This is a genomic window from Methylotuvimicrobium sp. KM2, from assembly GCF_038051925.1.
In the GTDB taxonomy this organism is placed as follows: Bacteria; Pseudomonadota; Gammaproteobacteria; order Methylococcales; family Methylomonadaceae; genus Methylotuvimicrobium.
The window spans coordinates 2017842-2248527 of record NZ_CP150634.1; the positions used below are offsets into that span (position 1 = coordinate 2017842).

211 protein-coding genes, 1 tRNA gene, 2 pseudogenes and 1 riboswitch (1 of these 215 running past the window's edge) are annotated in these 230686 nt (G+C 47.9%); of the genes and pseudogenes, 141 read left to right on the plus strand and 73 right to left on the minus strand.

Annotation, left to right across the window (positions count from 1 at the left end; all coding sequences use genetic code 11):
- Nucleotides 1–593: 593 nt before the first annotated feature.
- From WJM45_RS08535 to WJM45_RS08630, 20 genes are all read left to right on the plus strand, one after another.
- Entirely contained in the window at nucleotides 594–1829 is a 1236-nt protein-coding gene (locus tag WJM45_RS08535; protein WP_341328528.1) for a hypothetical protein, read from the plus strand.
- 24 nt (nucleotides 1830–1853) lie between these two features.
- The gene (urtA, locus tag WJM45_RS08540; protein ID WP_341328529.1) at nucleotides 1854–3152 is read left to right on the plus strand and encodes an urea ABC transporter substrate-binding protein; all 1299 of its coding nucleotides are present in this window, start codon (nucleotides 1854–1856) and stop codon (nucleotides 3150–3152) included.
- Between the two features lie 118 nt (nucleotides 3153–3270).
- Nucleotides 3271–4965, plus strand: a complete 1695-nt coding sequence (urtB, locus tag WJM45_RS08545) for an urea ABC transporter permease subunit UrtB (protein ID WP_341328530.1) — start codon at nucleotides 3271–3273, stop codon at nucleotides 4963–4965.
- 2 nt (nucleotides 4966–4967) lie between these two features.
- Nucleotides 4968–6059, plus strand: a complete 1092-nt coding sequence (gene urtC / locus WJM45_RS08550) for an urea ABC transporter permease subunit UrtC (protein ID WP_341328531.1) — start codon at nucleotides 4968–4970, stop codon at nucleotides 6057–6059.
- Nucleotides 6056–6874 carry an urea ABC transporter ATP-binding protein UrtD gene (gene urtD / locus WJM45_RS08555; RefSeq protein WP_341328532.1) on the plus strand — a complete coding sequence of 273 codons (819 nt, stop codon included), beginning with the start codon at nucleotides 6056–6058 and terminating at the stop codon, nucleotides 6872–6874. Before urtC (WJM45_RS08550) ends, urtD (WJM45_RS08555) begins: the two co-directional genes overlap by 4 nt.
- Entirely contained in the window at nucleotides 6874–7650 is a 777-nt protein-coding gene (locus WJM45_RS08560; RefSeq protein WP_341328533.1) for an ABC transporter ATP-binding protein, read from the plus strand. The genes urtD (WJM45_RS08555) and WJM45_RS08560 overlap by 1 nt, the downstream gene beginning before the upstream one ends.
- Before the next feature lie 499 nt (nucleotides 7651–8149).
- A complete protein-coding gene (locus WJM45_RS08565; protein ID WP_341328534.1) occupies nucleotides 8150–8737 on the plus strand; it encodes a HupE/UreJ family protein in 588 nt (195 codons plus the stop codon).
- 4 nt (nucleotides 8738–8741) lie between these two features.
- A complete protein-coding gene (locus tag WJM45_RS08570; RefSeq protein ID WP_341328535.1) occupies nucleotides 8742–9590 on the plus strand; it encodes an urease accessory protein UreD in 849 nt (282 codons plus the stop codon).
- A 29-nt stretch (nucleotides 9591–9619) separates the two neighbouring features.
- On the plus strand, nucleotides 9620–9922 hold the full coding sequence (gene ureA, locus WJM45_RS08575) for an urease subunit gamma (RefSeq protein WP_341328536.1): 303 nt from the start codon (nucleotides 9620–9622) through the stop codon (nucleotides 9920–9922).
- Nucleotides 9923–9930: 8 nt separating this feature from the next.
- Complete coding sequence (locus WJM45_RS08580; RefSeq protein ID WP_341328537.1) at nucleotides 9931–10251, plus strand: urease subunit beta; 321 nt, start codon at nucleotides 9931–9933, stop codon at nucleotides 10249–10251.
- Complete coding sequence (ureC, locus tag WJM45_RS08585) at nucleotides 10244–11947, plus strand: urease subunit alpha (RefSeq protein ID WP_341328538.1); 1704 nt, start codon at nucleotides 10244–10246, stop codon at nucleotides 11945–11947. The genes WJM45_RS08580 and ureC overlap by 8 nt, the downstream gene beginning before the upstream one ends.
- A gap of 153 nt (nucleotides 11948–12100) precedes the next feature.
- Nucleotides 12101–12532, plus strand: coding sequence for an urease accessory protein UreE (ureE, locus tag WJM45_RS08590; RefSeq protein WP_341328539.1), 432 nt, complete (start codon nucleotides 12101–12103; stop codon nucleotides 12530–12532).
- On the plus strand, nucleotides 12522–13196 hold the full coding sequence (locus WJM45_RS08595; RefSeq protein ID WP_341328540.1) for an urease accessory UreF family protein: 675 nt from the start codon (nucleotides 12522–12524) through the stop codon (nucleotides 13194–13196). Before ureE ends, WJM45_RS08595 begins: the two co-directional genes overlap by 11 nt.
- A 106-nt stretch (nucleotides 13197–13302) precedes the next feature.
- The gene (ureG, locus tag WJM45_RS08600) at nucleotides 13303–13911 is read left to right on the plus strand and encodes an urease accessory protein UreG (RefSeq protein ID WP_341328541.1); all 609 of its coding nucleotides are present in this window, start codon (nucleotides 13303–13305) and stop codon (nucleotides 13909–13911) included.
- Between the two features lie 360 nt (nucleotides 13912–14271).
- On the plus strand, nucleotides 14272–15288 hold the full coding sequence (locus tag WJM45_RS08605; protein ID WP_341328542.1) for an IS110 family transposase: 1017 nt from the start codon (nucleotides 14272–14274) through the stop codon (nucleotides 15286–15288).
- Nucleotides 15289–15817: 529 nt separating this feature from the next.
- Complete coding sequence (gene dapA, locus WJM45_RS08610) at nucleotides 15818–16693, plus strand: 4-hydroxy-tetrahydrodipicolinate synthase (protein WP_341328543.1); 876 nt, start codon at nucleotides 15818–15820, stop codon at nucleotides 16691–16693.
- A gap of 5 nt (nucleotides 16694–16698) precedes the next feature.
- Nucleotides 16699–17331 (plus strand): outer membrane protein assembly factor BamC, encoded by a 633-nt coding sequence (gene bamC / locus WJM45_RS08615; protein ID WP_341328544.1) that lies wholly within the window; start codon nucleotides 16699–16701, stop codon nucleotides 17329–17331.
- A gap of 282 nt (nucleotides 17332–17613) precedes the next feature.
- Entirely contained in the window at nucleotides 17614–21495 is a 3882-nt protein-coding gene (gene purL / locus WJM45_RS08620; protein ID WP_341328545.1) for a phosphoribosylformylglycinamidine synthase, read from the plus strand.
- 89 nt (nucleotides 21496–21584) lie between these two features.
- The gene (locus WJM45_RS08625; protein ID WP_014148258.1) at nucleotides 21585–22022 is read left to right on the plus strand and encodes an Hsp20/alpha crystallin family protein; all 438 of its coding nucleotides are present in this window, start codon (nucleotides 21585–21587) and stop codon (nucleotides 22020–22022) included.
- A gap of 337 nt (nucleotides 22023–22359) precedes the next feature.
- Entirely contained in the window at nucleotides 22360–23043 is a 684-nt protein-coding gene (locus WJM45_RS08630; protein WP_341328546.1) for a M15 family metallopeptidase, read from the plus strand.
- Here WJM45_RS08630 and WJM45_RS08635 read toward each other — a convergent pair.
- Entirely contained in the window at nucleotides 22988–23578 is a 591-nt protein-coding gene (locus tag WJM45_RS08635) for a hypothetical protein (protein ID WP_341328547.1), read from the minus strand. The two genes, WJM45_RS08630 and WJM45_RS08635, sit on opposite strands and share 56 nt — an antisense overlap.
- Nucleotides 23579–23900: 322 nt before the next feature.
- On the opposite strand from WJM45_RS08635, the gene WJM45_RS08640 reads away from it, so the two are divergent.
- From WJM45_RS08640 to WJM45_RS08655, 4 genes and pseudogenes are all read left to right on the plus strand, one after another.
- Nucleotides 23901–24179 (plus strand): type II toxin-antitoxin system RelE/ParE family toxin, encoded by a 279-nt coding sequence (locus WJM45_RS08640; RefSeq protein WP_341328548.1) that lies wholly within the window; start codon nucleotides 23901–23903, stop codon nucleotides 24177–24179.
- Between the two features lie 9 nt (nucleotides 24180–24188).
- On the plus strand, nucleotides 24189–24476 hold the full coding sequence (locus WJM45_RS08645) for a HigA family addiction module antitoxin (RefSeq protein WP_341328549.1): 288 nt from the start codon (nucleotides 24189–24191) through the stop codon (nucleotides 24474–24476).
- A 68-nt stretch (nucleotides 24477–24544) separates the two neighbouring features.
- On the plus strand, nucleotides 24545–24868 hold the full coding sequence (locus WJM45_RS08650; protein WP_341328550.1) for a hypothetical protein: 324 nt from the start codon (nucleotides 24545–24547) through the stop codon (nucleotides 24866–24868).
- 59 nt (nucleotides 24869–24927) lie between these two features.
- Nucleotides 24928–25995: pseudogene (locus tag WJM45_RS08655) on the plus strand (IS3 family transposase).
- 476 nt (nucleotides 25996–26471) lie between these two features.
- Here the strand turns inward: WJM45_RS08655 and WJM45_RS08660 are convergent.
- The 7 genes from WJM45_RS08660 to WJM45_RS08690 form a co-directional block, all read right to left on the minus strand.
- Entirely contained in the window at nucleotides 26472–27131 is a 660-nt protein-coding gene (locus tag WJM45_RS08660) for a hypothetical protein (protein ID WP_341328551.1), read from the minus strand.
- A gap of 222 nt (nucleotides 27132–27353) precedes the next feature.
- A riboswitch (cyclic di-GMP riboswitch) is annotated at nucleotides 27354–27432 on the minus strand.
- A gap of 661 nt (nucleotides 27433–28093) precedes the next feature.
- Entirely contained in the window at nucleotides 28094–28378 is a 285-nt protein-coding gene (locus WJM45_RS08665; protein WP_341328992.1) for a hypothetical protein, read from the minus strand.
- Nucleotides 28344–28817 (minus strand): YidB family protein, encoded by a 474-nt coding sequence (locus WJM45_RS08670; RefSeq protein WP_341328552.1) that lies wholly within the window; start codon nucleotides 28815–28817, stop codon nucleotides 28344–28346. The genes WJM45_RS08665 and WJM45_RS08670 overlap by 35 nt, the downstream gene beginning before the upstream one ends.
- Before the next feature lie 17 nt (nucleotides 28818–28834).
- Entirely contained in the window at nucleotides 28835–29278 is a 444-nt protein-coding gene (lysM, locus tag WJM45_RS08675) for a peptidoglycan-binding protein LysM (RefSeq protein WP_341328553.1), read from the minus strand.
- Between the two features lie 376 nt (nucleotides 29279–29654).
- Nucleotides 29655–30101, minus strand: a complete 447-nt coding sequence (locus tag WJM45_RS08680; RefSeq protein ID WP_341328554.1) for a gamma-glutamylcyclotransferase family protein — start codon at nucleotides 30099–30101, stop codon at nucleotides 29655–29657.
- Complete coding sequence (locus WJM45_RS08685; protein ID WP_341328555.1) at nucleotides 30098–30271, minus strand: hypothetical protein; 174 nt, start codon at nucleotides 30269–30271, stop codon at nucleotides 30098–30100. Before WJM45_RS08685 ends, WJM45_RS08680 begins: the two co-directional genes overlap by 4 nt.
- Nucleotides 30272–30512: 241 nt before the next feature.
- Complete coding sequence (locus tag WJM45_RS08690; protein ID WP_341328556.1) at nucleotides 30513–31199, minus strand: HAD family hydrolase; 687 nt, start codon at nucleotides 31197–31199, stop codon at nucleotides 30513–30515.
- Nucleotides 31200–31452: 253 nt separating this feature from the next.
- Between WJM45_RS08690 and WJM45_RS08695 the strand changes: the two genes are divergently transcribed.
- Complete coding sequence (locus WJM45_RS08695; RefSeq protein ID WP_341328557.1) at nucleotides 31453–31989, plus strand: RNA pyrophosphohydrolase; 537 nt, start codon at nucleotides 31453–31455, stop codon at nucleotides 31987–31989.
- Between the two features lie 147 nt (nucleotides 31990–32136).
- Here the strand turns inward: WJM45_RS08695 and cpdA are convergent, their stop codons facing one another.
- From cpdA to WJM45_RS08725, 6 genes are all read right to left on the minus strand, one after another.
- Nucleotides 32137–32937, minus strand: coding sequence for a 3',5'-cyclic-AMP phosphodiesterase (gene cpdA / locus WJM45_RS08700; RefSeq protein ID WP_341328558.1), 801 nt, complete (start codon nucleotides 32935–32937; stop codon nucleotides 32137–32139).
- Nucleotides 32938–32947: 10 nt separating this feature from the next.
- The gene (argA, locus tag WJM45_RS08705) at nucleotides 32948–34285 is read right to left on the minus strand and encodes an amino-acid N-acetyltransferase (RefSeq protein ID WP_341328559.1); all 1338 of its coding nucleotides are present in this window, start codon (nucleotides 34283–34285) and stop codon (nucleotides 32948–32950) included.
- Between the two features lie 31 nt (nucleotides 34286–34316).
- On the minus strand, nucleotides 34317–36014 hold the full coding sequence (gene ilvD / locus WJM45_RS08710) for a dihydroxy-acid dehydratase (RefSeq protein ID WP_341328560.1): 1698 nt from the start codon (nucleotides 36012–36014) through the stop codon (nucleotides 34317–34319).
- 194 nt (nucleotides 36015–36208) lie between these two features.
- Nucleotides 36209–36865: a TIGR04211 family SH3 domain-containing protein gene (locus WJM45_RS08715; RefSeq protein ID WP_341328561.1), complete on the minus strand. Its 657-nt coding sequence runs from the start codon at nucleotides 36863–36865 to the stop codon at nucleotides 36209–36211.
- A 54-nt stretch (nucleotides 36866–36919) separates the two neighbouring features.
- Entirely contained in the window at nucleotides 36920–37822 is a 903-nt protein-coding gene (gene argF / locus WJM45_RS08720; protein ID WP_341328562.1) for an ornithine carbamoyltransferase, read from the minus strand.
- Entirely contained in the window at nucleotides 37812–39005 is a 1194-nt protein-coding gene (locus WJM45_RS08725; protein WP_341328563.1) for an acetylornithine transaminase, read from the minus strand. Before WJM45_RS08725 ends, argF begins: the two co-directional genes overlap by 11 nt.
- Nucleotides 39006–39178: 173 nt before the next feature.
- On the opposite strand from WJM45_RS08725, the gene grxD reads away from it, so the two are divergent.
- Complete coding sequence (gene grxD, locus WJM45_RS08730) at nucleotides 39179–39502, plus strand: Grx4 family monothiol glutaredoxin (protein WP_341328564.1); 324 nt, start codon at nucleotides 39179–39181, stop codon at nucleotides 39500–39502.
- Nucleotides 39503–39829: 327 nt separating this feature from the next.
- Here the strand turns inward: grxD and rnt are convergent, their stop codons facing one another.
- Entirely contained in the window at nucleotides 39830–40492 is a 663-nt protein-coding gene (gene rnt / locus WJM45_RS08735; RefSeq protein ID WP_341328565.1) for a ribonuclease T, read from the minus strand.
- A 138-nt stretch (nucleotides 40493–40630) separates the two neighbouring features.
- On the opposite strand from rnt, the gene WJM45_RS08740 reads away from it, so the two are divergent.
- Both WJM45_RS08740 and WJM45_RS08745 read left to right on the plus strand, forming a co-directional pair.
- On the plus strand, nucleotides 40631–41422 hold the full coding sequence (locus tag WJM45_RS08740) for a VacJ family lipoprotein (protein ID WP_341328566.1): 792 nt from the start codon (nucleotides 40631–40633) through the stop codon (nucleotides 41420–41422).
- 25 nt (nucleotides 41423–41447) lie between these two features.
- The gene (locus WJM45_RS08745) at nucleotides 41448–42026 is read left to right on the plus strand and encodes an NAD(P)H-dependent oxidoreductase (RefSeq protein WP_341328567.1); all 579 of its coding nucleotides are present in this window, start codon (nucleotides 41448–41450) and stop codon (nucleotides 42024–42026) included.
- Between the two features lie 416 nt (nucleotides 42027–42442).
- Here WJM45_RS08745 and WJM45_RS08750 read toward each other — a convergent pair whose 3' ends face one another.
- Nucleotides 42443–45517, minus strand: coding sequence for a transglycosylase domain-containing protein (locus WJM45_RS08750; protein ID WP_341328568.1), 3075 nt, complete (start codon nucleotides 45515–45517; stop codon nucleotides 42443–42445).
- A gap of 569 nt (nucleotides 45518–46086) precedes the next feature.
- On the opposite strand from WJM45_RS08750, the gene carA reads away from it, so the two are divergent.
- From carA to greA, 3 genes are all read left to right on the plus strand, one after another.
- A complete protein-coding gene (gene carA, locus WJM45_RS08755; RefSeq protein WP_341328569.1) occupies nucleotides 46087–47220 on the plus strand; it encodes a glutamine-hydrolyzing carbamoyl-phosphate synthase small subunit in 1134 nt (377 codons plus the stop codon).
- 434 nt (nucleotides 47221–47654) lie between these two features.
- Complete coding sequence (gene carB / locus WJM45_RS08760; RefSeq protein WP_341328570.1) at nucleotides 47655–50882, plus strand: carbamoyl-phosphate synthase large subunit; 3228 nt, start codon at nucleotides 47655–47657, stop codon at nucleotides 50880–50882.
- Nucleotides 50883–51259: 377 nt separating this feature from the next.
- On the plus strand, nucleotides 51260–51736 hold the full coding sequence (gene greA / locus WJM45_RS08765) for a transcription elongation factor GreA (protein WP_017839725.1): 477 nt from the start codon (nucleotides 51260–51262) through the stop codon (nucleotides 51734–51736).
- 49 nt (nucleotides 51737–51785) lie between these two features.
- On the opposite strand, the gene WJM45_RS08770 is transcribed toward greA, so the two are convergent.
- Nucleotides 51786–52052, minus strand: a complete 267-nt coding sequence (locus WJM45_RS08770) for a YhbY family RNA-binding protein (protein WP_341328571.1) — start codon at nucleotides 52050–52052, stop codon at nucleotides 51786–51788.
- A gap of 51 nt (nucleotides 52053–52103) precedes the next feature.
- On the opposite strand from WJM45_RS08770, the gene rlmE reads away from it, so the two are divergent.
- The 11 genes and pseudogenes from rlmE to WJM45_RS08825 all read left to right on the plus strand — a co-directional run.
- Complete coding sequence (gene rlmE, locus WJM45_RS08775) at nucleotides 52104–52721, plus strand: 23S rRNA (uridine(2552)-2'-O)-methyltransferase RlmE (RefSeq protein ID WP_341328572.1); 618 nt, start codon at nucleotides 52104–52106, stop codon at nucleotides 52719–52721.
- Between the two features lie 136 nt (nucleotides 52722–52857).
- Nucleotides 52858–54777 (plus strand): ATP-dependent zinc metalloprotease FtsH, encoded by a 1920-nt coding sequence (gene ftsH, locus WJM45_RS08780; RefSeq protein WP_341328573.1) that lies wholly within the window; start codon nucleotides 52858–52860, stop codon nucleotides 54775–54777.
- Between the two features lie 121 nt (nucleotides 54778–54898).
- Nucleotides 54899–56242 (plus strand): phosphoglucosamine mutase, encoded by a 1344-nt coding sequence (glmM, locus tag WJM45_RS08785; protein WP_341328574.1) that lies wholly within the window; start codon nucleotides 54899–54901, stop codon nucleotides 56240–56242.
- A 59-nt stretch (nucleotides 56243–56301) separates the two neighbouring features.
- On the plus strand, nucleotides 56302–57051 hold the full coding sequence (gene tpiA / locus WJM45_RS08790) for a triose-phosphate isomerase (protein ID WP_341328575.1): 750 nt from the start codon (nucleotides 56302–56304) through the stop codon (nucleotides 57049–57051).
- A 24-nt stretch (nucleotides 57052–57075) separates the two neighbouring features.
- Nucleotides 57076–57486 (plus strand): preprotein translocase subunit SecG, encoded by a 411-nt coding sequence (secG, locus tag WJM45_RS08795; RefSeq protein WP_341328576.1) that lies wholly within the window; start codon nucleotides 57076–57078, stop codon nucleotides 57484–57486.
- A 9-nt stretch (nucleotides 57487–57495) separates the two neighbouring features.
- Nucleotides 57496–57580, plus strand: a tRNA-Leu gene (locus WJM45_RS08800).
- A gap of 176 nt (nucleotides 57581–57756) precedes the next feature.
- Entirely contained in the window at nucleotides 57757–59010 is a 1254-nt protein-coding gene (locus WJM45_RS08805; RefSeq protein WP_341328577.1) for an integrase arm-type DNA-binding domain-containing protein, read from the plus strand.
- Between the two features lie 201 nt (nucleotides 59011–59211).
- A complete protein-coding gene (locus WJM45_RS08810; RefSeq protein ID WP_341328578.1) occupies nucleotides 59212–60849 on the plus strand; it encodes a DNA methyltransferase in 1638 nt (545 codons plus the stop codon).
- Nucleotides 60850–60899: 50 nt separating this feature from the next.
- Complete coding sequence (locus WJM45_RS08815) at nucleotides 60900–61112, plus strand: type II toxin-antitoxin system VapB family antitoxin (RefSeq protein WP_341328579.1); 213 nt, start codon at nucleotides 60900–60902, stop codon at nucleotides 61110–61112.
- The gene (locus tag WJM45_RS08820) at nucleotides 61109–61873 is read left to right on the plus strand and encodes a PIN domain nuclease (protein WP_341328580.1); all 765 of its coding nucleotides are present in this window, start codon (nucleotides 61109–61111) and stop codon (nucleotides 61871–61873) included. The genes WJM45_RS08815 and WJM45_RS08820 overlap by 4 nt, the downstream gene beginning before the upstream one ends.
- Before the next feature lie 131 nt (nucleotides 61874–62004).
- A pseudogene (locus tag WJM45_RS08825) lies at nucleotides 62005–62139 on the plus strand (IS1595 family transposase); the annotation flags it as partial.
- Between the two features lie 481 nt (nucleotides 62140–62620).
- Here the strand turns inward: WJM45_RS08825 and WJM45_RS08830 are convergent.
- The 5 genes from WJM45_RS08830 to queF form a co-directional block, all read right to left on the minus strand.
- The gene (locus tag WJM45_RS08830; protein WP_341328581.1) at nucleotides 62621–63049 is read right to left on the minus strand and encodes a PIN domain-containing protein; all 429 of its coding nucleotides are present in this window, start codon (nucleotides 63047–63049) and stop codon (nucleotides 62621–62623) included.
- Complete coding sequence (locus WJM45_RS08835; protein WP_341328582.1) at nucleotides 63039–63302, minus strand: hypothetical protein; 264 nt, start codon at nucleotides 63300–63302, stop codon at nucleotides 63039–63041. Before WJM45_RS08835 ends, WJM45_RS08830 begins: the two co-directional genes overlap by 11 nt.
- 856 nt (nucleotides 63303–64158) lie before the next feature.
- Nucleotides 64159–65046 carry an archaetidylserine decarboxylase gene (gene asd, locus WJM45_RS08840; protein ID WP_341328583.1) on the minus strand — a complete coding sequence of 296 codons (888 nt, stop codon included), beginning with the start codon at nucleotides 65044–65046 and terminating at the stop codon, nucleotides 64159–64161.
- Nucleotides 65036–65329, minus strand: a complete 294-nt coding sequence (locus WJM45_RS08845) for an EscU/YscU/HrcU family type III secretion system export apparatus switch protein (RefSeq protein WP_125219237.1) — start codon at nucleotides 65327–65329, stop codon at nucleotides 65036–65038. Before WJM45_RS08845 ends, asd begins: the two co-directional genes overlap by 11 nt.
- 8 nt (nucleotides 65330–65337) lie before the next feature.
- Nucleotides 65338–65727 (minus strand): preQ(1) synthase, encoded by a 390-nt coding sequence (gene queF / locus WJM45_RS08850; protein ID WP_341328584.1) that lies wholly within the window; start codon nucleotides 65725–65727, stop codon nucleotides 65338–65340.
- Nucleotides 65728–65828: 101 nt separating this feature from the next.
- Between queF and smc the strand changes: the two genes are divergently transcribed.
- Nucleotides 65829–69338, plus strand: coding sequence for a chromosome segregation protein SMC (smc, locus tag WJM45_RS08855; protein WP_341328585.1), 3510 nt, complete (start codon nucleotides 65829–65831; stop codon nucleotides 69336–69338).
- A complete protein-coding gene (locus WJM45_RS08860) occupies nucleotides 69338–70072 on the plus strand; it encodes a cell division protein ZipA C-terminal FtsZ-binding domain-containing protein (protein WP_341328586.1) in 735 nt (244 codons plus the stop codon). The genes smc and WJM45_RS08860 overlap by 1 nt, the downstream gene beginning before the upstream one ends.
- A gap of 81 nt (nucleotides 70073–70153) precedes the next feature.
- On the opposite strand, the gene smbP is transcribed toward WJM45_RS08860, so the two are convergent.
- Complete coding sequence (smbP, locus tag WJM45_RS08865; RefSeq protein ID WP_341328587.1) at nucleotides 70154–70597, minus strand: small metal-binding protein SmbP; 444 nt, start codon at nucleotides 70595–70597, stop codon at nucleotides 70154–70156.
- A 78-nt stretch (nucleotides 70598–70675) separates the two neighbouring features.
- Here smbP and WJM45_RS08870 point away from each other — a divergent pair, with 78 nt between their 5' ends.
- Nucleotides 70676–70876, plus strand: a complete 201-nt coding sequence (locus tag WJM45_RS08870; protein WP_341328588.1) for a hypothetical protein — start codon at nucleotides 70676–70678, stop codon at nucleotides 70874–70876.
- A 267-nt stretch (nucleotides 70877–71143) separates the two neighbouring features.
- On the opposite strand, the gene WJM45_RS08875 is transcribed toward WJM45_RS08870, so the two are convergent.
- A complete protein-coding gene (locus WJM45_RS08875; protein WP_341328589.1) occupies nucleotides 71144–71815 on the minus strand; it encodes an SOS response-associated peptidase in 672 nt (223 codons plus the stop codon).
- Nucleotides 71816–71817: 2 nt separating this feature from the next.
- Between WJM45_RS08875 and WJM45_RS08880 the strand changes: the two genes are divergently transcribed.
- The 3 genes from WJM45_RS08880 (at nucleotide 71818) to ppk1 (ending at nucleotide 76060) form a co-directional block, all read left to right on the plus strand.
- A complete protein-coding gene (locus tag WJM45_RS08880; RefSeq protein ID WP_341328590.1) occupies nucleotides 71818–72720 on the plus strand; it encodes a pyridoxal-phosphate dependent enzyme in 903 nt (300 codons plus the stop codon).
- Nucleotides 72717–73436 carry a methyltransferase domain-containing protein gene (locus tag WJM45_RS08885; protein ID WP_341328591.1) on the plus strand — a complete coding sequence of 240 codons (720 nt, stop codon included), beginning with the start codon at nucleotides 72717–72719 and terminating at the stop codon, nucleotides 73434–73436. Before WJM45_RS08880 ends, WJM45_RS08885 begins: the two co-directional genes overlap by 4 nt.
- A 530-nt stretch (nucleotides 73437–73966) precedes the next feature.
- Nucleotides 73967–76060 carry a polyphosphate kinase 1 gene (gene ppk1 / locus WJM45_RS08890; RefSeq protein WP_341328592.1) on the plus strand — a complete coding sequence of 698 codons (2094 nt, stop codon included), beginning with the start codon at nucleotides 73967–73969 and terminating at the stop codon, nucleotides 76058–76060.
- Between the two features lie 276 nt (nucleotides 76061–76336).
- Here the strand turns inward: ppk1 and WJM45_RS08895 are convergent, their stop codons facing one another.
- The 8 genes from WJM45_RS08895 to WJM45_RS08930 all read right to left on the minus strand — a co-directional run bounded on the left by WJM45_RS08895 (nucleotide 76337) and on the right by WJM45_RS08930 (nucleotide 87257).
- Nucleotides 76337–76720, minus strand: coding sequence for an erythromycin esterase family protein (locus WJM45_RS08895; protein WP_341328593.1), 384 nt, complete (start codon nucleotides 76718–76720; stop codon nucleotides 76337–76339).
- A 1-nt stretch (nucleotide 76721) separates the two neighbouring features.
- A complete protein-coding gene (locus WJM45_RS08900; protein WP_341328594.1) occupies nucleotides 76722–77297 on the minus strand; it encodes a hypothetical protein in 576 nt (191 codons plus the stop codon).
- A gap of 286 nt (nucleotides 77298–77583) precedes the next feature.
- A complete protein-coding gene (locus WJM45_RS08905) occupies nucleotides 77584–77853 on the minus strand; it encodes a hypothetical protein (RefSeq protein ID WP_341328595.1) in 270 nt (89 codons plus the stop codon).
- 364 nt (nucleotides 77854–78217) lie between these two features.
- Nucleotides 78218–79504: a tRNA (N(6)-L-threonylcarbamoyladenosine(37)-C(2))-methylthiotransferase MtaB gene (mtaB, locus tag WJM45_RS08910; RefSeq protein WP_341328596.1), complete on the minus strand. Its 1287-nt coding sequence runs from the start codon at nucleotides 79502–79504 to the stop codon at nucleotides 78218–78220.
- Nucleotides 79504–80733: a nucleoside recognition domain-containing protein gene (locus WJM45_RS08915; protein WP_341328597.1), complete on the minus strand. Its 1230-nt coding sequence runs from the start codon at nucleotides 80731–80733 to the stop codon at nucleotides 79504–79506. The genes mtaB and WJM45_RS08915 overlap by 1 nt, the downstream gene beginning before the upstream one ends.
- 666 nt (nucleotides 80734–81399) lie before the next feature.
- Nucleotides 81400–82350, minus strand: a complete 951-nt coding sequence (locus tag WJM45_RS08920) for a response regulator (RefSeq protein WP_341328598.1) — start codon at nucleotides 82348–82350, stop codon at nucleotides 81400–81402.
- Nucleotides 82351–82746: 396 nt separating this feature from the next.
- Entirely contained in the window at nucleotides 82747–86148 is a 3402-nt protein-coding gene (locus WJM45_RS08925) for an ATP-binding protein (protein WP_341328599.1), read from the minus strand.
- A gap of 341 nt (nucleotides 86149–86489) precedes the next feature.
- On the minus strand, nucleotides 86490–87257 hold the full coding sequence (locus tag WJM45_RS08930; protein ID WP_341328600.1) for a hypothetical protein: 768 nt from the start codon (nucleotides 87255–87257) through the stop codon (nucleotides 86490–86492).
- 136 nt (nucleotides 87258–87393) lie between these two features.
- On the opposite strand from WJM45_RS08930, the gene WJM45_RS08935 reads away from it, so the two are divergent.
- The gene (locus tag WJM45_RS08935) at nucleotides 87394–87567 is read left to right on the plus strand and encodes a hypothetical protein (RefSeq protein WP_341328601.1); all 174 of its coding nucleotides are present in this window, start codon (nucleotides 87394–87396) and stop codon (nucleotides 87565–87567) included.
- 682 nt (nucleotides 87568–88249) lie between these two features.
- On the opposite strand, the gene WJM45_RS08940 is transcribed toward WJM45_RS08935, so the two are convergent.
- Nucleotides 88250–89167: a response regulator transcription factor gene (locus WJM45_RS08940; RefSeq protein ID WP_341328602.1), complete on the minus strand. Its 918-nt coding sequence runs from the start codon at nucleotides 89165–89167 to the stop codon at nucleotides 88250–88252.
- Nucleotides 89164–92562, minus strand: a complete 3399-nt coding sequence (locus WJM45_RS08945) for an ATP-binding protein (protein ID WP_341328603.1) — start codon at nucleotides 92560–92562, stop codon at nucleotides 89164–89166. The genes WJM45_RS08940 and WJM45_RS08945 overlap by 4 nt, the downstream gene beginning before the upstream one ends.
- A 335-nt stretch (nucleotides 92563–92897) precedes the next feature.
- Here WJM45_RS08945 and urtA (WJM45_RS08950) point away from each other — a divergent pair, with 335 nt between their 5' ends.
- The 7 genes from urtA (WJM45_RS08950) to WJM45_RS08980 all read left to right on the plus strand — a co-directional run bounded on the left by urtA (WJM45_RS08950) (nucleotide 92898) and on the right by WJM45_RS08980 (nucleotide 99954).
- On the plus strand, nucleotides 92898–94178 hold the full coding sequence (gene urtA, locus WJM45_RS08950) for an urea ABC transporter substrate-binding protein (RefSeq protein WP_341328604.1): 1281 nt from the start codon (nucleotides 92898–92900) through the stop codon (nucleotides 94176–94178).
- 107 nt (nucleotides 94179–94285) lie between these two features.
- Entirely contained in the window at nucleotides 94286–95212 is a 927-nt protein-coding gene (urtB, locus tag WJM45_RS08955) for an urea ABC transporter permease subunit UrtB (RefSeq protein WP_341328605.1), read from the plus strand.
- A gap of 13 nt (nucleotides 95213–95225) precedes the next feature.
- On the plus strand, nucleotides 95226–96497 hold the full coding sequence (gene urtC / locus WJM45_RS08960) for an urea ABC transporter permease subunit UrtC (RefSeq protein WP_341328606.1): 1272 nt from the start codon (nucleotides 95226–95228) through the stop codon (nucleotides 96495–96497).
- The gene (gene urtD / locus WJM45_RS08965) at nucleotides 96487–97236 is read left to right on the plus strand and encodes an urea ABC transporter ATP-binding protein UrtD (RefSeq protein WP_341328607.1); all 750 of its coding nucleotides are present in this window, start codon (nucleotides 96487–96489) and stop codon (nucleotides 97234–97236) included. Before urtC (WJM45_RS08960) ends, urtD (WJM45_RS08965) begins: the two co-directional genes overlap by 11 nt.
- Nucleotides 97237–97260: 24 nt before the next feature.
- Nucleotides 97261–97950 (plus strand): urea ABC transporter ATP-binding subunit UrtE, encoded by a 690-nt coding sequence (urtE, locus tag WJM45_RS08970; RefSeq protein WP_017839899.1) that lies wholly within the window; start codon nucleotides 97261–97263, stop codon nucleotides 97948–97950.
- A gap of 201 nt (nucleotides 97951–98151) precedes the next feature.
- Nucleotides 98152–99381, plus strand: a complete 1230-nt coding sequence (gene fmdA / locus WJM45_RS08975; protein WP_341328608.1) for a formamidase — start codon at nucleotides 98152–98154, stop codon at nucleotides 99379–99381.
- 180 nt (nucleotides 99382–99561) lie between these two features.
- Nucleotides 99562–99954, plus strand: a complete 393-nt coding sequence (locus tag WJM45_RS08980; protein ID WP_341328609.1) for an FmdB family zinc ribbon protein — start codon at nucleotides 99562–99564, stop codon at nucleotides 99952–99954.
- Between the two features lie 680 nt (nucleotides 99955–100634).
- Here WJM45_RS08980 and WJM45_RS08985 read toward each other — a convergent pair.
- Complete coding sequence (locus tag WJM45_RS08985) at nucleotides 100635–102068, minus strand: integron integrase (RefSeq protein WP_341328610.1); 1434 nt, start codon at nucleotides 102066–102068, stop codon at nucleotides 100635–100637.
- 153 nt (nucleotides 102069–102221) lie between these two features.
- On the opposite strand from WJM45_RS08985, the gene WJM45_RS08990 reads away from it, so the two are divergent.
- The gene (locus WJM45_RS08990) at nucleotides 102222–102788 is read left to right on the plus strand and encodes a histidine phosphatase family protein (protein WP_005372891.1); all 567 of its coding nucleotides are present in this window, start codon (nucleotides 102222–102224) and stop codon (nucleotides 102786–102788) included.
- A 94-nt stretch (nucleotides 102789–102882) separates the two neighbouring features.
- Here WJM45_RS08990 and ltrA read toward each other — a convergent pair whose 3' ends face one another.
- Entirely contained in the window at nucleotides 102883–104196 is a 1314-nt protein-coding gene (ltrA, locus tag WJM45_RS08995; RefSeq protein WP_341328611.1) for a group II intron reverse transcriptase/maturase, read from the minus strand.
- Between the two features lie 736 nt (nucleotides 104197–104932).
- On the opposite strand from ltrA, the gene WJM45_RS09000 reads away from it, so the two are divergent.
- The 9 genes from WJM45_RS09000 to WJM45_RS09040 all read left to right on the plus strand — a co-directional run bounded on the left by WJM45_RS09000 (nucleotide 104933) and on the right by WJM45_RS09040 (nucleotide 110997).
- Nucleotides 104933–105352: a GFA family protein gene (locus tag WJM45_RS09000; RefSeq protein WP_077730999.1), complete on the plus strand. Its 420-nt coding sequence runs from the start codon at nucleotides 104933–104935 to the stop codon at nucleotides 105350–105352.
- Between the two features lie 126 nt (nucleotides 105353–105478).
- Entirely contained in the window at nucleotides 105479–105874 is a 396-nt protein-coding gene (locus WJM45_RS09005) for a tautomerase family protein (protein ID WP_162078388.1), read from the plus strand.
- A gap of 110 nt (nucleotides 105875–105984) precedes the next feature.
- A complete protein-coding gene (locus tag WJM45_RS09010; protein WP_341328612.1) occupies nucleotides 105985–106557 on the plus strand; it encodes an isochorismatase family protein in 573 nt (190 codons plus the stop codon).
- A 145-nt stretch (nucleotides 106558–106702) separates the two neighbouring features.
- Nucleotides 106703–107239, plus strand: coding sequence for a DUF924 family protein (locus tag WJM45_RS09015; RefSeq protein ID WP_341328613.1), 537 nt, complete (start codon nucleotides 106703–106705; stop codon nucleotides 107237–107239).
- 112 nt (nucleotides 107240–107351) lie between these two features.
- Nucleotides 107352–107834, plus strand: coding sequence for a hypothetical protein (locus WJM45_RS09020; RefSeq protein WP_341328614.1), 483 nt, complete (start codon nucleotides 107352–107354; stop codon nucleotides 107832–107834).
- Nucleotides 107835–107925: 91 nt separating this feature from the next.
- Complete coding sequence (locus WJM45_RS09025; RefSeq protein ID WP_341328615.1) at nucleotides 107926–108942, plus strand: site-specific DNA-methyltransferase; 1017 nt, start codon at nucleotides 107926–107928, stop codon at nucleotides 108940–108942.
- A complete protein-coding gene (locus WJM45_RS09030) occupies nucleotides 108929–109936 on the plus strand; it encodes an HNH endonuclease (protein ID WP_341328616.1) in 1008 nt (335 codons plus the stop codon). The genes WJM45_RS09025 and WJM45_RS09030 overlap by 14 nt, the downstream gene beginning before the upstream one ends.
- A gap of 90 nt (nucleotides 109937–110026) precedes the next feature.
- Nucleotides 110027–110632 (plus strand): type VI secretion system-associated protein TagO, encoded by a 606-nt coding sequence (locus WJM45_RS09035; protein ID WP_341328617.1) that lies wholly within the window; start codon nucleotides 110027–110029, stop codon nucleotides 110630–110632.
- A 122-nt stretch (nucleotides 110633–110754) separates the two neighbouring features.
- On the plus strand, nucleotides 110755–110997 hold the full coding sequence (locus WJM45_RS09040; RefSeq protein ID WP_341328618.1) for a hypothetical protein: 243 nt from the start codon (nucleotides 110755–110757) through the stop codon (nucleotides 110995–110997).
- A 15-nt stretch (nucleotides 110998–111012) separates the two neighbouring features.
- Here WJM45_RS09040 and WJM45_RS09045 read toward each other — a convergent pair whose 3' ends face one another.
- Entirely contained in the window at nucleotides 111013–111183 is a 171-nt protein-coding gene (locus tag WJM45_RS09045) for a hypothetical protein (protein WP_341328619.1), read from the minus strand.
- An 87-nt stretch (nucleotides 111184–111270) separates the two neighbouring features.
- Here WJM45_RS09045 and WJM45_RS09050 point away from each other — a divergent pair, with 87 nt between their 5' ends.
- From WJM45_RS09050 to WJM45_RS09130, 17 genes are all read left to right on the plus strand, one after another.
- Nucleotides 111271–111645 (plus strand): hypothetical protein, encoded by a 375-nt coding sequence (locus tag WJM45_RS09050; RefSeq protein WP_014819756.1) that lies wholly within the window; start codon nucleotides 111271–111273, stop codon nucleotides 111643–111645.
- A 148-nt stretch (nucleotides 111646–111793) separates the two neighbouring features.
- A complete protein-coding gene (locus WJM45_RS09055) occupies nucleotides 111794–112615 on the plus strand; it encodes a hypothetical protein (RefSeq protein WP_341328620.1) in 822 nt (273 codons plus the stop codon).
- Nucleotides 112616–112627: 12 nt separating this feature from the next.
- Complete coding sequence (locus WJM45_RS09060; protein WP_341328621.1) at nucleotides 112628–113062, plus strand: hypothetical protein; 435 nt, start codon at nucleotides 112628–112630, stop codon at nucleotides 113060–113062.
- Nucleotides 113063–113427: 365 nt separating this feature from the next.
- Nucleotides 113428–114678, plus strand: a complete 1251-nt coding sequence (locus tag WJM45_RS09065) for an ISL3 family transposase (protein WP_341328622.1) — start codon at nucleotides 113428–113430, stop codon at nucleotides 114676–114678.
- Nucleotides 114679–114738: 60 nt separating this feature from the next.
- The gene (locus WJM45_RS09070) at nucleotides 114739–114984 is read left to right on the plus strand and encodes a hypothetical protein (RefSeq protein ID WP_341328623.1); all 246 of its coding nucleotides are present in this window, start codon (nucleotides 114739–114741) and stop codon (nucleotides 114982–114984) included.
- Nucleotides 114985–115068: 84 nt separating this feature from the next.
- On the plus strand, nucleotides 115069–115341 hold the full coding sequence (locus tag WJM45_RS09075; protein WP_341328624.1) for a BrnT family toxin: 273 nt from the start codon (nucleotides 115069–115071) through the stop codon (nucleotides 115339–115341).
- On the plus strand, nucleotides 115328–115564 hold the full coding sequence (locus WJM45_RS09080; protein ID WP_341328625.1) for a hypothetical protein: 237 nt from the start codon (nucleotides 115328–115330) through the stop codon (nucleotides 115562–115564). Before WJM45_RS09075 ends, WJM45_RS09080 begins: the two co-directional genes overlap by 14 nt.
- Before the next feature lie 229 nt (nucleotides 115565–115793).
- The gene (locus WJM45_RS09085) at nucleotides 115794–116330 is read left to right on the plus strand and encodes an N-acetyltransferase (RefSeq protein ID WP_341328626.1); all 537 of its coding nucleotides are present in this window, start codon (nucleotides 115794–115796) and stop codon (nucleotides 116328–116330) included.
- A gap of 131 nt (nucleotides 116331–116461) precedes the next feature.
- Nucleotides 116462–116860 (plus strand): type II toxin-antitoxin system VapC family toxin, encoded by a 399-nt coding sequence (locus WJM45_RS09090; protein WP_341328627.1) that lies wholly within the window; start codon nucleotides 116462–116464, stop codon nucleotides 116858–116860.
- A complete protein-coding gene (locus tag WJM45_RS09095) occupies nucleotides 116857–117075 on the plus strand; it encodes a prevent-host-death protein (RefSeq protein WP_341328628.1) in 219 nt (72 codons plus the stop codon). The genes WJM45_RS09090 and WJM45_RS09095 overlap by 4 nt, the downstream gene beginning before the upstream one ends.
- A gap of 132 nt (nucleotides 117076–117207) precedes the next feature.
- Nucleotides 117208–117459, plus strand: coding sequence for a type II toxin-antitoxin system prevent-host-death family antitoxin (locus WJM45_RS09100; protein ID WP_008984295.1), 252 nt, complete (start codon nucleotides 117208–117210; stop codon nucleotides 117457–117459).
- Nucleotides 117449–117733 carry a type II toxin-antitoxin system RelE/ParE family toxin gene (locus tag WJM45_RS09105; protein ID WP_341328629.1) on the plus strand — a complete coding sequence of 95 codons (285 nt, stop codon included), beginning with the start codon at nucleotides 117449–117451 and terminating at the stop codon, nucleotides 117731–117733. Before WJM45_RS09100 ends, WJM45_RS09105 begins: the two co-directional genes overlap by 11 nt.
- Nucleotides 117734–117868: 135 nt before the next feature.
- The gene (locus WJM45_RS09110) at nucleotides 117869–118033 is read left to right on the plus strand and encodes a hypothetical protein (RefSeq protein WP_341328630.1); all 165 of its coding nucleotides are present in this window, start codon (nucleotides 117869–117871) and stop codon (nucleotides 118031–118033) included.
- 444 nt (nucleotides 118034–118477) lie between these two features.
- Entirely contained in the window at nucleotides 118478–118744 is a 267-nt protein-coding gene (locus WJM45_RS09115; protein WP_341328631.1) for a transcriptional regulator, read from the plus strand.
- Nucleotides 118741–119028, plus strand: coding sequence for a type II toxin-antitoxin system RelE/ParE family toxin (locus WJM45_RS09120; protein ID WP_341328632.1), 288 nt, complete (start codon nucleotides 118741–118743; stop codon nucleotides 119026–119028). The genes WJM45_RS09115 and WJM45_RS09120 overlap by 4 nt, the downstream gene beginning before the upstream one ends.
- Before the next feature lie 200 nt (nucleotides 119029–119228).
- Nucleotides 119229–119372: a type II toxin-antitoxin system HicB family antitoxin gene (locus WJM45_RS09125; RefSeq protein ID WP_341328633.1), complete on the plus strand. Its 144-nt coding sequence runs from the start codon at nucleotides 119229–119231 to the stop codon at nucleotides 119370–119372.
- A gap of 574 nt (nucleotides 119373–119946) precedes the next feature.
- Complete coding sequence (locus WJM45_RS09130) at nucleotides 119947–120549, plus strand: DUF1353 domain-containing protein (RefSeq protein WP_341328634.1); 603 nt, start codon at nucleotides 119947–119949, stop codon at nucleotides 120547–120549.
- A 78-nt stretch (nucleotides 120550–120627) separates the two neighbouring features.
- Here WJM45_RS09130 and mtgA read toward each other — a convergent pair whose 3' ends face one another.
- The 3 genes from mtgA to WJM45_RS09145 form a co-directional block, all read right to left on the minus strand.
- The gene (gene mtgA / locus WJM45_RS09135) at nucleotides 120628–121356 is read right to left on the minus strand and encodes a monofunctional biosynthetic peptidoglycan transglycosylase (protein ID WP_341328635.1); all 729 of its coding nucleotides are present in this window, start codon (nucleotides 121354–121356) and stop codon (nucleotides 120628–120630) included.
- Nucleotides 121357–121673: 317 nt separating this feature from the next.
- Entirely contained in the window at nucleotides 121674–122273 is a 600-nt protein-coding gene (locus tag WJM45_RS09140; protein WP_341328636.1) for a cytochrome c, read from the minus strand.
- Between the two features lie 394 nt (nucleotides 122274–122667).
- Nucleotides 122668–123381: a 2OG-Fe(II) oxygenase gene (locus WJM45_RS09145; protein WP_341328637.1), complete on the minus strand. Its 714-nt coding sequence runs from the start codon at nucleotides 123379–123381 to the stop codon at nucleotides 122668–122670.
- 170 nt (nucleotides 123382–123551) lie between these two features.
- On the opposite strand from WJM45_RS09145, the gene WJM45_RS09150 reads away from it, so the two are divergent.
- From WJM45_RS09150 to haoB, 7 genes are all read left to right on the plus strand, one after another.
- Nucleotides 123552–124688: a methyltransferase gene (locus WJM45_RS09150; protein WP_341328638.1), complete on the plus strand. Its 1137-nt coding sequence runs from the start codon at nucleotides 123552–123554 to the stop codon at nucleotides 124686–124688.
- A 58-nt stretch (nucleotides 124689–124746) separates the two neighbouring features.
- The gene (locus tag WJM45_RS09155; RefSeq protein WP_341328639.1) at nucleotides 124747–126519 is read left to right on the plus strand and encodes a hypothetical protein; all 1773 of its coding nucleotides are present in this window, start codon (nucleotides 124747–124749) and stop codon (nucleotides 126517–126519) included.
- 115 nt (nucleotides 126520–126634) lie between these two features.
- Entirely contained in the window at nucleotides 126635–128161 is a 1527-nt protein-coding gene (locus WJM45_RS09160) for a fumarate hydratase (protein WP_341328640.1), read from the plus strand.
- A gap of 55 nt (nucleotides 128162–128216) precedes the next feature.
- Nucleotides 128217–128666, plus strand: a complete 450-nt coding sequence (locus tag WJM45_RS09165; RefSeq protein WP_341328641.1) for a response regulator — start codon at nucleotides 128217–128219, stop codon at nucleotides 128664–128666.
- A 2-nt stretch (nucleotides 128667–128668) separates the two neighbouring features.
- Nucleotides 128669–130750 (plus strand): diguanylate cyclase, encoded by a 2082-nt coding sequence (locus WJM45_RS09170; protein ID WP_341328642.1) that lies wholly within the window; start codon nucleotides 128669–128671, stop codon nucleotides 130748–130750.
- A 481-nt stretch (nucleotides 130751–131231) separates the two neighbouring features.
- The gene (locus tag WJM45_RS09175) at nucleotides 131232–132878 is read left to right on the plus strand and encodes a multiheme c-type cytochrome (protein WP_341328643.1); all 1647 of its coding nucleotides are present in this window, start codon (nucleotides 131232–131234) and stop codon (nucleotides 132876–132878) included.
- A complete protein-coding gene (haoB, locus tag WJM45_RS09180) occupies nucleotides 132875–133882 on the plus strand; it encodes a hydroxylamine oxidation protein HaoB (protein ID WP_341328644.1) in 1008 nt (335 codons plus the stop codon). Before WJM45_RS09175 ends, haoB begins: the two co-directional genes overlap by 4 nt.
- A 116-nt stretch (nucleotides 133883–133998) precedes the next feature.
- On the opposite strand, the gene WJM45_RS09185 is transcribed toward haoB, so the two are convergent.
- Complete coding sequence (locus tag WJM45_RS09185) at nucleotides 133999–134226, minus strand: hypothetical protein (protein WP_341328645.1); 228 nt, start codon at nucleotides 134224–134226, stop codon at nucleotides 133999–134001.
- Between the two features lie 625 nt (nucleotides 134227–134851).
- Between WJM45_RS09185 and WJM45_RS09190 the strand changes: the two genes are divergently transcribed.
- Nucleotides 134852–135442 (plus strand): PilZ domain-containing protein, encoded by a 591-nt coding sequence (locus WJM45_RS09190; RefSeq protein ID WP_341328646.1) that lies wholly within the window; start codon nucleotides 134852–134854, stop codon nucleotides 135440–135442.
- Between the two features lie 340 nt (nucleotides 135443–135782).
- Here the strand turns inward: WJM45_RS09190 and WJM45_RS09195 are convergent, their stop codons facing one another.
- Together WJM45_RS09195 and WJM45_RS09200 are read right to left on the minus strand one after the other, a co-directional pair.
- The gene (locus tag WJM45_RS09195) at nucleotides 135783–136169 is read right to left on the minus strand and encodes a 4a-hydroxytetrahydrobiopterin dehydratase (protein WP_341328647.1); all 387 of its coding nucleotides are present in this window, start codon (nucleotides 136167–136169) and stop codon (nucleotides 135783–135785) included.
- Nucleotides 136170–136215: 46 nt separating this feature from the next.
- Nucleotides 136216–136722, minus strand: a complete 507-nt coding sequence (locus WJM45_RS09200) for a hypothetical protein (RefSeq protein WP_341328648.1) — start codon at nucleotides 136720–136722, stop codon at nucleotides 136216–136218.
- 321 nt (nucleotides 136723–137043) lie between these two features.
- Between WJM45_RS09200 and ppsA the strand changes: the two genes are divergently transcribed.
- Nucleotides 137044–139470: a phosphoenolpyruvate synthase gene (gene ppsA / locus WJM45_RS09205; protein ID WP_341328649.1), complete on the plus strand. Its 2427-nt coding sequence runs from the start codon at nucleotides 137044–137046 to the stop codon at nucleotides 139468–139470.
- A gap of 512 nt (nucleotides 139471–139982) precedes the next feature.
- Nucleotides 139983–140561, plus strand: a complete 579-nt coding sequence (locus WJM45_RS09210) for a YolA family protein (protein ID WP_341328650.1) — start codon at nucleotides 139983–139985, stop codon at nucleotides 140559–140561.
- A gap of 61 nt (nucleotides 140562–140622) precedes the next feature.
- On the opposite strand, the gene WJM45_RS09215 is transcribed toward WJM45_RS09210, so the two are convergent.
- The 7 genes from WJM45_RS09215 to WJM45_RS09245 all read right to left on the minus strand — a co-directional run bounded on the left by WJM45_RS09215 (nucleotide 140623) and on the right by WJM45_RS09245 (nucleotide 146616).
- Nucleotides 140623–141078, minus strand: coding sequence for a hypothetical protein (locus WJM45_RS09215; RefSeq protein ID WP_341328651.1), 456 nt, complete (start codon nucleotides 141076–141078; stop codon nucleotides 140623–140625).
- Between the two features lie 856 nt (nucleotides 141079–141934).
- A complete protein-coding gene (locus WJM45_RS09220; RefSeq protein ID WP_341328652.1) occupies nucleotides 141935–143413 on the minus strand; it encodes a YdiU family protein in 1479 nt (492 codons plus the stop codon).
- A gap of 738 nt (nucleotides 143414–144151) precedes the next feature.
- Nucleotides 144152–145126 carry a peptidylprolyl isomerase gene (locus WJM45_RS09225; RefSeq protein ID WP_341328653.1) on the minus strand — a complete coding sequence of 325 codons (975 nt, stop codon included), beginning with the start codon at nucleotides 145124–145126 and terminating at the stop codon, nucleotides 144152–144154.
- A gap of 20 nt (nucleotides 145127–145146) precedes the next feature.
- On the minus strand, nucleotides 145147–145419 hold the full coding sequence (locus tag WJM45_RS09230) for a BolA family protein (RefSeq protein WP_017838943.1): 273 nt from the start codon (nucleotides 145417–145419) through the stop codon (nucleotides 145147–145149).
- On the minus strand, nucleotides 145416–145718 hold the full coding sequence (locus WJM45_RS09235; protein ID WP_017838944.1) for a YciI family protein: 303 nt from the start codon (nucleotides 145716–145718) through the stop codon (nucleotides 145416–145418). Before WJM45_RS09235 ends, WJM45_RS09230 begins: the two co-directional genes overlap by 4 nt.
- A gap of 3 nt (nucleotides 145719–145721) precedes the next feature.
- Nucleotides 145722–146258: a septation protein A gene (locus WJM45_RS09240; protein ID WP_017838945.1), complete on the minus strand. Its 537-nt coding sequence runs from the start codon at nucleotides 146256–146258 to the stop codon at nucleotides 145722–145724.
- Nucleotides 146259–146277: 19 nt separating this feature from the next.
- Entirely contained in the window at nucleotides 146278–146616 is a 339-nt protein-coding gene (locus tag WJM45_RS09245; RefSeq protein WP_341328654.1) for a hypothetical protein, read from the minus strand.
- A 114-nt stretch (nucleotides 146617–146730) separates the two neighbouring features.
- Here WJM45_RS09245 and WJM45_RS09250 point away from each other — a divergent pair, with 114 nt between their 5' ends.
- The 11 genes from WJM45_RS09250 (at nucleotide 146731) to arsB (ending at nucleotide 153659) form a co-directional block, all read left to right on the plus strand.
- Nucleotides 146731–147036, plus strand: a complete 306-nt coding sequence (locus WJM45_RS09250; RefSeq protein ID WP_341328655.1) for a DUF1244 domain-containing protein — start codon at nucleotides 146731–146733, stop codon at nucleotides 147034–147036.
- The gene (locus WJM45_RS09255; RefSeq protein ID WP_341328656.1) at nucleotides 147029–147766 is read left to right on the plus strand and encodes a class I SAM-dependent methyltransferase; all 738 of its coding nucleotides are present in this window, start codon (nucleotides 147029–147031) and stop codon (nucleotides 147764–147766) included. Before WJM45_RS09250 ends, WJM45_RS09255 begins: the two co-directional genes overlap by 8 nt.
- A gap of 18 nt (nucleotides 147767–147784) precedes the next feature.
- Nucleotides 147785–149041, plus strand: coding sequence for a glutamate-5-semialdehyde dehydrogenase (locus tag WJM45_RS09260; protein ID WP_341328657.1), 1257 nt, complete (start codon nucleotides 147785–147787; stop codon nucleotides 149039–149041).
- Nucleotides 149042–149662, plus strand: coding sequence for a nicotinate-nucleotide adenylyltransferase (gene nadD / locus WJM45_RS09265; RefSeq protein WP_341328658.1), 621 nt, complete (start codon nucleotides 149042–149044; stop codon nucleotides 149660–149662). It abuts the gene before it with no gap.
- Between the two features lie 28 nt (nucleotides 149663–149690).
- Nucleotides 149691–150047, plus strand: coding sequence for a ribosome silencing factor (rsfS, locus tag WJM45_RS09270; protein WP_014148326.1), 357 nt, complete (start codon nucleotides 149691–149693; stop codon nucleotides 150045–150047).
- A gap of 29 nt (nucleotides 150048–150076) precedes the next feature.
- Entirely contained in the window at nucleotides 150077–150574 is a 498-nt protein-coding gene (locus WJM45_RS09275; protein WP_341328659.1) for a YbaK/EbsC family protein, read from the plus strand.
- Nucleotides 150575–150773: 199 nt separating this feature from the next.
- Entirely contained in the window at nucleotides 150774–150989 is a 216-nt protein-coding gene (locus tag WJM45_RS09280; RefSeq protein WP_341328660.1) for a GDCCVxC domain-containing (seleno)protein, read from the plus strand.
- A 109-nt stretch (nucleotides 150990–151098) separates the two neighbouring features.
- On the plus strand, nucleotides 151099–151446 hold the full coding sequence (locus WJM45_RS09285; protein ID WP_341328921.1) for a metalloregulator ArsR/SmtB family transcription factor: 348 nt from the start codon (nucleotides 151099–151101) through the stop codon (nucleotides 151444–151446).
- A gap of 58 nt (nucleotides 151447–151504) precedes the next feature.
- Nucleotides 151505–151957 (plus strand): ArsI/CadI family heavy metal resistance metalloenzyme, encoded by a 453-nt coding sequence (locus WJM45_RS09290; RefSeq protein WP_341328661.1) that lies wholly within the window; start codon nucleotides 151505–151507, stop codon nucleotides 151955–151957.
- Nucleotides 151958–151993: 36 nt separating this feature from the next.
- Nucleotides 151994–152473: an arsenate reductase ArsC gene (locus tag WJM45_RS09295; RefSeq protein WP_341328662.1), complete on the plus strand. Its 480-nt coding sequence runs from the start codon at nucleotides 151994–151996 to the stop codon at nucleotides 152471–152473.
- 19 nt (nucleotides 152474–152492) lie between these two features.
- Nucleotides 152493–153659, plus strand: a complete 1167-nt coding sequence (arsB, locus tag WJM45_RS09300) for an ACR3 family arsenite efflux transporter (RefSeq protein WP_341328663.1) — start codon at nucleotides 152493–152495, stop codon at nucleotides 153657–153659.
- Nucleotides 153660–154645: 986 nt separating this feature from the next.
- Here the strand turns inward: arsB and WJM45_RS09305 are convergent.
- The 3 genes from WJM45_RS09305 to WJM45_RS09315 all read right to left on the minus strand — a co-directional run bounded on the left by WJM45_RS09305 (nucleotide 154646) and on the right by WJM45_RS09315 (nucleotide 158054).
- Entirely contained in the window at nucleotides 154646–155722 is a 1077-nt protein-coding gene (locus tag WJM45_RS09305; RefSeq protein ID WP_341328664.1) for an AI-2E family transporter, read from the minus strand.
- 316 nt (nucleotides 155723–156038) lie between these two features.
- Nucleotides 156039–157163, minus strand: a complete 1125-nt coding sequence (locus WJM45_RS09310) for a trypsin-like peptidase domain-containing protein (RefSeq protein ID WP_341328665.1) — start codon at nucleotides 157161–157163, stop codon at nucleotides 156039–156041.
- 213 nt (nucleotides 157164–157376) lie between these two features.
- Nucleotides 157377–158054 carry a hypothetical protein gene (locus tag WJM45_RS09315; protein ID WP_341328666.1) on the minus strand — a complete coding sequence of 226 codons (678 nt, stop codon included), beginning with the start codon at nucleotides 158052–158054 and terminating at the stop codon, nucleotides 157377–157379.
- Nucleotides 158055–158906: 852 nt separating this feature from the next.
- On the opposite strand from WJM45_RS09315, the gene WJM45_RS09320 reads away from it, so the two are divergent.
- The 8 genes from WJM45_RS09320 to metK all read left to right on the plus strand — a co-directional run bounded on the left by WJM45_RS09320 (nucleotide 158907) and on the right by metK (nucleotide 170384).
- Nucleotides 158907–159953, plus strand: coding sequence for a PstS family phosphate ABC transporter substrate-binding protein (locus WJM45_RS09320; RefSeq protein ID WP_341328667.1), 1047 nt, complete (start codon nucleotides 158907–158909; stop codon nucleotides 159951–159953).
- Nucleotides 159954–160151: 198 nt separating this feature from the next.
- Nucleotides 160152–161534 carry a phosphate ABC transporter permease subunit PstC gene (gene pstC, locus WJM45_RS09325; RefSeq protein WP_341328668.1) on the plus strand — a complete coding sequence of 461 codons (1383 nt, stop codon included), beginning with the start codon at nucleotides 160152–160154 and terminating at the stop codon, nucleotides 161532–161534.
- A complete protein-coding gene (gene pstA, locus WJM45_RS09330; RefSeq protein ID WP_341328669.1) occupies nucleotides 161527–162822 on the plus strand; it encodes a phosphate ABC transporter permease PstA in 1296 nt (431 codons plus the stop codon). Before pstC ends, pstA begins: the two co-directional genes overlap by 8 nt.
- Nucleotides 162823–163070: 248 nt before the next feature.
- Nucleotides 163071–163859 carry a phosphate ABC transporter ATP-binding protein PstB gene (pstB, locus tag WJM45_RS09335; RefSeq protein WP_341328922.1) on the plus strand — a complete coding sequence of 263 codons (789 nt, stop codon included), beginning with the start codon at nucleotides 163071–163073 and terminating at the stop codon, nucleotides 163857–163859.
- 42 nt (nucleotides 163860–163901) lie between these two features.
- Complete coding sequence (gene phoU / locus WJM45_RS09340) at nucleotides 163902–164579, plus strand: phosphate signaling complex protein PhoU (RefSeq protein ID WP_341328670.1); 678 nt, start codon at nucleotides 163902–163904, stop codon at nucleotides 164577–164579.
- A gap of 517 nt (nucleotides 164580–165096) precedes the next feature.
- Nucleotides 165097–166092, plus strand: coding sequence for a sodium:calcium antiporter (locus WJM45_RS09345; protein ID WP_341328923.1), 996 nt, complete (start codon nucleotides 165097–165099; stop codon nucleotides 166090–166092).
- Nucleotides 166093–166113: 21 nt separating this feature from the next.
- Nucleotides 166114–169197, plus strand: a complete 3084-nt coding sequence (locus WJM45_RS09350) for an HAD-IC family P-type ATPase (RefSeq protein WP_341328671.1) — start codon at nucleotides 166114–166116, stop codon at nucleotides 169195–169197.
- On the plus strand, nucleotides 169194–170384 hold the full coding sequence (gene metK, locus WJM45_RS09355; protein WP_341328672.1) for a methionine adenosyltransferase: 1191 nt from the start codon (nucleotides 169194–169196) through the stop codon (nucleotides 170382–170384). Before WJM45_RS09350 ends, metK begins: the two co-directional genes overlap by 4 nt.
- A 143-nt stretch (nucleotides 170385–170527) precedes the next feature.
- Here metK and WJM45_RS09360 read toward each other — a convergent pair whose 3' ends face one another.
- A complete protein-coding gene (locus WJM45_RS09360; protein WP_341328673.1) occupies nucleotides 170528–171052 on the minus strand; it encodes an HMA2 domain-containing protein in 525 nt (174 codons plus the stop codon).
- The gene (locus tag WJM45_RS09365) at nucleotides 171049–171357 is read right to left on the minus strand and encodes a DUF5132 domain-containing protein (RefSeq protein WP_341328674.1); all 309 of its coding nucleotides are present in this window, start codon (nucleotides 171355–171357) and stop codon (nucleotides 171049–171051) included. Before WJM45_RS09365 ends, WJM45_RS09360 begins: the two co-directional genes overlap by 4 nt.
- Nucleotides 171358–172067: 710 nt before the next feature.
- On the opposite strand from WJM45_RS09365, the gene WJM45_RS09370 reads away from it, so the two are divergent.
- The 3 genes from WJM45_RS09370 to WJM45_RS09380 all read left to right on the plus strand — a co-directional run bounded on the left by WJM45_RS09370 (nucleotide 172068) and on the right by WJM45_RS09380 (nucleotide 177495).
- A complete protein-coding gene (locus WJM45_RS09370; RefSeq protein ID WP_341328675.1) occupies nucleotides 172068–174578 on the plus strand; it encodes a glycogen/starch/alpha-glucan phosphorylase in 2511 nt (836 codons plus the stop codon).
- A gap of 170 nt (nucleotides 174579–174748) precedes the next feature.
- Nucleotides 174749–175945, plus strand: coding sequence for a GTPase (locus tag WJM45_RS09375; RefSeq protein WP_341328676.1), 1197 nt, complete (start codon nucleotides 174749–174751; stop codon nucleotides 175943–175945).
- Nucleotides 175942–177495, plus strand: a complete 1554-nt coding sequence (locus WJM45_RS09380) for a GTPase (protein WP_341328677.1) — start codon at nucleotides 175942–175944, stop codon at nucleotides 177493–177495. The genes WJM45_RS09375 and WJM45_RS09380 overlap by 4 nt, the downstream gene beginning before the upstream one ends.
- A gap of 77 nt (nucleotides 177496–177572) precedes the next feature.
- Here WJM45_RS09380 and WJM45_RS09385 read toward each other — a convergent pair whose 3' ends face one another.
- Nucleotides 177573–177929 carry a hypothetical protein gene (locus WJM45_RS09385; protein WP_341328678.1) on the minus strand — a complete coding sequence of 119 codons (357 nt, stop codon included), beginning with the start codon at nucleotides 177927–177929 and terminating at the stop codon, nucleotides 177573–177575.
- 237 nt (nucleotides 177930–178166) lie between these two features.
- On the opposite strand from WJM45_RS09385, the gene WJM45_RS09390 reads away from it, so the two are divergent.
- The 3 genes from WJM45_RS09390 to WJM45_RS09400 are packed head-to-tail and all read left to right on the plus strand — an operon-like array spanning nucleotide 178167 to nucleotide 180216.
- Nucleotides 178167–178907, plus strand: coding sequence for a site-specific integrase (locus tag WJM45_RS09390; RefSeq protein ID WP_341328679.1), 741 nt, complete (start codon nucleotides 178167–178169; stop codon nucleotides 178905–178907).
- Nucleotides 178880–179074 carry a tyrosine-type recombinase/integrase gene (locus tag WJM45_RS09395; protein ID WP_341328680.1) on the plus strand — a complete coding sequence of 65 codons (195 nt, stop codon included), beginning with the start codon at nucleotides 178880–178882 and terminating at the stop codon, nucleotides 179072–179074. The genes WJM45_RS09390 and WJM45_RS09395 overlap by 28 nt, the downstream gene beginning before the upstream one ends.
- Complete coding sequence (locus tag WJM45_RS09400; protein WP_341328681.1) at nucleotides 179071–180216, plus strand: IS91 family transposase; 1146 nt, start codon at nucleotides 179071–179073, stop codon at nucleotides 180214–180216. Before WJM45_RS09395 ends, WJM45_RS09400 begins: the two co-directional genes overlap by 4 nt.
- Before the next feature lie 642 nt (nucleotides 180217–180858).
- On the opposite strand, the gene WJM45_RS09405 is transcribed toward WJM45_RS09400, so the two are convergent.
- Nucleotides 180859–181116 (minus strand): hypothetical protein, encoded by a 258-nt coding sequence (locus WJM45_RS09405; RefSeq protein WP_341328682.1) that lies wholly within the window; start codon nucleotides 181114–181116, stop codon nucleotides 180859–180861.
- A gap of 699 nt (nucleotides 181117–181815) precedes the next feature.
- Nucleotides 181816–183153: a cyclic 2,3-diphosphoglycerate synthase gene (locus WJM45_RS09410; protein WP_341328683.1), complete on the minus strand. Its 1338-nt coding sequence runs from the start codon at nucleotides 183151–183153 to the stop codon at nucleotides 181816–181818.
- 439 nt (nucleotides 183154–183592) lie between these two features.
- Here WJM45_RS09410 and WJM45_RS09415 point away from each other — a divergent pair, with 439 nt between their 5' ends.
- Both WJM45_RS09415 and WJM45_RS09420 read left to right on the plus strand, forming a co-directional pair.
- Nucleotides 183593–185137 carry a fused MFS/spermidine synthase gene (locus tag WJM45_RS09415; RefSeq protein WP_341328684.1) on the plus strand — a complete coding sequence of 515 codons (1545 nt, stop codon included), beginning with the start codon at nucleotides 183593–183595 and terminating at the stop codon, nucleotides 185135–185137.
- A 485-nt stretch (nucleotides 185138–185622) separates the two neighbouring features.
- A complete protein-coding gene (locus WJM45_RS09420; protein WP_341328685.1) occupies nucleotides 185623–186951 on the plus strand; it encodes a DUF3422 domain-containing protein in 1329 nt (442 codons plus the stop codon).
- Between the two features lie 1032 nt (nucleotides 186952–187983).
- Here WJM45_RS09420 and WJM45_RS09425 read toward each other — a convergent pair.
- The 10 genes from WJM45_RS09425 to WJM45_RS09470 all read right to left on the minus strand — a co-directional run bounded on the left by WJM45_RS09425 (nucleotide 187984) and on the right by WJM45_RS09470 (nucleotide 198078).
- The gene (locus WJM45_RS09425) at nucleotides 187984–188196 is read right to left on the minus strand and encodes an addiction module protein (RefSeq protein WP_341328686.1); all 213 of its coding nucleotides are present in this window, start codon (nucleotides 188194–188196) and stop codon (nucleotides 187984–187986) included.
- Between the two features lie 361 nt (nucleotides 188197–188557).
- Nucleotides 188558–189847 (minus strand): TRAP transporter large permease subunit, encoded by a 1290-nt coding sequence (locus WJM45_RS09430; protein WP_341328687.1) that lies wholly within the window; start codon nucleotides 189845–189847, stop codon nucleotides 188558–188560.
- Nucleotides 189847–190326, minus strand: a complete 480-nt coding sequence (locus WJM45_RS09435) for a TRAP transporter small permease (protein WP_341328688.1) — start codon at nucleotides 190324–190326, stop codon at nucleotides 189847–189849. Before WJM45_RS09435 ends, WJM45_RS09430 begins: the two co-directional genes overlap by 1 nt.
- A 4-nt stretch (nucleotides 190327–190330) precedes the next feature.
- Nucleotides 190331–191335, minus strand: a complete 1005-nt coding sequence (gene dctP, locus WJM45_RS09440; RefSeq protein WP_341328689.1) for a TRAP transporter substrate-binding protein DctP — start codon at nucleotides 191333–191335, stop codon at nucleotides 190331–190333.
- 3 nt (nucleotides 191336–191338) lie between these two features.
- Nucleotides 191339–192199: a TRAP transporter TatT component family protein gene (locus WJM45_RS09445; RefSeq protein WP_341328690.1), complete on the minus strand. Its 861-nt coding sequence runs from the start codon at nucleotides 192197–192199 to the stop codon at nucleotides 191339–191341.
- Nucleotides 192200–192320: 121 nt separating this feature from the next.
- The gene (mutM, locus tag WJM45_RS09450; protein WP_341328691.1) at nucleotides 192321–193136 is read right to left on the minus strand and encodes a bifunctional DNA-formamidopyrimidine glycosylase/DNA-(apurinic or apyrimidinic site) lyase; all 816 of its coding nucleotides are present in this window, start codon (nucleotides 193134–193136) and stop codon (nucleotides 192321–192323) included.
- 44 nt (nucleotides 193137–193180) lie between these two features.
- Entirely contained in the window at nucleotides 193181–194488 is a 1308-nt protein-coding gene (locus tag WJM45_RS09455; protein ID WP_341328692.1) for a GldG family protein, read from the minus strand.
- Nucleotides 194485–195237, minus strand: a complete 753-nt coding sequence (locus tag WJM45_RS09460) for an ABC transporter permease subunit (protein WP_341328693.1) — start codon at nucleotides 195235–195237, stop codon at nucleotides 194485–194487. Before WJM45_RS09460 ends, WJM45_RS09455 begins: the two co-directional genes overlap by 4 nt.
- 428 nt (nucleotides 195238–195665) lie before the next feature.
- A complete protein-coding gene (locus WJM45_RS09465; RefSeq protein WP_341328694.1) occupies nucleotides 195666–197015 on the minus strand; it encodes a DASS family sodium-coupled anion symporter in 1350 nt (449 codons plus the stop codon).
- Nucleotides 197016–197553: 538 nt separating this feature from the next.
- Nucleotides 197554–198078, minus strand: coding sequence for a winged helix-turn-helix domain-containing protein (locus WJM45_RS09470; RefSeq protein WP_341328695.1), 525 nt, complete (start codon nucleotides 198076–198078; stop codon nucleotides 197554–197556).
- Between the two features lie 1471 nt (nucleotides 198079–199549).
- On the opposite strand from WJM45_RS09470, the gene WJM45_RS09475 reads away from it, so the two are divergent.
- From WJM45_RS09475 to WJM45_RS09520, 10 genes are all read left to right on the plus strand, one after another.
- A complete protein-coding gene (locus tag WJM45_RS09475) occupies nucleotides 199550–200911 on the plus strand; it encodes a V-type ATP synthase subunit B (RefSeq protein ID WP_341328696.1) in 1362 nt (453 codons plus the stop codon).
- Nucleotides 200892–201494, plus strand: a complete 603-nt coding sequence (locus WJM45_RS09480; protein ID WP_341328697.1) for a V-type ATP synthase subunit D — start codon at nucleotides 200892–200894, stop codon at nucleotides 201492–201494. The genes WJM45_RS09475 and WJM45_RS09480 overlap by 20 nt, the downstream gene beginning before the upstream one ends.
- Nucleotides 201495–203291: an ATPase gene (locus WJM45_RS09485; protein WP_341328698.1), complete on the plus strand. Its 1797-nt coding sequence runs from the start codon at nucleotides 201495–201497 to the stop codon at nucleotides 203289–203291. It abuts the gene before it with no gap.
- Nucleotides 203291–203740 carry an ATP synthase subunit C gene (locus WJM45_RS09490; protein ID WP_014148134.1) on the plus strand — a complete coding sequence of 150 codons (450 nt, stop codon included), beginning with the start codon at nucleotides 203291–203293 and terminating at the stop codon, nucleotides 203738–203740. Before WJM45_RS09485 ends, WJM45_RS09490 begins: the two co-directional genes overlap by 1 nt.
- An 11-nt stretch (nucleotides 203741–203751) precedes the next feature.
- Entirely contained in the window at nucleotides 203752–204441 is a 690-nt protein-coding gene (locus WJM45_RS09495) for a hypothetical protein (protein WP_341328699.1), read from the plus strand.
- Nucleotides 204438–205124, plus strand: coding sequence for a DUF2764 family protein (locus tag WJM45_RS09500; RefSeq protein ID WP_341328700.1), 687 nt, complete (start codon nucleotides 204438–204440; stop codon nucleotides 205122–205124). The genes WJM45_RS09495 and WJM45_RS09500 overlap by 4 nt, the downstream gene beginning before the upstream one ends.
- 9 nt (nucleotides 205125–205133) lie before the next feature.
- Nucleotides 205134–206966, plus strand: coding sequence for a V-type ATP synthase subunit A (locus tag WJM45_RS09505; RefSeq protein ID WP_341328701.1), 1833 nt, complete (start codon nucleotides 205134–205136; stop codon nucleotides 206964–206966).
- Between the two features lie 374 nt (nucleotides 206967–207340).
- Complete coding sequence (locus WJM45_RS09510) at nucleotides 207341–207949, plus strand: TetR/AcrR family transcriptional regulator (protein WP_341328702.1); 609 nt, start codon at nucleotides 207341–207343, stop codon at nucleotides 207947–207949.
- The gene (locus tag WJM45_RS09515) at nucleotides 207946–209097 is read left to right on the plus strand and encodes an efflux RND transporter periplasmic adaptor subunit (protein ID WP_341328703.1); all 1152 of its coding nucleotides are present in this window, start codon (nucleotides 207946–207948) and stop codon (nucleotides 209095–209097) included. Before WJM45_RS09510 ends, WJM45_RS09515 begins: the two co-directional genes overlap by 4 nt.
- Nucleotides 209094–210341 (plus strand): ABC transporter permease, encoded by a 1248-nt coding sequence (locus WJM45_RS09520; protein WP_341328704.1) that lies wholly within the window; start codon nucleotides 209094–209096, stop codon nucleotides 210339–210341. The genes WJM45_RS09515 and WJM45_RS09520 overlap by 4 nt, the downstream gene beginning before the upstream one ends.
- 480 nt (nucleotides 210342–210821) lie before the next feature.
- On the opposite strand, the gene WJM45_RS09525 is transcribed toward WJM45_RS09520, so the two are convergent.
- Nucleotides 210822–212567, minus strand: coding sequence for a methyl-accepting chemotaxis protein (locus tag WJM45_RS09525; protein ID WP_341328705.1), 1746 nt, complete (start codon nucleotides 212565–212567; stop codon nucleotides 210822–210824).
- A 923-nt stretch (nucleotides 212568–213490) separates the two neighbouring features.
- Here WJM45_RS09525 and WJM45_RS09530 point away from each other — a divergent pair.
- From WJM45_RS09530 to rplI, 6 genes are all read left to right on the plus strand, one after another.
- Nucleotides 213491–213973 carry a low molecular weight protein-tyrosine-phosphatase gene (locus WJM45_RS09530; protein ID WP_341328706.1) on the plus strand — a complete coding sequence of 161 codons (483 nt, stop codon included), beginning with the start codon at nucleotides 213491–213493 and terminating at the stop codon, nucleotides 213971–213973.
- 703 nt (nucleotides 213974–214676) lie between these two features.
- Nucleotides 214677–215399 (plus strand): dienelactone hydrolase family protein, encoded by a 723-nt coding sequence (locus WJM45_RS09535; RefSeq protein ID WP_017839643.1) that lies wholly within the window; start codon nucleotides 214677–214679, stop codon nucleotides 215397–215399.
- 404 nt (nucleotides 215400–215803) lie between these two features.
- Nucleotides 215804–216241, plus strand: coding sequence for a 30S ribosomal protein S6 (gene rpsF / locus WJM45_RS09540; RefSeq protein WP_341328707.1), 438 nt, complete (start codon nucleotides 215804–215806; stop codon nucleotides 216239–216241).
- A gap of 24 nt (nucleotides 216242–216265) precedes the next feature.
- Entirely contained in the window at nucleotides 216266–216493 is a 228-nt protein-coding gene (rpsR, locus tag WJM45_RS09545) for a 30S ribosomal protein S18 (RefSeq protein WP_341328708.1), read from the plus strand.
- Between the two features lie 16 nt (nucleotides 216494–216509).
- Nucleotides 216510–217409 carry a DUF2232 domain-containing protein gene (locus WJM45_RS09550; protein WP_341328709.1) on the plus strand — a complete coding sequence of 300 codons (900 nt, stop codon included), beginning with the start codon at nucleotides 216510–216512 and terminating at the stop codon, nucleotides 217407–217409.
- A 57-nt stretch (nucleotides 217410–217466) separates the two neighbouring features.
- Nucleotides 217467–217913, plus strand: a complete 447-nt coding sequence (gene rplI / locus WJM45_RS09555; protein WP_017839639.1) for a 50S ribosomal protein L9 — start codon at nucleotides 217467–217469, stop codon at nucleotides 217911–217913.
- Between the two features lie 82 nt (nucleotides 217914–217995).
- Here the strand turns inward: rplI and WJM45_RS09560 are convergent, their stop codons facing one another.
- The gene (locus tag WJM45_RS09560; RefSeq protein ID WP_341328710.1) at nucleotides 217996–218358 is read right to left on the minus strand and encodes a hypothetical protein; all 363 of its coding nucleotides are present in this window, start codon (nucleotides 218356–218358) and stop codon (nucleotides 217996–217998) included.
- Between the two features lie 514 nt (nucleotides 218359–218872).
- Here WJM45_RS09560 and WJM45_RS09565 point away from each other — a divergent pair.
- From WJM45_RS09565 to WJM45_RS09585, 5 genes are all read left to right on the plus strand, one after another.
- A complete protein-coding gene (locus tag WJM45_RS09565) occupies nucleotides 218873–219262 on the plus strand; it encodes an NlpC/P60 family protein (RefSeq protein WP_341328711.1) in 390 nt (129 codons plus the stop codon).
- 837 nt (nucleotides 219263–220099) lie between these two features.
- Entirely contained in the window at nucleotides 220100–220438 is a 339-nt protein-coding gene (locus tag WJM45_RS09570; protein WP_341328712.1) for an STAS domain-containing protein, read from the plus strand.
- 8 nt (nucleotides 220439–220446) lie between these two features.
- Entirely contained in the window at nucleotides 220447–220872 is a 426-nt protein-coding gene (locus tag WJM45_RS09575; protein WP_341328713.1) for an ATP-binding protein, read from the plus strand.
- Nucleotides 220873–221129: 257 nt separating this feature from the next.
- Nucleotides 221130–225824, plus strand: a complete 4695-nt coding sequence (locus WJM45_RS09580) for an NAD-glutamate dehydrogenase domain-containing protein (protein WP_341328714.1) — start codon at nucleotides 221130–221132, stop codon at nucleotides 225822–225824.
- Between the two features lie 27 nt (nucleotides 225825–225851).
- Entirely contained in the window at nucleotides 225852–226511 is a 660-nt protein-coding gene (locus tag WJM45_RS09585; RefSeq protein ID WP_341328715.1) for a DUF2459 domain-containing protein, read from the plus strand.
- 96 nt (nucleotides 226512–226607) lie between these two features.
- Here the strand turns inward: WJM45_RS09585 and WJM45_RS09590 are convergent, their stop codons facing one another.
- The 3 genes from WJM45_RS09590 to WJM45_RS09600 all read right to left on the minus strand — a co-directional run.
- Nucleotides 226608–228176, minus strand: a complete 1569-nt coding sequence (locus WJM45_RS09590) for a sodium:solute symporter (protein ID WP_341328716.1) — start codon at nucleotides 228174–228176, stop codon at nucleotides 226608–226610.
- A gap of 645 nt (nucleotides 228177–228821) precedes the next feature.
- Nucleotides 228822–229583 carry a Mut7-C RNAse domain-containing protein gene (locus tag WJM45_RS09595; protein ID WP_341328717.1) on the minus strand — a complete coding sequence of 254 codons (762 nt, stop codon included), beginning with the start codon at nucleotides 229581–229583 and terminating at the stop codon, nucleotides 228822–228824.
- A gap of 438 nt (nucleotides 229584–230021) precedes the next feature.
- Nucleotides 230022–230686 carry the 3' end of a diguanylate cyclase gene (locus tag WJM45_RS09600; protein ID WP_341328718.1) on the minus strand. The gene runs 1306 nt beyond the window's last position, so 665 of the gene's 1971 nt are visible here — the last part of the coding sequence; its start codon lies off the right edge, out of view; its stop codon occupies nucleotides 230022–230024.

Consider the following 230686-nt stretch of genomic DNA (forward strand, 5'->3'; position numbering starts at 1 on the left):
GAAAGATCAAGTCATTTAACACAAGCACATAAAGGGTTGCGGTTGCAGTATAAACAAAGGGAGGCATCCCGAGCGCAGCAGTTCGAGACAGCAAATTGTTTTGATGCTCGATGGGTGCAATGTTTCTGCCTTCGTAAAGACCTTTAACGATCAGTCTATATTCTCAATAAATCTATTTTCCTCTTTATGCTTCTATAACGCCGTTTCTTGCTATTCGAAGTGAAAAGCATTTTCTGTAACTATTCAGTCCCCCGGAAATTATCGTTCCCACGCTCTGCATGGACCGCTCCAGCGGTACGAGACGCTAGAGCGTCTCGGTCTTCATTTCCACGCCGGAGCGTGGGAACGAGAGGGGGGGGTGAATAATTACCATTTTCTAGTTAATAGTTTCTATAACGAATAATCCAACTTTTTAACGCGTTATATTCCTTGAACGACAAGAAATGATTCGGTTTCATCTTCTATACGTCATTTAACTAATGAGTCATTTGACTGATTGTTCAAATGTTTCCGCCAAAGAATAATCGATTACAGCCTTATTCGGCTGCGCCGGTATAAACCGGTGCATTTTTTGACTCTTTGGGGGAATGATCATGAAGACTGTTTACAAGCTAGCCAGTCACAAGCGAAAACACGGTTTTTTGACGTATCTACTTTTTGCAGCGTTATCGTTAAGTCATGTGCAGGAATCGCAAGCTGGAGCGACTTTTAAAATCGACGAAACCAAATGGTTGAGTCTTGGCGCCGGTTTAAGGACAAGCTTTACTTCGGTCGAGTCGGTTGCGGACGGTAATTGGTCGAACGATTTTTTCGTCGATAACATGCGTTTGTATTTGAATGCGCAGATTCACGAGTATATCAAGCTGGAAATCAACTCGGAATGTCAAACCTGTAATTCTGGCGGTGAACTTCGATTGTTAGATGCCATCGGTAAATTCGAATTTCATCCGATGGCCAACTTGTGGGTCGGGCGCATGCTCGTGCCAGCCGAACGCCGCGAAATGAACGGACCGTTTTATAGTGCCGTGCATAGCATTTATGTCACCGGCGACCGGATCAGCGGTACGCCGTTCGAGCCGGCTGATTTCAACACGACGATACGTAACGACGGAACCTCTGCGGGATCTTTCGGTCGTGACGACGGTGTGACGTTTTGGGGTTCGGTTTGGGATGGCCGCATTCAATACGCGCTAGGTATTTTTCAAGGGCTAAGAGGAGGCGCGAACAAGGATGACAATCTGCTCTATGCACAACGATTGGCTTTCAATTTCTGGGAAGTCGAAAAAAATCCCGGTTATTACACATCGGGTACTTATTACGGCAAGGGTGGAGACATTCTGACCTTGGCGGTTTCCAATCAATATCAGGAAGACGGAGTGGGTATCGTCGGCGATGCCGGTAATTTCAGGGGCACGGCGATCGATCTGTTGCTCGAAAAAGTATTGGGGAACGGCGGTGTCGTTACTTTGAACGGGGAATACAAGAACTACGGAATCAATGGTTACAGCATGGCCAGCCGAAAAGCAGGGGGCGGGTTTGCGATGTTCGAAGGTAATGCCTACGACGTGAGCGGCATGTATTTATTTCCGCAAACGATCGGTATCGGCCAATTTCAACCCTTCGTTCGTTATGTCAACGTCATGCCGAAAAATAGCCCGGATCGGAATATGTTCGAGGCCGGGGTGAATTATGTCATCGACGGACATAACGCACGAATCGGTTTAAGTTGGCAATACGGCGATTTGATGACTAAGGGACTCAATTATAGGGACGATGCGACAGGCGACCAAACCAATGCCTTCCTTCTTGGTTTCCAATACCAAATCTAATTTCAATTACCTCGGGAACAGACTATGAAGAAACTATCGAAAAATATTAAATTATTGAGCATTGCGGCCGTTGCATCGTTTTTTTCAGTTACGGCTCCGACCGCTTCCGCCGAAGAAACGATCAAAGTCGGCGTCTTGCATTCATTGTCGGGCACGATGGCGATTAGCGAAACGACCCTCAAGGATACGATGCTGATGTTGATCGAGGAACAGAACAAAAAAGGCGGCTTGCTCGGCAAGAAACTCGAACCGGTCGTCGTAGACCCGGCCTCGAACTGGCCTTTGTTCGCCGAGAAAGCACGCGAACTCTTGACCAAGGACAAGGTTGCGGCGATCTTCGGTTGCTGGACTTCTGTCTCGCGTAAATCGGTATTGCCGGTCGTCGAGGAATTGAATGGTTTGTTGTTCTATCCGGTGCAATACGAAGGCGAGGAATCGTCGAAAAACGTGTTCTACACCGGCGCGGCGCCGAATCAGCAGGCGATTCCGGCCGTCGATTATTTGATGAACGATTTCGGCGCCGAACGCTGGGTGTTGGCCGGTACCGACTATGTCTATCCGCGCACCACCAACAAGATTCTCGAGGCCTATCTGAAAGCCAAGGGCGTTGATGAAAAGGACATCATGATCAACTACACGCCGTTCGGTCATTCCGATTGGCAAAGCATCGTGTCGGATATCAAGAAATTTGGTTCGGCCGGTAAGAAAACGGCGGTTGTTTCGACGATCAACGGCGATGCCAACATTCCTTTCTATAAAGAATTGGGCAATCAAGGCATTTCATCTGAGGACATTCCGGTCGTTGCATTCTCGGTCGGCGAAGAGGAGTTATCAGGCATCGATACCAAGCCGTTGGTCGGTCACCTAGCCGCTTGGAATTATTTCATGAGTGTCGATACGACCAAGAACGCTGCCTTTATCAAGCAATGGCACGAGTTTATCAAGAATCCGAAACGCGTGACCAACGATCCGATGGAAGCGCATTACATCGGTTTCAACATGTGGGTCAAGGCGGTCGAAAAGGCCGGTACAACCGACCCGGATGCCGTGCAAAAAGCGATCATCGGCGTCGAGGCTCCGAACCTGACCGGCGGTATCTCGAAAATGCTGCCGAACCACCACATCACCAAGCCGGTATTAATCGGCGAAATTCAGGAAGACGGCCAGTTCTTGACCGTTTGGCAAACCAATAAATTGGTTCCGGGCGACGCCTGGTCGGATTTTCTGCCGGAGAGTAAGCCGATCATTGCCGACTGGACGCCACCAATTCTGTGCGGCAACTTCAATACCGAAACCAAAAAGTGTTCCGGGCAAAATTATTGAACAGGCCGTACTGAAGTGGAGAGTAGGGTAAGTATATAAGCTAACCGGGCACCGCGTACCGTCTGCAAAAGGTACGCGGTGCGAACCCTACGATTGATCAATCATTTTAGGAACTCTTATGAAAGCGAATTCATTCACATGGCGTATGTCGTTATTGGCCTTATTGATGCTATGCGTCCGGCCCGGTATTGCGTTGGATGAGTCGACCGCTGAAACGGCTGATAATCAGGAAGTCTCGGAACAGCAAGCCCAAACCGTTCTCGATCCGTTTGCCGATGCCCTGGCGCGTTTGCTTCTTGGCAGCATGAAAGATCGCGAGCAGGCCAGCGAGCAAATAAGCATGACCGGACATCCCAGGTCTTTACTAATTTTGGAAGCTTTGTTGGATAGCCGTTTATATGCATTGCGTGATAAACAAACGGCGGTGATCGCTACCGAAGTCGGTCAAGGCTACCGGATCGCCGAGGCGTCGACCGGGGCCGATTTAGGTCTTGTCGATCGTTCTGACTTGTCGAAAGTTAACATTACCAACAGCTTGCGCACCAAGCTACGCAAGAAAATAGCTCTTCTACAGTTGCAATCGGATGATGCTTCGGTCAGGCACTCTGCGGTCAATGCGATGGTCAAGACAGCCGACGCGAAAACGCTGGAGTTGTTGAAGGAGCACGAATCGACCGAACAAGACGCGGAGGTGCTATCGACAATTCGTCTGATTTTTGCCCTACACGATCTGCAAAATAGCGACAAATCGGTCCGTCTGAACGCGATGGACACTTTGAAGGAATACAACAGTCTCGAAGCCTACAATCGCTTGAATGCATTGGTCGAAAAGGACAGCGCCGGCAATTTCATCGAAACGGATACCGAAGTCAGGAAAAAAGCCCAGGCCGCTCTGAAAAAAATCGACGCCCGGCTGCAGTTTTACAGCAGTATCGAAACGGTGTTCTTCGGGCTGAGTCTCGGCGCGGTGCTAGTGCTGGCCGCGATCGGGCTGGCGATCACGTTCGGCGTGATGGGCGTGATCAACATGGCGCACGGAGAATTGATGATGCTCGGCGCTTATACGACCTATGTGATGCAACAGATCATGCCCCATCATATCGGTTTGTCGGTAATTCTGGCGATTCCTTCGGCGTTCATGATTTCGGCGCTGGTCGGCGTCGCGATCGAACGAGGCATTATCCGGTTTCTGTACGGTCGGCCGCTCGAAACCTTGCTGGCGACTTTCGGCATAAGCCTGTTCTTGCAGCAAACGGTGCGTTCGATTTTTTCGCCGCTGAACCGCAGCGTCACGACGCCGGTATGGATGAGCGGTTCGTGGCAGATCAACGATTTTCTGTCGCTGACTTGGAATCGTTTTTACATCGTGCTGTTTTGCTTGCTGGTATTTGCGGCGCTATTGCAAATTCTTAAGAAGACGCGGCTGGGTCTCGAAGTCAGGGCCGTCGCGCAAAACCGCAACATGGCGAAGGCGATGGGCATTCCGACCGCCCGGGTCGATGCGATGACCTTCGGGCTGGGCTCGGGCATCGCCGGAGTCGCCGGTGTTGCATTGAGCCAGATCACCAATGTCGGGCCGAATCTGGGGCAGAACTATATCGTCGATTCGTTCATGGTCGTCGTCTTCGGCGGCGTCGGCAATCTTTGGGGCACATTGGTCGCCGGGTTCTCGCTCGGTATCGCCAACAAGATACTCGAACCCCATGCCGGCGCGGTGCTCGCGAAGATTTTGGTATTGGTGTTCATCATTCTGTTCATTCAAAAACGCCCGCGCGGACTGTTTCCGCAAAAGGGCCGCGCGGCGGAGGCATGAGCATGAAGAGTCTGTTTATCAGTAATGACAAGACGGCGAATGTCGTGCTGCTATCTTTGATCTCGTTGACCGCGCTGGTGCCCCTTTGCAATTTAACTTTTCCAAGCGGTTCGGCGCTGCATTTTTCGGCCTATACCGTATCCTTGCTCGGCAAGTATCTGACCTTTGCGTTACTGGGCTTGTCGCTCGACTTGGTTTGGGGCTATTGCGGCATCCTCGCGCTCGGTCACGGTGCGTTCTTCGCATTGGGCGGTTATGCGATGGGGATGTATCTCATGCGCCAAATTGGTGAGCGCGGCGTTTATGGCGATCCGATTTTGCCCGATTTCATGGTGTTTTTAGATTGGAAAGAACTGCCATGGTACTGGTACGGCTTCGATCAATTCTGGTTTGCGCTGCCGATGGTGCTGCTGGCGCCGGGTGTGTTGGCTTTCGTGTTCGGTTGGCTCGCGTTCCGTTCTCGGGTAACCGGCGTGTATCTGTCGATCATCACGCAGGCTTTGACTTATGCCTTGATGCTGGCTTTTTTCCGCAACGAAATGGGCTTCGGCGGCAACAACGGCTTGACCGACTTCAAGGACATCCTCGGTTTCAACATTCAATCCGAAGCGGTCAGAGTCACGCTATTCATGATTTCCGGACTTGCCCTTATTGGTGCATTTTTGCTGTCGAGATGGATCGCGTGCACCAAACTGGGTCGTGTCGTGACCGCTGTGCGCGATCATGAGGCGCGCGTGCGCTTTTTGGGCTACCGGGTCGAAATGTTCAAGCTCTGGATATTCGTGTTCGCGGCGATGCTGGCCGGAATTGCCGGCGCATTGTATGTACCGCAGGTCGGTATCATCAATCCGAGCGAATTTTCGCCGTTGAACTCGTTGGAGATCGTCGTCTGGGTCGCGATCGGTGGGCGGGGTACGCTGTACGGCGCGATCATCGGCGCGATGCTGGTCAATTACGGCAAAACGGTGTTGACCGGCTTGCTTCCGGAAATTTGGTTATTCACATTGGGCGCGACTTTCGTTCTCGTCACGGTATTTATGCCGAATGGATTGGCAGGTTTGTTGCTTAAGAAAAGCGGGGGGTCGCGGACATGACTATGCCTTTGCTTGATCGATATAAAACCTTCGATTTTGTCAGAAGGCCTGTCAAGCCCGGCGAACTCGATGTATCGCACAAAACGATTCTCTATCTTGAAGATGTCAGCGTTAGTTTCGATGGCTTCAAGGCTTTGAACAATCTGTCCTTATACATAGACAACGGCGAATTGCGTTGCCTGATCGGACCGAATGGAGCCGGCAAGACGACGCTGATGGATGTGATTACCGGCAAGACGAAGCCCGACAGCGGTTCGGTCTTTTTCGGGCAAACCATCGATTTGCTCGAATTGGACGAGCCGGCGATCGCGCAGGCCGGCATCTGCCGCAAGTTCCAAAAGCCGAGCGTGTTCGAAAATTTGAGCGTGTTCGACAATCTGGAATTGGCGATGAAAACGGACAAGGGGGCCTGGCCGGTGCTATTCGCAAGACTGAACGGCGAGCAGCGCGACCGCATCGAAGAGGTGCTGACGACGATTGGACTGATCGAGCATCGCAAACAACAAGCCGGGATCTTGTCGCATGGACAAAAGCAATGGCTCGAGATCGGCATGTTGCTGATGCAGGAGCCGAAAGTAATGTTGGTCGACGAACCGGTTGCCGGCATGACTCATCAAGAAATCGACCGCACCGCTGAATTGCTGCTGTCGTTGCAAGGCAAGCATTCGATCGTCGTGGTCGAACACGACATGGAATTCGTGCGCTCGATCGCGCGCAAGGTCACAGTATTGCATGAAGGTTCGGTATTGACCGAGGGCACGATGGACGAAGTACAAAACGACCCTCGCGTGATTCAAGTGTATCTGGGGGACTAATGCTGAACATCAATTCATTGAATCAATATTACCGCGAAAGCCACACGCTGTGGGACTTGCAACTATCGGTTCCGGAAGGTGGTTGCGTCTGCCTTATGGGACGCAACGGCGTCGGTAAAACGACCTTGCTGAAATGTATCATGGGTCTGATTCCGGTGCGCAGCGGCGAAATGCTGTTCGACGGCGTCGATCTCGCGCCGCTAAAACCCGAGCAACGCGCCGAACTCGGCATCGGTTTTGTGCCGCAGGGCCGCGAGATTTTTCCGCTGCTGACGGTCGAGGAGAATCTAAAAATCGGTTTGCGCGCGGCGCGAAAACACGGCATCAAAAAAGTGCCGGAGCATATTTTCGAGATATTCCCTGTGCTGAAGCAGATGCTCGGGCGGCGCGGGGGCGATCTGTCCGGCGGCCAACAGCAGCAATTGGCAATCGGGCGGGCCTTGGTGCTCAATCCGAGATTGCTGATTCTGGACGAGCCGACCGAGGGCATACAGCCGAACATCGTCAGCGAAATAGGCGACGTGATCATTCGCTTGAACAAGGCTAGAGGCGTTGCGACTCCCTTGCTGAAAAACGAGGCCAAGGACGAGGTTCGCGAAGCGATCAAGACGATCAACCGCGACATGGGCGTCACGGTTTTGTTGGTCGAACAAAAACTGCCGTTCGCGCGCAAGGTCGCCGACCGTTTCTGCATCATGGAGCGCGGGCGAAGCGTCGCGGCGGGCGAGATGGGCGAATTGGACGAAACGAAGGTCAAGCGCTATTTGACGGTGTGACGATGGTAAAAGCACATCGGCACGCATTGTGGTAGCGAAGTTCCAGATCGCGATTTCGGAGCCGGGAAGGTTGCTCTCGTTCCGACGCTTGCCGTTATAGACAAGTATCCCCAAACTTGATGTACAGAATTTATCGAATAACTATAAGCGGTAATGTTTGTAAAACTGTGATTTATTGAACGTCAGTGCCTTCGATTGTCGCGACGAAGGCGTCGCTCCTACAGGGGGCGGCGGATGTTCCGTGGGAGCGATCCCCTGATCGCGATTTCGAGGCCGAGAGTGTTAAGTGACAATAAATGGTATCGAGGCCACATTGGCTAAGATAGCAAAAGGATAATTTATGACTTATGTATAACGATGAGCGCTCCGGCGTGGGAATGCAGATCTGGGGCGAGTAAATATACCTCGATATGGGTTCCCACGGAGGACCGTGGGAACCAGAAAAAACTCTGCGCCCCAGCGCCTCTGCACGAGATAAAACAACTATCTTATGGTGAAAATGATGATCAATAACAAATACACTGCGGCGCTAGTCGCTTCGATACTTCTGTTGCCGATACAGGCCTTCGCGCATCTCGGCACCGGTGCGGATCATGGATTCGGCGAAGGAGTTATACATCCGTTGCTCGGTTCGGATCATCTGTTGGTGATGATTGCGGTCGGCCTGTGGGCTTTTTGTTTTGGAGGGCGGGGGCGCTGGTTATTGCCTTTGAGTTTCCTGTCGGCAATGGCTTTCGGGGCAGGTTTGGCATTCGCCGGTATTTCGGTGGCTTATCCGGAATATTGGGTGGCGTTGTCGGTACTGGTCTCGGGAATTATCGTGCTGTGCGACTGGCACCTTTCGTTGACGCAGGCTTGCATCGTGGCGGCCATGTTCGCATTGAGTCACGGCTATGTGCATGCATTGGAAATCGGTCCCGATACGGACCGAACCGGTTATGCCTTGGGCTTTTTGCTTTCAACCGCCTCGTTGCACGGCATCGGTTTGGCGGCAGGTTTACTGAGCCCCGTGATTTTGAAATGGACACGCGCCGCTGTTGCTATATCGTGTGCAACGGTAGGCCTGACCTTGTTGCTCGGTGCTTGAGCCGGTGTACAGCGACAGATGCGCGGTAAACGAAGCCGGAATCGATTCGCGTCAGGGTTGGCAGGCCGAGTTGTCGCTGGGCTTTATGAAGACCGAAAGCAGAACGGTGTTGCGGCGCAGGGCTCATCGCGGCCCATTGACCGTGCAACGGCCGTTTTATCCCGAAGGCGATGTGTGTCATCTGTATTTGTTGCATCCGCCTGGCGGCATCGTTGCCGGAGACCAATTGACGATAGAAGTCAAAGCCGAACACGGCAGTCATGCCTTGATCACGACGCCTGCCGCCGGTAAGTTTTACCGCAGTGAAGGCGAAAGCGCGTCTCAGTCGGTCGCGATGACGATCGAAGAAAATGCGGTCTTGGAATGGCTGCCGCAAGAAACGATCGTCTTCGAAGGCGCGCGGCTGAGGTCTGCCACGACGATCAATATCGATCCCGGCGCGCGTTTCATCGCATGGGAGATCATCGTATTAGGTCGTCCCGCATCCGGCGAAGGTTTTGAACTGGGTGAAGCCTTATTGAATTGGCGCATAGCGCTGGAAGACGAGCCGGTTTATTTGGAGCGTTTGCGCCTCGACGCGCAAGCCTTCGCGGCACGTTGGGGTATGAATCGTCATTCGGCTTGCGGAACCTTGTTTACTTATCCTGCTTCGACAGAAGTTTTAGAGATTGTGCGAAACATGATCGGCGACGCACCTGGACGCGGCGTCACACGCATCGATGATTTATTGATTTGCCGCGCATTGGATCACAGAGCCGATAAACTGCGCGACTTTTTCAACCAGGTTTGGGCGGCTATTCGCGAGGCGACGGTAGGCCGCAAAGCCTGTATGCCGCGTATCTGGGCGACATGAATACATAAATCCGATATCAAGGATAACTAATGCAATTGACACCACGCGAAAAAGACAAATTACTGCTTTTTACGGCCGCATTGTTGGCCGAGCGCCGCAGGAATAGAGGCCTAAAGCTCAATTATCCGGAAGCGGTCGCCTATATTTCGGCCGCGATCATGGAAGGCGCTAGGGACGGGCGAGCCGTCGCCGAATTGATGGAATACGGCAGAACGCTGCTGAACAAAGACGACGTAATGGACGGCGTTTGCGAAATGCTGCCCGAAGTGCAGGTCGAAGCGACTTTTCCGGATGGGACCAAACTGGTCACGGTCCATAATCCGATCGAATAGGAGATAGCATGATTCCCGGTGAAATCATTACAGTCGACGGCGATCTTGAAATAAATGCCGGACGCAAGGCGATACGCTTGACGATCGCGAACAGCGGCGACCGTCCGATTCAGGTCGGCTCGCATTATCATTTTTATGAAACCAATCCGGCCTTGAAATTCGATCGCGATAAGGCTCGCGGCTATCGGCTCGATATTCCGGCCGGCACCGCGGTACGCTTCGAACCCGGTCAGCAACGCGAAGTGCAATTGGTGCCTTTTGCCGGGTTGCGTAGAATTTACGGATTTCGCGGGCAAATCATGGGCGCGTTGGAGGACAATCATGAGTAAATTGAGCCGACAGGCTTATGTCGATATGTTCGGTCCGACCACCGGCGACCGCGTGCGTTTGGCCGATAGCGAATTGTTTCTCGAAGTCGAGAAAGACCTGACGATCTACGGCGACGAGGTCAAATTCGGCGGCGGCAAGGTGATACGCGACGGCATGGGACAGAGTCAGGCCGGCTCGCAAACCGCGATGGATCTGGTCATTACGAACGCATTGATCGTCGATCATTGGGGCATCGTCAAGGCCGACGTCGGCATCAAAAATGGCCGTATCGCAGCGATCGGCAAGGCCGGTAATCCCGACGTGCAAGAAGGCGTCGATATCATCATCGGCCCCGGCACCGAGATCATTGCAGGGGAAGGGCAGATCCTGACCGCCGGCGGCATCGACGCGCATATTCATTTCATTTGTCCGCAGCAGGTCGACGAAGCGCTGATGTCCGGCGTCACGACGATGCTCGGCGGCGGTACGGGGCCCGCGACCGGCACCAATGCGACGACCTGCACGCCGGGACCGTGGAACATACACCGCATGCTACAGGCCTTGGACGGATTGCCGATGAATTTCGGTCTGCTCGGCAAGGGCAATGCCAGTTTGCCCGAAGCGCTCGAAGAACAAATCCGCGCCGGCGCGATGGGTTTGAAGCTGCATGAGGACTGGGGCACGACGCCGGCCGCGATCGATTGTTGTTTGTCGGTGGCCGAGCGTTTCGACGTGCAGGTCGCGATTCATACCGACACGCTGAACGAGTCGGGCTTCGTCGAAGATACGATCGCCGCATTCAAGGGCCGGACGATTCATACCTACCATACCGAAGGCGCTGGCGGCGGCCACGCGCCCGATATCATCAAGGCCTGCGGTCAGGCCAATGTCCTGCCGTCGTCGACCAATCCGACCCGTCCCTATACGATCAATACCGTCGACGAGCATCTGGACATGCTGATGGTTTGCCATCATCTCGATCCGGGCATACCCGAGGATGTCGCATTCGCCGAATCGCGCATCCGCCGCGAAACGATCGCGGCCGAGGACATTCTGCACGATCTCGGCGCGTTTTCGATGATTTCGTCCGATTCGCAGGCGATGGGCCGCGTCGGCGAAGTGATCACACGGACCTGGCAGACCGCGCATAAAATGAAAGTGCAGCGCGGCAGTCTTCAGGAAGACAATGCGCGCCACGATAATTTTCGAATCAAGCGCTATATCGCCAAATACACGATCAATCCGGCGATCAGCCATGGAATCTCGCACGAAGTCGGTTCGGTCGCAGTCGGCAAGTTGGCCGATCTGGTGCTCTGGCAACCGGCTTTTTTCGGAGTGAAACCCAGTTTGATATTGAAAGGCGGATTCATCGCCGCCGCGCCGATGGGCGATCCGAATGCGTCCATTCCGACACCTCAACCCGTGCATTACCGGCCGATGTTCGGTTCGTTCGGCAAGGCCGCCGCGTCGACGTCGATGGTGTTTTTGTCGCAAGCGGGTGCCGACTCGGGGCTGGCCGAAACATTGCGGCTCGATAAACGCATCGGCGCCGTTTCGGGGACGCGTTCGATCGGCAAGCATTCGATGATACATAATCATTATCAACCGGTCATCGAAGTCGATCCGCAAACCTACGTGGTCCGCGCCGACGGGATGTTGCTGACTTGCGAGCCTGCCGACGTGCTGCCGTTCGCCCAACGTTATTTTCTATTTTAACCCAGCTTTAACAAATGTAGTGCCTATGGCCTATGCCATTGAAATAGAATAATTAAAAATCATGCTAAATTTAACTTTGTAGTGCTATAAAATTAATTTATACAAATTATTCAATAGCTTATGATAGAGAAATGTTAAGGCTGGGTTAAGATTATGCTGAAACTTACCGAACTTGCTAGTTCCGATGTGACTCCCGTCGATGTCCTAATACTGCCTTTCGAAACGAGGCAAAAATGCCGTTTCCATGCCGTGACCGAAGGCGGCGTCGAAGTCGGCTTGTTCTTGCCGCGCGGCCATTTGCTGCGATCGGGGTTGGTGCTGACCGGCCCGGACCGATTCAATGTCTTGGTCGATGCCGCGCCCGAACCTTTGTCGGTCGTGCGCAGCAACGAACCATTGCAGTTTGCGTGCGCTTGTTATCACTTGGGTAACCGCCATGTTTCGCTGCAGATTTTGCCGGGCGAATTGCGATATTTGAGCGATCATGTGCTCGATCACATGATCGAAGGCTTGGGTTTGGCCGTTGTCCACGCGGAATTGCCGTTCGAGCCTGAAGCCGGCGCTTATCACGGCCATGATCACTGATTTCGGTTTGCTGCGCTTGCTGCAACTGGTGAGTCCGGGCTTGCCGATCGGCATGTACAGTTATTCTCAGGGTTTCGAAGGCGCGGTCGAGGACGGCTTGATCAAGAACGACGCAGACGCCGAAGAATGGCTTTCAGGCGTGTTGGAAAACGGTTTGGCGCGTATCGATTTGCCTATTTTGGTGCGATTGCATGCTGCTTGGCAGAGCCGAAATATCCACGATGTTCATCATTGGAGCCGGACTTTGACGGCTTATCGCGAGACCGCCGAACTGCGTTCCGAGGATAGGCAAACCGGACAAGCCCTCGCGCGATTATTGACCGACTTGAATATCGACGAAGCGCGGGAATGGCGGCGCCGGCCCGATACCACGCTCGCGGCGCTGTTCGCGTTGGCGGCCGTGCAATGGCGGATACCGCTCCGTGACACGCTGACCGGATACGCATGGAGTTGGCTAGAAAACCAGGTTTTATGTGCAGTCAAATTGGTGCCGTTGGGTCAAGTGGCTGGTCAGCGCTTGTTGGGCGACCTGGCTCGAATGCTCCCTGATTTAGTCGATCGAGCTTTATTGATTGCCGATGAAGGTATCGGCGGTAGTGCATTCGGTCTCGCGCTGACCAGCAGTCGTCATGAGATGCAGTATTCACGCTTATTTCGTTCTTGATCCGAGGATGGGGCTCTGTTGGGAAAGGTAATCATGTGCTTCATGGTCAAACTGCAGAATTTAGGATTAAAGATCCTGTTAACTTTTTATTGAGTGTAAAATAACAATGAGCGATAGACATGTGTTAAGAGTCGGTATCGGCGGTCCGGTCGGCTCCGGAAAAACCGCGTTGGTCGATGCGCTGTGCAAACGCATGCGCGACGATTTCGAAATCGGCGTCGTCACGAACGACATTTATACCCGTGAGGATCAGCAGTTTTTGATTCGTAGTCAGGCCTTACCGGAAGAGCGGATTCTCGGTGTCGAGACCGGCGGTTGTCCGCATACCGCGATACGCGAGGATGCGTCGATGAATCTGGCGGCGGTCGAAGAATTATGCGAGCGCTGGGGCAACCTCGATTTCGTGCTGGTCGAAAGCGGAGGCGATAATCTGAGCGCGACGTTCAGCCCGGAACTGGCCGATTTAACGATTTATGTCATCGACGTGTCGGCCGGCGACAAGATTCCACGCAAGGGCGGTCCCGGCATCACACGTTCGGATCTACTCGTGATTAACAAAATCGATTTGGCGGCCTATGTCGGCGCGTCGTTGGAAGTGATGGATCGCGATGCGAAAAAAATGCGCGGCGATCGGCCTTTCGTGTTTACTAATCTGAAAACCGGTGAAGGATTGGATTTGATTGATGCGTTTATCGTTCGAGCAGGAATGCTGTAATCTGTGATCACGGTTACCGAAAAATACAAGGTTTGATGGCGGCGACTGATCGCAAAGGCTATGCCAGCATGGAGCTGGCATGGGGTTTACATGGACGTATTTACCCAGCACCTAAATAAGCCATGATTTTGAATCATTGCCAAAGACCTATGGAATTCATCCAGCACCTAAATTAGTCATGATATTAAACATAGCCAATCGGCTATGGAATTTAGGTGCTGGATTTAGGTGCTGGGTTCACGGCGTCTTTTGACGAGTACCCAGGTGCCGAACTTTGATCTACGATGATGATATGGACTCCTCTCACTCTGTTGGTGTCAAATAGCACCTTAGTAAAAAACAAAACAAGAGGAGTCCGAGATGAATACTAGCGTAATTGGTTTAGATATCGCAAAGAACATTTTTCATCTGTATACGTTGAATGCGGATAATAAAGTCATCAAGAAAAAACTCAAACGGGCGCAAGTCTTGACCTTCTTCGCCAATTATCCGGTCAGCACGATTGGTATCGAGGCGTGCGGCAGTAGCCATTATTGGGCTAGAGAATTAACTAAACTGGGCCATGAAGTGATGTTATTGAACGCGAAGTTTGTCAAGAGCTTCGTGGTCGGCAACAAGAATGATTTTAACGATGCCCAAGCGATTTTTGATGCGGTCAGCCGGCCCAATAAGCGGGTGGTGGCGATCAAAACCGAGGTACAGCAAGATATGCAACTGCTTCATAATCTACGCCAGGATCTGGTCAAACGACGAACTGCTGTAGTGAATCAGATTCGTGGAGCCTTGCTGGAGCGCGGCATTGCCATTCACAAAGGGGTCGATCAAGTCAGAAAACAATTGCCTGATATTTTAGAAGATGCCGAGAACGGACTGACGGCGCTGTGTCGAGAGCTGATTGCGGAGCAAGCCGAACGGTTGAGAGAATTGGATAAGGTGATTAAGGAGCAAGACAAACGGCTGGGCAGGCTCAGTCAAGCCGATGCATTAAGCCGGCGCATGCTGGATGTTCCCGGGGTGGGTCCGATCACCGCCACGATTGTGGCATCTGATATCGGGGACGGCAAAGGCTATACCAGTAGCCGAGATTATGCGGCGAGTCTGGGCCTGGTTCCCGGGCAGCATAGCAGCGGCGATAAACCCCGCTATCTGGGGATCAGTAAGCGGGGTAATCGTTATATCCGAACCAACTTAATTCATGGTGCCCGCGCGGTGGTCAAAAACTGTGCTGGCAAAACGGATCAACTCAGCCGGTGGCTGCAGTCGCTGGTCGAGCGACGCGGCTTTAACAAGGCCGCGGTTGCCCTGGCCAACAAAAACGCCCGCATCTTGTGGGCAATGACCACGAAAAACGAAGCTTATCAAGGGGCGCCTGCCTAACGCGGGCATTGGGCCGGGTTATCCACCCTTTGCCCACCGGCTCCCAGCTAGAGAAGAGAGCTCGGAGCCCGTGGACAAAGCGTGGATAACCCTGATGAGTGAGATTGATTTAACCGAGTACACAAGATTGCGGAGGCAAGTAGACAATCAGTGATGACAACAACAGGTCAGACCGGTGCTTTTACAACCCGTTATACCCATAGGTTCTTAAGAAACCGTTACGATGGTTGAGGAATAAGCGCGCGGATAGATTCATCAGGAGTCCTGAGGCAATAAAGCCTCTGTTGAGAGACCGAATATATGGCAGCAATCTTGATCTCTGTTTTGACATCATTTTTTGAAAACTTGGCTTGCAATAAACGAGGAGTCCATATATGGGTATTGGTTGAGATAAAGCATAGGTAAGGAGTCTTGAGGCAATAAACGAGAAGTTCATATTCTGCGGTGATTTTAAAAGATGGGATTTGTCTGTTTGCTTGTTATAATGCCCGGTATTTTTATAATTGCATAACAGGTTCGAGAGATTGGGATGATTCAAGGCAGTATCGTAGCTCTGGTTACACCGATGATGGAAAATGGTTCGATTGACAGGGACAGCTTAAAAAAATTGATCGAATTCCATATCGATCAAGGTACGGACTCGATTGTTGCAGTCGGTACGACAGGCGAATCGGCAACGCTCGACGAAGACGAGCATTGCGATTTTATAAAATCGGTTGTCGATTATGCCGGCGGCAGAATTCCAATCATTGCCGGGACCGGCGCCAATTCGACGACAGAGGCGATCGAGTTAACGAGCAGAGCAAAAGAAGTCGGCGCCGATGCGTGTCTTTTGGTGACGCCTTACTATAACAAACCGACACAAGAAGGTTTGTATTTACATTTTAAGGTCGTTGCCGAGGCGGTCGATATTCCGCAAATTCTTTATAACGTTCCGGGACGCACGGCTTGCGATATGCTGCCGGAAACGGTGGCGCGCCTGTCAGTTATCGACAATATTGTCGGTATTAAGGAGGCTTCCGGTAAATTGGAAAGGGTTAAGCAATTACGCGACTTATGCGGCGAAAAGTTTGCCTTGTATACCGGCGATGATGCGACAAGCTGTGAATTTTGTTTACTAGGCGGTAATGGCACGATCACTGTAACCGGTAATGTTGCGCCGAGATTAGTCCATGAGATGATAACCGCCGCGATTGACGGCGATCGCGAGACCGCCTTGGCCATCGATGCAAAGCTAACCGGATTGCACAAGCAGTTATTCATTCAATCGAATCCGATACCGGTCAAATGGGCATTGAAGGAAATGGGTTTGATTCGAAAAGGCATCCGTTTGCCGTTGACTTGGTTGACTGAAGATTGTTATGACGCAGTGCTTGGCGCCATGCGTCAAGCGGAGTTACTTTGAAACTCATGAAGCGCATCTTTGCCGCTTTACTATACCTGATCATTCTGCCCTTCGCGGCGGCTAGCGGGTGTAGCACGATCAAAAGCTGGTTTCCCGATAAAGAAAAAGATTACCAATTTAGAACCGAAATACCGGAATTGGTGTTGCCTAAGGAACTGTCTATTCAAAAAGTTGAAAGACCGGCAAGAATTCCAAGACTCGATCTAAGGCATGTTGATACCACTCAAGTGGTCGATGACACCGACAAAGTCACCCAAGTCGAGCGGGTCGACACTGCCGATGCGGTCGTGCTCAGAATTAATGAGCCGGTCGGAAAAGCCTGGCGTATCGTCGGCAAGGCTTTGGCAAGACAATCGATTGAAATCGTTGCGCGTGACAGATCGCTGGCATCGTATATTGTGCAGTACGATCCTGAAGAACAGAAAGTGACTGACGATTCCTTTTGGGATGAGATTCTGTTTGTTTTCGGTCTGTACGGATCAAACGAGAAAGAGTACCGCATCAGACTAGTCGAGTACGAACAATTTACCGATGTCATGGTGAGGGATGAGACCAATAAAGCCGTATCTAGCGGCGACGGCCTGACTCTGTTGTTGACGATTCAACAAGCGATTGAAGACGATCTAGCCGATCAATAGACAGTTTCGATTGTCGGTTAGTTCTTAATCCTTCGCCATGAAAATTACAAAGTTGATTTTCTTACTCCCAAGCTCCAGCTTGGGAGTGACTACCTTCAAGCTCCGCTTGCCGTGTGACATCAAGCAGAGCTTGAAGGTATGCGTTCCCAAGTTAAAACTTGGGAATGAGATATACCCCGACGCCTCCATACCTTAATGCCGAAATTTGAAGTGCGAAAGGTATATCCTCTTGATTTTCTGTACCGTTACCTTGTTTTGAACTTTATTTCATAACGGATCCCCATGTTAAAAATTCCAGGAACATCCGCGCTATCTGCATTTCGCATCGAAAAATTACTCGCCCGTCTCCAAGAGATAGAGCCAGCCATCAATGGTATTTCGGCTTCCTATGTCCATTTTGTCGAGCTCGAACATGCGATTAGCGCTAGCGAGCAAACGCTATTAAACCGCCTGTTAGCCTATGGAAGCAGCACCGCCGGATCGTTTACTGACGGATTTCGCTTAACAGCCATTCCCCGGCCCGGCACGATTTCTCCTTGGTCCAGTAAAGCAACGGAAATCGCGCAGCGTTGCGGCTTGGAGGCAGTTTGTCGCATCGAAAGAGGGGTCGAATATACGATACTGTCCGAAGGTGCGTTAACCGAGCGGGTGCAAAAAAGCATTTCGGCGCTTGTTCATGACCGCATGACGCAAACAGTCGTTAAAAGCGAATCGATGACTGAAGCGATTTTATTTGCCCATCACGATCCTAAACCGTTTCAAACCGTACCGGTAATTCAGTCCGGTAGCGAAGCCCTGGTCAAAGCCAATACCGAGCTCGGATTGGCGTTAAGCCCCGATGAAATCGATTACTTGACCGAAAGTTTTCAAGCATTGGAGCGCAATCCGACCGATGTCGAATTGATGATGTTCGCTCAAGCCAATTCGGAGCATTGCCGGCACAAGATATTTAATGCCGCCTGGACGATCGACGGCGTCGAACAAGCCGAGTCTTTGTTCAAAATGATACGGCATACCGCCGAACAAAGCCCTGAAGGTATTTTGTCGGCTTACAGCGATAATGCCTCTGTCGTAGAGGGTGCTAATACGTCTGTTTTCATCCGCAATGCGTTGACCGGCGAATATTCCTATGTCGACGAAGATGCGCACATATTGATGAAGGTCGAGACCCATAATCACCCGACTGCAATATCTCCGCATCCAGGCGCGGCGACCGGATCGGGCGGCGAAATTCGCGATGAAGGCGCAACCGGTCGAGGTTCTGCGACCAAAGCCGGTTTGACCGGTTTTAGCGTTTCTCATCTAAGGATTCCGGGGTTCGAGCAGCCTTGGGAAGACGATAACGGCAAGCCGGGTCGCCTAGCTTCGGCGTTGAATATCATGCTGGATGGGCCGATTGGCGGTGCGGCATTCAATAATGAATTCGGGCGACCGAATCTGGCCGGTTATTTCCGCAGTTTCGAACAAACCGCACCAGGCGGTGATGAAAACACGTTCCACGGTTATCACAAGCCGATCATGATTGCCGGCGGCATGGGCAATATTCGCCCGATGCTGGTCGAGAAACAACCGATACCGGCGGGGTCGTTGATCATCATCCTGGGCGGACCCGCGATGCTGATCGGCTTGGGCGGCGGCGCCGCTTCATCGCAGACTTCGGGCGAGGCTGCCGAGGAACTGGATTTTGCCTCGGTACAGCGCGAAAATCCCGAAATGCAGCGCCGTTGCCAGGAAGTCATCAATCATTGCAATGCCCTCGGCGAGGATACGCCGATTGTTTCGATACACGACATCGGTGCCGGCGGCCTGTCGAATGCCGTGCCGGAGATCGTTCACGACTGCGAACGGGGCGGGCGCTTCGAATTGCGCGATGTCAATATCGCCGATCGCGGCATGTCGCCGATGCAGATATGGTGTAACGAGGCGCAGGAGCGTTATGTCATAGCAATCAAGCCGGAGTCGCTGGATTTGTTCCGGTCGTTCTGCGAACGCGAGCATTGCTTGTATGCCGTGATCGGCACTGCGACCGATGAAGAGCATTTGCAACTCAGCGACCGTTTGTTCGGCGATAGACCGGTCGATTTACCGATGTCGGTGTTGTTCGGCAAGCCGCCGAAAATGCATCGGACGGTCGAGCATGTCAAACCCGAGTTGTCGCCGTTGGACTTAGCCGGCATTGAGCTTAACGAAGCTGTCAAGCGCGTATTGTCCTTCCCGGCCGTCGCCGATAAGAGCTTTTTGATTCATATCGGCGATCGTTCGGTGACCGGTTTGGTTGCGCGCGACCAAATGGTCGGCCCTTGGCAAGTGCCGGTAGCCGATGTCGCGGTGACCGCTTCGGGCTTTTTTGCGTCGACCGGCGAAGCGATGGCGATGGGCGAAAGAACGCCGTTGGCGGTCATCGACGCGCCGGCATCGGGCCGAATTGCGGTCGGCGAGGCATTGACCAATCTTGCCGCCGCGCGTATCGGGTCGTTGGGAAACATCAAATTATCCGCCAACTGGATGGCCGCTGCCGGCAGTTCCGGTCAGGATGCCGCGTTGTTCGATACCGTGAAAGCGGTCGGAAAGGAACTTTGCCCGGCATTGGGTATCGCGATTCCGGTCGGCAAGGATTCGTTGTCGATGAAAACCGTTTGGCAGCAAGACGGCCGTGAAAAAACCATGACCTCGCCGGTATCTTTGATCGTCACCGCGTTCGCGCCGGTGGTCGATATAGCGAAAACCTTGACGCCGCAATTGCGCGACGAACCTTCGGTCTTGATCTTGATCGACTTAGGACAGGGTAAAAATCGTTTAGGCGCCTCAGTATTTGCACAGGTTTATAAACAGCTAGGCGACCGTTGTCCGGATTTGGATGACCCGGGGTTATTCAGAGCATTCTTCAACGCGATACAAGACTTGAATAGTCGCGGCAAATTGCTGGCTTATCATGACCGTTCCGATGGCGGTCTATTGGCCGCGATCGCCGAAATGATGTTCGCGGGCAGGCTCGGCGCGAATTTGGATTTATCAGGGGTAGGCAAGGATGTCTTATCGGCCTTATTCAATGAAGAGCTCGGTGCGGTGATACAGGTCAGGGAAAGCGATAGCGCTGAAATTATGGACTTGTTGGCGCAAGCCGGCCTCGATGTTTGTGTGCATCGAATTGGTTCAGTCACGAAACAAGCCGATTTGACGATCAATTTTGCCGGGCAGAAGCTTTATTCGGCCACTCGTGCCGAATTGCAAAGCTGCTGGTCCGAACTGAGTTATCGAATGCAAGCCTTACGCGATAATCCTGACTGCGCGCGCGAACAATTCGAACGGATCGGCGACGATAACGATCCTGGCCTAAATGCCCTGTTAACTTTCGATCATAACGACAATGTTTGCGCGCCGTTTATCGGCAAGTCGAAGCCGAAGGTCGCTATTCTACGCGAGCAGGGCGTCAACGGTCATGTCGAAATGGCCGCCGCGTTCGACCGAGCCGGATTCGCCGCGATCGATGTGCACATGACCGACATCATTGCCGGTCGGGTGGGTCTGAAGGATTTCAGAGGACTTGCGGCTTGCGGCGGGTTTTCTTACGGCGACGTGCTCGGCGCAGGCGGCGGTTGGGCTAAGTCGATTCTGTTCAATCCGCGCGCCCGCGATGAATTCGCGGCATTTTTCGAGCGCGAGGATACTTTCGGCCTTGGCGTGTGCAACGGTTGTCAAATGATGTCGGGGCTCAAGGAAATTATCCCGGGCGCCGAACATTGGCCACGTTTCTTGAGAAACCATTCCGAGCAATTCGAGGCGCGCGTCGCGCTGGTCGAGGTTCAAGACTCGCCCTCGATTCTGTTGACCGGTATGGCCGGTTCGAGAATGCCGGTCGTGATCGCGCACGGCGAGGGGAGAGCGGAGTTTTCAGGAAATCCGCTTGAAGCGATCAAAGCCGGTGCGGTATCTTTGTGCTACGTCGATAATTTCGGTGAAAAAACGACGCAATTTCCGGCCAATCCGAACGGTTCGCCATTGGGCATTACCGGTCTGACCAACCGTGACGGCCGCTTTACGATCATGATGCCGCATCCGGAAAGATGTTTCAGAACCGTGCAAAATTCATGGCATCCCGATGATTGGAGCGAATACGGTCCATGGATGCGCATGTTTAGGAATGCCCGGGTTTGGGTGGCTTGAAAAAAAACCGAATAACCCTATATTAATTGACAGATACTGAACGTTGGTTTTTCAGTATTCGATCGATAATAATCATTTCGGAGGTTTTTATGGCTATCACACGTTACGAACCTTGGGGCATATTGAGTCAACTGCAAAGAGAATTGGAGCGCGCGAGCGAAGGCGGCACCGGCGAAGGGTCGATCTCGACCGCCGAATGGGCCCCTGCCGTCGACATCAAGGAAGAAACCGATAAATTCGTGTTGCATGCCGATATTCCGGGCGTCAAGCCTGAAGATATCGAAGTCAGTATGGAAAACGGCATCCTGACGATCAAAGGTGAAAAGAAGACCGAAGCGAAAACCGAAAAAGAAGGTTATAAGCGAGTCGAGAGAACTTACGGTTCCTTCTACCGCCGCTTCAGCTTGCCCGATACCGCTAATGCCGATGCGATTTCGGCGAAATCGAAACACGGCGTTTTGGAAATCACGATTCCGAAACAAGAAGCGGTACAGCCGAAAAAAATCAATGTGACCTCGGAAGAATGAGTCAAGAAAACGGAGCCTTCGGGCTCCGTTTTTTTTTTGGCTAGGAACGAGCGCGAAAAACATAAGGCTTCATCATTCCCTCTCATTGCGCTTCATGGTAAAACTGCCGAATTCAGGTTGATGGGTCGCGGAACATCGCCTATCGAAGGCTCCGAAAGTCGCGACGATGATATTGTTCCGACAGAGACCTACGGGCGTTTTGTGGGAGCGATCCCCAGATCGCGATCTCGAAGTCGAGGGGGCAAGGTAACAACAAACGGTATCGAAGTTGCGTTGGCTAAGTAACTGTCCATCATTTGCCTGCTGAATTCATTTTTTAAAGTAGAAACGATACTTTATGAATATTCGAAAAACAGGAGTATTAATGCTCGCGCTGTTATCGCTGAAAACATTTAATCCTGCTTATGCGCAAGCACAAGAAGACTTCGTTTATGTCGATACGCTTATTCCGTCTATCCGTTTAGATATTCGTTATGCGAGCGCTGATAACTTTATCGGCAGGCCTATCGATGGATATTACCGGTCATGCGCATTATTGACTCAGGCAGCAGCTGAAGCGTTGATGGCGGCGCAAAATGAGTTGGCAAAATTTAATCTAGGCTTGAAAATTTTTGACGCTTATCGGCCTCAGCGCGCCGTGCGGCATTTTGTGCGTTGGTCGCAAGATGCGAATGATGTGCTTATGAAAGACGTTTATTATCCCCATCTGGACAAGCCAAGCCTGATTGAAGAAGGTTACATTGCCGCGCGGTCTTCGCATAGTCGAGGCAGCACGGTTGATGTAGCACTGGTTGATTTAAACAATGGCGAAGAACTGGATATGGGCGGCTTTTTTGATTATTTCGGTCCGGAGTCCTGGTCTTATGCTAAGACGCCTACGGCTACGCAACGAGCGCACCGGATGCTATTGCAAACGGTTATGGAAAAACAGGGATTCGTTCATTACCCTCAGGAATGGTGGCATTTTACCTTGGCGAACGAGCCTTATCCCGACACATATTTCGATTTTCCAGTGCAATAAGGTAGTGTGGGCTTTGCTGGCGTAATTGGATTTCACGAGTCAGTTCGTCAAAGACAAAAACCCAACTGCATCCGGTTTGTTTTTCAGCAACCGTATTATTTTGGTGGGTATTATCGGAGGCGGCAGAATGCCGCGAGTGTTCATGAGGCGGTGATCGATGATGCGAGTGATTCGGTTCGGGCGAGCTCTTTTCAAGTGAAACGTCCGGCATTGGCGGAGCCTGTATCGGCAAGGTTTGGCCTGCATTGCTTGGCAGTTCGGCGTCTTCGGCATTGGCGTTTGCTTTTACTTGGTAAAACAACACAATGGCCTGGCGAGCTTGCTCTCGTTGTTGAGCCGATTGGCCTTTTTGGTCGAGTTTGTCGAGAAACAACGGCAAGCTGGAGCGATGAAAAGGATCGTGATGATATTTGTGACAAAAATCCCAATAGAAACGAAACCATTTTCGATAACAGTGTTTGAGATTTTCAGGGTACTGTTTCTGATCCAATAGCGCATTGAACTGACGAGACAAAGTATCGGGAAGACTGAGCATCGTAGTTATCCAGATTCAGTTATCATGCATAAAATGTATGTTATCTCGTTTGGAATTACAAGGAATTCAGTAATATTTGACTCAAAAATGCATTCTAGTGTATAAGATATGCGGATCTAGATAATAACTTGTTCCCGGCGGCTTCGCCGCCGGGAATCGCGGCGCTCACTTAGTTCGGCCTTGTCCCGTCGCCTTGCGCCGGAACAAGGCGCTTCACCAGACGGACCGGTCGTCAAGCATACAGCTTGCCGCCCGCTCCGCTGGTGAGCGCCGCGATTATGCTGCTTGACACCTGATACGTAGCAGGTTACGCTCTGGCGCTATGATTCGAAGCTTCAAGCACAAAGGCTTAGCCAAATTTTTCAAATCCGGCAGCACTGCTGGTATACAGGCAGCCCATGCGAGTAAGCTTCGCCTAATTCTCGGCAGACTCAACGTCTCTATAGCTCCTAAAGACATGAATTTACCAGGGCTTCGACTGCATGAATTGACAGGTAACCGCTCCGGTACATGGTCAGTCACGGTGAGCGGCAATTGGCGTGTCACTTTTCGTTTTGAAGGTGAGGATGCAGAGGTAGTGAATTACGAAGACTATCATTGAGGTGTCACCATGTTAATGCACAATCCGCCGCATCCTGGCGAAATTATCAAAGAGCTTTGCCTTGATCCGCTTGGCCTTTCTGTTACTGAGGCTTCTAAGGCCCTTGGCGTTAGCCGGAAAACCCTGAGTGCTGTTCTCAATGGCCGTGCAGGCATCAGCCCTGAAATGGCAATTCGATTATCCATAGCATTTAATACATCATCAGAGAGTTGGCTTATGCAACAGACCCAATACGATTTGTGGCATGCTGAGCAGCACCGCAATGAATTACACGTTAAAAAGCTTGTGGCTGCTTGAATCATCACACAACCAAACGCTGCACCGGACAAGCCGGTGAGCGCGGCGTTAGGTTCTAAAGGAGAAGAATGAAAAATTGGCACATAACATTATTTTTACTTTTGTTAATTATTGTTCTTGCAATTTGGAGTTTATACTCTTCTAAAAATATTAGGAAAGAACTCTCTAAAGAATGCCGTGGTGATATTCAGTGTGTTGAGCAAATTAATAATGTTCCATCAGAACAATTAGAACAGATACGAAGAGAGACTCTTCGTTGTAATAACAGTCCTCAATGCATTGATCTTTACACTTTTGGAACTGGGGATTATGTAAAACCCAGTCAACATATTTTCATACCAGTGACGCATGATAGCCCTAACCAAAAAAGTATAATGGACCCCAAAAACTGAACAGTTAATTAAGGTGGTAATCTGCATATATAAACCCGAGAAAGTGTAGAGGAAAAACCATGCAGAGAAAGAAACACAGTGCCGAATTTAAAGCCAAAGTGGCGCTAGAAGCCAAAACCATCAACGAGATCGCCGGCGCGCACCAGGTGCATCCAAATCAGGTCTCGAACTGGAAAAAAGAAGCGCAAGCCGGACTGGTCGAGTGTTTTTCCGTAAAACGGGGCCGAAAGAGCCGGCAGCATGAAGCCGACCAGGAAGCGCTGTATAGCCAAATCGGGCGGTTGAAAGTCGAGTTGGACTGGCTTAAAAAAAAGTCCGGGCTGTCCCTGTAAGCGAACGGCGCCAGTGGCTGGAACCGGCTCCGGAGCTCTCGTTGAGTCGTCAGTGTGTATTAACCGGCGTGTCGCGGGGAAGCTACTACTACCGAAGCGTACCGGAAGACGCGCTTACGATCGACCTGATGCATCGGATCGACGCGCTTTATACCGACTATCCCTTTTACGGGAGTCGGCGGCGCTGAAACGGTTAGGCTATCGGGTCAATCGTAAGCGCATCCGGGGTCTGATGGCGAAGATGGGCTTGGAAGCGATCTATCCCAAGCCCAATACCAGCCAAAGTCACCCGGAACACCGAGTCTATCCGTATTTGTTAAACGACTTGGCGATCGAACGGCCCAATCAGGTCTGGAGTACCGATATTACTTATGTACGGCTCGCTCAGGGATTTGCCTACCTGGTGGCCGTGATCGATTGGTATAGCCGCAAAGTCTTGGCCTGGTACTTATCCAACACGATCGATATCGGGTTTTGTCTGGATTGCCTGGAAGCCGCGTTACGACACGGGCAGCCGGATATTTTCAATAGCGACCAAGGCAGCCAGTTTACCAGCCGGGAATTTACCGGGCGCTTGACGGAGGCCGGGATACGGATCAGCATGGACGGGCGTTGGATAATGTCTTTGTAGAACGCTTATGGCGGAGCGTCAAGTATGAAAATATCTATGTCAAAGGCTATGAAACGATGACCGAAGCCAAAACCGGACTGGCCGAGTATTTTCAGTTTTACAACGAAACGAGGCCACATCAAAGCCTGAATTACGCGACACCGCATGAAGTCCATGGCGGCTAATAGGCATGGCGCGTGGCGGGCCTGTGGACAAAGCGTGAATGTCCTTCGGACCGTGTGGATAAGCTGATGGAAAACTGCTGAAGCAGTTTCCCACGAGCTTACCCACACTCATTCACCCTTTGCCCACAGGCCCGCCATGAACCGAAAGAGGGTGATGAAAACGCCTGCGGCGCAATAATTATAAAAGATTTATTTTTTAAAGAGCAGGTTCCACCTTAAATTAGACCATTTTCTGTATTGACGTTGGGGTCCACTTTACTATAGCCTGGGCCGATTGTTCCAGCATATTTGGCTGGATGTTCAGGGGCGCCGGACCTTCTTTCCTGAACACTAGATATTGGGGAGAACCACGGGAAATACGGAAGAGCCGAAAAAAAGAGATCCTATCACTCAGTCTATGGAATGGCGACTTACCAATGAAGATGCTCGGGTAAAATTTAAAAAATCTTACCCGACAATACAAAAATGACCGAATACTATGGTGATAGAAACTTAGCTGAAATTTTACTACCCCCAAGTACAAACACATCCAGATTTTCGGTTACCGGTCCTTCACCAACGTCATCTTGAAACTTAATATTTAAGAAACCTAACCCTAATATTGATGCGTTAAGTTTCGAAGGACAACTATTACCATTCAAAAAATTCGCTCTACCGACTATCGCTAGAGCACCAAAATTTACTGCGAAGTCTGACGTCTCACTGTCCTGGAATTTTAGTTCCGAGGAAAACCAAACTTCAGTAAGTAAACCATTTCTGATACGTTCTAAAGAACTATCAAAAAGAATGAAAGGGTCTGTTACGTCTTTAACTTCTTTTTTTTCTTGTTTATCATAAACGACAAGCCGCCCTTCTCCGGTAGAGCAGTCATCCATTCGTAAAGCCAAAATAGTGTCTTTGGAAACACGCCTATTTGGCGGAAAATTTTGAACCAGATTGACAATCGCTTTCTGCGATTGCGTTAATTTGGAAATTTTGGTGTTTGAAATATTTAACTGGTCTTCAATTGCTAATTTTAATGAAAGTTTAACATCAAAATAATTGGCTTCGTTTGCATTTACCTGTTGAGAGTTAAATAATAAAACCAATCCAAAAACTATTGCTATTTTTACTATATATTCAATATTTTGACTCATAGCACGCTACCTTTGCTTTAAGTAACCCTTTAGCACTTTCCCGTTTTTCATATGATGAGGATTAAGTACTTGTTTGAAAGTAATTGATTTACCATAGGCGCACCCCAAAAAAAACTGTACAAAGCGCGAGACTAAACGATTACGCTCGCATAGAGCCTCAAACGGAATTCTTTAAAACAAATAAAAAGCCGAACCACCTACATGACCATAGCGACGGTCACTTTCGGCAGTCCGGCTTTCCTGGATCAAAGGACCCGCGACTTTCTGTCCCTACCTTACGATAGGTTTGGCTTTCACCGAATTCGATCATAAAATTTAATAAGTTTCAACTGAGGATTTTTATAAAGAATGAATAACACCTCAGGTTTTGTTGTCACCCCCTATACCCCTCATCGTTATACATAAGTCGAAAATTACCGTTTTTCTCGTTCCCACCGCTCCAGCGTGGGAATGCATACCGATCTTGCCTCGGCTGACAAGGTATGGGTTTCCACTGAGGACCGTGGGAACCAGAAAAAAATTACTGATTTGCAATCTTAGCTACTCCCTTTTGATTGAAAAACCGTCTAAGAATAAAAAGGCATGGGATATGTCTATCGAGGACCGCCGTGAACCCGTCCATGGGGGCTTGACGGCAGCGATCCCTGCTGCCGACATCCTCGCTAGCCACACCCCATACCTTCACAAAGTTAGCTAATTTTTGAGTATAAAGGGAGTAATGAGGCCTCGATACCATTTTTTGTCGCCCGACGTTCCCGACTTTCCCTCACCTAGCGTTAGGTGAGGAACGATCTGGGGATCGCTCCCACAGAGCATCCGGCCTCCTTGTGGGAGCGACGCCTTCGTCGCGATTTCGAAGCTACTGATGTTCAATATCCGCAGGTTTATCAAACTGCACAGTTTCCAGGTGTACGATGACCTCTGTTTAGCAAGTTTACCGATACTTGTGTATAACGGCGAGCCTATACCACTAGTTGTCGTCGGCGTTTTCGGCGATTTCGTGGGTTTTTGCTTTGGCCCGCTCGAATTTTGGGTTCTAAATCGTCGATTGCTTTTTGCGATTCTTCTTTGACTTTGTTTTTCAATTCGGTCAGTTTGCTTTGTTGTTCGTCGATAGTAGATTGGATTTTATTCAACAGTTCGTCTTCAGTTATGGCCGTCGCTCCAAAGAATAGGATTAATGATTTGAATCGTTTCGAACAATCCGAAACGTCAGGGTTTTCGGCCGAACATTTTGCCGAATGCATTGATGGCGCCTGAGACGCCGCCGACGCTATTCAGCAACTGTTCTCCAAGATCGGCGAGCGTTCCGTTTGGAGAAGCCTTGTCAATGACGTTAGGCACTGCTTCTTGGAGTCCGTTCAACGCCGAAGATTCGCTGATGCCCAGTTGTTTGGCGAATGCGGCAATTTTGTCGTGACCGAATATTTGTTCCAACTGGTTTCCGGAAACCGGAGCATTCTGGCCTTTGCCTAGCCACGAGGACGCGAGCTGCATTAAATCTTGGCTGCCACCGTTCTGCATGCTGGAAATAATAGAAGCCAGATTCAGTTGACCTTGAGTGTTACCGAACAATTTGGCCAACGCTCCGACGATTTCGGAGGTTTCTACTTTTCCGTCACGATCCGTGTCCAATTGCTCCTTGAATAATTGTGCACTTCTTTGAAGTAGGGAATTGATATCCATGACTGTGCCGCCTCGGGTCAAAGGTTTTTGGGGATTCGGATTTTCTGGCCGGGATAGATTTTATCCGGGTCTTTGATGACTTCTCGGTTGGCCTCGAATATTTTTTGATATTTCGAGCCGTTGCCGTAGGCTGTCTCGGCGATTTTCCAAAGCGTATCGCCTTTTTCGATCGTGTAAAACTGATCGTCTCCGGCGACCGTGCTGCCATCCGCGATCGTCACTCCTGCGGCATCAATGGCTTCGATGCCTTGCACATTCCCAGCGATCAAAACGGCTTTTTCCAATGCTTCGGCCGAGCTTGCCTTGCCGCTCAGAATGGCGCGGCCATCTTTGACTTGTATCTGCAAATTTTCGACGCCCGGATTATCTTCTTCGATTAGCTTTTGTATCGCGGCAGGCGCCTCGGTTTCGGAGCCGAACAGTTTTTTGCCCATATTCATCGCAAAGTTGAATAAACCCATGATCTATCCTCTTTTTTGTTGTGGAAATTTAGTTTGCTTTCGGAACATACACCCCGCCTTGATCGCGGTCAACTGATTTCGGGCGTACAAAAAATTAGGGCAGGCTTTGCATTTGACATTTGGACCTTGTTGATCTAACCGTCCAAGGAAAGTGACTTGTGGTATTGCATGCCGACAGGGGAGATATACCTTTCGCACTTCAAATTTCGGCATTGCCAGAGGAGGTGCCTGGGTGTCCGATAAAGGCTTTGCCAGCATGGAGCTGGCATAGAGCCTACATGGACGTATTCACGGCGTCCTTTAGCGGACACCCAGGCACCGAATTTTGATCTACGACGGGTATACAATTCGAATCATAACGCCAAGATTAGCCACGCTATCGGATTTGTCCAATACTCTGTTTGGCGCTTGCTGCAAGATAATCGCCGGAAGTAATACACACGAGACCCTCGATCGGGCGGTTATAGAGATAAACCCAAGCGTTCAGTGTTTGAACTGGGTCGAGCATGACCGGTTCGATGGACCTCGCATATTCGTGGGGTCGAGGGTCGCCAATGGCGCATTGCTCGTAGCGGTCGAGTGTGGCTAGGATCATTTTTGGGCGGCCGATTCGGTAGATATCGCCGAGCACTTGGTCACCGGCTTTGTTGGATTTTACGACGCCCGGATATTCCCCAAGATTAAATAATTTTCCCTGAAAATATCCAGGGCCAATCCAGTCGGCGCGTTGATTTAGCCAACGCGACATGGGGTGTCCGTGATTTTTTCGCAAGGTTCCGTACACGAATAGATAGTCTGTTTGGCGTTTTTTTAGTCGTTTCATTTTTTGTTGTCGTTCGAATGGTACATTTTGTCGACGGCGTCCTTAAACCAGCGAGGCAAAAAGATTACGACAAATAAGCCGATGACTGCGGCAATCGGTATCGGACCGATTTCAAGGATTGCCAAGAAAATCATTAACAATCCGTATTTCAATCGTATGAAAATATTCATCGAATTGTGTGATGGTTTATGTTCATCGTAGGTCAAAAAATTCGGCACTAGGGTGGCCTGCCAAGCGAGTTACCGAACCCTTAACAAAGTGCATAGTTACAGGACGTTATTTATCACGAAATCCTTAACTTTATGGCAGCGATGCAGGAGCAATTGCCGAGTAGTAAAAATTGACCTAACACACCGTCACTTCCTTAGGTAGTAACGAAATTCGAAGTGCTAAGGGTGCAAAAACGAAGGCCTACTTTTGAAAATGGTGAGTAGGGCAGTGATCGTTGCGCAAGCTAATAATAGGCCAATTCGATTGCTCCGCATGGGCTTTGAGTTTTTCGTCGGGATCGACCGCAACCGGGTTTTGCACTCGATTCAGCAAAGGCAGGTCGTTGTGCGAATCGCTGTAAAACCAACTGTTTGCAAGTGTTTCTTCCGAGGATGTCAGCCAGTCTTCCAGTAAAGCGACCTTGCCGGCTTGGAAGCAAGGCGTGCCGCTGAAATTGCCGGTATATCTGCCGTCGATGAATTCCGGGGTCGTCGCCAACAAGTGTTCGATACCGTAAAGCTTGACGATCGGTTCTGTGACGAAGCGATTGGTTGCGGTAATCACCATTAAGGTGTCGCCTTTGTTTTTGTGTTTGTCGATCAAGGCTTGAGCCGGTTTGAGCATTAACGGTTTGATGATTTCTTCGATAAATTGTTCACGCCATGCAAACAGTTGCCTAGGGGTGTGCTCAGATAAGGGTCTTAATGAAAAGTTAAGAAATTCCACGATATCCAGGCAGCCTTGTTTGTAATCGTCATAAAATTTGGCATTGGCCGCTTCATATCGGGCTTTGTCGACAATGCCTCGGTCGACTAAAAATTGCCCCCATAAATAATCGCTGTCATCGGCGATTAAGGTGTTATCTAAATCGAAGATCGCTAAACTCACTGCTGTAACCTATTGAAAAATTATAAAGGGCATCGCGCTATAGCCTTGTTGATTGTTTTGTGGAACAATATCGCAATATTTTAAATCCCTGGTTTACTGGGCCATTCTATCACTTAGAAAAATGACGCTGTAGTTCTGCTCCGAATTTTTGTTTTTGCCTACTAAGGTTGAAAAAAGGGTTTGTTAGCGATTTACAGTTTATCGTTTCAGTAGAGAAGGCGTGGGCATCAGGCTTATATTGACAGGTTTTAACATGATTGACTCAAAAGGATACCGGCCCAATGTCGGCATCATCCTTTGCAATGACGAGGGTCGCGTGTTTTGGGCTAAGCGTACGGGCGCTAATTCATGGCAGTTTCCGCAAGGAGGCATCAATGAGGGCGAGGACCCGGAGCAGGCGATGTATCGAGAGTTGTGGGAGGAGACGGGTTTGCGTTCCGAGCACGTTCAGCTATTGGGCAGGACTCGATATTGGTTACGCTATCAATTGCCGGAACGTTACATGCGCAAAAACTCGTGGCCGTTATGCATAGGACAAAAACAAATTTGGTTCATTCTTCGTTTATTGACGCAAGATTCTGACGTTCGCTTCGATTGCGGGGCCAAACCTGAGTTCGACGGTTGGCGCTGGGTTGATTATTGGGAGCCGCTCAAGGATGTTGTATATTTCAAACGTAAAGTTTATCGAAGAGCAATGTCCGAGTTAGGCGAGATTTTGTTGGCCGATTCGGTGCCGGTCAAGGCTGACGGCTTCTTAGCTAAGAAATGGCAGCAACAGAAATCTCGGTAATTTAACCCAGCTTCAATATTTATCGAACATAAATTGTTGATTAGTACGATAGAGCTAAATTTTGGCACTTCAAAGCCATTTTTGGTGCGTTTTTAATTTTATCATTCAGTAATATAGACCGTAGGCGCTACATTTGTTAAAGCTGGGTTAATATTCCGTACAGCTCCGGTCGATTTCTTGCAAGATGCCTGGCAGGCGGTGAACTTGGGTGGTGATCCGGCCGTCCGAATGCAATTCAATGGTTCGATAGCCCGGCATTAGCTCGTCTAACGTAAATCGCGAGCATAGCGGTTTGAATTGGAAGCAAGTCGATGGCGTCCCTAATATTCTTAGCGAGTTTAAGTAAATATCCATTTCTTGATGAATATGGCCGGTCGTGATGCCCCTTATTTGCGGATAGCGGCCCGAAATCCTTAAAAACTCGTCGCTGTTTTTGATGATCATCGTGTCCATCCAGCTGCTTCGGGTCGGTACACAGTGGTGATGAACCGCAATCAACGTAAAAAGATTCGGTTTTTTTTCTAGCGCGTCTTCAATAAACCTCAATTCGTTTTCACTGAGACTTCCCTCGGCTTTCCCCGGTATCTGGCTATTCAGGCAAAGCACTTGCCAATGCGCGAATTCGATATGTTTCTTACAGCTGATGTTGTCTTGGTTTAGCCATTGCTGCATTAAAGCATAATCATCGTGATTGCCCGGAAGGCATAGCGTATCGACAGCTAATGCTTGTAGTCGGTCGAAAATTCTTTGATAAGCTTCAGTACAGGGGTCCTGAGTTAAATCGCCGGTAACTAATACTAAATCGTATTGAGTGTTCGTTTGCCGCACATGTTGCAATACGGCCTCGAAATAAAATTCGGTGTCGACTCCTAGCATTTTTTCGCCGGGGCTCGGAAGAATATGCAGGTCGGTTAATTGTAAAAGCGATAACGCGCCTTGAGTGCTCATGGATATTAATTCAGATGGATTTGCACAATATTTTAGAGTTACGCTGTGGATTGTAGATCGATTTCAGTTGTTCGGGCAGCGTTTCGACTGCGGTTGGTGCAAATCCTCGCTCTAAGAACCAATGGCTGGTTTGTGTCGTGAGTGCAAAAATTTGCTGCATGCCTAGCATTTTAGCCTTACGTTGCAAATGCTCCAATAATCGACCGGCTCTGGCGTAGCCTCGGTAATCGGGATGTACGGCCAGACAGGCGATCATGCCGGCGTGTTCGTTTTCGATCGAATGCAGCGCTGTGCAGCCGATAATGAGACCGTCCCGTTCGATAATAATATAGTCTCCGATCTCCATTTCCAGCTTTTCCCGCGAACGTTTAACTAGGATGCCTTGTTCTTCCAAAGGTATGATGAGTTCTAAGATGCCGCCGATATCGTTTAATGTTGCTGTACGCATTTCTTCATAGGGTGTTGAGCTAATTAATGTGCCCGTGCCGTCTCGGCTGAATAATTCCAAAAGGAGCCCGCCGTCTTGATGGCGATTAACAAGATGCACACGTTCAACGCCTGATTGGCAGCCATGGATCGCGGCTTGTAAAGGCAGGCTAATTGATTGTTCTATGTCCGGAAAGCGATCAATAAATTGTTGGGTTTCGACGGTTGTCATTTGCTGAATCTTGTCGCCGCTCTCAGGATGATTGAGGCTTTGTTCGGTGAGCAATAGCAGTTTTTCCGCTTTTAAGGCGATCGCAATTTCGGTGGCTACTTTTTCTGCCGACAAATTGAATGCCTCGCCGCTCGGCGAATAACCGACCGGCGAGATTAAAACAACGGAATTCATGTCCAGTTGTTGATGGATGGCTTGGCTATCGATTCTGCGTACTTCGCCGGTATGGCCGTAATCGACGCCGTCGATGACGCCGATCGGTTTGGCGATGACGAAATTACCCGATACGACGCGTATTTTGGCGCCGGCCATCGGCGAGTTGGCTAGTCCCATCGATAAGAGGGCTTCGATTTCTACTCGGACGAGACCGGCAGCTTCTTTTACGCATTGTAGCGCCAATTCGTCGGTGACTCGGAGATTCTTGTGAAAACGGGGGGAGATGTTTTGTTTGCGTAGGCAGGTATCGATTTGGGGGCGAATGCCATGTACGAGGACTAGTCGTATCCCTAGGCTGTTGAGCAGCGCAAAATCATGCACATGATGCGCGAACCCCGAGTCATAGACTGCCTCGCCGCCGAATGAAACGACAAAGGTGCGGTTCCGGTGGGCGTGAATATAAGGCGAGGAGTCTCTGAACCAGTTGACAAAATCGTGGCTCAGAGACGAGGCCGGTAAATTAGAATCGGTCACAAAAAGCTGACTCGGTCAATTTTTTCCGCGATCAATCTAAATTGTCGGTGACGGCGCCTTTTGAAGCCGAACTGGTCAATTTGGCGAATTTCGCCAATACTCCGCGCGTGTATTTTGGAGCCGGTTGTTGCCATTTTTCCATGCGGCGGTTCATTTCGTGCTCGTTGATATGTAACGTCAATTCGTTGTTTTCGGCGTCTATCGTAATGGTATCGCCGTTTTGAACGATGGCTAGCGGGCCGCCGGTGTAGGCCTCAGGGGTAATATGTCCGACCACGAAGCCGTGCGTGCCGCCTGAAAAGCGACCGTCGGTGATCAATGCGACGTCTTTGCCTAGTCCTTTGCCCATGACAGCCGAAGTTGGCGACAACATTTCGCGCATGCCGGGGCCGCCTTTCGGGCCTTCGTAACGAATCACGATGACGTCGCCTTTGACGATGTCGCCGTTCAAAATGCTTTGCAATGCCTGTTCTTCGGCATCGAATACTTTTGCTCTGCCGGTAAACAATAAACCTTCCTTGCCGGTAATTTTCGCGACCGAGCCTTCCGGAGCCAGATTGCCGTATAAAACGACCAAGTGACTGTCTTTTTTAATTGGGTTGTCGAAGGAATGGATCATGTCCTGGCCTTCAGGATACGGTTGTACGTCGGCAAGGTTCTCGGCCAAAGTCTTGCCGGTGACAGTCAGACAGTCACCGTGCAGCAACCCTCGGTCCAATAGGGCTTTCATCAATGGTTGAATGCCGCCGATTTCAATCAGCTCGGCCATTTGATATTTTCCGCTCGGCTTCAGGTCGGCCAGCATCGGAACGTTTTTGCCGATGCGGGTGAAATCGTCTAGCGTGATGTCGACACCGGTTGTATTGGCCATCGCAATCAAATGTAGTACCGAATTAGTCGAGCCGCCGAGTGCGATAACGACGGTGATCGCATTTTCGAATGCAGCCTTGGTCATGATGTCGCGCGGTTTGATGTCTTTAGCGAGCAATTCGAGAACAGCCGCGCCGGCTCGTTCGCAGTCTAGGCGTTTGTCTTCGGAAACCGCGGCTTGCGCCGAGCTGTTCGGTAAGCTCATGCCCAGCGCTTCGATTGCCGAGGCCATCGTGTTTGCTGTGTACATGCCACCGCAGGAGCCCGCGCCGGGTATCGCTTTTGCTTCGATTTGAGCGAGTTCTTCGTCATCGATTTTATTGTTTGCGCGCGCGCCGACCGCTTCGAAAACCGAGACGACATCAAGTTTTTTATCTTTATGGCATCCCGGCAGAATCGTACCGCCGTAAACGAAGATAGCCGGACGGTTTAGGCGCGATAATGCGATCATGCAGCCGGGCATGTTTTTATCGCAGCCGCCGATCGCAACGACGCCGTCGAAGCCCTGGCAGCCGACGACCGTTTCAATTGAGTCGGCAATGACTTCACGGGAAACCAGCGAGTATTTCATGCCTTCGGTGCCCATCGAAATACCGTCGGAGATTGTGATGGTATTGAAAATAACTGCTTTGCCGCCGGATTTATCGACGCCTCGAGCTGCATCGTCGGCAAGTCGATTAATATGCATGTTGCAGGGAGTTACCATGCTCCAAGTTGAAGCGACGCCGATTTGCGGTTTTTTGAAGTCTTCATTTTTAAAGCCAACGGCATGCAGCATTGCGCGGCTTGGCGCGCGCTCCATGCCATCAACGACTTGAGATGAAAAGCGTCTTGCGGATTTGTCACCTGAGTTTGCCATCTGAATTCCTAATGTTTTCAATTGTTAATAGTAGATCTGGGGTATCAAGTTGAAGCGGTTTCTTAGGATAGCGCGATAAATAACTTCCGAGAGTTATGAGCTTTGTCGAGAATGCGGTTACTCGCCCCAGTCCTATTCCGGGGGGGCATTTGCTCAAGTTGTTATGGGTGCGCACTTACTTTCGTCCCCATTTCTTAAAACGTATCCCAGCTGCTGGTTCGTCGTCCTAAGCTTAGTTTTGGTAATATAAAACCGAGTAAAACGCCCCCTAATGCGAGTATTCCGCCATAGAGAAACCAGTCTTGATGAGCGCTATCGCGTAAGGCTTGGTTTTCTCGTTTAAGCTGTTGTAACTCGCGCTCGGCTGAAACGACGCGTTCTTGGAATTGATCGCGTTGGTTTTTAATGTCGATAGCACTTGACGAAATTTGTTTTATTTCGGCAAGTTCCATCATCAATTGGTTGCGTTCGGCCATTAATGTCTCGCTAGATTTAACGGTCTCTTGCAATGAAGTTAACTCGGATTTCAGTCCGGCATTATCATTTTGAAGTTGTTCAATTTTTTTATTAGCTTTTTCAAGTAGATGGCTGTCGGGCGGCGAGGTTTTTAAAAAACGAGTTAAAATATAGCCTTCGATACCTTTATTTGTTCTAACATAAGAATAACCGGAGCTGAGGTCTTCGATCAGGGTCAACGGCGTGCCGGAGCGAAGCATTCGCAAAATTTTACTGCGTTCGTTCTCGGCGACTCTGAGAGTTAATTCTAAGTCATCGGTGACATAAACGGTTTTAGCTTGAGCAGCATTGATAACGATTGCGGAGAGAATGATAGCGTATACTAATTTTTTCACATGTATCCTTGATGCTGGCAGGGTTGCATTATTGTATTAGGATTAGGTCAAATTTTACTTGTCACTCATTAATAATTCCAGCAAAGCCTTTTGTGCGTGTAGACGATTTTCCGCTTCGGGGAAGACAACGCTTTGAGGGCCGTCGATGACTTCGGCGGCGACTTCCTCGTTTCGATGTGCGGGAAGGCAATGCATGAAAAGCGCGTCATGGTTTGCCGCATTCATGACTCGTTCGCTGACTTGATAGCCCTTGAAAGCTATTTCGCGTTGTTTTTGCTCTTCTTCATGGCCCATGCTGGCCCATACGTCGGTAACAATCAAGTCCGAAGCTTCTGCCGCTTGTTCGGGAGAATTAAAAAACTCAATGTGCGACCGTCCGGCTTCTACTATTGCCGGGTTCGGTTCATAGCCCTGCGGGCAGGCAATATGCAATTTAAAATTCAATAACTTTGCAGCGTTGATATAGGAATGACACATATTATTGCCGTCCCCAATCCAGGTAACGGTCTTGCCTTCTATGTCGCCGCGATATTCGAAATAAGTTTGCATATCGGCAAGTAGCTGGCAAGGGTGTAGAAGATCGGTAAGCCCGTTGATGACCGGTACGCTGGAGTATCTTGCGATCGTGGTGACCGTTTCATGTTTAAATGTTCTCAACATGATGCCGTCGACCATGCTTGAAATGACTTTTGCGCTGTCTTGCAAAGGTTCGCCGCGACCGAGTTGTGTGTCGCGCGGCGATAGAAATAAAGCCGAACCGCCTAAATGAATCATGCCGGTTTCGAACGAGATACGAGTTCGTGTCGAGGATTTTTCAAAAACCATGGCAAGAACCTTGCCCTTCAACGGTTGATAGTTCGGGTCACGATATTTTTTTAGCTCGATTGCCCGATCGATTAAGGTTCGAAACTCGGTCGAAGTTAGATCATTTAGGCTAATAAAGTGTCTAGGGTTCATTGGCTTGATGTTTTTCCGTGAATTCTTGGATGACGGCAGTGAGTGTTTTCACCAGTCTTTCGATTTGTTGCGCGTCGATGATCAACGGCGGTAATAACCTTATGGTTTTTTCATTAGTCACGTTGATCAACAATCCTTTTGACAAGGCGTTGTTGACGAGCTCGCCGCAAGGTACCGATAGTTCGATACCGATCATTAAGCCTTTTTGACGAACTTCTACGATCATATTGTTGCCGATCAATAGTTCATTGAGTCTGGACGCGATTGTTCGTCCTTTGATTTCGGCTTGTTCGATCAAATGGTCGTTATTTAATTCGTTCAATACGGCTAGAGCTGCACTACAAGCTAAAGGATTGCCGCCAAAAGTCGAACCGTGGGTGCCCGGTGTCAAAATTTGCTCGGCCTTTCCTCTCGCTAAACAGGCGCCGATCGGAACGCCGTTAGCGAGCGCCTTGGCGAGTGTGCAAACATCGGGAAGTATGCCGTTATGCTGGTAGGCTAAAAACTTGCCGGTACGGCCAATACCCGTCTGAATTTCATCCAGCATCATCAATAAATCGTGCCGGTCGCATAGTGTGCGGATGTTATTGAGATAATCCGGCGCGGGGATATTAACCCCGCCTTCGCCTTGAATCGGTTCTATAAGAATGGCAACTACATTGCTATGTTGTTGCAAGGTGTTTTCGATCGCGGTAATGTCGTTATAGGGGACGCGAACGAACCCCTCGACCAGTGGCGCGAAACCTTGCTGGATTTTGGCGTTCCCTGTAGCGCTAAGCGTCGCCAAGGTTCGGCCGTGAAAGCTTTTTTCCATCACGATGATGGCGGGGGTTTCTATGCCTTTTTGATGACCGTATCGGCGTGCTATTTTAATAGCTGCTTCATTGGCTTCGGCGCCCGAATTGCAGAAGAAGGCATTTTCCATCCCGCTTAGAGCCGTTAACCGATCGGCGAGTTGTTCTTGTAAATCGATGCGGTATAAATTGGATGTGTGAACCAACTTCGCACTTTGCTCACAGATGGCTTGATGTATGGAAGGATGGGCATGGCCCAAGTTGCATACCGCAATGCCGGAGAGAGCGTCCAGATAGCAGTTGCCTTGTTGATCCCAAAGCCAAGCGCCTTCCCCTCTATCCAAGGAAATGCTTAAGCGTCCGTAAGTTGGCATAATGTGGCCGGTCATTGAATATACCTTACCTAAAATGCAAAAAGGCGGCTAAAAGCCGCCCGTAAGAAAACCGATGATTATATGTTTGATAACCGGGCTAATCAATAGTATTGCTATAAAAAGAAGCTTTTTTAATAATGCAAATCTTGATAGTATTACTAGGTTTTTATAATTAACGAGTAATTTTTATGGATGTAATAAGCAGAATTAAAGATCAGATTGAAAATAATCCGGTAGTACTCTACATGAAAGGGACTCCCGATTTTCCACAGTGCGGATTTTCCGGTCGCTCGGTACAAGTATTGCGCGCCTGCAAGGCCGATTTCATGTTTGTTAATATTTTCGAAGACCCTGAGCTCAGGGAGGCGTTGAAGGAATATTCCAATTGGCCGACTTATCCTCAGCTTTATATCAAAGGCCAATTAGTTGGCGGTTGCGATATCATTCTTGATTTATATAATACGGGTGAGTTAGTCAAGTTGTTGCAGGATGCTGAAGCCATTAGCGCTTAATCTTTTTGCCGGCCATGGATGGCGTGAGGCTTTCGTGTCATTGTGACCGGTCCCCGACAGTCCTAGCCCGGATGAAGCTTTCGATGTCGCTGTAACTACCAATGCAAACACAACCTTTTATCCTGAATTCGGCAATTTAACCATGAAGCACATGAGGTTCATGAAGGATTCCAAGAACTTACCAAATCCTTCTCGCTAACCTTTTTGGTGAGCGAAAGTTCTATACAAACGCGTAATAAGCTATTGAATTAACTTCCTATTCTTCATGATCTTCATGGTGAAATGCTTTTTCTAGGTTTATGCCGGTTAAATTCTTGGTCGCATCCCCTAGCTTTCAGCCATATCTGAACCTGATTTTGTCTCGGTATCGGATTCTAACGCTTCCAGTTTTTTCCAGCGGTTGACGATTTTGCAAAAAAGTCTAGCCGTTTGTTCGGCATCGTATAAGGCCGAATGCGCTTGGTCGCTATCCCAATTTAATCCAGCTGCGGCGGCAATTTTTGCCAGTACCGTTTGCTGATAGACTAGACCGCCTAATGTTGCGGTATCGAAAGTGCTGAAAGGATGAAATGGACTGCGTTTGATTTGTGTTCTATGAATTGCTGCATTTAAAAAACCAATATCAAAAGCGGGATTGTGGCCAACCAGTATCGCTCGGGTGCAGTCATTTCTTTTTACGGCCTTTTTGATGGGTTTGAATAGTTTATCCAGCGCATCTTTTTCTTGAATAGCCATGCGGAAAGGATGGTATGGATCTATTTTGTTGAATTTTAGAGCGGATTCGTCTAATTCGGAATTTTGAAAAGGAATGACATGACATGCGTGACGCTCGGTGATTTCAAGGTTACCGTGTTTATTCAGTTCCACGATGACCGCTGCAATTTCCAGTAACGGATTTTTTTTGGGGTTGAAGCCTCCGGTTTCAATGTCGATAATTACTGGAAGGTAACCTCGGAAGCGACTTCCCAGGGGCGTTATGGTTTTTTCCATCGATACATAAAAATTGAGAAAAATTTGAAAAAAGGAGTAGTGGCAAGTTTATTGCCAATGCTCGAAAGGGCAGGGATATTGTGCTATCTTACGCGAAAAACACCGAATAATAAAAATTTAGATATTGCGAGGCCGTATATGAATCTAAAACCAATGGTAGTTCGTTTGGCGATGCCGTTATTGCTGAGCTCCGTGATCGGATGCGCGTCGGCGCCCGCAGCTAGGATCGATGAAAGCGATCCGTGGGAAGGCTTTAACCGGAATATGCAGGTCTTTAACGATAATTTGGACGAGTATGCCATGAAGCCTCTTGCCAAGGGCTATCAATGGATTACCCCTTCTTTTGTTGATCGGGGCGTTACGAACTTTTTCAGCAATATTAATGATATAGGCGTTACTATTAACGATTTGTTGCAATTTAAACTGGCCCAGACCGGATCGGATGGCGCTCGTTTTCTTGTGAATACGGTGGCGGGTATCGGAGGTTTGTTTGATGTTGCGACAGAAATCGATTTGCCAAAGCATAATGAGGATTTCGATCAAACTTTAGCGGTTTGGGGAGTGCCGTCAGGACCGTATTTAGTGTTACCGCTTTTCGGCCCGAGTTCTGTCAGAGGCGTTTTCGGCCTTGTCGGCGATGCCGCGATGAATCCGATTAGTTATATCGATGGCGGTATCGTTTCCGGAACTTATGGTGCTATTGGTGGCGGTCTATTTGTATTGAATGCGGTCGATACTCGCGCCGACAATTTGAGCACAACAAGAATTGCGACAGAAGCCGCTGTGGATCGATACGAATTCTTCAAAAATGCCTATATACAACAACGAGAATATTTGATTCTAGACGGTAATGTGCCCGAAAACGATTGGGATCTCGATGTTGATTTTAACAATTTCAATGACGAATATATCGAACCGGATGCGATTTAACTGAAACGACTTGGAGAGAAGGGCTATGGTTAAAATTCTTGCCTTTTCCGGTAGTGCTAGAAAAAATTCCTATAACCAGAAATTGGTTGAGATCGCTGCCGATGGAGCTCGACGTGCGGGCGCGGAAGTTTCTTTGATTAATTTAGCGGATTTTGAAATGCCCATTTTCAATGAAGATCTTGAAAAAAAAGAGGGAATGCCGGGGTCGGCACGGGATTTTAAGTCGCTTTTAATCGCACACGACGGTTTTTTAATCGCATCGCCTGAATATAATAGTGCATTTAGTCCATTATTAAAAAATGCAATAGACTGGGCGTCGCGCAGGGAGGGCGATGAGTTGCCTCTGCTGGCATATCGCGGAAAATTAGCGGCAATTATGTCTGCTTCGCCTGGCGCCTTGGGTGGTTTGAGAGGCTTGGTGTTTTTAAGGTTGTTGTTGTCCAATATCGGTGTAACCGTTCAATCCGGTCAACAAGCGATAGCCAATGCTGCAAAAGCATTTAACCATGACGGTTCGTTAGTCGATTCCGCTCAACAAGATGCGGTCATCGAATTGGGCGTTAATTTAGCTCGGACACTGGCAAAATTAAAATCTACAGAATAGCGAAAAGTGATTATTAAGGAATATGCACAAATTTACTTCTACAAGTTTTAAGGCATTGTGGTGGTTCGGCGACTCGCTTGTCAGGACGCCGTGAATACATCTATGTAGGCTCGACGGCGGCTATCTGATCGCCAAGGATGGCGTGAATGCAGATTTTGCATGGAGCAAAAATCTGCCCTGCTGCCGACGCCTGTCAATCGAGCCACCGAACCTCCTTTCAGCATTTACCGAAGTTACTTTATGCTCGTTTCTAACCGCATCTTTAATAAATCGATTTTCTCAAGGGTACGGTAAAAAATACCTCCCTAAATAAATCTGACGCTTTGCACACATCCTGCGCAAGTTTATCGTTCCCATTCTCTGCGCTCGCCGTTATTCACATCTATTTGATATGCTGTTGGCCATCCTGCTCGTTGCTAAGATTTATTTTGTGGCCCCCCCGCTACCGTTACTTCGGAAATCGGTCGAACGTCTTCCATCTCAGTTTCTCGATTTAGTAAAGGTGATAATGTCGGCTCCAACGACTTGACAATTTGCACCGGTAGCGAACTGGTGAATCGGTAGTTTTCCGCATCGGGTCCTTTGACATAAGCGGTAATGACACCAAAGAATCGATCCCCAAGGAAAAATGCAAAAGTTGCGGCACGGCTGATGAATTTCGACTCGATCAACCGTCCACGTTCTCCCCACACTTGGCGCCGATGGTCGCCGGTGCCGGTTTTTCCGCCTATTGCGATCGGTTCGATATCGGAGTCTTTGTAAACGTTTCTTAAGCGCGTTGCCGTTCCCCCTTCGACAACGCCAATCAGAGCATCACGGGTCACTTTTGCAATTTCGGGCGCAAAGACTCGCTGGCCATGAGCGGGTTGTCGACTCATGATGGTTTCATAGGGCGTGTCTTTTGCGAAATGAAGTTTTTCAAAACGAACTAGCGGTTGTCTGATGCCGTTGTTTTGTAAAATACCCATCAGCTCTGCCAATGCCGCCGGACGGTCTCCCGACGCACCGATTGCGCTAGCATAGGAAGGCGTCAAATAACTGAAAGGGTAGCCCGTTCTTTGCCAAGCACGATGGATTGAGGTAAATGCTTCGATTTCCAGCAGCGTCATAATGCGCCGTTGTTGAGCATTGGCGCGGCGGCTCCTAAATAACCAGCGATAAACTTCCTGGCGTTGCTCCGTGCTGGCTTCTAGGATTTCTTCTTTTGTTGCGTTAGGATGTTGAGCTAAATACCTGACTAACCAAAGTTCGAGAGGATGGATTTTGGTGATGTAGCCTTGATCCTGTAAGTCGAAATTGGCCGGAGAGTATTTTTCGTGCAGTTTTTCGATTTTTTCATTGCCGAGCGCGGAGGCAGGTAGGTTTTTTTTCAGAAACTGTTCCAACGCATCAATGCTAGCATCGGGATAAATCGATTGGTATAGCATAGAAAACCGGGATGCTTTGGCGTAAACGCGTTTTGTCAGCATGGCCAGGGCTTCTTCGGGCGACTTATCTTGATATTTTGCGTAGAATCGGCGCAAATATATACGTCCTTCACGGTCGGCAAAACGTTGGAGATATTCCTGGCGGCGAGGGTCGTTCGGAATTTCCAGCCATCGTGCAACGCCTCCAGGTTTGTAAAGGTGATGATATACGACTTCGCGCATGAGGCGAATGAAGACTAAATTGACCGAATCGCGCAAGGCATCGCGAACCGATAGGATTTTTTCGTTGTCTATCCGGCTGAAATTACTAAAGCGATGAATGCCGCCCCCGGTATAGAAACTTTCTCCCGGGCTGGCCGAGAAACGCCTGTCGAGGGCCCGGTTCAATAAATCTTCCAATTGTATATTAGGGTTGGCGCGAAGTTGATGGATTACCCAGGCGGAAATATAGTCGCGTGAATGCAGTTCGATTTTATTGAATTCGGAAGCCGGGGTGTGTTTGTAAAGTTCGTAAACGTTGGTGACTAGTTCAAGGTAATGAACCATCGTTCTGAGTTTAGCGGTGGAACCTAGGTCGATTTTAATGCCTTCGTTGATATCCAGCGGTTGATCGTAATTATCGGTTTGTACGCGTAGCAAGTTGCCTTTTGGGCTTCGCTCGAACAACATCAAGCTGTAAATAATAGGCGAGGGATCGTTGGTTTCATTTAATAACCTGAATCCGATTGCGCCCGCGGCTCGGGCGCCTTCTATTTCGCTCAAACGCCTGAGGGATTGACCGACTGCTTGCTGAGTATCGAAATCAATAGTCGACTTTGCGGTCAAGTCAATTCGGTCTAATTCGTAGATCGAATGAACTCCCAGCGCTCTAGCTAATCGTGTCCGGAGTACGGCTTGGGTCTTTTTTTCGGTCATGAACTTGGCCGGCTCTGGGATTTCCCTGGTTTGGCGGGCAACGGATGCTTGTAATGAAGCATCGCGTAATGATGTTGAAATGATGCCTTGTTCGGCCATGACTCTTAAATAGCTGTCGGTAAGATTTTGTAATGCTTTGAAGCCGGTCTTAGAACCGAGTAGATCTGAGGGTCTTCGTTGCGATAGAAGCAAGCTGAGCACTTGCCGGTAGGCTTTGCCTTGTTCGGGACTGACTGCTTGTTCGGGGTCGAAGGCGCTTGCAGCGAGTAGGCGATTGGTTTCTTCAAAATCCGCTCCGTACCAGGCCGATAATCCATCGCCCAAACCATGAACTTCACCAAGTTTAGGCGTCGCTGCCAACGGCATTGAGTTTAGATATGAAAGCGCGATCTGTTTCCTCATTTCCCGGGTATCGGGGCCCAATAAGTAAGCGCGTATCGAAGCGCTGACCATTTGTTGCAGTTTGTCTTTGATTGAGTGAGTATAGCCGTCCGGTGAATGACGGTATTTTTCTAACTGAGTTGCCAGGGTGCTTCCGCCCGGAACGTTGATGTTTGAGCCGAATTGCTTGGCAATAAATTGCATGCCGGCGAATCCCAGTCGACTCCATTCGATAGCCGGATTAACCGTGGGGAATTTATCATTGAGTAATTCGCGGTTCTCAATAAATAACAAAGTGTTGAGAATAAGCGGAGGAATCGCATCAAAATGTGTATATCCGTAAGTCGGATGCCGGGTGTTGAATAATTCGCGGTCTTTGTAATCGATGATGCGAAGCCCGGCTTGAATTTTTTCCTGATAGATGGGATTAAGCCCGTAGTCGTTCAATTGCAGCATCACATCGGACGAGTGTGCCTGGGCCGATATCTTGAAGCCGTTGTTTTCCAAGCGGGATATCATGTCGGGTAACGATGTGTACCCGAGCCGTCGATCGTAAGGGCCATCAGAAGGAAAGCGAATCGACGAACTGGCGCCGGTTTCAAGTTTGAAACTCAACTGTTTGGTAATCTTCGAAAGATATCGGGCTTGATAGCGGGAAGTTTCTATTTCCTCCTTGACTAAGACGACAAAAGAAAAGCTTAACCACGCCGCGCCGATCCAAAAACTCGATACCAATAACCGGCGAATTTTCAGTTTAACATTTCGCATATTCTGTGGTTACCTTCAGTTAGGTCTTGTTGAGTTTGGGCCGTCCAAGTATGGGATAGGTCGATTCTTTAGGGGAAATATATCTTTCGCACTTCAAATTTCGGCAGTGTCAGAGTAACTATTCAGTACCCGGTAATCACCGTTCCCACGCTCTGCGTGGGAATGATAAGGGGATCTGAATAATTACGTGTCAGAGGCGCCGCCGGGGTGCTCGTTTCCTTGCCTAACGCTAAGTGAGGGAACGAACACCCGGCACCAAATTTTGATCTACGATGAGTATAATTGTCAAAAACTGATTTTAAACCCTTTATTCATCATTTATTAATTTTAAATTAATGCAAAGAGGTATTTTTTAATCGAAAGTTCAGTTGCTTTATCAAGGTCACTAAAATAATCCCAATGCTTGATAAGTATTTTGATCGAAGAGTGTAGCGACAGCTTTGCAGTAAGTGAAAATTGTTAATGACCAAATAGCGATAATTTCGTAGAATTAACTTAGTTTTGTCTTTTCTGTAACGGGATGGGTCATGTGCGGCTCCTCCCGTTTTGCACATTTGAGGTAGCAGATTTTGAGTAAACCCGCATTACTGGTATTGGAGGATGGATCGGTTTTTAATGGCGTATCCATCGGAGTGGATGGTTGTTCCGTTGGAGAAGTCGTTTTTAACACTTCATTGACTGGATATCAGGAAATATTGAGTGATCCATCCTACGCGCGTCAAATCGTAACATTGACATATCCGCATATAGGCAATGTAGGTGCCAATGCAGAGGATGACGAGTCGCCGAGCGTTTTTGCCAGCGGTTTGGTTATTCGAAATTTACCATTGCAGGCTAGTAATTGGCGGTGTGAGAAAACCTTGCAGGAATATTTGATCGACCGGAATGTGGTCGCGATTGCCGAGATCGATACGCGTAGACTGACTCGCTTATTACGCGATAAAGGTGCTCAACGCGGTGCTGTCGTTGCCGGCGATAACCCCGATATCGAGATTGCCAAGAAAGCGATAGCCGATTTTCCAGGCCTTAAAGGCATGGATTTAGCCAAAATTGTGACTGTCGAGAAGTCTTATGAATGGACGGAGGACGTTTGGGATCTCGACAAGGGTCATCAAACAGCCGCTAATTTGACTAAGCATGTTGTAGCTTTTGATTTCGGTATTAAGCGCAATATCCTGAGGCTACTTGCCAATCGCGGATGCCGAGTTACCGTTGTTTCAGCACAGACGCCTGCTGAGAAGGTCTTGGCAATGAATCCCGATGGCGTGTTTTTGTCGAATGGCCCGGGCGATCCGGAGCCATGCGATTATGCGATCGAAGCGATAAAATCGATTCTCGATACCAAAGTCCCTGTTTTCGGTATTTGTTTAGGCCATCAATTATTGGCTTTAGCCAGCGGCGCAAAAACCGAAAAAATGAAATTCGGGCATCATGGCGCGAATCATCCTGTTCAAGAGCTTGCGACCGGACGGGTTATGATCAGTAGTCAAAATCACGGCTTTGCGGTCAACGAAGCGAGTTTGCCAACGCATTTAAAAGCGACTTTTCGTTCGCTTTTCGACGGCAGTCTGCAAGGTATAGAGCGAACCGATTGTCCGGCTTTCGGTTTTCAAGGGCATCCCGAAGCGAGCCCAGGGCCGCAGGATGTCGAAAGTTTATTCGACCGTTTCGTCGAGATGATGGAACGACCCCAAACGCACTAAGGATTTCGTGATCAATAACGTCCTGTAGTTATACCTTTCGCACTTCAAATTTCGGCAGTGCCGGAGGAGGCCTCGGGGTGCTCGGTAAAGGCTTTGCCAGCATGGAGCTGGCATAGAGCCTACATGGACGTATTCACGGCGTCCTTTGACGGGCACCCCGAGGCCGAATTTTCATCTAAGATGAGTATATGAGCTTTGTTGAGGGTTCGGTCACTCTCTTGACAGGACGCCGTGAACCCAGCACCTAAATGATCCAAGATGGTTGACCATAGCCAATGGGCCATGGAATTTAGGATCTGGGTGAATGCAGATTTTGCAGGAGCAAAAATCTGCCGTGCCGCCGACACCTGCCAATCGAGCAACCTAACCCTCCAAAATAGGGAAGTTATTTTCGACCAAATCCTAAACCGCCACCGAGAAAGAACAGTATAAAAATGCCAAAAAGAAGCGACATAAAATCGATTTTATTATTGGGCGCAGGTCCTATTGTCATCGGACAAGCTTGCGAATTCGATTATTCCGGCACGCAAGCATGCAAGGCATTGCGCGAGGAAGGTTACCGGGTCATTTTGGTTAATTCCAATCCTGCGACGATCATGACCGACCCTGATATGGCCGATACAGTTTATATCGAGCCGATCGACTGGCAAACCGTCGAAAAAATTATAGAAAAAGAGCGCCCCGACGCGATTTTGCCGACGATGGGCGGGCAAACCGCATTGAATTGTGCTTTAGCGCTCGACAAGCACGGCGTGTTGGAAAAATACGGCGTGGAAATGATCGGTGCGACTAAAGAAGCGATCAATAAAGCCGAGGATCGGGAGTTGTTCAACCGGGCAATGCGAAAAATCGGCCTGGAAGTCGCGAAATCCAAAACGGCGCATAGTATGGAAGAAGCGCTGGCTGCACAAGAAGAAGTCGGTTACCCAACCATTATTCGCCCCTCGTTTACGATGGGCGGCAGCGGCGGCGGTATTGCCTATAACAAGGAAGAATTTATTGAAATTTGCGAGCGTGGATTGTATTTGTCGCCGACCAATGAATTGCTGATTGAAGAGTCGGTGCTGGGCTGGAAAGAATTCGAAATGGAAGTCGTGCGCGATTCGAAAGACAATTGCATCATCGTTTGTTCGATCGAGAATTTCGATCCTATGGGTGTGCATACCGGCGACTCAATTACTGTCGCCCCGGCGCAAACCTTGACCGACAAGGAATACCAAATATTACGTAACGTTTCATTGGCCGTCTTGCGCGAAATCGGCGTCGACACAGGGGGGTCGAACGTACAGGTCGCGATCAATCCGGAAAACGGGCGGATGGTCATTATCGAGATGAATCCGCGTGTTTCGCGATCGTCCGCTTTAGCCTCGAAAGCGACCGGTTTTCCGATTGCGAAGGTCGCGGCTAAGCTCGCGGTCGGCTATACCTTGGACGAGCTGCAAAACGAAATCACCGGCGGTGCTACGCCGGCCTCGTTTGAGCCGACGATCGATTATGTCGTGACCAAGGTGCCGCGCTTTACCTTCGAAAAATTCCCGCAAGCCGATGATCGATTGACGACACAAATGAAATCGGTCGGCGAAGTCATGGCGATCGGACGCTCGTTTCAAGAGTCTTTGCAAAAAGCCTTGCGTGGGCTTGAAGTCGACAAGACCGGCCTCGATGAGATTGTCGATTTAAATGCCGAGGATGCCAAGGAAATTTTACTCAAAGAAATGCGTCATCCGGGCGCCGAACGCTTATGGTATGTTGCCGATGCGTTTCGCAGCGGTATGTCGCTTGAAGAGATTCATGACATCTGCAAAATCGATCCCTGGTTTTTGGCGCAAATCGAAGACTTGCTGATTGCCGAAAAATCGCTGTCAACCAAAACATTGGCGACTTTGGAAGAGGGCGAGCTCTATCGTTTGAAGCGTAAAGGGTTTTCCGATGCCAGGCTGGCAAAATTACTCGATACCAGCGAGTCTGAAATTCGAAACGCTCGACATAAAAACAACATCCGTCCGGTTTATAAACGTATAGATTCGTGCGCGGCTGAATTTTCATCCGATACCGCTTATTTATATTCGAGTTACGATGAAGAATGCGAGGCACGGGTCAGCGACAAGGATAAAATTATTATTCTGGGCGGCGGTCCTAATCGAATCGGGCAAGGCATCGAGTTTGATTATTGCTGCGTGCATGCTGCATTGGCATTGCGTGAAGATGGTTACGAAACGATCATGATTAACTGCAACCCGGAGACCGTTTCGACCGATTTCGATACCTCCGATCGCTTGTATTTCGAATCGTTGACCTTGGAAGATGTCTTGGAGATCATTCACCTCGAACAACCGAAGGGCGTGATCGTTCAATACGGTGGACAAACTCCGCTGAAACTGGCGCGCGCACTTGAGGCCGCTGGAGCGCCGATTATCGGTACGTCTCCCGATTCGATAGATTTGGCCGAGGACAGAGAACGCTTTCAAAAATTATTGGAAAGATTGGGCTTGAAACAACCGCCCAATGCAACGGCGCGTTCGGTCGAGCAGGCGATACTTTCGGCGCGGGAGCTGGGTTATCCGTTGGTGGTTAGGCCTTCTTATGTGTTAGGTGGTCGGGCAATGGAAATCGTTGTGAACGAAGAAGGACTCCAGCGCTACATGAAAGAGGCTGTCAGTGTTTCTAACGACTCTCCGGTATTATTGGACCGATTTCTCGATGATGCGGTTGAAATGGATGTCGATGCGATTTACGATGGTGAGCGGGTGTTGATCGGCGGATTGATGGAGCATATCGAACAGGCGGGTGTTCATTCCGGCGATTCGGCTTGCTCGATACCCCCATACGATTTGCCGGCGGCTATTCAAAATCAATTGCGCGAACAAGTTGCTAAAATGGCGGAAGCACTTGGTGTGAGGGGGTTGATGAATACCCAGTTTGCAATTCAAGGTGACGATATATATGTACTTGAAGTAAATCCTCGGGCATCGAGAACGGCGCCGTTCGTTTCCAAGGCGACCGGTTATCCGTTGGCCAAAATTGCTGCGCGCTGTATGGTTGGTAAATCTTTAGTTGAGCAAGGTATTACAGAAGAGCGTATACCTTCGTATTATTCGGTCAAGGAAGCGGTGTTCCCTTTCGTTAAATTCCCTGGCGTCGATCCCTTATTAGGGCCTGAAATGAAGTCGACCGGTGAGGTGATGGGTGTTGGAAAGACTTTTGGCGAAGCATTCGCCAAATCGCAACGTGCCGCCGGTATTGATTTAAGCCAAAGCGGGAAAGTATTGATCAGTATTCGTGATGCGGATAAGGCTAAGTTGCCAGAATTGGCTAAAATGCTGGTTGCAAAAGACTATCAAATCGTCGCGACTCGGGGGACGGCTAGAGTATTGAAAGAAGCCGGTATTCCTTGCGACGAAGTATTCAAAGTCAACGAAGGTAGGCCGAATACCGTGGATATGATCAAAAACGACCAAATTCAATTAGTCGTTAACACCACTGATGGCAAGAAAGCTATTCACGACTCATTCACGATGCGAAGAGAAGCATTGCAGCATCGTGTAACCTATTACACTACGATGGCTGGTGCGCGCGCCGCGTGTTATGCATTGGGAGAGTTGGCGGCTGGAACCGTGACTAGCTTGCAAGAACTTCACAAAAGCTTAATCGATGCCGATTAATCGCTCGCGTCTCTCAACAGGCTGAAAGATCTCTGTCGGTTTCCATTGTGATCTGACAGTTGTTCTTAAGAATCTCGCGATAAATAACTGTCTGGAGTTTTGAGCTTTGTCGAGGGGTCGGTGACTTGCTTGACAGGCCCTGCACCTAAATTATACGAGGGTGAACATGTCCGTGTAGGCTTGGCGGCGGTATTCCCGCCGCCGACGCCTGCCAATCGAGTCATCGAAGCCTCCAAAAATAGGAAAGTTATTTATGACCGAATCTTAAGCGTCACATTGGCTTATTACAACAAGTCATATGCCGACTCAATCCGACTATTTTTGCCGGGCAAATTCTTTTTGCTTGGTAACTACAATAAATTAAAGGAGTTGTATCCATGAATAAAGTACCTCTAACAGTCACCGGAGCCAAAAAATTACGCGAGGAGTTAGACGAGCTGAAATCCGTGGTGCGTCCCAGAATCATCAAGGCCATTGCTGAAGCCAGGGAGCACGGAGATTTGAAGGAAAATGCCGAATATCATGCTGCGCGCGAACAGCAAAGTTTTGCTGAGGGGCGCATCGCCGAGATTGAAGGCAAATTGTCCAATGCTCAAATTATCGATGTCACTAAATTGGATGCCAACGGTAAAGTCGTATTCGGTGCAACCGTTGAAATCGAAGAGCTCGAAAGTGGCGATACCGTCACTTATCAAATCGTCGGCGAAGACGAAGCCGATATCAAAGCCGGTCGTATCTCCGTTGGCTCTCCGATAGCACGGGCCTTGATAGGTAAAGAAGCAGAGGATGTGGTCATCGTCAAAGCGCCAGGCGGCGATATAGAATACGAAATTCTTTCGATTCAGTATATTTAACGATCGTGTGAAACGGCGGGCGGCTTGTGCGCGTTGCCCGCTCATAGGCTTATTTCTCCGGATTTAGTCGATGAATAACAAGAATCTGCCCTATGCTTTGAACGAAATTGGCTCCGGTTTGTGTGCAAATTTCCTGTTGTAGCTTTTTTCGATCGTCGCGTTCGGCGCGTATTTTTACTTTGATGAGTTCATGACTATTGAGCGCAATATCCATTTCAGCCAAAACGCCTTGCGTTAAGCCTGAATGGCCTATTATGACAACCGGTTTCAGGCTGTGGGCTTGGGCTTTGAGTTGTTTTCTTTCGGCGGGGGTCACTCTGTGTTTCCTTAGCTATAAATAAAACGCGAATTTTACACGATTTCCGATATGGCACGAAGTAAAAGCAGTAGTCGCTGGTTACAGGAACATTTTCACGATGAATACGTCAAAATGGCTCAAGCGCAAGGATGGCGATCTCGCGCAGTATTCAAGTTAATTGAAATACAAGAAAAGGACTGCATCATAAAACCGGGAATGAATGTCGTCGATTTAGGCGCGGCACCGGGCGGCTGGTCTCAATATGCCGGGCGCATTATCGGGAAAAAAAATAAAATTATAGCCCTGGATATATTGCCGATGGATCCATTGGTAAATGTCGATTTTATTCAAGGCGACTTTCGCGAAATCGCGGTGTTGGAACAGTTGCAAACCGTGTTGGCCGGAGCGGCTGTCGACTTGGTCATGTCGGATATGGCGCCGAATATGACCGGCAATAAAGGCGTTGATCAGCCTAATTCCATGTATTTATGCGAACTTGCGCTTGATACCGCGCGCTTGATTTTAAATCGCGGCGGTTCATTTTTAGTCAAGGTTTTTCAGGGCGAAGGATATGAAAGTTTTCTTAAAGATGTCCGGCAAAGTTTTTCATCGGTTGCGATCAGAAAGCCGAAAGCCTCTAGGCCAAGAAGCAATGAAGTATATATTTTAGGGAAAGGGTTTAAATAAGCTGATTGAGTCACCATGTTAATGAATGAGAATGGCGAAAATCAATAACAACGATCAGGAGCGCAGATTCCTGATACAATTGCAATGTTTTTAAACCGAGGGCCTGATAAGGTCAGAGGCTAGTAACTTGAACGATATGTTAAAAAATGTAATTTTATGGGTTGTCATCGCCGTCGTATTGATGTCGGTATTCAACAATTTCGCTCCGCGCGGAGAGCGCGGCGAACTTTCGCTGACTTATACGCAGTTCATACAAGCGGTTAAAATGGGGCAGGTTCAACAGGTTTCAATCGATGACAATGTCGTCAAGGGAAAAATGCAAACCGGCGAGACATTTCGCACCTATGCGCCGAACGATCCGCATTTAGTCGATGACTTACTCGAAGGCGGGGTCGACATTAAAGCCTTGCCGCCTGAACAACCTTCCTTCTTGATGCAGCTTCTGGTCTCATTCGGCCCTATCTTATTATTGATTGCCGTTTGGGTCTTTTTCATGCGTCAAATGCAAGGCGGAGGCGCCGGCGGTAGAGGTGCGATGTCTTTCGGTAAAAGCAAGGCGCGTATGCTTGAGGAAGACCAGATCAAAGTGACATTCTCCGATGTTGCAGGATGTGACGAAGCTAAGGAAGAAGTTGCCGAAATGGTCGATTTTCTAAAGGATCCCGCTAAATATCAAAAACTCGGCGGAAAAATTCCGCGCGGCGCATTGATGGTGGGCCCGCCCGGTACCGGTAAAACGTTATTGGCTAGGGCTATTGCCGGGGAAGCAAAAGTGCCGTTCTTCACCATCTCCGGTTCCGATTTTGTCGAAATGTTTGTGGGTGTCGGCGCGTCTCGAGTGCGTGACATGTTCGAACAGGCAAAGAAGCATGCGCCTTGCATTATCTTTATCGACGAAATCGATGCCGTTGGTCGCCAACGCGGAGCCGGATTAGGCGGCGGACATGACGAACGCGAACAAACCTTAAATCAGTTGTTGGTCGAGATGGACGGTTTTGAAGGTAACGAAGGGGTTATTGTGATCGCCGCGACAAATCGTCCAGATGTATTGGATAAAGCCTTGTTACGTCCCGGAAGATTCGATCGCCAAGTCACGGTCGGTTTACCCGATGTGAAAGGACGGGAGCAAATTCTGAATGTTCACATGAAGAAAGTTCCTGCCGCCGATGATGTTGTGATCAAATATATAGCGCAAGGCACGCCCGGTTTTTCCGGTGCGGATTTGGCGAATTTGGTTAACGAAGCCGCCTTGTGTGCCGCCCGAGCCAACAAACGATTGATCAGTATGATCGACTTGGAAAAAGCGAAAGACAAGATCATCATGGGCGCGGAACGTCGCTCTATGGTAATGAGCGACAAAGAGAAAAAAATGACGGCTTATCATGAAGCCGGACATGCCATTGTCGGACGTCTGGTGCCTGACCATGATCCGGTCTACAAGGTCAGTATCATGCCGCGTGGACGAGCCTTGGGCGTGACGATGTTTCTTCCCGAAGCTGATCAATACAGTATTAGTAAGCGTAAGCTCGACAGCATGATTTCGAGTTTGTATGGCGGACGAATTGCCGAGGAAATGATTTTTGGCTGGGAAGAGGTCAGTACCGGCGCATCCAATGATATCGAGCGTGCGACCGAATTAGCTAGAAATATGGTCACGAAATGGGGCTTGTCCCAGCGTCTCGGTCCTTTGGCTTATAGCGAAGAAGAAGGCGAGGTGTTTCTAGGTCGTTCTGTTACGCAGCATAAGTCGGTTGCCGAAGAAACCTCGCACACGATCGACGAAGAAATTCGCTCGATTATCGATAGGAACTACGAGCGCGCAGAAAAAATACTGAAAGAAAACGAAGATATTCTGCACGCGATGGCCGACGCTTTGGTGAAGTATGAAACGATCGATAAAGCACAGCTCGATGATTTGTTGTCAAGAAAACCGGTTAGGCCTCCCCAAGGCTGGGAAGATCCATCGCCACCGCAAGGCGGTGCTAAAGTAGATAGTCGAGCCAATGCTAAAGATTCCGAGCCGCCTTTAAGCGATGCCGCCGAACAAGGGCAATAATCATTTCGGAAACAAGTGAAAAGGAGAGTCGGTGACGGCTCTCCTTTTTTATTATTTTGAAACAAGCATGCTTTTTAACCAATCATGCTTTTTAACCAATAAGTAATAAACGGGCTTGAAGATGAAGGAAAAAAAATATTTTGGAACCGATGGTATTAGAGGGAAAGTAGGCGAGTATCCGATAACGGCTGATTTTTTGCTCAAATTAGGCTGGGCAACCGGTCGAGTCTTCGCGAATGAAGGGCACGGCTTCGTATTGGTCGGTAAAGATACTCGAATTTCAGGATATATGTTCGAATCGGCGCTTGAAGCGGGATTGACTGCTGCCGGCGTTGATACACGTTTATTGGGACCGATGCCGACGCCGGGCGTAGCCTATTTAACGCGGACCTTACGCGCCCAGGCGGGCATCGTCATCAGTGCTTCGCATAATCCATACTACGATAACGGCATTAAGTTTTTTTCGGTTGAGGGAACGAAACTACCCGATTCCATGGAGAAAAAAATAGAGTATTACCTAGACTCGCCTATGACGACGGTCGATTCGTCGAAGCTGGGCAAAGCCAATCGTGTTGGAGATGCGGCAGGCCGATATATAGAATTTTGCAAAAGTACGATTCCGACTTGGATGGACTTTAACGGTCTAAGAATCGTGGTCGACTGCGCCAATGGCGCGACTTACCATATCGCGCCGCACGTTTTCAACGAAGTAGGCGCTGAAGTCGTTACGATCGGCGCCGAACCGGATGGATTGAATATCAACGAAGAGTGCGGAGCCACTAAGACCGAAAAATTGGTTTCGACGGTTCTTGCCTATCGGGCCGATTTCGGTATTGCGCTCGACGGTGACGGAGATAGGTTGATCATGGTCGATCATAAGGGCGAAATCGTCGATGGCGACGAATTGATTTATATCATCGCTAAATCGAGATTGAGCTCAGGTGCCCTAAAAGGTCCGGTGGTCGGTACTTTAATGACAAATCTCGGTATGGAGCATGCGCTAAAAAGTTTAGGCATCGAATTGTTTCGAGCAAAGGTCGGAGATCGTTATGTCATGGAAATGCTCGAAGAGAAGAAGGGTATCTTAGGAGGTGAAAATTCGGGGCATATTATTTGTTTAGACAGAACGACTACCGGCGACGGTATCGTGGCGGCTTTACAAGTCATGGCCGAAATGAAAACCAGCGGTAAGACGCTGCATGAACTTAGGTCTGGTGTATGCATGTATCCTCAAGTTCTGATTAATCTGAGAACCGATATTAAAATCAACCCCGATAATCACGAAAAAATACAAAAAGCGGTTAAAGATGTCGAAAAAATATTGGGTGCTAACGGTCGAGTCTTGCTAAGAGCGTCAGGAACCGAGCCGTTGATTCGTGTAATGGTGGAAGGAGTCGATGAAGCATTGGTGAATAAATGCGCCAACCAATTAGCGGATGAGGTCAAGAAAGCAATCGATGCTTGAACAAGTTTCGATAAGCATATATCATACGCAGCTTAATTTTGGATGGAGAGGGAGAAATTATGCGTCAAACACTCGTGGCTGGTAACTGGAAAATGAATGGTTCTAAATCGACCACAGAATCGTTATGCAAAGCCATCATTGCCGGACTTAACTCATCCGACACCGGGATCGTAGTTTGTGTTCCTTATGTCTACTTAGCCGATGCTGCCAAATTAACGGAAGGCACTCCTCTTGATCTTGGCGCACAAAATGTCGCCGATCAAAGCTCTGGCGCATATACCGGAGAAATCTCAGCATCCATGCTGAATGAATTTAATTGTAAATATGCGATCGTCGGTCACTCCGAGCGTAGGACTTATTACGGCGACACAAACGAGTCGGTCGCTTCACGATATTCTCAAGCGCAACAAGAAGGGATCATTCCTATATTGTGCGTTGGAGAAACATTAGAGCAGCGTGAAAACGATCAAACATTTAGCGTCATCGATGAGCAGCTCGATGCGGTTTTAAATGCGGCAGGCATTGAGTCTTTCGCTAATGCAGTCATAGCTTATGAGCCAGTATGGGCCATCGGTACAGGAAGAACCGCCTCTGACGAGCAAGCGCAAGAAGTACATCAATATATTCGCCAAAAGTTTGCTGCTAAAAATCAAACCATTGCCGACCAACTGCAAATTTTGTATGGCGGCAGTGTAAAGCCGGACAACGCTAAAGGCTTATTTGCAATGCCTGATATCGATGGCGGATTAATCGGCGGCGCATCATTGGATGCCGAAGGCTTTTTGAAAATATATCGCGCATCTAAATAATCAAAGCAAAATAACCATAATAAAATGTATCAAGTTATCATAGTCATTCATGTATTATTTGGGCTGGGTATAATCGGTTTAGTCTTAATGCAGCAAGGTAAAGGCGCCGATGCCGGCGCCGCGTTCGGGAGCGGTGCATCGGGAACTTTATTCGGCGCACAAGGCTCAGCTTCGTTTTTATCGAGAGCCACTGCAATTTTAGCGACATTATTCTTTGTGACAAGTCTTTCTCTTGCTATATTGAGCGGCGGTAGTAAAGCCGCGAAAGACTTTTTTGATGATGCAGAAACCGAAGATGCTTTCGATATTCCATTAATGAGTAAAGAAGCCGAACCGGTTGCCGTCCCCTCTATATCAGCGGAAACGCCAGCTATCGAAGAAGAGTCAAAAACGGTTGAAGCAAAAGAACAGCCGGCAAACGAAGTAAAAGAATAACAACTATCAGCCGATGTGGTGAAATTGGTAGACACGCCATCTTGAGGGGGTGGTGACGCAAGTCGTGCCGGTTCAAGTCCGGCCATCGGCACCAAATTAAAGTTCGGAGTAGTCCGAACAACTCCAAAAACCCGCAAGTTAAAAGGCTTGGCGGGTTTTTTATTGTCCGAATAAATCCGGGTAAATCTTGCCAAGTACACGCTAAATCGTGTACTTTTCCGTGTACGCACTAAAAATATCCGTGTAAAAATACACGATGCAGTACACGCAATGGCCGAGAAACTCAATAAAGACGCGGTTTACAAGGCAGCCAAGCCGAAAGAGAAAAACTATTTTCTCAATGATGGCGGCGGTTTGTATATGTGGGTGAAAACGAATGGCTCCAAGCTTTGGCAATTCGTTTACACTTTTGAAGCCGATCGTAAGCGGTTAGCATTGGGTGCTTATCCGGGGGTGACTCTTGAGTCGGCAAGACGTAAAGCCGTGGAAGCACGAACACAAATAGCCGATGGTATTGATCCGGCGGCTATTCGGAAGAAGGCAAGAAGTACGAAGCAGATTTCTATCGAGAACGAGGAGCGAAAAAAACAAGGCTTGCCGTTTGTAGATAGTTTCGCCGATGTTACTCATAAATGGTTGGCGTCCATTGAACACTTGACAACGGCAATGACGCATAAAAAGAAAACTAGTCGCATCGAACGATTGGCATTTCCATCATTGGGTAATATGCCGATCAAGGATATTAAAGCCGCCGATGTGCTGGCAGTGCTAAAGCCTATGATTCATAAACAGCAACTTGAAACAGCACATCGGCTACACGCAGAAATCAGTTCAATTTTTGATTATGCGATTACTCATGGTTTTGTTGAGTTTAATCAGGCGCAACCCGTAGCCAAGCAGATACCGGCGCAAAAAGTAAAACATCGGGCGGCAATTATCGATCCCAAGCAAGTTGGGCAATTGTTGCGCGACATTAGCAATTATCAAGGCACGTTTATCGTGCAATCGGCATTTAGATTATCGCCGTTGGTATTTCAAAGACCGGGGGAGATTCGGCAAATGCTTTGGGAGGATGTCGATTTGGAGGTTAAAGAATGGCGGCCTTATGTCTCGAAAACCGATTTTCATCACATCGTGCCGTTATCGACTCAAGCCGTTGACATATTGAAAGCGATTCAACCGCTTACCGGCAATGGCAAATATGTTTTTCCATCGAGCCGGGGCGATGGTCGGCCTATGTCGGATAACACGATTAGAACGGCTTTGAAGTCGTTGGGTTACGAATCGGACGTGATGACCGCACACGGATTCAGAACGACCGCTTCAACATTGCTCAACGAACAAGGCTGGAGTCCTGACGCTATCGAACGGCAACTTGCCCACGCGCCACGCGATCAAGTCCGTGCGGCGTATAACCGGGCGCAGTATTTGGATGAGAGGCGGCGGATGATGCAAGCCTGGGCGGATTATTTGGACAACCTTAAAAAAGGCGCGGACGTGATTCCGTTCAGGCAAGCCAGCTAGGATAAGGTAAAAGCTTTAACTATTTTCTAATAAAGATTCATTGATAGGATTTCATTCATGCCGGAACTGCACTTTAAGGGTAAGGAATACGTTTACAACCATCATTTGAATGTGCCGTTTAGGCCGTTGATCGCTCAGCCGGACAAATCCATTGGCGAGGAATCCGGCAATCTGATCATTCACGGCGATAATCTGCATGCTTTGAAAGCCCTGTTGCCGCGCTATGCGGGCAAGGTGGATTGCATATTCATCGATCCACCCTATAACACCGGCAATGAAAACTGGTGCTACAACGACAACGTCAACAGTCCGATCATGCGGGAATGGTTGAACAGCAATCCAGTCAACAAGGAAGACATGCTGCGCCATGACAAGTGGATGTCTATGATGTGGCCGCGACTCAAGCTGTTACATGAGTTACTGGCGGAAACAGGCAGTTTTTGGATGACCTTGGATGATAACGAGGTGCATCGGGCCAGGATGATGTTGGATGAGGTTTTTGGGGAGGAAAATTTTATAGCTGAAATTATCTGGAAATCTAGGAAAAGCGAAGACTCAAGGGCTCTGCACGGCGTTAGCATCGATCATGAATATCTCTTGTGTTATGCAAAAGAAAATTCGTTTAGGGTTAGAGGTATTGATATTGATGAAGAAAAATTTTCTAATCCAGATAATGATCCGCGTGGTGCTTGGCGTAGCGCTGATATGACAGGACTGGCTAATATAGAGCAGCGTCCAAATCTTCATTTTCAAATAACGAACCCGGAATCTGGAATTACTTATCCTTCGCCTGAAAGAGGTTGGAGATTTGACAGAGCAGGCATAGCCAAGCGTATTGAAGAAAAACGAATTATTTGGCCTTCTTCAGTTGATGGTAGACCAAGACAGAAACTTTATCTTGAGGAACTCAAAAATAACACCAAGAATTGGTCCTCAATAATTGATGACATAAGCACAGGAGATGGATCGAGAGAAATTGAGCAAATTTTTGGAAAAAGGTATTTTGATTTTCCGAAGCCTTCATCTTTCATCCAACGAATTGTTGAACAGTCTTGTCAATTTGATTCTACCGTACTTGACTCCTTCGCTGGCTCCGCCACGACCGCCCACGCGGTACTGGCGCAAAACGCCAAAGACGGTGGCAATCGCCAATTCATTCTGGTCGAATGCGAGGACTATGCGGATAGCCTGACCGCCGAACGGGTGCGCCGCGTGATCAACGGCTATGAATTCCAAGGTACGCAAAAGGAAGAGCTGTACCGGGAAAAAATTAACTGGAGCAACTTCAGTAAGGAAGGGCCGCATCACAAGATAATGCAGCATGTACAAAGTATCGACAATCTCGACGGTCTGCGCTTCGACAACATCAAGAAGGAAATCAAGAGCGGCGAATTGATCGTGACCGGTCAAAAGAAAATCACCGAAAAAGTGGCCGGTCTGGGCGGCGGCTTTACCTTTTACACCTTGGGCGAACCGCTCGACATCGATAAAATTCTGACCGGTGAAACCTTGCCCGATTATTCAGCCTTGGGCGCATGGCTGTTTCATACCGCCACCGGGCAACCATTGAATGCCGAGCAAACCGATGCCGAACGTTGGTACTTAGGCAGTAGTAGTCAGTATCACGTCTGGTTGATTTACCGTCCCGATCTGGATTTCTTGAAATCCCCGCAAGCCGCCTTGACCTTGAGCGTGGCGGAAAATATAGCTCAAACGCACAAGGACAAATCACACCTTGTTTTTGCCGCCGCCAAATATGCGCCGAATCGATTATTACTGCCGCTGGGCGTGGAATATGCGCCGCTGCCGTTCGCGCTGTATCGCATCGAAAAGGATTAACCGTTGCCCTGCGCTATGCTGTTCCTTACTCATTCTGGAGAACCGAAACCATGCAAACTACCATTACTATCGATGACGCACTGATTGAACAAGCAGCTAAATTGGCGAATACTCAAGATCAAAGCCTGTTGATCGAGCTGGCGTTGAGCGAATTTATCGAGCATCACCGACTTCCCAAAAAACGCGATTTACGCGATTTGGTCGGCAAAGTAAGCATTGCCCCTGATTATGACTATAAAAAAATGCGCATAGGTGAACCATGAGCCGTTATCTGGTCGATACCTCAGTGTGGATAGACTTTTTCAGACAACGAACAACACTGGCGGTTGATAGGCTTTACCAATTGTTGGATACCCCGGATGACTACGGCATTACCGAGTTCATATATCAGGAAATTCTCCAAGGCGCGCTGCACGAACAAGACTTTCAGGCACTTGGCGACTATTTGGTTTCGCAGGTATTTTTTCATCCTAAATATGCTGTGGAAACATACAGACAAGCCGCCTATCTTTATTTTTCCTGCCGTCGAAAAGGAATCACTATTCGCAGCACAATCGATTGTTTAATTGCCCAAATCGCCATCGAACACGATTTGGTTTTATTGCACAGTGACAAGGATTTTATACGCATTGCCGAGTGTTTGCCCGCCTTAAAATTGCATCCGGTGAGGTTGCAAACGACTTCCTGCAACTATGGCGGTGAACGGTATTGGTTCACTTGCCCTGCGGTCGGGTGCGGCCGGCGGGTTGCCGTGCTGTATCTGGGCGGCAAATATTTCGCTTGCCGGCACTGCTATCAACTTGCGTATCGAAGCCAAAGAGAAACGGCAGACGATAGAGCTGCACGCAGGGCCGGCAAAATCAGGGATAAACTGCACTGGGAACCGGGCATACTCAATGGTAATGGCTGGAAACCGAAAGGCATGCATTGGCGTACTTTTGAAAAGCTTCAGGTGGAGCATGATCGACATACGCAACAAGCTTTTGCTGGGATTATGGCGCGTTTTAAAATAAAGCATCTGTGACTGGGTTTAAGCAGGAACCCCAGAAATTTCCGTCCTTATTAGCAATTTTCGTCAGCTAGAGTCAATAAACCAGGATCTTCTAGACCAGAAGGAGCGTACTGGCATTGGTCGCTTAAATTACCCATGAGCCCATGGTCATGAATAAAATCCAGTTTCAAGCCAGCTTGTCGCAGCCAGCCTTTTTAGCGCAATTCGGCACTGAAACACAATGTGAAGCCTGCCTGGAACAGTTCCGTTGTCCCCAAGGTTTTTGCTGCCCCGGTTGTACACTATGAGCTTAAAAACGTACGAAATCAGATTGCCAGAATACTTGCGTCAAACTATCAGGGACGAAAACTATGCGATACTGAAACCAGAATTTTGATTTAATTTATTGACAACGCTGATCTGAAGGCACAAATCAGCAAGATGCTAACAGAAATTCATCAAACGGCGGACTTTCGGAATTGTGAGATAATCGACCTGACGCTCCAGGAGGAAACGACAAGCCGTTATTGGGATAAATACAAAGGCGGATGAAAATAGGTTTAAATTATGAGCACATATGAATGACAGCTTTGGGAAGTGATGAATTGTTGTTATCGACCCATAACTGCCAGATGAAAGTTAATTTGCGGTGACAGGAACAGGCAATTAAGCAGTCATTCGAAATGTGCGATTAGCTTGCGTAATCGCACATTTCGAAGTCAACATCTGATTACGCTATCGCTAATCGGAGCTACGCGGACTTTGCAGAAACGTTATCACTTATGCGTTAGAGAGATAAATCTCAACTGTTGCCGTGGTCCAAATAGCAACTCCTGCGCCTAGAAAATCCTTATCCTCTGTCCACACCGGACAGTCGAGTAGTAGTGCCGCTGCAACAGCAGGCCAATCGTTGATATCACGGGAGGCTATGCGCGCTTTTGCTTTGCTCTCAACCTCAATTAGAACATCATCAGTAATGATTTGAACCGTATTTAATATACCATTAAATACCGGTCGCCAAATCTCTTCACTCAAGTTACGCTTTTCTGCCAGTTCAGTTGAGAGATAAAATTCGGCTTCTTTAGCATTCGCTTCTGCCATGTAGAAGGCAACAGATTCGCAGTAATACTCAATCAAATGTCTAACTCGAGCCCCCAAAACAGCCCGAATGAGGATATTAGCATCAATGACTAAACGTTTATGCTGCATGTGATCGCTGATGCCGCCATTGTTTAAATTCCTCCAACAACTCGTCCTCTTTGAGACCCAAGCGGATTAATTCATCATCCATGCGCTTTCCCGCTTCCAGCAGCGCCTCGCGCTGTGCTTGTCCTGGTCGCTTGGGGATGGGAATAAAGAAACCGATGGTTTGTCCGTGTCGCGTTACCTCAATGGTTTCGCTTGATTCAAGAAGCAATGAGAGCTTTTCGCGTAGTTCTCGCACGCCGATGCGTTGAGTCATGATAGCCACCTATTTATGGACGCAATTGTGTACATAATATAACAGAAAAATTATTTTGGAATGCTGCTCTCAGCAATCCACATTTTTTTCAACGGCTGCTTTGGGTGCTAGTTAACCATTCACTGACGGTTTCTGAATGTCTGCTTTCCAGGTTTAACAAGACGTTCCTTGGAAACCAGTGCCTGTCTCCTTATGGCCGTAGTGAGGCGGTCATAATGCCGATTTGCTTGCCGAATACCTGACATTCGGCTGAATCACCGGATACCTGAACTATTAAAATTGGATAGTGAGCCCGAAGGTCGGGTTTTGGCCGATCTCCAACGTTCAAAAACTAGCTGTTTTGATCGGAATGAGCATCAAGGACAAAATTTTCTGGGGTTCAGGTTTGCAATCCTTGTGAGGCAAAAAATGGAATTGTGTACTAGATTGTGTATTTATGAAAGTAAACTGTATTTGCCAGTTTAATATCAATTACCTATGTAGACTTCAAGTCCGGCCATCGCACCAAATTCAAGTTCGGGATAGTCCGAACAACTCCAAAAACCCGCAAGTTGCAAGGCTTAGCGGGTTTTTTATTGTCCGAATAAATCCGGGTAAATCTTGCCAAGTACACGCTAAATCGTGTACTAAGCAAGCTCTTGCTTACCAGGCTCGTGAAGCTATAGCTTCTCGTGCCAAAGGAGGCTCATCCGCTGTTTATGCTTCATCGTAGATGAAAGCTCGGCCTCGGGCGTCCTGTCAAGCGAGTAATCGTACCCTGTCCACGCTTAGAGAATTGGAAAGCAGTCATTGACTATTTCCTAAATGGTCTATTTAGTAGGAAAGATAACTGTTTCAACTGCTAACGCGAACATAGTCATAATAAAACCGTATTATCTCCGGTTTTGCTTAGTGTTTTTCCTATTAATTGACCTAATTTCACCGGGCTGTCAGCTGTGAAATCCGCTTGCCAGTCGGCTTTGTCTTTGCCGAACAAGACGATGATCGTCGAGCCCATGTTGAAACGGCCCATTTCCTCGCCGATATTCAACTGCGGAGCATCGGTTTCGTATTGCCAGGTTCTGACTTTTTCGATCGACGGCGGCGTGACGACACCGTGCCAAACCGTTTCGACGCTCGATACGAAGATCGCGCCGACCAATACCAAAGCCATCGGACCAGCTTGAGTATCGAAGATCGCCGCGACGCGTTCGTTGCGCGCGAACAGTCCGGGTACGCTGTTGGTCGTTGCGGCGTTGACGCTGAATAAGCGGCCGGGGATGTGTATCATTTCTTTCAAGGTTCCGGTCAGGGGCATGTGCAAGCGGTGGTAATCGCGAGGCGACAAATAAATGGTTGCGAACGAACCGTCTTTGAATGCTTCGGCGCGTTCGCCATCGCCGCCGAGTAGCTGCGTTGCGGTAAAACTTTTACCTTTGGCTTGGAAAATCTCGCCGTCCTTGATGTGACCGGCCTGGCTGACGACGCCGTCGGCCGGCGAAACGATCGCGCCGGGTTCGTTGGCAATCGGTCTGGCTTCGGGTTTCAATTGGCGCGTAAAAAACTCGTTGAAGCTGGCATAGGCTTCGATATTCGGCTCGAGCGCCTCGCTCATGTCGACGCCGTAGTGTCGTATGATTTGCTTGATAAATAGATTTTTCCAAAGCTTGTTTTCGCAATGGGTCAGTTTGCTCATCAACTGCGAGAGCGTATGATGAGGCAAAACATATTGGGGCAGGGTGGTTATGGTTTCTTTAATCGTCATGGTTCGTGAAATTTTCAGGAGTTTTGCCGCTCAGAAAGTAAGCGAACGCGATTACTTGCGCGACCGCGATATAAAGTTCTCGGGGGATTTCCTCGCCTAGCGGTACCTGAGCCAGAATTCGGGCCAACTCGGGTTCGGCTTGCAGCGGAATGCCGTGTTGTTCGGCAATGGCCATTATCTGTTCGGCGGTAAGACCTTCGCCTTTGGCGGTGACTTTCGGCGCATGTTTGCCGTCGTATTTGAGCGCGACGGCAATATCGGCATTGTAATAGGTCTTCGCCATCTAAAAATTTAGGGCAGATGCACCGGTTCCGGCGCTTGCCAGTCGGGGTTTTTATGTTCGGCGATCACATTCGTGTAAATGCCGCCCCGCACATTGAAATTCGCCCGGATACGCATGAAGTTGGGATGGATTGCCGCGGCGATGTGATCGAGAATTTCGTTCGTGACTGCTTCATGAAATGCGCCCCGATCGCGGAAGGACCACATATAGAGTTTTAGCGATTTGAGTTCGACGCAGAGTTGATTCGGAACATATTCTATCGTTAACGTCGCGAAATCGGGTTGGCCGGTTTTAGGGCACAGACAGGTGAATTCCGGGATGTCGATGCGAATCGTAAAATCCCTGCCGGGTCTTGGGTTGTCGAAGGTTTCGAGCTGTGTGCTGGGTTGTGTCGTCATGTATCGATGATAAAAAGCAAAAATAAAAAGTCGAAGTTAATCCGGATATCGTTAATAATACGCGGTTATTTCCATTTAAACCAAGCAGCATTGTACCAGTAATGAAACTGGAAAAAATCAAACTTTCAGGATTTAAATCGTTCGTCGATCCGACCGTTATCCCGATTGCCGGTAATTTAACCGCGATCGTCGGGCCCAATGGTTGCGGCAAGTCCAATATCATCGATGCGGTTCGCTGGGTGATGGGGGAGAGTTCGGCCAAGCATCTGCGCGGCGGCAGCATGGCCGATGTGATATTTAACGGTTCGGCATCGCGTAAACCGGTCGGCACAGCATCGGTCGAATTAATATTCGATAACAGCGAAGGCAAGGCCGGCGGCGAGTTCGCGAAATACAATACGATTTCGATCAAACGCCAGGTCAGCCGTGACGGGCAATCAATGTATGCTTTAAATAATGCGCGTTGCCGACGCAAGGATATTACCGACTTGTTTTTAGGTACCGGGCTTGGTTCGAGAAGTTATGCGATCATCGAACAGGGTACGATTTCGCGCATGGTCGAGGCCAAACCGGAAGAACTACGCGTGCACATCGAAGAAGCGGCGGGCGTTTCCAAGTATAAGGAGAGACGCCAGGAAACCGAGTCGCGCATGCAGCATACGCGCGAAAACCTGGAGCGTTTGACCGACTTGCGCGATGAAGTCGAAAAACAATTGAAACATCTGCAAAAACAAGCCGAAAAAGCCGAAAAATATACCGGCCTAAAGCAGCAAGAGCGTCAATTCAAATTGGAATTGCTGGCGATGCGCTGGGATGGTTATCATCAATCCTTGCGGAAATTGGATGATCAGTTGCGTGAAGTTGCCGAAGAACATAATCGTTTGTTCGTTTCTTCGCGCGAGACCGACGCCGCGATCGAAGCCGCGCGCGCCGAACATAAGAATCGGCAAGCGGCGATGAATCGCACGCAAGGCGAATATTATCAGACGTCCTCCGAAGTCGGTCGTTTGGAGCAGACGATCAAGTTGAATCAAAAAAGCCATGAGGAGATCGTGGTCGAGATTGACCGGCTCAGGCGGCAGCTCGAGCAATCGGCTAACGAGCTTGAAAACGATCAACTGCAATTGGAGGAAATTAAACAAGCCTTGTTCGAAGCCGATGAAGCATTGGCGCTGAGCCTGGAGCGCGCCGAGGATGCGGACATGGCGCGCCAACAAGCGCAGGATGAAAAAAGCGCTTGGCAACGGCAATGGGAGTCTTATCTTGCGACAAGTTCGGGCGCTAAGGAACAAGCCGAAATCGAACGGGTTAAAATCCAACAGTTGGATAGTCAAAGTCGCCAACTGCAAGGGCGCTTGGATAAATTGTATACCGAGCAGGGCGAATTGACCGCAAGCCATTTACAAACCGCTATCGAAGACTTGTCCGCAACGGTCGAATTACTTCAAGAGCAGCGCGATGAGATGCATGGGCAACTGGAGGATTTATTGGCGCGCATCCAGGAGCAACGTCAACAGCTCAAGCAAAATAATCATGAGTTGCACGGCTTGCGCTCCGAGCTGCATGGCGTCAACGGCAAGATTTCATCGCTGGAGTTGTTGCAGCAACATGCGATGGGGAAGGATAACAAGCATTTGGCTGGATGGTTGGATCGAGCCCAATTGACGGATAATAAACGTCTGGCGGAGTTGCTCGAAGTCGAAAGCGGCTGGGATCATGCGCTTGAAACCGTACTGGGTGCTTATCTCGAGGCGGTTTGCGTTGAGGATGCCGAGTCACTGTTTCCAGTATTGCAAAACCTGACCGAGGATTCGGTGACGCTGTTTGAAACGCGAGAGTTTAAACAACAATTGCAACATACCGCATTGCCGGCCTTGATCGATAAGGTCAAGGCACCTTGGGATTTGCAGGGTTTGTTGACCGGTATTTATTGCGCGGATAATTTGGCCTCTGCGAAGGCGATGGAATCGTCGCTCAAACCTTACGAATCGATTATTCTACCCGACGGCACTTGGATAGGATGCGGTTGGTTACGTATTATTCACAGTAAAGACAGTAAAACCGGTGTTTTGCAACGTGAAAAAGAACTGCGTTCGCTTAAACAGCGCCAATCGGAATTGCAACAACAAATCGAGCAACTCGAGGAGCGGATCGAAGACGCCGAGCAATCCTTGAAAGATGCCGAAGCTCATCGGGAAACCTGGCAGCGAGATGAAAAATCGCTCAGTTCGGAATTATCGGCTAAAAGCGCCGAATTGAGCGCGGAGTCAGCCCGGCACGAGCAGCAACAGCGGCGCTTGGCGCAGGTCCGTCATGAAATCGATGAAATCGTCGCTGAAACCGCCGAACAGGCGGAGATGCAAGCCGAAGCCGAAATAAAATTGCAACAAGCCGAGCAACATTTGTATCGACTAGATGAACAAAAAGAAGCATTGGTAGAGGCTAATCGGGTTTTGCAAACTAAGCTGCAAGCCGCTGAGGCCCGAGCTTCGGAAATTAAGCAACAGGTTTTCAGTTATCAGTCGAAGATTGAATCATTGCGTTCTTCAGAGTCTTTGACGACAAAACAAATCGAACGCTTAAGTCTGCAAAATCGACAAGCCGGCGAGCGTATCGCGGAACTGGAGCAAAAGCTGGTCGACACTGCCGCGCCGATTGACGATGAAAAGCTCTTATTGCAACAATACCGTACCGATAAAGAAAGGCTGGAGAAGGATCTTAAGGCCGCGAGAAAATTACTCGAGGAAACCGAACAAATCATCGCCGGTTTAACCGAGAGGCATACGCAAATTCAGCGCGACTTGGAAAAACAGAAAGCAAGCTTGGATAAGCTCCGTTTCGAGCAGCAAGAGTGTCAGGTTCGGCGGCAAACAATCACCGAACAACTAAATGAAATCGATGCCGAACCTGAGCAGGTATTACAGCAAATACCGGAAGACGCTAATGAAGAGGGCTGGAAATCGAAAGTCGATGTACTGGCAACTCAAATCGATAAGTTGGGTGCGATTAACCTGAGCGCGATCGATGAATATCAAGTTCAGTCGGAACGCCTGAAGTTTCTCGACGATCAGCATGCCGATTTGACCGAAGCCTTGGATACTCTCACGGAAGCGATCAATAAAATAGATAAAGAAAGCCGGCAGCGTTTTAGGGAAACATTCGATAAAATAAACAGCGGTTTGCAAGAAAAATTCCCTAAGCTATTCGGAGGAGGGCAGGCTTACCTAGAATTGACTGAAGTCGATGTATTGGCGGCCGGTGTCAATATCATCGCCCGTCCGCCGGGCAAGCGGAACAGTTCGATTCATTTGTTATCGGGTGGTGAAAAAGCATTAACGGCGGTTGCATTGGTATTTTCTATCTTTGAGCTCAATCCGGCGCCGTTTTGTTTATTGGACGAGGTCGATGCGCCACTGGACGATGCTAACGTGGGCCGTTTTTCGAAAATGGTCGAAGAAATGTCCGCGGCCGTGCAGTTTTTATTTATATCGCATAACAAGGTGACGATGGAGATTGCAAAACAATTGGCAGGTGTTACGATGAGAGAGCCCGGAGTGTCGCGCATGGTCGCGGTGGATATTGAAGAAGCAATGAGTCTGGCGGAAAGCTAATGGATAAAGAAATTTTAAGAATGGTTATTATTGTCATGGGGTTGATTGTGATCGCGGTCATGTTGCTGTGGTCTTATTTCAAAGGCAAAAAATCTCGGCGGGATGGTTTTTATTTCGACGATAAGGAGTCGGTACGGAATATCGATCCGTCGCTGGCCTTGCATCCCGAACACGACGAATTCGACATCGTGCCGCTCGACTCTGCGCAAGGCAAGGATGATTCGGCCGATTTCAAGGATTATTCGACTGAAACACGATACGGCTACGAGTCGGTTAAACAGCCTGATACCGATGCATCGGCTCAGCCGTATCAAACCAAAAAATCGAAAGATCAACTGCCTGCGCTAATTCAATTTAGTTTGATAGCCGCCGAGGATGAAGGGTTTAACGGCACCGATCTGGCCTTGGCTTTCGACAGTGTCGGATTGGTCTACGGTAATATTAAGATTTACGAGCGCTTGGATAGTAGAGGCTTGGTGGATTTCGGCGTGGCTAGCATGGTTGAGCCTGGCATATTCCCTGATCGTGATTTAGAAAAATTCACGACGCCGGGCTTGGTATTTTTTATGCAACCGCGTGAAGTCGATGATCCTGTGTCGGTATTTGATGATTTTATCGAAACGATCGATATATTGGCCGAGGAGCTCGATGGCGTGCCGTGGGACGATCAGCGCCAACCGCTGACCGACGAAACGGTTGAAGTGTTGAGGAATCGCTTGTCGTTGGGCAATTGATCAAAAGGGCTCGAAACGAACGAACGTCTCGAGCCCTTTTGTTAGCTTTATTGCAGTCTCGGTTTCCCGACAATAAATAATTTATTGATTTATTTTCTTATAGCCGGTGACAGGCCATTTGCTAGATGACGATTTGGAAGTCTCTTTCTGATCTTCAATCTCAAGTTCTGCCGCGGCAGCCGATCCTTTGGATTGGGTTGACATTTGAATGTGTTCAATGGCTTCTTCGGCCGGTGGTGTTGCTATGTCGGCATGATCCATCTTGCCGTGTTCGATGGAATACTCCAATACTTTAACGGCGGCTTCCAGATGCGCTTTTTCCTCGCCTTCCGCAGTTTCTAACGCTTTTATCGCATGTTCTAATGCAGCTTCGGCATGTTCGACCAAAATCGAAGCGTGGCCCATTTTGCCGTGCTCGACTGCGGCATGCGCATGCTCTAATGCCACTGCAGAATGATCTTCCGCCATAACCAATTGGCTAGCGCCCATCAGCAAACCTATGGTCATTGTTTTTAATAGTTTCATATGAATATCCTCTTTTTATGATGTTGTTATAGTAAATTTTAAGGAACATAGCTAAATATAGCTTTAGCGACCGATTGCATGTGTAACATAATTAAACGTTTACTTGATTATCCTCGTGACGTCGAGCAAAGCATAAGCTGGGCAAAGTTGCCTGAAATTCCCTTATGCCACACATCTCGACCGGATAGGCATTTCGCATCGGTTGCCGAAGTTTTAGGTTATGTCCGTCCCTTAGTCGATAAATATGCCGTGATGGTTTATTTATCGGTTACATTGTGAAAACGAAATTTTCCAATGTATTTAATTTCAATGGCTGTGTCGTAGGTCATTGATTTTGCAGTGACTCCATGTCTCTTCTTAAGGATGACGATTCTGTCTCTTGGGGCACATTAGGTCTGAGCCGTTATACGCCACATTTCCTTAATTCAGATCGATACGAACTTCATTTGATGACTTAAGTCCGTCGCTACTTAACCTACACCTTTTTAGTGAGCTTTAGCAAGGTCTTTAACCGACTTTGTTTCCAAGAAAATAAAGTCGGGTCAATCAATGGGCTAATTGAATCGGATGAATGCATGCTTCATCGTTATGGACCGGATTATTGACATGTTGGCTAATCGGCGTCAATTCCATTTGTTGATAAGAAAAGGTTTGATCGAAAGCGAGCACGTCGATTTCGAATGTTTGTTTATTCAACCAATCGCCATAATTTTTAGGGTTGATAATGACCGGCATGCGTTCATGAATGTCTGAAACCGGTGCTAAGGCCGGGCAGGTAATAATCGTGCAGGAATAAATGGTTTCGTCGCCGTTTGTCCAATGCTCCCATAACCCTGCAAATGAGAATAGTTGATTATCCCGATAATGAACATGATACGGTTGTTTACCGATTTCGGTTTGTTGCCATTCGTAAAAGCCGGTAGCGGGAATCAGGCAACGCCGTTTAGAATATGCCGCTCTGAACGAAGGCTTGTCGGCCAAGGTCTCGGCTCTGGCATTGATTAAGCGGTTGGCGATTTTTGCGTCTTTGCTCCAGGACGGTATCAAGCCCCAATGCAAATAGACGCTTTTGTTGCTGCCGTCTTCCAATTGCACGATGTTGAGTATTTTTTGTCCCGGCGGAATATTAAAGTCGGTCCGGTATTTCGGCAAACGCTTCAATCGGAAATGTTCGATGATCGTGTCGCTCGTCGTGATTAAATTAAACCTTCCGCACATAGATGCACCCTAAACTTATCGCACTCGAAAATCAATTTGCACGTTCGATTTTAACAAAGGTTTCAGCTCCTTGCCTGGACAGAGAGCAGGTCGAGCTATGGATTAAACGTGACGATTTGCTACATCCTATCGTATCCGGTAACAAATGGCGTAAACTTAAATACATACTCAACCATGCCTTGTCGCTAGGCGCGATTAAAATCGTCAGCATGGGCGGCGCCTATTCGAATCATTTACATGCCTTGGCCTATATCGGCCACAGGCTCGGTATTCAGACTGAAGCTTTTATTCGCGGCGAGCCGCAGTCGAATCCAACCTTAAGCGATTTGCGTCAATGGGGAATGCATTTGCATTTTGTATCGCGTGAAGACTATCGTAATCTCCGGCAATACAAAGAATGCAATGGTTTGCCCGGAAACGACACCGGCGCTTATTGGCTGCCGGAGGGCGGATCGGTCGATTTGGCTTTGCAAGGCGTGGCCGAACTGGTTTCGGAAATCGATATTCCATACGATGTCGTTTGTTGTCCTTGCGGAACCGGAACGACCTTGGCGGGAATTATCGAAGCCGTTCGGCCCGATGTTCGCGTCTTCGGTTTCTCGGCGCTAAAAGGCGGCCCTTTTTTGCGGCATGACGTAGAGGCGTTATTGACTCAGCCCAGGGGTAATTGGGAAATCGTCACCGATTATCATTTCGGCGGTTTTGCGCGAACCAAGCCTGATTTAATCGAGTTTATCGAGCAATTTTTAAACGAGACCTCGGTGCTACTGGAACCGATTTATACCGGAAAAATGTTTTACGGGATCTACGACCTAATCGAGAAAGGTTTCTTTCCTGCCGGTCGGCGCATTGTCGCGATGCATACCGGCGGTCTACAAGGTAACAGAGGTTTTTGCTTAACATGATGAATAAACTTGAAGTAAGCTCAGAGCATCAGAATAACAGTCACCGATTACTCCAGCGAATACTTGAACCTGAATTGATGGAAGATCCCAAACAGGTACAAGCCTATGCGCAAGCCGATTTTTCGGAGCCTAATGAGCATTTTATGCAAAATTTGAAAGCCTTGGTTGGTGTGAAGGACTTCCAAGGCCATGCATTGGATTTGGGTTGTGGACCGGGCGATATCAGTTGCCGTTTTGCAAGGGCTTATCCATCGTCTCGGGTCGATGCCTTGGACGGGGCGAGCGCGATGCTTGACTATGCCGAATCAATTGTGCCGAGTGACTTGAGCGCGCGCGTCTGTTTTATTCATGGGAAACTACCAACGGTTTCATTGCCTCGAAGTCGTTATGATTTGATTTTTAGCAATAGCCTGTTACATCATTTGCCGGAACCGCAAGCCTTGTGGAATTTTGTCAAGCGCTACGCCGGTAATGGAACTAGGATTGCCATTATGGATTTATTCCGTCCTCAAAGCGTTCAGCAAGCCAAAGAAATTGTTGAAATGTATGCCGCTACGGAACCCGAAATTTTGCAACGCGATTTTTATCATTCGTTATTGGCGGCATTTACACCTGAAGAAATCGAGGAACAATTGCGCGAAGCCGGCCTAAATTTCGAAGTCGAACGTATTAGTGACCGGCATGTTTTTATTTCGGGGACTTTTATCATCAAATAATCAAGAACCTAAGCGTACTCAGTATCGACAGGCAAATTAAGAAAAATCGTAGCTACTCCCTTTTGATTGAAAAACCGTCTAAGAATAAAAGGTATGGGATGTGTCTATCGAGGAACGCCGTAAACCCATCCATGGGGGCTTGGCGGCAGCTCCCTGCTGCCGACATCCTCGCTAGCCACACCCCATACCTTCATAAAGTTAACCATTTTTTGAGTATAAAGGGAATAGTTAGTCCCCCGGCACTTATCGTTCCCATGCTCTGCGTGGGAATGCTTGAGTACCGCTCCAGCGGTACGAGACGCTAGAGAGTCTGTGAAAGTATTGGTGAATACATCATAAAAAATTTATTCACCATGAAGAACATGAAGGCAATGAAGGTAAAAGCATATAAAATCAATAATATAACTCTTCATGTTACTTCATAGTCTTCATGGTTATTTCGTAATCTTAAATACTTTTACAGCCTCTGGAGCGTGGGAGCGATAGGGGACATGAATAATTAACAATAATCTATTACGGAAATTAGTAGTATGGAAAAAGAAAACGAAATCGGCGAGGCGATTAATCTCGATAGTTATGACCTGTATCTGAACCGCGAGCTTAGCCTGCTCGAGTTCAATCAAAGAGTCCTCGCGCAAGCTAAGGATGCTCGTGTACCGTTACTGGAACGGCTGAATTATTTATGCATTTCTTGCTCGAATCTCGACGAGTTTTTCGAAGTCCGGGTCGCGAGTCTTTTGCAAATGGCCGAAATGGATCCTAAGGCTATCGGCGTCGACGGTTTGTCGCCGCATGAACAGCTCGAAAGGATTTCGGCCAAGGCACATGATCTCGTCGAGGATCAGTATCGGGTCTTGAATGACATCTTGTTGCCGGCCTTGGCAGAGGAAAATATTCATTTTATCCGGCGTACGGAATGGACCGCTAAACAGCTCAAATGGTTGGAGAATTATTTTAACGAAGAATTGCTGCCCATTTTAACGCCGGTCGGCTTGGATTCGGCGCATCCGTTTCCGCGAATTCTCAACAAGAGTTTGAATTTCATCATTTCATTAACCGGCAAGGATGCCTTCGGTCGAAATAGTGGTCGGGCGGTTTTGCAAGCCCCACGGGCTTTACCAAGGATCATTCAATTGCCGGCCGAAGCGACCGGCAGCGGACCTCATGACTTTGTGTTTTTGTCGTCGATTATTCACGCCTTTGTCGATCAATTGTTCAATGGCATGAATGTCAAAGGCTGCTATCAGTTTCGAGTGACCCGCAATAGCGATTTCTTTGTCGATGACGATGCGATAGACGATTTGCTGCTTGCGGTTGAAGGCGAGTTGGCTATGCGCAATTACGGCGATGAAGTCAGGCTTGAGATTGCTTCGAATTGTCCTGAAGAAACCGTCAATTTCTTGATGGCTCGTTTCGAATTGACACAAGATCGCTTGTATTTGGTCGATGGTCCGGTCAATTTGAATCGTCTGCAAGAAATCATCAATCATGTGGAAAGGCCCGAATTGAAATTTACGCCTTTTAAGCCGGCAGTGCCGCCGCAGTTGGCTCGTAACAAAAACATTTTCGCCGCGATCGACAAGCAAGACATTCTTTTGCATCATCCGTTCGAATCGTTTTTGCCGGTTGTTGAGTTTTTGAAACAGGCCGCTGCCGATCCCGATGTCTTGGCTATCAAACAAACTCTGTATCGTACCGGCGTGGATTCGCCGATTGTGAGCGCATTGGTAAAAGCCGCCAGGGCCGGTAAAGAGGTTACTGTAGTCATTGAACTGCGTGCCCGGTTCGATGAAAAAGCCAATATTAATTTGGCTGCAAAGTTACAAGAAGCAGCCGTGCATGTCGTTTATGGGGTCGTGGGATATAAGACGCATGCCAAAATGTGTTTGGTGCTTCGCAAGGAAGGTAAAAAATTGCGTAATTATGTGCATCTCGGTAGCGGTAATTATCACCCGAAAACAGCGTTGCTTTATACCGATTACGGCTTGTTTTCATGCGACAAGGAACTCGGCGAGGACGTTCGCCGCGTCTTCGCGCAATTAACCAGTCTCGGTAAAGTGACCAAGCTGAATAAACTATTGCAATCACCTTTTACGTTGCATAGCGGTTTGATCGAGAAAATCGAGCGCGAAATTAGCCATGCTCAAGCGGGAAAGCCGTCAGGAATTATTATTAAAGTGAACGCGGTAGTCGAGCAACAGTTGACCAAAGCTTTGTATCGGGCCTCACAGGCCGGTGTGAAAATCAATTTGATTGTCAGGGGTATTTGTTGCCTTAAGCCGGGAATTCCAGGTGTTTCCGAAAACATTGAGGTTCGGTCTATTATCGGCCGATTCCTCGAGCATACCCGTGTGTACGCGTTTGAAAACGACGGCAATCCGGAAATCTATGTTGCCAGCGCCGATATGATGGGGCGCAATATGTTCAAAAGAGTCGAGACCGGCTTTCCGATAGAGAATAAACGATTACATCAACGGGTTAGAAGCGACTTAGAATTATATTTAAAAGATAATTGTCAAGCGTGGCTGTTGCAGTCGGACGGACAATATGTGCAATTATCGCCGGGAGAAGGGGAAGACACGATTCAAGCTCAATCGGAACTCTTGGCGTCTTTGCAAAATTGAGGCTGGGCGCTATTTCCTGCATGTTTTTCAAGTCATAAAGAAGGTATGGGATGTGTGCAACCGAACCCTCTTTGGAACCGGCATTGTTTTTTATATCGAAAAATGAGATAAGGAACCAGAGTCTGTGAGCTATCGCAGTAAAAGATTGTGAGAATTTTAAAGTGGGCCTTTGAAAGACTTCATGAACTTCATGGTTAAATTGCCGAATTTGGGTCTATACGTGAGTGGAACTATCGAACCGGCGTCAATTCCCGCGTTTTCTTAATGAAAACAAAACTATCGTAACGCCGCGCGACGAGCGATCCGACATACTGGTCGTAATCCCGTCTTGGATCGGCCTTTGACATAGTCGTTGAGTCGATAGAGCGGAGGCCAATCGCCTTCGACGGCAATGAATGAAAAGCCTTTTTCGGAAATCAAGCGTTTGGAAATTTCGCTGCGCCAATGGTAGAACTCATGCGTACCGTGCGTCGATTCGCCAAGTAAGACTAGTTTTTTGTCGCCGGCGGTTTCGATTAAACGGTCGAGATCTGAATTTTGCTTGAGGACAATGGCTTTCGGCGCTAAATAAGCCGACAAAGAGTCGGATTCGGCATGCGCTAGCGTTACGCCGAGCAATAAAAAGACCGTGAAAAACAAAAAATGCGTGATGATTTTCATGTTATTTGAGAGATTTGAGATACCGAATGAAAGCAAGCCGGAATCGGTTTATCGATAAGAATAGCGATGATTTTTTAAGAATTTGAACCCAATTTTTCGGTAATAGTTTCTCAAAATTTCGTTTCAAATTGACGATTTGGTCAACGATGTTTTGATGTATCGGGCTGGCCTTAATCGCATCGATGATCCATATCAAAAAATCATAGGATACTTTGAACCACGCAAATGTTAGGAGCTTGGCCTTGGCAATGCGAAAAAGCCAAAAAGTAAATGCTGCGACCGGAATTTTACCGATATAAAGGGTAATGCCGAAAACTAGACTACCTTTGGCAAGCAAGCCGATTGCGATAAAGCCAAGTAGCTCGACCTGAATGAATAAAAACAGAAAAACGCACAGCAGCGCGTAGCGGTTCAAGTCGACAACCGAGGATTCTATTCGTTGCAAAACCTTCAGGCTATGGACAAACCTAAAAACCGGAATAGCAATCGTATCCCAGATCAGCTCTTCCAGCAGAATATAAATAAAAACCCAAAAGCCTAAGAATAAATTGCTGATTTTCTTTATAAATTTTGCCATAGAAAAGCCGGGGTGCAAAAGTAATTAAGCGTTGGGTGACGTTGGGTGAAAAAGATTAGAAAAGCGTATGTTTTTTAAGGCTAAGTTTGCGTTAATAATTGAAATTAATACTATGCGAATGCCGAAAAGACTGTAGGGTACGCTGTGCGTACCTCAGGAGACCACCCGTAGCTTAACGTGCTCCGTTGTGCCAACATTAGGTACGCGCAGCGTACCCTACAATTCGCTTTGAGTTTTTAAGTGTTTCCGGTAGCGGTGACAACTATTACCGCATACATAGCATTTATTAAACAGTGCAAGCCGAGACGATTTCGCCTTTGTTGTTCATCATCAGTTTTAAACGGCCATAGCATGACTTTTGGTCGCATTGGCATCCTGAACCTTCCATGATGCTTTCAAGGAATGTGACATAAATCAACAATTCGCCTGGTTGCCGGTCCAAAACCTCATATTGTATCGACTCGTTGATAATCCACCCGTTTTGGCTGCAAAAATCAGTCAATACATGGGTGTTTTCCAAAAACTTTTTTATCGGGTCGTCTTTTGTTTCAAGCATCGCCGTTACCGCTCCCAGTTATTTGTTGTCGATTAAGATAAACAACCGGAACAACTAAAGCAACTGACTAAGCGGAATAAAGTCTAATCGGGTTTCAAGCATTGTTGAAATCTATCTGGAAGGAGAAACGGGCAGTTTCCATAAGGTGCGGTATGTGTTGTGTTTGGCGAACGCCTCACTGTCTCCATACCTAATTCTGAATTATATTTGCTAAACCGTAATTATTCACACCCCCTATCGTTCCCACGCTCCAGCGTGGGAACGCAGTCCGAGACGCTCTAGCGTCTCGTACCGCTGGAGCGGTACTCAGGCATTTCCACGCAGAGCATGGGAACGAGAATGGCCGTGGGACTGAATACTCACCCTAAACCAGTGTCGCAACTAAATGATTCTGATCGGTCGCCATTAGCTTCGCATCGATAATTCGGTTTTCTATCGCTTCGGGTTCGTCGACCTCACAGCCGACGCGCAGATAATTCGGCGTATAACCGAAAATCCGATGTTTACCATTGTCGAGGGATTCGGTTTGGCTTTCCCATAGCACCGGCGTTGTTCGCCCGATGTTTTCCGATTGACATTGGCGCTTCATCGTTTCCGCCAATTCATGTAGCTCTCGGCTGCGTTGTTTTTTGATCGTTTCCGGGATTTGATTCGCTAGCGTAGCGGCTTTCGTGCCTTCGCGGCGCGAATAGGCGAAAATATGAATATGACCGAAACCGGTGTTTTCGATGAAACCGAAGCTTTCACGCCATTCTTGTTCAGTTTCGCCCGGGAAACCGACGATGATGTCGGTCGTGATATTGAAGTGCGGAATCGCAGCTCTCAAGCCGGTCACGATTTCACTGAACTCTTCGGTTTTGCAGCGTCTGGCCATGCGTCGTAGCACCGAATCCGAACCGCTTTGCAGCGGGAGATGCAGATGCGGCATCAAACGAGGATTATCGAAAAGCTCGACAAAATCGTTCGGCAACTCCCAAGGCTCCAGAGAACCCAGCCTAAGTCTCGGAATATCGGTATCGCTAAGAATTGCTCTGATCAGGTCGGACAGACTCTGATCGGTGTCGGATCCGTAACCGCCGAGATGCACGCCGGTGATGACGGCTTCATTGATGCCTTGGCTGTGTAGCGCATTGATTTCGTCGACGATTTCTCGTATCGGTCGGCTTTTTTCCTCGCCGCGAGCGACCGTTACGATACAGAACGTGCAGCGATAACGGCAGCCGTCTTGTACTTTGATAAACGCACGTTGTCGGCCTCGGCTGAATAATGAGACTTCGCCGGGTTCGGTCGACATGGCCGGCATGCTGTCCATGTTCAGTTCGGTCAGGGTTTTGGCGACCAAACTATCTTTGTCTTGATTGCCCACGACGAGATCGACGCCCATCAATTGTTCGGCTTCTTCGCGGTTGAGTGTGGCGTAACAGCCGCTGACGACCAGTTTCGCTGCCGGATTGGTTCTGTGTATACGCCGTATCAGTTGGCGCGATTTACGTGCCGCATCTTGCGTGACCGCGCATGAATTAATCACGATCAGATTCGCGTTCTCGGCTTGGCGAGTGATTTGATGGCCTTGTTGTTGGAAGGCCTGAGCCCAAGTTTCGAGCTCGGCTTCATTGAGACGGCAGCCCAATGTTTTAAGATGTACGTACATTATCCAAAAAACCAATAGGTAATGAGTATGGCGGCTAAGATACCGAAAAAGTCCGCTATTATCCCACAAGCGGCCGCATGGCGAATATTTTTGATGCCGACCGCGCCGAAATACACGGCTAAAACATAAAAGGTCGTTTCGGTGCTGCCTTGCACGATAGCGGCAAGACGTCCCGCGAATGAGTCGGCGCCGAGTGTTTGCATCGTATCGATCATCATAGCCCGCGCGCCGCTGCCGCTGAACGGTTTGATCAATGCGGTCGGTAAGGCGTCGATGAAACGGTCATCCCAAGACAGCATTTTGACCAGTGCTCTAACCCCTTCAGCGATCAAATCCAACGCGCCGCTCGCGCGAAATACGCCGATGCCGACCAGCATCGCGACTAGGTATGGAATGATGCCGATTGCGGTCTGAAAGCCTTCTTTCGCGCCTTCGATAAAGGCTTCGTATGCGTCGATTCGCCGATATATTGCACCGCAGATAAATACGATGACCAACGTGAATAGAATGATGTTGCTGATCAGTGCGGACTGTTCGAGCATTTGTTCCTTAGGTAGCCGGTAAAAATATCCGACCACGGTAGCAATCAATATACTGAAGCCGCCAAGATATAATGCAACGACTCGATCGAACAAGTTGATTTTCTGAACCGCCGCGACAGTAATCAAGCCTGCCACGGTTGAAAAATAAGTGGCAATTAGGATAGGAATGAAGACATCGGTCGGATTAGCGGCACCCAATTGTGCGCGGTACGTAAAAATCGTCACCGGAAACAAAGTGACCGCCGAAGTGTTGATGACTAGGAACAAAATTTGCGCGTTACTCGCGCTATTCGGGGTAGGATTCAAGGTCTGCAGTTCCTTCATTGCCTTGATGCCGAGCGGTGTAGCGGCATTGTCGAGACCGAGCATGTTCGCGGCGATATTCATCACCATCGCGCCCAAGGCCGGATGGTTTTTCGGTACTTCAGGCATCAGGCGCGTGAACAGCGGCGTCAAGCCGCGTGTTAGTAAGAGTATGAAGCCGCTACGTTCGCCGATACGCATGATACCGAGCCATAAGCTTAATACGCCGGTCAAACCTAACGATATTTCAAAAGCCGTTTTGGAAAGCTCGAACATCGAAGACATGATGCGCTCGAAAATCTGATAGTCGCCCATAACGATCAGTTTGATGACGGCCGTCATGAAGGCGCTCAAAAAAAAGAAAATCCAGATGATGTTCAGCATGATCGGCGATGGTGTTATCGCGAGGTTCGGAGGACATTAAAAATACCGAAGTATAGCATGTACCGATTAGCGATAAAGCGGAGGTGCGACGTAAGGAAATGCAGGAGCAAAAATCGATCGACTATCCTGGTGCCGTCTTACGTTAATACCGCAATCGGAAGTCAAAAAGACACAGATGAATTGAGGAACGTATGTTTGAGCTAATTTTAATTGAGATAAATCGGGAAAAAGAGGGCTGCCTCCAGGCAGCCCTAAAGTGGGGGTCAATCGAAAATTGACTATCTTTTACTGCGATATTTAAGTTCAAAGCCTAAAATCAAAAAAGATAGCGGTTACAATTGTTTCAGACGTTACCGTTTTTAACTGCGATTTTGTCCGCAGAATAAACCTTTCGCACTTAACATTTCGGCAGTGCCTGAGGAGGCGCCGGAGTGTCCGATCCCTCATCTAGCGTTAGGTGCTGGGTGAATACATCCATGTAGGCTCGACGGCGGCTATCAGATTGCCATGGATGGCATGAATGCAGATTTTGCAGGAGCAAAAATCTGCCCTGCCGCCGACGCCTGTCAATCGAGCCACCGAACCCCCTTTCAGCATTTGTCGAAGTTATTTCATGCTCGTTCCTTAGTCATATTTTGAGTATAAAAGTAGCAATTTATTTCGTGCTCATTCTTTAGCTTTTTGCATGACCATGGCTACGGCGGCGGCTCGCGTGACAACGCCGAGTTTTTCGAAAATATGCTCCAAATGCTTGTTGACGGTGCGTGGACTGCTGCCGAGGATGATGCCGATTTCTTTGTTGGTTTTGCCGCGAGAAATCCACATTAATATTTCCGCCTCTCTCAAGGTAAGGCCTAAGGAGTTTTTCAGCGACTCAAGATCCCATTCTCGCGGGTCTACTCGATTTTGTAATAAGAGGAGAAATTCATGGGAATTGGCGCTTCGAGACAGTTTGATCGATAAGTCTCCGAGTGTGTGATCTATTTCCGAAGGTAATTTCCGGCCTATATGATCGGCCTGAAGTTGTTCTCGAAGCCATTCCGAAATCGGTTTCGGAGGGAGTGCGCCGATTTCGATTTGCGGGCCTGATTCAAGTTTTTCGGTTAATTGATTCAACAACTTTTCCGCGGATGGCGTTAACCAAGTAATACGTCCGGAACTATCCACAGTTAAAGCGGCGAAAGGGGCGTGCTTTAACGCGGTTTTGGCGCGTAGGATCTTTCTGGTTTGAGTCAGATGGACTTCGACTCGTGCCAATACTTCGTTCGGTTTGATCGGTTTGACGATATAGTCCAAGCCGCCTTCTTCGAAGCCTCTTAATAGATTATCCAATTCGCTTAAGCCAGTCATGAACAAAATTGGAATGTCGGATGTTGCAGGGTTGCTCTTTATTTTTCGACAGGTTTCGAAACCATCGATTCCCGGCATGACGACATCGAGTAAAATGATATCGGGAGGCAAAAAGTCGATTTGCTCAAGCGCGGAAAGCCCGTCTGTGGCGACTAATACCCGATATCCGGCTTCCGAGAGCGTGTCGGATAAAAACGCCAAATTACCGGGCGTATCGTCGATGATCAATACTGTGCCCTTATTATCGGAATGATTTGCCGTGATCATAGTTAAAATTAATTCCAAGCCATTTTGATAAATGTTAAAAGCAGGCCCATAAACCTAAAAAAGCATTTCACCATGAAGAATAGAAATAATATCAATTTAATTCAATAACTTGCTATGATTTTGTATGGATCATTCACGCACCCAAGGTAAATATTCAGTCCCCTGGCAATTATCGTTCCCACGCTCTGCGTGGGAACGCCTGAGTACCGCTCCAGCGTCTCGGTCTTCATTACAACGCTGGAGCGTGGGAACGATAAGGGAGGGATGTGAATAATTACCACCCAAGAAGTTAGCGAGAACGCTTAGGTATATATTTAAATTCTTCAGGAACTTCATGTGCTTCATGGTTGAACTGCTGAATTTTAGGATAAAGGCTGAATATTCAAAATCGCTAGTTCAAATCTTATAGATAGGATCGGCCTTCACTCGTGTAATTTCAACATCATTACTCGATAACAACATTTTTTTGATTTCCCCGATTTGAAATTCGTAGGCCAATTTCTTTATTTTGGCGACGAATAGCTCATATTCCGAAGTCAAAGGGTCTAATCGAGTCTTCAATCCAGTTAAATCGCCGATTCGAACGAATCCGGCGAGTTCGTCGATTACTTGTTTCGGGGGGAATACGATCGTATTATCTGCCGATTGATTCAAAACATGCGTGTCATCATGGTGCGGAATCCATTCCAGCGAGAGATGCAGACCAAGTTTGAATAATAACTCGCGAATTTTTACCGGCTTCGAGAGAAAATCGTTGCAGCCTGCGTTGATTGCCGCGATTCGGTCCGTTAAATAGGCGTTAGCGCTCAGTACAACGATGGGGTTTTTAAAACCTTTCTCGCGCAGCTTTGTAGCAGTTGCTAAACCGTCGATATCCGGCATCGAAAGATCGAGTAGAATGAGGTCGGGAGGATTGTCCGAAACGATGTCGATACAGACTCTTCCGGATTCGGCTTCGTCCATGGCGAAACCGAGGGGTTCCAGAATCGAGATGATTAAATCGCGGTGTTCGGCCTGGTCGTCGACGACGAGCAAGCGTTTACGGTGTCCCGAGTAGCCTTGGACGTCAGTGTCTCTGACGGCTTCCGGCGTCGCGCCTTGATTCGGTAAAAATAGGCGCACCGTGAATGCCGAGCCCCGGCCGGGCTCGCTCGTGACCGACAGTTCTCCACCCATGATTTCGGCGAAAATTTTGCTTATCGTAAGCCCGAGTCCGCTGCCTGAAACGGCATTGCCGCTACTGTCGTGTATTCGCGTGAAGGGTTGGAAGATGTTTTGCAATTGTTTCGGCTCGATGCCTTTTCCGGTGTCGATAATTTGAAAGTTGGCGACCTCGCCGCTGTAACCGATGCGAAAGATGATGCCTCCCGTTTCCGTGAACTTGACGGCGTTACTGAGCAAATTCATCAGAATTTGCCCAACCCGTTTTTCATCGCCGCGAATTCGCTGGGGCAGGGAATGGGTGAACTGGCAGCAAAACGATAAACCTTTCGATTCGGCCTGGGGTTTGTAGACTCGCACCAAATGATCGATAAAAGCCGGAAAATGAAACGGCGCCGATTTAATTTCGAATTTACGCGCCTCGATACTCGCAATATCGAGAATATCTTCGACCAGCGATGATAGATGTTCGCCGCTGCGTTTCAATGTTGCGACCGCTTGTCGGCGGCGTTCGGGTATCTCCGGGTCTTTATGAAGGATATAGGCGTAGCCGATGATGCTATTCAGCGGCGTTCTGATTTCGTGGCTCATGTTGCTCAAAAAACGGCTTTTCGCGCTATTGGCAGCGTCGGCCATTCTTAAGGCTTGAGCTAATTTTACGTCGGTCTTTTTATGTTCCTCGATTTCCATCAATAATAATTGCGTTTGTTTAGCCGTTTCTTCATGGGCAACGCGGCGGCTCTCATCGTTCAAAATCAGCCACCAGGTACACAAACCGATAAAAACCAACAGCGACGCATAAATCTTGACGAAATTTTCCAATAGCAGTCGAAAAGCAGGCAAATAAGGCTGAGCGGTCAACAAATCCTGATAATAAATAATTCCGACAAAAATACTGGTCAATACCGTTAGAAACAAAAACAGCAGGCCAAAACGCAGCAATCGCAAACGAGTTTGTAGCGATAATGTTTTCGGCATGAAGCGCCGGGCTACTATTTCTAAATAATCGTCGAGTCGTGCTCCGGGTTTGCAAGCATCCAGGCAACGCGCCTCAAGCGTGCAGCACAACGAACAAATACTGCCTTGATAAGCGGGACAATAGGCGACGTCTTCCTGCTCGAATGAGTTACCGCAAATGCTGCAGTGTTGATGAGACGCTTTGTTGTTTTCGTCCCGGTCGCGGGCCAGATATTGTTTCGGTCCGGCAACGACAGCGATGAGAGGAACAAGAATAAAAGCTAAACCAAGCGAAATAAACGCCGAGAAAGCGCGCGGATAATCGCCGAATGCGCCAAGGTAGGCCAGTATTGAAACGATCGACGCGCATAAGGTTGCGATAATGCCGACCGGATTGAGGTCGGGCAGGTAGGCGCGCTTGAATTCGACGATTTTGGGACTGAGGCCCAACGGCTTATTGATCGTCAATTCGGCGGCAACCGCGCTGATCCAAGCGATCGAGATGTTGGAAAACAAACCCAACACTTTTTCCAAAGCGCCGAAAACACCGAACTCCATCAACAATAACGCGATCGAGACATTGAATACTAACCAAACGACGCGTCCAGGATGACTGTGCGTCACGCGCGAAAAAAAATTCGACCAAGCGAGCGAGCCGGCATAGGCATTGGTTACGTTAATCTTTATTTGGCAGATGACGACAAATAGCGTCGTGACGGCCAGTGCAATTGCCGGATTGCCGAATAGGTCGTTATAAGCGATTAAATACATTTGAGTGGGTTCGTGCGCGTGCTCGGCAGCGATGCCGTTTCGCAATGCGAGATGTGCGAGTAGGGCGCCGCCTAATTGTCTGAGCATTCCGAATAATACCCAACCGGGGCCGGCGGCAATGGTGCCGAACCACCAACGAAAGCGGTTCTTCCGAGTTTTTTCGGGCATGAAGCGCAGAAAGTCCACTTGTTCGCCGATTTGAGCGATCATCGAAAATGCCACCGTCGCGGCGCTGCCGAACAGCAACCAGTCGAAATCGCGTCCGCTGCCGGCGATCCAAAAATAGGTTTTGAGTGTTAGTAACGCTTCAGGTTCGTGCCGGTAAACGGCGATATAAGGCGCGATCAACAAAATCAGCCAGATCGGCTGAGTCCATAGTTGCAGCCGACTGATCGTCGTGATTCCGAAAGCGACCAGCGGCATTACGATCACCGCGCTAATGACGTGGGCCAGTGCGATCGGGATTTGAAAATAGAGTTCGAGCGCGAGCGACATGATCGAGGCTTCGAGTGCAAAAAGCGTAAAGGTAAACGAGGCATAGATCAACGAGGTAACGGTCGAACCGATATAGCCGAAACCGGCGCTGCGAGTGAGCAAGTCGATATCAATGTTATACCTGGCGGCATAATAGCTAATAGGAAAGCCCGTGATAAAGATGACTAGGCCAACCACTAAAATTGCCCAGAACGCGTTGGTAAATCCGTAATTGATCGACAGAAAACCGCCGATGGCTTCCAAAACCAGAAACGAAGTCGACCCGAAGGCCGTATTGGCCACTTGGAATTCGGACCATTTGCGGAAACTACGCGGCGCAAAACGCAGAGCGTAATCTTCCAAAGATTCATTAACAACCCAGGCGTTGTAGTCGCGGCGAATTTTCGAGATGTTCTGATGAATCGGGGCGCTCATTGATAATCAGGCATGAGGTTTCGGCTTTGAAAGCAAGTCATTGAACAATTCATAATTTCGGCAATTTATATGCCGTAATTGTAATAAACTGTTTTCAGGGTGACCGGCACCCGATCGGTGCGTATGTGTCGAATAACGGCAGCGGCGTGTATCGATATGGTGCGAATGACGAAAAAGCGCACATTATTAGTGCTGCGGAAAAAGGACAGTGAGCGGAGCAAGGTTTTCCTATACCATGTGCATATCGAACATTGTCATCATGCTCCCTCCCCGAAAGGGAAGGGAAAGTAGAGAGGTAAACTTTTAAAAATCGGAAATTTAACGAGCGCGATAATTCCGATTTATTTTCTTTCATGACCGAGTTTTAAAATAACGGGCGAACCTTGGTTATGGATCGTAATTTGTTTATAGACTTTCTTTTCGATTGTAATGTCATTTGACTCGGAGGGCTCGGGCTTGCCCGGTTCGGTTTGCGTTTCCGGCTCTTCAACGGTTTCGATTAAAACATCCGGAGCCCAGCTCGGACTGATCGCTTGAAGCGTATCCGCACGTTCTTCCGGTTGAAACTTGAGCGATTTCAACAAATTCAGGCAAACGGTGCTCACTTGGTCGATCAATCGCGAACGTTTTTCACCCCCTGAAAGCGGTTTTGCGATAAATTCCATCGTATAGTCCGCCGACTCGTTACTGTTCTCGATCGAGATTAGTTTACAGGTGATCGGCACGATTTCCGCTTTTTGAAAATTTACCGCACGCGGGTCGGAATTTCCGGCAGTAAATGAAAAACCGGTCGGGGTGCTACCGTGCTTGACGGCTTCAATCGTTGCCTGCATCCGATGGTCGGCGGGTTTATCGGCATCAATGCCGATGGTATAACCCCATTCATTTAAATGATTTGCGATTGAGTCGGCCATTTCATGCTTTGCCGTGTCATCGGCTTGATAGCCGGCCGCTTCGATATCGATTTCGAAAAAGATTCGCTTTACCGAAGCGGCATCGATCGGCGCTCGTTTCATATCGGGCCCTATCGTGCATCCGGTTAAGGTTGTCGCGATAACCGAAAGAAATATGAAAACGCTTGATTTTAGGTGATGCAACGGTTCGATCATGGTTATCCTGTGATTGATAAAAATAAAAATCTGTTTCTTTATGCCTTTCGCACTTCAAATTTCGGCGTAATCGCTTTCCCTCTCTTAGGGAAAGTTCAGGGGAGAGGTAAGCCAAAAACGAAAATGGGTGCGATCAATGAAAATTAAGCAACAGCGATGCCAAATCGAATTCGATCGCTTGATTACCGATTTGTTTATCAGCGATTTTAGTACCGAGTCATTCGGCATATCGACACGCAAAAAGTATACTTTCGTTTCGGTATTGGCCGGTACACTGCGCGTGTGTTTAATAAAGCCAGAAGCACTTTAGAGCGTCTACCGGTTTTTCGATATACGTCATTTACCTGATAGGTTAAATTAAAAGGTAATTAAAAGGGGTCAGGTTCTGAGGTATCCCCACGAAATAGCCAAATAAAACAATTTGCTATAATTCCTCGTTCCCATCGCTCCAGCGTGGGAATGCATACCGATCTTGTCTCGGCTGACAAGGTATGGGTTCCCACGGAGGACCGTGGGAACCAGAAATCGTTATACAAAAGTCAAAAATTACCGTTTTGCAATCTTAGCTAATGAGGCCTCGATACCATTTTTTGTCGCCCAGCGTTCCCGACTTTCCCTCACCTAGCGTTAGGTGAGGGACGAAGAAGGCGTCGCTCCCACAAGGGGTCGGATGCTCTGTGGGAGCGATCCCCAGATCGCGATCTCGGAGCCACTGATATCCAATATCCGCAGATTTATCAAACAGCATCGTTTCCAGGTATACGATGCCCTCTGTTTAGCAAGTTTATCGATATTTGTGTATAACGAAGAGCGCAGAGCATGGGAACGAGTGTTATGTGGGGATACCTCAGGGTCAGGGTACTTTTTTTGATTGATGACGTCCGATAAGAATGGTAACCGGGCCTCTTTTTGGGATGTGCGCAAGGCGTGCGTACTATTTAGGGAAGTTATTTTTTACCGTATCCTAAATACTTAAATTCTTCACATCGGCATCACGATTTCAGATATTTCAATGCCATCACTGCGGCGCTGGTGCGGTTTTCCACGTTCAATTTTTTAAATACTTGCTCCAGATGTTTGTTGACTGTGCGAGGGCTCATTTCTAGGATCGATCCAATCTCACGGTTGGTTTTACCTTTGGCTATCCAAAGCAGTACTTCGGATTCACGCTCCGTTAAAAAAAGGTTGGCTCGTAATATTTCCTCTTCAGTTGCGCTTTCCGAATCAACGATTCGAATCAGATGTTCTTTGTTACCGGTTTGACCGATATATTTCATTTCGAGAGATTTTGTTTCCAGATTTACCGTTTGCCCTTTTTCTCTGTTGTATTGAGGCGATAGCATAAGTCTGAGCGGTTTTATCAACGATTCATCGAGCTGTTCGGTATTCAAACCGGAGTCCGAGAATAATTGCACGGCTTGTGGAGTGGCCCAAAGCAAACGGCCGTTAGAATCGATCGAAAATAAATATTGTCCGGCTGAATCCAATGCGGCGCGGGCGCTTTTTGTTAATCTGGCATTTGCCAAATGAACCCGCATTCTTGCGATGAGCTCCTCTCCTTTTACCGGTTTCGTGACGTAATCGACTCCGCCGGCTTCCAATCCTTTAACGATGCTTTCAGAGTCCGACAATCCGGTCATGAAAACAACGGGAATATCGGCCGAATTGCGATGTTGTTTAAGTTTTTTGCAGGTCTCGAAGCCGTCCATGTTGGGCATGAGTGCATCCAACAAGATAATGTCGGGATTGATATTATTAAGGATTGTTAGTGCTTGCGAACCTTCCAGCGCAACTAAGACGGCAAATCCCGCTCTATCCAATGTGTCGTTCAGCATGCTCAGCGTGTCCGGCGAATCGTCGACGACCAGTACGACATCTTTTTTCAATTCTAACGGGCGTGTCGGATTCATAACATTTCTTCAAGGCAAGTAACGAGTTCATCGAATCGGTAATTTTTGGCGAGGTTGGTAAGACGAGCGGCATGTTCCTTTTCTACTTTTCGATCTTTTTCCAAGTCTTTCAAGAATCTGAGTAATTCATTCATATAGCCGATTTTAGCTAACTGGATGATTGTTTCTCGATCCGATCGATCGAGCATTCGGTAGGGTAGCAATGTTATTTCTGAATCGCTTTCACTCGCTAAGGGAGGAGGTATTTTCCCTTCATCGGAAAAAGAGTCGCCGGTGCTGTAGACCCAACGAATCGGCAAATATTTTTGGATCAGATCCATCATATGGGTCAATTTTATCGGTTTGACGAGATAGGCATCGTAGGGTAGGTGTTCCGCGAATATCGAATTCGGTTGATGGGCATTAGCGGAAACCATGATTACGGTTGCCGATGGAATTTGGCTTCGAATGCGACCGGCCAATTCCCAACCGCTCATGCCGGGCATGGCTATATCCAATAAAAAAAGTTGGGGCTTTTTTTTGCAATATTGCAACATATCCAGGCAAGTTACCCCGTCTTGGGTTTGAAACACGTTGAATCCCAGAGGAGACAGCATGTCAGTCAACAAGCCGCGATGACTGGGATCGTCGTCAACGATGAAAATCGTCTGCTCGATGCCTTGATAGCCGCTGGGTATGGCGGCAGGTAGACTGTGCGGTGCCTTAATAGCGTTAACACTGGAAAGCATTAAAGAAACTTTGAAAAGACTGCCTTGATTGGGACTGCTTTTTACGGTGATCTCGCCACCCATGATATCGGTCAAGAACCGCGTAATCGTCAGGCCAAGGCCTGTGCCGGAAATGTAAGGCACTCCGGCTTTTCGAATTCTTTCGAAAGGTTGAAAGATTTTTTCAATATTTTCCGGTTCGATGCCTTCTCCGGTGTCCTTTACCGAAAATATGGCGACTTGGTTGCGATAGGATACCGAAAAATATACTTCGCCCTGATGCGTATATTTAACGGCGTTCGAAATCAAATTGATCAATATTTGGCGTAAGCGTTTTTCATCGGTTCGAATGGTTTTCGGTAAAGGTGTCAACTGTTCGTGCACGAATCGAATACCTTTGGTAGTAGACTGAACCTTAAACATATTGACGATTTGATCGAGCATCGCGATAAAGTCGACATCGTTCTTAGAGATTTGTAGCCGGCCGGCTTCTATTCTGGAAATATCCAAGAGGCCTTCGATAATGTCCGCCAAATGTTCGCTGCTGCGTCGAATGACCGACAATGCGTCTCTCCGGTTATCGGGGATGGCTTGATCTTTCTCCAGTAGTTGAGCATAGCCGAGTATCGCATTGAGCGGAGACCTCAATTCGTGGCTAATACCGGTCAGATAACGGCTCTTTGCTTGATTCGCGGCTTCCGCCACCTCTTTCGCTTGCTGCAGCTTAAGATCGGTCATTTGATGGGCCTCGATTTCAGCAATCAACAGATCGGTTTGATTGCGGGATTCCTCCAGAGCCAGTTTTCTACTTTCATGAAGCAGGGAAAACATCCACGATACGACGCCTGAAATAATCAACAAGATGAAGAAAATATTGATTAGGGCATTGGTGATCACGGCTTTATCGATAGTTTCGTCCGACGTGATCTGGAAATAAATCAGCGCAAGCAAGGAGGACATCAAAATGCCGGTAAGTACAAACAAGCCGAAAAAGTTTCCTAACCTAGCCGTGACGATTCCGCTCCAAGCGTCCGGCATGATTTTGTTCAATGCCGAGGAAATTTGATCCGCCATGCCGGCATTGGTTTTACACATATCGTGACACCGGCTGTCGAGCGAGCAGCATAGCGAGCAGATTGCTCCGGCATAGGCCGGACAGAGCGACATATCTTCCGGCTCGAAGTGATGTTCGCAAATACAACAAACCTGGTCGGGATTTTTGCCGGCATTCTCCGGATCCCTGGCGATGTAATAACGTCCATTCGTCAACCAAGCAATCAAGGGCGTACAAAAAAAAGTAAGGGCTAATGTGAGATAAGGCGACATGGCCTGAAAGTTAATACCAAATAAGCCGCTATAAGCGATCAAACCAATCAAAGAGTCCGTCAGCATAGAACCGATACCGACCGGGTTGATATCGTATAAATGAGCCCTTTTGAATTCCATTTTTCGGGGCCTTAGGCCAAGAGGGAGATTGATAGTCAAATCGGCTGCCAATGAACCGACCCAAGCAATTGCGATGATTGCAAACAAGCCAAGAATTTCTTTAAGGGCATGATAAATTCCTAGTTCCATCAACATCAGTGCGATGACGACGTTGAAAACCAACCAAACCACGCGTCCGGGATGATTTTGAGTCGTTCTGGAAAAAAAATTAGACCATGCGATGGACCCGGCATAGGCATTCGTCACATTGATTTTCAGTTGCGAGAATATGACAAAGATGCCGGTCAATAACAGCGGCAGTTCCGGGGATGAGGTCAAATAGCCGAATGCGGTCAGATACATGTGATTCGGGTCCGAAGCTTGCTCAAAGCCGATGCCGTGCTCGATAGCCAAAACGGCAAGAAACGATCCGATGAGGATCTTAGCCATTCCGGGGAAAATCCAGCCGGGGCCGGCGGAAATCAAAGCGGCCCACCAGGTAAGCTTGTTTCGGTTGCTTTTTTCGGGCAGAAATCTGAGAAAGTCGACTTGTTCGCCGACTTGAGCAATCAAAGAAAACGCAACGACGGATGCCGATCCGAAAGCAACTAGATCAAAGCCTTCTGTCGCCGTTTTTGGCGTATAACCCGTCCAAAGTGCAACAGCATCGTCGGATTTAAGAGCTATGCAGAACAGAGGAATGATTTGAAGCGCGATCCAAAGCGGGTGAGTCCATACTTGAAACCGGCTGATTAGCGTAATGCCATGCGTGACTAGGGGGATCACGACCAACGAGCTAATAAGATAACCGATAGATAATGGGATGTTTAGCGTGAGCTCCAGCGCCATTGAGAGTATGGTGGCTTCCAGTGCAAAAAATATGAACGTGAACGACGCATAAATCAATGAAGTGACCGTGGATCCGATATAGCCGAATCCCGCTCCGCGGGTTAGAAGATCGATGTCCGTGCCCAGTTTGGCGGCGTGATAGCTGATCGGTAAACCGGTTAAAAAAATGATCGCACCGACGGTTAAAACGGCCGATACAGCGTTGACGAATCCGTAGGTCAAGGTCAAGGTGCCGCCGATCGCTTCGAGCGCGAGAAACGAGATCCCGCCCAGCGCAGTCAACGATACTTGCCATTCGGACCATTTCCTGGATTTTTTAGCGGTAAAGCGGAGCGCATAATCTTCGAGCGTTTGATTGGCGACCCACCGGTTGTAATTGCGCCGTACTCGAAAGATTTTTTGTTGGCCGTTCATGCAACAAAGCTCATGGCTTGAATCGATCAATGCCAATGGGTGTTGGGTTGCTGAAAAGTATTCCTCTCGAATTTGAGTCGTTATTTAAATAAATCGATTTTAAATCTATTGAATTCATAACGAAATACACTAGTTGGAGTGGCTTGTTATATGTTAAAAAAATAATAATAAATCAGCATGTTATGAGGATTATGGTGAAAGGTTAACAGCTAGCTATAGAGAAGGGCATACGTCAAATGACGTAACGCGGGTGAGCATCCGCCTAATGGTTAAACGAAGCGCTTTGCCGGACACTGTCAGCGAACCAAACAAAATTTAATTTGGAGAGCTTAAACATGTGTATCTTTAATTATGAAAATGGGAGCCGGGATAATTCTCCGGTATTCAAGCGCCGGAGTTTTATTAAAACATTGATCGCTTTTCCGCTGGGTCTGATATTGGCATCTTCCTCCCTTAGTTGGGCCATCCCCTCGACAAGTGAAGTCAATACAACAGGATTGGCTGTGACCGACGATACGGTTACGGTCGGTATTTTGCACTCTGTTACCGGTACGATGGCTATTAGCGAAACCGGATCGGTGCAAGCGGAAAAGCTGGCGATCGATCAGATTAACGCCATGGGCGGCGTACTCGGCCGCAAGATCGAATACATTCAAGAGGACGGCGCCAGCGATTGGCCGACTTTCGCCGAAAAATCGAAAAAATTATTGGTCAACGACAAAGTCGCTTCCGTGTTCGGGTGTTGGACTTCGGCCTCGCGCAAGGCCGTTTTACCTGTTTTCGAGCAATATAACGGCATGTTGTATTACCCGACTTTCTATGAAGGGCTCGAACAATCTCCCAACGTAATCTATACCGGCCAGGAAGCGACGCAACAAATCATCGCCGGTATCGATTGGGTGGTCAAGGAAAAAGGCGCAAAAACTTTTTACTTGCTGGGTTCGGATTATATCTGGCCCCGTACCTCCAATAAGATCGCCAGAAAGCATATTGAAAAACTGGGATTAAAAGTTGTCGGCGAAGAATATTATCCGTTAGGGCACACGCAATTCAATTCGGTGATCAATAAAATCAAGTTGAAAAAGCCGGATGTGATCTATGCCATCGTGGTTGGCGGTTCCAATGTTGCCTTCTATAAGCAGCTCAAAGCGGCCGGTATCGACTTGACTAAAGAAAAACCGCTTTTGTTGACGATTTCGGTGACCGAAGACGAAATTTTGGGTATCGGCGGTGAAAATATCGAAGGGGCTTATGCCGCGATGAAATATTTTCAAAGCCTCGATAATCCGAACAATCAAGCATTCGTGCAAGCATTCAAAGACAAATGGGGACAAGACATCGTGATAGGCGACGTCACTCAAGCAGCCTACTTGGGCCCCTGGTTATGGAAAGCTGCCGTCGAAAAAGCCGGCTCGTTCGATATCGATAAAGTTCGTGCCGCATCGCCGGGTATCGAGTTGACGACCGCACCGGAAGGCTACGTTCGCATTCATGAAAATCATCACTTGTGGTCCAAGACTAGAGTCGGTTTAGCGCAAAAAGACGGTCAATATAAAGTTGTCTATGAAAGCGAGGAATTGATCGAACCGAACCCTTTCCCGGTAGGTTATCAATAAAACTATTGACTCCGGCACGCGCAGTCAATGTTTGAAACCTCTCTCCCGGAATATGAGGGAGAGAGGTAATTTAAAAAAGTCCGACCGTTAGCAAAGAGGATCGAGTCATGTTTGAAGAATATTCAATGGTGGAACTGACAGATATTTTATTCATGCAGGGTTTTGCCGGTTTGATTTTATTTTCGGTTTTGGTGCTCATGGCATTGGGATTGGCGATCATTTTCGGTCAGATGGGTGTCATCAATATGGCCCATGGCGAATTCATGATTTTGGGCGCCTATACAACCTATTTAACATCCCATATTTTTGAAACCTATCTGCCGGCTTTATTTGACGGCTACTTTTTTGTGGCGATGGCTTTGGCTTTCTTAGTGTGTTTCGCGCTGGGCGTGTTGGTTGAGTGGGGTATGATCCGGTTTCTATTCAAGCGGCCTCTCGATACCTTGTTGGCGACTTGGGGGCTCAGTTTGATTCTTCAGCAATCATACCGTACCGTTTTCGGCGCGCGAGAAGTCGGCGTGACTCTTCCGGAATGGATGATGGGGTCGTATGCCATGACCGAAACGATAGAGGTACCGATCAATGGCATCTTCGTGATGGTTTTGACTTTATTTATTGCGGCGGGCGTTTATTTTTTGATGTTCCGTTCGCTCTGGGGCAAGCAAGTACGGGCCGTCGTTCAGAACAGATCCATGGCAGGAGCGGTCGGCATCGATACGGGGAAGGTCGACCGTTACACGTTCGGTATCGGTTGCGGCATCGCCGGTATCGCGGGCAGCGCGTTCACGATGATCGGTTCGACAGGGCCGACTTCGGGTCAACTCTATATTGTCGATACCTTTCTAGTCGTCGTATTCGGCGGTGCGCAGAGCCTTATCGGCACGATCGCCTCCGCGTTTACGATTTCACAATCGCAATCGACTTTGGAATTTTTCTTGAGCGGTTCCATGGCCAAGGTCATCACGCTTTTGATTGTGGTCGGCATACTGATGCTGCGTCCTCAAGGGTTGTTTGCGCTAAAAATTCGTCAATAAGGAGGAGTTTCCTATGCGGCAACGGAGCAATATTCGATTTATGTCAAGGCAGGAAGTGCTTGGCTATGTCATGTTGGCGGTCATCCTATTAGCGATTATCCCGCTGTCTTTGGATGTATTTCGATTGAATTTGATCGGTAAATATCTGACGTATGCCTTTGTCGCACTCGGCTTGGTTTTGTGTTGGGGATACGGCGGCATTTTGAGTTTGGGGCAGGGAGTATTTTTCGGCTTGGGCGGATATTGCATGGCTATGTTTCTCAAATTGGAAGCCAGCGATCCCGAGTCGACCAAAATTCAATCCACTCCCGGCATACCCGATTTCATGGACTGGAATCAGATCACCGAATTGCCATGGTGGTGGGAGCCTTTTCGGCAACTTCCCTTTGCGTTGTCGGCGATCGTTCTATTGCCGACGCTGTTTGCATTCATCATAGGCGTGGCGATGTTCAAGCGCCGGGTCGGCGGGGTTTATTTCGCGATCATCACTCAAGCCATCGCGGCGATCATGACCATTTTGATTATCGGCCAACAAGGCTATACGGGCGGAGTCAACGGAATTACCGATTTACGCACGTTGTTAGGTTGGGACATTCGTTCCGATTCCGCCAAAGTGATTTTGTATTATGTCTGTTCGGCCGCTCTTTTTATATGTTTGTTACTTTCGCAATTTATCCGTTATAAAAAACTGGGACGTATTCTGGTCGCGATGCGCGATCGAGAGGACAGAGTCCGGTTTTCCGGTTACGACGTAGCCAACTTCAAAATATTCGTTTTTTGTCTGAGCGCGATGTTTTCTGCGATCGGCGGCGAGATGTTCACGCTGCAGGTCGGCTTTATGTCGCCTTCTTTCGTCGGCATCGTTCCATCGATCGAAATGGTGATTTATTGCGCGGTGGGCGGTCGGCTTTCCTTGCTTGGCGCAGTTTACGGAACTTTGTTGGTGAATTGGGCCAAAACGATATTTTCCGAGACATTTCCCGAGCTTTGGCTGTTTGCGATGGGAGCGCTGTTCATAGCGGTCGTGATGGCATTTCCGAATGGCTTGGCCAGTCTATTCAAACGCTACATCGAGCCGAAATTGCCTGCTTGGTATAGCGGCAAAACGATAGATTCGAAAGCACCGATCATAGCGACGGATTCGCCAATAGAGATTGCGCATGCTAATGCTTTGGGCTCCGAGGAAAATATAGGTCTCTCAAAATCTTTAGCGAAACCCGAAACGGCCGTCACGGTGGCTCCACGGACCGATGAAAAGCTCGAAGGAGGTGTCTATGTCGACTAAGCACGAAGATTTCGTTTTAGCCGTCGAAGGGTTGACGGTATCTTTCGACGGTTTCAAGGCGGTCAATGACTTGTCATTCTACGTCGACGAGGGGGAAATACGCGTCATCATCGGACCCAACGGCGCAGGAAAAACCACGGTACTCGATTTGATTTGCGGACGAACTCAAGCCACCTCCGGGTCGATCAAATTTCGCGGGGAAGAGTTGACGCGGATGAAAGAGCATCAAATCGTCCATCACGGTGTCGGACGAAAATTTCAGAATCCTTCGATATACGACGATTTGAGTGTGTTTGAAAATCTTGAAATTTCATATCCACGAGGACGGTCCGTGTTCGGCTCGTTAATGTTCAAGCGCGACCGAGAAGTGATCGAAGAAGTCGAAAACACAGCTGAAATCATTTTTTTGCAGAACGATCTCGATAAACCGGCCGGCTTGTTGAGCCACGGACAAAAGCAATGGCTTGAGATCGGCATGTTGTTGATTCAAAAACCGGATTTATTGATGCTGGACGAACCGGTCGCCGGCATGTCGGTTGCGGAGCGCAAAAAAACCGCCGAGCTGTTGAACCGGATTACTCAAGGACGCTCGGTAATCGTCATCGAGCACGATATGCAGTTTGTCGAAGACATCGCTCATCGGGTTACCGTTATGCACCAAGGCAAGGTGCTGTCCGAAGGTTCGATGGAGCGAGTCAAAAACGATCCCAAAGTCATCGAAGTCTATCTCGGTCATTAATCGGTCGAATCAGGAGAAAACAAAATGCTGAGCGTTAAAGATTATCATGTGGCATATGGGCAAAGCGAAGTGCTGCACGGATTGAATTTCGATGTCAAGCCGAAAGAAATCGTAGCCGTGATGGGGCGCAACGGCATGGGCAAGTCTACATTGATGAAATCGTTGATCGGAATGATCCCTACCGCAAAGGGCGAGGTTCAACTTGACGACGTCGACTTGACGTTACTCAAAAGCCATCAGCGGGTTTCTAAAGGTCTGGGTTTCGTACCGCAAGGGCGAATGATTTTTTCGACGATGACGGTCAAAGAAAATATTGAAACCGGTTTGACTAGTACCGGGGAAAAGATCGTTCCTAACGATCTCTACGAGTTATTTCCGGTCCTCGAAGAGATGCGAAATCGCCGAGGTGGAAATTTATCCGGAGGACAGCAGCAGCAATTGGCAATCGCCAGGGCATTGGCCAGCAAGCCGAAGTTATTGCTGTTGGATGAACCGACCGAAGGCATTCAACCTTCGATCATTCGCGAAATGGCTCGGACGTTAAAAAAAATAAGGGATACGCGCGGTTTATCGATTGTCGTGTCGGAGCAAGTGTTGAGTTTTGCGCTTGAAATCGCCGACCGCATCATCGTCCTCGAAAAGGGGGAAATCGTTCATCAGGAAGAGCGGGCAACGCTCAATGAAGCCAAGGTGGCGGCTTATTTATCGGTATGAGTATTGTAACTATTCAGTATAAGTTATTTATGAGAAGGTGTCAGGCATTGATTTATAAGGCTGTCTGCAACAGGACGTTGCAGTCAGAGCTTACAGGGATGTATTCACGCGTCCTTAGAAATCAATGCCTGACACCAACCTACCGCATGCGCTGAATAATTACTGAGTATTAATCATTAAAACTTTGTCAGGAGAAAGGCTATGGCTGAAACCATTATCAAAATCGATTTAAGTAAATCACCTTATGAAAACGACATGATACATAACCGCTGGCACCCGGACATACCGATGGTGGCGATGGTTAAGCCGGGTGACGATTTCATCATCGAATCCTACGATTGGACCGGCGGACAAATTCACAACAACGACAGTGCCGATGATGTGCGCGACGTCGATTTGTCGAAAGTGCATTTTTTGTCCGGGCCGGTCGGTGTGGAAGGTGCGGAGCCCGGGGACTTACTGGTCGTCGACATTCTCGATATCGGGGCATTTGAAAACAGTCAGTGGGGGTTTAACGGTTTTTTTTCAAAAAAGAACGGCGGCGGCTTTTTGACCGAACATTTTCCCGAGGCGCAAAAATCGATTTGGGATTTCAACGGTATGTTTACCAAGTCTCGTCATGTTCCCGGCGTCGAGTTTGCCGGCTTGATTCATCCCGGATTGATCGGCACACTGCCGTCTAAAGAAATGTTGGATGAATGGAATACGCGGGAAAAAGCCCTTTACGACACGGAGCCGGACCGGGTTCCGCCCTTGGCGACACTGCCTTATGCCGATACGGCTCATATGGGACGTATGAGCGGCGATGCTGGAAAGGCGGCAGCGGCCGAAGCTGCGCGAACGGTGCCACCGCGCGAGCATGGCGGAAACTGCGATATTAAAGATTTATCTCGGGGTTCGACGGTCTACTTTCCGGTTTATGTGAAGAATGCCGGTCTAAGCTTGGGAGACTTGCATTTTAGTCAAGGCGACGGCGAAATCACATTTTGCGGTGCGATAGAAATGGCCGGTTGGACGCATCTGCGTGTCAGTTTGATCAAAGACGGTATGAAAAAATATGGAATCAAAAACCCGATTTTCAAGCCGAGTCCGATCAAACCCCAGTATGACGACTATTTAATCTTCGAAGGCATTTCGGTCGACGAGTCCGGCAAGCAACATTATCTCGATGTGCATATCGCTTATCGTCAGGCTTGTTTGAATGCGATCGAATATTTGACAAAATTCGGTTATTCGAAAGCCCAAGCTTATGCCATTTTAGGTACCGCGCCGGTCCAAGGGCACATCAGCGGCGTCGTGGATATTCCGAATGCCTGCGCGACGCTTTGGTTGCCGACCGATATCTTCGAATTCAACGTCAAGCCGAATTCGGAAGAGCCGAAAAAGGAGTTGTCCGGCGATGTCGACGTGCCGTTGTCACCCGATCTGTAATATACTCATCGCAGATCAAAATTCGGCACCGGGGTGCCCGCCAAAGGACGCCGTGAATACATCCATGTAGGCTCTATGCCAGCATCCATGCTGGCAAAGCCTTTGCCGAGCACCCCGATGCCTCCTTAGGCTCTGCAGAAATTTGAAGTGCGAAAGGTATATTAACTTAGGAGAATAGCGATGCCGCTCTATGACTATAAATGCCCGAAACACGGCATTTTCCACGACTTAGCAACGTTCGAAGAAAGCAGCGCTCCCCAGGCTTGTCCGCACTGCCAAACCTCGAGTCCGCGGATCATCATGATACCGCCCGAGGTGCTTGCAATGGCGCCGGACAAACGTAAAGCGATGAGTATCAACGAAAAGTCGCGTCACGAACCGGCTTTCTCGACGGTAGATAGCCGGGAGGATCAAATACTCGAACACAAGCACACAAAGAATTGCGGGTGCAGTAGCAACAAAGGGTCGTTTCTGAAGCATCCCGATCGCAGCAGTTTGAGACAGCAAGTGATATTGATGCAAGACGGAAGTAAAGTCTTTCCTTCGCAACGGCCTTGGATGATTAGTCATTAAGTATATAGTCGCAAATAATTTCCCGATTTTTCAGCGCTTCCACGCAAAGAGCGCTTGGTCGTGAGCGGCTTTACCTAACCTAGCGTTAGATGAGGGGCCACGAAGGCGTCACTCCCACAGAGCCTCGCCTCTCTGTGGGAGCGATCCCCTGATCGCGATTTCGAAGTCGACAGAATTGGGTTATAAGAAACTGTATCGAGGTCATGTTGGCTAAGGATTTCCTGATAAATAACATTCTGCAATTATGAGCTTTGTTGAGGATTCGGTAACTCGCTTGGCAGGTTGCCGTTAATACGTCCATGTAAGCTCTATGCCAGCTCCATGCTGGCAAAGCCTTAATCGAGCACCCCGAGGCCTCCTCCGGAACTGCCGAAATTTCAAGTGCGAAAGTTATAGAGCAATGCAGGAGCAATTGCCGAGGGGCAAAAATCTGCCCCGCCGCCGACACTCGCCAATCGAGCAACCGAACCCTCTGTAAAATAGGCAATATATTTTTCCCGTATCTTTAGCGCGTTCAAGGTCCTTCATTTTTAATATTAATCTCCAAAGCTGCTAGCCCGACTCTTACTATCGAGCGTAGTGGGAGACGGTTTGCTTTTGTTATCCGGCAGCGGGCGAGCGACATTACATCGAGTCTTTAGCAGAGAAGCCGGTTTCGCATAGTGAGAAGCAAACCCAGCTTATTCCCTATCAAAATCCAACGGACTTTTGGCTTGCTTTAACGTCCTGCTTTGAACGGTGTGGGTATAAATCATCGTGGTTCTCACGTCGCTGTGCCCCAGCAGCTCCTGAATCGTGCGAATGTCGTAATTCGCCTCCAATAAATGACTGGCGAAAGAATGCCGGAAAGTGTGAGCTGTCGCCCGCTTGGTGATTTTGGCGTCATGCACCGCGCGTTTGATCGCCTTTTGCACGATGGACTCATGAAGATGATAGCGTTTGTATTCTTCTGTTTCCGTGACGAGCGTTAATGACGGTTGCGGAAAAAACCACTGCCAGATGAATTCCTTGGCGGCGTTTTTATATTTATGACTCAATTGGTTCGGCAAGAACACGCCGGCAAAATTGGCTTTCAGATCGGCTTCGTGTAAATCCGCGATTTTCCGCAACTGTTTGTTCAATGCCGGTATCAATGTTTGCGGCAACGGAACCGTTCGGTCCTTTTGGCCTTTGCCGTCATGGACGGTCAACATGCCGGCATCGAAATTGAAACACTGGACACGCAGATTCAAGCACTCGAAAAGCCGCAGTCCGCAACCGTATAACAGTTTGGCGACGAGATCGACCGGATCGTCGAGATGATCGAAAATCAACTCGACCTCTTCGCGGGACAAGACCACCGGAATATAAGGCTTGCGTTTGGCTCTCGCGACGCCTTTGATCTCGCCGAAATCCTTGTTCAAAACGTGTTGAAACAAAAACAGCAACGCATTGAATGCCTGATTTTGAGTCGAAGCGGACACTTTCTTATCGACGGCAAGATCGCTCAAAAACGCCACCACATCCTGTTGCGTCAAATTCCGGTAATCTTTACTTTGGGTAAACGCTTGCAAACGGCGCGCCCAACCGCGATAGGATTTCAAAGTCTTCGGCGAATAATGGCGCAATTGGATTTCACGGGTCAGCTCGTCAAACACAAAAACCCAACTGCATCCGGTTTGATTTTCAGCAACCGTATTTTGTTGGGTTTTATCGGGGGCGGCGTAATGCCGCGAGTGTTCATAAGGCGGTGATCGATTATGCGGGGGATTCGGTTCTGGCGAGCTCTTTTGATGCGAAACCTCCGAAATGGGCGGAGCCTGTATCGGCAAGATTTGGACTGCATGGCTTGGCAGTTCCGCGTCTTCGGCATTGGCGGTTTCTTTTAATTGGTAAAACAACACAATAGCCTGGCGAGCTTGCTCTCGTTGTTGAACCGATTGGCCTTTTTGGTCGAGTTTGTCGAGAAAAAACGGCAAGCTGGAGCGATGAAAAGGATCATGATGATATTTGTGACAAAAATCCCAATAGAAACGAAACCATTTTCGATAACAGTGTTTGAGATTTTCAGGGTACTGTTTCTGATCCAATAGCGTATTGAACTGACGAGACAAAGTATCGGGAAGACTAAGCATCGTATTTATCCAAATCTCGTTATCATGCATGAAATGTATGATATCCCGTTTGGAATTACAAGGGATTCAGTAAAAATTGACTCAAAATATATTTTGGTGTACAAGATGTGCGGATCTAGATAATAACTTGTTATGCTTCAAATGGAGAAGCCTGTGAAAATTATTCTTGTTAGACATGGCGAGCCTGATCTTCCGTTTTGGAGGAACGTGAAAGCCAGCGAATTCCAGCAATGGATTAAATTCTATAACTCTGCGGGAATAAAAAAAGAAAACCTGCCACCCAAAGAAGTATGTGAGGTTGTTTCTGATTGCTCTACCGTTGTATGTAGCGATCTACCAAGATCGATTGAGTCAGCAAAAGCGTTGGGAGTTACGACGGTTAATTACATAGACCCCATATTTAGGGAAATGGGTTTGCCTTATGTAGACTGGAATTTTCCAAAGCTCTCGCCAACCATCTGGGCCACACTGTTCAGGCTGCTTTGGTTTGCGGGTTTTTCCCGCAATAGCGAGTCCTTAAAATCCGGCAAACTTAGGGCAACCGGCGCCGCCGAAAAGCTTAAAGATTTTGCCCATGAGCATGGCTCAGTAACTTTTGTTGGTCATGGCATGATTAACCGTTTTCTTGCAAACGAGTTATTGTCCAGCGGGTGGCGAGGGCCACTAAATCCGGGCAAGAGATATTGGGAGTTTGGCGTATATGAGTACATCAATGCATAACATGGCGCTCAAGCCGACCCGCTTCATCGGGTCAGAGGGAGCCGCAGCTCCCGTCTGCCCACAGAACCGTGCGTACGGGTCCGTACACGGCTCCTCACGTAAGACGAATCCATTGAGAAACCTCAAACCAATGCGCTAATTGGCGGTCGGATCGTATTTCCTGTCCCATCAGGTTGATAAACCAACTGTTCGGGTAGGCTCTCGTCACCGCTCGGGTTGCCGAAAGGGCCCACCGTTTCTTGTTGGAAAAGACCGTCTGGGCGGCTTGCTTTCGCGGTACGCCCCGTTTGACCAGGTTTCGATACAGATGCTGTTTCCGCTTCTGCTGACTCACCAGCCTCGCTCGTAATCGTCGCCGGATATGGGCTTCGATTTTCCTCAGTTGAGACGGGTATTGGGTCAAACTGTAGTAGTTGGCCCAGCCCACGTACCACTGATTAAGGTCGGCCAGGGTATGATTCAGCGTCTGAGGGGTGCCACGCGGCGTGAGTTCCTTGACTTTACTCATGGCCGTTTGCAGGGCTTTATGCGCAATCGCTATCGTCCCATCGACCACGGTAAAGCCCAAGAACTTTACCGCATCGGATTTAGCCACTTGGCTTTTCTCCCGATTCACCTTCAGTTTCAGCTTGTTTTCGATGAATTGGCTGACTTTGTCCATCACCCGTTCGGCCGCTTTCTGCGAGCTAACGAAGATGTTACAGTCATCGGCAAACCGGCAAAATGCCAGTCCGCGTTTTTCCAATTCCTGGTCCAGTTCGTCCAGAACGATATTGCTCAGCAAGGGACTTAACGGGCCACCTTGCATCGCGCCTTCCTTGTTCGGGTTGACGACGCCGTTGATCATCACGCCGCTGCGCAGCATCATGCCCACCAGGCGCAAGATGCGTTTGTCAGCGATCCGCAGCCCCATCCGGGAAATCAAGCGGTCATGGTGGATTCGATCGAAGAACTTCGATAAGTCGATATCCACCACGTAGGGCTTGCCACTGTTGACGATTGCCTGAGCCGCTTGCACCGCTTGGTGTTGACTACAGCCCGGTCTGAAACCGTAACTGTGCGGCGAAAAATGCGGATCAAAGATCGGTTCCAGCAACATTTTCAAGGTCGTCTGTACCACACGATCCCGTACCGTCGGTATGCCGAGCAGCCGAACTCCCTTGCCGCCCGGCTTGGGAATTTCGACCCGCCGAACCGGCGAGGGTTGGTAAGTCCAATCCTGCAATTCCTGTTGCAGGCGGCTTAGCTCTTCGTCTAAACGGGCTTCAAAGTCGGCTATCGTGACCCCATCAATGCCGGGTTTGCCTTTGTTCTTCTTCACCTGTTCAAATCCCGCACTCAAATACAACGTTGAGCACAGGTGGTCGAAGAGTCTTGGTTCCTCAATCAATCGGTCATGTTCGTTCATTTCACTTTTTTTTTCTCTCTTGCAATGGCCTTTCTTCAATCTCGCGCAATCGATTCGTTCACTGTTTACGACGCAAATAGTCGATTGCTCCTGTCAGGCTGATCTCAGACCCTCAGTTTATAATCAACGGCCATGGCCGCTTACGTGTTCCACCCTTCACCTCCAACTTCCTGTCACTGGTTCGATGTTTTTCCCTCAGCTATGTCACCATAACTTCATCGGCATCGAACTTTACGATTACTACGGCTTCATCTGCAGACCCTCGGTTCATCACGTCAGCATTACTGCTGCGCTTAGGGCTTAAGGTGTCGCAGTTACACCGACCCGAAGCCGACGGCCCTTCACTGGGTAAGATAGTCAACTTTATCTCGGTCCACCTACCTTCAATACACCAGCAAGTTACGGTGAGAATATCGGACTTCGGTGGGCGCGGGCACCTCATCCTCTTGCTGCCGCCTTACGAAGGTTCACTCTCGTTTAGGTGACCGATTCGGCTAGAGCTTCTTTCAGATTCCGCATTGGCTCCCGATAACCGTGCTTCCCTGTTGGGTAGCTACCGGGCGTTTCTTTGGACACCCTTGCTTTCGCCTACTTCTTCCCTTCTCACAGGGCAAAGGCTTGACTTTCACCAGCTAGCTGACTACCATGCCAGTCACACCGCTACGCTCCAGCGGTCGGCTTAGCTCTACGTTAGGCATTACTCGTTCCGTCAAGAAATTATATGTAAGAGACAATAATGAACAGAAAAGCAAAATGTTCGTGTGGGAAAGTACAAATAGAGCTTGCAGGTGATCCAAAGATGGTGATTACGTGCAGTTGTTTAAACTGTCAAAAACGAACGGGCTCGGTATTTGGAGTTGGGGCGTACTTTGGTAACGACCAAATAGTATCAAAACAAGGCGACCCAAAGTTGTTCGTTGATACGAGCGATGATGGGAGAAAACTCTACCGTTCGTTTTGCCCTAATTGCGGTTCTACCGTTCATTGGGAAGCTGAGTTCATGCCAAACGCAGTTGGTGTGGCTGTTGGGTGTTTTGAAGATCCGAAGTTCCCAGAGCCAGTTGCGGCAGCATGGAATAGATCGAAACATGATTGGGTTAATTTTCCTGAAAGCTGGCCAAAATCAGATACACAGGGGTTTAAGAAAAATGCCTAACAAGGCAAATTCACTCGGACAAATTTCCGCAATGCATATTTTGTGCTTTTAATAGCACAAAATATCCATTGCTCCAATTTGCCGGTGATTTGCGGCGTTAGAGCGCAAACACGAAAAGGAGTAGGAATGCCAAGTGTCTTAATTGAAGTACGGCGGCAATATACGCAAGAGGAAGAAGTTGCTCTCATGGAGGCTGTTCACATGGCTTTGCGTGAGGCATTCAAAATCGTGCCCGGTGACAAAAACGTTCGCCTCATCGTGCATGAACCTCACCGCTTCGCGTATCCGCCTGCTCGTGAAAAACCGGATTTTTATACGCACATCAGTATTGATGCGTTTGCTGGTCGTTCACTTGATGCAAAGCGAAATCTGTACAAGGCAATCGTGAATAACCTTGAGCCATTTGGCATCCCCAAAGATCATGTAAAAATTCTTCTCAGAGAAATCGCGAAAGAAAATTGGGGCATTCGTGGTGGGCAAGCGGGCTGTGATGTTGAGCTTGGCTTCAAGGTCGAGGTGTAATTTGCGCTCTAACCCTGCGCTCAAGCGGGACGCGCCTTCGGCGCGCCCCTTAGCTTCACGTTAGGCGGTAATTGAAGCCAGAGATCATCATCAACTAGGAGAACAATCCAATGAATACTTTCAATGTCGACGACACCGCGATCATCCTGATAGACCACCAGGTCGGGACAAATACATGGGCAAGCACCACTCCATTACAACTACTTCAGCGAAATGTCACCATTCTTGCGAAATTTGCTAAAGGTACAAAAATACCTGTAGTCCTAACCTCAAGCCAAGAAACCAACATCGACGCCCAAGGACCACTAATGCCTGAGCTACAGGAAATTCTCCCTGAAGCATTCTCTGCTCGCATCAAACGAGAGGGTGTGGTTAATGCTTGGGATGATACTTCCTTTGCTAATGCCTGCCGGAATACAGGAAGGCGTAATTTTGTCATGGCTGGTGTAACAACTGACGTGTGTATGGTTGGTCCTGCAATCAGCGCACTCAGTGAGGGATTTAACATTAAAGTTGTATGTGATGCGTGCGGTTCAACGAATCAAATTGCCGAGGAAATGGCTTGGCGCAGGATGGAACAAGCAGGCGTGCACCTCACAAGCACCAACGCCATTGTTGCGGAACTCGTAAAAAATTGGGCTTCACCAGCAGGCGCTGTAGCGTTTCCCCTATTGACCGTCTAACAAGTCGCCCAAAGGTGCTCGCGTTGCTCGCTGGACTCGCCGCTGCGCGGCTGGACAGCTTCAGTCGGCGCATGCTTCGCATTTTACGCACCGCCTTGCGCTGCCCCTTACCTCGGCGTTAGACGAAAAATCTCAGGTCATTATTATGTATGGCGGTGTATTAGAATTTTGGTTTGAAAAAATTGATCAAAAAATGTGGTGGGCCGCTGATTCAAATTTTGATAATCAGATAAGAGATAGATTTTTCAATCTTGTTATTCAAGCATCTCAAGGTGAACTATACACATGGCGCAAAGAGCCCAAAGGACGACTTGCTGAGATTATTTTATTAGACCAATTTACAAGAAACATATTTCGAAACTCACCAAAAGCCTTTCACTATGACCAACTAGCATTAGTTTTAGCTCAAGAAGCTGTTGAAGCTAAAGCACCAAGCGTATTAACAAAGACTGAATGTGGGTTTCTATTACTACCATTCATGCATAGTGAATCCAAAATAATTCACAACATTGCAGAAACGCTTTATCAAAAATATGCTACTTCATACAATTATGAATACGAGCTTAAACACAAGGCAATCATAGATCGTTTTGGCCGATACCCGCACAGAAATGCTATTTTGGGTCGGGAATCTAGCTTAGATGAAATCGAATTTTTAAAACAACCAGGGTCGAGCTTTTGACAATACGGCACAACAATCGCCTAACAAGTCGCTCAAAGGCGCTCGCAAAGCTCGCTGGACTCGCCGCTGCGCGGCTCGCCCTTTAGCTTGTCGTTAAATGCCCATGAAGTATGTGACCACTGTAGAAGATAAGATTGGGCTGATTCGAGAGCGCTTTGCTTTTTTGGTGGGGAAAGAAATACTCGGATGTGAATTAGCGCAGCTGTGGATTGAAGAGGACAAGGAATGGTCGGATTGGATGGACCTGCCTCTTTTTCTTTGTATTGGCGATTCTGCTTTATCTATTTCTTGGCAAAAGTTTGACGAATTAGCAATAGAAAATGAGCGTGTGCTGCCCTTTACACTTTGCGGCTCAACCGTTCGCTGGCTGTGCGAAAGCATTGGGGCTTTAGATAATATAGTGGGTCGTAAAATCGTTTCCGTTTCACTTGGCCGAGGTGAGATGTCCATCGGTGAGAAAGAGCTAGAAATCTGGTCCAGGTTGTTAATCGAGTTGACGGGGGGAATTATCCTGGAGGTATTCAATGCATTGGATGAAAATGGCATTGAGGTTCATACAGTGCCGATTGCCGGTGAAACCCTCAAATGCATTTAACCAGCAAATCAAGCCGACCGTTTTACGCTGACGCTCCAAACGGCGGCTTATTCTGGCGTTAGCCGTACAAAACTAAACAGATCAGGAATCCATGAAGAAATTCTTTAATACGAAATTAGGAAGTATCTATCATGCAGACTCGTTGGCGTATATGCCTACGCTGCGAGACGGCGAAGTTAATCTAATAATGACATCTCCGCCATTTGGTCTCGTGAGAAAGAAGGACTACGGCAATGCAGATGCACATGAATATTTAGATTGGTTCCGCCCTTTTGCAGAACAGTTTCATAGAATCCTTCGAGAAGACGGGTCACTTGTAATAGATATTGGTGGCGCGTGGATACCCGGGCAACCAACCAGATCGCTATATCATTACGAGCTAATGATTATGCTTTGTCGCGAGTATGAATTTCACCTGGCGCAAGATTTTTTCTGGTGGAACCCATCTAAATTACCCACTCCTGCCGAATGGGTGAATATTAGGCGAATCAGGGTCAAAGACGCCATAAATTGCGTATGGTGGCTATCAAAGACACCGTGGCCGAAAGCAAGTAATCGTAGGATTTTGGTTCCTTATAGTGAGTCTATGAAGGGATTGCTAAAGAATGGGTACAAAGCCCAGATGCGCCCGAGTGGACACGATATTAGCGATAAATTTTCCAAAGATAATGGCGCTTCAATTCCACCAAATTTGATTGCAATTGCCAATACTGAAAGCAACTCCGCATATCTGACCAAATGCAAGGAAAATGGAATTAAGCCGCACCCGGCAAGATTCCCTGTTGACTTACCCGAATATTTTATACGTATGTTGTCAGACAAAGGTGATTTTGTATTCGACCCATTTGGTGGATCTTGTGTTACGGGGGAGGCGGCAGAAAGGCTCAAGCGAAAATGGGTTTGCGTTGAGTTAGAGAAGGAATACATTGAGGGCGGAAGGTTGCGATTCCCGGTTAAGTCGTTAGAAAGAAAAATTCCTACATACAACCTTTCTCATCCCGGTGCATTATGGAATGGCGTTGATGATGAAGAGCCATTGCCAGTTGACGGAGGAAAGGCGCGTCCCGCCAAACCAAGCACAAAGGAAGAAAAAGATGCCAGCCGTTAGCCCTAAACTGATTGTCAACGAACTAATTGACGCGATTCAGCAATCTGGCGGTGTGGCTGCTTATGTCTCTGAGACGGTTAGAACACACCCTCGCAAGTTTATTGTTAGCTTTTTAGGAAATACGTACAGTCTTTGGGTTTATATGTGGACACTCACCCACGGCGGACGGGTTTCATTGCCCGATGAGTACAGAATACAAATGACATCCGTATCTTCACCATTACAGAAGAACCCAAGCGGATTGACTGTACTCATGGGCTATCACCCAGATTTGAAGATGTTTGCAGGCTTTGATCTAAAGAAACACAGCACATTTACTGCTGGCTCACCTTCAGTCCAAATAGGTATTTCTGCGATACATTCGGCGTTACAAAATGGTCTCTCATTCGTCACTAAAGATAATGACGAAATAGCAATTGGAGTGAGGCCAGATCAGTTTCTAACTTATTGCCTGAACGCCGAGCCGTTGCATCTATACGGCGCTGAGAGCAATCTTACAAAATTGCTAACAAAGGCTGTCGAGTTACAAGAGATCCCTGAGCAGGATGTTTCATCACTTACGGCAAAAAGAAAACTTATTGTGGAAAATGTCAGTAGGTACTCGCGTGACGCAAACTTCAGGAAAATTGTATTAAGCGCCTATGACAACAGGTGTGCAGTTACAAGATTCCAATTGCGCCTTGTGGATGCTGCTCACATTCTACCTGTGCCTTCAGGAGATAGTAGCGATCATGTTACAAATGGGATGTCTCTATCTCCGACTTTTCATAGAGCATACGACAATTGCTTGATTTATCTCGATGAAAACTATGTGATGAGGCTGAATGCGGAAAAGGCAGATGAGCTAAAACAACACAAACTGGATGGTGGGATTAAAGAGTTTAAGTCTTTCTTGGACAAAAAGATTCATCTACCTCTTGATGTTAATCAGCGGCCAAGAATCGAATACATAAGAATGGCAAACAAGCACCGTCGAATACCGGGATATGTATAAAACGGCTAACAAGGCGCTGCACCGGACGGCAATTCCGCTGCGCTCCATTGCCGCCGGTGAGCTTGGTCGTTAAATTCTCAAGGAGTAAGCATGAAACATTGGTCTTTTATGTTGGCATTTCTTTTCTTTAGCGCTGCGGCGCAGGCCAGTATTGAGAAGGAAATCGCTAAATGTGCGGTTAAATCCGGTGATCTAGAGCGTTTGTCTTGTTACGACAATTTGGCAAAACAGCAGGGATTGGCAGGCCCACAGGATGAACCGACGAACATATCAGGAAAGGGAAATTGGCAGGTATCAGTAAAGACTAACCCCGTTGATGACTCCAAGACCGTGGTTCTGGCGCTTAGAGCAGATAGTGGTAAATCTAAATGGGGAAAGCCCGTTACCCTGATAACCCGATGCAAGAGCAACACAACAGAGCTCTACATAAATTGGAACGATTACCTTGGTAGAAACGCAGAAGTCCTCACTCGGATTGGGTCCCAAGATGCAGTCACGAAAGACTGGGGCTTATCAACCGACAGTCAGGCAACGTTCCATCCTAGAGGTACAATTGGCTTCATCAAAAACATGATGGAGGCAGATAAGCTGGTTGCGCAAATCACGCCCTACAATGAGAGCCCGGTTACCGCCATCTTTGACACGTCAGGATTGGAAAACGCAATTAAGCCACTACGTGAGACCTGCAACTGGTGACTGGAACAAATTTAACCAGTGCAGGCACGGCGACGCCCACTACATTGCGCCTTCGGCTCCACTCCGTGGGCGCGCATGCTGCAAGCGTTATGTGTACAAAGATTCCACCTCGGAGATAGTGAATGGAAGATGATTTTGAAGTCGAGATGAGCCCCCTTTGCCAGGAACTGACGGCTGACGAGAAAACGGTCAGAGTAGACATCTACCGTGGTGACACTGGCGGCTGGATTCTCGAAGTGGTGGATGAGTTCGGTAACTCAACCGTATGGGATGACGAATTCGATACTGATGCGGCAGCCCTGGACGAGGCCAAAGCGACTATCAGGGACGAAGGCATTGATTCTCTAATTGGCATCGACTCGTGAACCCCGGTGAATCAATCACATAACCAAACGGTCAACCGGACGCCAAAAGCGTGCCGCTTTTGGTACCCTCCGCTGCGCTCCGGCGCCGGTTACCTCAGCGTTCCCGGCGGCTTCGCCGCCGGGAATCGCGGCGCTCACTTCGTTCGGTCTTGTCCCGTCGCCTTGCGCCGGAACAAGGCGCTTCACCAGACGGACCGGCCGTCAAGCATACAGCTTGCCGCCCGCTCCGCTGGTGAGCGCCGCGATTATGCAATAAAATAAATGGAGAAGTAAATGTCAAAATATTGGGTTGTTGGTGCTTCATGGGGTGGTGTTGAGCATCAAGACAAGAAATTTATTGAGCAAGGTATTTGGATGCTTGGCTGGGAAGAAGATGATCAACCTGCTCAGTATAAAAAAGCATCAGAAATGAAAGCTGGTGACAGAATTGCAATCAAACGCATGAAAGGCGGAGGTCAAACTGGCATTAAAATATTTCACCTTGGCATCATCAAGGGTGTAATCCTAGAAGCAAATAAAGTCATTTGCACTGTTGACTGGGTTGCCACCGACCTAAACAGAAATATTGAAGAAAGTCGTGGTTGCTTTAAATCAATACATGGGCCATTTGAGCATGATGAATGGGTCGAAAAAGTATTTTGTCTGTGACAACAAGTTTGCATAACATGGCGCTCAAAGGGACGTGCCGCCTCATGGCGGTTTTGAAGTTTTGTAATTTATCAAGCTTTGGGGCTTCGTTTAGCGTCCGTGAGCGGCACGCCCCTTAGCTCTACGTTAGAACCCATCGGAGGCACTTATGCAGAAGAATGAAGTAATCAGTATCGTTTTGAGCAAGCACCGACCCATCTGGCAGCGCGTGTTGATTTGGCTCGCCCTGGCCTTTCTTTTGCTCAACACGCTCGGCGTGGCGCTATTCTTCGTATCGCCGATCATCAATATCAACATCGGAACGCTGCTTCGGCTTGCTCTGGTCGGCGCAGTGGTGGCTGTAACGCTGTGGAAGTGGCACGGCCTGAACGTGTTGCGCACATGGCGCAATCCGGCAACAGCCAGCTTCATGCGCCGTGACGATCCTGCAACTGGTGGCTATCTTTTCGATGTGCAACCTGCGCGCGCGGCCCGCATGCCGGCACTGCTGTTGTTCGCGGTGGGGGTGTTCCTGCTTCTGAACGCGCTGTTGGTGGGGGCAAAATCAACCGGCGGATTTGTAGGGCTATATATGGTCGCTCTCGTGTTCATCGGCGTGGGCTGTTCCTTCGTGCTGCCCGGCGCGCGCGATAGAAAACCCGCCCAAGTGTCGGTATCTTCGCATGGCATTCAGAGCAGTGACATCGATATTCCGTTAAAAGCTGTGGCAGATTTGCGTGTCGCACAGGGTGGTCTGGTCGTCGATCCCGATGCTCTCATGCCGGGACCCAACGGCGTGCCGATTGCCTCGATAGCCGGACGCCATATGGGGCGGCGACAGGCAAAACGCGGCTTTACGGTCGTGATCCGTGCAGATGGCGAGAGCAAAGTCAGCGTTCTTGCGGGCGGGCTGACAGAGGATTGCGCGACGGCTTTGGTCGCCGATATCCAAAAGGCCATGGATGAGGTCGCGCAATCTTCAGCAGCGTAAGGGAGAGCGATAATGTTGAAGCATGTCATGTTGTTTCTGGGGGTGACGACATTAGTGGCATGCTCGCCCTCAGCGGACGAGGTATCCGGTGAACGAGCGGGGCTGGCGCACGACTCTACCATCCTGGCATGGGCCCGCGAGCAGCATGGAGATCCCGTTCACGCGCAAACTTTCTATGGCGATTTCACGGGGGACGGCCTTGACGACGCGTTGGCTTGGATACTTTATCCCAGCGGCGGCAACAGCGAGTTTCTGGATGTGGCGCTGTTTCGCAACGAAGACGGACATATGGCCCATTATCGAAGCATTGATAACGTCTTTGGTGGTAACCCGCGCGATGTTGTGTTCGAACAGGGCCGAATCACATTCACTACGACAATGCCAAAGCCGGGCGACCCACGCTGCTGCCCAACCGGGTCACGTAATTGGGCGATCGATACGAAATGATAGCGGCCAAACTTTCTCGCAAGCAGGCTCTAACAAAAGCTTCAACACGGACTGGCTTTTCCGCTGGCGCTCCAAAGCCGGCCGGTTAAGCTTAGCGTTAAATCACAAAATCGCATAGAGGCAACAAATGACGTTGAGATATATTCCGAGGACAAGGAAATCGCAGCAATATGCTCTGATTATTGGGCTTTGAGCGATGGTGGACAGTTTCTACTAGCTACGGTAGCCGACATAACGAATAGGTACGGCATTAATTCGGCTCTTCCGTATTTCCCGTGGTAGCCACAACATATAGTATGCCAGAGGACCGCAACGGGAGCCTCCTGTAAAATACCGGAACAACACCACTCTTTCTTTGACTACCGATGAATCAACCGCAAATCCAAATACCACTCGATTTACCCAATGTCCGAGTAGAAAGCTACGAACAAACCGATAAAGGCTTGGTGATCACCGTCGTCAGCACGAGTGATACGGCGGTGTGTCGTCAATGCGGACGAACCATCGACAAGTTTCACGGCTATGACAAAACGATTACCTTAAGGCATCTGCCTATTTTTGATCGTCCGGTCTGGATTCGCATCCGGCCGAAGCGCTTTCAATGCCCCTACTGTGACAAAGGACCGACGACGACTCAACGTTGCGAGTGGTATGAACCCAAAAGCCCGCATACTAAAGCCTATGAGAATTGGATTTTACGCGAGTTAATCAATAGTACGCTCAGTGACGTCAGCCTGAAACGGGATTTGGGTGTCGAGTGTATTGAAGGCATCCTGGATCGTCATATTCAGCGAGAAGTGGACTGGTCAGCAGTACCCCACTTGGCGTTGCTCGGCATTGACGAAATCGCCTTGAAGAAAGGCCATAAGGATTTTGTCGTCATCGTATCGGGACTGACGGCGCAGCGTGAAAAGCATATCTTAGCGGTGCTTCCGGATCGCAAAAAAGAGACCGTCAAGGCGTTTTTAAAGACGCTGCCGTCTCAGCAATGCCAAAGCATTCGTCATGTCTGCATCGACATGAACGAAGGTTATTGCAATGCGGTTTTAGAAACCCTGCCGAAGGCTCAGGTGGTGGTCGATCGCTTCCACGTTGCCAAACACTATCGTGACTGCGCCGATAAAGCGCGTAAAGCCGAAATGAAGCGATTGAAGCAGACCCTACCGGAATCCGAGTACCGCGAACTGAAAGGCGCCATGTGGGCTTTTCGAAAGCCTTGGAACAACTTGGGTGAAGAACAGCAAGTCGTTTTATTATCGTTATTCCGGCAGGCGCCGATACTGAAAGAAGTCTATGTACAACGGGAAGTCCTGACCGGTATTTTTGAAAAGGACCTGACCCAAGCACAGGCCGAACAGGCGTTAACGCAGTGGCTGGACAGGATTACGGAATTGGGACTGGATTGTTTCTCGCCCTTTGTGACTACCTTGAGCAACTGGCGTGATCACATCACCAACTATTTCATCCGGCGTGAAACCAGCGGCTTTGTTGAAGGGCTGAACAATAAGATCAAAGCGATCAAGCGCCGCTGCTACGGTATCTATAACCTGGGCCGATTGTTCCAGCATATTTGGCTGGATGTTCAGGGGCGCCGGACCTTCTTTCCGGAACACTAGATATTGGGGAGTACCACGGGAAATACGGAAGAGCCCAAAAATTCGGATTACTGGCCTTTAATGAAACAGATTAAGGCGAAATTTGCGGTATTGCTGGTTTATATCGATCTACCGAATTCCAATGAACAGGATGGTGAACTTGTCAAACACATTGATGCGTTGATTAAGGAAGCCGAAGATAAATCCAGTGCGATGTGCCAAGATTGTGGGGCTGCTGGGACACCAAAAACCAATCGGAATGGCTGGTGGGTTCGCGTCACTTGTCTTGCGTGCGAAGAAAAGCGCAAAGAGTTAAAGGAGTTATAAGAAACCAGGCGTTAATTAATGTCTAACTAATTTTTAAGTCCGTAAGGCGTTCCGCCGAATGGAAGCTAAAAAGAGTCATGAAATATGTATTTTGAATGGGATCCAAAGAAAGCCACTGCAAACAGAAGCAAACATGGTGTCACTTTTGAAGAAGCGAGCAGTGCATTACGCGATGTTTTTTCGGCTACTGCGCACGACCCAGATCATTCGGATGACGAGGAACGATTTGTAACCTTTGGAGTGTCCTCCCAAGGGCGATTACTTTTAGTCTCACATACCGACAGAGGTAAAGCGATTCGCATCATTTCGGCACGACTAGCGACTAATATTGAGAGGCAAATTTATGAAGAAGGTTAAATCAGAGATGACAGACGAACTTAGACCAGAATACAAACGATCAGATTTCGGTGAAATCGTGCGTGGTAAATATGCAAACCGGATCAAAGAGGAAACTAATGTGGTGCTTCTTGAGCCTGATATTGCAGAAGCTTTTCCTAATGATGAAGCGGTAAACAAAGCACTTCGGTATTTGCTGGAAGTAGCGAAAACATCGACCAGCCTAACCAGCGGGTCAACTTGACCGGCAAAAGCTACGCTCCTATCGTCGCTACGCTTTCGCCGTCAAGTTACCCTTATCGATGGCTCCGCTTCGCGGAGCCATCGGGTCAGATAAGGAGTTTGAGCATGTCAAAACGACATACGGTATCAAACGTAACGCCATCAATCAGATCAAGCAGGCGCTTAGGCGCTCCTTATCTGACCCGTTATGTTCCAAAAGCAAAAAGCGCAGCAATCTTGAAAGGTAAGGCATGATTCACCGAGCTCTGGACAAATCAAAACAAAAAGAGGTGGAAGAACTATTCACTTCTGTATTCACCTCATCAGAGGGTGAAAAGGAAGGAAAATTGATTGGCAACCTTTCTTCACAGTTGGCATCAAACATCGACAATAATGAAATAATCTGTTTCGGCGTATATGAAAATGAAACGCTCATTGGTTCTATTTTCTTTACTCGCCTTCAGTTTAGTAAGCCTATTCTGGTTTACATGCTTGCCCCAGTTGCAGTAAGCGCTGAACATCAGGGAAAAGGAATCGGTCAGGAATTAATAAATTACGGGCTTAATGAACTTAAAAGGCGCTCTGCTAATGTTGCTGTCACATATGGAGATCCATCCTTTTATTCAAAGCTTGGGTTTCAAGCGCTTTCAGAAAATGTGATTCAGGCTCCGCTAAAACTCTCAATGCCTTTTGGCTGGCTTGGCCAATCTTTAACGGGAGAGCCAATTCCAACTATTAATGAACGTCCTCTGTGCGTTAAGGAATTCAATGACCCCGTCTATTGGTAAACAAAAGAACATAACAATCACATGCACCCGGACAGCAAAAAGCGCCGCTCGTTCCTCGCTCTGCTTTTTTCTGCCGGTGATGTGAAGCGTTAGCCTTTGCAAAAACCCCAAGCAGTTGTACAATTGTCTACATGAACATCATAGCAGACACAAACATATTTTTAGCCGTCGCACTGGATGAACCGGAAAAGCAGTTAATTATTGAGCTTACTAAAGAAGTAGGTGCTGTATCTCCAGAAATATTGCCATATGAAATTGGTAATGCTTTATCAGCAATGATAAAGAGGAAGCAGTTAACTGCAGAAGAAGCATTAAAGGCAGAGAGAGTCGCAAATAAAATACCAGTTCGGCTTATCACAGTTGATATTCAGTCCGCATTAAATCTAGCTATTGAGCATAACATATATGCTTATGACGCATACTTTTTACAATGTGCAAAATCAATGTCGTATCCCTTGCTAACACTTGATAAAAAAATGAAACAAGTTGCAAAGAAGTTAAATATTGAAGTATTGGAGCGAAAACAATGAAAGTATTTACCTATTCTGAAGCTCGCCAAAACCTATCAAAGATACTTGATCTCGCCCAGTCAGAGGAAGTTGAAATAAAAAGAAAAGATGGCACTGTTTTTTCTCTCAAGGCAAAAGATAAAACCTCTACTTCTCCTTTTGATGTGGCAGGAATTAAAACAAAAGCAACTACGCAAAACATACTCGATGCTATTAAAGATAGCAGAATGGGCTAACATGCGGCTCAACTCGGACCACCCAAAGCGGTGTGGCCGATTAGCCTTGACGTTATGCCTACCAGCTCGTAGCGCCTAGCAGTAATATGGGCTAATATATGACCATAATTTAGATCCAAAATAGAGGTTTTTATGCGTCAGGTATTAGCAGATTTTTCTGTAAGTATTTCAGAATTAAAGAAAAACCCTTCAGCCTTGCTTTCCCAGGCCAGCGGTTCACCTATAGCAGTGCTAAATCACAACAAGCCAGCAGCCTACCTGATTCCAGCAGAGACCTACGAGGCTCTGATGGACATGATCGACGACTATGAACTGGCGCAACTTGTTGAGGAGCGTCGTGGCGATAAAGATCAAGCTATAACGGTGTCGTTGGATGACTTATAAGCTGCGCTTTCTTCCGGCCGCGCTGAAGGAATGGGAAAAGCTTGGTGCCCCGATAAGGAGCCAGTTCAAGAAAAAGCTGGCAGAGCGATTGGAAAATCTCAGAGTGTCAGCCGATAAGTTAAGTGGCTATGAATCCGTGTACAAAATTAAACTTCGCTCTGCAGGTTACCGGTTAGCCTACGAGGTTGTTGACGATGAGCTGTTTGTATATGTACTTGCCGTAGGCAAGCGGGAAAAGAGCAAGGTTTACTCGTCTCTCAAAAAGCGAACCTGACATGAAGTATAGCAGGCATAACTATCAGTTTCAGACCGACAGCGAGCACTGTGAAATATTTGTGTTGCTCGCTGTGGCTGAACTGAGCGATGGCTCCACTTCGCGGAGCCATCGGGTCAGATAAGGAGCTTGAGCATGTCAAAACGACGTGCAGTATCAAACACAACGCCATCAATCAGACCAAGCAGGCGCTTGGGCGCTCCTTATCTGACCCGTTCCCGGCGGCTTCGCCGCCGGGAATCGCGGCGCTCACTTCGTTCGGCCTTGTCCCGTCGCCTTGCGCCGGAACAAGGCGTTTGACACCTGATACGTACCAGGTTACGATCCGATTCTATGTTTCGAAGCTTCAAACACAAAGGTTTAGCCACGTTTTTCAAATCCTGCAGCACTGCTGGTATACAGGCAGCCCATGCTAAAAGCTTCGCCTCATTCTCGGTAGACTCACCGTCTCTATAGCTCCTAAAGACATGGATTTACCAGGGCTTCGATTGCATGAATTGACAGGTAATCGCTCTGGTACATGGTGCTGCCAGAGTACTACTGAAAGTGGTTGCTCAAAACCCCCAAGCAGTTATCAATGCAATCAATGAATAAAAAACATAACGAATAAGGTTAGATTTTGTAAGCAACGCGAACCAAAATCTGAACTCGCGTCGGCTGAGCTTTGCGTTATAAATTCCTCTAGCCATGATGCCTTGACTGTACTAGTATGTAGTACATATCACTACACTAGGGGTGGACATCATGAGTGTTACGAGTATTCGAATTGCTGACGAAGTGGAAAAACCCCTGGAGGTTCTTTCCAAAAAGCTTGATAGGAGCAAGAACTATCTTATAAATCAGGCGATTAAAGAATTTCTTGCGAGACAGTCCCTGGAGGATTCAAGGTGGCAGGATACCCTCGAAGCGCTTGAATCCATCAAGGTAGGTAAATCAATTGATGAGGAGGATGTGAATGCCTGGCTGAATAGCTGGGGCACCAATAATCGAAAATCGCCACCTAAATCATGAAAATAAGGTACTCGCCGGAGTCGGTTGATGATCTCTACAGAGTGGTGGAATTTGTAGAGGTTAAAAATCCGTTCGCAGCCCGTCGAGTTGCGATAGATCTACAAGAAGGTATCGATAAGCTGAAGCAATTTCCAAAAATTGGTCTACCCGTTTTGAAAGCATCCGATCCGGACCTAATACGCGATCTTTATATAAGCAGCTATACAATACGTTACCTTATCGCCGATGAAAAAATCTATGTATTAAGGATTTGGCACAACAAAGAGAATGAAAAGAATTTATAACCAAGCGCTTCACACGGACAAATTACTCGCTGCGCTCGTTATTTTCCGGTGAGCGCAGCGTTAGGCATAGTATCCAATAACCCACCCAATATTCATTATGAGCTAGTGCAGTAGGGTGGGCTGAGGAACGAAGCCCATCATTCGAGTTGGTGGTGGCGGTCATCCTGCCTTGAATTGAAAAAATTAGAGAGAAATCAAGCATGAGAATCTATACTGCTATTGTTGAACGTTGCCAGTATACCGGTCTTTATGCCGGGTTTATTCCTGCCTTTCAAGGAGCGCATACACAGGCGGAAACACTGGATGAATTAAATCAAAATCTCCGGGAGGTCGTTGAAATGTAGCTTGAGGATGGTGAGCCAATATTGGAATCCGAATTCATCGGTACCCAAAACGTTGCTATTGCCTGAAAACATGGGACGCTTGCCTATCTATCCTTAAGCCGCGCGAGGTCGTCGCACTGCTCGAAGCATTAGGGTTTTCCTAAGTTCGGCAACGCGGTTCGCACAAACAGTTTCGTCACCCTGATGATAGATGTACTACAGTACCATTTCATGCAGGGCGTGATGTGTCGCCAATTTTGCTACCATGCAATTCAACCTCGGTGATGATCAGCTACCCGATAGAATATAATCGACGAACGACTTGATTGCACGCAACGGAGTGTGGAATCGGTCGATGATTAGCTCAGGATTCTCAACAGACTTCTTACGGCAATTACAGCCGAGAAGCCGAGGTTTGGCGTCCTGAAAAACGATTATGATGCTGTTGTAGACGAGCTATCTGAGAGCATTGAGTATGCGAAAAAGGCGAGAAATCTTGCTTACCGATTTCGAAGAAGCAGGAGCTTCTCGTACGGTGTAGTACTTAAAAAGTAGGCTTATGTCAGCCTCAATAAAATAATTCGGAGGGGAAGTTATGCTTGATTTCATTTACTGGATTGGTTGGATTGCCACTGTGCTTCTGGCAGGCTATTTATTGTTGTATATCATTAAAATATTTATACACCTGGATGCCTTGCCAGCGATCTCTTTAGATTCAATGCCGGCCGTTAAACCGGTGCCTATACCGACTAAAAATCAGAAAACAAAATTGCAAAAAATTGTAGCTTCGATTTTTGAAGTTAGAAAATGGGTTTTAACCGAAAATTGGTATTACGAATTGTCCGATGGTTCCATGATTTTAATTCCTAAAGGCTTTGAATTCGACGGCGCTTCGATTCCGAGACCATTATGGGCGCTATTGAGTCCGACCGGTTTGTTGCTGATTCCCGGGTTAGTACATGATTATGCCTATATGTATGCACAGCTTTGGCAAGTCACATCTAATGAAGTTATCGAGCCTTATGGGCAAGATAAGAGTCGAAAAGATTGGGATAAATTGTTCAGATCGATGGGGCAGGAGATCAACGGTTTTTCGTTTGTTAATTTTATTTCCTGGTTCGCGTTATGGTTGGGCGGATGGTTGGTATGGAGAGGACATAGAAAGGCGAATAAAACGCCGACTAAGCCTTTATTATAAAAATGCGATGGGCAAAGTGTCATGCGCTTTGCCCACTCCGAATTAATTTCATGAGCTTCATGGTTGAAATGCCCGAATTTAGGATGAGTGTTGCCGATGCCGGTAATTCAAATTTTTCATTTGCTTCATTATCCAGGCTTTGCGCTTGAGTAAATACGACGTAGGCTTGTCCGCACTATATAAATGAGGATTGGGCAGCGTAGCTGCTAACAGTGCCGTTTGCGAAGCACTCAATTGACTGGCGGGTATGCCGAAATAACGTTGACTGGCCGATTCGATGCCGAAGAGATGATCGCCGAATTCCGCAATATTCAAATACACTTCCAGAATGCGGTCTTTGTGCCAAAGCATTTCAATCAACCCCGTAAACCAAAACTCGATCCCTTTGCGCCAAAAGCTTTTGGAGGGCGTTAGGAATAGGTTTTTGGCGACTTGTTGGCTAATCGTGCTGGCGCCCCGGAGTTTTCCGCCTTTCAAATATTGATCGATAGCATTCTGCATTTCATTGAAATCGAAGCCGTGGTGACTAAAAAAACGTTGGTCTTCGGATGCAATGACTGCCGAGAAGGCGTAGCGTGAGATTTGTTCGCGTTTAACCCAGCGGTAATCGATTGTTTTGAATGACCGGTGTTGTTGAAAATATTCTGCGTGGCGATATAGCATGAATACCGATACGGGTACTGGTATATGACGTAGCAAAACGACCGATAACGACGAGCTTGTTATAAAAAATAGCGCTAAATAAAGCGTCAGCCGTTTAAGCTTGTTTACGAAAGAGCGCTTGGGGTTGCGTTTGGAATATCTCAAAAAAGTATCAACTTCCTTCCTGCGAGTAAATATTCAGCCCCCTCTTTTCAATGAGGCGGACTGTGAATACTTAGGATTTCGTGATAAATAACCTCCTGGAGCTATGAGCTTTGTTGAGGGTTCGGTCACTCGCTTGACAGGCCCAGCACCTAAATCCAGCACCTAAATTCCATAGGTTTTTGGCAATGATTCAAAATCATGGCTTATTTAGGTGCTGGATGAATTATCAAAGCTGGTTAACCATAGCCAACAAGCTATGGGGTTTAGGTGCTGGGTGAATACGTCCGTGTAGGCTTTTTCGACCAAATCCTTACGATTTAATCGGTAGTGGTTAAACCCTTCAAGCTTGCAAAATAGGCCGAGATATTCTCCAGGTCGTCGCCGGATAAGCCTTGCAGCATCGACTGCATGATGGGATTATTTCTTTTGCCGGATTGATAGTCTTGCATGGCTTTGACGAGATAATTACCGTATTGACCGGCCAATCTCGGTACATTGCTTTGCGCATCTTTACTTTCTGCATGGCAGCTTAGGCAAGATTGAGCGAGTTTTTTGCCGGCAGCCGGATCGCCTCCGGCTGGGCTTTTGGTTTCTTTGCCCGGCGCGGATTCAATATAAGCGGCGATATTTTCGATAGTTTGATCGCTTAGGTCATAGGTATTGGCTTTCATGGTGCCATGCGGGCGATTTTTTTCTCGATAAGCTTTCAATGCCGAAGCCACATAATCTGCGCGTTGCCCGCCGATTTTCGGCACATAATAAGTCGGGTAGGCATTACTGTAGGCGGGGATGCTGTGGCAGCCTCGACAGGTTTCAAAAGCTGCTCGACCGGCATCGACATCCGCGGCTTGAACATTCATTTGCGGAATTGAAGCTGACAGTACGCTGACTAATAATGCTAAGGATGGTTTTTTCATGGTGGTCTCGATCCTAATAAAGAGAAGATTGCTTCGAATTTGTAAGTTACTGGCTGTATCTTACCAAACACGCCGGAAATTGATAACAGGCTATTGAGTCGGCGCTAAGGAAACATACTCATTTAGCCAACTTTTGGTTTTGAGTTGCTCGACAAAGGACCTCGTCGTTAAGACGGCATTTTCGTTCTCATGGTCTTTACTATCGCCGCGGGAATGCATATTTTATCGAGAGCTACAAAAACCACGCTCCTTAGATATACCTTTCGCACTTCAAATTTCGGCATTGCCAGAGGAGGTGCCTGGGTGTTCGGTCGATTTTTGCTCCTGCAAAATCGACATTCACGCCATCCATGGCGCTCATAAAGGCTTTGCCAGCATGGAGCTGGCATAGAGCCTACATGGACGTATTCACGGCGTCCTTTAGCGGACACCCAGGCACCGAATTTTGATCTACGACGGGTATAACTTCGCCGGTATTGCATTTAAACCAGCCGGCAATACTCAAGCGTTGACGGTGTGTCGGCTCGACCTCGTGCGGTATGTCTTCACTCAGAAATACGACCAGTGTTCCTGCCAAAGGCTTGATTCGTGCTGCGACTTGTTCATTTTTTGGGTTATAGAGGGCCAGAAACCCGCCATCTTCGTTTTGCCAAGTTTCGTTAAGGTAAGCCACTGTCGTTAAGATCCGCCCTGCCGCACCTCGAAAACTGTCCCTATGCTTTAGATAATAAGCGCCCGGTTCATAGCATGCAAAATGGCTTTCATATTCGAATAAGCCCATGAAGAGTAGCCGGTTGATTTCATGACGAAGCATTTCCATTTCGTCTAAATAGCGCTTTTGCGCATCGGTGCTTCGTGTAAGCCACCGGGTTTTATCGCCGCGGATATTTTCGTCCAACGTGAAGCCGATGCCCCGGCCGATGCCGGCCGGAGTTAGTTCGCCGTCGTTATCGTAGGCTTTAAGGTCGGCAACTAAATTTTTTATTAACGTAGTATCGAAGTAATTTTCAATGACATGCCAGCCTCTATCGATCAATTGATCGGCTAGTTCGTCGAAAATAGGTTTCGGATGAGTCGGTGTCGTGGTAGGTATTAAGCTGGGTTGCAAGTAATATTACTCGAGTAAATGAAAAGCCGCGCGAATTTAGCCTTGAAATGCAAAAAAAGCAAGACTAAAGATAAGATTTAATTCCGGGCTATAATATCGCGCCGATTATGGCTTGCCCATTTCTTCATCAATGATGCCACAGAACCGTCTTTTAAAATGTTTGTTTTCTTATGACTGATGTCTTATCGGTCCCGCAAGGTCGATTTAACTTACGGCGCTTGCCCTTACGTCGGCGTGAGCTGCTTAGGGCATACGATGCGTCCGACGAATATTTGCTGAATTATCTGTCCGAAGTTCAATTGCCTTCTATTGGCGCTCGCGTCTTGATCGTAAATGACAGTTTCGGCGCTCTAACGGTTGCCTTACATGAATTCAAACCTACCGCATTATCCGATTCCTATTTAAGCCAACAAGCGACACTAATGAATTTTTCCGAGAATGCCTTGTCGATAGACGGCATTCTATTGATGACAAGTCTCGAGTCGCCTTTGCAAAGTTATGATTTAATTGTGATTAAGTCGCCGAAAACATTGGCGTTGCTCGAATACCAATTGATTTCGTTACGGCCTTTCATGACTACGGCTACTCGAGTTATCACAATCGGGATGGTCAAAAATCTCAGCGCTACCGTTTGGCGTTTATTGGAAACGATTGTCGGTCCAACAAGCACCGCGAGGGCATGGAAAAAATCGCGACTGATTTTTTCCGAACCGGACGATAATATTTCGTTGCCGGTAAATCCTTATCCGGTTCGTTATCGGTTAGAGGGGACGAATTATACGATCGTTAATCATGCTAATGTGTTTTCTCGAGACAGCCTCGATATCGGTACTCGGTTTTTTATCGAGCATATCGGTTGTTTTCCCAATGCCGAAACTATCATCGATCTTGGTTGCGGTAATGGTATTGTCGGCTTGCTTGCAGCCGAACGCAATCCGAATGCAGTGGTACATTTCGTCGACGAGTCGTTCATGGCGATTGCGTCGGCGCGGGAAAATTTTAAACTGGCTTTCGGCGAGAGCAGGTTGGCGAATTTTAGTGTCGGCGATTGTTTATCCGACTTTACCGCTAAATCGGCCGATGTGATTTTGTGCAATCCTCCTTTTCATCAACAGAATGCAGTCGGCGATATGATCGCCGCTAAAATGTTTCGGCAGGCTAGAAATGTCATAAAGCAAGGAGGGAAGTTGCTGGTCATCGGTAATCGCCACTTGGGTTATCATCTGGAGTTGAAGAAATTGTTCGGTAATGTTTCGGTTATTGCCGCTAATCGTAAATTCGTTATTTTGCAGTCGATGGTCGAATGAACGAGTCGAATACACAAAGTGATCGTTTATGTCATTTTTTATTATTTAAGGTATGAGTATGCGTTTTCGTAATTTTTTTCTGTTGCAACTCGCAGGAGCGGTTGGTCTTGTCCTAACAGGATGCGCTACTTCCCGCCAGATTGCGGTCGATTATCCGGTTGCTCAAGCAAATGATTTAAAGCCTCTCGGCGGTTATCAAGCCGTTGATGGAGACGACTATTACGTTCAGTTATTTTCCGAATTCGAGTTAAAAGGCGATAGTACGCTCAAAACGGGCTGCAGCGAAATAGGGTCCGGCTATGAGAAAGGAAGTTCGACAGCGGGGGTTGTTTTTAAAGTTAAAAACGAAGCGCTAAATTATAAGCAGGAGGTTACGGCACTCGTTTATCAAGGCAGTAGCGGAAAATGCAACTTCAATCTCGAAACGCGCAAAGCCGCGCTAACGCCATGGCTGAGGCTGGATTTAAGCAAGGACACTACGATCGATTACCAATTCATGACCAGTAATCAGAGCGATACCGATATATCCAAAATTATCGGCGATGTTCATAAAAGTACAAATCTTCTGGCCTTGACCGGGGTCGGTATCGGTATTGCCGTGATGGGCAAGTTGGCCGACGAGTGGGTGCAGAGTCCGATCGGACAAACTGCGGTATCGGCGCCGTCCGAAGCAAAAGTCAGTACCGAGACTCATACCTTGCCGCTCGCTATACAGGGCGATGGCAATAAGACGGTATTTAGAGAGACGCGGCTGCCGGTTTATGAAGTCGTCGAAGGCGGCAATCCGTTCTCAGGCGGGCCGAAACAATTGGGCGAATTGAGAATTTATCCCGAGATACGCTCTTCTTTATTGCTCAAACAAGTTTCCGCAGGGATACCCAGTGCGAGGGATGTTTCGTTGCCGGAGTTGTTGAGCATGCCGATTCGAATGGGTGAAGGCAATATCGAGCTCAGGCAATTACTGGAAAAATCTCCAGTCGATGAGAAGCCGAATTTGCAGCCGGATTGGAGGAAATACGGCGAAGTTGAAAGCCAATGCCGTAAGTTAAAGCGAGTCTTGCGAGGCTTAGGGTTTAATAAATTCGACCGAAATGCAGTGCTTTATTATTATCTCGCTCAGTCTCCGGACTGGTCGAACTACAATATTCCGAAAATTCGCGCTATCGCAGATGACCTTCGCCCGGCAACGCTACAACAATTTCGAAACCGCAATTTTTCCGGCTGTTTGATCGATGAGGATTATCAAACGATGGCGATGATGGGCCTGTCTGTCAATAGCGCGCAAGACTGGCAGGCTATTCAGGATGCCCGTCAAAAGAAAGAAAACGTGCTAGGACCGGTACAATCGATCGGACGTCAATTAACTGCGGTGATTCAAAACAAAAATCCGGCGGAAATGGCGAGACAGATTTATCCGTTGATCGCGACGGCTAAGGAGGGGGGCGGTAAGGTGCTATTGCAGAATCATCTAGGCGATTTCGGCCTCGAAAGTTTGCTCGGTATCGACTATATGCCCGGAGAAGGGATAGTGATCGGTTATCAGCAATTCGAACAGGTTTTTTCGTGGCTTTATATCGATCAACTGAGTTGTACGCGGCCGGCAATCGAGCAAGGCAAGCCATTAGGCCATATCGGTTTATTGATGTTTACGACGCAAGACGGTTCGCCATGGCCGAAAGGCGGTGCCATGGAATTTGAAATTCAATCCGGAAAAATTTCGCGGATTGCTTTTCAGCATCCGACTTTTCGGGATTTCGAGCAAAGCCTGACCGATTACCCTGAAATCGGTGGCTGCCGAATCGACAAAAGCTTCGTCGATAGGTTGCGGTGACGATTAATGGCAAGCCGATAAGTGTAAATTAATCTAAAAACGTTGCGAAAATATTAAATGCAGCAACAAAGAAAGCTGCGTCTCAACTAATAACCAATATTTCAGGTAATTACGCATGACTTTGATTCGCCAAGAAGACTTTATCCAAAGCATATTCGAATCGCTGCAATACATTTCGTATTATCATCCGGGTGACTTTATTGAGGCGATGGATCGAGCCTATCAAAATGAACAAAGTTTGGCTGCCAAGGATGCAATCGCGCAAATCTTGATTAATTCGAGAATGTGCGCCGAAGGACACAGGCCGATTTGCCAGGATACCGGCATCGTCGTGGTATTTCTGAAAATCGGCATGAACGTACAGTGGGATGCCCAGATGAGCGTCACGGATATGATCAACGAAGGCGTTCGGCGCGCGTTCATGCATCCCGACAACTTACTTCGTGCGTCGATTTTGTCCGATCCGGCCGGCAAACGCATCAATACGCGCGATAATACGCCGGCTGTCATTCATATGGAGGTTGTCCCCGGTAATAAAGTCGAAGTCGAAATTGCCGCCAAGGGCGGCGGTTCCGAAGCCAAATCCAAGTTTGCGATGTTGAATCCGTCCGACAGCATCGTCGATTGGGTCATGCAAACCGTACCGATGATGGGCGCGGGATGGTGTCCCCCTGGGATATTGGGCATCGGTATCGGCGGTACCGCCGAAAAAGCGATGCTGCTCGCGAAGCAGGCTTGCATGGAGTCGGTCGATATTCATGAGTTGATTGCGCGAGGGCCGGTCAATGCGCTCGAGGAATTGCGCTTGGAGTTGTACGAAAAGGTCAATGCACTCGGTATCGGTGCACAAGGCATGGGTGGACTGACCACGGTCTTGGATATTAAGGTCAAGGATTATCCGACGCATGCTGCCAATAAACCGATCGCGATGATTCCGAACTGCGCCGCAACGCGCCATATCCATTTCGAACTCGACGGTTCCGGGCCGGCCGAACTGCCAGTGCCGCGTTTGGAGGATTGGCCGAAAATTACCTGGGAAGGCGGGAATAGCAGCGCTAAACGGGTCAATCTCGACACTGTGACGAAAGACGAAATAGCGACTTGGAAGCCCGGTCAAACTTTATTGCTGAGCGGCACGTTACTCACCGGTCGAGACGCCGCCCATAAACGGATCGTCGAGATGCTCGAGCGTGGCGAGTCTTTGCCTGAGGGCGTCGATTTTACGAACAAATTCATTTATTACGTGGGTCCGGTCGATCCGGTTCGCGATGAAGTTGTCGGGCCTGCTGGCCCTACGACTGCGACGCGCATGGATAAATTTACCGAGGCGATGCTCGCGCAAACCGGTTTGATCGGCATGATCGGCAAGGCGGAACGCGGTCCGGTTGCAATTGAAGCGATCAAAAAACATAGTGCGGTATGTTTAATGGCGGTTGGTGGTGCGGCATACCTTGTTTCGAAAGCGATACGAAAAGCGCGAGTCGTCGCATTCGAAGACTTGGGTATGGAAGCCGTGCATGAATTCGTGATCGAAGACATGCCGGTCACGGTCGCGGTCGATGTCGACGGCGAGTCTATTCATAAGAGCGGTCCAAAACAATGGCAAGCCAAGATAGGCAAAATTCCGGTGGTTTCGAAATGATTTTTATTCAAACATCTTGTCCACCAAATACACAAAAATCGCGAAAATATTCAACATGTTAATTGAAAATAGCCAACCCTTCGATATTTTGCTGGTCGAAGATGAGCCGGCCGATGCTCATTTAGTGAAGTCAGCTCTCAAAGAAAATAAAGTGTATTGTCACTTGCATCACGTATTGGACGGGCGTGATGCTTTGGATTTTTTACGGCGCGAAGGCGATGTTTATAAAAATGCTCCCCAACCGGATCTGATTTTATTGGATTTAAACATGCCGCGCATGAACGGTCGGGAGTTTTTGAGTGTAATCAAGACAGACGAGCACTTTTCGGCTATTCCCGTCGTGGTGTTGACGACTTCCGATGTCGAGCGTGACGTCGTGGCTTCGTATAAACTCGGAGCGGCTAGTTACATCACCAAGCCGGTCGATATGGCGCAATTTATCGATGCGATTCGGCAACTTGATAATTATTGGTTTACTTTGACTCGATTGCCTAAAAAGAGTTGATCATGTATGCCAAGTTGTCTTATCGAGTGTTATTAATTGAAGACGATCCCAGTGATGCGCACCTGGTAAGTCGCTATTTGAAGTTGTCTTCGGATGTCGGTTTCGAATTGACATGGGTCGTTTCTTTATCCGAAGGCTTAGCGCAGTTACGAAAAGATGAACACGATATTTTGTTGTTGGATTTATCGTTACCGGATTCTAAGGGACTTGAAACAGTAAAAGCGATACGTTCGTCTGATCACTCTACTCTGCCGTTGATCGTTTTAACCGGGCATGACGATACCGGTTTTGCGCTTGATATTTTAGAGTCCGGCGTTCAGGATTATTTAATCAAAGGTCGTTTCGATGGGGATGCCTTGATTCGAGCCATCCGCTATGCTTTACATCGTTCGAAACTCGAACAACGGCTACATGAAGCGGAAGAGCGTTGGCGATTTGCTTTGGAGGGCGCTGGCGATGGTGTTTGGGATTGGAATTTATTGACCAATGAGGTTTTTTATTCTCCGCGATGGAAAGCGCTTCTCGGCTTTTCAGAAAATGAGATTGGCAATAATCTCGACGAATGGGAGAAACGTGTTTACCCATTAGACTTGCCGATTGCTGAGGCCAATATTCAAGCTCATCTCGACGGCAGAGTCGAAAGCTACGGTTGCGAGCATCGATTGAAGTGTAAGAGCGGGCAGTGGCGATGGTTTATGGATAGAGGTGTAGTCGTCAGTTGGACCGAAGAGGGGCTTCCTCAACGAATGATCGGCACATTGTCCGATATCACTAATCGGAAAAATATGGAGCAGGAGCTGCAACAATCCAAACAGTTTGCGGTTTCTACCATCGATGCGTTATCGGCCCACATTTGCGTATTGGATAAATCCGGTACAATTGTGGCGGTCAATCGAGCATGGCGAGAGTTTTACCAAAATAATGCGGGTGCGTCGAGTAATTGCATATCGGTTATAGACAGTAACTATTTAGCGGTTTGTGATTGCACAACGGATGAAAGTTCGGAGCAAGCAACGCAAATGGCCGCGGGCATTCGTTCGGTCATGAAGGGGGATGTCGATATTTTTGAGATGGAATACCCTTGCCATTCAGATAACGAAGAACGTTGGTTCAATGCCAGGGTTACACCTTTTAAAGACAGTAACGAATATATCGTCGTTGCGCATGAGGATATTACCGAGCGTAAGCAAGCCGAGGCTCGCGACCGTTTGTTAATTGCGGCGCTAGAAGCGGTCGGTCATGGTATTGTGATCACCGACACCTGCGCTCGCATCGAATGGGCTAATCCAGCCTTCGGGAAATTGACCGGTTATACGCTTGAGGAAGCGCTCGGCAAGGCTCCGAAAGACCTTGTTAAATCCGGAAAGCAAGATTCTTTGTTTTACGATGATATGTGGCAAACCATTCGTTCCGGTAAAACTTGGTGCGGAGAATTGATCAACAAACGTAAGAACGGCGATTTGTATGATGAAGAACTCACGATTGCTCCGGTCACGGATGATAAGGGTAAGATTACGCACTTCGTAGGAATTAAACAGGACATCAGTGAGCGTAAAAGATTGGAAGCCGAATTAATACAATTGGCGACTACCGACCCCTTGACAGGACTGCCTAACAGAAGGCGTTTCATGGAACGATTGAGCGAGGAAATCAATCGTTCGGAGCGCAATAACTCTCATCAAGTCGCGGTTTTGATGTTGGATTTGGATAATTTTAAAACAATCAACGACCGATATGGTCATGCCGTTGGCGACCAAGTGCTGAAGCATTTTTCCGCAATTTTGCGTAAAGAGCTGCGCAAAATCGATAGTGTCGGTCGGCTTGGCGGGGAAGAGTTTGGGATATTTCTTCCGGAAACAAGCCTTTCCGATGCCGGAATATTTGCGGAGCGCTTACGACAAGAACTCGCTCAAACGCCTTTATTAGCCGATGGGCAATCGATCGTTACTACTGTTAGTATCGGTATTTCCGAATTGATTTCAAAAGATATTCAAGCCGACTCTGTCTTGATTCGCGCCGATCAAGCTTTGTATCGAGCAAAGAAAAATGGACGAAATCGTGTGGAATTTTATAATGGAACTTGAGCCGCTGCATTCTTGCCGACTGCCTAGGATTGATAAAAATTAGGGAAAAAGGTCGGTTCTTGTTAAAATTAAGTTTCGATACGAAACTATATGATTCTATCGACTGTGTAAACTTATTATCGGGCTATCCAAATCAGTGGATAATTCGGACAAATAGAGAGCGCTCCGAAGCTAAGATAAAGTTTATTAAGGATTTGGTTGTAAACAACTTCCCTATTTTAAAGAGGGTCCGATTGCTCAATTGGCAGGTGTCGGCGTTAGGGAAAGCCGCCGTCAAGCCTACAAGGACGTATTTACCCAGCACCTAAATCCCATGGCTTGTTGGCCATGGTTAACTAGCTTTTATAATTTATGTGCTGGGCCTGCCAGGCGAGTTACCGAACACTCGGCAAAGTTCATAACTCCAGGAAGTTATTTTTCGCGAAATCCTAACGCAGTCAAACTACAAAAAAATCAAACCAACCTCTGGGAGGGGAACGTCATGAAAAACAAATCGGTCAGCTTGCTGATTGCGTTGTTGTTCAGTCTAATCGGGTTTGGAGTGGGTAATTTTGCCTTCGCCGCACAACCTGATTTCGAACAACTTAAAAAAGATTATTATGAATCGCATCCGGGTAAAGGATCTCACGGTAAATACTGGGAGCCGATCCCCATTCAAAAATATTGGAATCCCAAAGATTTTTATACACCACCTAAAACCGTTCAGGGCGAAGTTGGCCGCGATACCTGTATCGGTTGTCACCAAAGCACCTCACCCGGCGCATTCCATGCTTGGAAAAACAGTGTTCATGGCGATTTGAAGAAGATCCGCAACTTGCCGGATAGCGATGTGCGTGCCTATAAAAAGAAAAAATTAGCCGAAGTCGAAGCTAATTTGACAAAGCTAGGCTTGCTCGACAAAGGCCAACAACTCGACCAAGTCGGTTGTATCGACTGCCATGGCGGAGTCGGTAAAGATACCATCAATCATGCCGAAAATCTGGTCATGCCGGACCGGGTCGCTTGCGGTACTTGCCATTTGAGCGAGTTTGCCGAAGCCGAATCGGAAAAAGATCAAGAATGGCCGCAAAAGCAATGGAGCAAAGGCCATCCTTCGCATGCTGTCGATTGGGAAGCCAACGTCGAAAATACGATTTGGGCGGCAATGCCTGAGCGTGAAGTCGCGCAAGGCTGTGATATGTGCCACTATCAGCAAAACAAATGCGACGGCTGTCATACCCGGCACACCTTTTCGGTCGCCGAAGCTAGGCAACCCGAAGCTTGCGCGACTTGTCACAACGGCGTCGATCATAATGAGTTCGAAAACTTCATGACCTCTAAGCACGGTACGCAGTATCAAACTTTGGGTAAAGCCAACTGGAATTTCGAAGTGCCATTGAAAGACGCGATCGCTAAAGGCGGCTACACCGCGCCGACTTGTCAGCTGTGCCATTTCGAATACAAGGGCGAATACTCGCACAATCTGGTGCGCAAGGTACGGTGGGCGTTCAACCCGACTCCGGCTATCGCCGACAACCTAGGTCATCCTTGGTTCGAAGAGCGTAAAGAATCATGGGTAGAGACTTGTAGTTTGTGTCACTCGGCCAGTTTTGCCAAAGCTTACCTCGATGCTGCCGATAAAGGAACAATTCAAGGGCTTGCGGTTGAACAGGAAGCCAAAAAAGTCATCAACAAACTCTATGATGATGGTTTATTGGTCGGCCAAAACAACAATCGTCCGGCGCCTCCCGCACCTGAAAAAGATGCTGCCGGCGGATTCTTCCAATTGTTCTGGGCTAAAGGCAATAATCCGAGTCACGTTGAAAGAGTCTATGCCGACATGTGGGAACACGATGTCATCAAGCATTATAAAGGCATCTTCCATGCTAATCCCGGCGGTTTTACTTACACTGAGGGTTGGTCGAATCTGATGCGCGATTACACCGAGATCATGGATGAAGACACGCGTTTACGCGAAATGGCTGCGATGAAATCCGGTGGTAAATTGCAAACGGTTTCCGCTTCGGCTCAACCATCGTCCTCGGACAAAGACAACAGTCTGCTTCTTAGTGCGTTATTGTTGATTGCATTCGGTTTAGGTGTTGCTTACATGGTGTTAAAGCCTGCAAAACCAGAATCGGATCAATGACAGAAGTGATAAAAAAACGCTACGGAAAAGGGCTTCTATTGTTGGTCGGTATCGCATCGCTGTTGGGAGGCGGTGCGATACTCTTTCATAAATTGAGCGGCCCGGCACCGTCCGGCGCCGTTCAAGTCGACGAACGATTGAATGTCAATTCTTCATCCATACCACCGACCGATTTGCCGGGATTTTTTCCTGCCGATTCCGCGCGGCTTTATTCCTTTCGTTATGACGATAAAGATGCTTTCAGCTTAGCTGTCGTCCAGTACCGAAATGCTTCGGGAGCAAGATCGAGCGCCGTACTTTTTCCGAAGGAATCGCAAGACGGGGTGATTTCATCCAGTCAAACGGGATTACGAAACGAAATTTGGCAGTTAGCCAGCGAAGCCATTTTGAAACATGCGCCTGAACAGGCGCTGTTTTTGAGTTGGTGGGACGACGGTCAACGGATTCAATATTTAAGCGGACGTGAAGCTTGGCTGCAAAAGCCAGGCGAGGAAACTTTCTCAAGCTCGGTTTGGAGAGCTTTTCGTTCGGACTTGATTGAAGCGTCCAATAAGGAAAGAGATCGATTGGAGCATATGGCGCGTTGGCTGACGATGGATGCCGACAAGGCCTTAAGCGAAATTGTCGAGTATTTCGGTAATTCGCGTCCTATCTACTTATTGGTTAATAATGATGTGCTATTGCGATTGTCTGAAATCAAGGCTTACGGCGGTTCGGATTTAGGCTTAAAAGCTAAGAATATTCCGGCCGGAACCAACCTGCATGGCGATATCGCACAGGTTAAGCGTTGGGCGCATGAAAACGGGGAAGGCAACTATCTGGCACATAAGGAAGGGCGTTATTACCGGACATGGGTGACAGCGACGGAAGGCAATGGCAAGGATACGCTCTTGGTTCGTCTGTTGCCGTTTATCGATTCGCTGAAAAAACTGCCTGATGGGGTTAGTTTGGTTTATCAAAGCGGGTGGGGCGGTTATTTATCCGTTTATAAAGTCGAGCCCTAATTAATTTATACCCTTGGATCAAAAATCGGCGCCGGGGCGACCGTCCAAAGGCCCGGCGCCTAAATTCGATAGCTTACCTCTATGGGCTATGGAATTTAGGCGCCGGGTTAATAATATCAATAATCGTTGAGCCGATAACCTTTCCCCTGCATACAGTGTTTAAGCAACTCCTCTTGCTGTGTTTCCGGTATCTGCTTTAAACCGATTTGATATTTGCATTCGGACAGAGCAGTAACCGATTGTTCGTGTGAGAAACCGTCTTGACTCCATAATTGCCCAGACGAAGCACAACCGATAGTGGCAACTGTCGTTATCGCCGAAAAAATAATGATAATGGTTTTCATAAACATACTAGCCCCTGGTAAATAATGGTTTAGCATAAAAGGTTCAAAGCCTAATCATGGCTTAATAGGCAAGATTTTAGAAGTCATTTTTTACCTGTTTTAGAGAGTCTGTAGGCAAACGGCAAGATTATCCTCGTATTCTAAGCGTTTATACTTATCGTAGATGAAAATTCGGCCTCGGGGTGCCCGTCAAAGGCCCAGCATCTAAATTCCATAGGTATTTGGCAATAATACAAAAATCATGGCTCATTTAGGGTAACTATTCAGCCCCCCGGAAATTATCGTTCCCAAGCTCTGCGTGGGAACGCCTGAGTACCGCTCCTGCGGTGCGAGACGCTAGAGCGTCTCGGTCTTCATTCCCGCGCCGGAGCGTGGGAACGATAGCGGGTGTGAATAATTACCATTTAGGTGCTAGGTAAATATGGCCATGTAGACTCTATGCCAGTTCCATGCTGGCAAAGCCTTTATCGAGCACCCCGAAGCCTCCTCCGGCACTGCCAAAATTTGAAGTACGAAAGGTATAACACGCCTCAACAGTCGTCAAATACGCCATAAATTCTTATTCAACCGGCAACATTTGGTCTATCCTTATTGATAAATAGTTAATTGGCAAGGTTGTATACCAATGTTTCGAGAACGAAAAGAATATAGAAAAAACCTAACTTCTTCAGGAAAGTTGCATTTAGCAGGTGAAACATTGGACTTTATTAGTCACGATGTTTCAGTGAATGGTATCTTGATCGAAATCGTGCCCGGGAGGTTGTTGTCTACCTTTAGCGATTTTGAATCGTTTATTAATGAAAACAGTGCGGCTGAAATTTTTGTTAAAGACTTAATGCTAACCGGCGAAGTTGAAATTATCTGGATAAAAGAAAAAGATAATAATATCTTGATGGGTTTGGAATTCAAGCATGTTATTTACAATGCCGATCGCTTATGGTTAAAGCGTCAATACTATCGTAAAAAACAGACTTTTGTTGGGTTCTTGATGCTTAATAACAAGAGAGTAGAATTCGAAGGAAAAAACATTTCGGTAGACGGCCTAATGATCTATGTAAAAGATCTCGACAAAGATTTGTTGCCGAATGCCGTGGTTAGTTTATATTCCGAATCCCTAAAAATGAAAGGAATGGCTAAGATTTGTTGGATACAACATGAACAAGAGCAAGAAAAAAATGGTGCGTTAATAGGCTTACGTTATTTGAGTAGTGAATGAGTAACTATTCAGTCCCCGGTAATTATCGTTTCCACGCTTTGCGTGGGAACGCCTGAGTACCGCTCCAGCGGTACGAGACGCTAGAGCGTCTCGGTCTTCATTCCCGCGCGGCAGCGCTCATCGTTATACACAAGTGCCGTCATTCCCGCAGGACGCGGGCATCCAGTGCCATGGATGGTCGCCCTCAAGCTATCCATGCAGCCTGGATTCCGGCAATCCCTGCCGGAATGACGGCTATCAAACAGAGATGTGTATAACGATGAGCGCCGGAGCCTGGGAACGATAGGGGGTGTGAATCATTACAAGCTGACTGAATACCTGTGTCCGAAAGCAATAGTATTCAATCGTATTTGATATATTTAAAACGAGGGTCGTCCGGTGTGCCCTCTAGCGATGAATTTTGGTCTAATCCGGGCTGCCACATGACAACCTCCTCGATTTTTTTTGCTAGTTCGAAATCTTTATTCGTGATGCCTTTCGCGGCGTGGTTGACCAATTTGACGATAACGAAAGCATAGGACACGGTAAGGTCGGGATGGTGGAAGGCTGCTTCGGCTAGGTGACCTACGGTATTGACGATCATCAGTGTCGATTTCCAACCGCTTGTTTTATATTTGCGTCGAATCCATCCTTTTTCGAGATACCAGTTCGGTAATTCCGCTTTGAGTCTAGCTTCTACCTCTTGATCGGAATAGGTTTCTTCGTGTTTGCGTTCTCTCCAGCTCATGATGATGACCTCTTGGAATCAATCGTAATAATGGTAGTGAAAGGCGTTATTGTTCATCTTGTTTGACGCATTCTAACAATGAATATTGGATAATGAATAGCGTGATTGCGATGGGAAATAGCAAAAAATGTTCAATAAGCAATAAGCTGACAACAGAAAAACCCATCGTTATCAAAGACAGTAGGCGCTTGCGCCCGGCAATCTTTAACATGACTCTCAGCGTTTCTTGATCGATGTTTTTCCTTTGTCCGACAAAAAGTATTACCGTTATAAGCGAAACGAAAGCTAGAAAATATGGGAAATATATGAACATCGGCGCATCGGGTTCGAAAAAACGATGCCAATAAGCAAACCATACGAATAACGTGCTCGATGCATAAATGTCATGCCAGTTAAGATGGTTGGGTTTATTAACCAATACGCCGATGCCGCTAACCGCCATTACCGATCCCATGAGCGGAACGACAAACGGCGACAATAAATAGGCAACCAGCGGATGATTATTATCGGCAAGGTAGCCCAGGGATAGGCAAGTTAAAATGAAAATTGGCATATATTTTTCGCACTTAAAATTTCGGCAGCACCTGAGGAGGCGCCTGGGTGTCCGATACAGGCTTTGCCAGCATGGAGCTGGCATAGAGCCTACATGGACGTATTCACGGCGTCCTTTAGCGGACACCCAGGCGCCGAATTTTGATCTACGATGGCTATAAATGAGCCCATGATTTGTAAAAAATGTGACGCCATAAAGGATTGTATCTCAACGATGGTATTTGCCAATGAATCTATTGCTTGGGTGTTAATCATGTGTGAAGATTGATAATCAACCGGCTACAATGATTGAGACTGTTGAGCAAAAACCGGAGGAACGCACATGTCAGAAAAATTCAAGTACATCCGTTGGTTTGAGGAGCTAACGATCGAGGATATTCCTTTGGTTGGCGGCAAGAATGCCTCGCTGGGCGAGATGTACCGCGAACTAGCAGCCGAAGGCATCTGCGTGCCGAACGGTTTTGCAATTACAGCTGAAGGATACCGGCACATGCTCGATAAGGCGGATGCCTGGGCAGCCTTGCATGAGGCGCTCGATACATTGAATCCCGATGATGTGAACGATTTGGCTAGACGCGCCAGAAAAGCGCGAGATATCGTTTACGCAGCGCCTCTTTCAGAAGAATTAGAGCATGAAATTCTCCGTGCTTTCGATCAACTTCAAGGACAATACGATGAAGAATTGACCGTTGCGGTTAGAAGTTCGGCGACGGCAGAAGACTTACCAACCGCAAGCTTCGCCGGTCAACAGGATACCTATCTAAATGTACATGGTGGACAAGCCCTGCTCGATGCGTGTAAGCGTTGTTTCGCGAGTCTATTTACCGATCGGGCGATTCATTACCGGGTCGATCAAGGTTTCGATCATTTCAAGGTGTCGTTATCGATCGGCGTAATGAAAATGGTCCGTTCGGATTTAGCGTCGAGCGGCGTGATGTTTTCGATCGATACCGAATCGGGATTTAAGGACGCGATATTTATCACCGGTGCTTACGGTCTCGGTGAAAATGTCGTGCAGGGCTCGGTCGATCCGGACGAGTTTTATGTGCATAAGCCGACCTTCGAGCAAGGTCATCGTTGTGTACTTCGGCGGTCGCTTGGCGCTAAAAAAATCAAGATGATCTATAGCGAAGGCCGCACGCGAGAGCAAACTTGTAATGTCGTGACATCTGCCGAAGAGCGTTCGCAATTTTGCCTAAGCGCCGGCGAGGTGCTGACCTTGGCCGATTACGCGATCAAGATCGAAAAGCATTACAGCGCGAAGGCAAATCAGCCTAGACCGATGGATATCGAATGGGCGAAGGACGGTCTGGATGGGCAACTCTACATCGTGCAGGCACGCCCCGAAACGGTTGCGTCGCAGTTGAGCGGCACGATGCTCGAACAATACGAATTAAAACAAAAGGCCGAGGCGATTGTGATTGGACGAGCGGTCGGCAGCAAGATCGCGGTCGGTACCGCGCATGTAATCAAAAATGTCAGCCAATTGAATACCTTTAAACCCGGCGAAGTGTTGATCACCGACATGACTACACCGGATTGGGAGCCGGTCATGAAAACGGCGGCCGCGATCGTGACCAATCGAGGCGGGCGTACCTGTCATGCAGCGATCATTGCCCGCGAACTAGGTGTCCCGGCCGTGATCGGCTGCGACAATGCGACCGAAACGATTAAGACCGGTACGACTGTCACGGTATCTTGTGCCGAAGGCGATGCCGGCAAGGTCTATGAAGGCGAGTTGAGTTTCGATGTCAATAAGACCGATCTTTCCGGATTGAAGCGACCGAAAACTAAAATCATGTTGAATTTGGGCAATCCGGAATTGGCATTCAAACTCAGCTTTTTGCCGAATGACGGCGTCGGGTTGGCGCGGATGGAATTCATCATTACTGAGTTTATCAAGGCTCATCCGATGGCGCTGATTCATCCTGAACGCATACATGATGCCGACGAAAAAGCAACGGTTAAACGCTTGACCCGCCATTATGCACAACCGGAGGATTTTTTCATCGAGCGTCTTGCGGAGGGAGTCGGTACGATCGCGGCAGCGTTTTATCCGAAACCTGTCGTGGTCAGAATGTCCGACTTCAAGACTAACGAATATGCAACCTTGCTCGGCGGGCGCTGGTTCGAGAGCGACGAGGCGAATCCGATGATCGGTTTCAGAGGTGCCTCGCGTTATGTTCACCCCGATTACAAAGAAGGCTTCGCACTCGAATGCCGAGCAATGAAGCGGGTTCGCGAAGACATGGGTTTGACCAACGTGATTCTTATGATTCCGTTTTGCCGCCGGGAGCAAGAAGCTGTGCGCGTTTTGGATTATATGGCCGAGCTCGGTTTGAAAAGAGGGGAGAACGGGCTCGAAATTTATGTGATGTGCGAAATTCCGAATAATGTCATTCGTATCGATGCGTTTTCGAAACTGTTCGACGGTTTTTCGATTGGTTCGAACGATTTGACTCAATTGACGCTCGGCGTCGATAGGGATTCCGAAATACTTGCCGAAGATTTCGATGAACGCGACCCGGGCGTCAAAGAAATGATCCGTATGGCCGTGGAAGGCGCACGTCGTAACGGCAAGCATTCCGGCTTGTGCGGGCAGGCGCCGTCCGATTATCCGGAAATGGCCGAATATTTGGTCGAAATCGGCATCGACTCGATGAGTTTGAATCCGGATACGGTGTTGCAGACGACTCAGCGGATTTTGGCTCTGGAAGAAACAATAAGGGAGAGACAGCCAAACTATTAGCCCTTCGCGCTCAATTAGCCCAAACCCAGGCACTCTTGCAATAATTACTCCTGATTCGCTAGCTGCTTCAGCTTGCCGGAGCCAAGTGCCCGAGCGGGCCAGTCGTAACCGCAGCGACTTCTGCGGGACGGGTTATTTAACCCGTCCCCAACGTTTCGGTTTGCCCTAAACATTTCGGCTGACTTCGGCCAAAGTCAAAACGTTTAGAACGGGGTTGCAAACCCCGTCCTGCCAGGGATATCCTGGTTTTTGGGTTTTAGCTGAAGAAACTTGCTAATCAGGTAATTACTTGTCTGCTGGCGATTATGTCGCCGACAACAATTCAATCGCCGGCCGCGCCCAAAATCGTCGTGTTGATCTGTGGATAAATATATGTGAACTACAACAATAAAATGATAATTAACGTAAAAACAACCTATTAACTGCTAGTATTAAAGCTATACTGCTTTCCGGGCAGTATTCGTTGCCTACATTGAAATACATTTGGAATTATTGTTTATGGAGTGTTTACTATGATAAAAAAATTAAATCTTACTTTTCTGCTGTCCTTGGTGGCGATAAGCAGTGCTACTGTTCATGCTGAATCGCAAATAGTTGCGCCACAAGGGCAAGAAGTCCTGATAGCTTTCCCAGAGCTAATTAGTTCAGAAAAAGCTATCCCGGCAAAAGTTACCGACAATATTGAGGTTCCGCCCGGTGCCGTACGTGCCCCAGCACCGCCGCTAACGCAAATGTGGGTCTATGCCGTTGGTTCAACTAATTGTGGGTGGGAATACACCGTCGGCTTGTCGGTAACGACGTGTGATCACGGCGGTGCCCAACTCCGAACCGCTGTTCTGGAAATCGGATATGGAAGCAGCCGGATTGCTTGGATGAATGGTGGGGTACTGCCCGGTTCGGCTATGTATGCAAGCACACCCGTATGCATTACAGGCGGTTACTACTCGTGGCCCTGCACGGCGGGACAAACTGTCGTTGGCTTCCTGAACGAATACAACGTCGATGGCTACCAGAACGGCATTTTCAAGTATCAAAACACTTCCATCAATTCGCCGTGGAATACCATGTCGGTACAGATCAGTATTCTTTGATCCGTTGAACCCTTCTTAATCCTTAATGTAGTATGGGCCGGTGTACCGGCCCTTTTCATTTCTAAGCGCGAGTATCGATGCCGATAGTCTGGCCTTGTTGGCTATGGCTCATGATTTGCCTGGCCGATTCCAGCATCTTAAGCGTTGTTTGGTCATTGCGCGATAGCGCACCCTCGATGCCGGCGCGAACTCTTTGCGTGAAGTCGATACGTTCACCGTCAGCAGCCGGCAACTCGCTACCGACGCCAACACCGGCCGGAACTTTCATCGTCATTGCCATGAAAGACCGGCTGTCATCGAGTGACATTTCTCCGCTACGAATTTGACCATTGACCCAATCGCGCATTTCTTGACGTGTCATGCTGGTAAAATCCGTTTGCTTGACGCCGGCCGTGTCGGTCTTCACCGTGGATGTAGTTAGCGCGGTCGAGAACGACGTAGCGCCGTTGAGATCAGCGGCCGAAGACTGCGCTCGCTGGTTGGTGTGTAGGTAGCTGGTTGCTGTATCAATTTTCATTACGGTCACTCCTTCAATGGTAAGTATTGCACTATAGCCTAAGCAAAACTTGCGCCTGTCTGTCGTCCTTTGGAAAAATCGCTTTAATTTTCCATGAAATAGGGATCATTTGAGCAGTGAACAGGAGCTAAAGATTCGGTATTCGACGTTTGGATGACTTTTGAACGGCAAAATGCTGCCAGTGAACGGCAAAATGCTGCCAGATGGCAAATTTCTTCCAGGAATAGCTCAATGCACGTCAGATTTTTGACGTCTCAAAATTTATGAATTTGAGCGTCTTGGTTGTTTATTTAGTAACTGTTTAAAAACTATTACCCTATTTTATCTGTAAATATCAGGTGACGCTGGAAGAAGTAAAGTGGCATAGGCCTTGGCAGGACGGGGTTTGCAACCCCGTCCGAAACGTTTCAACCGTGGTCGAAGCAAGTCGAAACGTTGGAGGCAGGTTAAATAACCCATCTCGCAGGAGGGTAATGAAGGAAGGAGAATTGAGGTAATTATTCAGTCCCCTCTTTGAAAAAGAGGGGTTAAGGGAGATTTTTTAAATAAATCCCCCTTTTACAAAGCATAAGTATCTATACATCTTTGTCTTTTAAAATCATGTTGTTATAAAGTTACTTCTAGTTTTTTATGAAGATAGGGACTAAAAATTGAAGTTTTTAGTCTACTTTTTATCCTAGATTACAGACAAATTAACTTAACTAATTGTTTTATAAAGCTGAAAACTTGTGTAGACACCGATGTTTACAAAGAGGGAGGCAAAGTTCCAGCTTGTTTTAGATGCAGGGATCTGAATAATTACATTGAAAATGCTGTATCTTCAAGTCCTTCATGGTGAAATGATTTTTTAGGATAATCAAGTCCCGCAAAACGTTTGATAAACACGCTCATCGGGTTGAGGCGGTTCTTGATAATGCCGGCAACCGGGTTGTTCGGTAAATGGTTTGTTAAGTAGGTCGAGCAATGCTTCAAATTTTGAAAAGTCCTCATCTTGAACCGCCGCGCTCAATGCTTGTTCAACCTTGTGGTTACGCGGAATATAAGCCGGATTGACTTGACGCATGGCTTCGGCTCGTTGTGCCGGAGACTCCGTTTCTTGATCGAGACGGATTTGCCAGCGCTCTAACCAATTGTCAAAGTCCGGTGTTTTTGGCAGATAACCATTCAGGTTCGGTTCTGTAGCGGGTCCCTCGGCGATATGACTCAGCGCTCGAAAAACATTGGTGTAGTCGGCTTTATGTTGCTGCATCAATTGAAGCAAGGAATCGATCAGTTGTTTATCGTCCTGTTGCACGGTGGCTAAGCCTAGTTTGCGACGCATGCCCGTCAGCCAAAAATTGTCGAAAATATCCGGAAAGCGATTGATGATTTCAACGGCGATAGCGATTGCCGAGTCTTGCTCGTCATGGAGTAGCGGTAATAAGGTTTCCGCGAACCTTGCTAAATTCCATTGGGCAATTCGTGGCTGATTGCCGAAGGCATAACGGCCAAAATCGTCGATTGAGCTGAATACGGTGTCCGGATTGTACTGATCCATGAATGCGCATGGGCCGTAGTCGATCGTTTCGCCCGATATCGTCATATTATCGGTGTTCATGACGCCATGGATAAAACCGACATGCATCCAACGTGCAATCAGCGACGCTTGCCGTTCTTGAACGGTTGCCAGCAATGCCGAGTAGGGATTCAATGCGGATTTCAAATCCGGGTAATGACGGCCTATTGCGTAGTCGGCTAAAAGCTTGACGGCTTTCCAGTCTTCTCGCATAGCAAAATATTGAAATGTGCCGATGCGAATGTGGCTTGAAGCAACGCGCGTTAATACGGCACCGGGTAGCGGCGTTTCCCGGAATACCGGTTCGCCGCTCGTTACGGCGGCCAGAGCGCGTGTCGTAGGAACGCCGAGTGCATGCATCGCATCACTAATCAAATATTCGCGAAGAACAGGCCCTAATGCGGCACGTCCGTCGCCGCGGCGCGAGAAGGGCGTTTGTCCCGAGCCTTTTAGTTGAATATCCCAGCGCCTGCCGGCGCGATCAATAACTTCCCCGAGTAAAATTGCCCGGCCGTCTCCCAATTGAGGTACGAAGTTTCCGAATTGATGTCCGGCATAAGCCATGGCGAGCGGTTCCGCGCCTTCCGGAACGAGATTGCCGGAAAAGAGTGCCGCCGCGGTTTCGTTATCGAGTTCATCCAGTCCCAAGTCCAACTGATTCGCTAAGTTTCTGTTCAGTTTGATCAAGCGAGGATCTTGTACCGGCGTAGGATTTAAGCGCGTACCGAAACGTTCGGGTAGGCGGGCATAGGTGTTATCGAAGTTAAATGAAGGCATCATGTTTCTATTGGCTTTTAGCAAAGTGTTTGAGTTGGGCTGTGTCAAAAATAACGTCCTAAATAAAAATATAAATTGGACGGTATAATGGTTTAAAAGTTTACTAAAATACTAGGGAATTAGCCAAAAGATATGATTGGATTTAACTGATAAATTAGTCCTGATTAGCAAGATGCTTCTGTTTGCCGAAGCCAAGTGTCCGCGCAGGGGCCAGTCGTAGTCGCTAAAACTAAAATATGCTGTTATCCAAGCTCCAAGCTTGGGTAACCTGTTCAGGAAGCTGAAGCTTCCGGGGTGTTTTTCCCAATCTGGGGCTCTCATCGTTATGCATAAGTTGTAGGGTACGCTGCGCGTACCAAAGCCGTGCCCTGACGGTTCGGTTGGCACATGAACATCGCGGGGTTACCATGGTACGCACAGCGTACCCTACGCGGATCGCCTAGCGCTAGGTGATCCGCGAGTGTTAAGTGACAATAAATGGTATCGAGGTCTCATTGGTTAAGATTGCAAAAAGGTAATTTTTGACTTATGTATAACGATGAGCGCTGGAGCGTGGGAACGAGAATTGCCGCGTATTGAATAGTTGCACTCCGTCCTGCTAGGGATATGCTGATCTTTGGGCTTTAGCTGAAGAAACTTGTTAATCAGGAAATTGGTTAAGGCGGGATAAACAAAAAGCGGTGTATCCGCCGCAGGCGGGCGGATACTATTGTGTAGCTGTTTTATCTAGAGGAGTAACCTTTATTGATCTGCCGGCGCTTCTAACGATTCCGAAGACTTTTCGCTTGCGGGTTGGTCGGCGGCTGGAGATTCTTCGGCCGGGGCGGCTTCTGTTTCGGTTTCAGGTGCTTTTGTTTCACCGAGTTGCGGGGCCGCTGGCGCTTCGATTGGAATCAGGATTTCGACTTGAGCGCCGGCACGCAGGTTTTCCATCATCGTTTGAACTTTTTGACGTTGCAAGTAAGGCGTTATTTGCTCTTTAACTTCTTCTAGCGCCGGCATGGTTTGTTGGCGTGAGTCTTCTCTCAAGATAACGTGCCAGCCGAATTGGGTTTCAACCGGTTCGCTTGTGTATTTGCCGTTTTCAAGCGCTATGACTGCTTCGGAGAATGGCGTTACCATTTGACTTGGTGCAAACCAGCCTAGGTCTCCGCCTTCCGGGCCTGAAGGTCCGGTAGAAGTTTTTTTAGCCAGTTCGTCGAATTTTGCGCCTTTATCGAGTTGTGCGATAATTTTTTTCGCTTCATCCTCGGTTTTTACCAAAATATGACGAGCTTTGTATTCCATGTTGTTTTCGCCGCCGACATTTTTTTCGTATTCGGCTTTAATTTCCTCATCGGTCACCGGATTCGATTTTAGATAGTTTTGTAAGGCGGCCTGCGAAAGCAAGGATTTTCTAACGACGTCCATTCTTTGAATAAACTCGGGCGATTTGTCGAGTTGTTTTTGCAGTGCTTCTTGGACCAGCAATTCCCGTTGAACTAATTCCTCGATTAACTTATCTTTCGGAAAAGATTGGCCTTGGGTGCGTTCGGCAATGTCACTTTCAAGCTCTTGCAATGCGGTTTTGCTGATATAGACGCCGTTGACCGAAGCGACTGCATCGGCTATATCGACTTTGGGCGCCATGGGCGCTGTCGTTGAGGACTGTTGGTTGTCGCAACCGGCTACAAGCGAAGCGCCGATTAAAAAGAATGGAACGAGTTTATTGGTCATTTAGGTTTCCTTTGTAAGTTTCACGGGTTGGTGTATTCGCTGGGGCTCATCGCATTTATGCCTAAGGCATGAATTTGTTGTTTCATCATATCGCCCAACGCTTTATAAATAAGTTGGTGGCGTTGCACCAAGGTCTTACCTTCAAAAGCCTCGGATACGATCGTAACATGGTAATGGCCGCCGCCGCTTTGGGCGCCGATATGGCCGGCATGGGCCGCGCTATTATCTATGATTTCAATTTGCTCGGGCTTGAGTGAGTCGTTGAGCAGTTTTCTAATTACTTCGGTAGTCATTGAGGTAATACCTTTTTAAATGGTTTAACGGTAACCTTTGCGTAAACGCCGGCTTCCAGGTAGGGGTCGGCATCGGCCCATTGCTTGGCTTCTTCAAGATCGGAGAATTCGGCGACGACCAGGCTGCCGGTAAAACCGGCATCTCCCGGATCGTCACAGTCTACGGCGGGATGGGGGCCGGCTAAAATTAATCGGCCTTGGTCTTGGAGTTCTTGTAGCCTGGCAAGATGAGCCGGTCTGGTCGATTTTCTTTTGTCCAAGCTGTTATCGGTATCAGTGCTGATAATTGCATAGAGCACGGTTTATTCCTCGGTATCCGGCATATGTTTATAGAGATAAAGCATTTGTAATACGATAAAAACAACCATCAAACCGGGTACGCCGAAGGTTTTGAAATTAACCCAGTCGTCGGTGTTGAAGTTGTACATCACATAAAGATTGATAAAACCGACGCTGATAAAAAACAAGGCCCACATTAGATTAAGCCGTCGCCAGATCGGCGATGGCAATGTGATATTGGCGGACATGATGCGTTCGATAAACGGTTTTTCGCCGAAGAACTGGCTAGCCAGAAAAGCCAGGCCGAACAGCCATTCGACAATACTCAATTTCCACTTGATGAATTGCTCGTCTTGCAAATAAATTGTTGCGCCGCCCATGACCAGAATTAGCCCCAGTGTGACCCATTGCATCGTTTCGACTTTTCGATATTTAAACCAAGTGAAGGCGACTTGAAGAATGGTTGCGACAATGACTACAGCCGTGGCTATATAGATATCGTAAAGTTTAAACGCGATAAAAAATAAAATGATAGGGAAAAATTCAAAAAGTTGCTTCATGTCGATTCAATTGATGGGTTTATACGTAAAAATCAATACCGGCTACCAATTGAGCGCGCTGATCTTGCATCGGCTGGTTGAGGGTTGTGGTGTAAGCATTGACGGCATTTAATAATCGTGTGTTGATGGGGTTTTCGGTTTTGTCCGCATTAAGCAGGCCGATGTCGGATAATCCGGCATTGTCTAATAACTGTTCTACTTCCTCGGGCGTTTGAGTTGGAATTGCCGAATGTTGTAAGGGCTTATCGGAGTTTGCACGCTTATTATCGGGTTGATTTTGGACAGTATCCTGCTGTCCTGCGTTTTGCGGGTTTAATTTAAGCGCGGAAGTGTTAAGCGAAGTTACATGTATTTCCATGTCAAGGCATAATGCAATGGAAAATTGAGTGCTATTGTAGAATTAATCTGCTTGATTGTACATGCTTGGCAATTGCTTTCTGGTAGAATAATTCAGTTTTAAGGAGGTATTATCGTGGATAAGCAGATTCAAACCGAACTCGAAGCGGCCGCATTCAGACGTTTGCTTGAGCATTTGCAAAGCCATCCGGAAGTTCAGAATATAGATCTAATGATACTGGCCGATTTTTGTCGTAATTGTTTGGCCAAGTGGTATGCCGCAGCCGCTAAAGAAAAGGATATCGAGCTTGATTATGATCAAGCTAGAGAAATTATTTACGGCATGCCTTATGCCGATTGGAAGAAGCGTCATCAAACCGAAGCGACGCCCGAACAGTTAGCGGCCTACGAACTCAAGCAAAAAGGCAAAAAACATGAGTAATGATATATCTTATGATGCAATGTTTTCCGGCATCATCGGGCGTGATTACGACATGCTGCAGCTCATGAGCCCATTATCGGCTGAAATGAGCAAAATAGTCGGTCGTGCAGTCAAACATTATGCCGATAAAGCCGGGCGGTCTTTGAATGTTGTAGAGTTAGGCGGCGGAACCGGTATCACGACGCTGGCTATGTTGTCGTCCAACGACGATGTGATAGTCACAAGCATCGATAGCGAGCCGACGATGCAGAATCAAGCTAAGGAAAACCTAAAGCAATGGGTCGACAATGGACGCCTATTTTTCAAACTTGACGATGCCTATAGCGCATTAACGAAAATGGCTGACAACAGCGCGGATGTTTTGGCAACGGCTTATACGGTTCATAATTTCGAACACAGTTATCGCGAGCGCGTCATCGAACAAATTTTTCGAGTTTTAAAGCCGGGCGGACAATTCATCAATGGCGATCGTTATGCTTTGGACGATATTTTCGAGCATACCCGTACCGTTCAAGAGGAAATCAGCGGTTTTTTCGAGGTATTGATCGGTGAAAATAAACCGGACTTGCTTGAACAATGGATAATCCATTTATTTAACGACGAATCGGAAAATCATGTCATGCGCGAAGGCGTTTCGCTAAAACAGTTGGAGAAAGCCGGTTTTGTCGATATTGCCTTAAATCAACGCATGAAAGTCAATGCCTTGGTTACCGCCGTTAAACCTATTTAACACGAGCTTTTCTCAATAATGAATATCACTGATTACATGCAGTCACTCGGTCGCGAGGCTAGACAAGCCGGCAGAGTTTTAAGCCGTAGCGAAACCGGAATAAAAAATGCGGCCTTGCTGGCCATCGCCGAAGAACTCGAAAATAACCGGGAATATTTGATTCAACAAAACGGCAAAGACGTTCAAGCGGGTATCGACAATGGGCTCGACGCGGCCCTGTTGGACCGATTGGAATTGAAAGACAAAGGCATTGCAGGGATGGTTGAAGGATTGCAACAAGTCGCGGCATTACCCGACCCGGTCGGCGAAATCAACGATATGACCTATCGGCCCTCGGGCATTCAAGTCGGTCAGATGCGCGTCCCGTTGGGCGTGATCGGCATAATTTACGAATCGCGGCCGAATGTTACGGTCGATGCGGCCGCGCTTTGCCTGAAATCCGGCAATGCCTGTATTCTTCGTGGCGGGTCGGAGGCGATCCAATCGAACAAGGCAATCGCCGAATGCATCGGCAAAGGTTTGGAACGGGCTGGCTTGCCTGCTACGGCTGTACAGGTGATCGAAACGACCGACCGCGCGGCGGTTGGCGAATTGATTACGATGTCGGATTTCGTCGATGTGATCGTGCCGCGCGGCGGCAAAGGTTTGATCGAGCGCATATCGAAAGAAGCGACGATTCCGGTTATCAAACACCTGGACGGCATTTGTCATGTCTATATCGACAGCGAAGCCGATCTCGACAAAGCCGTTTCTATCGCGGTCAATGCGAAGACGCACCGCTACGGTGTTTGCAATGCGATGGAAACACTGTTGGTGCACGAAAGCTTGGCTTCACAAATTTTGCCCGGCCTGTCGGCGAAGTATCGGGAGAAAGGCGTCGAATTGCGCGGCTGTCTTAAAACCTGTTCATTGATACCGAATTGCCGGCGGGCGGTCGAGGAAGATTGGCAAACCGAATATCTCGCGCCGATTCTGTCGATCAAAGTGGTTGCCGGTTTCGAGGAGGCTGTCGAGCATATCAATCGATACGGGTCCGCGCATACTGATGCGATCGTGACCGAAAACTACACGTTGGCTAGACGCTTTTTGCGGGAAGTCGATTCGAGCTCGGTCATGGTCAATGCATCGACGCGTTTTGCCGACGGATTCGAATACGGCCTCGGCGCCGAGATCGGCATCAGTACCGACAAGTTGCACGCGCGGGGGCCGGTCGGTTTAAACGGCTTGACTACCTTAAAATATATCGTACTCGGCGATGGCCACATTCGGCAATAAATGATCGGTATTTACGGAGGCACGTTCGATCCGGTTCACTTCGGTCATTTACGCACCGCTCTGGAAGTCAAAGAAATTTTCGCGCTGGATGAAATTCGCCTGATCCCTTGCTTTATACCGCCTCACCGCGATAGCCCCTCGGCACCCGCTTCGATGCGGCTAAGGATGTTGGAATTGGCGCTGGAAGATCGTACGAATATGACGGTCGATACGCGCGAGATCGACCGGGGCGGTCCTTCCTATATGGTCGAGACATTAATGTCTTTGCGTGCCGAGATCGGCGAACGGCCTTTATTGCTATTCATCGGCGCCGATGCCTTTACGGGACTTACCGCTTGGTATCAATGGCAACGCCTGTTTGAATTCGCGCATGTTGTCGTGATGACACGGCCGGGTTTTAATGCGCAGACAATTGACGAGTTTTTGACCAACCGTTTGACCGAAGACCGCCAAGTCTTGAAAGACCATTCTGCAGGGTATTTATTTTTTCAGTCGGTTACCCTTCTCGAAATTTCCGCAACCGCCATTCGGCAAGTCATAGCTAAACATCGGGACCCGGGTTTTTTATTGCCCGAGTCCGTCATACAATACATCCGACAACATAAACTTTATCAGCGCTAATTCGGCGCGAATTTGATTAGGAATTTGAATGCAAACAGAAGCGTTATTGAAAATAGTCCAGGACGTTTTGGACGAAAGGAAGGGGCACAATATCACCGTGTTGGACGTACGCGGTAAGACCAGCGTGACCGATTACATGATACTGGCAACCGGCACATCCGATCGACATATCAATGCCATGGCCGATTATGTTTCCGAAAAAGTCAAGGAAAACGGGCAGAAACCGTTAGGGCAAGAAGGCGGTATCGGAGCGGATTGGGTATTGCTGGATTTAGGCGACGTGATCGTTCATTTGATGACCGACCAAGCGCGTGCGTTTTATCAATTGGAAAAATTGTGGTCGGTTGAACAGAAAGCCGAAGCGCTAGAGGCCTTGCAAGACTGATTTATTTGTTGCCATTATAGGATCCACCGATGACCGATCAATTGAAATCTCCCGTCTCACGTTTATTCGACGAGCTAGGAATTAAATACGAATGGATCGAAATCCCTCTCGACCCTGATAAAAAGCCGGTTCGTTCTCTCGAAGAGGTCTTGGCTGCCATCGGTCGTGATCCTGAGCAAATTGTACGCAGTCTATTGTTTCGAGCAGGGTCCGGCGATTTTGTTTTATTGGCGGTCGCCGGCGGCGGTCGCGCCGATTGGGGCGTGCTGCGCAAACAGTTGAGTGAACGCCGTTTGGCAATGGCGGAGCCGGAAGAGGTTTTGCAAGCAACCGGTTTTCCGGTCGGCGCGGTACCGCCTATTGCTTTACCCGATTCGATTCGCATACTCGTCGATGAAGGCGTTTTTAATTACGCACGGGTTGTTATTGGCAGCGGCATATTGGGATATGCTTTGGATATCAATGCCGACGATTTCCGCAGGGTCATGTCGAGCGCCGCTGTCGGAAAATATGTAAAAGCCTCCTAAAAATTAGCCGTATCTTTTATTGGTATACCTATCGGAGATCAAAATTCGGCACCGGGGTGCCCGTCAAAGGACGCCGTGAATACGTCCCTGTAGGCTCTATGCCAGCTCCATGCTGGCAAAGCCTTTGCCGAGCACCCCGGCGCCTCCTAATGCGTTGCCGAAATTTGAAGTGCGAAGAGTATAGTCAAAAGGAGTTTCGATGAACGCCGTCATTCTCGAATCGACGATTACTTGCCCACACTGCAAGCATGCCGAAACGGAAACGATGCCGACCGATGCCTGTTGGTACTTCTACGAATGCAAGTCTTGCGGAACGCTACTCAAACCGAAGCCCGGCGATTGCTGCGTGTTTTGTTCTTACGGTTCGGTCAAATGTCCGCCGATTCAGCAACAGGGCTCTTGTTGCGGCGGTTAGTCCGGCTTTGGCGGGCTAACCAATAGGATTCGTTTTAAAAATATTGATGGACTGGCTTCGTTTATTGTGATTATATATGGAAATTCGTATATCAATACATTCAGCCATGCTGACACCGGTTCAATTTTTCAAATGTCTTGCCGACGACACGCGCCTTCGCTGCGTGACCTTATTGCATCAGGAAGGCAAACTTTGCGTTTGCGAGTTGACGGCGGCGCTGGCTCTGTCGCAGCCGAAAATCTCGCGGCATTTGGCCTTGTTGCGTCAATCCGGTTTGTTGCTCGACAGCCGTGAAGGGCAGTGGGTTTATTACCGGATCAACCCGGATTTGCCGAGTTGGGCCTATCCACTGCTCGACGATGCGTTGAAAGCGGTGCAAGCGAGCGAATCCTTCGGAGCCGATCTGGATCGCCTGCGGCAGATGGATTGCCGTCCGGACGCCGCGGTTTGCGGCTAAATTTTTGCTTAAATATATATGCTTATTCGTATATCAATTTATTAATATGAGGCTTGAAATGAAAAGGTTACATATCCATCTGTCGGTCGATGATCTGGAAAAAAATATCTCCTTTTACAGCACGCTGTTCGGCTCCGAGCCGACCGTAAAGCACGACGATTATGCGAAATGGATGCTCGACGATCCGCGCGTCAATTTCGCGATTTCGAACCGCAGCCAACAACTCGGTCTCGATCATTTAGGCTTACAGGCTGAGAACGAGCAGGAACTGGCGGCGATCAAACAAAATCTCGACGCGACCCAAATACCGATCGAAGCCCAGGAAGGAGCGGCCTGCTGCTATGCACGCTCCGACAAATACTGGATCACCGACCCGCAAGGCATCGCCTGGGAATCCTTCCATTCGCTGAGCGAGATTCCGACCTTCAACGACGCGAAAGCCGCTTCCGACGGTGAAAATCCGTTTGCGTGCCGCCCGACCGGGACCGGCGCTTCTTCTTGCTGCGGCTGAGCAAAGTTTTTTCAATAATCACCATCGAGAATCGACATGTTGAATATTCTAATTGTCTGTACCGGCAACTCCTGTCGCAGCGTCATGGGCGAAGCCTTGTTCAATCATCACGGCCAGGGCCGCATCCGGGCATTTTCGGCCGGCAGCCACCCGATCGGAGGCATCAACCAGGGCGCGCTGGCGACTTTGAAACGCCACGGCTTGCCGACCGAAGGCTATCAAAGCCAGTCCTGGGAGGATTTCGAGGATCAGCCGATGGATATCGTGATCACGGTCTGCGACAGCGCCCATGGCGAAACCTGTCCGGTCTATTTGACCAAAGCGGTGCGGGCGCATTGGGGTGTATCCGATCCGGGCCATGTCGAAGGCAGCGAGGAAGAGAAAATCGCCGCATTCGAGCAAACCTTCGCGACACTGGAATTGCGTGTCAAGACCATGCTCGATCTGCCGTGGGAAGCGATGCCGCGCGACGAATTGACCCGTAAACTCAACGAAATCGGCCAATTGTCGGCTTGACAGCCAGCGGGGAGGCGTTATGACCGAAAAAACACACGATATAGGCTTTTTCGAGCGTTATTTGACACTGTGGGTGGCGTTGTGCATCGTCGCCGGCATTCTGCTCGGCGCGTTCGCGCCGGAGTTTGCGAAGACGCTCGACGGCATGAGCATCGATGTCAACGGGGCGCCGGTCGTCTCGATACCGATCGCGGTATGTCTGTTCTTCATGATGTATCCGATCATGGTCAAGATCGACTTCGCCGAAGTCGTCAAGGCCGGCAAGAGCGTCAAGCCGGTGTCGCTGACATTGTTCGTCAACTGGGCGATCAAGCCGTTCACGATGTACGGTATCGCCACGCTTTTTCTGGGCGGACTGTTTTACGAATTGATCGGCGCGGATGCGGTCGACCTGGTCAAGATGCCGTTTGGCCTGGATTTGCCGGTCGGCAGTGAATACGGCTCCGGAACTGTCGTTTTGCAAGACGGTGTCAAGATGCTCGAAGTACCGCTCTGGCGTAGCTATCTGGCCGGTTGCATCTTGTTGGGCGTCGCGCCTTGTACCGCGATGGTGCTGGTCTGGGGCTATCTGGCGCGCGGCAATGCCGGTCACACGCTGGTCATGGTCGCGATCAATTCGTTGGTGATGCTGGTGTTGTACGGCCTGATTGGCGGCTTTTTGCTCGGCGTCGGGCAATTGCCGGTGCCTTGGGAAGCGCTGCTGTTGTCGATCGGTATATACGTCGCGTTGCCGCTGCTTGCCGGTTATTATTCGCGCAAATGGATTATCGCCAGTAAAGGGCCGATTTGGTTCGAGCAGAAATTTTTGCATCTGTTGACGCCGGTCACGATCGGCGCGTTACTGTTGACGCTGATCTTGCTGTTCTCGTTCAAGGGCGACGTGATTACCGCGAATCCGTTGACGATTCTATGGATTGCGATACCGCTGACGATTCAGACCCTATTGATCTTTGCGATCACCTATCTGGGCGCGAAATTGTGGGGTTTCAGCTATGAAAACGCCGCGCCTTCTGCGTTGATTGGCGCGTCGAATCATTTCGAGGTCGCGATCGCGACCGCTGTGATGCTGTTCGGTTTGTCGTCCGGCGCGGCGCTTGCGACCGTGGTCGGCGTCTTGATCGAAGTGCCGCTGATGCTGGCCTTGGTCGGTTTTTGCAAAAAAACGAAAGGTTGGTTTTCTGATTAGCTAATCAAGCAACCAAGAGCCGTTAAGACGAACATCGTTATACATAAATTGTAGGGTACGCTGCGCGTATCAAAGCCGTGCCCTGAAGGTTCGGTTGGCACATGAACATCGCAGGGCTACCATGGTGCGCACAGCGTACCCCATAAGCGCCAACTTAGTGTCTATTCTATGGTGTATTTGTAGCTTTTATTCGTCATATCGGCATGGATTGCCGATAACCAGGCTGCATGGGTGTGACGCTTCGTATTGCCATCCCTGGCCCTGGATTCCGCCAATCCCTGGCGGAATAACGCGTTTTTCCTTAAGTTGGCGCCTATGACAGCGTACCCTACGCGAATCACATAGCGCTAGGTGAGGTGCAGCATGGAGCTGGCATAGTGCCTACATGGACGTATTTACCCAGCACCTAAATAAGCCATGATCCTAGAAAAAGCATTTCACCATGAAGATCATGAAGAATAAGAAGTTAACTCAATAACTTGTCATTCGTTTATGAACAACTTTCGCTCACCCGAAAGGTTAGCTGCAATGTTTAGGTAATCTATTAAAATACTTCATGAACTTCATGGTTGAACTGCCGAATTTAGGATGATTTTGAATCATTGCCAAAGACCTATGGAATTCATCCAGCACCTAAATTAGTCATGATATTAAACATAGCCAATCGGCTATGGAATTTAGGTGCTGGATTTAGGTGTGGGTTTACGGCGTCCTTTAACGGGCACCCCGAGGCCGAATTTTCATCTACGATGACTAAAGATTAAAGCACGTATGCAGGGTAGTGGAATACGGGAATGGTGTGGCTCCGAAATTCCCGGATTGTGCTTCGCTTCATCCGGGCTACGCTGTTCAGACTCGCTGGAAGAGGCTGGTAGCTATTTACCAATGGGGATCTGTGCTTAGCTTGATGCGTATGCGGCGCCGGAGTGTCCCAGCGCCGAAATTTTCTGGCAAAGGGGGGGATGCGAGTAAGTGTGGAATACAGATTAACTATTAATATTCGGCTCTTCACTTTGTTGTTCCAGCCAGGCTCTCCATACCGCCAATAATACCGCAAGGATGACTGGGCCTAAAAATAACCCGACCGCTCCGAAAGAAGCCAAGCCGCCGAGAACGCCGAAAAAGACGACTAAAAAAGGAACGCGGCCCGCACCGCTGATGATAATCGGGCGGATAACGTTGTCGATAGTGCTGACCACTAATGACCCCCATAGAAGCACACCAATACCATCCGAAAACCGGTCGATAAAAATTAATGTGATGCCGATCGGCATCCAAACTAAAGCGGCTCCAACCATCGGTACCAACGCCAGTAATGCAGTAATAGCGCCGAATAGAGCAGGGGCTTGAACATCGGCGATATAAAAACCCAGGCCGGCTAAAATTCCTTGACCCAATGCGGTAAGAACCAAACCGTAAACAACGGCGCTAGTGGTATTGGCGATAGCGTGCAGATAAATATCTTGATGTTTGCCAAGAAATTGAACTAAGCCTTTATTGATCTGCCTCATAACATCTTCACCATCTCTAAAGCAAAAAAATAGCGTGACTGCCACTATCCCGATTTTGATGATGTAATAACCGAGTCCCCCCATGATTTTACCCAGATAACCTAGCGATTGAGTTGCCAAATTGGTTATCTGGGCGGTAAGGCTGGCCCGGTCGTTAATCAGTCGATCCAGCCAATCTTGCAAATAGTTGCCTAGCCAGGGGATGCGTTTGATGGGTTCAGGTAATTCGTAAGGTCCTTGCAATAAATTAAATGCCAATGCCTGATAGGCGATTTTAATTTCCTCTTGAAGCAGTGTGGCAAGTCCGAATACTGCCAGGATAATGATCATGGCAATGATGCCGGTCATGATCGAAGCACTGAGATTGCCGTTATCTTTTAAAAAAGTGCGTAGTCGCCGATAAGCCGGCCAAGTTGCATAGGCAATGATGAAAGCCCAAGTTAGCGATAATAAAAATTCACTCAATATCCAGTAGCCCAATAGCAATAAGCCAGCCAATAAAAGACCGGGAATCATATAGCGTAAAGGCGAATTAGCCGCGAAATAATTCATTTGCGTTCGGTAAAAGATGTCCTGAAATTAGCATTTATCATATCACCGATATTGCAAAATGCTCGATGATGCTGACTTGGGCCAGCGATTCCTAGTTTGAGAGATTTTGCCGTGTTCAGGGTATGGGGTGTGCATGCCGAAGATCGCCGTTCACCCGGCACCTAAATGATTCCAGATAGATAATCATAGCCAATAGGCTTTGGAATTTAGATGCTGGGTAACCCTTCCATGGGGGCTTGACAACAGCGGTTCCTGCCGTCATCCTCGTTTAAACGCACCCTTTTTCGAGCAAAAAGGAATAGGAGCATGATCTCGCTTATTGTAGCCTTAGTTGTGTCTCAAAGGTTTCCCCGTTTCGCCATACTGCGATGTTAATTACATCGCCGGCGCTGAACTTGTCCAACATATCCAATAAAGTTTCCATGTCTCGGACCGATTTATTTTCTACAGAGAGGATAATATCTCCGGGGATGATGTTGCCGGCATCATCGATGGTACTGCCTTTCAGCCCGGCTTTATCGGCTGGAAAACCCGGTTTGACTTCCAAAATCAACAAGCCTTTCACGCCGAGATTTTGCGTGATCATCGCGCTGACACGGTTATCGGAACCGATACCGATGACCGGTCTGATATAGCGCCCCTTGTCGATCAGCATCGGCACGATTCTATTAATAGTGTCGACCGGCACGGCAAAACCGATGCCGGCACTGGCGCCGGACGGACTAAAAATAGCGGTATTGATTCCGATCAATCGGCCCGCGCTATCGAGTAAAGGACCGCCGGAATTGCCGGGATTGACGGCAGCGTCGGTTTGAATCAAGTCATCGTAAGTCTGTCCCGGTGTAGGGGCTATCGAACGGTTGAGAGCCGAGATAACGCCGGTAGTCAGCGTATGATCCAAACCGAACGGATTGCCGATCGCAAAGACTGATTGCCCGACTTTGAGCTCCTTGCTGGATCCGATAGGAATAGGCGTGGTTTTGTCGAAAGGGACCAAAATACGGAGGACGGCTAGATCGTGCTCGGGGCTCGTACCGACCAACGAAGCGCGAAGGTTGCGTTGGTCTTGAAGGCGGACCCAAGCTTCCGATGCCCCGGCTAATACATGATGATTGGTCACGATAAAGCCGCGTTCATCCCAAAAAAAACCGCTGCCGCTACCTCTAGGAACGCGTGTGACATCTCTCGTCCAGGGGTTGATGCGCTTGCCGACCGTGCTGATATTAACGACCGAGGGACTGGCTTTTTCAAAAATTTCTATCGTGGTTTGTTCCACTTCGGTGAGGGTCCCGCGCGGCGTGACGGTTCGCGGTTCAGCGCTTTTCGGGCTGAATAATGTCGGATATTGCTGCAAAATATAGACAGAGGCGAAAAGAATGATGGCGCCGAATAGGGCTAAGCGGATAAGTCTCAATGATTGGATGAACAAAGTGGATTGCATGGTTTATTGACGGGAGCTTCTGCAATTAAAGTTATGGCGAACTTTATCAGGGATTACGTCAAATGGATAAAAATTTTGTATCAAGACGTTGCTATGCGTCTGTTTGCGCGCCTTGCATATGAACAAAAGTTGTGGTGTCGATTGCCTATCCTACCCCCTTTATATTCAAATAATGGCTAACTTTATGAAGGTTTACTGTGGATGTTTTTAGGATCAGAACGCATAAATCATTCGCCAAGTCCCGAGCCAGTTGGTTTCTTTGCGGTTGGCTTGGCTTAGGCCTACGCCGAATTGTAATGTTGCGTGATTGGTGATATCCCAATGAATTTGCGGCATCAACAAATAAGTCCAGTCGGACTTCTCGCGAAATTCATTATTCATTTCAATGCCAAAAGTTAAATCCTGGGAATAATCATAAAACCAAGTGGTATTGAATAATCCCACGAAATGCCCGTCGCGTTCCATGTCGTCACGTCTCGCTCCGATCATATTAAAATTGCTGATCTCGGAATTAAAACGGTAACCGGCCAAATAGAGTGCATCGACGGAATATTTTTCAGTATCGCGGTCGTGATAGCCGATCATTTGCCAGCCATGAATGAAATGATTATTAAATCCGGTGCCGATAGTGCCTTGCAGACCCAGTTTGTATTCGCTTAACCTTAAATTGTCGAAAGGTAGTTCGAATTCGATTGCAAAGTCGTCGAATAATCCGAATTCGAATTCCGGCGCCCATTCGGTATCGCCGGTACGAAGCGAGTGTTCGGTAAGCACGTTTACTTCTGCATCGCCTTGTCTGACGCCGAGCGGTCGCACCAAATCGAAGACCATCGGTTCGGGAATATGAGGGGCGTCGCTGCTCAGCGCGGCATCGCCTTCTTCGGTTCTCATCGTTTCGGCGCTGGCCGTTTGGTTTGTTGGTAAGCAGGTGAGGGTGGTTAGCAGAAAGATATGGAAAGGTGAAGCCAATGAGTTGGTTGAATGCATAGTCTCTCCAGAACGCAAAAAGGAATCCTGTAAACAAATAGGGGGGATTTCTTTTTAAAAATTATCGAACTATATTCGATTAAACTTACGTCTAGCTTGCAGGATGTATCATTCCTGCAACTCCCACTTTGAAAAATTTCGCCTTATCCAGTGTCGACATAACGAATGATTCGACGCGGATTAATGAGGATAAACCGGCTTGGGAGAGTCGTTGCTGCAAGTGGCGCAGATCGAATTGCCGAAGCGCTAGGTAGTGTGCCAAGTTCGACGCGCTTTTCGGCATTCAGGCCGTCTTTACGCTGTATTTCCGCTATGTTTTAGAGTTATTGGGACAGAATTTCACGATAGGGGTCTTTATCGAACGGGATGGTCTTATCTTTAGCGGTCGTAGTCATACTCTCTTTATACTCAAAAATTAGTTAACTTTATGAAGGTATGGGGTGTGGCTAGCGAGGATGTCGGCAGCAGGGATTGCTGCCGTCAAGCCCCCATGGAGGGGTTCACGGCGGTCCTCGATAGACACATCCCATACCTTTTATTCTTAGACGGTTTTTTAGTCAAAAGGGAGTAATTAAGTATCGATAAAAATGTTGCGGCGAAACAAACGGTGTTCGATTGTAACCGCGCTTTTTGACAAATTGATGAACCTCCGGGTTGTCGTTGAATCGGGCAAATATTCAATCATCTGTCATGCTGTTGTCATATTGAGGAATTAAAGTTGTGCATATACCTACTTAACAATCCTTTAGCAAAAATATGAACAAAAAATTATTAGCCTTGACAGCGCTTGCCCTGATGTTTGTTCAATTGCCGGTTTCGGCCAGGAATGTACGCGATAATATCGTCATAGTCGGTTCATCAACCGTTTATCCGTTTACGACCGTAGTAGCGGAGCAGTTCGGAAGAATGACCCGGTTCAAGGCGCCGATTGTCGAAGCGACCGGCTCAGGTGGCGGATTGAAGCTTTTCTGCGCAGGGGTTGGAGTAAGACATCCCGATATCGCCAATTCTTCGCGCAGAATCAAAACCTCCGAATTTGAGGATTGTCAAAAAAACGGAGTGAAAAACATCGTTGAGGTTAAGCTCGGCTATGACGGTATCACTTTAGCCCGCTCTAATAAGGGTGAAGCGTTCGACCTAACCTTGAAACAATTGTTTTTGGCATTGGCGAAGAAAATTCCGGACCCTTCCGATTCTGAAAAAACCGTTCCCAATCCTTATACTCATTGGCGGCAAATCGATCCTTCATTGCCTGATTCCGCTATCGAAGTCCTGGGGCCGCCACCGACGTCCGGCACTCGCGATGCGTTTGTGGAATTAGCGATGGAGGGCGGTTGCCAAGCCTTTCCATTCATCAAGGCGTTGAAAGACAATAATGAAAATGCTTATAAAACGATATGTCATTCGATACGAGAGGATGGCGCATACGTTGAAGCCGGCGAAAACGATAACTTAATCGTGCAAAAACTGGATACCAACCCGAATGCCTTGGGCATATTTGGTTTCAGTTTCTTAGATCAAAATACCGACAAATTATTTGGTTTAAAGATCGATGGAGTCGAGCCTGATTTCGATGAAATCGCTTCCGGCGCCTATCCTGTTTCCAGGTCGATGTATATTTACGTAAAAAAAGCGCATGTTCCGATGATACCTGGGTTAAAAGAGTTTCTGGAGGAATTTACCAGTGAAAAAGCCTGGGGCGAGGAAGGTTATTTAACAGATAAAGGCTTAATTCCGATGCCTGAGGATGAGCGAAAACGCTTTGCCGACGATGTTCTGAATTTGAAGGAATTGGAGATGTGAGGGAAAGGTGAAAGGTGAAAGGTGAAAGGTGAAAACGGCTCTTGACAAGTAATTGAAATCACGAATCCTTTCACTATTCACTATTCACTATTCACTATTCACTATTCACTATTCACTATTCACTATTCACTATTCACTATTCACCGCTTACTGCTAACTAAATCTTAACCAACGACGGTAATCTTTTCTTCAAAAGACATGCAAACCCCTTATTTATTGTTTACGCTGCTGATTTTAAGCGTCCTCGCTTATTTTATCGGCAAGAGGCGGTCGGTGACCGTTGTCGAAGGCACGCTCCGAGAATTGCATTCCTTGCCTGCGTATTACGGATATTACACTGCGCTTTGGGGCTTGATACCTGCTTTGTTTTTGATGTTAGTGTGGCTATCTTTCGAACCAACTTGGCTGGCTCATCGAACTGTCGCTTCGCTGCCTGAAGAAATCAAAAGCCTGCCCAGCAGTAAACTAAATCTTCAGCTCAACAACATTAAGAACGTTGCCGCAGGCCTTCAGGTTAGTCAACGAGTCGACCCGCTCATAGTGGAAGCCGCCGAACATTATAACCGATTACGCAAAATCAGTAATTTCGCGCTGACCCTCGTAGTTTTGACCTGCTCTCTAACCGGCATTTGGTTGGCACATAAAAAAATCAGCAAGGATTACCGTGCCCGTAACGTCGTCGAAAAGATCATGACCGGGCTGATGATATTAGCTTCGACGATCGCAATATTCACGACCGTCGGTATCGTCGCGTCGGTAGTATTCGAATCGTTATTATTTTTCAGGCAAGTGCCGTTTTTCGATTTTTTGTTCGGTTTGGAATGGAGTCCTCAGACGGCATTGCGCGCAGACCAAGTCGGATCCTCAGGCGCCTTCGGCGCGGTCCCTTTATTCGCGGGCACTTTGCTGATTTCGTCCATCGCGTTGATTGTTGCGGTGCCGATCGGGTTGATGTCGGCGATATATTTGTCGGAATTCGCGGGTTCTAAATTTCGGTCCACAGCCAAGCCGACGTTGGAAATTCTCGCGGGCATCCCGACTGTCGTTTACGGCTTTTTTGCCGCATTGACAGTCGCACCATTTATTCGCGAAACCGGAGAATTATGGGGTTGGGTCGTGTCATCGGAAAGCGCCTTGGCTGCAGGCTTGGTGATGGGCATCATGATCATTCCGTTCGTGTCTTCGTTATCCGACGATGTCATCAATGCCGTGCCGCAGTCTTTGCGCGATGCGGCTTATGCTCTGGGCGCCACGCAAGCCGAAACGATCAAACAAATTATTTTACCGGCCGCGTTACCGGGCATTGTCGGCAGCATTCTGTTAGCCGCTTCAAGGGCTATCGGTGAAACGATGATTGTGGTCATGGCGGCGGGATTGGCGGCCAACTTAACGGCCAATCCGATGGAAGCGGTCACGACGGTGACCGTCCAGATCGTTACGTTATTGGTTGGCGACCAGGAATTCGACAGTCCGAAAACACTGGCTGCGTTCGCGCTGGGTCTGATGCTGTTTGTCGTGACCTTGGCTTTGAATGTCATAGCTTTACATATCGTTAGAAAATACCGGGAGCAATATGAATAATCGGACGGATTCTCTATCGACCATGGAAAAAGTTCGCAAAGGCATTGCGAAGAGGCGTTCGGCCGAACGCCGTTTTCGTTTTTATGGATTGACCGGCATCGTTTTAGGTTTAGTCTTTGTGCTGATCCTATTTATTAGCATCATCGGCAAAGGATATAGCGCATTTCAACAGACTCAGATCGCGCTGGATATCGAGTTTTTAGAATCCGTGATCGATCCGAATCAAACCCGCGATAGTAAGGTGATATCGAGAGCCGATTACAATTCTCTGATAAGAAAGTCATTGAGTAAGGCCTTTCCCGAAGTTAAAGGACGCCGTCAAATACGCGACCTGAACCGGATGATCAGTACCGGAGCGATGTTTCAATTACGCGACCGGGTTCTGGAAGACCCCAGTGTGATCGGCCAAAGCGAGAGGATATGGCTCCTTGCCAGCGACGATTACGATATGTTGATGAAAGGCCATATCGATCGCCATGTTTCGGAAAGCGAACGGCGCCTGAAAGATTATCAAGTGGCTTGGGTCGACCAATTGCTTGAACAGGGTCGAATCAAGAAACGCTTCAACACTTTCTTTTTTACTGCAGGAGACTCGAGGGCCCCCGAGATGGCGGGTATTCGCGGAGCCTTGATGGGCTCCATGTATACATTGTTCGTCACGCTGGTGCTGTCGTTTCCGATCGGCGCCGCGACCGCCGTGTATCTGGAAGAATTTGCGCCGACTAATAAATGGACCGATTTGATCGAAGTCAATATCAATAATCTCGCGGCGGTGCCGTCGATCGTATTCGGATTATTGGGCCTTGCGATGTTCATCAATTTTTTCGGTTTGCCTCGGAGCGCGCCGTTGGTCGGTGGACTGGTGCTGACTTTGATGACCTTGCCGACTATCATCATTGCGGGACGCGCCGCGCTAAAATCGGTGCCTCCGTCGATTCGAGAAGCAGCGCTTGGCATGGGCGCGTCAAAATTACAAACGGTCTTTCACCATGTCTTGCCGCTGGCGCTGCCGGGCATGTTGACCGGTACCATCATCGGCATGGCCCAGGCACTCGGCGAAACCGCACCGCTATTGATGATCGGCATGGTTGCTTTCATAGTCGATATACCGAAAGGCATTTTCGATTCGGCTACTGTGTTGCCGGTGCAAATATACCTTTGGGCGGATAGTCCAGAACGGGCGTTCGTCGAACGCACCTCGGCGGCGATCATGGTGTTGTTAGCGTTTTTGATTTCGATGAATGCGGTTGCGGTGTTTTTACGCAAGCGATTCGAGCGGCGTTGGTGAACATTTTTCAATACAAGTTATTTTCGCAAACCCACTCAGCAACCTCAACTCCCGAGAGCTTTCATCATCCGGGGAGGGGAATAGTTAGGGGTGATTGCCAGGCTTTCATGAACGTTAGGTGCTTTTCGATCGGATAGAAGTTAAACATTATGAATACTGTAACTCAATCAAAACCGGAATCGGTTTCTCGCATGAAAACACTTATCAATAAAAGTATGTCCGCTAAACCTGTGAATTTTCAAGGCGAGATGGGGGCGACAGTCGGGTCGATACATGCTGATAATCCAAGGATAACTTGCCGTAATGTCAATGTGTTTTATGCTGAAAACCATGCGATACAAGATATCAACCTGGATATCGGCACGAATGAAGTCATTTCGCTGATCGGCCCATCCGGTTGTGGCAAATCGACTTTTTTACGTTGTTTGAACCGAATGAACGATACAGTCGAAGGTTGCCGGGTGAGCGGCGAAATAAAGATAGACGATGTCGATGTTTATTCAAAGCATCTAGATGTCGTGCCGCTTCGCGCACAAGTCGGCATGGTGTTTCAAAAACCCAATCCCTTTCCGAAGTCAATTTACGACAATATCGCTTACGGCCCGAAAATCCATGGCCTGGCTTCGACGAAAGCCGAATTGGATCAAATCGTCGAGTCTTCATTGCGTAAGGCCGGTCTCTGGGACGAAGTCAAAGACCGGCTAGACCAGCCAGGTACCGGTTTGTCAGGAGGACAACAACAGCGCTTGTGCATCGCCCGGACTTTGTCGGTCGAGCCTGAAGTAATTTTGATGGACGAGCCTTGTTCGGCATTGGACCCGATTGCGACCGCGAAAATCGAGCAACTGATCGACGAACTGAGACAGCGTTACACGATTGCGATAGTGACCCATTCGATGCAACAGGCCGCACGAGTCTCGCAGCGAACGGCTTATTTTCATCTCGGTAAATTGATCGAGGTCGGTAAGACCAGCGATGTATTTACCAATCCTTTGCACGAATTGACACAGGATTATATTACCGGAAGATTCGGATAAGCCAACCGAAGCGGCTAATTATTTAAACCAAGATCATAATCTATGAAAGAACATACGGTTCATCTGTTCGACGGCGAACTCAGCCATTTACATTATCTGGTACTGGAAATGGCCGGCTTGGTCATCGATCAATTGGATACGGTCATGACATCGCTCGATGAAGGCGAGGCCTCTATTGCCGAAAAAGTGGTGGTTCGGGATCGGGAAGTTAACGAATATGAGCTAAAAATCGACGCCGAGGTTCTGTCGATTCTTGCTAAACGAAGTCCGGTTGCTAATGACCTGCGCAAAGTGATTTCCATTTCGAAAATCGTTGTGGACTTGGAAAGGATCGGCGATGAGACGGTAAGAATAGCGAAATTGATCATCGACATGTTCGATCCGCAAACCAGCGATCCTAATCCTCAGTTACTCAGGGACATCGTCAGGATGGGCACAATGGCGCGCGGCATGCTCAGAAAAGCGACCGACGCTTTCGATACCGGTAATCTGGATGATGCTTACGAGCTTGTCAGGGGAGACTGGGACTGCGGACAAGAATTTCAAGACGGTATTCGCCGGCAATTGACCTTCGTGCTTCAGGATGCCCGCTTGATCGGCAGAGCCCTGGATATCCTGCAAATCATGAAAGCGCTCGAGCGTTGCGGTAATCATTGTATCAATATTGCCGAATTCATGATTTTCATGGTCGAGGGCAAGGACATCCGGCATCGTAATTAAAATTAATTTCGATTGAACTTCGATAACCGAAATTTCGAAGTAAAAAAAAGTTCGGTTTGTTTTTTCTCTTTTTGGTTGTTTAAGTGCGAAATAATGTTAAATCACAAGCAATTCCTAAAGTGTTGCAAACGGTTTTTCAATCACGAATTTCGAAATCGATGCCGCGAATTGTATGAGCTTAAATGTGTTTTGAAAAAACTAAACAATAAAAAAAGGCAGCTTTTGGCATCAATCGAATGGATCGAGGATGCAGAGGAAAAAGCTTACCGCCGACTAGAGTTGGAAATAATACATGTACATAGATTAAAAGGGATAGCTATGATCAAGCAATTGAAGAAACAGATTGGATCTATCTAATATCCTTATACTGTCTAAGATGTTCTATTTATAACGTATTGACACTTTCCCAGCGACTAATTGCCGCTTCAACTAAATGTACGTTTCTAAGCAAACAGGTTGCATTGTTGTGTTCATAGCGCTCCAATAGACGAGGAAATTTATTAACGATCTGCTTAATATATGGCTTCAATTTTTCGCCTGTCTGCTGCTGATCGGTTATGCCGGGCTTAAGCTCACGGTTTACGGCGATGCGATAGCCGATAAAACAGGCTTGGGCGGAAATTGGGTAGGCTTTTTGTTGATAGCCACTGTGACTTCAATACCCGAGTTGGCTAGTGGTATCAGTGCGGTGACCCTAGTCGGCGCGCCCAATTTAGCAGTTAGTGCGATATTGGGCGCTTGTATCTTTAATTTGAATATCATCGTATTGCTCGATTTTTTGTATCGCAAAGGGTCTATTTATCATTCAGCTAGCCAGGGTCATATACTTTCTGCTGCGTTCGGCATTGTATTAATCGGCTTATGCGGCTTGGGAATTGTCTTGGCGTTAAACGGAGAGACCTTAAAGCTAGGACATGTCGGAATCTATAGTCCTGCGATAGTGTTTTTATATTTGGTTTCGGTCTATACCGTCTTTAATTATGAAAGACACCAAATTAAGCATTATACGGACCAAGAACCCGATGCCTTTCCTCACCTTTCGCTGGGTCAGGTTGCGCTAAGATATGCATTGGCGGCGATTGTCGTTGTTGCAGCCGGCATTTGGTTGCCGATGGTCGCCAAGGGTATTTCTGTAGAGATGAACTGGCAGGAAAGTTTTGTCGGCACGTTATTGGTCGCGTTCGTCACGACGGTGCCGGAAATGGTCGTTGCCGTGACTGCGGTTAGAATCAACGCATTGGATATGGCGATAGGCAATATCTTCGGTAGTAATTTATTTAATATCGCGATTCTTGCAGTAGTGGATATTTGCTACAAATCCGGTCCGATTTTATCGAGTATTACACCGGTACATTCTATTTCTGTATTAACGGCATTGATCATGACAGGGCTGGCGATCATCGGTTTATTTTACCGGTCCGAGCAGCGGATTTTGAACATGGTGAGTTGGATCAGCTGGGTTTTGTTGGCGCTTTATTTGATCAATTCCTTTTTCTTGTTCAATTATGGTTAAGTCCTCAGCTATCACTATACAATGGTAAGAAATTCGCAATCAGTCGACAGCGAGCAAGTAACTCGTTCTTCTCGCCATCTATTGGTCGTTCACGATAGCGTAATCGGTCGGATGCGTATTCATGTTCCGGATTTGTATCGGAATGAAGGCTTGCGCGTTTCTTTAGAAAATAAATTAAACAGATTGGCCGAATTATCAACGGTACGTGCCAATATATTGACTGGGAATCTATTGATCGAATATCGAGCGGCGGATGTCGCCGATTTGCTGCCCGGTCATATTCTAAAAGTGCTCGAATCTGTAATCGGTTTGCCGATTATTCGTCAAAGCGAAGAGATTCATCGTCCGCAGCCGCCTAGGCCGAAAAAAAAAGCCAAACCCGTAGCGAAGAAACGACCTTATCCGGAAATTGGTTATCAAGAGCCGCCCACAAATTTCTGGCATACGCTGACTGGCGTTAAGGTCATAAGATTTGTCGGAAGTGATGAGGCTGGTTTGTCCGCCGAATCCGCTGCTTCGCAATTGGCTAAGTATGGTCCGAATGTTTTGTCGGAACAGCATAGCCGTTCCTCACTGCAAATGTTTTTGCAGCAATTTGTGTCGGCTCCGGTCGCGATGCTCGGGCTTTCGGCGGTCGTTTCGTTTGCGACCGGAGGTGTCGCTGATACCGTGGTCATCGTCGCGGTTGTTATGATCAATTCGGTGATTGGTTATATTACCGAAAAGTCGGCGGAAAAAACGATTAATGCACTTGGTCGTTTAGCGCCCGATACGGCTACCGTGTTACGAGGCGGCCAACGTATCGAAATTCCTTTATCCGATGTCGCGATCGGCGATATTCTGGTTCTTGCACCCGGAGCTTATATTCCCGCCGATGCCCGCTTGTTGGCTAGTAATCGCTTGAGCTTGGACGAATCGCCGCTGACTGGCGAGAGCATGCCGGTTGGTAAAAATCACGAGTTTATTGCCGAAGCTGAAACCCCGATGGGCGACCGGGAAAATATGGTCTATATGGGCACGACCGTAACCGGAGGTAATGGACGCGCAGTCGTGGTTGCTACCGGAAGGCATACCGAAATCGGTAAGATTCAGAGTCTGGTTGGAGAAACGATTACACCCCAAACGCCGATGCAGAAACAAATCGACGACATGGGCGTGCAGTTAGCTTTACTGAGTTCAGGGATATGCGCGTTGGTATTCTTTGTCGGTTTGCTTCGCGGTAGACCGCTCCCCGAAATGCTGATGTCGGCTATTTCCTTGGCGGTTGCAGCGGTGCCTGAAGGCTTACCGACCGTTGCAACGACGACGCTATCGCTCGGCATCAAGGATATGCAACGCCACAAGGTTCTGATACGTCAGTTACCGGCAGTTGAAAATTTAGGTTCTGTGCAGGTCATTTGTTTAGATAAAACCGGTACGCTGACGCTGAACCGGATGAGCGTTGTTGCGCTCAAGACCTCGCAAGTGTCGATTAAAGTGCGTGGCGGCCGGTTTTACGATAACGAATCTGAAGTAGAACTGTATAAACTCGATTCGGCCTTGCGCCGTATGATGGAAGTCTTCGTACTCTGTAACGAGTCCTCATTGGCCGAGTCGGGGCGAAATGACATTCAAGGTTCGCCGACCGAGAATGCCTTGCTGCAGGTTGCGATCGATGCCGGCGAAGATATTGAAGAATTGAGAAGCACCCGGCCCGAAGTCAAAATCGATTACCGCGCTGAAGACCGGCCTTACATGATTACCGTGCATGCTTTGGACGACGGACGATATTTCACGGCTGTCAAAGGCAGTCCTTACGCAGTGCTCGATTTGTGCGGTCAATGTTATATCAATGGCGAATTGAAAGATTTGTCCGACGAAGACCGTCAAGAAGTATTGATCTGGAACGAACGCTTAGGCGCCGACTCTCTGAGGGTCTTGGGTGCGGCTTACTCTATTGATATAGACTTGTATTCCGAACGGCAAGAATTAATTTGGCTAGGGTTGGTCGGAATGGAAGACGAAGTAAGGCCGGGTATGGAGGGCTTGATCGCGCAATTTCACGATGCCGGCATCGAGACAGTGATGATTACCGGCGATCAGAGTTCGACAGCGTATTCGGTCGGCAAGCGTCTGGGATTAAACGGCGTTAACGGCAAACCGCTCGAAATCATCGATTCCGGTCATCTGGAAAAGCTGCATCCATCGGTGTTGGCCGGTTTGGTCGATCGAACGACCATTTTTTCTCGCGTCAGCCCGGCCCACAAGCTGCGCATTGTCGAAGCCCTACAACAAAGCGGCAAAGTCGTCGCGATGACTGGTGACGGTATCAATGACGGGCCGGCACTGAAGGCGGCCAATGTCGGCGTGACATTGGGCGAAAAGGGGACCGACGTTGCGAGGTCTGTCGCCGATGTCATTTTGCAAGAGGACGATTTGCAGACGATGGTCACAGCAATTCGCGAAGGACGCGCAATCTACGACAATATTCGGAAGAGTCTGCATTTTTTACTGTCGACCAATTTGAGCGAGATCGAAGTCATGTTGGTCAGCGCGGCGTTAGGCGGTGCCGAAATACTAAACCCGATGCAGCTGTTGTGGATTAATCTGATTACCGATATTTTTCCGGGTTTGGCGTTGGCGCTGGACCCGCCGGAAGGCGATGTGCTGAAAAAACCGCCCCGCGATCCTCATGCCGCGATCGTCAACCGTGAAGATTATCTCAAGTTGCTTCGCGAATCGGGTATCATCACGGCCGGTACGATCGGCGTTTATACATACAGTCTATTGCGCTACGGACCTGGTCAAAACGCCAGCACCAATGCATTCATGTCGTTGACGTTGGCTCAGTTGCTCCATTCTTATCGCTGCCGTTCTGAAAAGACGTCGATCTTCGATCCCGAAAATCGCGCGCCGAATCCTTATCTCGATATTGCGGTCGGCGTGTCGGGTCTTCTACAAATATTGGCAGTCACCTTGCCGCCTTTGCGTGGGTTGTTGAGATTAAGCCCGGTAGGTCCGGTCGATATTTTCGCGATACTGGCAGGTGCGGGATTGCCGTTGATTGCGAATGAGGCTATAAAAAGCATCGGTAATAATGTCTCCGATAAGGAAAAAGAACTATGATCACTGATTATGTGTTTACCTCACAATCGGTCACGGAAGGCCACCCCGACAGGCTATGCGACACGATAAGCGATGCGATCGTCGACGCTTATTTGCGGCAGGATCCGACTTCGCGCATCACGGCCGAATGCGCTTTATCGAAAAATGTTTTATTTCTGGCCGCGCGTTACGCCAGCGATGGTGTGGTCGACATACCGGAGATTGCCCGCTCAATCATCAAGGAAGTCGGATATCGACCCAGGGATTTCAACGCCGATGATTGTACGGTCGTAACTAGCTTGATAGAACAGTCGAAGACGGCTCGGGAAATCAACTTTTCCACCGATGACGACGATGAGATCGATCGCATCACCGTTTCACATCAAACGACAGTATTTGGTTATGCCTGCCGTCATACGCCGGATTTGATGCCTTTGCCGATTACGATGGCGAATCGTTTGGCCCGCCAATTATCGCAGGTTCACAGATACGACAAGATCGATTATTTATCGCCCGATTGCACGACGCAAGTCGGGGTTGAATTCGTTGACAATATACCTAAGCGGATCGACAGTATGACCCTGATTATCGGTTGCGATTGTCCCGACGAGCCGCCCGCGTTCGAGACGATTGAAGAAGATCTGCGTCACCATGTGATTAATCCGGTTTTTCACGATGCGCTTATTAAGCCCGATAATTTGACGCGGATATTGATCAATCCCAACGGTCCTTTCATGCGGAGCGGTCCGGCTGCACATTCGGGAATGACGGGCCGAAAAACAGATAGCGACACTTACGGTAGCTATGCCAGACATTGTGGATGGGCCTTGAGCGGTAAGGGGCCTTCCCGTATCGATAGAGTCGGAGCCTATGCCGCCCGTTATGCGGCTAAAAATGTCGTTGCCGCTGGTCTTGCCGAGCAATGCGAAGTACAACTTAGTTATACGATCGGTTTTCCCGGGCCGGTCAGCGTGTATTTAACGACAAAAGGAACCGGCATAATAGATGACCGGGAAATCCGAAAAAGACTGCTTAGATTTTTCGATTTTCGTCTCGGTGCGATTGTCAAGGAATTTCAATTAAGAGAATTGACGAGACTGAATGACGGCGTGTTTTATCGAACACTACCCGTGAATGGGCACTTCGGTGCCGACGGTTTGCCTCTGCCTTGGGAAAAAACAGACAAATCGGATTTAATCGCGGATTAATTCAAATTGTGACCGGCCGCTCGGGACGGACAGGAATATTCTCAGTTCACGCTGAATGGCCGGATGCCGGTGAACTAATCGACAGCTCATATTATGTTTCGTTTTCCTGATAATCATGAGTTTCCTCGTCGAGAGCGTTACGATTAAGTAGGTCGGTCGAGTTTGATATCGTTTTCCCGTTCCAGTACTTGAAGCGCATACCATAGTAAGGTAGCTGCCGGTGCCATGATATTGCCTCGAGTCATTTGGTGAGCAGCCATGCCTATCAAGGCAAGGAACAATAACGAACGGCCGTCAAGCCGCCCTTGACTAAAATTCAAGAGAGAATTATCGATTATATTCAGGCCTGATGAGGTTATTGTTGCAACAGGCAATTTAGGTATCGTAATCGCTTCATAATCGTCAGGCATGTCGATTAGGCTGAAGATTTCGTTTGCCTCGGCGAATTCAGCAATTGTCTGGAAAGCCATGTCCTTTTCGTGGCAAATCAAAAGGCTAGCCGCTGGTGGATTCAATTGTAATTGAGTAATGCCAAGGCAATCCGCGAATCGTTCGGCTACATAGTCGAAATATTGAAAATCGCCTCTCTTTTGCGGGATTTTAAGACGAACACGGCCCGGTAGTTGATGTTTGATGAACGCATTGGGCCGAATTTCACCATCTTTCATGGTTTTGAGTTATCTGGATTATTGGGTTCTGAAACATCGGGTTGCCTTGGTTGGTGCTCGCTTTTCAGCTCGGCGCGGGCTTCAGCCAGAATATCTTCGAATTCCTCACTGGCTTCGGCCATGATCTCTCTTCCTCGTTCCGCTAGCATTAATCCTGTTTTAATTGCCGTTCTGGCGCCGGGACGGGCTGCTCTCGCAATGATAGGGATCGCCGGTATGGCAGCGGCAGCAAGTACTGTGGCGCCAACACCTATAGCAATGCCGAGCGGCGTACCGGCTTTTATCAAATCGTCTATTTTGATCATATTCTGTTTATTCTCGGTACAAAAGTGAACAGCAGTTGGCGAAACCTTAAGGCCAAGTTATATCTTTTGGTAGTTAAATTTCGGCACCGGGGAGCCCGTTAAAAGGTGGGGTAAATATGTAAATAAAGGTTCTATGGCTGCATTCATGTAATCCAAGCCTTTGGGCGAATACCACTGCGTCTCTATACGCCAATGCCGAATTTTCATCTACGAAGGGTATAGTAAGAGATGTTTTTGTAAGGGCTATTCAGTTGCCTAACCAGGCAAAAAATTGACATCTAAATATATAACATTTTCATTTTTGTATTGTTACAGTTTTGTGACAATAACTCATTGCCGCCCCTTTTTTCGCTCATATGAATTATGTTCGGGTAAAAAGCAAAAATGGTTAATCGATTCTCGAAACTTGTTCAAAAAAATGTACTACTCCCTTTTTTGATTGAATAACCGTCTAAGACGCCAAACCCCCATATCTTCATAAAGTTAACTATTTTTTTGAGTATAAAGGGAGAGTCGGCGCTGTCAATTTTATGCAGCTGTCATATTTAAGTCATCTTCGAGGATTAGGATAGTTAAAGGCCCATTGCAAGCCTTATCCGTGTCGATTAATCATGACAAGATATTTAACGGATAAAATCTTGCCGACGATTATTGCTTATTTTTTCAATACTCGTAGTTTATAACCAATCAGTATTTGGTCTACTTCGACAATGCCTCGAAACAAATTTATTAAGAGTAAGCCTAAATCCTCCATTTTTATTCTTTCTGAACAAGGAATAAAAAAGCAGAATTTTATCGATGATTTCAAACAATACTATGTTCATTTACTAGGCAGAGATGAAAACTGCCGATCTCCATATTATGCCGGTGTGGCTTTATCTCAGGCAATTCGCGACCGATTGATGGAGCGCTGGAAGGCTACGCATAAAACTTATAAAGAAAGCGGTTGCAGGCGCGCTTACTATTTGTCGATGGAATATCTGATGGGCAGGACATTAAGTAATGCCATGCTTAATCTAGGGATTACCGATACCGTGACACAAGCAATGTATGATCTCGGCATTGAAATGGAGGAATTAATTGCCAGTGAGCAGGATGCAGGCTTGGGTAATGGCGGATTAGGTCGTCTTGCCGCTTGTTTTATGGACCGTTGCGCCACCTTGCAATTGCCGGTCATAGGGTATGGACTGCGTTACGAATACGGTATGTTTACCCAAATTATCGTTAATGGCGAGCAAGTTGAAAAACCCGATCATTGGTTAAGGCATGGCAATGTCTGGGAGATCGAACGGTTGGAATACTCGCATCGTATAAAATTCGGTGGGCAAACCAAGTTTCAAACTAACGCAAAAGGAAAACAACGCGTGCTCTGGGTCGACACTCATGACGTTTTGGCGGTGCCATTCGATACGCCGATACCGGGCTATAAGAATGGAACGGTCAATACCTTAAGGCTATGGAAAGCCGTTGCTACCGAAGACTTTAATTTGGATGAATTTAATGCCGGAGAATATGCCGAAGCCGTTACTGCAAAAATTGCAGCCGAAAATATCACAATGGTTTTGTATCCCAACGATGCTAATGAAAACGGCAAGGAACTCAGACTTAGGCAGCAATATTTTCTGGCTTCCGCCAGTTTGCAAGACGTTATTGCACACTGGACTGATGTGAATGGCAAAAATTTCGAGAAATTTATTGAGAAAAATTGTTTTCAATTAAACGATACTCATCCAAGTATCGCGGTTGCAGAATTGATGCGTTTGTTAGTCGATGAGCAACATCTTTCATGGGATGAAGCATGGCATATCACACGGAGTACAATGGCCTACACCAATCATACGCTGTTGCCGGAAGCGCTTGAAAAATGGCCTGTATCCTTGATGCAACGGTTACTGCCCCGTTTGATGCAGATCATTTTTGAAATCAATGCTTTTTTTATGGCGGAGGTTTCGGCGCATTGGCCGGGTGATTTAGAGCGTTTGCGCAGAATGTCTATTATAGAGGAAGGGGACCAGCAACAAGTTAGGATGGCGCACCTTGCTATTGTCGGCAGTTTTTCAGTAAATGGGGTTGCTCAATTGCATTCTCAGTTATTGCAACAAAAATTATTTACTGATTTTTTTGCTTTATGGCCTGAAAAATTTAACAACAAAACCAATGGCGTGACTCCTCGTCGTTGGTTGGCTGCCTGTAATCCGGAGCTTGCAAATTTGATCACTGAGACCATCGGTAATCGATGGGTGACTGATTTGTCGGAATTGAAAAAATTGGAGTCATACGCGGAAAATCCGCATTTTCGCAAGCGTTGGCGCGCAATCAAGCAAGCTGCGAAACAACGCATGATTGACTATAAAAAAGAAAAGTCGGAAGTAGAACTCAATTTGAACGTTGATGCCTTGTTCGATGTTCAAGTCAAGCGTATTCATGAGTACAAACGGCAATTACTCAATATTTTGCATGTTATTCATCTTTATATTTGCATTAAGAAAGGCAACTTCGAAGAAAGGGTGCCAAGATGCGTATTGATTGGTGGAAAAGCGGCACCCGGTTATGCCATGGCAAAAAAGATCATCAAGTTAATACACAATGTCTCACAAGTCATCAATTCCGACCCTGAAGTAGGCGATAAGTTAGTCTTGCTTTTCTTGCCTGACTATCGCGTTTCGGCAATGGAAAAAATATGTCCGGGCGCTGATTTGCATGAGCAAATATCAACTGCCGGCAAAGAAGCGTCGGGTACCGGCAACATGAAATTTATGATGAATGGTGCCATTACGATTGGCACGCTGGATGGCGCCAACATTGAAATAAGAGAGGAAGTCGGCGATGAGAATTTCTTTTTGTTTGGCTTGACGGAAGCAGAAATCGAAGCCAGGCGAGACCATTACGATCCCATATCGATAATCGATCAGGATGAAGACTTACAGCAAGTCATGCATCTGTTGAAATCCGGTCATTTCAATCAATTCGAACCGGGCATATTTAACGATCTCATCAATAGCATCACAAGCCCGTTTGACCCTTGGATGACGATTGCCGATTTTCGTAGTTATATAGATGTTCAAAAGAGTGTGGAAAATGCCTATCGCGATCAAGATCATTGGACCAAAATGAGCATTTTGAATTGTGCGAACAGCGGTAAATTTTCCAGCGATAGAACCCTCCTTGAGTACAATCGAGAGATTTGGAAATTAAAACCTCAATCGGCAAAACTTAAATAGGTTACATTGACAAATCCAAATAAAGCACAATTCACATAGTTGTCATATTCGTCTAATACTATTGTTGGATTGATAATCGCAAACTAATTTTTCCAATAAATGCTTGGAAGCTGTTTCTGTGCTTGATTCTCAATTTTAATAAATGTTGGATTCAGTCCAGGCTTTGCTGTATGTGGAAAAAAATTTATTCGACTGTGTTTTCGCCACAACTCGACGACGAAGAGGTCAATCAGCGTTTGGCAATGGTGAAAGCGTCGATGCCAACCCCGGTATTTTGGTTGTTGGGAAAAACGCAATCCGGTAAAACGTCTATTATTAGGGCGCTGACGGGGGACAGTCGAGCACAGATCGGGAATGGTATGCATTCCTGTACACGTTCAGCTTATATATATGATTTTCCGGATTCGCAGAATTGTATCATGCGATTTTTGGATACCCGCGGTCTGGGTGAAATCGATTACGACCCCGATCCTGATATCGAAGCTTTTAGCGGGCAAGCGCATGTATTGATTGTCGTATTGAAGGCGATGGATCATTCCCAGCATGCGGTTTTACAAGCGGTGCGTTCGATCCATAAAGCCAAACCCGAATGGCCGGTCATCGTCGTGCAAACGGCATTGCATGAAGGATATCCGGATTCGAGTTTCGAACATTTGGCCCCTTATCCTTTTGATCACGAAGACTGGATCGAAAGAGTCCCCGGCAGTCTTGGTCGTTCATTACGGGAGCAAAGAGCCTTATTCAAGGGGATCGAAGCTCAATTCGTTGCAGTGGATTTGACAATGCCCGGGGACGGCTATCAGCCATGTAATTATGGATTGGATGCTTTTTGGCGGAATCTCGAATTGGTTTTTCCGCATGGCATAGCGATGATGCTGCATGACATGAAAGACGTTCGCAAGCAGTTAAACGATGCCTACAGCAAGGCAGCACATCCGCACATCATTGCCTATTCTTTGATCTCGGGGGCGGCCGGTGCGGTTCCCGTACCTTTTGTCGATATACCTTTGGTCACGCTGATACAAGCGAAAATGTTTCAGGCGATCGCCTCGCTTTATCGTTATCAGTTGGATCGAAAAAGTTGGGCTGAAATCAGTAGTGCTCTAGGAATTACATTGCTGACCAATCTGGGACGCCGGGAATTGATCAAATTCGTTCCTGTTTATGGTTTGGCGGTTTCTTCATTATTGACTGCCGCAACGACTTATGCGCTTGGTAAGACTCTAACTGTTTATTTTCAAAACAGTCGAAACGGCAAAGAGCTTTCTCACGAGTTATTTCGTAGTGTGTATATGGAGCAATTCGAACTCGGCCGTAAGTTATTGAAAGATTATGTGAATGAAATTCAACATCAGGTATTGAAATGAAAATCAAGACACAGTGGCAAGTTCACGTCATCGTTATTGCCTTGCCTTTCAGCGTTCCGATTACGGCGGGTGGTTATTGGCTTTGGTTGAATCAACTGTTGTTTGTTTGGTTAGGTTTCTCGGCAATGCTTGGCGGCGGATGGTGGTTGGTTTACAGAAGTTTAGGCCCCTGTAATATCGATTCCGAATTAGTGGATATTTCGGGGGCATTAGGCGATTCTCCGACCGATCAAGCGGCTTACCAAAAAATCGAGGAAATATCGGCGGCACGAAGAGAAGAAAATCCAGATCTTGCCTCTTCTCAGTTTTACATTCAGACAGTGACGGAAGTCATGCAAGCCGTGGCCGAGCAGTATCATCCGAAAAGTAAGGCAGCGTTGCTGGAAATAAAACTGCCTTACTTACTCAAAGTGATCGAAATATTGGCGCAGGATTTGCGCCATAATCTCTCCGATAATGTTCCGGGTAGCCATATTCTTTCATTGAAGGACATTGCCGGCACGCATAAATTAGCCAATAAAGGGCTGGAAATTTACCGCTTGATTCGCTTGCTTGCGGCAGGCGTCGATCCTGTTTCGGCAAGCATTCGGGAAATGAAAATATTGGCGACAAAAAATGTACTCACACAATCGACAGCGGATTTGAAATGCTGGCTGATAGATGCCTTTATCAAAAAAATCGGCTATTACGCAATCGAGTTGTATAGCGGTAACATGATTTTGGATGAACGCTTGCTGGCGAGTCCGACACGATCATCTAAAAAGGAAATCGAAGAAATCCAACGAAGAGAGGCTGTTGTAGCGAACGAGCCATTCAGGATTATGGTGATGGGGCAGGCTAACACGGGAAAGTCGAGCCTGATCAATGCGTTATTCGGTGAGATGAAAGCGGAAACCGATGTGCTTCCAACGACCGAAGGCGTCGCCTCCTATCTATTTCAACGGTCTGGTTTACAAACGGCCATGATCATCGACTCCGAAGGCTATGGCGCGGATGCTTCCAATTTACCGAAAAAAGTTAGTGATGAAATCATTCGCAGCGATATGATTCTATTGGTGGTTTCGGCAACTAATGCCGCTCGGGATATTGATAAAAAAATTCTGCAAATGATAAAGCAGCAATTTTCGGTCGAAGGTAAGGCTAATTTGCCGCCGATTATCGTCGCATTGACTCATGTTGATCAGCTACGTCCTTTCAGAGAATGGAGTCCGCCTTACAATCTTAATGATTATAGCTCTGCAAAGGCACAAAGCATCAGAATGGTAATGGAATCGGTCGCACTGGATCTGGCTATTTCCATTGATCAAATCGCTCCGGTTAACTTGAAGCGAGGTTTCGAGTACAACATTGAGGAAGGCTTGATAGCGGCGATTTTTCAGCATCTCGATCAAGCCGGACGAATGCGCTATTTGCGTTGTCTCAATGAATATCGAAAGGAAGATCAGTGGCATATGCTTTGGAAGCAATCGCAAAAGGCAGGACAATTCATCGCCACGAAAGGCTTCGAAATATTAGAAGCGGCGCCGAAGATAAAATCGGCTTTGATGTAGAGTCCAGGTTATATCAAAGTGGACTCGATACAATTGCCCATGTCCCTATGGGCCTATGGAAGAAAAAGTAAACTGAATTAACTTTCTGCTACTGTGCTTTTAGACTCGATTAGTTTTTCCTCGCGGATTTTAAAATCCTTACGAGCGACTCTGGCGCCATTATGGAAGCCTTTGATAGCTAAGCCATTGGCTGGCAGCATTTTTCTGATCATCAATGAGCTGAATACTGCGCCATAGGAGATACCATAACATGCGCCATAGATGGTGTTATCAAACAGTTTCGATGGGGCAGTAGCAATTTTGTTGGCAGTTAGTTTAGCTGCCTCAGCTCCTTTTTTAACCCCAACGAGTGCTAATTTGGCTTTTTTAGCCGTTTGTTTTTCAGTTTTATTTTCAACTTCTACTGTATTTTGATTTTCAATTTTTACATTCATTATTTTCTCCCGAATAAAAATAATCAAAATGTTTATTTGGGTCGTTATAGCATTACAAACTTTGCTTAAATAATGAGCAAAAATTTAAATTTCGAATTCCCGTCCCGCCTAAACTAATCGTTGGACGAAGCCGCTAACGCGGAGAAAAACCGTGCCGCTTGATTGACGATAAAATGTAACCTCACGCCCTCATTATACGAGGGAACATTCCACGACGAATCATGAGGTTACACGGCTATGACAGCATCATCCGCGTTCGATTTCAAGCAAAACTATCAAACTCATCTCAAACACCTGAAACTCAAGGGGCTTCAACCGAAGACGGTCGAGGCCTATTCGCGAGCTATTCGGCGCATCGGCACGTATTTCGATGAACAAATCCATGATTTATCCGAAGCACAATTGCTCGAGTATTTCTCCGATTTGCTGGCAACTCATTCTTGGAGCGCCGTGAAGCTCGATCTCTACGGGCTCAAATTCTATTATCAACATGTGTTGCACAAGCCGTGGGCGCATTTGGATTTGATCAAGCCGCCGAAGGGTCAGCGCTTGCCGGATATCGTCACGGTTGCAGAGGCGCAGCGTTTGTTTATGACGACCCGTTCGGTGAGTTACCGGGTGTTCTTTTTCACGCTGTACAGTCTTGGCCTGCGCCTTGGCGAGGGCTTGCGGCTTCAGGTAGGCGATATCGATGCTGAGCGGCAGCGTGTCCATATTCGAGATGCCAAAGGCAACAAGGACCGCCTGGTACCGCTGCCGGAAACGACATTGACTTTACTGCGCCGCTTTTGGCAAGTGCACCGCAATCCGGTGTTGCTGTTTCCCAGCCGCCAAGGCGGTCCGAAGTCGGCGCAGGCGGCCACTACCCCACTCGATCGTGGCGGCGTGCAAGTGACTTTGCGTAAAGTCGCCGAGGAATGCGGTCTAAAAAAAAGATCACTCCGCACTGTTTGCGTCACAGCTATGCCACGCATCTGATTGAAGCCGGCGTCGACCTGCTCGAAGTCCAAAAAATTCTCGGTCACCACAGCATTCTGACTACCGCCCGTTATACGCACTTGACCGACGATACCGACCGCAATGCCGGCCAACTCATCAATACCTTGATGGACGGCTTTGTTATCGACTGGGGGAAAGTCCAATGATTCTTCTCTCATCCATTATTTCGACCTTCGAAGCCGAGTTGCGGGAACAGTACGCGGGTTCGCTCTTACCCAGCCATTTGAACGCACTGGCCGCCATGAAACAGTGTCGCACCACGCTCAGCCCCGTGATGCAGGCGCAATGCGAGGACTGCGTTCACCAAGACTTCATCCCGCACTCCTGCGGTCATCGTCATTGTCCGCATTGTCAACAGCACGAGAGCCAACAATGGCTGGAGCGGCAACTGAAAAAACAGGTGCCGGCCGAGTATTTCCTCATCACCTTTACTCTGCCCAGGGAGTTCCGAGCGCTGGCCTGGCAACAGCAACGCCTCCTGTACGACTTGATGATGCGCTGCAGTTGGGAGACGCTGAATACGTTTGCCCACAACGATGCGCAGCTCAAGGGCAACGCCGGGGCGATCTCGGTGCTGCACACCCATTCCCGCCGGCTCGACTACCACCCGCATGTGCATGTCGTCATGCCGGCCGCCGCCATCGATACCGAACGGCGGCTGTGGCGAACTAAGACCGGTAAGGGCCAAAGCAAAAAGCCCAACCCAAGGCAAAGCGGCACCCGCTATTTGTTCAATCACAAGGCCTTGGCTAAAGTGTTCCGCGCAAAATTGCTCGACGCCATCAACCAGGAAGGCTTGGCTCTACCGGAACGGTATCCCGAAACCTGGGTCGTCGACGTCAAGTCGGTCGGTAACGGCGACAAGGCGCTAGTTTACCTGGGCCGCTATCTCTACAAAGGCGTCATCCAGGAAAAAGACATCATCGCCTGTCAAGACGGGCAGGTAACCTTTCGTTACCAAGACAGCAAGACGAAACAAACGCAAACCCGCACTGTGCCGGGCGCTGAGTTTTTATGGCTGATGCTGCGTCATATTTTACCGAAAGGATTTCGGCGGACGCGCAACTTCGGTTTTTTGCATCCCAACAGCAAACGCTTGATCAGCCTGTTACAACTGCTACTCGGTGTCAATCCCAACCTGGCCTTGACCTGGCTGAAAAAGCGTCCGGCACTAAAATGTCCGTGTTGCGGCGGTGACATGCGCATCGTGAAAACGCGCATACCGAAGGTCTATGCTATCTCGTTAAGCCGACCAGCCAATAATCCACAGGTCGCTTCGATTATGTAGCCGACCCGCACATTCTTCGGATGGGTCAGCATCGGCATTCGGTTGCCGAGGACATCGCTCGGCCCAAAAGCAGGCTATAATGCGCCTAAAAGCGTTGTCTTTGAGCTTTTGTAGCGGCAACAACAACGGTTTCAGGTTTATTGAGGTGTCGCCGCTCACAAAAAGCCGCGACACCTACAAAACACCAAAAGCTATTTTCTTATATAAAGCATCCAACCCACTCTGAATCAGCCGGACCGGGCTTGTCCAACAAACGGTTCAGATTTTGGTTCGCGTTGCTCACAAAATCTAACCTTATTCGTTAGATAATAAAGGGTTTATTTAGTTCATCAATTGTTAACATTTTTGGCATCGCTGATTCAAGTTATCAGAGCGACTCTAGTTATACCTTTCGCACTTCAAATTTCGGCAGTGCCGGAGCGCCCCGAGGCCGAATTTTCATCTACGATGAGTATAAAGAAAATGTTTTGGCTCTTCCGTACTTGCCGTGGTAATAGCGCATCGACACTAAGTTAGAATAATCGAGGAATTTTAAGTAATTGATAAAGAAGTTAAAATTTATTCTTAGCATCCAGCCATAATGTCTTTATGGCTAATTTGACGAACTACCACGGGAAATCCGGAAGAGCCAATGTTTTAGACTCAACCATGTTGTACTAATGTGCGCACTTTTTGTTCTACCGTCGCCCACGAAATCAAAATCGGCTTGCGAAAAACCGTAATCGTTAAAATATCTTCCTGCAGCAGATAGTCGGCTTCTATGCCGAAGCCTTTTATGATGCCTTGCTCAATATCGCCTAAAAACTGTAAACCATAATTTTCAGCGGCTTGTTTTGCTTTGTGAATCAGATCTTCCGGCTTTTCGATGATTTTTAATTGTATCGATTTAGGTTTTTTCATGTTTTTATAATGCGTTTGAAAGTCGAAAACAGAACGAGTGTAACTATTCAGTCCCCCGGAAATTATCGTTCCCACGCTCTGCGTGGGAACGCTTGAGTACCGCTCCAGCGGTACGAGACGCTAGAGCGTCTCGGTCTTCATTTCCACGCAGGAGCGTGGGAACGATAGGGGGGGTGTGAATAATTACGAACGAGTTACTTTTTTGTATTATAAAGGCGAAAAAATAAAACGGAACCGGTTAATTGATTGTGCAAACGTAACAAGCGTTATAAATGGTTTCCTGATTACGTATAAGCTTCAGCCTATTTGAAGTCCAGACAAGGTTTTGTGTCGCTATCGCGACGTTTATGTGGAGTCGGTTCGCGGACCGACAGCCGCGATACTGCTACGAAACCCATCCATGGGTTTCGCCCTGCGGGCCAGCTAAAGCTGTTCAAAATCGCTCCAGGCGGTTTTGTCTTTGCTTGTCCAAAGAAAAGTATCCAAAAGAAAAGACACCCGGAGGCCGCTGTATCCTGCGCGCTGACGATTTTGCCGAGGGTTTTCGGAAGGGCTATCCCTAGCCCTCCGAAAACGAGCGGCATCCCTGCCGCTCCCCTGGCGGGCTATTCTCAGCAAAATCGTCAGTGCTCGGCGCGGCCTAACGGGGCCCAGGCGGGAGCTCTAAGCCAAAGCAAATTGGCTGAAGGTTCTAAGTAATCAGGAATGGTTTTTTAAGAAAGTTTCGATATGTTGGCTTAATTCGGAATTGTCGTCTTCAATAAATTCATAACGTGCGCGTATAATGGGCTTATCGATAGCGATCAAGGCCGATAAGTCGCATGGCGTGGCCGAAACGACGAGGTCTATATCGGCGGAATTCAAGGTTTGTTGCAATGCCTTTAATTGCGAAGGATGATAACCGACAGCCGGCAGCACCTTGCCGATATGCGGATATTGACGGTAAACATCATTTAACCGTTCGGACGCAAATTCTCTCGGATCGACGATCTCGGCGGCCTGAGCTTGAATCGCAGCAATAAAACCCGCGCCGTAGGCCATGCCTCCATGAGTAATGCTCGGCCCGTCCTCGACGACGATGACACGCTTGTCTTTCACTCGTTCAGGCTGATCGAGAGTGACTTTCGAAAAAGTTTTAATAATCGGAGTACTCGGAAGAATCCGTCTGACGGTTTCAAAGACGCGTTCAATAGCCTCATCGGTAGCCGAATTCGCTTTGTTTATTAGCACGATATCGGCCATACGCAATACGGCTTCACCCGGATGATGGCCTGTCTCATGACCGGGTCTTAGCGGGTCGGTCAATACGATAAGCAAATCGGGACGGATGAACGAAAAGTCGTTATTGCCGCCATCCCATAAAATAATGTCGGCTTCCTGCTCGGCAATGGCGAGGATCTTGGCGTAGTCGATGCCGGCGAACACGGTATTGCCGAGCGACAAATGGGGTTCGTATTCTTCTCGCTCCTCGATCGTGCAATCAGCACGGTCGAGGTCGGCCATACTGGTAAAACGTTGCACGGCCTGTTTTTCGAGGTCGCCGTAAGGCATCGGATGACGGATTACTGCGGTTTTAAGGCCGTGGGCTTTCAATAATTTCGAAAGCCATTGCGTGACTTGCGACTTTCCGCAACCGGTGCGCACCGCGCAGCAAGCGATGACTGGAACCAATGCTTTCAACTGCGTGTTCTTGGGGCCGAGTAGGGTAAAATCGGCTCCGCCGGCCAGTGAGATTGAAGCTTGATGCATCACTTGGCTGTGTGGGACGTCACTGTAGGCAAAAATCACTTGGTCGATCTGTTGTTCTCGGCATAGGTCTGCCAATTCGATTTCATCGACGATAGGGATGCCTTCGGGATAAAATGGGCCGGCTAATGCCGGTGGGTAGCGCTTCCCTGCGATATCCGGGATTTGCGCGGCGGTAAATGCAACAACTTCACTGCCGGGATTATTTCGGTAGACGACATTGAAATTATGAAAATCACGTCCGGCGGCGCCCATTATAACGATTTTTTTGCGAGCTGTTTTGTGAGACATCGTAATTCATTTTTGGTAGAGGGTAATTTACTCGAGATAGAGGATTTATATCATTTCCGAAGACGAACTATACCTTTCGCACTTGAAATTTCGGCATTGCCTAAGGAGGCGACGGGGTGTGCGGCAAAGGCTTTGCCAGCATGGAGCTGGCATAGAGCCTACAGGGATGTATTCACCCAGCACCTAAATAAGCCAGGATTTTGAATCATTGCCAAAGACCTATGGAATTTAGGTGCTGGATTTAGGTGCTGGGTTCACGGCGTCCTTTGACGGACACCCCGGCGCCGAATTTTGATCTGCGATGGGTATATCTAAAATAAATCAAAACTCGGCTGTCTTCTGCCCAATTTTGATCTCCGAAATGGGCATATCGGAAAACTTTAGCTATTAACGCAAGCATAGCCCTCTAATTTTAGGGTTATCAGGAAAATTTATGACTATGAAAAAATCTTCTCACCGTCAGCGCATTGGATTGTTTGTGACGGTGTTCTTGACCGGTGCATCGGTAATGGTAATTGAGTTACTCGGTACTCGTATGATAGCGCCTTTTTATGGGACCAGTCTTTATGTCTGGTCTTCGTTGATTTCAGTAACGATGATAGCTTTGGCGTTCGGGTATTTCACCGGTGGGCGTTTGGCCGATTCATCCAAGCCGATTGGTCTGGCGGTCGTGATCGCTTTGGCTGCCTTGTTTACTTTATTGATTCCATGGATGACGCGACCGATTTTATTGATGACGGATCCGCTCGGTTTGCGTGGCGGCGCTTTTGTCAGCTCGTTTCTATTATTTGCGCCGGCATTATCTTTGCTTGGCATGGTCGGTCCGTTCGCGATAAAACTGGCTACCTTGCAATTAAATTCTGTTGGCTCGAGTTCGGGTAGCATTTATGCGGTGAGCACCTTGGGGAGTGTAATCGGAACGTTGATTTTGGGTTTTTTTCTATTTCCCTTGGTCGGGTCGCGTGAAATTTTGATTTCGTTAGGCTTGCTTTTGATGGGGCTGGCTTTGGTCATTGCGTTGACCGAGAGAAGAACTCTGGGTTTTCGCTATACTGTCGCGCCATGTTTGGCGTTGGCTGCGCTGGGTTTGATTTTGTTACCCGGCATCATCGGTTCTGGGAAGACGTTTGATGGCAATAGTAAATTCAAAATCGTTTCCCAACATGAGAGCCTTTACGGTTGGGTGCGGGTAATCGATCAACCCGGTAATGATTTACGCATGTTGACTTCCGACGCATCGACGATCGGTGCGGCAAGCATTTCGACTGGTAAGAACTTGCTGATCTATCAAGAAATCGTTGGTTTGATTCCGGCTTTACGCCCATTCTTGCAAAGGGCTCTGATCGTGGGTTTAGGGGCTGGGCATATGGCCAATGTTTTACGGGAGCGATTCGGTATCCTCGTCGATACGCTCGAGATCGATCCTGCCGTTGCCAAGGCAGCGGTCGTGCATTTCGGATATGAGTCGAACGGTCGCGATATTGTCGGCGATGCGCGCTATGAAATAAGGCATTTGACCGGGCCTTATGATTTAATTATTCATGACTGTTTTACCGGCGGTTCGGAGCCATCGCATTTACTGACGCTTGAAACGTTGATGCAATTAAAAGGTTTATTGGCCGAGAAGGGTATTTTGGCACTGAATTTCGTCTCATTTACTCAGGGTAATAACGAGGCGCTGTCGTCCGTTGCAAAAACACTCGATCAAGTATTTTCTCGGCAAACCGTTTATTTTTCACAACCTGATGAAAATTTTAACGATTTTATTTTTCTTGCGTCCGATGCCGCTATCGAAATCGATTCAGCGAAATTAAAACCAAGCGAGCGATTATGGCTTGAAAAACGACGTTATCGAGTGCCTCAGCATCAAGGTATCGTCTTGACCGATAATTTTAACCCGCTGGAACAGATGCAAGTTTACAAGGCAGAACATTATCGTAATGTCGTTGTCGGTTGGTTTGGCGCGAATTTATTGCTTCGCTGATGATTTTCTATACCCATCTTTGATCAAAATTCGGCGTCGGGTAATATGTCCATATAGGTTCTATGCTCTCTCACTTAACTACTCCCTTTTGATTGAAAAACCGTCTAAGAATAAAAGGTATGGGATGTGTCTATCGAGGAACGCCGTAAACCCATCCATGGGGACTTGGCGGCAGCTCCCTGCTGCCGACATCCTCGCTAGCCACACCCCATACCTTCATAAAGTTAACCATTTTTTGAGTATAAAGGGAGTAGGTGAGGGAACGAACACTCCTGCGCCTCCTCCTTAGGCATTGCGGAAATTTGAAGTGCGAAAACTATAATTTAGTCCCTCAATTAACAAAAGAATGGGTAAGGGGGATGAGTTAAACAAATTCTCCTATTGATGATCTTGAATTAACAATCAATTTAATATTTTCATCATTATCAACAATCGCTAAACTATGCTTTTTTTAAAGAGCGCCCCGGCTCTTAATGTTTCGATAAATGACAACCGACAATAATGTGACGACTCTATTTCCCCTGCCGCAAAACCACCCGCAACGTTTCGTGTTGCACAACGAAGTCCATGCCCGCGCATCGCTGAATTTGGAGTTGCCGATCAGGGCCTCTCATCTGGCCTTGCTGTTGACGAGCGACGAAAAACAGCGCGAACGCGAACACCTGAGCAAGCTCTGCGAGCGTTACGGCAAGCCCTGTCCCGAAAAAGACGCTAGCCATTTGAGCGAAACCTTCGATACATTCGAGATTCGGTGGGAACAGCACAGCGAATTTAGCACCTACACGTTTTACGTAGCGAATACGCCGGCCGATCCGTTTTCTGATCCTGCGTTGAAAAAAGTGCCGGTCGATTGGCTTTCTGAATTGCCGGGTCAATTGATGGTCGCCGCGCATGCCGCAATTCAACCGGCGGTCGTCGTCAAGAACGGCGATGGACTCGATATGGCCGCGATTTCCGCCTGTTTCGCGAACAATCCGGTCGTCGGTTCCAGCGTGACCGGCGGGGATGCCCAGGTATTCACCGATTTTAGGGTGCATGTCGACGGATTCAGCCGTTTTCTGATCGTCGACCACAATTTGCGCTCGGCGCAGGCAGGGCGATTGCTGCATCGTTTGTTCGAAATCGAAGTCTACCGCGTGATGGCCTTGCTGGCGTTCCCAATCGCGAAAAAGCTCGCCCCGGAACTAAGACGAGCCAACCAAAAGCTTTACACAATCACGAATGCGATGGCGCAATCGGACAACAGCAACGACGCAGGTTTGTTGGACGAATTGACGACGTTGGCTGCCGAAATCGAAAACCATATTTCGACGCATCTGTTTCGCTTCACGGCCGCAGGCGCTTACTATCAACTCGTCGGTCAACGCCTCGAAGATTTACGCGAAGTCCGGATTCAAGGCATACAGACGCTCGGTGAATTCATTCGCAGGCGCATGGAACCGGCGATGAGTACTTGCTACTCGACCTCAAAACGTTTTACATCCCTGTCCGAAAGAGTCGGCAATGCGAGCCAATTACTGCGAACTCGCGTCGATATCGTGATCGAACGACAGAACCAAGGCCTGCTGAGCTCGATGGCGCGCCGCGCGAAGATGCAATTCAAAATGCAACAAACCGTCGAAGGCATTTCGATCGTCGCGATCACCTATTACGCGACAGGACTGATCGGCTCGGTCTCCAAGGCGCTTCGTGCGGCCGGTTGGCCAGTCAATCCGGAGCTGGCAGTCGGCGCGGCGATTCCGTTCGTGATGATCGCGGTTGCCTTGGGCCTGAAACGGATTCACAAGATGATCGAAAAGACGAGCGAGGAATGAAGTCGGGTAGGTCGGGTTAGCGTAGCGTAACCCTACGTTTTAAGGCGTTTCATTTTTCATTGTTGGTTTTGGGAATGCTTTTGCCTGAAATTCTGGTTTCCCAAGGCCGGCAAGCCAAAGTTTGCGAATCAATCGTTCCTAAACTAAGGACTGAACACCAAGAAAATCAAAATTTGGAGACAGAGGCGCGATTTCGATGCGCCTATGTAATTTGTAAGTTGAAAGAATAGCGTTGGATAGGGAAAATTAAACCTGACCCTGAGGTATCCCCACGAAATAGCCAAATAAAACAATTTGCTATGGCTGAAAATTGATAGCTATATTTATTTTACATCGTTCCTTCGCTCTGCGTGGGAATGCATCCCGGGACGCTCTGCGTCCCCAAAGGTCGATAATCCCGACAAGAGCAACCAGGCATTCTCTACAGTTTCTTAATCCAATTACCCGCGGCAGTCGACGCAGAGCGTCTAAATCGGCATTCCCACGCAGAGCATGGGAACGAGCGTTTTGTGGGGATACATCAGAACCTGACCCCTTTTTCACTTTTTCAACAAAGATTAAGTCTTACTCTTTTTCCAATCTTCCGGTTACCCAAGCGGGATTTCTTCGGCAATCCAGCACGGCATAAACGATGATATCCGGTTTTTCGACGATATAGTAAACAGCAAAAGGAAAGCGCTTGGAGAGTAATCGGTAATAGTTGCCGAAAGACTGCTGATGTATGCCGTAATACTCCCTTTATACTCAAAAATTAGCTAACTTTATAAAGGTACGGGGTGTGGCTAGCGAGGATGTCGGCAGCAGGGAGCTGCCGTCAAGCCCCCATGGATGGGTTTACGGCGGTCCTCGATAGACACACCTCATGCCTTTTATTCTTAGACGGTTTTTCGATCAAAAGGGAGTAGATGAGCAAGGAATCAATATCCGAAAATAACGAATCAAGAAAATAACCACCTAATCCTGGCGACTGTTGTTCGTAGAATTGATAGCCGTTGACTAAATCTTCATTGGCTGCCGGGAGGATTTTAATATTCATTGCGTCCGTTGGCGAATTGCTTTTTTGGCATCTTGCCAGTCCATAGGTTGTCCGTGTCCGGCCTGCCGGTTTGCTTCCCTGATTTGCAAAACATCGCCATGCCAATCCGGTGATTGCACGTTTTGGTGCTGGCAAAGATCGTCCCAGATTTGCTCCATCGTGGCGAGCTTTTCTTCCAAGGTCATGTTGTTGATTGCGACTGCGTTCATAGTACACCTGTTGGCGTTGTAGATTTGTTGAGGATATTTTGGCATGAATGCAGGCTATTTTATAGGTTGCCGTGCCTACATTTAGATCTGTTTTACGGCTTGATTATGTGGTTGTGGGGTGAGAATGTGTCCCTCGTTTTTATTTACCAAGTAGCTGCAAAGAACATGGCATTACCCCGAATTCGGTAGCGCCAATTATCAAACATGCAATTGCAAATGGGCAGTAAGTGCTCGTATAGTGGATCTTTTCACCAAAGGGATTTCTTCTATGTTCCATTGCTGCCGGTGAGATTGCCCGTTAATAAGTGATTTCCTTCAACGCGTCACCGAAGCCGAACCGCAACAGTTCGATATCAATAGCTTATGACCGACTTGCTCCTAGCCAACTCGGCAAGCCCAATGTGAGCGCCGGCCAATAAGTGATGATTAGCACGGCCAACAGCAGAATGAAGAAAAAGGGCAATGTAGCCTGATATAGCTGTAGTAACGGGCGCTGGAATCGGTAACTGGCGATAAACAAGTTCATGCCCACCGGCGGCGTGAAATAGCCGATTTGCATATTCGCCAGAAAAATAATGCCTAAATGCACCGGGTCTACGCCATAACCGACCGCGATCGGCAGTAGTAACGGAATCATGATGACCAACGCGGCGAAGATGTCGAGTATCATGCCCAAGACTAGCAAAAACACGTTCAGCGCGATGAGAAAGGTCAAGCGGCTCGAAATATGATCGTGAACGAATTCGAACAAACGTCCCGGCACATTGGCATCGATCATCACATTCGTCGAGGCCAACGAAACGCCTAAAATTACCAGAATGCCGCCGACCATGACCATTGCGCTCCGCATCACGGCAGGCAATTGGCTGAGACTGATTTCGCGGTGAATCAATACTTCGACGATCAGTACATAGACCGTCGTGACGGCGGCGGCTTCCGATACCGCGAAATAACCGCTGTAAATACCGCCCAGCACGATAAACGGCAAAGGCAATTCCCAGCGCGATTCGCGTAATGCCTGCCAAGCTTCGTTTACAGTGAATCGGGTTAGTCCAATATCGCGGTTACGCCAATAACTCCAACCCGACAACATGATTAGCATCAGCAGACCCGGCATCACGCCGGCCAAAAACAACTCATCGATCGTAAACGGACGGCCGACGCTCATTTGCTGTGCGATAACGCCGTACAATATCAACGGTAATGAAGGGGCGAACAGCAAACCGAGGCTGCCGGATGTCGTCACTAAGCCGAGGCTGAAATTTTTACGATAACCGGCTTTGATCAAGGCCGGATAAAGCAAGGCGCCCAATGCGACGATCGTGACACCCGAAGCGCCGGTAAACGCCGTCAACAATGCGCAAGCCGTCAATGAAACCATGGCAAGTCCGCCCGGTAGCCAGCCCAGCAGCGCTTGCGTCAGGCGCATCAGCCTTGCCGGCGCTTGGCTTTCACTTAGTAAATAACCGGCAAACGTAAACAGCGGAATCGCCAGCAATATCGACATATCGGCCAGGCGGTAAAACTCGATCGCCACGACCATTAGATCGATGTCGTTATGATAAAAACCGAGCAGGGCGCTAGCGGCGATAATCGCGAACAATGGCGTGCCCAATAGCGCCAGAACGATTAGCGCAACGACGACGAGCATCAGGGCGCCTCTCTATTCAACAAGACCGAAAGCCCATGCAATGTAAAACGCAGGCTCATGATGCCGAAGCCGAATGGAATGACCAGTTGGCAAATCCAGGCGGGAACCGAGGCGAATGCCATAGTCGCATATTGATAGTCCATCAACGTCAATCGCGCGCCTTGCCAAGCCAACAGAGCGCAAATGATAGCGGTAAACCAGTGGCTGAGGAGTAGAGAGGGTATTTTTAGAAAGCGAGGAAGGAATTTGCTAAGGACATCGATACTGATATGGTTATTATCGCGGGTTGCGGCCATTGCCCCGAGCAGCGCGATCCATAGCACCAGGATACGCAGCAGCGGGTCGGCCCAGTCCAAGCCGGAGCCCCAAACGTTTCGGAGAACGACCTGGCCGATGGCCAGCAGAATCATCGCGGCGAGTACCAACGCCAAAATGCCGTCTTCGAGACGCCTTAAACCTTTGAAGAGACGTTGGAGCATGGGTTTAACGGGCCGTACCCTGGCGAAAATCGTTCAGATGCCGTCTTAAGGTCTCGATGATCGATTGGCAGAGAACGCCTTCCCGCTCCATTTTGGATTTAGTATCTTCGAGCATCGCTTGCCAGTTTTTTCGATCGTTTTCATCGGTTGCGACGAATTGAATGCCTTGGTTGCGTAAAACCCGGAGCGCTTCGGTATTGTCGCGGCGATTGATACTGTTGAATTCCTTATAAACCGCGCCGATCACATCGCGAACGATTCGTTGATCGTCCGGCCTTAATCGCGAGAAGGCCCGTGCTTGAACGATCATCGTGCCGTACAAATAAGCCAGCGGTTCGTCGGTGACGTATTTGACGCGGGCGTGCCATTGCAGCGCAATCGCGCCCATCGGCGAACTGGCGACCGTATTGATCAATCCGGTTTGTAATGCGGTCATTACATCGGTAAGCGGCAGCGATATCGGCGATACGCCGATGGTTTGAAAGGCGCTCCGGCTGATGTAATCTCCTTCCGGAACCCATATCTTTTGGCCTTTCAGGTCTTCGACCCGCGACAACGGTTTGTCCGACATCAAATAAGCAAAACCGCCTTCGCTCAAGCCGAAGCTGATAAAGCCGTTTTGTTCGAGGCCTTTGATGATCAAATCGTCCATGCGCGAGCGCACATAATCGACTTCTTCGAAAGAACGGAAAATCAGCGGCAAGCTATACACCTGAGAATCCGGGAAAATTTCCTTCAGGCCGCCGCCGGGAAGAATGCCGCCTTGTAATTGATTGACATTGATTTTACGCATCACGCTGGCATCGTTGCCCATGATGCCGCCCGGATAAAAGCGAAAGGTGACACGGTCGTTCGTGCGCCGTTTGATTTCGTCGGCTGCCTCGCGCATTTTTTCCATCCAGATGGTTCCATCCGGCGAAGCGGTCGCGATCTTGAGCATTTGCGATAAGGCCGGCGACGAAAAAACCATTAGGCACGTTAAAAACAAGGGCGCGATTAAATGAGGCATGGCTTACTCGTGGAAATAGCTGTCGGATTCGTCTAGTAATTGTTGGGCTTCTTGTTGCGCGATGGTATTGGAAAGGGACAGGCCCGGTACATTCGGATCGGTCTGTAGCACTTCGCGCAACAAACGGTCGTGCATTTCACGGTCATATAGCATCCGAGCATAATTTCGTGCCAAGGCAACCTTGACGGCCAAATCGTTGCCGTTCGACAGTTTTATCGCGCGCTCGAAATGGCTTTTAGCGGTTTCCGGGTTGCCGCCCAAAGCCGGCGATAATTGCGAGCGGAGTAGTCCCAGATAGTAATGCGCCCGTCCGGAATCGAAAGACTCGTCCAATTCCAGGATTCTTTCGAATAAGGATTCGATTTTCGGGCGGTCGGCAATCGCATTCCAATCGCGGCTGTGAGCTTGCAGCCAAGCCGCCCAAGCCAATCCGTAGGAATAGAGCTCATTCACGGCCGTGTGATCGGCATTTTGCAAAGCAGGCGCAAAAGCGTCATGTGCCAATTGGTCGATATGGCATAAGGATGACCGTTTCAAACAAAGCGCTCGCTCGGCGTAATCGCGCGATTTTCGGGATAGCTTACGGGCCCGTGCAGGATCTTTAACCAACTCCGATGCATACAAGGCATAGAGTTTAGCGCCGGAAATCAGCAAGTCTGTATTTTCCGGTTGTTGTTCGATGAAGCCGTCGGTCATCAACAAATAAGCCGGCAAACCTTCGCGCACGATCTCGATGTCGTTTTGATTGAGAATGGCATCGGACAAAGAATCGGAAAGGTTTTGCAGAGACGCGCTCACGCAGCCCATCAACAGCGCCGATAAAACCGGCAATAAAATAAATCGGGTTAATTTTAGTTGGACCACAGGATTTTTCCGATCGATTTGAGTTTAGGGCGGTCATTATACCTTTCCTAGTGGGTGACGGAATAACCGCCATGTAGTATTGGATTTAAATGTCGTGCTGGATTCTTGCTAAGTTTAGGTTTCATTTTTGACACCGTCTGCAAAAAACCGTGCTTCTATTGGCGATGCGTATTTCGGTGAGCGGCGTCAAGCAGGTGCGGCAGGGGGCTCCGGCTCTTCCGTAGACTTGCAATTGTTGTTTGAAATAACCCGGCTTTCCGGTTTCGTTGACGAAGTCTCTCAGCGTCGTGCCGCCTTGTTCGATGGCGCTGCTCAAAACCGTGCGGATACAGTCGGCGAGTGTTCGGTAACGGGCGAGCGATATGAGACCGGCCGCGCGGGTCGGTTTGATGCCGGCCATGAACAAGGCTTCGTTGGCATAGATATTACCGACGCCGACCACGATATGGCTGTCCATGATGAAGGATTTGACGGCAATGCTTCGGTTTTTCGACAAACGATAAAGATAATCGCCGTTAAAATCGGTTAGCAGGGGTTCGGGGCCGAGTTCTATCAACAAAGGATGCTCGGTAATCGCTTTGGAAGTCCACAGTACCGCGCCGAAGCGTCTCGGGTCGTTGAAACGCAGTATCGTCGTATCGGAAAACACCCAATCGACATGATCGTGTTTCTTGATTTCTTGTTCGCGGTCGACGATACGCAGATTACCCGACATGCCCAAATGGATGATCAGCACGCCTTTTTCGGTGTGCAGCAATAAATATTTCGCTCGCCGGTCGACCCGTTCGATGCGGAGTCCGTTCAAGAGTCGGTCTAACCGATCCGGCACCGGCCAGCGCAGGCGGCCTTGGCGCACTATCGTTTCTTGGATGATCCGGCCTTCGATATGAGGCTTGATGCCTCGGCGGGTGGTTTCGACTTCAGGTAATTCGGGCATGATAAAGTTGGCGCGTCAAATTGAGTGGGGCGAACCGGCGGTTCTCAACGGCGCTTACGCCGGTACCAAATCAACCAGCCGGTTATCAACAATACTAACGGAATAATCAATAGAAAGCCGAAGCCCATCAGGGTGACCGATAACGGTGTCAATTGCAGATGCCGATCCGGAGCTGATTTGACAGGGATGGCGACATAGCGATCGTCGCGGAGCAGCCAGTTGATCATTCTTAGGCCCAACTCAAGGTTGCCGACGTTGCCAAGGTAGGCATTGGCGAGAAAGTCCCCGTCGCCGACTAGAATAATGCGTTGTTCGGTCGTTTCATTGATTTGGCGGGTCAAGGCGTAAGCCAGACTCAATGGACCTTTGTGTTCTTCGGAGTCGGTCCATGATTCATCGGAGCTTTTTATTAAGACCTCGATGTCGAATGGGCTTTTCTCACGGCTCTGCAGCGCCGCTGCGGCCGGAAATAGCGTCATCGTCTGTAGATTTTGCGTAACCGGGTGGCTCGGGTATTTGGGGACTATCACGAAGCTCGGGTCGTTTATTCCGTAGAGCCCGGCGCTCATATCGGCGATCGTGCCGGGCAAGCGGTCGATGCCTAGATAGTCATCCAGACCGCCCGGAATCAGGCTGTCGGGATCGGCCAACCATAATAAATGGCCGCCTTGTTCCAGATAGTCATGCAAAATGCCGATTTCTCCCGGCAACAAGTCGACGCGCGGGCCGGCGATGACCAATAAGTCCGAATTATCCGGAATCGCCGGGATTTCGGCCAGGTTGAGCGTTTGTGCTTTGATGTTGCGTTGCGCCAGCTCTTCGCCGAAGCGGCTCAAGTCGAAATTGGCGCGCCCTTCGGGCGACTGTTCGCCGTGGCCGGTTAAAAAACTGATCCAACGAACATTCGCGCCGGTCAATTGTTGTAAGGCATTGGTGAATGTCGATTCTTCCAGAAAATTGATACGTTCGGTGCGTTCTTGATATTTGACAATGATAGCGCCCGAGGCGCCGATTTCCAGTTGCCGCGTTTTTTCCGGCGTCGAATCGGGGTCGATGAAGGTCAATTCGATATCGGGTTTGTGGAGCTTAAAGCGATCGATCAATTGCTTGATCTGGGATCTGAGTGCCGGATCTTTTTTTATATAAGCCGTCACGACGATTTTATCGGTCAACGAATTTAAGACATTTTGACTGACCGACGATAGGGTATTGCGCGATCCGGCGGTGATGTCAAAGTGGACCGGGCGCAGCGTGCTCAACCATGCCAAACCGAAAAGAACGCTAAGCCAAAGTGTGGTATGGAGCAGGTTTTTGATGCGCAGTTGCCGGTGAATATGGCGCGAAATTTTCATTTTTGCAGCCGGTCGTTATCGAGGTTACGAATGCTGAGGATCAGGAAAGTCGCGGTAAATAACGCGAAATAGATTAGGTCGACGGTGTTGATCAAGCCGCTTTGCAGGTTTTGAAAATGCCTTAGCAAGGATAGGTATTCGAATAGTTCGCTTTTATCGTCGCGAAGCCCGGTCGACCAGTCCACAATCCATAAGAGCATTAACAGCCCGAATGCGCCCGTCGCGGCAACGGTCGGATGTCCCGCGAGACACGACATGTATAGGCCGACCGAGCTGAAGGCGGCCAATAACAACAGCAATGCCAATATATTCGCAAACAGTTTACCGAAGTCGAGTGTGCCGCCGGCGAGCAGCGAAAGCGGCATTAGCGTGATCAACAAGAGCACGGTCAGCATTAAGCCTAAAATTCCCAGGTATTTACCGATGACGATTTCGGTGCTCGATACCGGCGCCGAAAGCAACAGGGCCAAGGTTTTATTGCGCCGTTCTTCGCAAATCAGGCGCATCGTCAACATCGGCGTTACCAGCATGAAGATAATCGCGGCATTGCCGTACAGCGGGGCGGCGATAACATCGGTCAAGCCGGGCGCATTATCCAAGCCTTCGAGTTGAGGCTGGAGGATGATGAAGGTTTCGACTTGGGTGAGAAACAAGTAGGCTAGGATAAATTGTAAAATCGCCAGTATGGACCAGGCCAACGGCGATAAAAACAGGCTTTTGAATTCGCGTAAGGCTATTGCAGTAATCATTATTGACAATGGTGTATTAGGCCGAAATTGAAATTCATGCGGACGACAGTGTAAGCGCAAACGTGTTCAGAGACAATTTTTAACGGGTGCTGATGCCGCACAATGTTTATAGTTTGTTTTTATTACCATGAAGAGCATGAAGATAATGAAGGAAAGAGTATTGAGTGCTTTATGAACCGTCCAAATAACACAGATGAACTCAATAAATAAATTCAATGGAGTTACGCAGCGATTTCAAAACCAGTTAATGACTAAAAAATATCAAAACGATGGCGGGACTGGAGTGCGATGACACAGGCTGTTAATGGTTGGTCACTCAATTAAATTAATAACATTGTATCTTCAAGTCCTTCATGCTCTTCATGGTAAAAAATAAGTAACATTTTTTGGAATCAGCACCCTTTTTAACCCTATACCTGTGTCAGTCGCTACCGAATCACGGTTGCGATTCCGAATAACACCGGCAGAATGAATAGGCTGACCCATAAACCGCATCGGATCATTTGTTTTTGCGGAACTAAGCCGCTACCGAAAACTATCGCATTCGGAGGCGTCGCGACCGGAAGCAAGAAAGCACATGAAGTCGTCATGGCCACCACGATAGCGATCGATTGATTATCGACTTGAGGCGCGATACCGATAAACAAAGGTATCAACAGTGCCGCGCTAGCCGTGTTACTGGCAACTTGGGTAAGTAGCATGGCGAACAGGATCATCAGCATCAGACTGCCCAATACGGGCATCGCGGTAAAAGGGCCGTCGAGTCGTTCGGCGAGCCATGAGCCGGCGCCGCTAGAGGACAACATGAGACTGAGTGTAAGGCCTCCGCCGAATAGCAACAATACGCCCCAGTCGACATTGTTCTCAATATCTTTCCAATGAACTAAACGCAATCCGTGCATCAAAATCAGCGAGAATAGAGCTACCGAAGCATCGTAACCGCGGCCGATACCCAGCCATCGATTTAGCGGTGCTCCGAATGCCCAGAGTCCTACCGTCAGAAGAAATACCGTCAGCATTAAAGTATGAGATCGTGACCAAAGTATTTCGTGCTCCGGAGTTTCTATTTCGACCTGTAAATTTGGTCGAATCGCAATGCGTAAGGCCAATTCCATTAGCGGCATCATGATTAATACGGTGGGCAGACCGAACAGCATCCATTGGCCGAAATCGATACCGACAATGGATGCCGCAATAGCGTTTGGCGGACTTCCGACAAGGGTTCCTATGCCTCCGATATTAGCTGAGAACGCTACTCCAAGCAGAATATAGAGGTAGGTCGAGCGGAATTCCTTAGGGTTTAAAGGCGATAGCAGGCCGAGCGCCAGCGGCAGCATCATCGCGGCGGTTGCGGTGTTGCTGATCCACATCGATAAGAGGGCGGTTAACCAGAATAGATAGCGCGATGCGATATCGACACGGCTACCCGCCTTTGCAATCACTGAGGCCGCAATCCAGCGATCAAGTCCTTGTTTCTGTAAGCCGCCAGCGAGAGCGAAGCTGCCGAGAAAAAGAAAAATGACCGGGTCGGCAAATTGGCTGAGCGCTTCGTCAAAAGCCATTATGCCGCTCGCGGAGGCCAGCAAGGGGACTAATAGCGCGGTCACGCTTATATGGAGCGCCTCGCTGACCCATAACCAGGCGATAGTAACCAATATAGCAATACCGCTGCCGGCAAGGCCGATTTCGCTGCCCAACCAGTGATTCAGGCTCAAATAAAGAACGGTTGCAATGGCAAGATTAATCGATCGTGACATATGCGGGGATTTTCGGCTCACGCTGTTTACCCATCGTAGATCAAAATTCGGCGCCGGGATGCCCTTCGGAGCGAGTTATTTAAACCGTTACCAACGTTTCGTTTTACCATAAGGGTTTCGCTGAAAATAACTTCCTGGAGTTATGAGCTTTGTCGAGGGTTCGTTAACTCGCCTGCCCTCAATAGTCACATCCCGTACCTTTTATTCGTAATTATTCAAACCCCCTATCGTTCCCACGCTCCAGCTCTCATCGTTATACATAAGTCGAAAAAAGCCAATAAAATCAACTCTGTTGCTATATGGCAACAGTGTTGATTTATAAGGGATTTTCATACTTGTGTATAAGAGAGCGCAGAGCATGGGAACGAGAATAGCCGTGGGACTGAATACTCACTTTTATTCTTTGACGGTTTTTCTATCAATGGGAGTAATTTGTTAATGCGTTTCATTTATGGCTGCAACAAAATGTAGTAAGTTTAGCTATCTAACGAACATAATTTGCAGATTGCTTGAATCTACATTAGATAAATAGATTAGTCTACACGGTTCATTCCCTTCATTATTTTAGTACGATGGTTTCAACTCGATTGACAGTGTTGAGTGTGATTTTACCTTCCTGGGCTAGCCAACCGATGCTGCGCTGGATAATCTTTTCTTCTTCAGGAAGCTCCTTGAGTAATCTTGTAACGGAAGTTTCGCCATTTTTATCCAAGTATTGCCAAATGTTACCCGCTGTTAAACCGACGCGCTCACGTATGCTTATTTCCGGAGTTTCGGCAGCCTTTGCTAGAGAAGGGGTGCTTGTTTTTCTAGTGGATGCTCGGGTGGATCTGGTCTTTTTAGGCGTTACTTTTGAGGTTTTAGGTGTGACTGGTTGTTCTATTGTTGCTTTAGACTCTTCGACGTTTTGAGCCTTTTTTGGGGTTGGCAAAGTAGAGCTTGTTTTCTTCGGTGTTTCTTTAACCGCTTCGGGTGCTACGGTCTTTTCAGTCTTGGATTTGGTTTTTTCAGTGGTGGTGTTAAATTTTTTCATAATGATATAAACAATAAAAAGTAAAAAAATTAGAATCGACCATTCAAGCATATAAGCATTCCTTTCTATAGATCGATTTTACTCGAACTTCAAAAAATAAGTAAAAACGAATAAGAGATATAAACTCTTCGTGGATCAAATTTTGGAATTAGTCAAAAATTATCAATTAACTCAGATTTAACAAATGCAGTGCTATTAAAGATAAATTTATATATAAATCAATATTATACAATTTAAAGATATTAAGGCTGGGTTAAGGTTGTTGGTAGTGATTTACGGTTAAATTAACGAAGGTTATAGATCGTACCTATAAATTATGGAAATTATGTGCTTAGAAAAAGTGGAATATCGCAGGAGTTAAAATTCGCCTAAGACTCTTGCTTCTTTATGTAAAAATGCCGAAACTTGAAACGAGATGAATAGTTACTTATCGCACATCAAATTTCGGCGCTTCAGTATCATTCCCCTTCGGAAGAAGGGATAAAAAACCGAAATTTGATAGGCGAGCACAAAAAAATCACAAAGAATTGAAAAAATAAAAAGCCTTTAAATAAAGCAAACATTCAGTCCTCTCTTTGAAAAAGAGGGGCTAGGGGAGATTGTCTAAATAAATCCCCCCTCAATCCCCCTTTTTCAAAGCATAAGTATCTACACAAGTTTTATATCATAAATACAATGCGTTACAAGCTGGCCTAGCATCCTCTCCTGTTGAAGAGGGTTGCGGTGGTGAGAGTAAAAACAATCACTTATATTCCCCTCATCCCAACCTTCTCCCGCAAAGAAAAAGGTGCAAGTACTTGTGTAGGTACCTATGTTTTCAAAGAGGGAGGCCAACAATTACGAATGAATTGCGGTAATTTGCCACGAGTCTGAATACTTACATTTTAACTAATGAGGCCTCGATACCATTGATTGTCGCTTAACACACTCTCGGCCTTCCCTCACCTAACGCTAGGTGAGGGAAGGCCATTGACTTTCAATACCCACTGATTTTTTAAACAGTACGCTCCCAGGTGTTCGATAACATCTGTTCAGCACCTTTACCGGTAGTTGTGTATAACGGCGAGCGCTGGGGCGTAAGAATGATAGGGGTGTGAATAATTACCTCAAAAAAGCGTTCTCTTCCGGCCATTTATAAACCGAAACCGAAAAAAGTCAAATCGGATAAGGAGCGGGCATGAAATAAGTTCCCCACCCGACACTGCGGTTTTACCCGAATTTTAGTGAAATTATGCCGTTGTTTGTGCAACGATGAAGACCGAGAAAAAGTATTGTCGGTTGCAAAAGTTAAAAAATATAATCCTAAGTATTTGGAAATACGCAAAGCTTTTTACTTTCTCCTAAAGCTATCAATAGCCTAAACATAAAATCACAAATTCCACTCTGTGTGTTCAATTTAACTTCTCTGTTCCGAACCGCGTGTCAAAAATTAGGCTCTTTATCGGCTTAGACTTGTTATCATAATGTCATCTTACAATATTATAATCCGCTTATACTTTAAGCTTAATTTTCAAGGTAGCCCATGATCGAACATATGGTCAGACATTACAAGATTTTGTCCATTGTCGGTAATATCATTACTGTAAATGTTGACAGTGCCTTTGCAAGCCAAGAAATCACGACTCGATTCGGGGATTTAGCCGAAGTCGAAGACGTCAACGGCAGCGAGTCTTTGGCTCAAGTCATCAAAATAGATGGAAGCAAGGTGGCTTTGCAGGTTTTCTCGGGAACTCGGGGCATTTCGACTGCGGCGTCGGTGCGTTTTTTAGGTCATTCGATGCGAGTGACTTATTCTGCGAATATTCTTGGCCGGATTTTTAATGGTACGGGGGAGCCGATGGACGGTGGTTCGACGCTTAAGCCCGACCCGAAAGTGACGATTAACGGTGCGTCGGTGAACCCGATGAAACGAGTTTTAGCTTCGAAAATGATACGAACGCAAGTGCCGATGATCGACCTGTTCAATTGTCTGGTGGAAAGTCAGAAGATACCGATTTTCTCTATTTCCGGCGAACCGTTTAACGCATTTTTGGCTAGAATCGGCATTCAGGCTGATGCCGATATCGTGGTTTTTGCAGGGCTTGGCCTGATTTTCGATGATTTTCATTATTTTAGATCGCAATTTGAGGAAGCGGGAGTATTTGCGAGGACCGTGATGTTTTGCAATCTGGCTTCCGATCCTATCGTCGAACGGCTATTGGTGCCGGATATGGCATTGGCGGTCGCGGAACGCTTTGCAGTAGAAGAGGGCAAGCGGGTGTTGGTGTTGATGACCGATATGACCGCTTATGCCGATGCAATGAAGGAAGTCGGTATTTCAATGGAACATGTTCCGTCGAATCGCGGCTACATGGGAGATCTCTATTCGCAGTTGGCGCGCCGATACGAAAAAGCCTGCGATTATAAAGGTGCCGGTTCCGTTACGATTTTGTCGGTGACAACGATGCCGGGTAACGATGTGACGCATCCGGTTCCGGACAATACCGGTTATATTACCGAAGGCCAGTTTTATTTGCACGACGGCATGCTCGATCCTTTCGGTTCGTTGTCTAGGTTGAAGCAACATGTCATCGGTAAGGTCACGCGCGAGGATCATGCGCAAATCATGAATACGATGATCCGTTTTTACGCGGGCTCGGTCGACGCAGAACAAAAGCAGGCGATGGCTTTCGATTTGTCCGATTACGATAAAAAGTTGCTCAGATTCGGACAATTATTCAAAAAACGTTTCATGGATATCAATGTCTCGATTTCATTGGAACAGGCTTTGGATTTAGGGTGGCAAACCTTGGCCGAATGTTTTGAGGAAAGCGAGTTATTAATGAAACAAGCCTTGATCGATAAATACTTCCCGAAGAAAAATCATGGCCAGACTCTCGCTTAACAAGGCTTCATTGCATAAGGAAAGCGCCAAACTCAAGCGCTACCGGCAATATTTGCCTTCGCTCGATCTCAAACGAAGACAGTTGATGGCCGAGCGGGCCAAAGGCTTGGCGCAGCTCAAAACTACCGAACTGCAAATCGAACAGTGCCGACAAAAAGTGAGCGAAACATTACCGATGGTGTCCTATCGGGATATTAATTTAAACGATCTGGTTAAAGTCTCGGCGGTCGAAATAGGCGAGGAGAATATTGTCGGTATTACGGTGCCGATACTAAGGAAGGTTGACCTAGTGACGATGACCTATTCGCCTTATCTGAAGCCGCACTGGGCCGATGCGTTGGTCGTGCAATTGAAACTTATGCTGGAGTTGAAGTTACGGCAACAGGTCGACAGACGTCGATTGACGATTTTGGAAGCGGCGGTCAAAAAAGTGACACAAAAGGTTAATTTGTTCGATAAGGTGTTGATTCCTAAAACGGAGCGCAATATACGCAAAATCCGTATTTATCTGTCCGATGCCGAACGAGCCGATGTTGTTCGGGCAAAAATGACCAAACAACTCCGTATTAAACAAGGTGTCTAAATGGCAATCGTCAAGCTGAAAAAGATTACTTTTTGCGGCATGTTGTCCGATAAGCGTCGGATATTGGAGCAAGTGCAAGCCTTAGGCGGTCTGCACTTGATTCCTTTAGCCGAACCGCCTGGGCAGGAGTTCGGCGCGCCTAAAAATACCGAAGGCGTGGTCGAAGCGCTTAAATATCTTAATGCCTGCGCGAACAAAAGACATCAAACCAAAGATGCGACGCGTTTCGATCTTGAAAGGATTACCGAGGAAGTTTTGGCCATTAAGGCGAAATTTCGCGAGTTGACCGACATTTACGACGCCTTGTCGAAACGAATCGATGAGGTTGAACCGTGGGGCGACTTCCAGCTACCGGAAACCGAACAATTGGCCGGTTACCGATTATGGTTTTACATTATTCCCAAAAGAATGATGAAAAAGCTCGAGGACTGCGACTGGGTTTGGCAGACGGTTTATCAGAATAATTTATATTGCTATGTCGTCGTCGTTGCCGAATCCGAGCCGCCCGAAAACAGCATGCCGGTGGCAAGAACTCATACCGGCTCGATACCGCTTTCGACATTGAAAACTCAGCGAAGCCAAGTCGAATTGACGCTCGAGGATTTACAGGCCGAACGAGAGTCCTTGACTCGCTGGATTACCTTGATGACGGTGCATTTCAGTGAGGCGCTGGATCAGGCCGATTTGGCCAAGGCGCAAACAATTACACGCGACGAGGCCGGCGTGTTCGCCTTGCAAGGCTGGTTGCCGGAAGCACATACCGAAAAATTTCTTCGTTTTGCCGAACATCATGGTTTGGCCGTATTGGTCGAAGACCCGGATCCCGGCGACAATCCTCCGACCTTGCTCGATAATCCTCGGCAACTGGCCGGCGGCGAAGATATCGTCAATTTTTATCAAACGCCGAATTATTACGGTTGGGACCCGTCTATTGTCGTGTTTTTTTCATTTAGCGTTTTTTTTGCGATGATTCTGTCCGACGCAGGTTATGCCGCGGTTTTCGGGTTAATACTGATGTTCAAATGGCGCAGTCTCGGGCAGAGCATCAAGGATCGGAGACTTAGAGTCCTGGCTGCTAACACCGTGTTTGCTTCGCTTGTTTGGGGAGTTTTATCGGGCGGTTATTTCGGCTACAGTCCATCCGAAGAAAGATTTATTTCTGCATTAAAGATTATCGATATTAACGATTTCGACGGGATGATGCGCTTGTCGATCGCGGTCGGCGTCGGGCATATTGCCTTGGCCAATGCGATTCGAGCCTATCGCCGATACCCTTCCTTAACGGCATTGGCCTCTATCGGCTGGCTGTTGGCAGTTGTCGGCGGTTTTTGTTTTTGGCTTTCGGCGACAACGGATAATGACGGGTTGCGTCAAGTAGGCATTATTTTGCCGGCTACGGGCGGCGTTTTGTTGTTGCTGTTCAGCAGCGAACGAGGTTTAAAACGCTGGAGCGACTTGTTTTGGCGTTTGCTGGACGGTGTCAAGAGCTTGATCGGCATTACTCAATTGTTCGGTGATGTGCTCAGTTATATGCGTCTATTCGCATTGGGTTTGGCTAGCGCGTCGTTGGCGCTGACTTTTAATCAATTGGCGGTGCAGGTTTATCATGCCTTACCCGGTCCCGGGTTGTTGTTCAGTATTTTGATCTTAATCGTCGGCCATGTCTTGAATCTGATGTTATGTTTGATGAGTGGCTTGGTACATGGTTTACGTTTGAATTTTATCGAATTTTATAACTGGAGCGTTTCCGATGAAGGTTATCCCTTTAAAGCATTTTCCAAAAAAGGAGTCCGTTGATGGCTGAGGTATTAGTGATTTTAGGATGGATCGGTTTATATGCGCCGATGGCCTTGGGTGCGATCGGCAGCATTATTGGTTGTGCGGTTGCAGGCCAAGCCGCGATCGGCGCGATGCTCGATACCGAAACCGGGCACGGTCGCTATGTCGGCGTTTCGGCGATGCCGTCTTCTCAGGTGATTTATGGCATTGTCGTGATGTTTACGCTGAATCGGCCGATTACCGAAGCGAATGCTTCCGGTATTTTTGCCGTTGGCGTCTTGGCCGGATTCGCACTGATGTTCAGTGCGATTTATCAAGGGCAATGCTGCGCCTCGGCGATTCATGCCTCGAAGGCCAAACCCGAGATTTTCGGTTTATCGGTAGCCCCCGCCGCGATCGTCGAAGGCTTTGCCGTCTTTGCATTTATTTTCGCCCTAGTGATTAGCGGCGGAATTCCTCAATCTTAAGAGTCGAGAGTATGAAAGCGGAAAAAGCGGAAGTCGCATCGAGCGGCGTCGAGAAATTGATCGAGCGCTTGAGAGAGGAAGCGATTAATGCCGGACAAGCTAAAGCCGAGGATATCGTCCTTAACGCACAAAAACGAGCCGCTTGGATTGTCGAGGAAGCCGAGCAAGAGGCGCAATTATTGCTTGAAAAAGCACGAGCCGAAGCCGAAGCGCTTAAATCTTCCGGTGTCGATGCGTTGCGCTTGGCGGGGCGGGATGCGTTACTTAAATTACGCGATACTTTGCTCGGTAGCTTTAGTCAGGAAGTCATGCGCGTGGTCGGTAAACAAATGGCCAAATCCGAATTTATCGAGCAATTGATACTGGCATTGGCGGGCCGAGTCCGAGAAAAAACCGGGCTCGATCAAAATTCTAAAATCATTTTTCAATTACCCGAGGATATCGTCGGCGTCGAGGATTTGCGAAGAAACCCGGAGGAGCTTAAGCAAGGAGCCTTGTCGCATCTGACCGCCGCGATCGCATCGGATTTGTTGCGCGATGGCGTATCCTTTGAAGTTTCGGATCAAATCAAATCGGGTATCGTGATCAAGCTTGAAGAGAACAACATGGTCATCGATTTTACCGATGAAGCCGTTACCACTTTGTTTTTGGAGCATTTACAACCGCGTTTTAGAGCGCTCTTGCAAGGCATCGTCAAGTGAGCGGCGAAAATTATAAATATACGCTTTTACTTAGCAGCCTTCCTGTCCATCCGACGGAACTATTCGAGACCCGTCAGCCGCCGATTTCGCGCATTCAGTTGGATAAGCGTTTGGCCTTGCTAGATAACGAAGATGCCGACGATTTGGCAAGAATTGAAGCCTTGCTGCATTGGTCGAAAATGAAAGAACTCGATGACGAAGCCGTCGTTAAACAAGGGATGGTCATGTGGCGTGCAATCAGGAACCCGTTTCTAAAAGAGGTCGTCATGTGGCGTTTGGAATTAAGGACTATTTTGACGGCGCTCAGAAGAAGGCGCGACGGCGAGAGTTTAACCTTGGGCGCGCCTTTTGACGGTTTTGGCGAGCGTTTACGCTTTATCAAAAAACATTGGCGTGAATCGGCTTTCGGAATGGATGCCTTATTGCCTTGGGTTAGACAAGCCAGCGAATTGATTGAACAAGATCGGCCGCTGGAGTTGGAAAGACTGATTCTCGAGTTGATTTGGCGGCATTATCAGAGAGTCGGGCAGGGGCATTACTTCGATTTTCCCGCAGTCGTCATTTATGTATTGAAATGGGATGTCATTAACCGTTGGACCCATTACGACAAAGAGCAGGCCGTTTTACGATTTGACGAATTAGTCTCGGCCGGATTAGACGGCGTTTCGATTGAATTTGGATAAATTTCTACGATGAATGAAAGCACATTGACAACGGGTTTGGATCAGGCTTCGGCGAGAGTCGTCTCTGTTCAGGACGATATTGTATCGATCGAATCGGTTGCTGACACGCCGCTGACGAAGAATGAAGTCATTTACATTTTGCCGAGCCGAAGCGAAGCTAAACATAAAGAGCGGCTTAAAGCAGAAATATTGCGTATTTACGGCAATCGTGCCGATGCGCAAGTTTATGAAAACACAACAGGAGTCGGTGTTGGCGATCCGGTTGTGTTGACCAGCGAATTACTGTCGGTCGAACTTGGGCCCGGGCTTTTGGGACAAGTCTATGACGGCTTGCAAAACCCCCTCGATTTATTGGCGACCGAATACGGCTATTTTTTGCCTCGTGGAGTCGATTTGCCTGCGTTGGATCAAAATACCAAGTGGGCATTCACACCGTGCGTACAAGCCGGTGCAAAACTCTATGCCGGTTGTGCGATCGGGGCCGTTCAGGAGCGCCGCTTCAGTCATAAGATCATGGTGCCGTTCGACATCAATGGCGAGATCGAGGTGACTTGGATTCAGGAAGGTAATGTTACGGTCGATGAGGCCGTCGCAAAAATCAAACTGGCCAATGACAAAGAGCGAATCATTACGCTCAAACAGCGATGGCCGATTCGCTTGCCGTTATCGCAACAACTGCTGCGCAATAATGTGGTGCAACGCCAATATCCATCTGACCCCTTAATAACGCATTTACGTTTGATCGATACTTTTTTTCCGATTGCCAGAGGCGGCACCGGCTGTATCCCCGGGCCTTTCGGCGCAGGCAAGACGGTTTTACAGAGTTTGATATCGAGAAATTCGGAGGTCGACATTGTCATCGTGGTCGCTTGCGGGGAGCGAGCCGGCGAGGTCGTCGAGACCATCACCGAATTTCCGATGACCATCGATCCGAAGACCGGCGGATCGTTGATGGACCGCACGATCATTATCTGTAACACTTCGTCGATGCCGGTTGCGGCCAGGGAGGCGTCGATCTACACGGGAATCACGCTCGGTGAATATTATCGGCAAATGGGTTTGAATGTGCTGTTGCTGGCCGACTCGACGTCTCGTTGGGCGCAGGCGATGCGCGAAACGTCGGCGCGGCTCGAGGAGATTCCGGGCGAAGAGGCTTTTCCGGCCTATTTAGACTCGGCGATTAAAAATATTTATGAGCGAGCCGGCGTAATAAAAAACCGTGACGGAGGAACCGGAAGTCTGACGATGATCGGAACCGTTTCGCCGGCCGGCGGTAATTTCGAGGAACCGGTTACGCAATCGACCTTGAGCACGGTCAAGACTTTTTTAGGACTGAGTGCCGACCGGGCCTATAAACGTTTTTATCCGGCTGTCGATCCGTTGCTATCCTGGTCTCGTTATTTAGAGCAGCTTAGGTCTTGGTATGATCGTGAGCTTATTTCAGGGTGGACTGAACGCGTATCCAAAGTTTTAGACTTGCTTGTTCGGGGCGACGGTGTCTATCAAATGATACAAGTCGCCGGCGAGGAAGGCGTTACCTTGGAAGATTTTGTGCTGTATCAGCAAGCCATGTTCATCGATATGATCTATCTGCAACAGGATGCTTTCGACGATGTTGACGTGTCGGTTCCGCTTGAGCGGCAAAAAGAAATATTTATGCTGATTATCAAGTTGGTCGATGCGGAGTATCGCTTTACCGACCAAAACCATGTGCGGGATTATTTTACTCGTCTGACCGGACTCTTCAAAAATCTAAATTATGCGGTTTGGCGTTCAGCCGAATATAACGATTTACTCGCTAAAATAGAGAGTTTGTATAAATCGGTCGATAATCCGGGTTAACTTAGACGAGTCTGCGATATTTATGTATAGGGTAGTCAGGTTCGGTTGCTCGATTGATAGGTGTCGACGGTAGGGCGGATTTTGCTCCTCGGCAATTGCTCTTGCATTGTCCTGCTACACGCTATTCTTGGCTATACTCATCGTGGATTAAAATTCGGCACCGGGGCCCGGCAAAGGACGCCGTGAATACGTCCATGTAGGCTTGACGGCGGCTATCCCTGCCGCCGACACCTGTCAATCGAGTCACCAAACCCCCTTCCGACAGTTGTCTAAGTTATTTCATGCTCGTTCCTAACTGCGAGTAGTTTTTTGCTTGCATTATTTGCTTATCGCTATAAGATAGTAATTAATTACTTTCTTTTTTGAGGGCAGCCTTGAATACTCATGTAAAACATCTTCCTGCCGATGAACGACGTGCCGTGACTATCGAGGCAGTGGTTGATCTGGCGGGTTCGCAAAATCCCAGCGAAATCACAACTGCGGCTATCGCCAAGCATATGAACCTGACCCAGGGCGCGTTGTTTCGTCATTTTCCGACTAAGGATGCCATTTGGCAGGCAGTCATGGAGTGGGTTGCTGAACGCCTCCTGGCGCGGATTGATTATGCCGCGCAAGGTATTGAATCGCCTCTGGCCGCGATGCAGGCGATATTCATGAGCCACGTCGAGTTCGTGGCCGAGCACCCTGGGGTTCCCCGAATGATGTTTGGTGAATTGCAACGTGCCGATCAGACGGCGCCCAAGCGCATAGTACAAACCCTGATCCTGCGTTATGGAGAACGCCTGCACCGACTGATCGAGGCGGGCAAGGCTTGCGGCGAGCTGTCCGCCGCACTCGATACCGAAGCCGCGGCCACCCTGTTCATCGGCACGATCCAAGGCCTGGTCATGCAATCGCTGCTGGCCGGCAATGTGGAGCGTATCCGCCAGGATGCGCCACGCGTCTTTGCAATTTATCAGCGTGGCATCCGGAGTGCGCAATGAATCGCATGCCTCTACAAAAACGAACCTTGGCTCTTCTGGCAGTTATTGTGCCTTTGCTTGTGCTTTTCGTCTACGTCGCCTTGCGATCCGGTCCGCTGGCACCGGTAACCGTGACGGTCGCGGAGGTGGAGGCCAAGTCAATTGCCCCGGCGCTATTCGGTATCGGCACGGTGGAGGCGCGCTACACCTACAAAATTGGTCCTACGGTTGCCGGTCGCGTACAACGCCTGGAGGTGCATGTGGGGGATCGGGTGAAGGGCGGTCAAGTGTTAGGCGAGATGGACCCGGTCGATCTCGATGATCGCGTCCGCTCGCAGGAATCGACCTTCAAGCGTGCCGAAGCGGCATTGCGCGAAGCGAAGGCTCGGCAAGCGTATGCGAAGACCCAGTTGCATCGATATGAACAATTGTTTGCGGTACGCTCGACCAGCGAAGAAATAGTCGCCACCAAGCGACAGGAATTGCAGATCGCGGATGCTGTACTTACTGTCGCCCATGAAGACGTCGCTCGTGCCCGGTCTGACCGGGAGGCATTGGTTGCGCAGGGGGATAATCTGCGTCTGATCGCGCCGGCTGACGGCTTGGTCAGCTCCCGCGATGCCGATCCCGGCACAACTGTCGTTGCCGGTCAAGCTGTGGTGGAAGTGATCGATCCCGAAAGTTTATGGCTGAACGTACGCTTCGACCAGATCAGTGCAGCAGGGCTTGCCGCTGGACTGCCGGCCCGCATTGTGTTGCGTTCGCGCAGTGGCCATGTGTTGGCCGGCCGCTTACTGCGGGTGGAACCCAAGGCTGACGCCGTGACCGAAGAAATGCTTGCCAAGGTGAGTTTCGATCTGCCCCCCGATCCATTGCCGCCGCTGGGTGAACTGGCCGAAGTCACGGTCGACTTGCCGGCGCTACCCGCCGCCCTGGTGATTCCCAATGCCGCCATCCATCGCGAGAATGGTCAATTAGGCGTCTGGCAAGCTATGGACGGCGACCTGCACTTTACTCCCGTTAAATTAGGCGCTGCTGATCTCGATGGCCAAGTGCAAATACGCGATGGACTCAAGAACGGCGACCGGGTAGTGGTTTACAGCGAAAAGGCGCTGACTGCACGCAGCCGAATTCATGTGGTTGAATACATTCCCGGTGCTGTACGATGATCAGCTTGGCGGGCCGCGATATTCTCCATTCTTGGGGTAAGTTCGTGTCCACCGGCGTCGGTCTGGGATTGTTGATCGGCGTGACGCTGAGCATGGCCGGCATCTATCGGGGCATGGTCGACGACGCACAGGTGATGCTGGACAACACAGGCGCGGATCTGTGGGTAGTGCAGCAGGGCACACAGGGACCTTATGCCGAGTCATCCAGTCTGTACGACGATCTTTATCGCAGTCTGCTGAATATGCCGGGCGTGGAATACGCAGCCAATGTCACCTATCTGATTATGCAGGTAGGTCACGGCGATCAGGATGTTAGCTCCATGGTGGTTGGCATCACGGCCGGCAAGCCGGGTACGCCGGGACAGCCTCGTTATCTCGTCGCCGGGCGACATATCACCCGTAGTCACTATGAAGCTATTGCCGATATTTCCAGCGGATTTCAGCTCGGCGAGCGCATCCGAATCCGCCGCAATTTTTACACGGTCGTCGGATTGTCTAAGCGCACGGTATCTTATAACGGTGATCCGATGGTCTTCATACCGCTCAAAGACGCACAAGAAGCGCAATTTCTAAAAGACAACGATGCTCTGGTTCAGCAGCGGCGCCGCAATGCCGAGAACCCGGCCTTCAATCGCCCAGGCATTCCTGATCTGCTCGCTGTGGTGAATGCATCGCAAAGTTCCAACACCTACGTTAACGCGATACTTGTAAAGCTCAAACCCGGCACGCTACCTGAGGATGCAGCCGAGCCGATACGTCGCTGGATGCGCCTGCAAGTTTATACCCGTACCCAGATGGAATCGATTTTGATGGACAAGGTAATCGATAAATCAGCCAGGCAAATCGCCTTGTTTTTGGTGATTCTGAGCATCGTCAGCGCGGCCATTGTCGCCTTCATCATCTATACCTTGACCTTGGGAAAAATCCGGGAAATCGCGGTACTTAAACTGATCGGCACCAAGAACCGCACCATTGCCGGCATGATCATGCAGCAGTCGCTTGCGCTTGGCACTATAGGTTTTGTGGTGGGAAAAATCACCGCTACGGCTGCCGCCGATGCTGCGGCACAGGGTTCTTTGCAATCCGTGCAGAGGCAATATGGACTGGGCGCGGCCAGCTACGTTCAGCAACTGATCGCACAACAAGCGGCGCAACAGACCAAAATCGACTTGATCGCGGCTCAGGCGCAGCGCCTCGTCGATAGTGCTGCGCTATACCAAGCCATGGGCGAAGGTGTCAATTGAGACTAAACTTTTGCTGGATGAACGGCAATGATTTGCCGGTTAGCACCGACGCTGACTTGAAAGGAAAAGCGAAAGGTGGTCAAAAAGAGTGCGGTGACTCGAATCCCCAGGCAGGACGCCGTAACCCCAGCGCCTAATTTCCATCGCTTATTAGCCATGATTGATTGCATAGATATTTTTTGTGCTGGGTAAATATGCAGCAATTCCCAGTTTGAACAGTTTCGCCGATTTTAGGGTGTGGGGTATGCCTGTCGAGGAACGCCGTAAACCTATCCATGGGGGCTTGGCGGCAGCTCGAACGCCAAGGATGGCGTGAATGCAGATTTTGCAGGAGCAAAAATCTGCCCTGCTGCAGACATCCTCGCCAAGCATACCCCACACCCTTTTTGATCTCTAAATTGGGAATTGCTGGTAAATATGTCCATGGCTTGACGGAGGCTATCCCTGCCACCGAAACCTGTCTAGGGTATTGCTGGCCTCCTATGTTTTAAATTGGCCAACCATTTCTTTCAATTGGCTGGCCAAGGTCAACAATTCTCGGCATGCGGTTGTTGTATTTCTAGCGCCGATCGATGTTTCGTTGGAAACGGAACTGATGTTGCTAATGTTTCGGTTGATTTCCTCGGCAACCATGCTTTGTTGTTCGGCGGCGTTTGCGATTAGATTATTCATGTCGTTGATCGTATCGATTTTGTCGCTAATGCTGGCGATTGCTTCGCCGGCCGATGCGGCTTGCTCGACACTGGTCGTGGCTTGTTTTTTTCCGTTTTCCATAACTTTGACTGCTTGTTCCGCACGTGCTTGTAAGCGTTCTATCGTTTTTTGGATTTCCAGCGTTGAATTTTGCGTGCGGCTGGCAAGCGTTCTGACTTCATCGGCGACAACCGCGAAGCCACGACCTTGTTCTCCGGCTCTGGCTGCTTCGATTGCGGCATTCAATGCCAGAAGGTTGGTTTGCTCGGCGATACCTTGAATGACGCCCAGTACTTCGCCGATGCTATTGCTATCCGATTGAAGTTCATGAATGACATGCGCGGCATTTTCCACTTCGGATGCCAATCGGTTAATGTCTGCAACGGCGGCCGTCACAACATTTTTGCCTGTCAGCGCTTCGGCGTCTGCTTTTGATGCGGCCTCTGAAGCTTTAACCGCATTGCGGGCGACTTCTTGAACGGTGGCTGTCATCTCTTCCATTGCCGTGGCTACTTGTGTGGTTTCGGATTGCTGCCTATCGACACCATGTTCGGTTTCCTCGGAAATATGGGCAAGGCGTTGCGAGGCTTGAGTCAGTTGCTCGCTGGTCGTGCTGATATGGTCGACGGTCTTGGCTATTTTTTTTACGAAATTGTTGAAGCTATGCGCAACCCAAGCAAATTCGGTCTTTCCTTCGGTTTTCAGCCTGGCTCTGAGATCGCCTTCTCCGCTCGCAATATCTTGTAATTTTAGTGCCAGATCGGTTAACGGTGCAATGATGATGCGGTTCATCGAAATATAGCCGGCAGCACCTATTACGATCAACGTGATAACCGTAAAGCCTATTGCGTACAGAACATGGGTTCTTAGTTGTTCATTGACTCGGTTCAACGGGGTGATGATTTCAAAAGCGCCATGAAGGTCGCCGGCGCGTTTGTTTTCCATTCGATAACCAAGAATATCGCTTCCTGTGTAATTACCCCATAGCTCGCTAGATGTAGCCGGATCGCCATGGCAGAGTTCGCATTGCTTGGCCAGTCTTACCGGTCTAAAGTAACGGATTTCTTGGGTTTCTTCATCAATGTAGGAATATTCGGTGGACTGGGGATTATTTTGAAAAAACTGAAGGGCTTTTTGTTCCAGCGCATCAGCTTCGTTAGCAGGATTTCTCGCGCCGACTCGAGGTGCTTTGAATCGGAAGTTGCCTTCTTTAGCTTTGGCTTCGGCGACATCCATAGCATTCATGACCGGGACCGTCGCCAATATTTTTGCTCTTCGTGCCGGATTGATGCTGTCGCCGGCCATTATTTTTACAAGCTCGACAGAAAAAATACCGCTTTCCCATTTTTGATTGGTGTTTTCCCTAACCGACTCGGAAACCAGCAGCAGGTTCTTGGCATTTTGAATTTCGGATTCGATTAGTTTTTGTTTTTCCGATACGCCGTAAGTTATCAATAAGCCGCAAGCTATAATTGCCAGTCCCGTAAGGGTGATAGCCACTACTTTAACGCCAACAGAATTCCAATTCATCATTATCATATTTGTTCTCCGGCATATCCTGAGTGAATATTATATGCGATATGCATTGTCAATTGGCCGTACAGTTCAAGTCTGGTTACGGATATAGTTGTTAAAAAGTAAATGTTTGGCTTTGGTTAATCGTTAATCAATTCATAAATATTTCGAGTCCCTGCGTATTAACCTGAATTCGGCAGTTTAACCATCAAGCTCATGAAGTATTCCAAGATATTAGGTAAACATTCTCCTAATCTATTGGATTAACGAGAGTTCTATGCATATGCATAGCTATTGAATTAACCTCTTATTCTTCATGGTGAAATGCTTTTTTCGGATTAATGAGGCGAAGCTGCGTTCTAAGTCTGTACCCAAATAGATCCAAAATTATACCCTTTGCTAGTCAAATTTCGGCGTCGGGGTGCCCGTCAAAGGACGCCGTGAATACGTCCGTGTAGGCTCTATGACAGCATCCATGCTGCCAAAGCCTTTGCGAACACCCCGGCGCCTCCATACGCTAATGCCGAAATTTGAAGTGCGATAGGTATAATTATGTGCTGATTGCAAATCCAATCGCCGGAAACGGCCGGAATGGCTTTTTTTGCACTGAGCAAAATGACCTAACACCCCTGCGAATCCTTAAGCCCTACCAAAATTTGAAGTACGAAAAGGGATGTTTCGTTTCCATCGCTTAGTCGAGCAATCAGCAGGTTATTTCGTTAATTAGGATAGCTTATAAATCGGCAGATGAGTATTTTACTTTAATTGTATAAGGTTATATCCCTAAAAAAAGCGAAGTTATGAATTAAATCATAAAAATAACCTGTATCATCAGGCGCGTAAACGCAAATTTGAATTTACTCCATAGATTCAATCCTTCAATTGCGATTAAGCTGATGTAAACTATCGGTCGTTTTTTAATCAAAATCGATCGAACAGCTATGAAAAAAATCAAAGTTCTTTTTGTTTGCATGGGGAATATTTGCCGTTCCCCGACCGCCGAAGGAATCTTTACCAAGCTAATTGAAGAGGAGGGGCTTAGTCATTTATTTGAAATTGATTCAGCCGGAACGCATGCCTATCATGTTGGCGAACAGCCTGATTTACGGGCTCAAAAAGCCGCAAGAGAACGCGGTATAGAATTGCGACATTTGCAAGCAAGAAAGGTTATTTATGCCGATTTTGAGGACTATGATTATTTGCTGGTGATGGATGACGACAATTATTCGATTCTGCTCGAAGCTTGTCCCGAAAATCACCGGGGTAAGATAAGTTATTTGTTGGATCATGCGCCGCATCTCGCTACACGCGAGGTGCCGGATCCATACTATGGAGGCCGGTACGGTTTTGAGCGCGTGTTGGATCTAGTTGAGGAAGCCGCAGTGGGTTTTTTGAATATGTTAAAAGAGCAAGGGAAGGTATGACGTGGAAAGTTTAAAAGCCGCGTTGTGCTGTATCAGGTCGGCTAAAGAATCGAGAAGGTTAGGCGATAAGTGAGCAATTCGTCGAAGTAAATAAGGCATAAATATCTTTTTTGCTAATCGAATTTGGGCTCAAAGATTTGTTATACCCGTCGTAGATCAAAATTCGGCGTCTGGGTGTCCGCTAAAGGACGCCGTGAATACGTCCGTATAGGCTCTATGCCAGCTCCATGCCGGCAAAGCCTTTATGAGCGCCATGGATGGCGTGAATGTCGATTTTGCAGGAGCGAAAATCGACCGGACACCCAGGCGCCTTCTCTGGCACTGCCGAAATTTGAAGTGCAAAAGGTATATAATGATTGGAAATGGTTTTGCATTGAGCAAAAATCCACCGAATATTCGCAGCAATTCCCAGTTTGAGCAGTTTCGCCGAGTTTAGGGTGTGGGGTATGCCTGTCGAGGAACGCCGTAAACCCATCCATGGGGGCTTGGCGGCAGCTCGAACGCCAAGGATGGCGTGAATGCAGATTTTGCATGGAGCAAAAATCTGCCCTGCTGCCGACATCCTCGCCAAGCATACCCCACACCCTTTTTGATCTCCAAATTGGGAATTGCTGGAATATTCGGGTTTTTCTCTACAGTCGGTGCCGACATGTATGTGTTAAAAGTATAATCTATAAAAATTCCAATAAACGAGGAGAGAATTATGGCAATTGTGTCGAATACTGTCGACTACCTGGATGGTGATGCGGTTTTAGAAGGTTTTTTTGCCTATGACGATGCATTAGATGGGCGGAGGCCTGCCGTTTTGATTAGTCATGCTTGGGGTGGGAGAGACGAATTTGTTGCCGATAAGGCAAAAAAGCTTGCAGAGTTGGGATATGTCGGTTTCGCATTGGATATTTACGGTAAAGGCAAACGAGGGAACAGTATCGAGGAAAACTCTCAATTGATGCAGCCATTTATGGATGATCGCGCGATGCTGCAAAGGCGCATTGCTGCAGCATTATCGGCGGTTAAATTATTGCCTTGGGTCGACGATCAAATGATTGCGGCGATCGGTTTTTGCTTCGGTGGTCTGTGTGTGCTCGATTTGGCTAGAACCGGTGCCGATCTAAAAGGCGTGGCCAGTTTTCACGGCTTGCTGATTCCGCCGGGTAATCTGGTTGCTACTGATATTAAAGCTAAAGTATTGGTGATGCACGGTAATGACGATCCGATGGCGCCGGTCGATCATGTCGTGGCGCTGGAAAAAGAGTTGACCGATGCAGGTGCTGATTGGCAAATACATGTTTACGGTAATACCGTGCATGCGTTTACAAATCCGCTGGCTAACGATCCTGGTTTCGGAACCGTCTATAACTCTCTTGCCGACAATCGTTCTTGGAAAAGTTTGCTTGCGTTTTTGCAAGAAGCTTTCGCGCGATAAGTTATATCTCCCATAGCGCCAATCTGTATTTTGAATTCAACAAATAAGAGAATGTAGTAATTCCCAGTTTGAGCCGTTTCGCCGATTTTAGGGTGTGGGGTATGCCTGTCGAGGAACGCTGTAAACCCATCCATGGGGGCTTGACGGCGGCTCGAGCTCCAGGGATGGCGTGAATGCAGATTTGCATGGAGTAAAATCTGCCCTGCTGCCGATATTCTCGCTAAGCACACCCCGCACCCTTTTTGATCCCCAAATTGGGAATTGCTGAAGAGAATGAGCAATCGCTTGCCCGTTATTGGTAAAACATTTATAATCGCCGGTTTTGGCGCATTCCGTGCCATATCCTTGCTTTACCATCTTTCTTAAGACTAGAGATGGAAGGCTTTTTCCCGAAAGGAGTAATCATGCGACATTATGAAATTGTCTTTTTAGTCCATCCCGACCAAAGTGCTCAGGTTGCGGCGATGCTTGATCGTTACAAAGCGACTATTGAAGCTGCGTCCGGCAAAATTCATCGTCTTGAAGATTGGGGGCGTAGGCATTTAGCTTATCCCATCAACAAAATCCATAAAGCTCATTACGTTCTGATGAACATCGAATGCGATCAGCCGACTCTCGAAGAACTGGAAAGCGGTTTTCGTTTTAACGATGCGATTTTGCGTAGCATGACGCTGCTGAGAAAGGAAGCCGTCACCGAGCCTTCTAAAATCGCGACCTCGACAGCGGATGAAAATAAAGCTGCCGAATTAAAGGCTAAAGCCGACGCTGACGACTCCGATGCCGAAGAAATCAACGACTCGGCAAGAGATGATGAGACCGACGAAACAGTATCCGAAGAATAACCGTTATTGAATCGAGAGAATATTATGGCACGTAACATGAGACGTAAAAAACTAAGCCGCTTTAGTACGGATGGATCAAACGAAATCGATTACAAAGATATCGATACCTTGAGCGAATATATTACCGAAACCGGAAAAATCGTTCCTAGTCGCATCACCGGAACTAGCGCCAAGCATCAAAGACAGTTGTCGGCGGCAATTAAACGCGCGCGTTTTATCGCATTATTGCCGTATTGCGACGCACATAAATAAAGTTTAAACCGGGCGTATGAAATTTTTAGCGGAATACATCATGCGGGGGAGGATGCAGGCCATCATGGTTGCATCGACCTTGGCTTTAATATCGCTGATCATTCCCCCGGTAAGTATTGTAAGTTCGGCTACCGTTGCTTTGGTGACATTGCGCCGAGGCGCGCATGAAGGGCTATGGGTGCTATTATTTGCCAGTGCCGCAGCTGCTGCATTGGGCCTTTTGGTCTTGGGCGGATATCAATTTGCATTGCTATACGGTTTGGTGATGTGGTCACCGATATGGATTATTTCAATCGTTCTGAGAGAAGGCAGACATTTGTCTCTTGCGGTTGAAATAGCGATATTACTCGGTGCGCTTGGAGTGCTAGGGTTTTATCTTTATCAAGCTTCTCCGTCCGAATTTTGGCGACCGATGCTGGAACAGATGATAAAGCCAATGCTTGAGTCATCGCCGGATGTACCTGTTGACAATATCGAGCAATCGGTTCAGTCCATGGCTCATTATATGACGGGGGTCGTAGCTGCAGGCACTATATTTAGTCTTCTATTCGGGCTTTTTTTAGGCAGATGGTGGCAATCGATGCTCTATAATCCCGGCGGCTTTAGGGCTGAGTATTTGTCCTTGAGTACTCATCCGCGTTTAGCTATAGGCAGCATCATAGTAATAGCAGTTGCGTGGTTCGGTAGCGGCATATTTTCGGAAGTCGCGTGGAATATCACAATTCTATTGTTTGTGCTCTATACCTTCATCGGGGCTGCGGTATTACATTTGATGCTATCAAGGATGAGCTCCGGGCGTTTTTTGGTGCCGATGTTTTACGTCACGTTATTGATAATACCTCATGTCATGTTTCCGGTTGCCGGTATAGGCCTGGCTGATGCGTGGTTGAACTTACGAAATAAATTTTCCAAATAATCCGGCGCCTGACGGCGCAAAATAATTCGGCGATAGCCGAAACAGAGGTATATAACGATGGAAGTGATTCTTCTTGAAAAAATTGCAAACCTAGGCAATCTAGGCGACAAAGTTAGCGTAAGGCCCGGTTACGGCAGAAACTTTTTATTGCCGAAAGGTAAAGCGGTTGTTGCAACAGCTTCAAAAATAGCCGAATTCGAAGCTCGCCGCGCCGAACTAGAACAAGCGGCCGCCGAGAAATTATTAGCAGCTCAAGCGAGAGCGCAAGTATTGAATAATCTGTCGATAACCGTTACGCATAAAGCTGGCGACGAAGGAAAATTGTTCGGTTCCGTCGGCACTCAAAACATTGCCGATGCACTAACTGAAGCCGGTGCTAAGGTTGAAAAGCACGAAGTTCGATTGCCTGAAGGGGCGATTCGTCAAGTCGGCGATTATGAAATCGATATCGACCTGCATTCGGATGTTGTTGCAACCGTTAAGTTGACAGTCGCAGCCGAATAAATCTCAAGTTCGGTCAACTAAGGCAGAAACCTTTCTGCCTTGGTTGATTTTTAATCATTAGTCTTATCCTCCGCTAACCGGTCTAATGCTCCGGTGTCTTAATATCACCATCGTTTTTCGCAACTTGGTAGAAGTTAATGAATGAGGCAATTGCTTTTTTTAAGTCCTCCGATGCCGCTTGATCATCAACGATGCCTGTTACAATCGCATAAGCAACGTTAAGATGAATATCTCCGTAGTTATATTTTTTATATAGAGATTTTGATGCGCCTGTTTCATGACGATGCACTCGATGATTCAATTCGCTACTGCTAATCGAACCATTGCGCCATTCAGTAAAACTTTTCTCCAGTTTTTTGAGTTCAAAAGCAAGTTCGTTTTCATAGGCTTGTGCGGCTAATTCTCGTAACTCGCGTTTAATCTTTTTAGAATAATTGTTGATCATAGCTTTTAACCTACTCCCTTTATACTCAAGAATTAGGTATCTTTGTGAAGACATAGGGTGTGGCTGCCGACATCGTTGGCGTTCAAGCGCAGCCGTTAAGCCCCCATGGACTGGTTTACCCAGTACCTAAATAAGCCATGAATTTTGTATCATTGCCAAATACCTATGGAATATAGATGCTGGATTTAGGTGCTGGGTTTATGGTGTCCTTTAGCGGAGACCAGGCGCCGAATTTTTATCTACGACGGGTAAAATTGCGCGATTGAATCCCTCCAATTTCTGTTTGTCTTGAGCATAATCGAAAGTCTTCTACACGATTGGCGGATTTTATATTGCATAATATTTTTTAAGTTTGCGCTATAATTGACGGAAATATAATGATTTTATCGTAATCAATATGAGTTTTCCTATGCGCTTCTTAACTAGTGATTTAAAAATTATTGTTTTAGTTTTTGCGCTCGCGCTGTTAACTGCTTGTTCGGGAGGTCAGAAAAAAACTTCCTCAATAACTACTATGCCCAATTCCGAAGCGGCATTAAAGCAAACACTCTATGGCCATTACCGCGAATGGGCGTCGATTCCTTATCAATATGGCGGGCTTTCGAAATCCGGTATCGATTGCTCTGGTTTCGTTTACCTGACTTTCGCGAAAAAGTTAGGTGTTCATTTGCCTAGAACATCCGACCGCCAAGCTCAGACTGGGAAACCTATACCGCAGCAGCAATTAAGAACCGGAGATTTGGTATTTTTTAATACAGGTCCTCAACAGCATCATGTCGGCATCTATATCGAGCAAAGAAGATTCTTGCATGTCTCGACTATCAAAGGAGTTGCGATTTCCAGTTTGGATAATCAATACTGGTCCGATAGATATTGGAAATCGGTGCGTGTGCTCAGTTCTTAATGGATAACGAATAAAGTAATCCCAAAACCGCGTTTAAGCCGATCACTGTAACAATTCCACGTTTAAATTTAAACAACAGTAAGAAAGCGGCTATGCCGGTTAATGCGGCAAATGTATCGAAAGGCCCAGTAAAATTTTGTGGCCAGAGAACGTGCCAAGCAATAAAATACTTCAAGATTTAAAATTACTCCGACCACTGCGGTAGTAATGCCTTTGAGCGGTACAGTTAATTTTAGATCGTCGCGAGCGGCTTCGACTAAAGGCCCGCCGATCATGATATAAAACGACGGTATACTTGTTCAATGTGATTGCCGAAGTGAATTGAGTTTCTTGATTTGTAAAGTGCTTCAGATTACGATGTTGTCATTTATACTCATCGGAGATGAAAATTCGGCCTCGGGCGCCCGTTAAAGGACGCCGTAAACCCAACGCCTAAACCCAGCACCTAAATTCCATAGGTCTTTAGCAATGATACAAAATTCATGGCTTATTAGGTGCGGGGAAACCCATCCATGGGGCTTGACGGCAGCGCTCGAACGCCAAGGATGGCGTGAATGCAGATTTTGCATGGAGCAAAAATCTGTCCTGCTGCCGAGATCCTCGCTAGCCATACCTCATACATTCATAAAGTTAGCCATTTTTAGAGTATAAAGGGAATAGAACTATGTGCTTTGTTGACGGGGCGGTCATTCGCGCTTGATCAGGCCTCGCACCCTGAATAAGGCAAAATTTCCTGAACTGAGAATTGCTTGCCCCGTGCGGGATTTTGATCTGCGATGAGTATAACTACTACAATCGGCCAATTTCGACTATTTTTGATTAACGAATATAAAAGATATGAATTTAACGCAGCAACAATTAGACGGTTTCAATGTCCTTCACATTAATGAAGAGCGGATCGATGCTCACAATTCGAGTGATTTAAAAGCATTTATTATCGATATGATAGAAGAAGGCGAACCTAATATCGTCGTGCAATTACAACAGGTCAAGTTTATCGATAGTTCGGGGCTGGGTGCGTTGCTGGCGGGATTTAAACATGCGACTGCAAAATCGGGTAAATTAGCTTTGTCGAACCTCCAGCCGCAAGTGTTGTCTATGTTTGAATTGACCCGACTGAATCGGGTATTCGAAATTTATAATGATTTGGACGAAGCGACCACCAGTGAATCTTAGAGGCTTTTATGCAAAGTGCGGATATTCAGGTTGATGTAATTATTCCGACACAAACCAAATACCTGGATTTGATCGGCAGCATCGGGGAGCGGATCGGTAGAGAGCTGGATCATTATTCCGGTGATCGAGATGCGTTGGCTTATCAATTGAACCTTGTGTTAACCGAAGCGACAACAAACGCAATTAAGCATTCTAATTATAAAGGGCCGAAAGACTGTGTCAGAATTACGATTCACATACAGGAAGACGAACTCGATATTAAAGTTTTCGACCATGGACAAGGCTTTGATATCGAGTCAGTGCCGATTCCGGATTTCGATAATCCGAAGGAAAACGGAATGGGTATTTATTTTATTAAGACACTGATGGACTCGGTCACTTATACGCGAATGGAAGAAGTCAACGTTTTAGAAATTAAAAAAAGCTTACGATAATTAATGTCCCAAATTGTTGATCAAATTTTTGTTTGATGAGCAATCACCTTGTTAAGCAGCCAATCTTTATCATTAAATCCTCATGCACTACATTTTTCGCGTGGTAGAGTAATAACTGAGCATGAAATAATAGTTTCAAGTGATTCCCCGACCCTCCTCTTTGAAAGGAATGGCTTTCTCACTCTTGATGCATTTTTATTACATGCACGACTCTTAGCCGTGACGTTTATTAACAGAAACCAGTCAAGGAGTAGTTCGTGAAAGTATATCTTAGGGCCGGTAATCTTGCTCTAAAGGCATCGCGTCAGCGTCGAAAATTAAAGGCGGTGCAACATATCCTCGAAGGACAAGGCGACAATCAAAACCGACGGTTTTTAATTAAATTGGCGGAAATGCTGCTGTTTCCGGACAGCTATTTTGTTTCATTGCCGCCTCATATATCGTCATCGCTGATTGTCAGGATATTTGAGCTTTTTACTGACAATATCGAAACGCATAACGTCAAAGAGCTAAGGATACCGAATGATCCTCAACAATTTATCGCGATTGTCTGTCGTAATTTAACGCATGTTGTCGATTCTTTATTGGCGTTACAAAACGATCAACAGCTTCCGTTTCAATTATTGGCACATCCGGTTTTGACTGTTAAGCGTCAGGGAGAAATGATAACCGGCTTAGAAAGTAACGGTTTATCCGGAACCAAGCAACTGTTGATCGTATTGCGTCTGGAAGCGGTTGATCCAGATATAAAAAATGCTTTTTTCGAAAGGATAACGGCAATTATCGAATGGGCCGAAACCCTTGATCGAGACCGCATAGCCTTGAAAGAGAGTTTGCTTGGCCTCAATGATATTTCCGAGTTTTCTCAATTTAGCGCTTTGATCGATTGGCTTGAACAAAAATCTTTTATTCCTTTTAAGAGTCATCGATTGTCGGTCGACGATCAAGACGCGCTCACCTCGCTTAAAGCCTTGGGCTCAGAGTTTTGCCGCGACAATAACCCCACTGCACTATCGAACTTTCTCCGAGTCATGCAGGCTGTTTTGGCGCGCGATTATCCTTTGATCATCCAATACTTACCGATACGAAGCCCATTGATTCACGACCACCCCTTAATTTACATAGGATTCAAACATTCGTTGCCGGATGGAGTCGGTTTTTGCGAATACGGTTTTTTCGGTGTTTTTGACGAGACCGAAATGGGAGGGGCATGTAGCAATATTCCGTTTTTACAGCGCAAAATCGAACAAACATTAGCGCATCATAAAACCCCTGAAAACAGTTATGAATATCTGCAGCTCAAAGAGATATTCAATTTATTTCCGAAAGTCGATTTATTTTTGCTCGAGATACCGCAACTCGATTTATTGATTCAATCGCTCAGGCGGTACCTGTATCGTCCGGAAGGCATCAAGTTAGTAGTGCTCGGCGGTTTTGGGTTGGAGTCATTGTCCGCGCTGATCATTGTCCCGGTTCATTTGTATAGCGAAGAAATTGAATCCGTATTGTTAGGGCGCTTGTCGTCAAATCTCGATAGCAGCGCCGAATTAGTCCGGAAAATTGTGCTTAGTGGTCCTTATTTGGGGCTGCATTTTTTGCTGAGCCCGATGACCGAAACAATTACGATCGATGTCGATCAATTAGATAGGGATCTCAATAAACAGATCAGGCCCTGGTCCACGTCGTTGTGTCGAACTCTGGAGCGCGCCTACGGTAAATACAGTGCCTGTAAGTTATGGCAAAAATACCGTACGGTTTTTCCGCCCGGATATCAAGCCTTGATGCCTCCGCGCCATGCCATCAAGGATATTGGCTTAATCGAATCGTTGTTGGATGATGATCCAATGACGATCGGCTTGTTGCGCCCGTACGGCAAGATTCGGCATTATCGTTTGCATTTTTGCAGTCGGCAAGAACGCTATTTGGATGAATATATTCCAATTCTCGAAAACTTTAATTTGCGAGTCTTGGATCAGGTTCAATTTCCATTGACAGTGTCCGGTCGTCCGGTTTTCATTAAAAGTTTTACGATTTCCGCCGCGAAGAGTCAACACGACAGTTTTACCGAGTTAAAATCTCGCTTATTATCCGGTATCGGTGCGGTATTTAACGGAAAAGCTGAAAACGATGAGTTGAATAGCTTGCTGGTATTGGCAGGTATGACTTGGCAGCAGATCGATGTGCTGCGTGCGTATCGTAATTATTATCTGCAATTGGGCTACCCGACGACGACGACTAGCTTCAACCAAGCATTACTCGCTAATTCTAGTACTGCCTTCGCCTTGTTTGAGTATTTCGAGGCTCGTTTTAGGCCCGACCCTAATTTAGGGGAGCCTATGCAACGCGAGGAACAGTTGTTGTTTCCGTTACGTCTTAAATTGCTGGAGAATCTTAGCGGCGTTACCGATATCAATCACGACAAAATTTTGCGTACGCTGTTTAATTTAATTGATGCAACGATGCGTTGTAATTTTCATGTCAGGCAAAAGCGGGATGATTTTTTTATCGCATTTAAAATCAACAGCCTCGGCATCATCGACATGCCCCCTCCAAAGCCTCAAAATGAAATTTATGTGCATGCGGTCGATATGGAAGGGATACATTTGCGGGGCGGTAAGATTTCTCGGGGCGGCATTCGTTGGTCGGACCGGCCGGACGATTTCAGAACCGAAATATTGGATCTGATGCAAACTCAGATGAGCAAAAACGCACTGATCATTCCGAAAGGCGCGAAAGGTGGATTTATCGTTAAAACGCCGGTTACAGTCCCCGATTTCAAGGAAGCGGGCCGGAAGGCTTATGTCAAGTTGATTCAGGGCTTGCTCGATTTGACCGACAATTATGTCGAAGAGCGGGTCGTACGTTTGCCCGGTATCGTGAGCTATGACGATCATGATCCTTATTTGGTCGTCGCCGCCGACAAAGGAACGGCTCAATTTTCGGATTTGGCTAATTCGGTTTCAGCTCAGTATCATTTTTGGCTTGGCGATGCCTTTGCGAGCGGCGGCTCTAACGGCTATAACCACAAATCGCTAGGAATTACCGCCCGTGGGGCTTGGGAATGCGTTAAACGGCATTTTCGCGAACTCGGCAAGGATATCCAAAGCGAGCCTTTTACGGTTGTCGGCATCGGCAGCATGGACGGCGACGTGTTCGGAAACGCCATGTTGTTATCGCATAGCACGCACTTGCTGGCCGCAATTAGCGGTCGTCATATCTTTATCGATCCCGCACCGGCCGATCTTGAAAAATCGTATTTAGAGCGTAAGCGTTTGTTTGAATTGCCGGGGTCGAGTTGGGACGATTATGACCGAAGCCTGATTTCCGAGGGAGGTGGAGTTTACTCGCGGCATGCGAAGGACATTGTAGTTTCTCCGCAATTGCGCAAATGGTTGGGTATACGTTATAAAAGCTTGGATGGCTCGACCTTGATTCGCTTATTATTGACTGCGCCGGTTGAATTACTATGGTTTGGCGGTATCGGTACCTATGTGAAAGCAACTAACGAAAAACATGAAGATGTAGGCGACCGAAGCAACGACGATGTACGTGTCGATGCGTTGCAATTGCGTGCGGCGGTTGTCGGCGAAGGCGCTAATCTCGGTTTCACTCAAAAAGCCAGAATTGAGTTCGCGCTTGGCGGAGGGCGTATCGATACCGATGCGGTTCATAACTCGGGAGGGGTCGATTGTTCCGATCATGAAGTCAACCTCAAAATATTATTGACCGGGCTTCAGAAAAAACAAGGATTGAAGGATTATCGGCAAACTTTCGAATCCTTGACCGACGAAGTATGCGAGGCAGTATTAACCAATAATTACAAACAAAGTTTATGTTTGTCGCTCGAACAATTACGTGTAAAAGGGAATGCCGAACAGTACTTGTTGCTTTCAGAACGATTGGAGAGTGCCGGTGTACTCGACCGCGCCGTCGAGTCTTTTCCATCTTACAAAGAAGTGATGGGGAGATCCGGTCAAATCATTACACGACCTGAATTTGCCGTGCTGATGGCCGCCTGTAAGATTCAATTGACGCAAGACATCATGGATAGAAGCGAATTGATATCGGTTTCCGATTACGATATTTATTTGCAAAGCTACTTTCCAGATCCGATACGGCAGAACTTTGCCGAGCATTTAACCAGTCATCCTCTCGCGCCGGCAATTAAGGCGACCGTGATCAGTAATACGATTATCAATCAAGCAGGGTGCAGTTTTTTGAATTGGCATAATGACAATGGCGGCAGTATCATCGACAGCATTACCGCTTATTTGACCTTCGATCAAGTACTGGAAGCCGCCGATTTTCGCCGAGAAATTTTTAGTTTGGATAATCGCATACCTGCCGAACAACAGTATGGTCTGCTATTGCAACTGGAAAATGTCTTGGCCGAATTCAGCCAATGGGTATTGATGAACGAACTGGTTGTGCGCCCTGATTCTCTTACGTTGAAAAATTATCGCTCTTGTTTAACGGCTTTCGCCAATGAGGTTACCTTGCCCGATTCAGAGAATGAAGCGGTTAATGGTATACCCGTCAAGCTGGCAAAGCGCATCGCATTCATCAATTCACTAAACGACTTTCCACAAATTGCGCTATTGTCTACTGAATCCGGGCATTCCTTCAGTACAGTACGCAAGACGTTTATCGATGTTGCGAAATTTTTGGACTTGGGCAAGTTGTTGGAGCAACTGACGGTTATAACGGTGCAAAATCATTGGGAGCGCAAGGTTTTTAACAATCTCAAGGCTGAAATCAAACAAACGCAAGGAAGGTTCGTGCAATCTCTTTTGGCCTCGGATGCATACGATTGTAAAGCTTATTTCGCAGACTCTGCTAACAAGCAGAAGCTCATCCGTTATCAACGAACTTTTCAAGAAGTTTCGAGAAGTACGACAAACAGCTTGATGCCTTATTTAACCTTGAACAAAGCATTGATGAATTTGATTTGATTGCCTTTAATCAACGAGCATGCCGAGATGCTTATCAGACCGATCGTTTTTTGGATGGCCTGCTTTTTATGCAGCGGCTGCGGTTCTTCGCCATCGGCGCTTTATGCAAATGGCGCCGAACAAATGATTATTCATGTCGTCGATCACGGCTTGCATACCGGTATCGTGGTCGATGCTCGAACGGCGGCGGAGAGTATTTCCGGACTGGCGTTCGATTTAACTGAAATCGATTTTATCGAGTTCGGTTGGGGCGATCGCGCTTTTTATCAGGCCGAGTCGTTTTCGTTGTGGTTGGCTATAAAGGCGTTGTTATTCCCGACCGAGTCAGTCATGCATGTCGCTGGGCTTCGGCACCATCCGGAGCATTATTTTCGGCGTAGTGACATCGAACGCATCTTGTTGTCAAAAAGCCAGGTGGTCGCAATGTTGAGTTTTATCAATCAGTCGTTCGTAAGAGACGGGCAGGGCGATTTAATCAATTTAGGGCGAGGCTTGTATGCTTATAGCCGTTTTTACAGCGCAACCAGTTCCTATCATATTTTCAATAACTGCAATACTTGGACCATGGAGGCTTTGAGCGAAGCAGATGTCGCGACGGATAGTCCACTGGCACTTACCGCGCGAGGAGTCATGCGGCGGGTCAGGCGACATCAGAAAAAACTTATATCCGGTCAGGCCGAGTTTTAGAAGCATGCATGAATCCTGGTTCCTGGCGCAGTCTAGCGCTTACTTCCACGTCAGCGTCGAATAAAATAGCTTTGTTATAAAAGTCGAAAACATAACTTACCTCCACACGATAACCAAAGTGATGGTCAAGACTAATAATAGAGCGGCGAGTATCCGGTAATTTCGGTACCACGGCAGACACTTTAATTCAAACGATTCTTCTTGGAACCTGCGAATCTTCCAAAGATAAGGAGCGATACGCGGCAATTTTGGCACTTCCGTCAACATGCTGATTGTGAACATGATGATCAGGCAAATCACAAAGAGCATGAAAGCGACATGAAGAAAATGCATATCGATTGGACTAATTATTAAATAAAACGAGATGCCTAGGCTGACTATAAAAGTATAAAACGCCGCAGTTGCCGTAGCTCCGCGCCAGAAAATGCCCAAGATGAAGACTGCAACGACGGGCGGTGCGATATAGGCTAATATGTTTTGCAAATATTGGAATAATGAACTGAAGTTTTCAATATAAGGCGCCCAAGCCGCCGCTAAAACCATGAAGATAAATGCGGTTAGCCGCCCAATCCACATTAGGGTTCGGTCGGACCACTGAGGGCGAATTTGGCGAATAAAGTCCATCGTTACCAGGGTGGATGCCGAGTTGAGCGTAGAGTCTATACTGGACATCAGTGCGGCGAGAGTCCCTGCAACAACAAGCCCTAAGAGTCCGGTAGGTAATAAGTCGAACAACAAAGTCGGATAAACTTGATCGGAGTTCGGAAGGTCGGGGTAAAGCACGCGAGCCATACTCCCCGGTAATACCATGATGAACAACACCGGTAACTTCAATAAAGCAGCCAGCAATGTCCCATAGCGACCATGCTGTATATTTTTTGCACTAAGAATTCTTTGCGCCATGAATTGATTGGTACACCAAAAATAAAAACCGAGAATAGGTACGCCCAAAACCAACCCTGTCCAAGGTAAAGTAGTGTCATCGGCTGTTTGTATCAAGCTGAGCATGTTTTCCGGCGTAACGGCAGTCACTGCTTCCCACCCGTCGATTTTTCGATAAGCAAGCATTGAAACGACAATAGCGCCGATAAGAATTAGTATTGTTTGTATTGCATCGGTATAGATAACCGCTTTTAAACCGCCGGCTACGGTATAAGCTCCGGCCAATAAAGCCAAGACTAAAATCGATTGCCACAGAGGAATGTCAGGGAAAATCATTTTTAGCAAAATACCGCCTGCATAGAGGGCACCGGCGGTATCGATTAGAATATTACCCACTAAAGTTAAGCCCGAAAAAAAATAACGCGAGCGAGCGTCATAGCGTCTCTGTAAAAACTCGGGCATCGTGTAAACTTTTGACTGTAGCACCATCGGCAAAAAGAAAACCGCGTAAAACACCAAGACGACCGCAGCCATCCATTCATAGTTGAAGACTGAAATACCGGTTGCATAAGCATCGCCGGACAATCCCACCAAAGTGGTGCTGGAAATATTGGACGCAAACAATGAAATGCCGATGAAAGGCCAGGTCATCGATCGTCCGGCTAGAAAATAATCTTCCGTGCCTTTGGCTTCTGTTCCTACCTTGATACCGATTGCCAGTACGATACAGAAATAAACCAGAATGATTATAAGATCCGTTTGGGCTAAGGTGTAGTGCGGCATAATTGCTGATACATTGAATTAGTATGTCGCTTCTATAAGCGATTGGAATGTGTTGTATACCTGTCGATAATCAAATTTCGGCAACGCCTGAAGAGGTGCCATGGCGCTAGACAGCGGCTTTCCATGCTTACCTTGCATTAAAAAAAGGGAGGTACGCTCTTTCCCAAGCTCCGGCTCTCGCCGTTATACACAAGTATCGGTAAATTTGCTAAACAGAGGTTATCGTATAACTGGAAACGATGCTGTTTAATAAAGCTGCGGATATTGACCATTAGTGGCTTCGAAATCGCGACGAAGGCGTCGCTCCCACAAGGGGGCCGGATGCTCTGTGGGAGCGATCCCCAGATCGTCCCTCATCTAACGCTAGATGAGGGAAAGTCGGGAACGTTGAGCGACAAAAAATGGTATCGAGGCCTCATTAGCTAAGATTGCAAAACAGTAATTTTTTTCTGGTTCCCACGGTCCTCCGTGGGAACCCATACCTTGTCAGCCGAGGTAAGATCGGTATGCATTCCCACGCTGGAGCGGTGGGAACGAGGAAAACGGTAATTTTTGACTTATGTATAACGGCGAGAGCTGGAGCTTGGCTAACAGCAATCGCCTCTCCCAACAGTTATCGAAGTTATTTCATGCTCGTTCCTAAGCTTAATTTTTCGTCCTTTGATCGTTTTGGGAAGTCAATTCGCTGATTAATTGCCTGGCACGATCTTGGTGGCTGCCGGACCAATAAATTTGATCGCAATCAGGACAAATCCGGAAGTCGTTGTAATATAGCTTGGTCAACGGCTCCAGTCGATCGATGACGGCATCTTTGCTTGTTTTTATCAACGTACCGTTGCAACGTGGACAGCGTGTAAAAGGTGCGACGGACCGGTATAAATCCAAACGTTGCAGGACTTCTTTTACTTGCTCTCTAGGATGAACCGAGCGCACGAAGTAACCGTGAGTAATTATTTTTCGTCGTAATAAAAAGCGATCCCGAGTCAAAACGATTCGATGCTGCTGACTCGCTATCTCAGCAATATCGCCATCCTCGTAATCGTTTCGGTACAAACAATCAAAGCCTAATAATCGTAAATATCGCGCTAGCCTGCCAAGATTAGTATCGAGTATGAAGCGTGGCTTTCGTAAAGGTTTAGGGCGCAGGCGCAATAGTGGCGTGATATCGAAACTTTCGAATATCGGATAGACGCTAATTCGATCATTCTCTTGAACAATATAATCAAAATCGACCGAACGGCCATTGGTCAAAATAACTTCGACCTCGGTGTGCGGAATACCTAAGGATTCGATTAAGTCTTTGATCGAAGTTCTACGATTAAGCGCATGTTCAAATTCGACTTTACGCCGCTCGATCGGTAAAAAATCGTTTAATTCTTCGTAAAAACGTAAATAAACTCGGCCCACAGAGATTAACCTAGAAAAAGTATTTCACCATGAAGATCCTGAAGAATAAGAAGTTAATTCAATAACTTGTTATATAGTAGCAATTTGTTAGTAACTATTCAGTTCCTTGGCAGTTATCGTTCCTACGCTCTGCGCTCATCGTTATACATAAGTCTTAATAAGCCAATGAAATCAATGCTGTTGCCGTTTAGCAACAGCATTGATTTATAAGTGTTTTTGGCACTTGTGTATAACGGTGAGCGCTCTGCGTGGGAATGCTTGAATACCGCTTCAGCGGTACGAGACGCTAGAGAGTCTCCGTCTTCATTACCACGCTGGAGCGAGGGAACGATAGAGGAATGTGAATAATTACATTTGTTGAAATCCTTCATGAACTTCATGTGCTTCATGGTTAAACTGCCGAATCTTGATCTACGGTGGGTATATCAACGGTTGATATTAGCTGCCGTTGCCGTTTTTTTTATTTTCATACATGGCTTTATCGGCGCGGTCCAATAGTGTTTTAATGTCGGTGCCATCGTTGGGATAAATGCTCATTCCGGCACTGACGCCAATATCGATCATACGGTCATCGATAAGGTAGGTTTTGCTGATGACATCGACCGTATGCTTAAGAATTTTATCGACCATATGCAAATCGGTCACATCCTCGAGCAATATCGCGAATTCGTCGCCACCTAATCGAGTAACGGTGTCCGTTTCTCGAACACTCCGTACGATTCGGTGAGCCACGCTCTGCAATAGGCGATCTCCGGTCTTATGACCGAACAAATCGTTAACCGGTTTGAATTTGTCTAAATCCAGAAACAAAATGCCCAACTTGGTATTGTTTCGTGCGGCTTTCTTTATGGCCCTTTCTAACCGGTCGTTAAACAAAATTCGATTGGGTAAATCGGTCAATGGGTCATGATGAGCGATATGACGTAGGTGTTCTTCTTCGGCTTTGCGTTCCGAAATATCCGACAGTATTGCCACATAATGTGTAATTTGATTGTCACTGTCTTTAACTTGGCTAATGCTGATTCGCATCGGTAATAATGCACCATTTTTAGTACGATCGACAATGTCGCCTTGCCATTGACCGTTTTGGTTTAGAGAATCCC

Excerpts from the sequence above, each read along its gene's own strand:
- ppk1 (WP_341328592.1), top strand. The coding sequence starts at position 73,967 with ATGGAAAAAGAAAACGAAATCGGCGAGGCGATTAATCTCGATAGTTAT.
- WJM45_RS08845 (WP_125219237.1), bottom strand. The coding sequence starts at position 65,329 with ATGGCGAAGACCTATTACAATGCCGATATTGCCGTCGCGCTCAAATAC.
- WJM45_RS08815 (WP_341328579.1), top strand. The coding sequence starts at position 60,900 with ATGCAAACTACCATTACTATCGATGACGCACTGATTGAACAAGCAGCT.
- WJM45_RS08880 (WP_341328590.1), top strand. The coding sequence starts at position 71,818 with ATGCACCCTAAACTTATCGCACTCGAAAATCAATTTGCACGTTCGATT.
- urtA (WP_341328604.1), top strand. The coding sequence starts at position 92,898 with ATGTGTATCTTTAATTATGAAAATGGGAGCCGGGATAATTCTCCGGTA.
- WJM45_RS09490 (WP_014148134.1), top strand. The coding sequence starts at position 203,291 with ATGGCTGAGGTATTAGTGATTTTAGGATGGATCGGTTTATATGCGCCG.
- WJM45_RS09085 (WP_341328626.1), top strand. The coding sequence starts at position 115,794 with ATGATTCACCGAGCTCTGGACAAATCAAAACAAAAAGAGGTGGAAGAA.
- WJM45_RS09290 (WP_341328661.1), top strand. The coding sequence starts at position 151,505 with ATGAAAAGGTTACATATCCATCTGTCGGTCGATGATCTGGAAAAAAAT.
- WJM45_RS09535 (WP_017839643.1), top strand. The coding sequence starts at position 214,677 with ATGGCAATTGTGTCGAATACTGTCGACTACCTGGATGGTGATGCGGTT.
- pstB (WP_341328922.1), top strand. The coding sequence starts at position 163,071 with ATGGGGGCGACAGTCGGGTCGATACATGCTGATAATCCAAGGATAACT.
- WJM45_RS09425 (WP_341328686.1), bottom strand. The coding sequence starts at position 188,196 with ATGAACGCAGTCGCAATCAACAACATGACCTTGGAAGAAAAGCTCGCC.
- WJM45_RS08745 (WP_341328567.1), top strand. The coding sequence starts at position 41,448 with ATGGTTAAAATTCTTGCCTTTTCCGGTAGTGCTAGAAAAAATTCCTAT.
- WJM45_RS08875 (WP_341328589.1), bottom strand. The coding sequence starts at position 71,815 with ATGTGCGGAAGGTTTAATTTAATCACGACGAGCGACACGATCATCGAA.
- arsB (WP_341328663.1), top strand. The coding sequence starts at position 152,493 with ATGACCGAAAAAACACACGATATAGGCTTTTTCGAGCGTTATTTGACA.
- WJM45_RS09225 (WP_341328653.1), bottom strand. The coding sequence starts at position 145,126 with ATGACCAATAAACTCGTTCCATTCTTTTTAATCGGCGCTTCGCTTGTA.
- ftsH (WP_341328573.1), top strand. The coding sequence starts at position 52,858 with ATGTTAAAAAATGTAATTTTATGGGTTGTCATCGCCGTCGTATTGATG.
- WJM45_RS08820 (WP_341328580.1), top strand. The coding sequence starts at position 61,109 with ATGAGCCGTTATCTGGTCGATACCTCAGTGTGGATAGACTTTTTCAGA.
- WJM45_RS08635 (WP_341328547.1), bottom strand. The coding sequence starts at position 23,578 with ATGCTCAGTCTTCCCGATACTTTGTCTCGTCAGTTCAATGCGCTATTG.
- WJM45_RS09130 (WP_341328634.1), top strand. The coding sequence starts at position 119,947 with ATGCTTGATTTCATTTACTGGATTGGTTGGATTGCCACTGTGCTTCTG.
- WJM45_RS08625 (WP_014148258.1), top strand. The coding sequence starts at position 21,585 with ATGGCTATCACACGTTACGAACCTTGGGGCATATTGAGTCAACTGCAA.
- WJM45_RS09405 (WP_341328682.1), bottom strand. The coding sequence starts at position 181,116 with ATGAAAAAACCTAAATCGATACAATTAAAAATCATCGAAAAGCCGGAA.
- WJM45_RS08860 (WP_341328586.1), top strand. The coding sequence starts at position 69,338 with ATGGATAAAGAAATTTTAAGAATGGTTATTATTGTCATGGGGTTGATT.
- WJM45_RS09050 (WP_014819756.1), top strand. The coding sequence starts at position 111,271 with ATGTCAAAATATTGGGTTGTTGGTGCTTCATGGGGTGGTGTTGAGCAT.
- WJM45_RS08695 (WP_341328557.1), top strand. The coding sequence starts at position 31,453 with ATGATTGACTCAAAAGGATACCGGCCCAATGTCGGCATCATCCTTTGC.
- WJM45_RS09525 (WP_341328705.1), bottom strand. The coding sequence starts at position 212,567 with ATGATGAATTGGAATTCTGTTGGCGTTAAAGTAGTGGCTATCACCCTT.
- queF (WP_341328584.1), bottom strand. The coding sequence starts at position 65,727 with ATGACGACACAACCCAGCACACAGCTCGAAACCTTCGACAACCCAAGA.
- WJM45_RS09140 (WP_341328636.1), bottom strand. The coding sequence starts at position 122,273 with ATGAAAAAACCATCCTTAGCATTATTAGTCAGCGTACTGTCAGCTTCA.
- WJM45_RS08985 (WP_341328610.1), bottom strand. The coding sequence starts at position 102,068 with ATGCTTAGTCTTCCCGATACTTTGTCTCGTCAGTTCAATACGCTATTG.
- WJM45_RS09190 (WP_341328646.1), top strand. The coding sequence starts at position 134,852 with ATGTTTCGAGAACGAAAAGAATATAGAAAAAACCTAACTTCTTCAGGA.
- WJM45_RS08980 (WP_341328609.1), top strand. The coding sequence starts at position 99,562 with ATGCCGCTCTATGACTATAAATGCCCGAAACACGGCATTTTCCACGAC.
- WJM45_RS09215 (WP_341328651.1), bottom strand. The coding sequence starts at position 141,078 with ATGAAAATTGATACAGCAACCAGCTACCTACACACCAACCAGCGAGCG.
- WJM45_RS09120 (WP_341328632.1), top strand. The coding sequence starts at position 118,741 with ATGAAAATAAGGTACTCGCCGGAGTCGGTTGATGATCTCTACAGAGTG.
- rlmE (WP_341328572.1), top strand. The coding sequence starts at position 52,104 with ATGGCACGAAGTAAAAGCAGTAGTCGCTGGTTACAGGAACATTTTCAC.
- WJM45_RS08940 (WP_341328602.1), bottom strand. The coding sequence starts at position 89,167 with ATGAATCCGACACGCCCGTTAGAATTGAAAAAAGATGTCGTACTGGTC.
- WJM45_RS09550 (WP_341328709.1), top strand. The coding sequence starts at position 216,510 with ATGAAATTTTTAGCGGAATACATCATGCGGGGGAGGATGCAGGCCATC.
- dctP (WP_341328689.1), bottom strand. The coding sequence starts at position 191,335 with ATGCCTCATTTAATCGCGCCCTTGTTTTTAACGTGCCTAATGGTTTTT.
- WJM45_RS09415 (WP_341328684.1), top strand. The coding sequence starts at position 183,593 with ATGAAAAAATCTTCTCACCGTCAGCGCATTGGATTGTTTGTGACGGTG.
- WJM45_RS09245 (WP_341328654.1), bottom strand. The coding sequence starts at position 146,616 with ATGGAAATACATGTAACTTCGCTTAACACTTCCGCGCTTAAATTAAAC.
- WJM45_RS09585 (WP_341328715.1), top strand. The coding sequence starts at position 225,852 with ATGCTTATCAGACCGATCGTTTTTTGGATGGCCTGCTTTTTATGCAGC.
- WJM45_RS09565 (WP_341328711.1), top strand. The coding sequence starts at position 218,873 with ATGCCCAATTCCGAAGCGGCATTAAAGCAAACACTCTATGGCCATTAC.
- WJM45_RS08930 (WP_341328600.1), bottom strand. The coding sequence starts at position 87,257 with ATGATCGAACCGTTGCATCACCTAAAATCAAGCGTTTTCATATTTCTT.
- WJM45_RS08645 (WP_341328549.1), top strand. The coding sequence starts at position 24,189 with ATGTTAATGCACAATCCGCCGCATCCTGGCGAAATTATCAAAGAGCTT.
- WJM45_RS09030 (WP_341328616.1), top strand. The coding sequence starts at position 108,929 with ATGCCAGCCGTTAGCCCTAAACTGATTGTCAACGAACTAATTGACGCG.
- WJM45_RS09100 (WP_008984295.1), top strand. The coding sequence starts at position 117,208 with ATGCGTCAGGTATTAGCAGATTTTTCTGTAAGTATTTCAGAATTAAAG.
- WJM45_RS09255 (WP_341328656.1), top strand. The coding sequence starts at position 147,029 with ATGAGTAATGATATATCTTATGATGCAATGTTTTCCGGCATCATCGGG.
- WJM45_RS08680 (WP_341328554.1), bottom strand. The coding sequence starts at position 30,101 with ATGAAACGACTAAAAAAACGCCAAACAGACTATCTATTCGTGTACGGA.
- WJM45_RS09160 (WP_341328640.1), top strand. The coding sequence starts at position 126,635 with ATGACTTTGATTCGCCAAGAAGACTTTATCCAAAGCATATTCGAATCG.
- WJM45_RS09295 (WP_341328662.1), top strand. The coding sequence starts at position 151,994 with ATGTTGAATATTCTAATTGTCTGTACCGGCAACTCCTGTCGCAGCGTC.
- WJM45_RS08665 (WP_341328992.1), bottom strand. The coding sequence starts at position 28,378 with ATGCATTCGGCAAAATGTTCGGCCGAAAACCCTGACGTTTCGGATTGT.
- WJM45_RS08630 (WP_341328546.1), top strand. The coding sequence starts at position 22,360 with ATGAATATTCGAAAAACAGGAGTATTAATGCTCGCGCTGTTATCGCTG.
- WJM45_RS08830 (WP_341328581.1), bottom strand. The coding sequence starts at position 63,049 with ATGCAGCATAAACGTTTAGTCATTGATGCTAATATCCTCATTCGGGCT.
- WJM45_RS09200 (WP_341328648.1), bottom strand. The coding sequence starts at position 136,722 with ATGCCAATTTTCATTTTAACTTGCCTATCCCTGGGCTACCTTGCCGAT.
- WJM45_RS08595 (WP_341328540.1), top strand. The coding sequence starts at position 12,522 with ATGATCACTGATTTCGGTTTGCTGCGCTTGCTGCAACTGGTGAGTCCG.
- WJM45_RS09370 (WP_341328675.1), top strand. The coding sequence starts at position 172,068 with ATGCCTCGAAACAAATTTATTAAGAGTAAGCCTAAATCCTCCATTTTT.
- WJM45_RS08685 (WP_341328555.1), bottom strand. The coding sequence starts at position 30,271 with ATGAATATTTTCATACGATTGAAATACGGATTGTTAATGATTTTCTTG.
- WJM45_RS09400 (WP_341328681.1), top strand. The coding sequence starts at position 179,071 with ATGATTCTTCTCTCATCCATTATTTCGACCTTCGAAGCCGAGTTGCGG.
- WJM45_RS09010 (WP_341328612.1), top strand. The coding sequence starts at position 105,985 with ATGAATACTTTCAATGTCGACGACACCGCGATCATCCTGATAGACCAC.
- ureC (WP_341328538.1), top strand. The coding sequence starts at position 10,244 with ATGAGTAAATTGAGCCGACAGGCTTATGTCGATATGTTCGGTCCGACC.
- cpdA (WP_341328558.1), bottom strand. The coding sequence starts at position 32,937 with ATGAGCACTCAAGGCGCGTTATCGCTTTTACAATTAACCGACCTGCAT.
- WJM45_RS09165 (WP_341328641.1), top strand. The coding sequence starts at position 128,217 with ATGTTAATTGAAAATAGCCAACCCTTCGATATTTTGCTGGTCGAAGAT.
- WJM45_RS09350 (WP_341328671.1), top strand. The coding sequence starts at position 166,114 with ATGGTAAGAAATTCGCAATCAGTCGACAGCGAGCAAGTAACTCGTTCT.
- WJM45_RS09485 (WP_341328698.1), top strand. The coding sequence starts at position 201,495 with ATGGCAATCGTCAAGCTGAAAAAGATTACTTTTTGCGGCATGTTGTCC.
- WJM45_RS09470 (WP_341328695.1), bottom strand. The coding sequence starts at position 198,078 with ATGCTTGAATGGTCGATTCTAATTTTTTTACTTTTTATTGTTTATATC.
- WJM45_RS09070 (WP_341328623.1), top strand. The coding sequence starts at position 114,739 with ATGAAACAGATTAAGGCGAAATTTGCGGTATTGCTGGTTTATATCGAT.
- urtC (WP_341328606.1), top strand. The coding sequence starts at position 95,226 with ATGCGGCAACGGAGCAATATTCGATTTATGTCAAGGCAGGAAGTGCTT.
- WJM45_RS09055 (WP_341328620.1), top strand. The coding sequence starts at position 111,794 with ATGCAGAAGAATGAAGTAATCAGTATCGTTTTGAGCAAGCACCGACCC.
- tpiA (WP_341328575.1), top strand. The coding sequence starts at position 56,302 with ATGCGTCAAACACTCGTGGCTGGTAACTGGAAAATGAATGGTTCTAAA.
- WJM45_RS09220 (WP_341328652.1), bottom strand. The coding sequence starts at position 143,413 with ATGATGCCTTCATTTAACTTCGATAACACCTATGCCCGCCTACCCGAA.
- WJM45_RS09385 (WP_341328678.1), bottom strand. The coding sequence starts at position 177,929 with ATGAATGTAAAAATTGAAAATCAAAATACAGTAGAAGTTGAAAATAAA.
- WJM45_RS08725 (WP_341328563.1), bottom strand. The coding sequence starts at position 39,005 with ATGACCGGCCACATTATGCCAACTTACGGACGCTTAAGCATTTCCTTG.
- WJM45_RS08925 (WP_341328599.1), bottom strand. The coding sequence starts at position 86,148 with ATGAGCGCCCCGATTCATCAGAACATCTCGAAAATTCGCCGCGACTAC.
- mtaB (WP_341328596.1), bottom strand. The coding sequence starts at position 79,504 with ATGTACGTACATCTTAAAACATTGGGCTGCCGTCTCAATGAAGCCGAG.
- urtC (WP_341328531.1), top strand. The coding sequence starts at position 4,968 with ATGAAGAGTCTGTTTATCAGTAATGACAAGACGGCGAATGTCGTGCTG.
- WJM45_RS08885 (WP_341328591.1), top strand. The coding sequence starts at position 72,717 with ATGATGAATAAACTTGAAGTAAGCTCAGAGCATCAGAATAACAGTCAC.
- WJM45_RS09105 (WP_341328629.1), top strand. The coding sequence starts at position 117,449 with ATGACTTATAAGCTGCGCTTTCTTCCGGCCGCGCTGAAGGAATGGGAA.
- smbP (WP_341328587.1), bottom strand. The coding sequence starts at position 70,597 with ATGAAACTATTAAAAACAATGACCATAGGTTTGCTGATGGGCGCTAGC.
- argF (WP_341328562.1), bottom strand. The coding sequence starts at position 37,822 with ATGAACCCTAGACACTTTATTAGCCTAAATGATCTAACTTCGACCGAG.
- WJM45_RS09185 (WP_341328645.1), bottom strand. The coding sequence starts at position 134,226 with ATGAAAACCATTATCATTATTTTTTCGGCGATAACGACAGTTGCCACT.
- metK (WP_341328672.1), top strand. The coding sequence starts at position 169,194 with ATGATCACTGATTATGTGTTTACCTCACAATCGGTCACGGAAGGCCAC.
- WJM45_RS08935 (WP_341328601.1), top strand. The coding sequence starts at position 87,394 with ATGAAAATTAAGCAACAGCGATGCCAAATCGAATTCGATCGCTTGATT.
- grxD (WP_341328564.1), top strand. The coding sequence starts at position 39,179 with ATGGATGTAATAAGCAGAATTAAAGATCAGATTGAAAATAATCCGGTA.
- WJM45_RS09420 (WP_341328685.1), top strand. The coding sequence starts at position 185,623 with ATGACAACCGACAATAATGTGACGACTCTATTTCCCCTGCCGCAAAAC.
- WJM45_RS09570 (WP_341328712.1), top strand. The coding sequence starts at position 220,100 with ATGAATTTAACGCAGCAACAATTAGACGGTTTCAATGTCCTTCACATT.
- phoU (WP_341328670.1), top strand. The coding sequence starts at position 163,902 with ATGAAAGAACATACGGTTCATCTGTTCGACGGCGAACTCAGCCATTTA.
- WJM45_RS08905 (WP_341328595.1), bottom strand. The coding sequence starts at position 77,853 with ATGCTTGAAACAAAAGACGACCCGATAAAAAAGTTTTTGGAAAACACC.
- WJM45_RS08835 (WP_341328582.1), bottom strand. The coding sequence starts at position 63,302 with ATGACTCAACGCATCGGCGTGCGAGAACTACGCGAAAAGCTCTCATTG.
- glmM (WP_341328574.1), top strand. The coding sequence starts at position 54,899 with ATGAAGGAAAAAAAATATTTTGGAACCGATGGTATTAGAGGGAAAGTA.
- ureE (WP_341328539.1), top strand. The coding sequence starts at position 12,101 with ATGCTGAAACTTACCGAACTTGCTAGTTCCGATGTGACTCCCGTCGAT.
- WJM45_RS09320 (WP_341328667.1), top strand. The coding sequence starts at position 158,907 with ATGAACAAAAAATTATTAGCCTTGACAGCGCTTGCCCTGATGTTTGTT.
- urtB (WP_341328605.1), top strand. The coding sequence starts at position 94,286 with ATGTTTGAAGAATATTCAATGGTGGAACTGACAGATATTTTATTCATG.
- WJM45_RS08650 (WP_341328550.1), top strand. The coding sequence starts at position 24,545 with ATGAAAAATTGGCACATAACATTATTTTTACTTTTGTTAATTATTGTT.
- WJM45_RS09065 (WP_341328622.1), top strand. The coding sequence starts at position 113,428 with ATGAATCAACCGCAAATCCAAATACCACTCGATTTACCCAATGTCCGA.
- WJM45_RS08560 (WP_341328533.1), top strand. The coding sequence starts at position 6,874 with ATGCTGAACATCAATTCATTGAATCAATATTACCGCGAAAGCCACACG.
- WJM45_RS09125 (WP_341328633.1), top strand. The coding sequence starts at position 119,229 with ATGAGAATCTATACTGCTATTGTTGAACGTTGCCAGTATACCGGTCTT.
- WJM45_RS08920 (WP_341328598.1), bottom strand. The coding sequence starts at position 82,350 with ATGATCACGGCAAATCATTCCGATAATAAGGGCACAGTATTGATCATC.
- WJM45_RS09000 (WP_077730999.1), top strand. The coding sequence starts at position 104,933 with ATGAACAGAAAAGCAAAATGTTCGTGTGGGAAAGTACAAATAGAGCTT.
- WJM45_RS09460 (WP_341328693.1), bottom strand. The coding sequence starts at position 195,237 with ATGATTACTGCAATAGCCTTACGCGAATTCAAAAGCCTGTTTTTATCG.
- urtD (WP_341328607.1), top strand. The coding sequence starts at position 96,487 with ATGTCGACTAAGCACGAAGATTTCGTTTTAGCCGTCGAAGGGTTGACG.
- WJM45_RS09090 (WP_341328627.1), top strand. The coding sequence starts at position 116,462 with ATGAACATCATAGCAGACACAAACATATTTTTAGCCGTCGCACTGGAT.
- rplI (WP_017839639.1), top strand. The coding sequence starts at position 217,467 with ATGGAAGTGATTCTTCTTGAAAAAATTGCAAACCTAGGCAATCTAGGC.
- WJM45_RS09115 (WP_341328631.1), top strand. The coding sequence starts at position 118,478 with ATGAGTGTTACGAGTATTCGAATTGCTGACGAAGTGGAAAAACCCCTG.
- WJM45_RS08535 (WP_341328528.1), top strand. The coding sequence starts at position 594 with ATGAAGACTGTTTACAAGCTAGCCAGTCACAAGCGAAAACACGGTTTT.
- ltrA (WP_341328611.1), bottom strand. The coding sequence starts at position 104,196 with ATGAACGAACATGACCGATTGATTGAGGAACCAAGACTCTTCGACCAC.
- rnt (WP_341328565.1), bottom strand. The coding sequence starts at position 40,492 with ATGGAAAAAACCATAACGCCCCTGGGAAGTCGCTTCCGAGGTTACCTT.
- nadD (WP_341328658.1), top strand. The coding sequence starts at position 149,042 with ATGATCGGTATTTACGGAGGCACGTTCGATCCGGTTCACTTCGGTCAT.
- urtA (WP_341328529.1), top strand. The coding sequence starts at position 1,854 with ATGAAGAAACTATCGAAAAATATTAAATTATTGAGCATTGCGGCCGTT.
- WJM45_RS08945 (WP_341328603.1), bottom strand. The coding sequence starts at position 92,562 with ATGAACGGCCAACAAAAAATCTTTCGAGTACGGCGCAATTACAACCGG.
- WJM45_RS09430 (WP_341328687.1), bottom strand. The coding sequence starts at position 189,847 with ATGCTCGTCGTCGTTGCGCTAATCGTTCTGGCGCTATTGGGCACGCCA.
- carB (WP_341328570.1), top strand. The coding sequence starts at position 47,655 with ATGCCAAAAAGAAGCGACATAAAATCGATTTTATTATTGGGCGCAGGT.
- ppsA (WP_341328649.1), top strand. The coding sequence starts at position 137,044 with ATGTCAGAAAAATTCAAGTACATCCGTTGGTTTGAGGAGCTAACGATC.
- WJM45_RS08900 (WP_341328594.1), bottom strand. The coding sequence starts at position 77,297 with ATGGCAAAATTTATAAAGAAAATCAGCAATTTATTCTTAGGCTTTTGG.
- urtD (WP_341328532.1), top strand. The coding sequence starts at position 6,056 with ATGACTATGCCTTTGCTTGATCGATATAAAACCTTCGATTTTGTCAGA.
- WJM45_RS09560 (WP_341328710.1), bottom strand. The coding sequence starts at position 218,358 with ATGATCAACAATTATTCTAAAAAGATTAAACGCGAGTTACGAGAATTA.
- lysM (WP_341328553.1), bottom strand. The coding sequence starts at position 29,278 with ATGGGTTTATTCAACTTTGCGATGAATATGGGCAAAAAACTGTTCGGC.
- ilvD (WP_341328560.1), bottom strand. The coding sequence starts at position 36,014 with ATGGCAAACTCAGGTGACAAATCCGCAAGACGCTTTTCATCTCAAGTC.
- WJM45_RS09080 (WP_341328625.1), top strand. The coding sequence starts at position 115,328 with ATGAAGAAGGTTAAATCAGAGATGACAGACGAACTTAGACCAGAATAC.
- pstA (WP_341328669.1), top strand. The coding sequence starts at position 161,527 with ATGAATAATCGGACGGATTCTCTATCGACCATGGAAAAAGTTCGCAAA.
- WJM45_RS08740 (WP_341328566.1), top strand. The coding sequence starts at position 40,631 with ATGAATCTAAAACCAATGGTAGTTCGTTTGGCGATGCCGTTATTGCTG.
- mutM (WP_341328691.1), bottom strand. The coding sequence starts at position 193,136 with ATGCCCGAATTACCTGAAGTCGAAACCACCCGCCGAGGCATCAAGCCT.
- WJM45_RS09360 (WP_341328673.1), bottom strand. The coding sequence starts at position 171,052 with ATGAAAGATGGTGAAATTCGGCCCAATGCGTTCATCAAACATCAACTA.
- WJM45_RS09390 (WP_341328679.1), top strand. The coding sequence starts at position 178,167 with ATGACAGCATCATCCGCGTTCGATTTCAAGCAAAACTATCAAACTCAT.
- WJM45_RS09175 (WP_341328643.1), top strand. The coding sequence starts at position 131,232 with ATGAAAAACAAATCGGTCAGCTTGCTGATTGCGTTGTTGTTCAGTCTA.
- secG (WP_341328576.1), top strand. The coding sequence starts at position 57,076 with ATGTATCAAGTTATCATAGTCATTCATGTATTATTTGGGCTGGGTATA.
- asd (WP_341328583.1), bottom strand. The coding sequence starts at position 65,046 with ATGACGATTAAAGAAACCATAACCACCCTGCCCCAATATGTTTTGCCT.
- WJM45_RS09455 (WP_341328692.1), bottom strand. The coding sequence starts at position 194,488 with ATGAAAATTTCGCGCCATATTCACCGGCAACTGCGCATCAAAAACCTG.
- WJM45_RS08605 (WP_341328542.1), top strand. The coding sequence starts at position 14,272 with ATGAATACTAGCGTAATTGGTTTAGATATCGCAAAGAACATTTTTCAT.
- WJM45_RS09040 (WP_341328618.1), top strand. The coding sequence starts at position 110,755 with ATGGAAGATGATTTTGAAGTCGAGATGAGCCCCCTTTGCCAGGAACTG.
- pstC (WP_341328668.1), top strand. The coding sequence starts at position 160,152 with ATGCAAACCCCTTATTTATTGTTTACGCTGCTGATTTTAAGCGTCCTC.
- WJM45_RS09025 (WP_341328615.1), top strand. The coding sequence starts at position 107,926 with ATGAAGAAATTCTTTAATACGAAATTAGGAAGTATCTATCATGCAGAC.
- WJM45_RS08670 (WP_341328552.1), bottom strand. The coding sequence starts at position 28,817 with ATGGATATCAATTCCCTACTTCAAAGAAGTGCACAATTATTCAAGGAG.
- WJM45_RS09195 (WP_341328647.1), bottom strand. The coding sequence starts at position 136,169 with ATGAGCTGGAGAGAACGCAAACACGAAGAAACCTATTCCGATCAAGAG.
- WJM45_RS08580 (WP_341328537.1), top strand. The coding sequence starts at position 9,931 with ATGATTCCCGGTGAAATCATTACAGTCGACGGCGATCTTGAAATAAAT.
- WJM45_RS09380 (WP_341328677.1), top strand. The coding sequence starts at position 175,942 with ATGAAAATCAAGACACAGTGGCAAGTTCACGTCATCGTTATTGCCTTG.
- WJM45_RS08805 (WP_341328577.1), top strand. The coding sequence starts at position 57,757 with ATGGCCGAGAAACTCAATAAAGACGCGGTTTACAAGGCAGCCAAGCCG.
- bamC (WP_341328544.1), top strand. The coding sequence starts at position 16,699 with ATGAAGCGCATCTTTGCCGCTTTACTATACCTGATCATTCTGCCCTTC.
- WJM45_RS09210 (WP_341328650.1), top strand. The coding sequence starts at position 139,983 with ATGATAAAAAAATTAAATCTTACTTTTCTGCTGTCCTTGGTGGCGATA.
- urtB (WP_341328530.1), top strand. The coding sequence starts at position 3,271 with ATGAAAGCGAATTCATTCACATGGCGTATGTCGTTATTGGCCTTATTG.
- WJM45_RS09280 (WP_341328660.1), top strand. The coding sequence starts at position 150,774 with ATGAACGCCGTCATTCTCGAATCGACGATTACTTGCCCACACTGCAAG.
- dapA (WP_341328543.1), top strand. The coding sequence starts at position 15,818 with ATGATTCAAGGCAGTATCGTAGCTCTGGTTACACCGATGATGGAAAAT.
- WJM45_RS09005 (WP_162078388.1), top strand. The coding sequence starts at position 105,479 with ATGCCAAGTGTCTTAATTGAAGTACGGCGGCAATATACGCAAGAGGAA.
- WJM45_RS08565 (WP_341328534.1), top strand. The coding sequence starts at position 8,150 with ATGATGATCAATAACAAATACACTGCGGCGCTAGTCGCTTCGATACTT.
- WJM45_RS09260 (WP_341328657.1), top strand. The coding sequence starts at position 147,785 with ATGAATATCACTGATTACATGCAGTCACTCGGTCGCGAGGCTAGACAA.
- WJM45_RS09110 (WP_341328630.1), top strand. The coding sequence starts at position 117,869 with ATGTCAAAACGACGTGCAGTATCAAACACAACGCCATCAATCAGACCA.
- smc (WP_341328585.1), top strand. The coding sequence starts at position 65,829 with ATGAAACTGGAAAAAATCAAACTTTCAGGATTTAAATCGTTCGTCGAT.
- WJM45_RS08895 (WP_341328593.1), bottom strand. The coding sequence starts at position 76,720 with ATGAAAATCATCACGCATTTTTTGTTTTTCACGGTCTTTTTATTGCTC.
- WJM45_RS09495 (WP_341328699.1), top strand. The coding sequence starts at position 203,752 with ATGAAAGCGGAAAAAGCGGAAGTCGCATCGAGCGGCGTCGAGAAATTG.
- WJM45_RS09240 (WP_017838945.1), bottom strand. The coding sequence starts at position 146,258 with ATGAAGCAACTTTTTGAATTTTTCCCTATCATTTTATTTTTTATCGCG.
- rpsF (WP_341328707.1), top strand. The coding sequence starts at position 215,804 with ATGCGACATTATGAAATTGTCTTTTTAGTCCATCCCGACCAAAGTGCT.
- WJM45_RS09275 (WP_341328659.1), top strand. The coding sequence starts at position 150,077 with ATGACCGATCAATTGAAATCTCCCGTCTCACGTTTATTCGACGAGCTA.
- WJM45_RS09150 (WP_341328638.1), top strand. The coding sequence starts at position 123,552 with ATGACTGATGTCTTATCGGTCCCGCAAGGTCGATTTAACTTACGGCGC.
- WJM45_RS09035 (WP_341328617.1), top strand. The coding sequence starts at position 110,027 with ATGAAACATTGGTCTTTTATGTTGGCATTTCTTTTCTTTAGCGCTGCG.
- purL (WP_341328545.1), top strand. The coding sequence starts at position 17,614 with ATGTTAAAAATTCCAGGAACATCCGCGCTATCTGCATTTCGCATCGAA.
- rsfS (WP_014148326.1), top strand. The coding sequence starts at position 149,691 with ATGCAAACAGAAGCGTTATTGAAAATAGTCCAGGACGTTTTGGACGAA.
- ureA (WP_341328536.1), top strand. The coding sequence starts at position 9,620 with ATGCAATTGACACCACGCGAAAAAGACAAATTACTGCTTTTTACGGCC.
- WJM45_RS09155 (WP_341328639.1), top strand. The coding sequence starts at position 124,747 with ATGCGTTTTCGTAATTTTTTTCTGTTGCAACTCGCAGGAGCGGTTGGT.
- WJM45_RS08660 (WP_341328551.1), bottom strand. The coding sequence starts at position 27,131 with ATGAGTCAAAATATTGAATATATAGTAAAAATAGCAATAGTTTTTGGA.
- WJM45_RS09365 (WP_341328674.1), bottom strand. The coding sequence starts at position 171,357 with ATGATCAAAATAGACGATTTGATAAAAGCCGGTACGCCGCTCGGCATT.
- fmdA (WP_341328608.1), top strand. The coding sequence starts at position 98,152 with ATGGCTGAAACCATTATCAAAATCGATTTAAGTAAATCACCTTATGAA.
- WJM45_RS09410 (WP_341328683.1), bottom strand. The coding sequence starts at position 183,153 with ATGTCTCACAAAACAGCTCGCAAAAAAATCGTTATAATGGGCGCCGCC.
- WJM45_RS09075 (WP_341328624.1), top strand. The coding sequence starts at position 115,069 with ATGTATTTTGAATGGGATCCAAAGAAAGCCACTGCAAACAGAAGCAAA.
- WJM45_RS09480 (WP_341328697.1), top strand. The coding sequence starts at position 200,892 with ATGGCCAGACTCTCGCTTAACAAGGCTTCATTGCATAAGGAAAGCGCC.
- WJM45_RS09375 (WP_341328676.1), top strand. The coding sequence starts at position 174,749 with ATGTGGAAAAAAATTTATTCGACTGTGTTTTCGCCACAACTCGACGAC.
- rpsR (WP_341328708.1), top strand. The coding sequence starts at position 216,266 with ATGGCACGTAACATGAGACGTAAAAAACTAAGCCGCTTTAGTACGGAT.
- urtE (WP_017839899.1), top strand. The coding sequence starts at position 97,261 with ATGCTGAGCGTTAAAGATTATCATGTGGCATATGGGCAAAGCGAAGTG.
- WJM45_RS08870 (WP_341328588.1), top strand. The coding sequence starts at position 70,676 with ATGTGTAACATAATTAAACGTTTACTTGATTATCCTCGTGACGTCGAG.
- haoB (WP_341328644.1), top strand. The coding sequence starts at position 132,875 with ATGACAGAAGTGATAAAAAAACGCTACGGAAAAGGGCTTCTATTGTTG.
- WJM45_RS08915 (WP_341328597.1), bottom strand. The coding sequence starts at position 80,733 with ATGCTGAACATCATCTGGATTTTCTTTTTTTTGAGCGCCTTCATGACG.
- WJM45_RS09060 (WP_341328621.1), top strand. The coding sequence starts at position 112,628 with ATGTTGAAGCATGTCATGTTGTTTCTGGGGGTGACGACATTAGTGGCA.
- WJM45_RS09230 (WP_017838943.1), bottom strand. The coding sequence starts at position 145,419 with ATGACTACCGAAGTAATTAGAAAACTGCTCAACGACTCACTCAAGCCC.
- greA (WP_017839725.1), top strand. The coding sequence starts at position 51,260 with ATGAATAAAGTACCTCTAACAGTCACCGGAGCCAAAAAATTACGCGAG.
- WJM45_RS09315 (WP_341328666.1), bottom strand. The coding sequence starts at position 158,054 with ATGAGAACCGAAGAAGGCGATGCCGCGCTGAGCAGCGACGCCCCTCAT.
- WJM45_RS09475 (WP_341328696.1), top strand. The coding sequence starts at position 199,550 with ATGATCGAACATATGGTCAGACATTACAAGATTTTGTCCATTGTCGGT.
- WJM45_RS08640 (WP_341328548.1), top strand. The coding sequence starts at position 23,901 with ATGATTCGAAGCTTCAAGCACAAAGGCTTAGCCAAATTTTTCAAATCC.
- WJM45_RS09505 (WP_341328701.1), top strand. The coding sequence starts at position 205,134 with ATGAATGAAAGCACATTGACAACGGGTTTGGATCAGGCTTCGGCGAGA.
- WJM45_RS08750 (WP_341328568.1), bottom strand. The coding sequence starts at position 45,517 with ATGCGAAATGTTAAACTGAAAATTCGCCGGTTATTGGTATCGAGTTTT.
- WJM45_RS09590 (WP_341328716.1), bottom strand. The coding sequence starts at position 228,176 with ATGCCGCACTACACCTTAGCCCAAACGGATCTTATAATCATTCTGGTT.
- WJM45_RS09520 (WP_341328704.1), top strand. The coding sequence starts at position 209,094 with ATGATCAGCTTGGCGGGCCGCGATATTCTCCATTCTTGGGGTAAGTTC.
- WJM45_RS09095 (WP_341328628.1), top strand. The coding sequence starts at position 116,857 with ATGAAAGTATTTACCTATTCTGAAGCTCGCCAAAACCTATCAAAGATA.
- WJM45_RS09305 (WP_341328664.1), bottom strand. The coding sequence starts at position 155,722 with ATGAATTATTTCGCGGCTAATTCGCCTTTACGCTATATGATTCCCGGT.
- WJM45_RS09515 (WP_341328703.1), top strand. The coding sequence starts at position 207,946 with ATGAATCGCATGCCTCTACAAAAACGAACCTTGGCTCTTCTGGCAGTT.
- WJM45_RS09015 (WP_341328613.1), top strand. The coding sequence starts at position 106,703 with ATGTATGGCGGTGTATTAGAATTTTGGTTTGAAAAAATTGATCAAAAA.
- WJM45_RS09530 (WP_341328706.1), top strand. The coding sequence starts at position 213,491 with ATGAAAAAAATCAAAGTTCTTTTTGTTTGCATGGGGAATATTTGCCGT.
- WJM45_RS09170 (WP_341328642.1), top strand. The coding sequence starts at position 128,669 with ATGTATGCCAAGTTGTCTTATCGAGTGTTATTAATTGAAGACGATCCC.
- WJM45_RS09435 (WP_341328688.1), bottom strand. The coding sequence starts at position 190,326 with ATGCTCCAACGTCTCTTCAAAGGTTTAAGGCGTCTCGAAGACGGCATT.
- WJM45_RS09310 (WP_341328665.1), bottom strand. The coding sequence starts at position 157,163 with ATGCAATCCACTTTGTTCATCCAATCATTGAGACTTATCCGCTTAGCC.
- ureG (WP_341328541.1), top strand. The coding sequence starts at position 13,303 with ATGAGCGATAGACATGTGTTAAGAGTCGGTATCGGCGGTCCGGTCGGC.
- WJM45_RS09575 (WP_341328713.1), top strand. The coding sequence starts at position 220,447 with ATGCAAAGTGCGGATATTCAGGTTGATGTAATTATTCCGACACAAACC.